This is a genomic window from Lactobacillus sp. PV037, assembly GCF_014522345.1.
Lineage (GTDB): Bacteria > Bacillota > Bacilli > Lactobacillales > Lactobacillaceae > Lactobacillus.
The window spans coordinates 230,687-461,372 of record NZ_CP041987.1 but is presented as its reverse complement, the minus strand read 5'-3'; the positions used below and the strand labels follow the sequence as shown (position 1 = coordinate 461,372).

The following is a 230,686-nucleotide window of genomic DNA, read 5'->3' as shown; positions in this document are numbered from 1 at the left end:
GGAATTTATTAACGTAGCTTTTAAAGGTTTTCAATCCCATTTTCTGCTCTAAGATTGTAAATCCTACATTACTTGAACGTGGAAGAGCTTGACTCATTGGAATAGTTCCCCAGCCACTATTATTCCAGTCATGGATAGTTGCATCCTGCACTTTAATAGAACCAGACTTGTAATAACTATTAGGATTATAGTTGTTACTCTGAATTGCAGCTGCATAAGTCAAGATTTTAAAAACAGAACCCGGTTCATAAGCATCTTGCACTAAGATATTTCGCCAATTTGAATTCAATCCTTTTTTAGTTTGAGGATCAAATGTTGGTCTTTGAGAAGCTGCTAAAATTTGCCCTGTTTTAATATCTTCAACTACTGCTGTCATTGACTTCGGATCATATTCATCTTGTACTTTAGTCATTACACTTTCCAAATACGTTTGCAATTGCGAATCTAAAGTTAAATAAATATTGTCTCCATCTTCAGCTGCCTTGTATAAATGCTCACTGTTAGGCAATTGATACTGATCAGCATCCACTAGTGCTTTTCTGTAACCATCCTTACCACTTAATTGCTTATTAAAATACTGTTCAATTCCCATAGTTCCTACTAAATTTGTAGAACTTGTCGTTTTTGAATTAGACTTGGGAGTTACCAATCCTACAATATGTGAAGCAAACACACCATTTGGATATAAGCGTGAAGGAGTCTCAACAAATTTTATTCCTGGGAGCTTCATTGCCTCAATTTTCTTTTTTTGCGATAAACTTAATCCTGACCCAGCTGTCCCAAATTCAACCTGATAGGCTTTATTTTTAGGAGTTAAATATTTATATATTTTATCTTCACTTAATGGTAAGACAGTAGCTAATTTTTGTGCCGTTTCTCTTTTATTGATCACATACATTGGCTTATTTTTGTAATCAATTGAAGATTTATCTAAAATTGCATATATTGTAAATTGATGGGAATCTTCAGCAATTGTTAGGCCATTGCGATCATAAATACTACCTCTAGTAGCATTCAAAACTTCATTTCGCTGATAGAGTTCTTTTACTCGGGTCGCAATATCTTTCCCCGCTACTTTATGAGAAAGTCCCAAATAAAATAGACGACTTATAAATACAATAAAAACCAAAGCTAATCCTAACTGTAAAATTCTTCCTACAGTGAATCTATAGTTATGAGCTTTGGATATATTTCGTTTAAAATTATTAAACTTTTTCATTATCGAACATTCCTAAGATTACTTTCAATAATATGTAAACCATTTTGAGCGGCTACTTTATTTAAACGCTTTGTGGAAGTTAGTTCACCGATTTCTTGTTTGAGATCAGTATTAACTGATTGTTTAGCCGATATCTTATTCTCAATTTTACTAAGTTGTTGCTGCGCTTGAGTTTGTGAGACAGTTGCAGAAACAGTCAATATCATAAGCACTAAAACTGCCAGTGAACCAATAAAAATTAAAAACTTTTCAAATTTATTTACTGGTACCTTATTAGGATCCAAATTTACACGTTTTTGTGGTGTAGGATCTTGGGAAACTGATACATGATGATAAGTATACGATCTTGCTGAACTGTCAGCCATATTTAACTCCTTTATAATTTCTCGGCAACTCTTAATTTCGCACTATGCGAACGATTATTTCTTTCTACTTCTTCTTCAGTTGCTATAATAGGTTTTCGACTAATTAACTTTAAAATTGGTTTACTATCAGCAGGTGCCATTGGCATCCCTCTAGGGATTTCTACCTCAGAGTACTTTTTAAACAATTTTTTTACAATTTTGTCTTCATGAGACTGAAAAGTAATGACACTTATTCGTCCACCAGGCTTTACTACTTCAATAGCTTCCTTGAGTGACTCACTTAAAACATCTAATTCATGATTAACAGCAACCCTTAAGGCTTGAAAGCTCTTTTTAGCTGGGTGGCCACCTGTTCGCCTTACAGCAGCTGGAATAGCTGATTTAACAATGTCCACTAATTGAAAAGTTGTTTCAATTGGATGTACTTTCCGCACTTCAACAATTTTACGTGCTATTTGACGCGAAAACTTTTCATCCCCGTACTGATAAAGAACATCACTTATGTCTTTTTCTGACCATGTATTAACTATTGTATAAGCGTCTAATTCTTGTTCCTGATTCATCCTCATATCTAATCGTGCATCAAATCGATATGAAAAACCTCGCTCTCCTCGATCCAGTTGAGGTGACGAGACGCCTAAATCATAAAAAATCCCATCAATTCCTCGATTGTAACCCAATCGTTCTAAATTATCCTTTAGATGAGAAAAATTATCATGCACTAAAATCAATTTTTTCTTTTCTTTGCCTGACAGCTCGGCTGCAAATTTTGTTTTTGCTAAATTAATTGCATATTCATCTTGATCAAAGCCGATTACTGTCCCCTGATCTATTTTGCTAAACAAATAACTTGTATGGCCTCCACCGCCAAATGTTGCATCTACATATACTTTATTATTTTGAGGATTTAAATTATCAATTGTTTCATGTAAAAGTACACTTTTATGTTTAAATTCCATAGTTTTTATTTCTAATTTATCTACTTAAAGTTCCTATCTTGTGGAACAGTTTCTTGTTCTTTTAATTATAATTTATCACAATTCATCTACTTCTACCATATGATTAGCGGAATTATTTATAATCAAGCTATTTTTAATAAAAACTAAATCTATATTCATGAACATATGTTTCACAAAATGCTTATTTAGATAACGTTATTTTATAATACTAGCAAAATAATTAACCCAATATACCAAAAAACTGAACACATTACTAGGTAATTCCACAAAGTACGTATCAATTTTGCTAAGCGTACATTCTTATCTTTCCGAGCAAATTTTATTGCTACTATAACTACTAATATAAAATAAAGCCAAAGACCATACGGCAAAAAACTAGGTTGATGCTTAATTTGGGTAATTAATTGACAGCTCCAAAGAAAGAAAAAAGGTAAAATATCATATCCTTTAAATTGTGCTTTTGGAAATACCCTACTCAAAATTCCTGCACACAAGATACCAATAATTGGTATCAAAAAAATCCATAATAGTTGCATTGTAATTCCTCCATACCAATTATTAATTTTATCGTATTTTCATTGGTAATAAAGGAGAAATTGAAAAAGAATAAAGAATGAGATAGAATATTAATATTTAAGGAGGCTATTATGGCAAAAAGAAGACGTAAAAAAAAGACACCCTTCCAAGTTTTGACAATTATTATGGCATTTATTATGGCACTTATTACTTTGTTTGGTGTTGTTGGAGTTGCATTTAATTATATGTTTCAATAAAGTAAAAAGACCTTAAATTCTTCCTTAGTAAAGAATTTAAGGTCTTTTTTATTAGAAAAAGTATCTGCGTTGTGAAACCAAGAATGGGTGTTCTTCTACTAATTTTACCCAGAAACGATAAGTAATTAAGAAAATTATCAAACACATTCCCCATCCTGGAAGTAAACTCCACACCAAACTTGAAATCGATAAAGAAATAGTTCCAGCAATTGAAAATACAATAAACAGATAAATTTCCATAAGAGCATATCCAATTAATGTCACAATTAGCCGCATCCAAAATACTTCTGGTAATATCCTAGCAACCCTTTGAGCTAAAAAGCATAATAGCGGAAAACTTACCGTATAAACACCCAGAAAGCCATAGTAGTATAAATCTGCTAATATTCCAAGACCAAAGCAAAGCCAAATATTATTGACATTACGATCATCGACTAATCCAATTAGAGAGATTCCAACTACTGAAAACCAACAACTTGCTCCAAAATCACCCTGAAAAATAAAACCTTGTAAACGATAAGCAAAAATCCCATCAAGCAAGACTGCCACTAATAATGCTATTGCTACATACCATTGGCGAAGAATTCGCATTATTGTGACACCTCTCTTTTAACTACAGAAATAATTGACGGATCGTTCAAATTACCTGCTGGTGTAATATCAATTACATCTGACAAGCCAAAATTATCTCGAGTAGTCTTCTTAACAGTTCCTATTAACAGACCTTTAGGAGAACGTCCTCCCATTCCGCTTGTGTAAACCTTAGTACCTTTTTTTAACTTAGCTCCATCAATAACTTGAGTAAATGCTAATTGATCTCCATCCATTACTGAAATAATTCCATGGACTTTTTTACCATTGGTACTTTCTGCTTCTACAGCAAAGCGATTAGCAGATTTATCTGTGCTAGTCAAAAGTTCAACCTTTGAAGAAGTACGATTTGCTTCTAAAATTCGTCCAATAACTCCCCCACCACTCATGACAGCCATATTTTTTTCTACTCCAGATTGAGTACCCTTATTTATAATCAAAACATCTGACCAAGAATCTGAAGCACGAGAAATAACAGATCCAGTTATAATATCATAATTTGTCAAAGTCTCTTTTAACTTTAAGGCCGCCTTAAGTTGTGCATTTTCACTTTCTAAAGTGCTATTTCTAACTTTTGTTTGCGCTAAGTCATCAACTTTTGACCTTAAATGATCATTTTCATTTTCTGCATTTACTAAGTCGCTAACACTTTTACTACTATTGGTTACTAAACTTACGGGCCAGCTAACTACCCGACTCACAATTGCCATTGTATCATTACCTACTCGCTGCACAAAAGATGGCGTAGACTTTCGATTTCTAAGTCCTACTGAAATTGTCAGTAAACCTAACACTACTACAATTGTTACAACCGTAATTAATAATTTTTTATTTTTAATAAAGCTTTTCATCTTAAGTATTTCACATTCCTAAAAAGAAAAGCTGGCGCTTGCCAGCTTTTCATTAATGCTTACCACGCATAACTTCGATATTTTTAAGAGATTCACCTGTACCAATTGCAACACAGTCAAGAGGATCCTGCGCAATAAATACTGGAACTTTAGTTGCATCTGAGATAACTTCAGGTAAATTCTTTAATAAAGCTCCACCACCTGTTAAAACAATTCCATGATCAATTACATCAGCTGCAATTTCAGGAGAAGTTTCTTCAAGGGTTTCTTTAATCGCAACAATAATACTTTGAACAGATTCTTGAATAGCTTTAGCAACATCAACTGCATTAATTTCAATAGATTTAGGTAATCCAGTAACTAGATCACGTCCTCTGATGCTCATTGAATCCATTTTTTCTGCTTTTTCAACAGAAGCAGATCCAATTTGAATCTTAATATCTTCAGCAGTTCTTTCACCAATTAACAAATTAAAGTTTTGGTGAACATAGGCACTAATAGCTGCACTAAACTTATCACCAGCAACTCTAATTGAACGAGCTGAAACAATTCCACCCAATGAAATAGTAGCAACATCAGTAGTACCACCACCAATATCAACAACCATTGATCCAGTTGGATCCATTACTGGTAGACCTGCACCAATTGCAGCAGCAAATGGTTCTTCAATTACATAAGCTTCACGTGCACCTGCTACACGCGCAGCGTCAATAACTGCTCTTTTTTCTACTTCAGTAACTCCTGAAGGAACACAAATCATTATAGCTGGCTTTGAATTTCCAACGGTTTTTTCCATAAAGTATTTAAGCATTGCAGCAGTTGTATCATAATCGGCAATTACTCCATCTTTCATTGGACGAATTGCCCTAATAGAACCAGGTGTTCTACCAATCATTTCCTTAGCTTCAGTACCAACAGCAATTACTGCTCCAGTTTGAGTATTTTTTGCAACTACTGAGGGTTCACGTAAGACGATTCCTTTGCCTTCACTATATACTAGGGTGTTTGCTGTTCCCAAATCAATACCAATATTTTTCGATCCCATTCCAAACACGCAAAATCTCTCCTTAATAAATGGTTTATTTAATTAATTATCCTAAATTAGTATCTTTTATTTAGTCTCTGCTATTATAGCATATAAAATTAAAACTTTTATTAAAGATGGGACAATTTACCAAGCTTTAAAAAACTTTCATTTCTCTAAAACTATAGTAATCTACATCCGAAACAACAAAATGATCAAGAATATCAATTCCTACTAATTTACTTACAGAGGTTAGTTTTTTTGTAAAATCAATATCTTGTTGGGAAGGAGTACAATCACCACTAGGATGATTGTGAACAATAATAAAACTTGCTGCATTATAAATAATTCCCCACCTAAAAATATCTCTTGGGTGTGCAAGTGACTTATTTAAAGTTCCACGACAAATTAATTTTTCTGCAATAATTCTATTTTTTGAATCTAAATATAGCGCTACAACCTCTTCTTGTGTTTTTCCACAAAATTTGTCTTGTAAATAATAACCGACCTGGGCACTAGAAGAAAATCGATCTAAACGTTCATTTTGTAACCTTTTAATACGATAAATTAACCCTTTTAAGCAAAGTGTTAAATCTTCAGGACAATCCGTAGTAGTTAAAAATTTCCATAAATCTTCTAAAGAATGAATTTCTTGCTTCTCTAAATATTCCTTTAATTGATTAAAGTTATCAATTTTTTCTTTTCTTAGATATTCTTTCAAACGAAAAAATAACTGCTTATCACTTTGCAATAAATAATGATCTTTTTCCAAGTTCATCTAAAAACTCCTTTCATCATTATTTACGCAAATTATTTCGTATTTTGTAGTACTTGATTAAAATTAGAGTAAATTGCCGTAGCATTTTCCTTATCTTTTTTACTAGGTGCTTTTAAATCAGGAATCATGATCACAGGTAGTTGGGCATTTTTAGCAGCTTGAACTCCAGAAGAAGAATCTTCAAAGACCACTAAATTACTAGCAGGCAGTCCCATTCTTTTCTGAGCCAGGTCATAAATATCACTCGCCGGTTTACTTTTTAGTTGTTTTTTTAAAACATCATCGTAACTTAAATAGAAATCAAAATATTGCTTGATTTTTGTTACTTTCATATCTTCTTGAATTACACTCTTATAATTACTGGAAGCAATTCCCATTTTAAGATCATGGTTTTTTAAATATGTAAGAAATTGGGCCACGCCTGGTTGCAATTTTAGCTTTCCTTCTTTTGTCCACTGAGCAACTAACTCATCCGTTCTTTTGATAAAGTCTTCGCGTGCTTGAATAGTTGGAAAATATTTATCATAAAATTCTGACATTTTTTTGACACTAGCCCCTGCTAACTTTAGATATGAATTCTCTGGAATATCTAGACCTGCTTCTTTAGCTGCTTGAATATTAGCTTGCCAATACAGTTTTTCAGAATTTACTAGCAAACCATCCATATCAAAAATTACACCTTTAATATCATTTTTTATACCTGCTATTTTCACTTCTGGTTCCTTCCTTGATGGATATAATTTAAGATTGCACCTACTAAATAAAATGAACCTGTAACTACCAAAATATCATCTTTTTTTAGTCTGTTAACGACTTTATCAAAGGCTTCCTTATAGTCTTCAGTATAAGTGGCTCTTTTTTGAATATCAATGGGAAAGTCCTCAAGTTTTGCTGCACGAGGATAGGAAATTCTAGTTAAATTTATTTCATCTTTATCATCAAAAAGTTCAAAAACCTGGGTTAAATCTTTATCTTTCATCATCCCTACCAAAAAATGAATTTTTTGACCTTTTTGGTTATGAATAAACTTCAAAAGATTTTTCATCGCCTGGACATTATGGGCACCATCAACAACTATTAATGGCTTTTCTTGTACTATTTGATAACGTCCTGGAATTTGTGTCTGATTAATTGCTTTTTCAACATCGTTTTTATCTAGTTGTAATCCTAACAACTCAACAGCCTTTACTGCCATTCCAATATCAAAAGCTTCCACTTCAGGGCGCCAATTAAATTGATAATGTTCTTGGCCAGTTTGATATAAAACGTTCTCATTTACCTTGATTTCAAAGTCTTCACCCAAATGATATATTGGGGCAGAAAATTTTTGCGCTTTTTCTTTAATAATTGCTTTAACTTGATAAGGTATTTTCCCTACAATTACTGGCTTTTTTTGCTTAATAATTCCACTTTTTTCCTTAGCAATATCTTGAATTGTAGGCCCGATAATTTGTTCATGATCTAAGCCAATTGTCGTAATAATACTTAACTCAGGTACGATGACATTGGTTTTATCATGCTCCCCACCAATCCCTACTTCAATTACAGCATAATCTACCTGTTGCTTATAAAAAATCCAAAAAGCCATTGCTACTTCAAATTCAAAAGTTACTAGATGAAAATCAGGTTCTTCATTTTGGATTTTCTTAATTATCTGCTGAATTGCCAGATATCCTTCTACTAAATCTGCATTACCTATCGGTTCTCCACCTACTTGAATACGTTCATTAAATTTTTCAATATATGGCGAAACAAAAAGGCCGGTTTTTTGACCAGCCTTTTCTAATAGATTACGTAGATAGTACGAAGTTGATCCTTTACCATTAGTGCCCGTGACATGAATCGTTTTAATTTTATCTTGCGGATTTCCTAATTCTTTTAAAACTCGCTTAATGTAAATTAATTCATTACGCTCATGCCAACGTGGTAATTCTTCAATTTTAGAAATAACTTCTTCGTAATTCACTATTTACTATCCTTTAACTCTTGAATACGTTGACGAACACCAGCTAATTGACTTTCATAATCAGCCTTTTTAGCCTTCTCTTTATCTACTACAGCTGCAGGAGCATGGTCGACAAAACCCTTATTAGCTAATTTCTTTTCTGCACGAGTTACTTCGCCTTCCAAACGTTTTTCTTCTTTTTCCATTTTGGCAATTTCATCGTCAACATTAACTAATTCTGTCAATGGTACAAAAATTTGTGCCCCTGGAATTACGGCTGTTTTAGCTAAAGTTGGAGCCTCAACTGCAGTATCCACCTTCAAAGTCTTAGGATGTAAGAAGTTTTCAACATACTCTGCATTATCACTTAAAATATGTTGATTATTTTCATCATCTAGTTGAATTAAGATATCAATTTCTGATGACATTGGTGCATTAACTTCCATACGAATATTACGTACTGCCTTAATCACTTCAATTAAGAAGTTCATTTCTTCATTAGCAGCTGTGTTTTCAAATTCTTTATGAGTAGTTGGATAGTCAGCAACCATAATACTTTCACCATCATGAGGCATTGATAACCAAAGTTTTTCAGTCACAAATGGCATAATTGGGTGCATTAAACGTAAAATTTGATCTAAAATCCAAATTAAGTTTTCTTGCTTACGAGCCTTTAATTCTTCATCGTTACCATTTAAAGCAACCTTAGCCATTTCAATATACCAATCACAGAAGTCATTCCAGATAAAGTTATAGAGTAATCTTCCTGCTTCACCAAATTGATACTCATCAAATAAGCGCGTTACTTCACCAACTGTCTGATTCAAACGGTCAAAAATCCACTTGTCAGCTAAATCAAACTTAGTTGTATCTGGCATATGAGCTGGTTTTGCATCTTCTGGCAAGTTCATAATTACGAAACGACTAGCATTCCAAATCTTATTAATGAAGTTCCAAGCAGCATCCATCTTAGTATAACTAAAACGAGTATCTTGACCAGGCGCAGTACCATTTAGTAAGAACCAACGAAGTGCATCAGCACCATACTTATCAATGACATCCATTGGGTCAATACCATTACCCAATGATTTAGACATTTTACGTCCTTGTTCATCACGAATTAAACCGTGTAACACAACATCATCAAATGGTTTTTCTTTGGTAAAGTGCAAACTTTGGAAGATCATTCTGGATACCCAGAAGAAAATAATATCGTAACCAGTAACTAAGGCATTAGTTGGGAAGTAACGCTTGAAGTCTTCTGAATTAGTATCAGGCCAACCCATAGTTGAAAATGGCCACAAAGCACTTGAGAACCAAGTATCTAACACATCTGGATCTTGTTCCCAATTTTCGATATCTTTAGGTGCTTCTTCTTGTACAACCATTTCACCAGTTTTTTTATTGTACCAAGCTGGAATTCGGTGTCCCCACCATAATTGACGGGAAATTACCCAGTCATGAACATTTTCCATCCATTGCTCTAAAGTGTGGGCAAATCTTTCAGGAACAAAGTTAACCTTATTTTCACTATCTTGATTTTCTAAAACCTTATCTGCTAAAGGTTTCATCTTAACAAACCATTGGGTAGACAATCTTGGCTCAACTTGAACACCTGAACGTTCTGAGTGACCTACAGAGTGCACAATAGGTTCAACTTTAATTAAGTAACCTTCATCTTCTAGATCTTTTACTAAAGCTTTACGGGCTTCAAAACGATCCATTCCTGCATATTTACCAGCTTTATCATTCATCGTACCATTTGAATTCATCACATTGATTCTTTCCAAATTGTGACGATTACCTACAGCAAAGTCATTAGGATCATGAGCTGGTGTAATCTTAACTAATCCAGTACCAAATTCTGGATCAACGTGTTGATCTTCAATAATTGGAATACGGCGTCCAACTAATGGTAAAATCAATTCTTTTCCAACTAAATCCTTGTATCTTTCGTCTCCTGGAGCTACTGCTACAGCAGTATCACCAAACATTGTTTCTGGACGAGTAGTGGCAATTTCAACAAAGCCTGAACCATCTGCAAATGGATATTTAATATGGTAAAAAGCACCATTATCATCTTTGTGAATTACTTCAATATCACTTAAAGCAGTTTCTAATTTTGGATCCCAGTTAATAATGTATTCTCCGCGATAAATTAAGCCTTCGTTATAAAGTTTTACGAAAACCTTCTTAACTGCTTTTGATAAACCATCATCTAAAGTAAAACGCTCGCGTGAATAATCTAAAGATAAGCCAAGTTTGGACCATTGACTCTTAATAATATTTGCATATTCATCTTTCCATGCCCAAACTTGTTCTAAGAATTTTTCACGTCCAAGTTCATGACGATCTTTACCTTGTTCACGTAAGCGTGCTTCAACTTTTGCCTGAGTAGCAATACCAGCATGATCCATCCCTGGCAAGTACAAAGTATCGTATCCCTGCATTCTCTTTAAACGAATTAAAGTATCCTGAATTGCAGTATCCCAAGCATGCCCCAAGTGTAACTTACCAGTTACATTTGGTGGTGGAATAACAATTGAATAAGGGTGAGCTTTTTTGTCACCTGATGGCTTAAATAAATCCTCATCAAGCCAAGTTTGATATCTGCCTTTTTCAACAGCAGATGGATCATATTTTGGGGCTAAATCTGCCATAATATTTCCTCCATTAAAAAAGTCCTAGACTGTATAAGTCTAGGACGATTGAATTCTAATTAACCGCGGTACCACCTAAGTTAAAAGTATAATAAGATATACTTTTCTCTTCTTTGCAGTAACGGTGCATAATTCCGAATTAACCTACTATTAGTTCAATTAATCAGCTAACAAGCTACCAGTTGACTTCATAGGTCTTTCAGCACTAGGACCAATTCTCTAAGCTTGAGTCAACAACTCTTGTATTATTGCTTTGTGTCTGATTATAGCATGAATTAAAGAATTTAAAAAGAGCTGATATTCTTATAATTCTTCAATTATCTTTTATATTACTTTATACTCTACATTTATAGCATGAAACTTTATTTTATCCACTGGTCTCCGCCTAAGTTATAAGCAGTTTTACCATTTGTTTTAGCTACCGCATAATAATTCCAGTAGCTATTTGCACGCAAAGTTTTACCTGCAGCATGGGTAAAAGTTAAATCCGTGTACACCGGCGTAATCTTTGAAACATGAATTAAACCAGATTTCGATTTTGGTGCATTAGCATTTTTCTCATAAAACTTACTTGCCTCAACCCAAATTCCTGGTGTGACATGATAATATAACTGATCATTAACTAGTTTGATGCTGTCAATCGTCAGCATAGTTCCTTTCCAAATAATATGACCATTAATTTTTTGGGGAGGAAAATCTCCTAATGAATAAACAGGTACTAGATGATTTCTTCTGGACAAAATCATCGCTAATTCCACTGGATTATCTGTCAAAATTCCAGTGACAAGTTTATCTGGCTGCATGTATTTATGCATCTGTTTAACTTTATTGATCCCCCAAAGTAGATACCCTTTGTCATGGCTAGTTAAAAACTCTGCAACTGACTTTTGATAAGCATCAGAAACATAATACTCACTTGTAGCAAGTGATTGATAATCTCCCGCAAGCTGCGCCCGAGGAATTTCAGGAGCTAGTTGCTTTAAAGTTGCTAAAGCAACCTTTGAAAAAGATTCAAAAAGAATTCGTTTTTGTAAATGATACTTCTTTATTAGATCAACCAATTGTTTACAATCCGCTTCACTATCGCTCTTTGGTTCAATCATAAACTTGACCTTAGAATTACCCTGATAACGCTGAAAAACATCATTTAGTTTTAAAATATGTTGCCCATTACGATTTTCATATTGGGATAATTCTTGATAAGTACTATCACTAATCTTGCGATCCACACCAAAAACTCGGCTTAAATTATCATCGTGACTAAGTACCAATACATGATCCTTTGTCTCCTGCAAATCAAGTTCGAGATAATTAACACGGGCGCAAACAGCACGGTCATATGCAAACCAACTGTGTTCAACAGTTTTTCCATCATCACTGTCACCACGGTGTGCAATATTCATCATGCCACAGACAAATGGAAAAATTGTGAGAAAAAATAATATAATTAATTTTTTCATTTTTCTTCTTTCAAATTTTTAATTTGATTCACTGATAATTCACTATATTCACCTTGAGCTAAATCTTCAGGTAGAGATAATCTCCCCATTGAAATTCGATCAAGTTCAAGTACCTTCATCCCTTCTGCACCAAACATCCGCTTAATTTGATGGTACTTTCCTTCTTTAATTGTAATTTCAATTTTAGAAGTTCCATTTTCTTCATCAGTATCCAAAATTTTTAATTTTGCAGGTTTCAAAGTTGTTCCATCTTTTAAGGTCATTCCTTCTGCAAAATTTCTCACTGTCTCTTCACTAACTATCCCTGCAATTTTAGCCTGATAAACTTTATCCACATGTTTACTTGGCGCTAATAACTCATGATTCAATTGCCCGTCATTCGTTAACAAAAGCAAACCCGTGGTATCCTTATCTAATCTGCCCACCGGCGCCATATCCTTATAACGATCCTTTGGATCTAATAAGTCTATTACTGTCTTTTGGTACAGATCTTCAGTTGCTGATAAAACTCCTTTAGGTTTATTTAATAAAAAGTAATGATATTGTTGATACTTAATTTCTTCCTCACCAACTTTTACAACATCATTTTCTTTTACCTTTTCTTTTGGTGTCTTAACAACATTTTCATTAATCGTCACAATTCCTTGTTTTATCAATTCATGAACTTGTTTGCGACTCCCAACATTCATATTTGCCAAGTATTTATCAATTCTCATAATTACCACCATTTAAGTTTTAATTAACAGTTACTTTCTAAATTTATTTTACCTTATTCCTCTTATTCAAGAACACAAAAAAATTCTTAGTACTTTATACTAAGAATTTTTCTATTTCCCTACTCTATTTTTTCTTAACCTTCTCGCTCTTTACAGTATCTTTTATCTTAATTACTCGATCCATATGTAACAAGTCTGGATTCTTGCGGTAGCGAGTAGTTGCTGATTCAAATAAAAGATAAATTTCACCATCTTTTCCAATAATTTGTTCAAGATATGGTGGCAAGTTAATTGTTTTATCGGCCTCAGCAAGGTTTAACTTAAAGTTAGGCTTATTTAATTTGTTTTTGAAAATTAATAATTGGGAATTATAGTTACCATATGAAGATGATAATAAAATATTATTTTTATCAAAACTAATTCCTTGAATTTGCGGATAAGTAGACCAATTTTCTTCAGGAACAGCAAGATTGTTATCTTTCTTATCTTTTTTCAAAAGTCCCTTCTTATCAAGATGATAAGCAAAAAGCTGTCCTCCATGAATTTTATCAAAATACCCCACATATAGCTTACCCTTATGATAAGTCAAATAAGATGTCCGCTTAGGGTTAGCTAAATTAGTACCATGATGGAACTTAATTGGCTTTTTCTGTTGCTGGAGATTGTAACTTTCGATTTCATTTAAAGTTACTGATTGAATCTGTGCGCGCTTATGCCGATTAATCGTTGCTATCCATAAGCGATCGTGATCATCATCATAAGTAATTCCTCCAACATGGTCAAGATTATTTAAAGCAATCGTTTTGATAAAACGACCGGTCTTAAAGTTTAAAACCCATAAAACTGAATCATACTTTTTACTTTTACTATAAGCGGAAATAATCAAGTATTTGTGATGAATAATTGCTAGTCCTTGGGGATCCATGTCATAAGCAATTCCCACTTTCCCTTTATCAGGAGCTTTATGCTTAATAGCAGCGGATTTAATTAGACCTGGAATAACATAAAAAGTTGGCTTTTGAGCAAAATCCAAGTTTTTATAAACGTCTGGATACTGCTTTTGTAATAAGGATTTAAATTTCTTCGTAGAATATGAAGCGGGACGTGTACTCGTATTATCTACTACTGCCGGTTCCGGAGATACATTCTTGGAATTATTAAACTTCCAAACACCAAAAACTACCCCACAAAAAATTAAAACTATGACTATAATTAACTGCCAAGATACTTTATTTCTTTGCAAATTTCCTACTCCTATATCTTTCTTAACTAAAAATACTACCCTGAATATTCGGGTAGTATTTTATCATCAAAGTAAATTCATATCAATTTGTGCTTGATCATCTAAAAAAGTCTCATTTGGACGAATAGTAGTTACTTCGATCCCATCAAGCGCACGTTGAATTAACCTCTCAACATCCAAACGATCTTCAAATTTACGTGCGTCCTTTAATTTTGGCTTAGTTTTAGGACGAGGTGGAGCAAAAATTGTACAGCAGTCCTCAAATGGCTTGATAGACAAATCAAAAGTTCCAATTTCTTCAGCTAAACGAATAATTTCGGTTTTGTCCATAGTAGCTACTGGTCGCAAAACAGGAGTAGTGGTCACATCATTAATTGCTACCATCGACTCTAAAGTTTGAGACGCAACTTGACCAACCGATTCTCCATTAAAAATTGCAAGACCACCACGCATTTCACGAATTCGATCCGCAAGTTGAAGCATGAATCTTCTTTGAACAGTCATTAAGTAACCTTCAGGTAACTTTTCCTTAATTTGCTCTTGAATTTCTGCAAATGGCACTGCGATAAAGTTAATTTTTCCACTATAATTTGCTAAAATTCCAGCCAATTCTTTTGCTTTAGCTAAGGCCTTATCTGTTGTATATGGTGGACTAAAGAAGTGTACCATTTCAATATCAACACCACGTTTTAAAGCTAAGTATGAAGCAACTGGGGAGTCAATTCCACCTGAAAGCATCATCACTGCTTTACCAGCAGTACCAACTGGCATCCCTCCAGCACCTTTAATCAACTGATTAGAAATATAGACTCCATCTTGGCGTACTTCAATTCTTAAAACCATATCTGGTTTTTTCATCTGAACTTTTAAGTTATCCATATTATCAAATAAATGGTCACCAATCATTTTATTCAATTGATTAGTATCATATTCAAATTCATGGTCACTTCGACGGGTATTAACTTTAAAAGTCATCCCATCTTCAAAAGTTGCTTGCATTAATTCTAGAGCTGTTTTCTTAATAGCTTCGATATTTTTTTCAACTTTAATAGTTGGTGAGTAAGTTTGAATACCAAAAACTTTCTTCAAACGTTGATCAATTTCTTCAAATGGTGCTCCATTCAATACAATATGTAATCGATCATGCTTAGGATGAATTTCAATTTCTGGAAAATCTTTTAACACTCTGATGATATTTCCGGCTAAACGACCAATAAAGTCCTTACGGTTCTTCCCCTTAGTAGAAAGTTCACCGTAACGAACCATAACTTCCGTATATTGCATCTATCTGCTGCCTCCTTACTTTAAATGATTAATTTCAGCAAAATGCTTATAAACTTTATCAAATTCTGCAATAAATTTATCTGCTTGCTCAATAGTATTACTTGGATCAAAACTTAAACGAATCGCCCCAGTAGCAATATCATCTCGAACCTTCATTGAATTTAAAGTTCCACTTTCAACTTCACTTCTAGATGAACATGCACTAGTAGTCGAAGTAAAAATATCTTTTGCTTCTAAAGTATGGACTAAAGTTTCCCCTCGAATACCTTCTAAACCAAAACAAAGAATACTTGGAACAAAGTTTTCGCTTACAGGTGAAAAAATCTGAATTCCTGGCTTGTCCTTTAGATAATCAACAATTCTATTTTTCACACTAGCTTCACGCTGAGCATTTTTTTCTTCATTTTCTAAATACAGCCGCATTGCTTTTGCTGTTGCAGCAATTCCTGCCAAATTTTCAGTACTTGAACGTAGGCCTTTTTCTTGACCACCCCCATCAATTAGTGGGTCAACCATCTTACCGGTCTTTTTGTACATAATTCCTGTACCTCTTGGTGCATGAAACTTATGAGCAGATAAACTCATTAAGTCCACTCTGGGTGTAAAAACCTTATCCCAGATATTTTTACCAAGTGCTTGGACATTATCAACATGAAAAGTTACATTCGGATACTCTTCCAGAATTTCACTTACTTCTTGAATTGGTTGAATTGAGCCAATTTCATTATTTACTCCCATAATCGAAACTAAAATGGTTTCACGATCTAAAGCATTTTTTAAATCTTCAGGATTAATAAAACCATTCTTATCAACTGGAAGCATTGTAACACGAAAACCTTGTTTTTCTAAAGCTTTCACCGTATTCGTCACAGCTGCATGTTCAATGCTCGTCGTAATGATATGATTACCGAATTCTCGCTTTGCTTGCGCTGTCCCTTTAATTGCCCAGTTATCTGATTCACTCCCACTTGAAGTAAAAAAGATTTCATAAGGTTTTACTCCTAAAAGATTAGCAATTTGCTTTCGTGAGGCCTCTAATAACTGATGGGAACGATCCCCTAACTTATGTAAACTTGAAGGATTTCCCCAAATTTCTTTAGTTACCTTATTAAAAGTGTCTAGTGCTTCAGGATAAACTTGTGTTGTTGCACTATTATCAAAATAGATCATAAATCTGTTCTCCTTCAAAAAACGACCATGAGAATGGTCGTTCACTTACTATTGTATAGTAGATAATAACTTATTTTAACAAAAACTGCAATTATTCTTCGTCAAAATCTTCGTTATTTTTATTTTCTTCTTGATCAGCATAATATTCATTTTCAATTCGTTCAAAAGCGCCTGGCTCTACTTTTTCTAAAGCTGTTCCAATGACATCAAGTGCCTCTTGATATTCATATTTATTTTGGTAAAGATCAAAAGTTTCTTTACGCGCCTTTTTAATTTCTGGATTATTTAGATACTTATTAGAATATTGCATCATCAATTCCACCATATCAGCTGCTGAAGAAATTGTCTCTGCTTCTTTTTTCAACCGATCAATATCTTCCTGAATTTGAATAAGTTGTTCAGAAATATGTTCCATATTGATGCGAACTTTTTGGAGCTCTTCACTGGTCTTTTTAATTTCATTAATTACTAAAGTATATAGCTGAACGAAACTTTCAGGCTTTCCTGGCAATTGACGACGTTCAAGACGACGATAAACTACTGAAACCTCTTGCTTAAATTTTTCAATTGAATCATTAGCAATTTGTTCGGCTCCATAGAGTCCATCCACATCTTGAGAAATTTCATTTTCTCTTTTTTCAATTTGTTTCAGCTTTTTCAAAAGCGTCAGCCATTTATTTTCAATTTCTGAATAAACTCCTTCTCCATCCGCTAGCTTTTGGGTATCTGTTCCAAAATCAACATTCAAGTGATTTACTTCACTTTCCAAAGTTTTCGCTTCTTGTAATTCACCGTGAGTTAATTCATAACTTTCATCAATATGTTCTAATTTCTTAACTAACTTAGCTGATGCATTAGCCCCATGAGCAAGAAGATCCACAATCTTATCTTGGTTCTTTTCAATAAATGGCTTAGCCTTAAATTCCTTTGTCAAAATATTATAGAGATTATCAATTTGACTAGCTATCATTTCATTATTTTTTTCAACAGCATCAATATCAAGATTTCCCAAAACATCTAAATTATGGTCAATTTGGTTATAAAGATTCTTTACTTCTTCAGGAACGGAAACCTCCTTAATCATAAATTTATCTTTGCGCATTTGTTTATAAGTGGTACTAATCTCATTTAATTGCTCTGGGAAAGTTGTCTTTAAATCTTTATCAAATTGCTTAACTTTTGGTAATTCCTTTTGTAAAACACCTAGTTTTTCAGCAATCTTACTTAAAACTTGCTTAGCTTCTACGTGATCTCCTTGAGCAGAAAGATTTTTAACTGCATCAAAATCTTTCCCTATACTTGATAACTCATCTTCAATTTTATCTAAAGCTACTTCATAATTATAAGACTGAGCTAACACTTCTTTTCTCAAAGCTTGATAGTCTTTCAGTAAAGCAGCATTTTGTTTTTGGTTATCACGATTTGACTCTAAAAGCTCACCAAAAGCCTTCTCACTTCCCTTTAAGTCTTCCTGAGCAGTTTGCACTAACTCTTGTGATTTACGAATTAATTTATTTGCTTTAAATAAGCTATATTTTCCATTTTCGATTTTAGCTTCTTTTAAAAGCTTATCTAAGGAAGCTCGGTCAATATTTTCAACACGATTATATTTTTTCTTCCACTTATTAAAAGTTTCTAAACTCTTCCCTGCTAACTCCATCTTTTCAAGACGCTTAATTTCCTCATCAATTGTAGGATTGGTTAAACTTGCGCGCATTCTTTGGAGCTGCTCAATTTTTTTGAGATTTGTTTTATTGATCCCAATCACACTCACGGCCGCAATAACTAAAATAATAAGTAATAAAATAATGATTATTGTTCCTGTTGCCATAAAATCCCTCCAAAAACTATTACTATTTATTATAGCAAAAATAAGTAACTTCCACAGGCTATAGTTAAGAAGATTTTTACTAATTAAACTTGCTTTTCCGCTTTTTAGTAGTTATAATGGAATCCGTGTAAAATATTTGCAGCAATAAGTGACAAGAACGTCAACATCTTAAGACGAGTTTAGTGAACGAGTAACCCGCGCTGCACTGGGCGAAATATGCAACTTAAGATGCACGAATGTTGAACTTATTCCTTATATTTTACTCCAGAAATTATTAACTATTTTATGGAGGATATTTTATGTCAAGATATACTGGCCCAAGCTGGAAGCGTTCAAGACGTTTAGGTATTTCACTTTCAGGAACTGGTAAAGAATTAAGTCGTCGTAACTATGTACCTGGTGACCACGGTCCTAATAACCGTGCTAAGGTTTCTGAATACGGCTTACAATTAAAAGAAAAGCAAAAGTTACGTTGGATGTACGGTTTAAATGAACGTCAATTCCAAAACTTATTCATTCGCGCAGGTAAGATTCGTGAAGGTAAGCACGGTGTTAACTTCATGGCCTTACTTGAAAGTCGTTTAGACAACATCGTTTACCGTCTTGGTTTAGCAACTACTAGAGAACAAGCTCGTCAACTTGTAAACCACGGACACATTTTAGTTAACGGTAAGCGTGTTGATATTCCATCTTACGAAGTTAAACCAGGTGACGAAATTACTTTAAGAGAAAAATCAAAGAACTTACAACAAGTTAAGGATGCTCTTGAAGCAACTGTTTCTCGTCCATCATTTGTTTCATTTGATGAATCTAAGATGACTGGTACTTTAGTACGTCTTCCAGAACGTGATGAAATGGAACCAGAAATCAACGAATCACTTGTTGTTGAATGGTACAACAAGAAGCTTTAATTTTATTATTGCTTCAAAAGCTCTTCCCTCACCTGGGAAGAGCTTTTTTATTGTTAATTCATTAATTCTTGCTACACTATACATAGAAATTAGAATCGAGGTAATAATTATGAGTGAAGATTTAAATCAACGTTTAGAGCAATCCTCTCACGGCAGTCTTCAAACTAAACCGGATGAACGTCGCCGTTTTTTAGGCTCATTAAGAGAGAGAACTTTTTTAAGAATGACGGTATCACAAGTTCAAGATCCTAAATGGCAAAAGATTTTTATTGAACACTTTGATGAATTTAAGTCATATTCAATTTTAATTAACGGAAAAATGCCTCAAAATGGTTTCATTGGACAAGTAATGGCCCTTTGTTCTAAAAATGATGTTAAGTTCACAATGATTAATGATAACACTGCTCAAGATGAGCCAGATGCTACTGGCCTACTTGTCGTTTCTCCAGTTGCCATTAATAGGATGCGTATTGAAATTAACCAAGTCTTCGCTCCTTCAATCGGTGGTGAAGGTTTAGAGTCTCCTAAGCCTCACAAAAAAAGTTTATTAGAAAGACTATTTGGAAAAAAATGAAACCTTTAGCTTATCGGATGCGCCCTACTAATATTGACGAAATTGTTGGTCAACATCATTTAGTTGGGCCTGGGAAGATTATTCGGCGAATGGTCGAGGCAAAACTTCTTTCTTCAATGATTCTTTATGGACCACCTGGCATTGGTAAAACCAGTATCGCTAGCGCAATTGCTGGATCTACTAAATATGCTTTTAGAACGCTTAATGCTGCTACTGATACTAAAAAAGATCTTCAAATTGTTGCTGAAGAAGCAAAAATGAGTGGAACAGTTGTTTTACTTTTAGACGAAATTCACCGCCTCGACAAAACAAAACAGGATTTTTTACTTCCGTTATTAGAATCTGGGCAAGTTATCTTAATTGGTGCTACTACAGAGAATCCTTACATCTCTATTTCTCCGGCCATTAGATCAAGAACTCAGATCTTTGAACTACAACGCTTAGAGGAAGCGGATGTTTCTCGTGCAATTGATCGTGCCCTAAAAGATGAAAAAGATGGGCTCGGTAAATATCATCCTCATTTAACAGCAAGCGCTCGAAAATTATTGATCAATACAGGAAACGGCGATCTTAGAGCCACTCTTAATGGCCTCGAATTAGCCGTCACTTCTACCTATCAAGAAAATAGAGAGATAAATAATGATAAGAAACAATTAATAATTGATCAAGATGCAATAGCCAATTCTCTTCAGGTAAAAAGTCAAGATTATGATGCCAATGGAGACAGTCACTATAATCTTATTTCTGCTTTTCAAAAGTCAATTCGTGGTTCAGATACTGATGCAGCTATTTATTATTTGGCCCAACTCTGTGAATCAGGAGATTTAATTTCAATTTGTCGCCGTCTTTTAGTTATTGCTTATGAAGATATTGGGCTAGCAAACATGCCAGCCTGTCAACGCACAGTGGCTAGTGTACAAGCCGCTCAAAGCGTCGGCTTGCCAGAAGCCCGTATTATTTTAGCAGATACCGTAATTGAACTTTGCTTATCTCCAAAAAGTAATAGTGGGATTCTTGCAATTGACCAAGCCTTAGAAGATATTCGAGCGAAAAAAATTTCACCTGTTCCTCCACATTTAAAAGATGCGCACTTTAAGGGGGCAAAAAAACTTGGTCACGGAGTTAACTATCTTTATCCTCACTCCTATCCCAATGACTGGGTAGCGCAGCAGTACCTTCCCACTAGTCTAAAAAATACCCAATACTTTAATCCAAAGGGAAATTCCAAGTTTGAAGAAGCTTTCAAGCGTCAATATAAACGATTGAAAAAGCTTCAAAAAGATGGGTTAAAATCAAAGCAAGATGATTGACATCTCTTTATTATCTGCTAGAATATTTATTGTCTGAGTTGATCGCGCATAATAATAATTAAGTTGACCGGTCAAATTTTAGACGTGGGAGTCTGTGAATAACATCCGAATCAGAATGCTAGCTTTGTCCTAGAATCTATATTCGCTGCGACACAGATTCAATTTAATGAACTATGCGGGTTCAACAAGCGTCATTATATGTTCCATCAACTCAGATTATTAAGAACTTTCAAAGCGGCTCCCAAGCCGCTTTTTCCATATCACCAACTTTTTTAATAAGCGAGGACTTTCATTGTGGCAATTAAATTTTTAATGATTATCTTTGTCATCTTTCTATTTTTAACAGCTTGGTACTTTTTCTTTGCACTTAACCAAGAAAAATTTTTAATTTTTAATATTAGTCAAAATGACAAAATTAAACACTTAATCAAATTAACAGCAATTTTATTGATTATTATGGGCTTTGTGGGTATCATCATTACTTTCACCCTCCCAAAAATGTATAATTTTATTACGCTTGGGGTTAGTGCCTTAATTATGACCTACTTTTCTTTTCGCTTTACAAGTCTAAACTCTTAATCAAAATTGGATATTTTTGGTAAAATATAGTAGAAAGGTGGTAATCATTATGTTAAAACAATATAAAAACATTCAAGTTGCAGTTGATGGCTCTCATGAAGCAAAGATGGCCTTCAAGCGTGCTGTTGAAGTAGCCAAACGAAATGATGCTACATTAAATATTGTTCACGTTGTTGATACTCGTGCATTTCAAGATGTATCTAGCTTTGATTCTGCAATGGTCGAACAAGTTTCTAAAGATTCTGAAGAAAGAATCAAAAAGTATTATCAAGAAGCAATTGATGCTGGGATCAAAGATGTTAAGTACTCAATTGAGTATGGATCTCCAAAGAATATCTTAGCTCATCAATTTCCAGAAAAGCATAATATCGATTTAATAATCATTGGAGCTACTGGTTTAAATGCTGTCGAACGTCTCTTGATTGGTAGCATTACTGAATATGTAACTCGTACTGCTGAATGCGATGTTTTAGTAATTCGTCATCGAGATGCTCAAAAGATTGATATTGAAAATAACAATTAAATGCAAAATTAAAGGGCTAAGTGATTCAGATCACTTAGCCTTTTAATTTTTGATTCTAATTTAAAAGTCACCAGCTGTACTAAACATATAATCACGATGGTGCCACTTCATTGAAAGAATTAGCCCAACACCAATCATATTTCCTAGTAAGGCTGACCCCCCTTGGGATACAAACGGAAGTGGAATCCCTGTTAATGGTAAAACATCAATCCCCATTCCAATATTTTCAAAAACATGGAATAAAATCATCATAATAATTCCAGTTGAAATATATGAATAGAAAGCATTTTTTGTTTCAAAAGTAATTTTTACCATCTGAAGAATCAAGTAGAAATAAATTAAAATTAATGCACAACTTCCTACAAATCCAAATGATTCACCAATTACGGAAAAAATCATATCAGATGTTCGAACAGGAACATAAACATTTAATTTTCCAGCGCCAATTCCAAAGAGTTGACCTGAACCAATTGCTTTCATACTTTGCCATAATTGGTAGGCTCCTGAAGAAGTATCCTCAGCTGGATTTAACCAAGCATTAATTCTTTGAAACTGATAAGCTTTAAATCCAAAGTGAGTCAATATTTCTTGTCCACTGGGTGTAACTACCAACGTTATTGCTATGATACCAATTAGCGCTACAATACCATAAGTTGGAATAATAATTTTCCAAGAAATCCCTGAAACTAAAACAACTCCAGCTACAATTGCAATAAATACTAACATGGTCCCAAAGTCATTTTGAAGTTTCAATAAAATGGCTACAGGTAATAACCACCCAATAATCTCTGCTAATAAAATCCAATCATTTCGAATAGTATGAGCATACCGATTATTATGTCTTTCTACCACTCTAGCTAACATCAAAATGAAAGCTGGTTTCATTATTTCAGATGGTTGAAAAGTTAGGGGTCCTAATTTAAACCAACTTTTAGCTCCAGTATCAGCTGCAACTTGTCGATTATACAAGAAAAGAACTGCTATTAATAAAATAATTCCTATCCCATAAATATATGGTGCAATCTTAAATAGTTGTTCAGAATCAAATTGCATTACTAATACAATTAATCCAGCAGATAACAGATACCAAATTCCTTGACTAACTACGGTTTTTAGTGGTGATCCCATAGAGGGATCATTAGCAGCAGCTATCCAAATCGTATATAAACTGATTATTGCTAAAAGGACAACAGGAATTACTATTCCCCATGCTATTCTTTCATACCAAGCTGGCTTTTTTTCAACTTGTGCCATACGTTAGCCTCAACTATTTTTCGTGTAAAGTAAAGTAAGATAGTAACTCATTAATTGCACTTTCCAAGGTCTTCGAATAAAGACTGTGATTGTTTTTAGTAGAAGTTACATGATAACGTTCTTCAACTTGTTCAATAATACCAATTGATTGTTTGCCAGGTATTACCACTTCCCAGGTTGGAATGGCCACACCCTTTTTTTCATTAACTTCGATTTCAATATTTTGTTGTTTTCGTGACATAAATATTCTCCTATTTCCTTTTGAAATTTATCGGGAAAACTAGTATTTTAACATTTAAATTTTAAAATGGTTTTCAGCATTCTTTTTTGACGATTTTTTATAAAATGATCTAGCAATAATTGGATCCATATATCTCTCTGGATGAGGATTTCTTCTTAAAGTAAATTTATCTGGTACTGGATCCACACCTCCCCTAATAAATGGATTACATCTCAAAATACGACTTACTCCCATTAGTGTTCCCTTAAAAGCTCCATGTTTTTTCAAAGCAGTAATCATATATGAAGAACAAGTCGGATAATACCGACAACTAGGTGGCAATAAGGGAGAAATTGCTAGTTGATAAAATTGTACAAATGCAATTAAAATTTTGTTCATAATTTAACTTAAGAAATTGAATAATTTTATCCAAGTAGTTGGAAAGAAAATAGCAAATGGATTAGTACCTGAAAAAGCACATCCAATAAATGCCATAACTATCACTACCAGTAAAAGGTATAAAATTAATTTTCCAATTTTTCTAAAAGTGTTTTTTAATACTTCTGAATTAAAATATTTTTCCATCTTAACGCTTCTTATGTTGCTCAATATTCTCTAATAAGATTCCAGTTCCTTCAGCAACTGCTTCAAGTGGATTATCTGCTATTAAAACTGGTACTTGAAGGTAATATGAAATTAAACTATCTAAATTCTTTAAAAGTGCTCCTCCACCAGTCAACATAATTCCACGATCAATAATATCAGCAGAAAGTTCTGGTGGGGTTTCTTCTAGTACTTCTTTAGTTGCATCAATAATCGACATCAACCCATCATTTAAAGCACCTTGAATCTCAGGCGCAGTAACTGTTACTGTACTAGGTAATCCATTAATTATATCACGACCACGGATATCTATTTTTTTAGCTTCGTCGGCCTTAAATGCGTATCCAATTTCTTTCTTGATTTGCTCTGCTGTCCGTTGACCAATAAGTAAGTTTTTTTCATTTTTTACGTAATTAATAATGGCTTGGTTCATTTTGTCACCAGCCCAACGAAGAGAACGTGAAGTTACAATTTCACCCATTGATAAAATTGCAATATCAGTTGTACCTCCACCAATATCAATTACCATATTACCTTGGGGTTTAAAAATATCCAGTCCTGCCCCTACAGCTGCTACTTTTGGTTCAAAGTCAAGGTACACTTGTCCGCTACCTGTCTTTTCAGCAGCTTGGATAATTGCCTTTTGTTCAATAGAGGTTACTCCTGCTGGAGCACAAATTAAAATATTTGGTTTGGACATTACCCCTTTAACATTTAACTTTTCTAAAAAGTACTTTAACATTGTTTCAGTAATATCAAAGTCCGCAATTACTCCATTTTTTAAAGGTCTAATAACTCTAATATTGCCCGGAGTACGTCCCACCATTTCATAAGCGTCATTTCCGACTGCTACTACTTCATCTGTTTTTGTATCAACAGCAACTACAGAAGGTTCATCTAATACGATTCCTTTTCCTGCCACATTAATTAAAACATTTGCTGTTCCCAAATCGATTCCTATATCTCTTGCCACGTTTGAGCCTCCAATATTTTATCATTAAAATTGTAACACAAAATTAGCCTCACTTTAAGAATTTGCTTAAACTTCGATTTTTTTAATACTTTCCTTAAAAAAGTAAACTCAAAGCTGCTGATTGATCCACTAAAGTTATCAAAAATTGTCCTACCAAATACCCTATACTAATCGCTAAAAAAATTAAAAATATTTGAATTTCTATTGTATGTCCCTTTTTAAAAAGTCTATCTACTCTTAATGAACGAACTATTCTAAAAGAAATTCCAATTGTTACTAAATAAGTTATTAATGTTATTAAAGCGTGTGCGCCTACTTGTTTCATGGACGATTCCTCTATTTTATAAAGAAAAAGAGCCCGATTTCTCGGTCTCTTTTACTGCTTACTCATTGTAATTTTCACGTACATGTAATCTATTCACAGCACGTCTTAATGCAACTTCTGCTTCAAGCATTTCACGATCATTGTGTTCAGCTTGAGCTTGTTTAATGCTCTCTTCAGCTCTTTGCTTAGCTAATTGAGCACGTGCTGCATCAATATTTCTAGCTCTTTCTGCACTATCAGCAATGATAGTAGCCACGTTATTAGAAAATTCTACGTAACCTCCGTTAACCGCAATGTGATCTACTCGATCATTCATTGCATGATCACGTGTTACCTTTACTTCACTAATTGTTAATGGCGTGATTAATGGTAAGTGGTCATGCATAACTGCTAACTCACCATCCACCGATCTCATCACTAACATTGTGGCATGATGTGAATAAATAATTCCATCAGGTGTAACTACAGTAACGGTTAAAAGATTATTTTCTGGTTCTGCCATTGCGCATCACCTTACTTTGCTTCTTCTAACATTGCTTGAGCTTCAGGATCTTTAGGAGTTACTCCCATTTCCTTAGCTTTCTTAATTACATCTTCAATCGGACCAACACCACGAAAGGCATCTTCAGGAAGATCATCAAGTTTACCATCAATAATCATCTTAAAGCCTTTAATAGTTTCCTTAATTGGTACATATGATCCTGGAACTCCAGTAAATTGTTCCGCTACAAAGAAATTTTGTGAAAGGAAGAACTGAATTCTTCTTGCACGACCAACAATTAATTTTTCTTCATCAGATAATTCATCCATACCTAACACAGAAATAATATCTTGTAATTCTTGGTAGCGTTGTAAAATGTGTTGCACTTCAACAGCCACATGATAGTGATCTTCTCCAACAATTTCTGGATCTAAGGCACTTGAAGTAGATTCAAGTGGGTCTACCGCTGGATAAATACCCTTATCTACTAAACTACGTTCCAAGTTAGTAGTTGCATCCAAGTGAGCAAAAGTTGTTGCTGGAGCAGGGTCAGTGTAGTCATCGGCAGGCACATAAACAGCCTGAATTGAAGTAATTGATCCTTTTTTAGTAGAAGTAATTCTTTCTTGTAATTGTCCCATTTCAGTTGCCAAAGTAGGTTGATATCCTACGGCACTTGGCATACGACCTAATAGGGCAGAAACTTCTGAACCAGCCTGAGTGAAACGGAAAATATTATCAATAAATAATAATACGTCTAATCCTTCAACATCACGGAAGTATTCCGCAATTGTTAATCCAGTTAATGCAACCCGCATTCTGGCACCAGGCGGTTCATTCATCTGACCAAACACCATGGCAGTTTTAGCTAAAACTCCAGATGCCTTCATTTCAAAGTAAAGGTCATTCCCTTCACGTGTTCTTTCTCCAACACCTGTGAATACAGAAATACCACCATGTTCTTGAGCAATGTTGTGAATTAATTCTTGAATGATAGTAGTTTTACCAACACCGGCACCACCAAACAAACCAATTTTACCACCACGAACGTAAGGCTCAAGTAAATCAATAACCTTGATTCCTGTTTCTAAAATTTCTTCACTAGTACTTAATTCTGAGTACTTTGGAGCATTTTTGTGGATACTTTCACGTTCAACATCTTCTAAAGCTGGGCCACCATCAATTGGATTACCCAAAACATTAAATACACGTCCTAGTGTTGGCTTACCAACTGGCACAGAAATTGGAGCACCTGTATCTTCAACTTCCATTCCACGTTTTAAAGCGTCGGTAGATTCCATTGAGATAGTTCTTAATACTCCATCACCAAGTTCAAGAGTTACTTCAAGAACAATAGTTTTACCTTCATCATTTTTTACGTGTAACGCATTGTTAATTGCTGGTAAATCTTTTCCAATTGGAAATTCTACGTCAACAACTGGTCCAACAACTTGAACAATTTCGCCTTTACTCAAACCATCTACCTCCTTTTCTATTTTATTCTAAAGCACTTGCTCCACCGATAATTTCAGTAATTTCGGTAGTAATTTGTGCTTGCCTTGCTCTGTTTAATCTTGTCTTCAAATCAGATACTACATCTTCCGCATTTTGAGTGGCACTTTGCATTGCTGTCATTGAACTGGCATGTTCAGCAGTTTTTGCATCTAAGATAGCCCCAAAAATTGTTGATTTTGCATACTGAGGTAAAACAGCCTTTAGAACTTCATTAATATTTGGTTCGATAAGGTAATCTTTTGGCATTTCTTCTTGCTCATTAATATCAATGTCAGAAATTGGTAACATCTTTTCTACTCTAAAAGCAGAAGTTAAGGTGTTAACATGGTGAGTGTAACATACATATAACTCATCATAAACGCCGTTTAAATACATCTTTACAGCTGTTTCTACCACATCTTTAACTTGATCATAAGTTGGCACATCATCAATTCCGCTGTATTCATAAACAACGTTTAAATTTTGCTTTTTAAAAAAGTCAGCTGCTACACTACCTACAGCTAAAATTTTTGTATCTTTGCCGTTTACCTTATCATCTCCAAAAATACTCATCATATTTTTGATAACTTGACTATTATAGGATCCCACTAATCCGCGATCGCCACTGATTACTAAGTAACCAGTTGATTTAATATTCTTTCGATGTTGGATTAAAGAGCCCATTGTACCTAAGTTAAAGATATGGGCATAATCTAATGAAGAGATTTTTTCACTACTTAGTTCACTTGCACCCACTGAATTAACAATTTGAGAACTCATTAAGTGAGACACAGTAGCTCTTATCTTATCATTATAAACTGTATAACCTTGATCGATCTTTTCAGTTTTATTTAGCTTAACTCCAGAAACCATTCTCATAGCTTCCGTAATTTGCCCAGTTTTCTGAATTGAAGCAATCTTTCTTTTTAATTCAAGGAGAGATTCCGCCATTGCAATAACCTCCTCGTTTAATTCTTACTGATTGAAAAACCTTCATTGAAGTTCTTTAAAGCTTCATTAAGTTTATCTTCATCAGGTAAGTCACCAGTTTTACGGATAACATCAAGTAAATCTTCATGATTACTTGCAAAGAATGAATACAATTCTAATTCATAACGTTGAATATCTTCAACTGGAATAGAATCAATAAATCCATGGGTTAATGCGTAAAGAATTAAAACTTCATCTTCAACTGGCAAAGTTTTATGAAGTGGTTGTTTTAATACTTCTACTGTCCGACGACCACGATTCAATTTTGCTTGAGTAGCTTGATCTAAATCACTACCAAATTGGGCAAAACTCTCAAGTTCACGATATGAAGCTAAATCCACACGCAAAGTACCTGCAACTTTTTTCATTGCTTTAATCTGTGCACTACCACCAACACGAGAAACTGATTCTCCGGCATTTACGGCAGGACGGGTTCCAGCAAAGAACATATCTGCTTCCAAGAAAATCTGTCCGTCAGTAATTGAAATAACATTAGTAGGAATATAAGCAGAAATATCACCAGCTTGAGTTTGAATAAATGGTAATGCAGTCATTGAACCGCCACCAAGTTTTTCACTCAATCTTGCACTACGTTCCAATAAACGTGAGTGTAAGTAGAAAACATCCCCTGGATAAGCTTCACGACCAGGTGGACGACGCAAAAGCAAGGAAAGTTCACGGTAAGCAACAGCCTGCTTACTTAAATCATCAAAAACGATTAAAACGTCCTTACCATTGTACATAAACTCTTCACCCATTGCAGTACCTGCATATGGTGCAATATAAAGCATGGGAGCTGGTTCACTTGGTCCAGCTTCTACAACAATGGTATAATCCATTGCTCCAAAACGTTTTAAGGTTTCAACAGAATTCTTTACAGTTGATTCCTTTTGACCGATGGCAACATAAATACAAATTACATCTTGATCTTTTTGATTAATAATTGTATCAAGGGCTAAGGCAGTCTTACCTGTCTTACGATCCCCAATAATTAATTCACGTTGTCCTCGACCAATTGGCACTAATGCGTCAATTGCCTTAATACCTGTTTGTAAAGGTTGATTTACAGATTGACGATCCATAACACCTGGCGCTTTACTTTCTACAGGTCTAGTTTTATCAGTCTTGATTTCACCTAAACCGTCAACAGCTTGACCTAAAGGATTAACTACACGTCCAATCAAGGCATCTCCTACAGGAACTTCCATGATCCGGCCTGTGCGCTTAACTTGATCACCTTCACGAATATTGTCAAATTGTCCTAAAATAATGATACCAACATCATTAGCTTCAAGGTTTTGAGCAATACCGTATGAACCATTTGAAAATTCTAATAATTCACCAGAAAGTGCATCATTTAAGCCGTGAGCACGGGCGATACCGTCACCGACATAGGTAACAGTTCCTACTTCGTCGACGTTGAGCTTATCATCATAGTTTTCAAGCTGTTTCTTGATCAAAGCACTAATTTCTTCGGCTTTAATGCTCAATGGTTTCACCTCTTTTATTTACTCTTTAATAATTGCTCACGAATGTGTTGCAATTTGGTTCTAATTGAACCATCAATAATACGATCTCCTACTTGGAGAATAACACCGCCTAGAATACTAGGTTCAACTTTATTTGTTAAAATCAAATCGTTTAGCCCATACTTTTTTGCATAAGCTTGTGAGATTTTACTTAATTCAGTCTTTGTTAATTTAACTGCACTTGTTACAGTTCCTGTAGCAATATTTTTGTAATGATCATAAAGATTATCAAAACTTGTTATAATTTCAACAAAGTTATTAAATCTACCGTATGCAAGTAAAAATTCTAAAAACTTTTTACTTTCAGGTGTTAAATCTTCTGAAATAGTAGCTAAGAATTTTTCTTTTTCTTTTGTGGACAAAATAGGATCTGCCAATAGATTAATAACAGTTGGATTTTCTTTCACTGCTTGTTCTAAGGCATTCATATCACTATAAACTTGTTCTAAAGAATCTGTATCTTGAGCATATTCAAACAAAGCTTTACTATATCTAGCAGCAATTTCTTCTCTACTTAAAGACATTAATCATTCAGCCCCTTGATAAATTGATCTACCAAGTCTTTTTGATCTGCAGCAGATAAATTCTTAGCAATTACTTTTTCTGCAATTGCCACTGAAAGATCAGCTACTTGGTCCCGAGCTTCATTTAAGGCATCTGTTTTAGCTTGAGCAGCTTCAGCAGTAGCCTTTTTTCTAATTGCGGCAGCTTCAGTATCAGCATCACTAATAATAGATGCTTTTGTTTTTTCCGCATTACTCTTTGCAGTAGAAAGAATCTGTGTTGCCTCTTGTCTTGAGTTCTTAAGCTCTGCTTCCCGCTTATTAGCTAATAATTCAGCTTTTTTACGGTCATCTTCTGCTTGTTCAATATCAGTGATAATCTTTTCACGACGTTTTTCCATCATGCTTGTCACTGGACCCCAAGCAAAATGCTTAACTAAAACAAGAAGGACAGCAAAGATAAAGAGGTAATAGAATGTGTCACCTAGCTCTAACTTTAAGGCTGCAAACATAAATTGCATTTGATTACCCTTCTTTCTAGTAACTACGAAATTCTTTTTTCACGTATATTACATAAAAAGAATTAAGAAACCGAACACAATTGCCAAAATAGGAACAGCTTCGATCAAACCAACACCGATAAACATAGTTGTTCTTAAATTACCAGCTGCTTCTGGTTGTCTTGCCATACCTTCAATAGTTTTTGAGATAACTTGTCCGTTACCATATGAAGCTGCTAAGGCAGCTAAACCAGCAGCGATAGCTGCACCGATGTATTTCATATAAAAAACCTCCGAAAATTATTCTTCTGTAACTTTGTTTCCGATATATACCATAGATAAAGTTACAAATACATATGCTTGGATAGAGCCAATAAAGACAGAGAAGCCTTGCCAAACAAGTGTCAATGGTGCCGAAGCGATGACTGTCCAAAGACCACCACTTTTTGCCAGGCGATTTCCAATCAATGTTAACAAAACTTCACCAGCATAAATATTACCGTATAGACGTAGTGATAACGTCAAGAAGTTAGTAAACTCTTCAATCAAGTTAATTGGAAGCAAGAAGCCAACTGGCTTTGCATAACTAACAAGATAGCCTTTTACACCGTATTTCTGTACTCCAAAGTTAAATGCTAAAAGCAATGTCATCATTGCCATCGTCATTGTAATAGTTGGGTTGGCAGTTGGTGATTTCACAAGGATGTGATCGTTGATAGAGAATTCGAAAAACAAACCTAACTGATTCATCATAAAGATGAATAAAAATAAGGTAAAAGCATACAATGATAAGTGCTTTTGAGCATCTTCATCTTCTACATTTGACTTGACAATGTCATTTGTAAAATCAATTAAATACTCGAGCATATTTTGCTTTTTTGTTGGTTTAATGCTTATTTTTCTTGAAAGATAATAAACAAAAAAGAACACAGCAAGGGCAACTAGTGTCCCACCTAAACAGTTAGTAAGATTAAAATTCAAACCTCCGATACCAACAACAACAGATTTTTCACCCACTTCGTGACCTCCCTTCTTGTGCTGAATACCTCAAACACAATTAAAATGATAACACCAAAATCTAACAAAATCAAAAGTATATTTAGATAGATTTGTTATTTAGTGCCGAACAAACGATCACCGGCATCACCTAATCCAGGGTAAATATAACCATTAGGCATTAGCTTTTCATCTTCTGCTGCCGCATAGATATCTACATCTGGATGAGCTTCTTGCACAGCTTTTACTCCGTCAGGAGCTGCTACGAGTACAGCCAAACGAATATTTTTAGCACCACGCTTTTTTAAAGCATCAATTGCCATAATAGCTGAACCACCTGTTGCTAGCATTGGATCAACTACTACACAATCACGTTCTTCAATATCTGCAGGCATCTTAAAGAAATATTCATGTGGCTTCAATGTTTCTTCATCACGGTACATTCCAATATGTCCAACTTTAGCTGAAGGAATCATTTGTAAAACTCCATCTACCATCCCGAGTCCAGCACGTAAAATAGGAACAATTACCAACTTTTTACCTGCTAGTTCTTTTTGAGTAGACTTACCCATTGGGGTTTCAATTTCCACATTCTTTAATGGTAAATCACGTGTCATTTCATATACCATTAACCCACCAATTTCACCAACAATTTGTCTAAATTCGTTAGTTCCAGTTGTTTTTTTACGAATAATGGTCAATTTGTGTTGAATTAATGGATGATTTAAAACAGTAAATTTTCCCATAATAGCCTCCTGTATAAATTAATGTTTGTTCTGATAAATATTTTAACAGAATTACTTATTAGTGACGCTTTAAATTTAAAGAAAAAAGCTTTTAAATAGCATCTCTCACTTACTATTTAAAAGCTTATCTTATTTATTAAAATAATGGTGTCCAGCTGCTGCTTTAGTCAAGCGATTCATATAAGCTGCACTAATATCCCCTTGTTGAAAACCTTGAACATATATTTTTTTAATATTTTTTTGTTCATCAAAATAACGCAAAGCTCCAAAAAGATTATGAGCTGCTTCATCAATATTCTCGCCCAAATTAAAAGTATTATTAGCTTCGATATTTTTTAATACATTGCTTAAGGCTGCTACACCAACTTGGTTATTATAAACAATTTTTTCAAAATCTTTTACATCATCCACAATATAAACTGGTGCACTTGGTGCATAGTGACGGTATTTCATTCCAGGTGCTTTAGGAACGCCCTTAGTTTGAGTAGTGCCTTTATTCATTAAAACCGCTTGTCCTAATGCTTCACTTAGTTGCTCTGGAGTGATTTCACCAGGTCGTAATACCACAGGAGTTTCTACTGAAAGATCAATAATAGTGGATTCAAGACCAATTTCAGTTGGTCCATTATCTACAATTCCTGCAATTTTACCATTTAAATCATGGAAAACATGTTCAGCAGTTGTTGGACTAGGTTTAGTTGAAGTATTAGCAGAAGGTCCGACAATTGGTGCATCAAGCTTGCTAATTAATTCTTGCGTCAATTTATCTTGGGGATTGCGGAAAGCAGCTGTCGTCAAGCCCCCAGTAACTGCATTAGGTAATGCCCCCTCTTTTACTTTCAAAATAATTGTTAAAGGACCAGGCCAAAATTGGTTAATTAACTTCTCAGCTACTTCAGGGATTTGTGTCACATATCTTGCCATCATTTCAGGATTAGAGACAGTCACAATTAAAGGATTATCACTTGGTCGTCCTTTGGCTGCATAAACATTTTTTACCGCTACTTCATCAGTCGCAAGCGCACCTAAACCATAAACAGTTTCAGTTGGAAAGGCAACTAATTCGCCTCTCTTCAAAAGCTTAACTGCATCATCAAGTTGATCTTTTGAAAAAATTTTAGTTTCCATTTAATTTTTCCATCTCCCATGTACCATTCGAGGTTTACCAGATAAGTCTTTCTTAAATTCAATTTCAAACTCAGGCAATTCTTTGGCAAAAAGTTTTGCTAAATCATCTTGCTGATTAAATCCAAATTCCAAGAAAAAGTGTCCATTTTTATTCAGATGATCTTTTACTTGCTGCGCAAACCTACGATAAAAATCTAACCCATCTTCTCCACCAAATAGTGCTTCTTCAGGCTCATTTTGAATTACATTTTTATCCATCAAATTTTTTTCGTCTAATTTAATATAGGGAGGATTTGAGACAATTAGATCAAATTTTTCCAACCCAATTAGTACATTAGCTTTTCTGGTAATTACATCTAAATCATAATTCAAAAAGTTTTCTTCACTTTCACGTAAAGCATTATCTGATATATCACTTGCATATAAGGTTAAATTACTAATATTTTTTTCTTTAGCTTTATTTGCCAAAGCTACCATAATTGCACCAGATCCTGTACCTAAATCAAGTACCTTTTGGTTCTCACTAAGATTATCAAGTGCCCACAGAACTAATTCTTCTGTTTCAAAACGAGGAATTAAGACTCCTCTTTTAACTAAAATTTTATATCCTAAAAACCAGCTATATCCCACAATATATTGAGGAGAAACTCCCTTAGCAAGTTTTTTTAAATCTCGTCTAATTACTTTTAGCTGCTCAGCGGTCAAATTATCTTCTAAATGCATTTGAAATTCGCTAGGAGTATAGTCTAAGCGTTCTGCTAACACATAGTCTACATCTTCAGGAAGAATTTCAGGATTTTCTTTTAAAAAGTTCTGCTTAATTTGCTTAAAATTACTAGGCATTTTCTTCCGCCATCTTTTCTAATTGTTGTGTTTGATAATAAAGAACTAAAGCATTGATAACTTCATCAAGTTCTCCATTTAAGATTCGATCTAACTTATTAAGTGTCAACCCAATACGGTGATCAGTTACACGATTTTGTGGGAAATTATAAGTTCTAATTCTTTCAGAACGATCACCAGTACCAACAGCACTTTTACGTTTTGCATCATATTGAGCTTGATTTTGACTTTCATAATAATCATAAACACGTGATTTCAAAATTTGCATTGCTTTTTCACGGTTCTGCTGTTGAGATCTTTGATCTTGCATAGCCACTACAATACCCGTTGGCAAGTGTGTCATACGAACGGCACTAGAAGTCTTGTTAATGTGTTGACCACCAGCACCTGAAGAGCGGTAAACATCCACACGAATATCTTTTTGATCAATATCAATATCTACTTGTTCATATTCAGGCATTACTGCTACAGTTGCAGTTGAAGTATGAACACGACCCTGAGATTCAGTTACTGGAATACGTTGTACACGGTGAGCCCCATTTTCATACTTTAACTTAGAATATACTTTATCTCCTGTAATCATTAAGGCCACATGTTTGTACCCACCTACTTCAGTTGGATCGGAATCAATAATTGAAACCTTCCAGCCTTGAGTTTCAGCATATTTTTCATACATTCTCAATAAGTCAGCAGCAAATAATGATGCTTCATCCCCTCCGGCAGCTCCACGAATTTCCATAATAATATCTTTGTCATCATTAGGATCTTTTGGAAGCATTAAGATTTTGATTTCATCCTCAAGTTCTGTTACTTCTTTTTCAAGCTCTGAATTTTCTTCTTTAGCCATTTCAACTAAATCGCTGTCGGATTCATTAGAAATAATTTCTTTATTATCTGCAATTTCCTTTTTATCAGCTTTATACTGACGATACTTTTGAACAACTTCACGCATATCTGCTTCTTCTTTTGAAATTTCCATATAGCGTTTAGTGTCATTAATTACTTCTGGGTCAGCCATCATTTCTTGCAATTCTTCATAGTGGCCAACTAAACTCTCCAATTGAGCCATAACTTTATCCATTGTTAAAATCCTCTCTTAAATTCTTTTTTCTCCAGGGTGAAAATAATGAAAACGACAAACTGGATAATAAGATTCATCTCCACCAATTTGTACCTGTTGTCCATCATAGACAGGCTGTCCTTCATTTACACGTAAATTCATTACTGCTTTATGTCCACAATAATGACAAATGGTTTTCATTTCTTCTATTTTATCAGCAAAAATCAATAAATTCTCGCTTCCTTCAAATAAGTTATTTTGAAAATCATTTTTTAATCCAAAGGTCATTACTGGAATTTTTAACTCATCCACAATTTTAGCGCATTCTAGAACATGATGTCGCTTCAAAAACTGTGCTTCATCGATTAATACACAAGCCACTTCTGCTTTATCTGCTTGCATCTGCTTTTTATTCATCTCTTTAATATAGTCAAAAAGATTCATCTCTTCTGTTATCGGAATTGCTTTTCTTTGTAAGCCAATGCGTGATGAAACATTTCCTACTCCATTACGCGTATCAAGACCACTTGTCATCAAGGCAATCTTTCGTCCTTGTGCATCATAATTGTGAGCGACCTTTAAAATTTCAATTGTTTTACCACTGCTCATTGCTCCATATCGGAAAAATAATTGTGCCATAGTTACCTCACCTTTATCTTCTTGCATTAATAAGTATAGTAAAAAATCCCTCAATAAAAAAGTCGTTTTATTTTCTTGGATGTGTTATAGTTAAGGCTAGTTTTAAAGTGAGGGATTACAATGAATATTAAATCAAATGTTGCCACAATGGCAGGAAAATCATCTTATTGGTTTTTACATAATGTATTAAAAGGTGGGACAAGTTTTCCCGGTAAGTTTGCAATGAAAATTGATCCAAATGTCCTCAACCATCTGGCAAAAGGATATGAAACAATTATCGTTACTGGAACAAACGGAAAAACAATGACTACCTCTTTAATTGTTAAAGCTCTCAAGAAAAAGTATGGAGATGTTTTAACTAATCCGTCCGGAAGTAACATGCAACAAGGAATTGTTACGGCATTTTTAGCCCATAAAAACAAAAAAGTTAAAAAGAAAATTGCTGTTTTAGAAGTTGACGAAGCTAACGTCAAAATGGTTACTAAATTACTTCATCCTAAAACTTTTGTCCTAACAAATATTTTTAGAGATCAAATGGATCGTTATGGAGAAATTTATACTACCTATGAAAAAATTGTAGATGGTATAAAATTAGCACCTGATGCAACTATTATTGCGAATGGAGATGCAAGTATTTTCTCATCTGTTGACTTACCAAATAAAAAGGTATTTTATGGGTTCAAATTACCTAATGATCAACCTGAAAATGACTTTAAAGCTCCTGTTAATACTGATGGTGTTCTATGTCCAAAATGTGATCATGTTTTACACTATCATGAACGAGTTTATGCAAATCTTGGTGATTTTTTCTGTCCAAACTGCGGTTATAAGCGTCCTGAATTAGACTACAGTGTTAATAAAATTATTAATCAAACTCCAAATAGTCTTACCTTCCAAATGGGAGATAAAGATTATAATATTGGAATTGGAGGTACCTATAATATCTATAACGCTTTAGCTGCTTATACTGTTGCTCGTGAGTATGGTTTAAGCGAAGAAGAAGTTGCCCAAAGCTTTGCTGAAAACAAACGTGTCTTTGGCCGTCAAGAATTAATCAACTACAAAGGTAAAGAAATTGATCTTATCTTAGTTAAAAACCCTGTGGGACTTGATGAAGTTTTGCATATGTTAAACACCGAAAAAGATGACTATTCCTTAGTAACTCTTTTAAATGCAAATCATGCTGACGGAATTGATACTTCTTGGATTTGGGATGCAGAATTTGAAGGATTAAATAAAGAAAAGATAAAAAAAGTACTAGTTGGAGGACAACGATGGAAAGACATGGACTTTCGTTTAGAAGTCTCTGGTTTCAATCCTGACCTTCTTAATATTGTTAAAGATGACCACGAAGCATTAATTGATCAAATTGCTACTCTTCCTACTAAAAAAGTTTATATTTTATCTACCTATACTGCTATGCTTGCCCTTAGAAAAGCAATGGCTGAAAAGAAAATCATCAAAGCTGGAATGTAAAAGACGTGTAAACGTCTTTTTATTTGCCATTTTCTGCTAAAAAACTCTGGACGATTTTCTCCCTCATTGATAAAAACACCTCGTTTTTACCTGTTGGATGGATTCGATTAGTCAAAACTATCATACCCGATTTTTTTTGACGATCTAAGAGCATAAAAGTGCCAGTAAACCCTGTGTGATAAATCAGAGGATGATTATCTTTTGGATCAAATCTTAAATCCCATCCCCATGAACGAGGATGGACACCTGCAACGGATTTAGAATCAAATAGTTGAGCTACGGTATCTTGCTTTAAAATAAATTCATCTTTTTTTATACCAAGATAATATTTGGCTAATTCTAACAAATCATCTAATGTTGAAAACAGGCCTGCTGAACCACAATCCTTTCCTAGGATTCGAGCTTTGGGATCGTGAACTATTCCTTGTAAAACCTCCCCCTTTTCATTAAAAGCTGTTGGAATTGATTGCGGTGATGGTGGAGTAAAGGTTGTATTTTCTAACCGAAGTGGCTTAATTACTTCATTGGTAATGATAGTTTGAACATCTTCATGGTATATTCTTTCTAAAACTAATCCTAATAGAATAAAATTAGTATCCGCATACCTCATCTTTGTTTCAAATTCATCTGTCACAGGTAAGTTTACAATTGCTTTTAACAATTCAGGAGCGCTTAATTGATCTCTATTTTCAATCCAGCCCTTAATTCCACTAGTATGGGTTAATAGATGACTTAAACGAACACGTTCATCTTTAAATTCTGGAAGAAAATTTTTTAAAGGTTCAGAGAAATTAATCCTTCCTTCTTCGTATAATTTCAGAAAAACATTTGTCGTTCCAATAACTTTAGTCAAGCTGGCTAAATCATATAATCCAAAAGGACTTAATTGAGTTAGTTGAGGATAAATACTAGCAAATCCAAGTGTTGCTGTATTTACTTGTTCTCCTTTAATGAAGGCATAGTTGACTCCTGGAACAATTTTATGGGGTATCATTTGCTCAATTAAATTGCGAGTTTTATAATAATCAATCATCTTATACCTTATATTCTTTCTTAATTGTCTTACTTTCTAAATTATCTTCCCTTGACATAATCTTAATATTAGATTATATTTACTTATGTTGATTTTGCCCGTTGGTCAAATGGTTAAGACGCCACCCTCTCAAGGTGGAGTTGCGAGTTCGATTCTCGTACGGGTGATTTCATTGAGATATAGCCAAATTGGTAAGGCACAGGTTTCTGGTTCCTGGATGTTCCGGTTCGAGCCCGGATATCTCAATTAATTAATTTTATTGAAAATCGCTAGCCTACAAGCTAACGATTTTTTGTTTTCACAATTTTCTTAACCTAATAAGATTTCGAAAATCTAATAATATTAAAACTACTCTTGGCTACCTTCCGCTTTTTCTTTAATTTGTTCGATAGTTGCTATATCCATTGCTTGAAGCCTAGTTTTCATTTCGAGCCATTTTTTATCAAGAGATTTATTTTTCTTAGCTCGTAATTCTTCAATATAGGTTATAATTCCTAAAAGATTATTATAATTCTGAATAAGTTGGCTAGTTTGATTTTTAACTAGGGTATAATCTACCTTTATCTCACTACTTTCTTTACTAACATTAATAATAGCAGCAACTTGAGGTTCACAAAAGTCTTTTATTGTACGTACCATTGCTTGCAATTTCTCTACTTCCTTCATCTTCAAATGGAGCATTTCTTTTTGTTCCTGAATATCCAACAAATCAATCATTGCCTTATTCTTAAAAAATAAGTCATCAGCAAATTTATTAATTTTTTCTTCCATTTGTATAAAAATTTTTTCAATATCAACCATTTAACTTTTTCCTTTCCTTTATTGACTTTATGTTATAACTTTATCCTAAATACTCACATAAATAAAAAAAGAGCTCGCGCTCTTTTTTATTAGACTTAAAGACGTTTAGTTAAATCATCATGTAAATCTTCGTAGCCTGGTTTATTTAAAAGACCAAACATATTTCTCTTGTAACTCTCAACACCTGGCTGGTTAAATGGATTAATACCGTTTAAGTAACCTGAAATACCAACAGCTAATTCGAACCAATAAATCAAGTAACCTAATGTATGTGCACTTTGATCCTTGATATCAATAGTCATAACTGGAACTCCACCATCAGTATGAGCTAAAACCACACCTTCATAAGCACGATCGTTTACGTAATTCATAGTTTTACCTGATAAGAAGTTTAGTTGATCCAAGTTTTCTTTATCATCTGGAATAGTTACGTCGTGACGAGGATGTTCTACTTTAAGAACAGTTTCCATTAAATTACGGCGTCCTTCTTGAATATATTGACCAAGTGAGTGTAAATCAGTAGTAAAGTTAGCACTTGATGGATAAATACCCTTTTGATCTTTACCTTCTGATTCACCCATCAATTGCTTCCACCATTCACCAAACATTCTTAAAGTTGGTTCATAGTTTTCAAGAATTTCAGTAGTATAACCTTTACGATAAAGAATATTTCTAATTGCAGCATATTTATAAGGATTATCTCCTTCATCATCTGGGGTAGTATAAGCTGCACGTGCATCTGCTGCACCCTTCATCATTTCATCAATGTCGCCACCAGCTACTGCGATTGGAAGTAAACCAACTGCTGAAAGAACTGAGAAGCGTCCACCAATATCATCTGGTACAACGAATTCTTCATAGCCTTCTGCATCTGCTTCAGTCTTTAAAGCACCCTTAGCACGATCAGTAGTTGCGTAAATTCGCTTAACAGATTCTTCTTTACCATATTTTTGAATTAATTTTTCTTTTAAAACACGGAAGGCAATAGAAGGTTCAGTAGTAGTACCTGACTTAGAAATAATATTAATACTGAAATCCTTATCGCCCAACCATTCGATTAAATCATAGAGATATGAACCTGAGATAGAATTACCACAAAATACAACAGTTGGGTAATCATCTTTATCACGACCATAAAAAGCACTATTTAAAAATTCAATAGAAGCTTGAGCACCTAAGTAAGACCCACCAATTCCGATTCCAATTAAAACTTCAGAATCTTTTTGAATCTTTTTGGCAGCCTTTTTAATACGATCAAATTCTTCTTTATCATAATTAATTGGTAAATCAATCCAACCGCGAAAATCTGCCCCTGCACCAGAACCCTCACGTAATACTTTATCTGCTGCAGTAACCATTGGTTGCATTTCCTTTAATTCATTTTCATGAACAAAAGGTTTCAATTTACTAGTATCTAAATGTACAATTTCTGTCATTTTCTTACTTCCCTTTTTCTTTATAAATTTAAACCTACTTTTATTTTAGCAGATAGGAAAAAAATAAACAGATTAAATCAATCAAAATGATGATTATTAATTACATATTTATAAATTCCATATCCAATGATTGTCCCACACACGTTAAAAAACACATCATCAATATCACTAACACCTGTCATTAAAACAAACTGCCAGCCTTCAATACTTACTGAAATAGCAGCTCCGACTAATAAAGTCCACCAAAAACAATGTCTTTTTTGAATAATAATTGGAAATAAAAATCCAAATGGCATAAACCATAATACATTTCCAAAAGAATTATAGAAGAAATCAACAATACTAGCTCCATGAATTAACTTAATAGTTTCTTTCATAAATACTAAGTTAATATCACTCAGTGGCCGATGTAAATTAAAAGATAATTGCCATGGAAAATAAGTATCTCTAAAGGTTGTCAGCATAAATAATAAAATTAAATAAAAGGCAAAAATCCAAACAGCAATTTCTGATTTAATTTTTCTTCGATGTCGTACAAACATTAACCAACATAACCTCAAAACTGCAAATATTAAAAAATAAAAAATTGTTTTATCTAAACTGTAAAATATTAGTTTAATCAAAGCAAAATGATTCACTTTATTTGCAAAAGTACGGGTTACTACTTCATATAATGGCTGCAAAAACAACATAAGTAGGTCTCCTTTTTGTTCTTAAATTTAGTATACCTCACTTTGCGCTTGAAATATCCTTAATTAATTCTAAAAAATTTTGCGTTTTTTCTAAATACAAGTAGAATATCTCTATAAGGAGAAAATATTTTGAAAAAATTAAAGATAAATTTTTGGCAAACACGTCTAGGATTTTTTGTCCTATTGAATCTTTGCTTTTGGCTAAAATACATGTTTGCCGTCTATTTTGATTTCCGCTTGAATTTAACTGACCCTTACCAACAATTTATTGTTTGGTTAACACCGCTAGGTAGTTCAATCATTCTTTTGAGTGTAGGATTATATATATCCAAGCCAATCCTTTCTTATATTGCAATGTTGTTTTTAGATACTCTAAATACAATATTACTTTTTGCAAATATTATTTATTATCGCCAGTTTTCTGACTTTTTAACTAGTAAAACCATTCAAAATGCTGGTAAAGTATCACAAGGATTGGGCAAGAGTACAGTAGCTTTACTGCATCCCTCTGACATCATTCTATGGCTTGATCTCATTGTCATCGTCATTCTTTTAATTTTTAAAGTAATAAAGATTGACTCTAAGCGTTACGGACTTAAAAAATCTTTTGCTGCTACTTCTTTTGGCGTCTTTATGCTTACCTTGAATATGATGTTAGCCGAAACCTCTCGTCCACGCTTACTGCGTAATACCTTTGATCGCTCTTATGTAGTTAAATACCTGGGTATTGATACTTATTCAATCTACGATCTTTTAAAAAGCGCTCAATCTAACCAAGTTAAGAAAAACGCTAATGCAGATACACTCAATCAAGTATTAACATTTACTAAACAAAATTATACTGCCCCTTCTAGCCAGTACTTTGGAAAAGCTAAGAACAAAAATGTAATTATTATTCACCTAGAAAGTTTTCAACAATTTCTTATTGGGCTGAAAGTTAATGGACAAGAAGTTACTCCTTTCTTAAATTCTCTTTATCATAATAAAAATACCATTAGCTTTAGTAATTTTTATCATCAAGTTGGTCTTGGAAGAACTTCTGATGCTGAAAATATGCTAGAAACTGGCACTTTCGGCATTTCTGATGGATCATTATTTTCATCTCTTGGCTCAGAAAATACTTTTCAAGCCGCTCCACAAATTTTGCGCCAAAATGGCTATACCTCTGCTGTATTCCATGGTAATGTTGGAACTTTTTGGAATCGAAATGAAACTTATAAAAATCTAGGTTACAACTATTTCTTCGATGGAAATTATTTTTCACAAGATCAGAATGATAAAAGTGGTTATGGCCTAAAAGATAAACTTCTATTCGGCGAAAGCGTCAAGTATCTTGAACACTTACAACAACCTTTTTACACAAAATTTATTACGGTTACTAATCATATTCCGTTTGACCTAGATACTGAAGATAAAGATAATTTCAAAACTTCTGCTACTAATAACCAAACCGTTAATAATTATTTTGAAACTGCCCACTACCTTGACCAAGCTGTAAAAGAATTTTTTACCTACCTAAAAAAGAGTGGACTTTACAACAATTCTCTGATTATGATTTATGGCGATCATTACGGACTTTCTAATTCAGAATCTACTGCTCTTGCGCCACTTTTAGGTAAACAACCTAGTCAATGGAGTGAATATGATAATATTTCTGAACAACGTGTCCCCTTTATGCTCCATATGTCGGGGCTGAACGGTGGCATTAACAACGAAATTGGTGGAGAAATTGATGTTTTACCAACTTTACTTCATCTTTTAGGAGTTAACACCCAAAACTATATTCAATTTGGTAGTGATCTTCTTTCTAAAGATCATCGCCAAGTTGTTGTTTTTAGAAATGGAACTATTGTTACTCCAAAATATGTCATCGTTAATGGTAAAGGAATTAAAGGTACTATTTATGATAATCAAACTGGAAAAAAGATGACGCATTTTACCAAAGGGCAAAAACAAGAAATTAATTCTTTAACTAAATTTGGCTATCAAAGTTTACACAATTCTGATCTCCTTAATAGCCGCAACCTTTTGCGTTTTTACACACCTACAGGTTTTATTCCAGTTGATCCATCAGAATTTGACTATGCTGAAAATTATCAACGTATGCTGACCTTAGAGCAAAACTTAGGGGCTTCCTCCACTTCTCTTTATTCTCAGCATCACAACAGTTCATCTACTAATCTTTATACTACAAATGCACCAGAAAAATCTAAGGAAAAACTGACTACAGTACCAAATTCAGTTTTAAACCAAATTACTGAAAATAGTCAAAAATCAACCAAATAGTCATAATAAAAAAGTTACTTGATCTAAATTAATATCAAGTAACTTTTTTATTATTCTTTTTTCAAAAATCGCTCATAGCCTTCATCATATAAAGTGACAATAAATTTGGACCCTTTGTTTAAATCAGATTCAACTTCAATTTTTCCCCCATGTTGTCTAATCAAGGACAAAACAATAGCTAATCCTAAACCAGATTCACCACTTCCATACTTTGCTCGAGAAACATCAGCCTTATAGAAACGATCAAAAATAAATTTCTTTTGGTCGTCACTCATTCCTATTCCTGTATCTTCAACACTAAATTGTGCCCCATGTTCCACATGCTTTCCTGTAATCTTGATTACTCCATCTTTAGTAAATTGAATGGCATTTTGAATTAAATTCACCATTATTTGCGTAAATCTATCCTTATCGGCATAAATAGTCAAATCTTGTGGACAATTTAAAACTAGTTTATCATTCTTTTCTTGGACCTTTTTAGACATTTGAACAACCAAATTATTCAAAACCTCAAAAGCCTTAAACTTCGTTTTTAATAAAGTAATCTTATTACTTCGAATTTTTTCGTAATCCAGATTTTCATTAACTAGTCTAATTAATCTTTTTGTTTCTCCTTGCATCAATTCAATCGACTTAGGAATTGCTTCTTTTGGAATAGCATTATATTGCAATCCTTCGAGGATTCCATTAATTGTAGTTAATGGGGTTCTCATTTCATGCGAAGCATCAGCCATAAATTCTTCCCGTCTTTTTTCTTGAGCAGCAATTTCATCATTTGATCTTCTAAGAGCTTTTACCATCGCATTAAAATTCCTAGCTAGATCATCAATTTCATCCACTTGTCCTGCTTGTAGCGTTACATCAAAATCTCCATCAGCAATTTTCTTGGTTGCACTTGAAAGACGTTGAATTCTCTTAGTCATATAAAAAGATAAGAGAAAGCTCAAAAAAATCGCAATTAACATTGTAACACCTAGAGCAGTGATCAATTTTCTTTTTTCTTGATCAATCATATATTCAACATTCTTAACTCTTGCACCAATCCAAATATAGCCAATTATCTTATTTTTACTATCTCTCCATGGGTAAATAATACTAGTATAAGCATCCCGATTTGAAAAAGCTGGTCCTTTATTTGTATGATCATTTTTTATTTTGACAATTTTCCCCTGACTTACCTTTTTTGTTATCCATTCAGGTAATTGAACTCGCAATACAGTCCTGGGGTATAGTTGATTACGGCCTAAATCAAAGAATTTAATACTCATGTCTTCACCTTGCATGACCGTTTGCATTTTATTTAAAAAATTCTCATCTAAACTAGGAGAAACTGGACTATCTTCTTGGGCTAATTCGCCTAAGGATTTCGCATAACCTTCTAAACGAGAATAAGTCTGTTCATAAGCTTGATTACTTGATGAATGGACTGCAGAATAACCAATTATTCCTATACTAAGCGCAATAATTAAGAAAAAGCCTAACATTTGCTGATAAAATAGTTTCATACGACCCTAAACCTCTGAATCATCAAATTTATAGCCTACTCCCCATACTGTTTGAATCATCTGAGGTCCTACATTTTCCAATTTTTGGCGTAGCTTTTTAATATGAGCATCAACGGTTCTTTCTTCACCAAAGAATTCATATCCCCACACTAGTTCTAGTAACTTATCACGTGAAAAAACTTGCTTCGGTTTTTGAGCCATTGTAATTAATAAATCAAATTCTTTAGGAGTTAAGCCGGGTACAATTTTGTTGTCCACAAATACTTCTCTTCGCTCACGTGAGATTTTTATATGTTTAGTAACAACATCAAAATCTGTTTCTTGTCCATTATTTTCTTGAGAATTTAATTGTGCGCGACGATACAATGCTTTTATTCTTGCAATCAAAGCTAAAGGACTAAAGGGCTTAGTTACATATTCATCTGCTCCCATCCCTAATCCTAAAATTTGATCACTCTCTGAATCTCGAGCCGTTAAAATTATTATTGGTACTTCCTGAGAAATAGCTCGAATTTCTTTTGCTACTTCTACGCCATCCTTTTTAGGTAAATTTAAATCTAAAGTTATTAAATCGTATTTGTCTGGATTTTGCTTAAATTCTGTAACAGCTTCTTCTCCATCTAATGCGACAGTCACTTTCCAATCTTCTTTTGCAAAAAATAACTTCATCATTTCTGCAACTGATTTATCATCTTCAACCATTAAAATGTGCATTTTAATCTAAAATCCTTTTAATTTTTCTCTTTCTTACTTGTACCATCATCGACTGGTGCTGAAACAACTAAACGTAAATTTTTACCAATAAATGTGAACTTTTTTAATCCATTTGGAATAATAAAATTTGTACCCAACTTTATTTGATACTCTTTGTCATCGCTAATAAATTTACCTTCTCCCTGAATTACAGAGACTAACAAATAAGGATGTTGATCTAGTGACCAGTCAAATTTACCATTTATATCAATTTGCCATAAATAAAAATGTGGTGACAAAGGAGGTTTAGCCAGTATGGTAATCTTGGCATCTTTAATATTTTTAACCACTGGAGCAATGTTTGGATTCTCAAATGGTACTTTTATTGTATCCAGAGATTTATCAATATGAAGCTTTCTTTTCTTTCCGGTTTTCTCATCAACCCGATCCCAATCGTAAAGGCGGTAGGTTACATCACTTGATTGCTGGGTTTCAATTACCATAATTCCTTTAGTTAGAGCATGGACAGTACCAGCAGGTACATAGAAAAAATCACCTGTTTTAACTGGAACATAATGAAATAATTCTTCCCATTCCCCACTGTCTATCATTTTCTTTAATTCTTCTTTATTTTTAGCATTGTGGCCATATATTAGCTGAGCACCTGGTTCAGCATGTAAGACGTACCAACTTTCAGTTTTTCCAGAATCATTTTCATGTATTCTTGCATATTCATCATCTGGATGCACTTGCACCGATAAATTATCATTTGCATCTAAAAATTTTACTAGTAAAGGAAACTCCTTATCTTCTGGATTACCAAATAACTCTGGATGGTCTTGATATAATTTTCTAAGAGTTACTCCCTTATATTTTCCACTAGACACTACTGAAGAATTATCTTTATAGGCTGAAATAACCCAAGCCTCTCCAACACTTCCTTCTGGAATATTATAATTTAATTCTGTTTTTAATTTCCTTCCACCCCAGATTTTCTGTCTAAAAGCTGGTGTTAAGAAGATCGGTTCTCTCATATTTATTCACCTCATTACTAGTATACCGTTAAACCCTACTTTCATTCACAATTATTATGCTTTAATAAAATTTGATACTATATATTTAACCTATTAAAATACTTCAACTAATAAAAAGACCTTACACCATGTGTAAAGCCTTTAAGTAAACGCCTATTCATGCTATAATTACTTTGACAGAAGAATTATAGAAATTCTTAAGGCTGGTAATAAATAGACTTAAAGCGCTAAATTTTGGTGTATTGGTAGTACACCCCAGCCAAGCGCTTACCCAAAAAGGTTTTTATTTTTACCACCTCTTTAAGTTTTAAGCTTGGTGTGTGCTTCCTGCATACACCTTTTTTATTTTATCAATAATTTGGGATAAATTATACAGTTTTATTAGTTGCTACTCAATTTCAATTACAAGAAGTAGTAGAATTACTAATGTAAGAAATTCATTCATTGGTAATCAACCTCCTTAGTGTATTAAAAGCACAGCTTGCTTTGTTACACTGGTTAAAAGGTTGATTACCTTTTTTGTATCTTGAATAGTTAAGGTAACTAGCAAGATATAGTAAAATGTTAATGCTTTAAGCTGTGTACACCTCGCTTTAAATAGTGAGGTGTTTTTTTTATGCTTTCTCAAGATTCTGTATTTTACCGCCCCCTTTATATGTTTAATTTCTACCCATATGGAGCAGGCTTAGGATCATGTAATATTCAGTTGAAGAAGGAGGTTTAATTTCTACCCATATGGAGCAGGCACTTAAATAATCTTTATCCACAGGGATGCACATAAAAGAAAAACCCTAGAATTAAAATTCTAGAGTTGTTGTTTATTTAAATTAGTTATCTAAGCTAAATACTAAAAATGTTACCTCTTAAGTTACCTCCCCCTTTTGCTATATTTTCATAAATTTTCAAAACTTCATAAAAATAAAAATCCCTTAACCAAGCGGTTTAAGGAACTTCACAAAACAATTAAAAATGCTTCAATGGAGATGAGGGGAATTGAACCCCTGTCCAAACGTATTCCGTCACTAACATCTACGATCATAGTTATATTACTTGATCTCGTTCTAGTATCACGCCATATAACAGGGCTAAAATACTAAAACATGCCTAAAAAATCTTATTTTTAACTATTTAGGTAGTTAGTTAAACGTAGCTCATTAAATGGTAAAACCTAGAAAACAGCCATGAGCAAGCCATTTCTAGATCACACAGGCTGACTAAGCAGCTACTGCGTAAGAATTATTGTTATTTGCAGTTATATTTAACTGAAACGTTTTTACGTAGACGTAACCTACGAATCGCAGTCAATGCGAATCTACGCCTGTCGAATCCCAAAACATCCCCAGTTCGATATTATTTTACCATACTGAGGATGATTTTGAAACTTGACACACTTACAAGATTATTCTTCTATTAGCCGAACTACATCACGAGCAATCATTAACTCTTCATTAGTTGGAACAATCATTCCTGTAATCTTAGATTCAGGTTTAGTAATTACTTTTTCACCATTTTCAGCATTTTCTTTCTCATCAATAACTACTCCTAAAGAGTCATGCAATTGTTCAAGAATTGCTTTTCTAATTGGTACTTCATTTTCACCAATTCCTGCTGTAAAAATTAAAACATCTGCTCCGCCCATCTCAACAAAGTATTCACCAATGTAACGTACAATTCGATTAACAAAAATATCCAACGCTAATTGCGCACGCCGATTACCTTTTTCAGCTTCTGCACGTATTTCACGCATATCTGGCGATATACCTGAAATTCCTGCTAGTCCAGAATCGTTGTTCAAGAGATTAATTGCATCATCAAATTTGGTGATTTTTGTTTTCTTCATAATAAATTGGACTACTGAAGGATCGATATCACCACTTCGAGTGCTCATTGTTAACCCAGCCACCGGACTAAATCCCATTGAAGTATCAAATGATTTCCCGTTTTTTACAGCTGTTACAGAAGCACCACTCCCTAAGTGGCAAACAATCATTTTTAAGTCCTCTACTGGTTTATTTAAAAGCTCTGCTGCTCTATTTACGACATATCGTACAGAAGTACCGTGAGCACCATATTTACGTGCACGATATTTTAAATAGTAATCATATGAAACAGAGTATAGATATTGCACTGGATCTAAAGTTTGATGAAATGAGGTATCAAAGACGGCTACCTCTGGTACATCCGGTAAAACTTTCATAAAAGCATAAATTCCATCAGCTTCAGCTGCATTGTGAAGTGGAGCATAATCTGACATATCATAGATTTTCCAAATATTATCTTGAGTAATAATGGTACTATCCTTAAACTCTTCCCCACCAGCAACTACACGATGTCCAATACCACCTAGCTCAGACAAGTCATTAATTACTTTATATTTTTTTAACCAACTTAATAATTTTTGAACTGCAGCTTCTTGATTAGGGATATCCTTTTTTTCTTCATAAGTTGTCCCATCTGCTAATTTCAGCTTAAATACAGAATTAGGTAATCCTACACTATCTGCCATTCCAGAAGCAATAACCTTTTCTTCTGGATAAGCAAATAATTTATATTTAAATGATGAACTCCCTGAATTAACTGCTAAAATCTTCTTCATAAATTACCTCTTAATAATTTAATTATTTTTATTGTACCAATCATTTAGTCTCATATTAAATTTTACTAAGGATTGGGGATCTTTTAAAGAGGATAATTGTGCAACCAGTACTTCTTTTTGTTTCGCCATCTCGCCATGATTTTGAAAAACTAAAATTGACTTTTCATGTCCCTGCTTACTAAACATTTTTTCTGGCAAATCAATAATTGCTTGAATATTCACTTTTTTTGCAAGCCATGGCATAAAAGTTAAAGCTCCATCATCTGTGAAAAGAAGCTTAGGTACCACTAAAAAGGCAAAGCCATCTGGCCTTAAATTATTGATAATTTGTTCAATTAAAAGTTTATGGGCCAGTGAATGGCCTTCATTAGCATGTAATTCGAATTTTTGTGCATTGTTATCTAATGGATAATATCCAACAGGTAAATCACTCAAGATAACATCTGCTTTGGGAATCATCCAGCTATCTAGTGCATCTTGACGATACAATTCAATTTTTAAATCATCTAAGTGCGCTCCCACATCAGCTAAATCTAACAATGTTTCATCATTGTCAATACCATAAAGTTGATAATTATTTTGAGAATGATTATTAGCAATTAATTGCTCAATTACAGAATAAAGTAGGTTTCCTGTTCCAATTGTTGGATCAATGACATGAGTAAAATCTCTTGGCACAATTTTTTGCCAAATTAAGGCAATAATTGTTGCAATAATAGGTGGCGTTGGCATTTGCGTATAGTTTCGTCCATCTTCACTAATTGACTTTAATGCTAGCAAAGTGAATACTTGCATTTTCTCTTTTTTTGGAATGTCTTCATACTGAAGTTTACGATAAGCTTCAGTTAATTGAGCGACAGTTTCCTTAGCAGGTGCACCTGCTTCTACTTTAATCTTACCGTTTTCTAAATTATCAAAAGTTTCTGTTAATGCAGATGAAAATGAGACATTTAAATCGTCTTTTAAAATTTTAATTGCTTTTTCGAATTTTGGATATAATGTTTCCAAATTTTGTTTTTGCATTTTCTCAACCCCTTACTTTTCACATTTTAACGGGGATTGGTTATCTGCGCAAGAATGCCCGCAAACTTAAAGAAAATATTTTAACAAAAGTAGATTGGAATGGAGGTTACGATAAAAATATCCTATATAAAACTCTACAAAAATAATACATGTCATCAACACTAATACCGCACTAAGAAGCGCACTAGCTTTTATTTTCTTTTTGCTTTTCATTTACTTTTTCCTTATGACTATCGTCATTTTTAACTTTTAAAGGCTCATCTACCTGAAAGATTAACTCTGAGTTACCTTTCTTTTCCTCGTTAAACGATATTTTAAAGTTCGTTTTATGATAAGAAAAGCTGACTCTTGTAACATTTAAAATTAATGGTACATGTCCACCCGCTATTCCCTGCATCCTTATCATGTCTTGATAGCCTGTAATTACATACCGTTTAAAAACTGGTTCCTTAATTGAAGATTTTTCATCTAAAACTTTTAAAATAATTCTTTGTGAATTTGAACGATTTAAATCAATTTCTGTATGCTTATTTTCTTTCAAAAAATTATTCATTTGAACATACGCATATGCTACTTCATTTATTGGTTCTTTATTCTTATCACTGTGTTTTATAAGATACAAAGTTGAATAGAGAATTTGCATGCAAAAGACTGTAATCAAAATCGCTAGCATAGCTTTAGCTAAGGTAAAACCAGTACATTTTTTATTTAACATCGTAAACTTGCTCTTCTGTTTGATCAAATATTTTCTTTCCTGATGCTTGTCGATAAATGTGATCATGAACTACAAGCTTATCTACTTTAGTCTGCGATAAGACATAATATGCATACGCTCGATCTACTCTTTTATCCATATTATTTTCTATTTTTTTAGTTTGACCGTAAGTAGTAAACAAGAGAACTAGTCCTAAGCAAGCCATCAATAGCGAAACACTTGATTCTAAAAGTAAAAAACCATTTTGCCTATTCATCAATCATTTTCCCCCACATCATTTGCACTTTTACCTTTAATTTCTTATTTTTATTTTTAATAACAATTGTGCGAGGATTTATGGTGCCATTCGAAGAAATAAGCATGCCGTCAAGATTGTAGATCATAATATTCTTCCCAAATGATATTTTTTTATTTTCAAATGTATCCATTGGTGAGGTATTTGAAAAACTTCTTCCCACAGATAATTGGTGCGTCTCTGTAGAAAAATTAATTCGTCTCATAGATTTTTTTATGACAGCTTCATGGCATGCTTCATTAATTACCATTCTAACTTGTCTACGAGCACCTACCAACTCTAGATTTTCTTGATAGCCTTTTAAATAAACTGTTCCGACTAGCGAGAGTAAAGTTACTACTGCGGTAATTACAATGGCTTCAATTAAAGTAAATCCTTTACTTTTGTGGACCACTTACTTCGCCATCTTTCAATGTGTATCCCTCTTTATTTGCACGCTCTACTTGCTTTTTAGTTAAATAGCCATCTGCTTCCAAGTCTTCCCATTTTGCGTCTTTCTTTTCTGAAAGTTCCACTTGAGTTTGAAGTGTTGTTTTAAAAGCATCATTTGTTCTTTCTTGAGCATGTTGTTTTTGCTTTACTACATTTGGCACAACCAACAATAGTAAAATTGCAATAATTGCTACTACTACAACCATTTCAATTAATGTAAACCCTTTAGCTTTTTTAATTTTTCTAGTAAATTTATTCATTTTCTCCCCTTAATTTAAATGTTTTGCATAGTTGAATACATTGGTAAAAGAATTTTTAAATACATCCCTAAGATACAGGCCCCAATGAATATAAAACAAATCGGTTGGACATTAACAACCATTTTGTTAATTCTCAATGTTAGTTCATAATATAAAGTTTTTCCTAGTATTAAACATCGCTTTGCATTTTCAGATTTTGTTGATCCTGTCTGAACTAGCATCTTTAATCCCTGAGGCAAAAATATTTCTTGATCAATAATTTCTACTAAAGACTCTCCTTCCTCTATCTTCTGACGGACCTTTTCACCCAAAACTTGTTGCATTGATCCTTTAGTTTGTCCCTGAAAAAGAAAGCACATTTGTTGTAATGAAAAACCATTTTTTAAAAGTAAACAAAGATCATAAGTTACTAAATACTGGACATACAGAATCACCGCTTTACCAATTATGGGGTATTTTCTTAAGTTCTTTAACGCATAATAATCTTGCTTACGTAATAAAATCAAAACTTGTCCAATAATTATAATTAAGGCTACAACTGCTCCAATGATTATCCCAAATAAAATATCACTTGTATTATCACTAACCATTATTTCATTTTTTAAAAATGTTTGCATTAATCCAAGTAGGATTAACATCATCGTCACTAAAACAGCTGGATAAGCCAACTCTCCCCTAATTTTTTTCATCTGTTTAATTTTTAATCTAGTTAAAACTACTAATTGAGTAACACAATCTTCTAAACTTCCTTGAATCAAAGCCAGATTTATCTGCGTAGCAATTGTTTTAGAAAAACCTAATTCCAATAGAAGATTACTCAACTTTTCACCCTTTTCTAATTTCTCATTTATTTTAATTAATATTTCTTTCTTAGCTGGCCAAATTTCTGGCATTAATTTAAAACTAGCATTTAATGAAAAGCCATTCTTTAAAGTTTGTCGTAAGTATTCTAAGAAAATTAGTTGTTCTTTACTAGATAATTTATCCGTTTTTAAAAGCAGAGAAGGTCCTCTCATCGATTTCACCCCTTTTCCTTAAATTCATTAAATTTTTCTCCCACTGATTAAATTGGATTTGCCTGTCTTTTGATTCCAAAATTGATATTGCTAATTCTTCTTGACTAGCAATATCAATTAAACAACTTAGTTTTCCTTGCCGATTTGGAAATAACCTCTGATATGACACCGCTGTTAAAGAATTCTCTAATTCTGGCTTGCTTATCCCCAATCCCTTTAAACGAGCTATAGTTTGAAAGGTACTTTTTGCGTGAACCGTGGCCAATACTAAGTGCCCGCTTAAAGCCGCATTAACAGCAATTCTGGCAGTTTCTTTATCTCTAATTTCGCCAATAATTAAAATATCCGGACGATGTCGTAAGGCAGCTTTCAAAAGATCTGGATAAAATATCCCCGCTGCTGAATTAACTTGCGTCTGTAAAAAGGAAGGATGCCAAATTTCAACTGGATCTTCAATTGTCATTACCATTTTCTCTTTCCCAAGTCGCCTTGCTATCTCATACATTGTTGAAGTTTTACCAGATCCTGTAGGACCACTGGTTATGATCATTCCTCTTAATGCAGCTAACTTAACCATCTCTTCAAGTTGGTCACTATAAAAATAGTTATTTTCATGACGCGGATAAATTAAACGAATTACCATTGATTCCTGATCAGTAAAATTTCCTATACTTGAAAATCTTAAAAAAATTTCTTGCTTCCCAACTTTTTTAATCCAAGACCCTACTTGAGGACGACGATGTTCTGCAATATCCATCTCACTATGAAATTTAAAAAAGTTTAGTAATTCTTTTCCCGTCTCTAAACTAATCTCCTTAAATTTACTAATTCCACTCATCAATCTGAAGTTTAGTTGATAAGTATTGCTATATGGCACAATAAATATGTCGCTTACCTTCTTTTCACAAGCAGATAATAAAATACTCTCTGCTAGTTTGGCTATCTCCATCCTCTTGCTCCTTTCCTAATAATTTTTGTAGCTACAATTTACTGTACGTAAAATTATGTCCTCTTTTTTTCAAAATAAAAAAGATCTAGAAATTAATCTAGATCTCTAAGCTTAGGTACTTATTTAATTATTCGTCATCTGCAGCTGCAGTATAAACATTAGAAACATCATCGCTATCTTCTAACGCATCAATTAAATGTTCAAATTGTTCCTTTTTATCTTCTGGAACTGGAGTGGTATTTTGAGGAATCATAGTTAATTCAGCATTAGCCAACTTATAGCCAGCTTTTTCTAAACCGTCACGTACAGCAGTGAATTGCTTAGGATCAGTATAGATTTCAAATGCATCTTCACTAGTTTGAAGATCATCACCACCTGCATCCATTACATCAAGCAACACTTGATCTTCGTCAGCATCAGTAGTTGAACGATCAATCACAATATAACCCTTACGATCAAACATATAAGCAACAGAACCAGTTGCACCAAGTGAACCACCATTACGAGTAAAGGCTACACGTACATCAGAAGCAGTTCTATTCTTGTTATCAGTTAAAGCTTCTACTAAAACTGCAACCCCACCTGGAGCATAGCCTTCATAGGTGATTTCATCGTAATGTTCATCTGAGCCACCTTCGGCTTTTTTAATAGCACGTTCAATATTACTCTTAGGCATATTAGCTGCACGTGCCTTATCCATCACTAAACGTAAGCTTGGATTCCCTGAAGGGTCAGGACCACCACTCTTTGCAGCCATATAAATTTCACGAGATAACTTTTGGAAAACCTTACCTCTTTTAGCGTCTTGCGCATTCTTGCGGCCTTGAATATTGTGCCATTTTGAATGTCCTGACATAAGAATCCTTCTTTCTTTTTCTTAATATAGTTAACCTTGTTAATAGTAACGCACCCAGCCATAAAATTCAATCTATTATCTTTAAAATAACTTAACTTTTTACTTTTGGGCTTTCTTTTTTCGAATACTATAAAAAATAATACAAATTAAAATAGCTAGTAGTGCTCCTGATGAATCAAGTGCTACATCCCACAAACTAGGAGTACGATCTCCAGTTAACATTTGATGAAATTCATCAATTCCAGCTAGCATAATTATTCCTAACCAAATAAATAGTGGACCACTCCACTTTTTAAATAAGCGATCTAATCCTATGCAACTAAACAAACCAAGAAAAAAGTAGGTTCCAAAATGTGCCATCTTTCGCATTACAAATTGGGTCATCCCCGCAATCCCATTATCTGCTTTTGCATTGTGCCACCGGTCTTGATAATAGATATTCCAATGACCCACAATATTTTCAAGCCACCCAAAATGACGATGAATAAACCCTGGTTTCATTTCTTGCTGATGATATGTCATTGAACTTGAAATAAATAGCCCAATTAAAATACAAATCATTAAAATAATAAATATTATTTCTTTCTTCGTTAACTTCACAATAATCCTCTCTAGAGCAATAACTCTGTCAATAATTTCTTCGCTAACTGGAATTTGTCCATCTTTGGTAAAGGTTTAATTTCTCCTTTTTTACTTAAAATAGTGACTTTATTTTGGTTGCTTCCAAAAACTCCCTGTGAAACATCATTAGCAATAATGTAATCTGCATTTTTTGAAAGTAATTTTTTTTGTGCATTCTCAATTAAGTTATTCGTTTCTGCAGCAAAACCAATTACAATCTGCCCTTGCTTTTTTTGTTCTCCCATACTTTTTAAAATATCTGGTGTCTTCTCCAACTCAAGCCTTAAATTATCTACATCAACTTTTTTCTTAATTTTTTGCTCACTATAATTCTTCACACGAAAGTCTGCAGGTGCAGCTGCCATAATTAAAATATTATCTCTTTTAAATAACGCCTGAACCTTTTTCAAAAGTTCTTCAGTACTCTTTATAGAATAAAGTTTAATATTCTCCTCTTGAGGTAAACGCGTGCTAATTTGTCCATATATCAAATCAACTTCTGCACCTAATTGGCTGGCTGCTTGAGCTAGTGCAATTCCCATTTTACCGCTAGAATTATTTCCAATAAATCGTACTGGATCTATCTGTTCTCGCGTTCCTCCTGCAGTAACTAATACTCTTTTACCTTTTAGTGGCAACTTTTTTTCAAAATAATTTTCCCACCATTGATAAACTTGTTCCGGTTCTGGCATTCTTCCCTTGCCGTTGTATCCTTCTGCTAGCTGTCCAGAGGTAGGCTCTAATATATTAATTCCATCCTCTTTTAAAGTCTTAATATTACGCTTTACAGCCTCATTTTCCCACATATGAACATTCATAGCAGGAACAATAAACTTAGAAGCTGAAGTTGCTAAAAGTGCTGTAGAAACTGCATCATCTGCTAGTCCATTTGCCATCTTTCCAATAATATTTGCATCTGCTGGAATAACAACTGCTGCTTGGGCCCAATCAGCTAATTCAATATGACTAATTTTTGATTCATTTTCTTTACTCCACAAATCATCTAGTACTGGATACTTAGTTAGAGCCGCTAAGGTCTGACTACCAATAAAATTTTTACTATTTCGTGTCATTGCAATTCGAACCTGATGCCCATTTTTTTGTAATAAGCGTATAAAATACACAGCTTTATATGCAGCAATTCCACCTGTTATATATACTGCCACTTTCATTAAATCACCTTCTATTTCTTTAATATATTATAGAAAAAACCTCTCATTAAATCACCGAATTTATTAATCCTAAAAATAATTTAATTAATGATAATTTTTCCTCTATTTTTATTAAGCAGAAAAAGTTACAATAGAAAGCGACCTCAAAAGTTGGAGGACTTTTTATGGCAGAAGATAAAAAGAATAAATCTCCTGGTACTTAATTTTGTTAGGAAAATTAAACAAAATTAAGAAAGATGGGAAAATGATTAATACAGAAAATAAAAAATATATTTCTTGGCCTACTTTAACCCTAATGGCTTTTGTAACAGTTATCGGTTTAGATGATATCATGTACAATTTCCAAAATCAGGGGATGCAGGTTATTACTTCTTGGGTTTTAATGCTCATTTTTTATGTTATTCCTTACTCACTAATGGTTGGGCAATTGGGTTCTACTTTTAGCAAAGAAGGCGGTGGACTTTCTTCTTGGGTAAGAGGAACAGATGGGGAGTTTTTAGGCTACTTTACAGCTTGGACATACTGGGCTGCTTCAATTCCTTATGCTGTTGATTCTGCAAATGAAATTATTGTTGATATTGGCTGGGCATTCACTGGCTCCAGTGATTTTCAAGATAAAATTCCTAATTGGGAATTTGCCCTACTCACCTTTGCAATGTTTATCATCTTTATTTATATTGAACATAAATTCTCTAATTCAATGGAAGTTTTAGCTACCATTGGTGGGGTGATGATGTTTGCAATGACGGCTCTTTTTGTATTTATGGCTGGTGTAGGATTAATTAAATCCGGCGGTCATATGGCAACCCAGCCCTTTACTTGGAAAACTATTATTCCAAACTTTGGTAATTTACATTACTGGACAACTATTGGGATGCTGATTTACGCTATGAACGGTGCAGAATTAGTTGCTCCATATGTTGTTAAAATGAAAAATCCAAGAATCGATTTCCCTAAAGCAATGATAGCTTTAGCTGCAATGACAGCCTTTTTAACTATTTTAGGGTCTTTAGCTCTTGGAATTTACTTTGATGCTTACCATATCCCAAAAGATTTAAAAATGAACGGATCCTATTATGTTTTTGATGCTCTTGGTCACCAATTTGGATTAGGTAAAATTTTACTTTATATTTTTGCCTGGACTTCAGTATTTTATAATGCTGCTTTACTTGCTGTCTTGCTTGACGCAATGACTAGAATGCTAATTTCCGATACTGGTGAAAAGTACATGCCAGGTTTTTTACGCAAAAAAGACAAAAACGGTTTACCAATCAATGGGTACATTTTAACAGTGTCTCTTTCAGCATTCATCATGCTCTTGGGAATCTTTTTGCCAAATATGAATGATATTTTTAATTGGCTTTTAAATCTTAATGGAATTATTTCTCCAGGAGTTACTTGCTGGATCTTTTACTCATTTATGCGAATTAGAAAACATCCTCAAAAATTCCCTTCCCAATATGTTTTCATCAAAAATAATACTCTTGCCTACCTAGTGGGCTTAGCTTTATTAATTATTACGGCAGTGGCAACCATCTTTGGAATTGCTCCTCAAGATGTACCAGCTTACAGTCACCTTTGGTGGTATGAATTAGCTATTAATATCATTGCTGTTATTGTTTTAATTGGATTAGGGGTAATTTTACCAGGAATTAGAAAACGTGAAATTGAATATGGGATAGCGTTTGACAAAACCCAATGGATTATTATATTAATCGTAATTATCGGTTCAATTATCCTCGATCTCTATCTCGGAAGTTTAACCCACCTCAATTTACGTGGTCTCTATATCTTAATTGAAGCCCTTTGTGCCCTTGGGATTTGTTGCTTCGTTGGTTCACCTGCTCCAAAAGAAAAATAAAATTAAAGATTTTGAACTCAAAGTTCAAAATCTTTTTTAGTTGATGCTATAATTAAATGTTGAATTATAAAGGAGACATATAAATGTTTGAGAAAAAAATTGACCAACTTTTTGAAAAACTTCCCCAAACTTCATCTTTAACTTATTTTCGAGATATGTTACAAACAAATCTGCAACTAATTTTAGATGAAAATCTTCAAAATGGTAAAAACAAAGCTGCTACTGATAAAAAAATTAATAAATATTTCACTACTTTGGAAAAAGTTTTTTCTCAAGTTACTCCTGATACTTTAGAGCGCTTAAATACGACTGATATTGATAAATTTCTTTCTAAAATTTTTGATTTAGAAATGGTGAACGAACTTCACTTAGAGCTTAATCAAATTGATGAGTTACATTTAAACTATCGATTTTGCGATTTAATTATTCTTCCCAGCTTTAATGATCAAGCTGTTTTACAAGACTACATGTCTCGTGATATTCCTAAGCTTCATTCCACTATCGAAAAAATTGGAAATGTTATTAAAATTAAACAAGGGCCACGAAAATTAGTTGGTATTTTTAAAGCCAAAGTTTTACTTTTTCTTCCTAACAGTTATACTGGATTTTTAAGTATTAGAAACCAAAGTGGTCATACTTCTGTTTATCGCTTACGGAGCCAAGGATTACTTGATATTACAGGAATTAGTGGAAATCTTTTGCTAAAAAATCTCCATGTCAAACGCCTACAAGCGGATTCTAAATCTGGTAATGTTCACTTAGAAGATTGTAATGCAGAGTCGGTCCATATTAATTCTCATTCAGGTGAACTTGTAATTGATACTTTAAAAGTTCTTGGACAAGAGGACGATGCCTCTTTTACTACAAATAATGGTTCTATTACCCTACATTATGTTTCTGCAAACCAACTTTATTTAGCAACTAAGTCTGGTACCCTAACTTTAGAAAATTGTCAGGCTCTGCTCAGTAAAATAAATACTAATTCTGGCAATGTTAAAATTACAGAATCTAACCTTAATAGTAGAATTACTACCCAGTCTGGTAATATCAAGGCTCTCCTTTCAGACCAATTTTCTTCTAAGATAGCTTTAACTACTAAAACTGGCAATATAAAAATTAAGGCTAGCCCTAATTTATTATTTACTTTTTCAATTTCTTCCATCAAAAATATCTCTAAACTACCTTTAGAATCAATTATTTTTGATAAGGGGAGCGATGATATCGATGGATATGTTGGTAATGAAAATGCAAAAGCTAACCTTACCCTTAAAACTATAAGTGGAAAAATTAAAATCACTGATGAATAAAAGAGAATTGCCTAGGCAATTCTCTTTTATTTTCCAATCCAATATCCAATAAATACCAATCCTAATCCAACAAAATAGGACAAAAAGAAATAAAGTGAAAAAGCTACATATCTGCGACTTTGCCATTCTTTTAACAACTCTACATTTAATGTCGAAAATGTAGTATATCCTCCCAATACTCCTGTTCCTAATAAAGCATAGATAAATGGAGAGAGATTTTTAGCATAAACTACTCCTAGTAATAAAGCTCCACTCAAATTAATTAGTAGGGTTGCATAAGGTAAAAACGTTGACCAATGCTTTTTGCCGTAGTTAGTAATCGCATATCTAAGAACTGCCCCTAATATTGCACCTATTCCTGCCAAAAAATTGTTTGTATCACTGCTTTATTTCACCCTTCTACCTGCTAATTTGCCGACCATCATTCCTAAGTTTGCTAATCCAAAACCTATAATAATTGAAGCAAAAAAGTAAACCCAGGCTGTAGTCGATTGAGGACTTTGAAGTTGTTTCAAAGTATCTAAGTGAAAGCTAGAAAACGTTGTAAACGCACCAACAAATCCTGTCATTAATCCAGTTGTTAACCATTGAGGAGCTTTTTTATTTATAAAAAAATAAGTAAAAAAAGCTAATAAAAAGCAACCTACTATGTTAACAATGAAAGTTCCTAAAAGCGACCATATAATATTTAAATATGCTCGCAATGCTCCTCCAAAAAATGCAAAAAAGCCTACACTTATATAATTTTTTGCTTTTGTCATTAAAACACCAATCTTTCTAAGGCGTAGGCTATCCCATTATGATTATTTGTTCTAGTAACAAAATCTGCCTTTTCTTTAATTTCTTCGATAGCATTTCCCATGGCAACTTTTTTAAAGGCTGGTACTGAAAACATTGATAAATCGTTACTTTGATCACCAAAGATCATTACTTCATCTTCTTTTATTCCTATTTTTTTTGCTAGCTTTTTTAAAGCATTTCCCTTAGAAGCAGTTTTTGAATTCAATTCAAATAAACTAGGATCAGAAGTAGAAGCATTGTAATCTTTGAAATCTCCCCAGTTTATTTCCTTCAAAAATTCTTCTATTCTTTTCGGACTCCCTGTATACATCCCTTTTACAAATGTGAAATCCCCAGGTATTTTTTCAAAATCTTCTACCTTTATTGGCATCTTTGTCAGCCAACTTTCTTGTGAAAGATAAATATTAATAATTTTATCTAAAGTTACAAAATGATCCTCTAACTCAACGTGAAAAGGCATTTTATATTTTTAGCTAGTTCCAAAAAATATGTGAAATCTGCAAAATTCAAAATATCTTTCACAATTTCTTTACCTTCCAGATCAAAAACTAATGCTCCATTAAAGGTAATTGCATATTGTTTGTCACCCTGTAACTCTAATTCTTCTAAATATTCTTTTACTCCTGGAAATGGACGCCCTGAACAAGGCACAATACTAATTCCCATCTTGGCAGCTTTTTGTAAAGCTTTTTTTGTTGCTTCACTAATTTTATGATCTGATGTTAATAAAGTACCATCTAAATCTACCGCAATTAATTTTATAGCCATAAAATCCCTCTTTCCTATACTAAAATTATACAAAAAAAACGCTCTTATTTAAAAGAACGCCTCTTTTGAAAATTATTCAACTGTAACAGATTTAGCTAAGTTTCTTGGCTTATCTACGTCTAATCCCTTATTTTTAGAAGCAAAATAAGCTAATAATTGCGTTGGAATAGCACTTACCAATGGAGACAAGTAATAATCAACCTTTGGTAAAACTACATCGTCGCCTTCTTTAGCAAAATCCTTGCCTGCAAATACCATTACATTAGCTCCGCGGGATTCTACTTCTTGAATATTACCACGAGTTAAATCGGCAGTAGCAGGATCATTGATAATTGCAATTACTGGAGTCCCCTTTTCAATAAGGGCAATTGTTCCGTGCTTCAATTCAGCAGCAGCAAAACCCTCAGTTTCAATGTAAGAAACTTCTTTTAACTTCAAAGCCCCTTCAAGTGCTAAAGCATAATCAACTCCACGGCCAATGTAGAAGGCATTGCGAGTATTAGCCAAAAACTTCTTAGCTAATTCATCAATTTTTTCTTTTCCATCAACTAACTCTTGCATTCCTTCTGCAACTAAAGCTAATTGATGTTTTAAATCAAAGTTTTTAGCAACTTCTAAACCTTTTTTCTCTCCCACTGCTTTTGCTAAGATTGCTTGAACAGCAATTTGAGCAGTGTAAGCCTTTGTAGAGGCCACTGCAATTTCTGGACCAGCTTCAAGAAGCATAGTATAAGTAGCTTCACGTGAAAGAGTTGATCCTTCGACATTAGTAATAGTCAAACTTGGCAAGTTACGTTCATTTACTTGCTTTAAAACAACACGTGAATCTGCAGTTTCACCTGATTGTGACAAGAAGATAAAGAAAGGTTTTTTAGATAATTTAGGGAAGTGATAACCAAATTCAGAAGCTAAGCCAACTTCTACCGGAATATCAGAATATTCTTCAATTAAATTCTTACCTACTAAACCAGCATGATAACTTGTGCCAGCAGCCAAAATGTAGATTCGATCACTTTCAGACATTGCATCTACAATTTTTTGTTCTACTCTTACATCACCATCTGCCCCAAAATAAGTTTGAGCCAAGCGACGCATTACTGCAGGTTGTTCATCAATTTCTTTAAGCATGTAGAATTCGTAAGTACCCTTAGAAGCAGCATTTGGATCAATATTTAAAACATGAGACTCCCGTTTTTGAACTTCACCATCTACATTCTCAATTACATAAGAATCCTTGGTAACATCCGCAACATCGCCATCTTGTAAATCCACAAACGTCTTTGTTTGATCTAAAACGGAAATTGCATCTGAAGCAATAATGTTGAAACCATCACCTAAGCCTAACATCATTGGTGCTTTATTTTTTGCAATGAAGACATGACTAGGGTTAGTGTTATCCACTAATAAAAACGCATAAGATCCACGAACTAATTTTAAAGCTTCTTTGAAGGCTGAAAAACCATCTAAGTTCTTTTCACGCGCAATCTTAGCTACTAATTGCACAACTACTTCAGTATCAGTAGTTGACTTAAAGTTTACTCCTTGTAAATATTTTTCCTTTAGTTCAGCATAATTTTCAATTACACCATTATGAACCAAATAAAAACGTCCATCTTCTGAAAAATGAGGATGAGCATTGTCTTCAGTTGGCTTTCCATGAGTTGCCCAACGTGTATGACCAATTCCGACCATACCTTCTTGATCTGGAGTTAATTTAGCTTCAAGGTTACTAATTCTACCTACTGCTTTTATTAAGTATTCGTCACCTTGCAAATCGTTTAAGTAGATACCGGCCGAATCATAGCCACGATATTCTAAGTTCTTTAATCCATTTAAAATTATTTCCTTAGCAGGTTTTCCAACCACACCAACAATACCACACATAAGTTTTCTCCTTTTTGCCTAAACAATTATTAAAATTGGTCTAGACTGTAATTTTTAATTAAAAAATTGTTGTCAGTACTGTTATAATAGTAAATTATTTTGTTTAGGTCAAGCAAAATATAACAAATTATTTAAAATTGGTCTAATTATATTTTTTATTTTAACGATTTACATAATCGTTTTATTTGTTTTTTGGATTTTATTGCTCTATCATCGAATATAAATAGGTATACGAATTAGTACCCTGTTTTAATAACGTATTACTTTCTAATTCATTAATATAAATAATTGTTTGTGATGAAGAGGTGACTTCACTCTCTTCTACCCTCTATTATTTATTTTTTGAGAAAGGGACTTAAAATTAATTGGCTTTAATTTTAATTTCTTAGACTACTTTTGTTACCACTAACTTAAAGTTCTGTTTAACCATCATGGTACTTTCATTTTTAGGAAGTTTTTAGTAATAAAATGAAATGGAAGTGTTTTTTATGCCTTCAGATTCGGAAAAGGCAAAAACTAAACGAATTTATATTTCTGTTCTTGCATTGACTTTAATGAATGTTACTATCATTGCAGGAATTGGTAATGATGTTCAACAAGCCTTCTATGGCTTAACATCTGTTACTTACTTTGCGATTGGTGCGATTGCATTTTTTATTCCAACTGCATTAGTCGCTGCTGAACTAGCATCTGGTTGGAGTAACAGAGGAGGTATTTTCCGCTGGGTTGGAGAAGGTCTAGGAAAAGGTTGGGCTATCACCTGTCTTTTAATTTTGTGGTTCCAGACCATGATCAACTTTGGAATGGGGATGCCAAGCTATGCCGCTACTATTCTTTTCTACACCCCGATGTATAAAAAGGCGGTTCAATTTGCTCAACATCCACAACATGAAGTTTTAATTATGACTGGATTTATAATTTTATATTGGGTGCTTACATTTATAGCCACTAAGGGGGTCAAAGCTTTTGCTCGTGTTGCAAAATACGGAGTTTTAATTGGTACCTTTATTCCTTTAGCACTAATGATTATTTTAACAATCGTTTGGTTATGTCAAGGGCACCAACCCGCAATTCCAATGACTCCTAAGGGTTTAATTCCTAAATGGAACGGCATGGGAACCCTTGCTTTGGCAGCTGGTGTCTTCTTCTCATATACTGGGATTGACATGAATGCAGCTCACATTAAGCAATTAAAACATCCCGAAAAAGATTTTACTAAAGCAATCTTTATTTCAATTATTTTAGTATTCTTAATCTTCGTTGTCGGAACTGTCATTATTGCCATGGTTGTCCCTGAAAAGCAAATTAATGTTATTTACACCTTAAATACTGTCTTCAGAACTTTAGGAGCCACGATTGGTATTCCATGGTTATACATGGTCCTTGTCTGGGCTGGTTTATGTAATGTTTTAGCCAGTGTTATTACCAACATGGCTGGTCCTTCTTTTATGCTTGGACAAGCTGGAGGGAGTGGCTTTTTGCCTGACTGGTTCCAAAAGAAGAACAAACATGAAATGCCTTCTCATTTAATGTATACACAAATTGCTGGTATGACCATTATTGCTTATCTAGTTAAGCTTTTACCAAATGTTGAAGGTTTCGTAATTATGTTAACCCAAACAATTACTGTGTTATACATGTTTTATTATGTATTAATGTTTATTACTTTCTTAAAACTTCGCTACGATCAACCTAACCGCCCTCGAGCATTTAAAGTTCCTGGTGGAAAATTTGGGGCATGGCTAGTAGCTGGTTTAGGATTAATTTCTTGTGTATTTGGTATTGTATTAGCAATTTATCCGCCTGCACAAGTCAAAGCAGAAGTTGGTTCTCCAATAACATATGTAGTAGTTATCTTGGTTTTAGTTGCTGTAATTTTAGGAATTTGTTTCATTATGTACCAACTATCCAAGCATCACAATTGGGTAGATCCTACTAATAAATTTGCTCCATTTACTTGGGAAATTGAAGGCCTCAAAAAGCCTGGTAAAGTTGAATCAAATGTTCCTACAGAACTAATGTCTAAAGGTCAAAATCCAATGGGAATGCCTATTAAACGTCCGTACAAGCCAAATGAAATGGTTTCTAAGAAGATAGTCGAAGAAGACCTTAAACATCCTGATCTTGAATCATAAATAGAAGTATAATAAAAAGCTGTAAAAGTGACGTCACTTTTACAGCTTTTTATTATAGTTAGATCTTTATTAGTTACCCATTTCTTCACGAACGATATCTGCAACTTCTTCACAATATTTATCCGCTAATTCTTGAGTTGGGGCTTCAGTCATTACACGAAGCATACTTTGAGTTCCAGAAGGTCTTACAAAAATACGTCCTTCATTGCCCAATTCTTTTTCAACATGTTCAATTGCCTGTGTAATCTTAGGATAATTTTTCCAAGTATTCTTATCCTTAACTGGAACATTAATTAAACGTTGAGGATATTCCTTGAAATCTTTTAACAACTCACTTAAGGATTTGCCAGTATCTTTCATTACATAAAGTAGATGAAGACCTGTAAGCATTCCATCTCCAGTATTGTGATAGTCACTAATAATTACGTGACCTGATTGTTCTCCACCAAGGTTATAACCATTTGCACGCATTTCTTCAGAAACATAACGATCTCCTACTTGAGTACGGATATTCTTGATACCCTTTTTTTCTAAAGCTTTAGTAAAGCCAAGATTACTCATTACTGTAGTTACAATTGTATCTTTCTTTAAGCGACCATGTTCTGCTAAATAGCTTCCGATAACATACATAATATGATCACCGTCAACTTCATTACCATTTTCATCAACAGCTATACAACGGTCTGCATCCCCATCAAATGCAAGTCCTAATTGAGCACCTTGCTTTACAACTTCTTCTTGCAATTTTTCAGTGTGAGTAGCACCTACATGATCATTAATATTTAAGCCATCTGGATGAGTAGCAATTGTAGTGAAATCAATGCCAAGATCCGCAAATAAACGAGAAATCAAGGCACTTGATGCACCATTTGCCCCATCAACTACTACCTTAATTCCACTTAAATCTTCCGGCAAAGTATTTTCAATGAATTGTAAATACTTAGAAGCTCCTTCATGGTAACTAGTTACTGTGCCTAGTCCTTCTGCTGATGGACGTGGAAGATTGTCTTCACTTGAATCAATTAAAGCTTCAATTTCCTCTTCTTTTGCATCTGATAATTTTAACCCATCACTACCAAAAAACTTAATACCATTATCTTCAACTGGATTATGAGAAGCGGAAATTTGAACTCCTGCATCTGCGCCTTGAGCTCTTACTAAATAAGATAAACCAGGGGTAGTAATAACTCCTAATTCTAAAACTTCAATTCCAACAGAAAGCAATCCTGAGATTAATGCATATTCAAGCATTTGTCCTGAAATACGTGTATCTCTTGAAACTAAAACTTTAGCTCTCTCACCTGGCTTTTTGTCCTTAGTTAAAATATATCCACCATAACGACCTAATTTAAACGCCATTTCTGGAGTTAAACCTTCATTGGCTACTCCTCTTACACCATCTGTACCAAAATATTTAAGCATAATTATAGACACCTTTCTTTAATCACTTTTTTTATGTGAAGATTGTAAAACTTCAATATTAACCTTAATTTCTTTAGGATCGCTTTCTTTAATTCCTTTAGGCAAGACTAACGGAATTGTCTTTTCAGTATTAGAAGTAATAGATTTCAAATTTACATCTACCGGTAATTCCTTAACTGTCTTTAAACTATTTTTAGTACCATATAAAGTTACAGTATTTTTATCAGCATTAATAGAATATTTTTTATTTCTGTCCTCATTACTTGTCTTTAATTTTATTTTTACACTTTTATGAGGAAGATAAATTGGAATACTAATATTTGCCGTTAGCGGATCAATTACTACATTTAATTGTCGATTCTTAGAATCTACAGCTGTTAAAATTACTTCCCGACTATACGTAGTAGCTTGGCCCTTAGTCAAGACCGCTTTTGCCCTAATATGATCAATTTGATTGACCTCGCCTTGTGCACCAGTAACACGCACTAGTCTAGGAGAACTCTTAGGTGTACCAACCATGTAATTTTTAGCTATAGCACTCTTATTATACTCTATTTGAACAGGAAAAGTTTGGGATTTTCTCTTTTGAATATTAACTTTTACCAGTTTAGGTTGAAGGGTTGCTTTTACTTGCGAGCTCATTCCATTTAACTGAATCTTTACCTGATGCGAACCTGGTTTTAAATTACTCAAATCAATAAAAGCTCGAAAGTTCCGTGTATTAATAATTGAGGTAACTAAGGCGTTTGCTCCTTTTAAAGTTACACTAACTTTATCAGGATAGCCCGTAACATAATACTTATCTGTATCTACAGAGACTTGCAAGGGTACTTTGATAGTCTCTGTTGTGGTAGCTGTTGTCATCGTAACTGATTTTTTCCCTTGTGGGAAAAAACCTTGTTGATTCCAATTAATATAAATTGCTAATAAAATTGCTAAGACCAACGCTACAGCTCGATAAAACCAGGGACGATCTAAATTTTTTTTCATTTATGCGACCCCCAATACCAAATTCGATTAATAATTTTTTGATACCATTTAGGTTCTTCAGTTTTTTTAGCGGGAACAAGTTGGGCACGTAGATACTTCAAATATTCTTCTCTACTCATATCTAACATTAACTGACTATTACGAGTAAGGGTAACTCCACCAGTTTCTTCAGAAACTACAATTGTGATTGCATCTGTTACTTCTGAGATACCTACCGCAGCTCGGTGGCGTGTGCCAAGTTTTTTAGGAATTGTTGTACTATCAGATAAAGGTAAATAGGCAGCTGCTACTGCAATCTTTCCATCTCTAATTACAACTGCTCCATCGTGTAAGGGTGTATTAGGAATAAAAATATTAATTAGTAATTCTCCCGTAATATCAGCATCGAGTGGGATTCCTGTTTCAATATAATCTTCTAAACCTGTATGTTGTTGTAAAGTAATCAGAGCACCAATTCTTCTTTTTGACATATACTGAATTGCTTTATCCAATTCTTCAATCATTTTCTCTGAACTTTGTTTTTTATTTGCATTCGCCCCTCCAAAAATTGGCGACCTTCCTAAATGTTCAAGCCCACGTCGAATTTCTGGTTGAAAAATCACAATAATTCCAATCACTGACCAAGATAGAATTTGATCTACAAAATAAGTTAAAGTATGCAGATTCAAAAATCCTGCCACTATCCGGACTAAAATAATTAAAGAAATTCCTTTGACTAATTGGAGAGCTTTTGTTCCTTTTACCAGCATAATTAAACGATAAATGATATACCAAACAATTAGAATATCAATAATATTCATTAAATTTTGCCAAGTAAAAATATTTCCAATATCAAACTTCACTTGATCCCCTCACTTTCTTTTTATATCTTACCGTATTATTAACGAGCGTACATCTTAAATTCTAAAAATAAATCATTATATTCTTGAATCTTTTTCGGACCTAAATCTTGATAAACTTGTAAATTTTTCATTGCTTGCATTGATGGATAAAATTGCTTATCATTTTTTATCGTCTTCGGTAATAATTTCTGCGCTGCTGTATTAGGAGTAGCATAGCCAATATATTCAGCATTTTGAGCCGCATTCTTAGGATTTAACATAAAATTAATAAATTTTTGTGCTCCCGTGACGTTTTTAGCAGTTTTAGGAATCACAAAATTATCAAACCAAAGATTCGAACCTTCTGGTGGAACTACATAATGTAAACGTTTATTTTCTTCTAGCATTGTTCTTGCTTCTCCCGACCAAGTTACTCCCACCGCCGCTTCATTCTGAATCATATACATTTTTAACTCATCAGAAATTATTGCCTTTACATTTGGGCCTAATCCATCAAGCTTAGCCTTAGCTAATTTTAACTTTAAAGAATTAGTGGTATTCATCGAATTTCCCATTGAAGCTAAAGATAACCCCATGATATCGCGTGCTGAGTCTACTAATAAAATATTATGACGATAATCTTTTTTCCAAAGATCATCCCAGTGTTTAATAGCACCCTTTTTTACATATTTATCATTGTAAACAATTCCTAAAGTTCCCCAAAAATAAGGAATTGAATATTCATTATGAGGATCAAAAGAATGGCCTAAGAATTCATGTCCAATATACTTAAAATTAGGTATTTTTTTAGTATCAATTTTATCAAGCAAGTTTGCTTTCCGTAATTTTGCAATCATATAATCAGAAGGCACTGCAACATCATAAGAAGTCCCACCCTGCTTTAGTTTTGTGTACATTGCTTCATTTGAATCAAAGGTTTCATAGGTTACATGATAACCTGTTTCCTTTTCAAATTTTTTAATTAATTTTGGATCAATGTAATCTCCCCAATTGTAAATGATAAGATTCTTACTATTTTTTGTAACACCTACTTCACTTAACCGATGGACTACAAATTCTAGTCCTAAACAAAGGACTAAAATACTACAAATCCCAATAATTAGCTTCTTCACTTATTCTCCACCTTCTTTTTCCTCTTTTTTAGACTTACAAAGTAATACCCAAATACAATTAGCATTACCAAGACAAACATAATTGTACTTAAAGCATTAATTTCTAAGTTAATCCCCTGTCTTGCACGTGAATATATTTCTACTGAGAGCGTCGAAAAGCCATTACCCGTTACAAAGAATGTAACAGCAAAATCATCTAATGAATAAGTCAAGGCCATAAAAAAACCTGCTAAAATTCCAGGAGTTATTGCTGGAAGAAGAATTTTATTAAAAATTTGCAGACTACTTGCTCCTAAATCTTTTGCGGCATCTATTAACGATGAATCAAATTCATATAATCGTGGTAAAACCATCAACACCACTATTGGAATTGAAAAGGCAATGTGACTAAGTAGGACTGATACAAAGCCTAATCCTATTCCTAAAGCAGTAAAAAAAATTAAAAAACTTGCTCCAATAATTACATCAGGCGACACCATCAAAATATTATTTAGAGCTAACAAAACTCCTTTAGTCTTTTTATTACGAGTTTCACTAATTCCAATTGCTCCCAAAGTACCAATAATTGTAGCAACTACACTAGAAAGCAAAGCTAAAATAATAGTTTGTAAAAAAATAGCTAATAACCTAGTATCCGTAAAGAGGTCCCGATAATGATCCCATGTGAAAGTTTTAAAATGATCCATATTTTGCCCACTAGAAAAAGAGAAGTAAATTAAATAAAAAATTGGTAAATATAGTATAAAAAGTACTAATCCAAGATATAGGCGTGACCACTTAATTTTTTTCAATCTCAAATTCCTCTCTTTTGTTTTTTAGCTGCTGAAGAAGTAGTCGTAAGCATCACAATAACCATCAAAATAATTAAAACTACTCCAATTGTAGAACCCATTGGCCAATTCATTGTTGTCATAAAATACTCTTCAATTGCTGTTCCTAAAGTAATTACTCGATTTCCCCCAATTAATCTCGTTAACATAAAAAGAGATAAAGATGGGATAAAAACTGCTTCAACCCCAGCTTGTACTCCTGATTTAGACAAAGGCCAGAGAACCTTTTTCAAAGTTTGCCATCTATTAGCTCCCAAATCTCTGGCAGCCTGTAAAATAGCTGGATCGACATCTTTAATTCCATTATAAATTGGTAAAATCATGAACGGTAGTTCAATATAGGCGGCTACAAAAATAAAGGCTGCATTTGTAAATAAGATATTTGCTGGTCCAATTCCAAATAGATCTAAAAAATTATTCAATAATCCATTTTTTCCAAAAATACCAATAAAAGCATAAGCCTTCAGTAAGAGATTAATCCAAGTTGGTAAAATAATTATTAAAAGCCAAAATTTTTGGTTCTTCATCTTACTTAAAATATAAGCTACAGGATAAGCAATCAGCAAAGTTAACAATGTCACTAAAAATGCATACCAAAATGAATTAAAAGTCATTCTCAAAAAATTACTATTACTAAAAAATTGAGCAAAATTACTTAAAGTAAAACCATCACTTCCAGTGAAAGCATTAACTACAATTAAAATAATTGGGGCAATCACAAATAAAAGTAACCATAAAAAATAGGGAACCAAAAAGATAGCTTTTCTCTTCATTCTTCTACTCCTCTTCATAGGTTTCTAATCTTTTATCAAATTCTTCTTCACTTTCTCCAAAACGCATTACGTGAATATCTTCTGGATCAAAGTATAAACCTACTTCTTTCCCAATAACAGTAGGATTTGTTGAGTGAATCAACCATTCATTTTCATCACTATCTTTCGCTTTAATTTCAAAATGATCACCTAAAAATAATTGACTTTGAACAACTGCACGTAGTTTACCCTGCTTAATGCTAGTTATATCAATATCTTCCGGTCTAATCACTACTTCAACTTTTTCACCAGATTTAATTCCAGCATCTGCACACTCAAAAGTATGATTGCCAAACTCAACTTTAAAGTCCTTAACCATTCTTCCTGGTAAAATATTAGACTCACCAATAAAACGCGCTACAAAATCATTAACTGGTTCATCGTAAATATCTACTGGACTACCACTTTGTTGAATTTTGCCTTCATTTAGTACAAAAATTTCATCACTCATTGCTAGAGCCTCTTCTTGATCATGAGTAACGAAAATAAAAGTAATCCCTAGTTTTTTTTGAATTTCTCTTAATTCAAACTGCATATCTTTACGTAATCTTTTATCTAAGGCAGACAATGATTCATCTAAAAGCAAAACCTTAGGTTGGTTAACTAAAGCTCTTGCAATTGCGACACGTTGCTGTTGACCTCCACTAAGTTCCGAAATTTCTCGATTAGCAAAACCATCTAGCTGCACCATATGAAGAGCTTCGGTAACTGCTTGTTTAATTTCTCTTTTTCCTTTTTTCTTTAAGCGCAACCCAAAAGCAATATTTTCAAAAACATTCATATGTGGGAATAAAGCATAATTTTGAAATACAGTATTTAATTGTCTTTTAGAAGCTTCCAAATGAGTGATATCTTTTCCATCAAATAAGATCTTCCCTTGCGTGGGTTCACTAAAACCAGCTATCATTCTTAAAATCGTTGTCTTTCCCGAACCAGATGGACCTAAAAGTGAATAAAATTTACCTGATTCAATAGTTAAATTAATGTCCTTCAGTGCTACAAAGCCATCGTCATATTCTTTGCGAACATGCTCTAGTTTAATGATGTCACTCATTTTAACCCCCTAGAAAAAGCTACAAGATTACTTGTAGCTTTTGTTTAATCTTTATCTTTTCCAATAATTCTAACTTCAGTTTGTAAATCAACATCAAAGTCTTCTTTAATCTTTTTTTGAATCAAATGAATTAAATCCAAATAATCAGTAGCAGTCGCTCCCCCAACATTCACAATAAAACCTGCATGCTTTAATGAATCTTGCGCGCCTCCAATTTGCTTTCCTTGAAGTCCAGCTTTAATAATCATCGGACCTACAAAATGGCCTTCGGGTCGCTTGAAAACACTACCGCAAGAAGGATACTCTAATGGTTGTTTAGCACGGCGCAGTCCATTAAAATATTCCATCTTATCTTTAATAGCAAACTTATCGCCAGTTGCTAACTTAAAAGTTGCCTGAATAACAATATCACCATTATCCTGAACGAGGGAATGACGATAACCAAATTTCATCTCATCATGACTATAGGTTTTAAATTGGCCATCTCTAGTTATAACTTCTACTGATTTAATTACAGACGAAGTTTCACCACCATAGGCTCCAGCATTCATAAATACTGCTCCTCCAATACTTCCCGGAATACCAGCGGCAAATTCTAAACCACTTAGTCCCGCTTCATAAGCAGCTTGAGAAGTATCAATAATCTTAGCACCTGCTTGTGCAACAATTAAATTATCTTCTGGGTAAGCTTTAATTTCATTCATTTCAGTTAAGATAATAACTAGCCCATCAATTCCTCCATCTTTGATAATAAGATTAGATGCATTTCCAATTATCGTTAATGGGATTTGATAGTGATGTGCTACTTCTACTAATTTCTTTAATTGATCTAAATTTTTAGGAAAGGCTAAAAACTCAGCTGGTCCTCCAGTTTTGGTAAAAGTAAATTTAGACAGAGAAACATTTTTCTGTATATTAAAGCCTTGTTCTTTTAATTCCATTAAGTCCATCATTAAATTTAACTCCCTTATTACCTCTGCAATCTTCTTATCTAATAATACCGCAAAAATTATACTTTTTTCTACTAAGATGTTATGATTAGCTATGATATTTTCAATTACTTTAATTAAAAAGAAAGAAGAACAAATGAATTTTATTGCAATGGATTTCGAAACTGCTAATTTTTCACCTGAAAGTGCCTGTTCTTTAGCAATTGTGATGGTTCGAAATAATAAAATTATCGATAAATTCTATACTGTCATTAATCCACAAATGCCTTTTAACTCACGTAATATTAAAATTCATGGCATTACAGCAAACGATGTTAAAAATGCTCCCACAATGGCAGAAGTTTGGCCAAAAATCGCAGGACTTTTTCGTCCTGGGATGCTGGTAGCAGCCCATAATGCACGTTTTGATACAAATGTTTTAAAAAAATCGCTTGCTCGCTACGGAATTAGTGAACCACACTATCTTGTTCTTGATAGTTTAGCTACCAGTAAGCGTTTTGAACCTGAGCTACCTAATCATAAACTAAATACTGTTTCAGAAGCGTTGAATATAAATCTTTGGCATCACCATAACGCCTTAAGTGATAGTGAAGCTTGTGCAGAAATTATAATCAAACAAAATCAGCAATTTGGAGATACCCCTATAAAAAAATTAGTCAAGCAAATTTAGCTTGACTAATTTTTACTTTTATAAAGATTTAATTATTTTTTCCCACCATTGAGCATACTTTTCGCCTTCAATAGTCGCTTCTATTCTTCTTTTGGTTGAATCCCAAGAATCATCTACCCGCTTAATATTTAACTTAAGATAATTTTTCGGTAAACTTTCTTCAATAAATTGCGGCCATTCTATAACTACTATCCCTGGTTGGTTTAGATAATTTGGCATATCAATACTTGATAAATCACCATCTTCTTCTAAACGGTACATGTCCATGTGATATAAAGGAATTTTACCTTCTGGATATTCCCTCACAATTGTAAAAGTTGGACTTTTTACAGGACGTTTGATATTTAAGGCTTTAGCAATTCCTTTTGTTAGAGTTGTTTTTCCAGCCCCTAAATCCCCTGTTAGTAAAAGTAAGGATTGGGGCTTTGCAGTGTTACCTAATAGCATTCCGAAATTTTGCATTTCTTCATCTGAATTAATGTTTAAAACTTTCTTCATAATTAATCCTTGTCTGTATTAGCTTGGGCTGCTGTTAAAATAATGGTTAAATATGCATCTTCAACTGTACATCCCCGAGATAAATCATTAATTGGCGCTGCCATCCCTTGAAGTACAGGGCCAATTGCAGTAAAACCACCTAATCTTTGAGCTACTTTGTAAGCAATATTTCCAGCCTCTAAATCAGGAAAAATAAATACATTAGCATGTCCTGCTACTTTTGACTTAGGAGCTTTAGCTTTTGCTACGCTTGGTACAAACGCTGCATCAAATTGTAATTCACCATCTGAAGCAATTTTTGGATGATCCTTTTTCATCACTTCTGCTGCATCACTAACTTTATCTACAAATGGACCTTTAGCTGATCCTTTAGTTGAAAAGCTTAAAAAAGCAACTTCTGGTTTTAAATCAATCATTTTAGCTGTTTGCGTTGATTGATAACCAATTTCTGCTAATTCGTCACTATCTGGATCAATATTAATAGCACAGTCCGCAAATACATACTTCTCTTCATTACGTTCCATGATCATTGCTCCTGAAACTCGCTTCATTCCAGGCTTAGTCTTAATAATTTGTAAAGCTGGTCTTACTGTATCAGCTGTCGAATGAGCAGCTCCTGATACCATTCCATCAGCCTTTCCTTCATAAACCAACATTGTCCCAAAATAACTAACATCTCTTAGGATATCTCTTGCTTGCTCTAAAGTATTTTTTCCATGGCGTAATGTCACAAAGTCTTCACACATTTTTTCAAAGCCATCATAAGTATCTGGATTAATTATTTCAATGCTTCCCAAATCTAACTCTAAACTTTGTGCCTTATCTAAAATTTTATCTGGTTCCCCTAATAAAATTAGTTTTACAAGGCCTTGTTTATCTATCCTACTTGCAGCAGTTAATATTCTTTCATCTGTTCCTTCTGGCAATACAATAGTTCTAATATTTTCCATTGCTTTTTTCTTCAATAATTCAAACACTTGCATTTTTATACCTCGTCTCAATAATTCTTTAATCTTATTGTACCTTGCCTATTCAAATTACTCAAAATCTTTAAAAATTACTGCTTAACTTCCTTTGGCAATTGCCAATCAATCGGTGTTTGACCCATTTTTATGAGAGCTTCATTACAACGTGAGAATGGCCGTGACCCGAAGAATCCTCTATTAGCTGAAAATGGACTTGGATGTGGAGACTTGATAATAATATTTTTAGAAGTATCAATTAAAGGAATTTTATTTTGAGCAAATCGTCCCCATAAAATAAAAACAACGTTTCCACGTTTACTGAGAGCTTTTATGGCTTCATCTGTTACTGCTTCCCATCCTTTGCCTTGATGCCCATTCGCATTCCCATAAGGAACTGTTAGCACACTATTAAGTAATAATACTCCTTCATCCGCCCACTTTTTCAAATACCCATGAGTAACGGGAACTGCTCCTACATCATCGTATAATTCTTTATAAATATTTTCTAAAGATGGAGGAAGTTTAATTCCTGGATTAACACTAAAACTCATTCCCGTGGCTTGACCAGGATTGTGGTATGGATCTTGACCTAGAATCACAACTTTTGTTTTAGAAAAGGGCGTCAATTTAAAAGCCGTAAATATATGATACATATCTGGATAAATCTGCTTAGTAGCATATTCTTTTTTTAAGAAATCATGAAGATTTTGATATGCAGGACTTTCAAAAATAGGATTTAGAATTGTATCCCAATCATTTCCAATTAAATTTTTAGCCATAATTAACCTTCTTTAATCTACTTAATCTACCATGGTATTATTATAGATGATATTAATACATTATGGAGGTTTTTATGATTAAATTAATTGCCAGCGATATGGACGGTACCCTTTTAAATGGGGAGATGCAGATTTCCTCAGAAAATATACGCGCAATCAAACATGCTCAAAAAATGGGAATAGAATTTTTAGTGGCAACTGGTAGAACCCGTAATGAAGCTCTACCACTTCTTAAAAAAGCTGGACTGGATACAGGCTACATAAACATTAATGGAGCCCAAGTTTATGATACTCAAGGAAACTTAGTTATTGAAAAACCTATTGCTCGTAATAAAGCACTTGAAGTAATCAAAATTTTAAAAGAATCTGGTTCTTATTTTGAAATAGCATCAGGAGACCACGTTTATTCTGAATCTCGCATTCGTCGCATTTCTAATGTGTCTGATCTCTTAGTAGACTTAAATAAGCATCTCTCTTTGAAAAATGTAGTTTCTTTTGCGGGCGGATCTGATCAAGTCCTAAATGTTACTTTTATTGATTCTTTTGAAAAACTGTTTGCAGATCCAAATTTTAAAGTTATGAAATTTGTGGTCTTTGATCCTGCTGGACCACAAGCTTTTAAAGATATTAGAAAAGAACTTAAAAAAATTGGTGGTTTAGTTGGAACTGCTAGCTCTTCAACAAATCTTGAAATTAATCATGAGGCCGCTCAAAAGGGGATTGCCTTACTAGACTACGGCAAAGCAAAGAACATCACTCCTCAAGAAATTATGGCTATCGGAGATAATTTTAATGATGAATCAATGATTAAGATGGCTGGAATTGGTGTAGCAATGGAAAATGCTGTACCAGAAATTAAGGAAATTGCCTCTTTTATTACCAAAAACAATAATGCATCTGGTGTCGCTCACGCCATTTATACTTTGACTAAGTCTTAGTAAAAGATTTCTCCCTTTGTGATTCCGGCATGTTCTAGCAAATAGAGTAAGTCACGGTATACTAATTGAGTTCCATCTGCGCATTGGTGTCTAATCCAATCATATAAACGATTAAAAATTAATTGTGAGGCAGTCATTAAGATTTCATCATTTTCCTTTGAAACCTCAGGTGCAACCCGCTTTAAATATTCCCTAATTTCTTTTTTATAAAACTCACAATTACATCTTTTTTCCAGTGCTAATTTATAGATATTGTAATAAAAATTCATGTCTTCCTTGATGCGAGCTAATAGATACAACAAGCGCCCTGGTAACTTTTCCTGTTGTCGCATTCGTAAGTGATACTTCATTTCATAAACTACGGCCCGTCTTAACACAGAGTTTAAGGTTTGGTGTACACGGTAAAAATTTGAGCGGGTAATATTCAGGTCTCTACATAAAGTAGTTACTCGCAACGTTTTAACATTCCCTTGAGATAAAGTTTTATGGATATAGGCATGTATCTCAATAAATCCAGTCATTCTTTTCTTTCTCCTCATATAATCCTCATAATTACACTATACTTATAAACAGATAATATATAATATAGCAATATATTTTATAAATTACAATATAAAAAAACAAAAATAGTCTAGATATACTATATCTAGACTATTTTTTGTTATCTAATTCGATATTTACGTCGTAATTCACGATCTTGATCTCTTCGTTTAATCGTTTCTCGCTTATCGTATTGTTTTTTACCTTGTCCAACTCCAAGTAAAACTTTGGCAAATCCATGCTTTATATAGACCTTTAAAGGAATAATTGTCATCCCCTGTTGTGACTGAATTCCCGCTAAACGTCCTATTTCCTTCTTATGCAATAAAAGTTGGCGTGGTCGCAAGGGATCATGATTATAGCGATTTCCTTCTTTATATTCACTAATATGAACATTCTCTAAGAGCGCATTTCCATTTACTATTTGAACATACCCATCTTTTAAATTTATCCTACGAGCACGGATAGATTTAATTTCTGTTCCAGTTAAAGAAATTCCTGCCTCAATCGTTTCTTTAATAAAGTAATCATGACTTGCTTTTTTATTTTGAGCAATAAGATTATCTTCTTGTTTTTTCATTTTAGCTTTCTCTAATTTTTCTTGGCCTTGCGTCTAATCGTAAAACTATTATTTTTTCCTTTAGGATCTTTAGAATTCCGATTACGTGAGTGACTATTATGGAAATTCCGACGTTGACCGTTACGTCTCTTTTTTGGAGCATCAGGATCATAAATTTCAAAATCCAATTGATGTTGCTCTACATCTGCTCTAATTAACTTAACCTTAATTGGCATCCCTATCTTAAATTGCTTATGAGTTGTCCGCCCTGTCAAAGTTAAACTCTTTTCATCAAAGTTATAATAATCATCATCTAAATTAGAAATATGAATTAATCCTTCAACAGTGTTCGGTAATTGAATAAACATTCCGAAACTAGTTACGGATGACACAATCGCTTCAAAGACTTGTCCTACCTTATCCGCCATATATTCTGTCATCTTCAGGTCATTAACTCCACGTTCTGCATCAATAGATTTACGCTCTTGAGTTGAAGTTTGTTCAGCTACATTAGGCATTTGAGACTTAAAGTTCTCTCTAATTTCTTCTCCCATGCCCTTATCCGCATAATCATGAATCATTCGGTGTACCATCAAATCAGAGTAACGACGAATTGGTGAAGTAAAGTGTGTATAAAATTTTGCAGCTAAACCAAAGTGTCCAAGTGGATCTGGTGAATAGTGGGCTTGTTTCAAACTACGTAGCATCATCATTTGGACAACAGCTTCTTCAGGTGTTCCCTCAGTCTTAGAAACGATTTTTTGTAAAACTTTAGGCTCTACATCACCTGGATCAGCTTTAATATTCAATCCAAAAGCACTTACAAATTCAAAGAAGCTTTGCATTTTTTCCTCATCTGGTGTTTCGTGAACACGATATAAGAAAGGTACTTTTTTCTTAAAGTAATCTTCTGCAACTGTTTCATTTGCCATTAACATAAATGATTCAATCATCTTCTCAGCAGTTCCACGGTGATGCAACACAATATCAATTGGTTTACCATCTTTATCAACCTTAATTTTTGCTTCTGGTTCTTCAAAGTCAATTGCACCGCGAGCATGACGTTTCTTATATAAAATTTCGTGTAAATCTGCCATTTCTTTAAGCATTGGAGCAGCTTTTTGATACTTATCTTCTAATTTCTCATGGTTATTAGGATCAAGCACTTTATTTACATTATTATAAGTTAAACGCCCATGAGATCTCATAATTGATGGATAGATTTTATAACTTACACGATCACCATTTGGAGTAATTTCCATATCACATGAAAGTACTAATCTTTCAACACCTTCATTTAAAGAACAAATCCCATTTGATAAGCGGAATGGAAGCATTGGAATTACACGATCAACTAAGTAAGTACTGTTTCCTCGAGCAAATGCTTCCTTATCTAGAGGTGAACCTGCTTTGATATAGTGAGCAACATCTGCAATATGAACCCCAAGGTGATAATTTCCATTAGGTAATTTCCATACCACTACGGCATCATCAAAGTCCTTTGAATCATCCCCATCAATTGTTACAGCAGGTTGATCAGTGATATCGATTCTTTTTGCTTTTTCTTCTGCAGTTACATGATCTGGAACCCCGTTAGCCTGTTGGAGCGCTTCTTCTGGCCAATCCGTTCTAATTCCATTATCAACAACAATTGACATAATATCCACACCTGGATCATTTTTATTTCCAATTGTCATTAATCCAATTCCATTCATCTCTTCTGGATGATTTTCGTTTGGATATTCAGTAATTGATACTTGAACCATATCACCCATTTGGGGCTTAACCCCTTGTTCACTTAAGTTGATTCTATACTTCTTTAATTTTCTATTTTCACTGACAACATATCCGATTTTTCCAGTGCTCTTTACAATTTCATCTCCATAAGGATGGAACTCTCCTACTAAAGTATCAACCCCATGTTCGATAACTTCTTCAACTTTTCCTTCTGGCCCCTTACCATTCCAAGGATTAGCACCTGCAATAATTTTGACTTTTACATGATCACCATCTAAAGCATAATTTGTGTTTGCCTTATCTACAAATACATCATCTGAAGAATCATCATCTAATCGAACGAAACCAAAACCTTTATCATTAGCCTTAAATGTACCCTCTATAATGGTATTAACTTGATTTAGCTGATATTTTCCATTTCCGTCTGTTACAATTTTTTCTTCATGTTCTAAAAAAGTCACTGCTTTTACAATATCTGCAAATTCAGTGTTATCAAGTCTAATATTTTTCTCTATTTCATCAATATCATATTGCTTATTAGGATTGTGACGAAAAATTTCATACACTCCAGCTAATACTTTCTCATTTTGTGCCATAAGAAAACCTCATTTCCTTTATTTTAAACTAAGAAAAAAACCTCCCTATATTAGAGAGGCTTTTTTACTTAGATGATAAAATTGCCAAAACTATGGCTAATAGGAAAAAGATTACTAACAAAACGGCGGTAATCCTTTCCATTAATGCTTCAAATCCACGTTTCTTAGTTTGTCCACTAAACACGGCTCCACCGGATAATGCATTTAAAGCATCTTGTTGCTTTTGCGGCTGCATCAAAGTAGCTATAATAATTAAAAAACTTACTATGATGAGTAGCGTCATGACTAAGTTATACAAAGCGCTGCCTCCATTGCCTAAATATTAATCACTGTACAAATTCTACCATAAATTAATACTAATTGCGAAATAAAAAAGACCTAAAAAGGTCTTTTCTATTTAGAGGCAATTGCCTAATTAAAATTGTTTGTGTAAGTTGTAGAAGCTGTGAATACCTTTGTATTGGCCAGTTGAACCTAAAGCTTCTTCAATACGCATTAATTGGTTGTACTTAGCAATTCTATCAGTTCTAGACATTGAACCAGTCTTAATTTGACCTGCGTTAGTAGCAACAACCAAGTCTGCAATAGTAGTATCTTCAGTTTCACCTGAACGGTGAGAAACCACTGCAGTATAACTTGCTTCTTTAGCCATTTCAATAGCTTCAAAAGTTTCAGTTAAAGTACCGATTTGGTTAACCTTAATTAAGATTGAGTTAGCAACTCCCATTTCGATACCCTTCTTCAAGTAGTTAGTGTTTGTTACAAATAAGTCATCACCAACAATTTGGATCTTCTTACCTAAACGTTCAGTGAAAGTCTTCCAACCTTCCCAATCGTTTTCATCCAATGGATCTTCTACAGAGATTACTGGGTATTTATCAACCCAATCTTCAATTAATGAAGTCCATTCTTCAGCAGTGTATTCACGACCATCAGCAACAGTTACGTACTTCTTAGTATCCTTGTCGTAGAATTCAGATGCTGCACAGTCAAAGGCAATTGCAATGTCTTCACCTGGCTTGTAACCAGCACGTTGAATAGCTTCTACTAAGATTTCAAATGGTTCTTCGTTGTTCTTCAAGTTTGGTGCAAAACCACCTTCATCACCAACACCAGTTGATTCACCACGTTCATTTAAGATACTCTTTAATGCGTGGAAAGTTTCTGCACCCATACGAACTGCTTCATGAAGTGACTTAGCACCTACTGGCATAATCATGAATTCTTGGATGTCAACGTTGTTATCTGCGTGCTTACCACCATTGATAACGTTCATCATTGGAGTTGGTAATACGTGAGCGTTTGGTCCACCTAAGTATTCGTATAATGGTAAACCTAATTCATCAGCTGCAGCACGAGCACTAGCTAATGAAACTGATAAAATGGCATTTGCACCAAGACGACCCTTATTTGGAGTACCATCTAAATCAATCATAGTTTGATCGATTAAACGTTGATCAGTTACATCTAAACCAATAACAGCTTTTGCAATTTCACCGTTTACATTTTCAACAGCAGTTAAAACACCAGTACCATTGAAACGTGACTTATCACCATCACGTAATTCTACAGCTTCGTGTTCACCAGTTGAAGCACCTGATGGAACAATAGCGCGACCAAAGCCACCTAATTCAGTGTAAACTTCAGCTTCAATGGTTGGGTTACCACGAGAATCAAGGACTTCACGTGCGTGAATATCAGTAATAACAGACATGGAAATTCTCCTTTAAATAAATTGTTAACTAGTATAAATACTTCCGATAAATGAACTATTTATGAATAAAATTCAAAATTTTAGGTAAATATAATTAAACAATTAATTATTTTTACCACGGCTGGTTCCCAGCCCCCTAAATCAATAATTGAAATAGTATAACTTAATTATACCATACCGCTAATTTCAAACGGTATTGAGATATAATTAATCTTGATAATTTACTAATGCTAAGAATGATTCTGGTTCAAGTGATGCCCCACCAACTAAACCACCATCAATATCAGGCTTAGACATTAATTCTTTAATGTTTGCAGGTTTTACAGAACCACCGTATTGAATACGAACGTTTTCTGCAGTTTCTTCATTGTAAAGATCTTTTACAGTTTCACGGATAGTCTTGCACATTTCTTCAGCTTGATCTGCAGTAGCAGTCTTACCAGTACCAATAGCCCAAATTGGTTCATAAGCAATAACAGTCTTAGCAACTTGATCTGCAGTTAAACCATCTAAAGCTGCCTTGATTTGACTTACTACCCATTCGTCTTGCTTGTTAGCTTCACGTACTTCAAGTGATTCACCACAACAAATGATTGGGGTTACGCCATTTTCAAAAAGAGCTTTAGCTTTTTTATTAATGTCTTCATCAGTTTCGTGGAAATAATCTCTTCTTTCAGAGTGACCGATAATACAGTAATCAAGTCCCATTTCTTTTAAAACTTTTGGAGAAGTTTCACCAGTGTAAGCACCTTCTACTTCAAAGTATGCATTTTCTGCACTAGTATGTAATTGAGTATCCTTAGCACTTTCTACCAAAGCGTAAAGATCTACAGCAGGTGCAGCAATTACTGATTCAACTTTGCTTGCTTCTGGTAATTTGCCTTTAACTGCATTAACAAACTCAATAGTTTGTTCAGGATTCATATGTAACTTCCAGTTACCAGCAATAATAGGTGTACGCATATTTATTAGTCCTTCCTAATCTTTATCAGATACACATGCAATACCAGGTAATTCTTTACCTTCTAAGTAGTTAAGTGATGCTCCACCACCAGTAGAAATGTGGCTAATCTTAGGAGCAATACCTAATTGCTTAGCAGCTGCAGTTGAGTCACCACCACCAATGATAGTAACTGCATCTTTCAATTCAGCTAAAGCACGGCCAACTTCTAAAGTACCTTCAGCATAGTTAGGCATTTCAAATGCACCCATAGGTCCATTCCAAACAACAGTCTTAGCATCTTTAAGAATGTCCTTAAATTTAGCAACAGTCTTAGGCCCGATGTCTAAGCCCATCATGTTATCAGGAATATCATCACCTACAACTTCGTGAGGAGCATCATTTGAAAATTCAGTTGCTGCAACGTTATCAACTGGTAAGACAATTTTATCACCAGCTTTTTTAAGTAATTCTTTTGCAAGATCTAACTTATCAGCTTCAAATAATGATTTACCAATCTTGTGGCCTTGAGCAGCTAAGAAAGTATATGCCATACCCCCACCAATTAAGATGTGGTCTGATTTAGGAATTAAGTTTTCGATAACACCGATCTTATCTGAAACTTTTGCCCCACCTAAAATAGTTACAAATGGGTGTACAGGGTTTTCAACAGCATCACCTAAGAATTGAATTTCTTTTTGTAATAAGTATCCAGCTGCAGCAGGCTTACCAGCTTTCTTCATTGCAGTTGCAATACCAACATTAGATGCGTGACTTCTGTGAGCAGTACCAAAGGCATCGTTTACAAAAATATCACCTAAACTTGCCCAGTATTCACCTAAACTTGGATCATTTTTAGATTCACGTTTACCGAAGTCGTTGTCAATATCTTGGAATCTTGTATTTTCAAGAACAACTACATCGCCATCTTTCATATTATCGATGGTTTCTTCGACTTCTTTACCTTCATTTTCTGGAACAAATGTTACCGGCTTATTAAGTAATTCACTTAAACGTTCTGCAACTGGTGCTAAAGTTAATTCTTTCTTATCCGCATCACTCTTAACACGTCCTAAGTGACTTAATAAGATTGCTTTACCACCATGTTCAATAATGTACTTAATTGTTGGTAATGCTGCCACAATACGGTTATCATCACTGATGACACCATTTTTAATTGGAACATTAAAATCAACACGAACTAATACTTTTTTACCTTTAAGATCTTTAAGATCTTCCACAGTTAATTTAGACATCTAAATATACCTCGAATTTAATCTTTAAAAAAAGGCGGAAGGAAGAATCTCCCTCCGCCTTCATCATTACTAAAATTTAATTAAAATCAATTAATTAAAGAGTAGCAAATTTTAATAAAGTACGAACCATTTGGCAAGTGAATGAGTATTCATTGTCGTACCAAGCAACAGTCTTAACTAATTGCTTGTCACCTGCAGTAGTTACCATAGTTTGAGTTGGGTCAAAGATTGAACCAGCAGTCATACCTAAAACATCAGTTGAAACGATTTCGTCATCGTTGTAAGCAAATGATGGAGTTACGTACTTCTTCATAGCTTCGTTAACTTCGTCAGCAGTTACTTCCTTACCAAGGATAGTTACTAATTCAGTTACAGAACCATCTGGAACAGGAACACGTTGTGCGTGACCATTCAACTTACCGTTTAATTCTGGAATTACAAGACCAATAGCCTTAGCAGCACCAGTTGAGTGAGGAATGATGTTAATTGCAGCAGCACGTGCTGAACGGAAGTTACCACCACGAACAGGTCCATCTAAGATCATTTGAGTTGAAGTATATGCGTGGATAGTAGTCATAGTACCAACTTCAATACCAAATTCTTTGTTCAATGCGTTAACCATTGGAGCCAATGAGTTAGTAGTACATGAACCAGCTGAAACGATCTTGTCATCAGCAGTTAAAGTATCGTCGTTAACACCGTAAACGATAGTCTTAAGATCGCTACCTGCAGGAGCAGAAATTAAAACTCTCTTTGCACCAGCTTTAAGGTGAGCTTCACTCTTAGCTTTGCTAGTGTAGAAACCAGTACATTCAAGAACAAAGTCAACACCGTCGTTCTTAACCCAAGGAATGTTTTGTGCTTGTGGTTCTGCGTAAACACGGTATTCCTTACCATCTACAACGATTGCATCGTCAGTAGCTGAAACTTCGTGGTCAAAAGTACCATGAGTTGAGTCATACTTAAGTAAGTGTGCTAAAAGTGCTGGAGTAGTTAAGTCGTTGATTGCAACTACTTCGATATCTGAAGACTTTTCACCTAAGTCCATGATACGACGGAATGCTAAACGTCCGATACGGCCGAAACCGTTAATACCAATTTTAACTGTCATGTTAAATTTTCCTCCTCTAGGAAATATATAGTAACAATTTATTTTAAACGGGAATTACTTCCCCTTTAAAACCTTATTTGAGGCTCCCTCATCGGTAATTAACCAAGTTTGCTTGGGAGCATGATGCATGTATGACGCAATTGCTTCTGCTTTACTAGATCCAGCTGCAATTGCAAATACACGGGGTATTTTATCTAAATCTTCTAATTGTAATCCAATTCTAGGAAATCTCTCGATAACCCTTCCTTGACGGTCGAAGAAATACCCGAAACATTCGGCCACTGCACCTTTTTCACGAAGTTTGGACTGAGTAATTAAGTCTAAATTTTTTCGCTTAACCATCTCATCTGAACGTCCAATTCCATGAACCACTGCATCACTATTATAAATGTTTGAAATCGCATTCGCAATATCTGAATCTTGCATTAAAATGTTCAAAGCTTCTGAAGAAACATGCTCTGGTAAATATAAACCTTTATGTTTACCACCTGTCTGTGAAGCCATAACTTGTGCTACAGTATTACTTTGTAATTCCACACTTTCTCCTACTGCTCCTCGTCCAGGAACAAATAAAAGATTTCGATAGCGATTTAAATTTGAAGATAGATGCTTAGCTACTCCAGCAATGGTTGCGCCACCTAAAACAGTTATAATATTTTTTCCAAGTGGCAAAAGTAAATCCAGGGCTGCATTGAGTTTTTCGCTTATAAGTGAAATTACCCGTTCTTGCCGATCTAAGTCGCCAGGAACTACAATTGCTCTTTCAATACCTAACTTTTGAGCCAATGCGATTTCTTGCTGACTGGCATTAAATAAGCGATCCATTAATGGAGCAGCTTCCTTTAAAGTCCGTTCTCCTTTTTCTGTCAAAATCATTCCGTAGCTCTTTACTTCAATCAGACCCAATTGTTTTAAATAATCAGTTTCAGTGCGTATATTTCGTTCACTTAATCCTAATTTTTTAGCAACAACTCTTCGCCCAACTGGAGCTAACAGCGAGATCTGCTCAAGAACCAGAAAACGTTGTCGAATTACTTTTAAAATATCAGGAACTAAGCTTTGTAGTAAGGTAAAATCTGACTCCATTTGCTTGCTCCTTCTAGTGGGACTGCAACTGTCCCAAGCTGTGTCATTTAATGACCCAGTACATCTAAAAATATTAGAGAAACATTGACTTCACAATATTTCTCTTTCGACACTTATAGTATAGCAATATCTATTTTTTAATTCAAGCTAAATATCCATCTTTTTAATTTTGAAATCCAAATGGCTATTTGTTATAATAGTATTGCTTTTTTGGCTCCTTAGTGTAATGGATAGCACGTAAGATTCCGGTTCTTAAAATCTGAGTTCGACTCTCAGGGGAGTCATTCTGACCAATTATTTAATTGGTCTTTTTTTATACAAAAAAATCGGACATCCAGTCCGATTTCTTTATTATTTAATTGAACCGCTTAAAATTTCAGAACGTTGAGCCATTTGGACATATAATTTACTGCCACTTACTGATATTCCCTCAATTTCACGATTTGTATTAAAGCTACTCTTTCCTAAATATTCTCCATCTTCTTTTACTTTAAAAATATGATCGTTATATGCAATATAGAATCTCTTCTTATTTGCATCATAAGTAAAACCTTGGACAGGACTTCCATTTACGAAATCAGATTGTGTTGCCCCAACTTCTACTGGAGTCCAAGTATCACCAACTCTAGTCACTTTCCAATACTCATAGCGATGATAGCCTCCATTACGGAAAAGTGCGTACATTGTATGATCGTTTACCATCACCGCATTGTGAATGTACCGTTTTCCAGAAGCTGAGCCATTCCAGATTTTAAAGCTCCAAATCTTTTCAATTTGCATATCACTTTTTCTAATTTGCAAAATCTCTTCCGAATTTTCTGAATTAGATTGTTTATTATCATTAGCTATTACATAAATATAATTTGCAGTTGATCCTAAAGATTGAGCATGACCTAAACGAATATAAGGACTTACTTTAATATTAGCAGCTAATTTTTTAAAACTTCCTAAACTTAAACTAGTTAATTTTTGAGTATTAAATTTACTCATTTCATTATTTTTATAAGACACTAAATGACCCCTTTGATCACTTGAGTCAGCTAACATGGAAACCGTAGACCACCCATTAGAAACTGTCAGTCCTTCTGGAATAGGACCTACTTGGGTAAGCCAACTGCCGCGTAAACTTAAAGTTGAAGGCTCGAAAAACAATGTACTTAGTTTGGTACCATTATTATTTAATTTTGTTGCTTTTGTAGCAATATTAAAATTACTCCTATGCCCTGACTTAATCGAAATTGCCTTAGGACCTGCCTTAGGCACTATATCTGCAGAGCTTATGCCTTCTTCCCTATCATTACGCACTACCACATTTACACTAGCATGAGCCTTGCCATAAGTATAGTTTACTTGCGTGTTTCCTGCTTTTGCAGAGGAAATCACTCTGGCAGAAGTATGGACCTTAGTTGGATTTATCACTGTTCCATGACTATCTGTCACATAATTAATCGCATCTATAGCATCAAACTTTCCGTACTCATTCTTTACTAAACTAACAGATTTAGTTACCGAAATTTTATTTCTTACGAAGAATTTTTCATTTACCCAGCCTACAGTATGGCCATCTACATAAACATACCAATACCTACCTGAACGGGTCTTCTTAGACGTGTTTGATTGATAGTGGCCCACCTTAAATTGACTGGTTGAAGCCACTTTATGAGATACACCTTTTGCATTAATCTTACTATAAATACCATAATTCTTTGTCCCAGGTTGCTTAGTTACAAGACTCTGTGCCTGAGTTAACTGGCTTGTTTTAGCTAAACCAATACTTCCTATTCCTAGCATTACAGCAGAAGTTAAAAATAATTTAGATAATTTTTTCATTTTATTTCTCCCTAAAAATAACACTTCGCTCTATTTTACCACATCTCTATTATCATTACTTTTTTCCTTAACAATATAAATTGGTCTTTTCTTTACCTGTAAAAATATCTTTCCAATATATTTTCCAATTATTCCTAAACATAGTAATTGAATACCCCCGATTAACAAAATAATTGAAACTAATGACGCCCAACCAAATACAGAGGTACTAGGTTCAATAATTTTTCTTATTATTATAATAATCATCGCAATTACTGCTAATATAAAAGATCCTAGTCCTAGCCAAACTGCTAAATTTAGCGGCATCTCTGAAAAATCTGATATTCCATCAAACGCATATTTAAATAATTTCCAAGTACTCCAATCACTAGTACCAGCTACTCGTTCCCGATTATGATAATCTAGATATTTTGTTTTAAAACCTACCCAACTAAAAATTCCCTTAGAAAAGCGATTATATTCTTGCATTGATAAAACAGCATCAACCATCTGTCTAGTCATCATCCTATAATCTCGTGCTCCTGGAACAATTTTAGTGTCTGAAACATGATTAATAAACTTATAGAATTGGTTACTAAAGAAGGACTTTATTTTAGCCTCACCTGTTCGATCAACGCGCCGAGTTCCTACACAATCATACTCTCCAGTCTGAAGTAACTTATACATTTCTGGTAAAAATTCAGGTGGGTCTTGTAAATCTACATCCATTACAACCACGTAATTACCATCACTTGCTTCTAATCCAGCGTATAAAGCTGCTTCTTTACCAAAATTTCGCGAAAAAGATAAATAATGAACATGCTCTGGATTTTTTTGATAAAGTTTACGCAGTTGTTCCAAGGTTTGATCCCTTGATCCATCATTTATAAAGTAGTAATCTACCCAAACTTCTTTCATCTTATTTAACACAACATTTTGCACAGCTGTATAAAATAAAGGGATACTCTCTTCTTCGTTATAGCAAGGAACTATAATGGATAATTTTTTCATTCTTTTTTAGCCTCTTTAAATTTTCTAATTACGCTCTCAATCCCATAAATTATTAATCCTAACCAACTTATTATACTAACCCCAAATAAAATTTTAAAACTTGTTGGCCAAATAAACTTTAAAATGGCTGTATTATGTCCTTTTTTTTGAAAGATAGTAGGACTCTTAATTAAGCTATAGTGTAATGGCGTCACCTTTTTATTATTTACAACTAATTGAGATTGCTTATACATTACAATTGGAAGCTGACGTTGTCCTTCCTTTTTACCAATCCATTGAATCTTTAAGGCTCCATCTTTTAATGGCGCTTTTTTGAATTTATCTTCTTGATCGATTACTTCTTTTTCAAAAGCATAATTTACTTGATGATAACTTATCTTAGAATTCTTCACTGGTAAATAATCTGGATTGACTTTAATAACTAAATTAAATAAATTTTCTTTTCTCTTTTTAGTAAAAACTGCTTGTTTTAAACTCCAAAAGTCATTGGTATTACGATAAAAGAAACTGTCTGATGTAAAACTCTTAATATAATGATAGCCTTTAGGATAATATTTCATTCCATAAGCCTCTGAATCAGAATTTACACCTTGTAAATACTTAATATATTTTCTTTGAGCGTATTCACTGGTTGTCGTATAGTATTTTTTACTTACTATTTTGTAAAGTGGAGTATAATTGTTATTTGCTGCTTGCCACAAGCGATTATAACTTAAATTACAGCTTTCTACCAATACAATTGCTATACAACCTAACACTCCATAATAAAGTGGTTGTTTTTCTTTCCAATTTATCTGGCTTACTGATATTCCTATTCCTAAAATCAATAGTATATCTGCTATTAATAAAAAGCGAAAAGGAAATTGCAAATAACTTCTTAAAATTGGAAATATCCTTTGGATTAACTGCCAAGGAAATAAGCTACTACTTATATACAGGAAAAAAACTCCTGTTAAGGTAACTACATCATTTAAAATTGATTTTTTCCAATTAAATAAAACATAAAGTAATTGCACCAAAAAAATTATAACCACTCCAACCAAGATGGCATCGCGAATATTTTCTGATGTACTCACTTCTACCATATTGCTTACAAGATTATGAGTTCTAATGGTTGCTAATTTATTTTTAACAGAGACAGTTAATAGGGCTCCCCAAACATTAGCAGTTAAGCAAATTGTCCCAACTATAGCCTTAGTTAAATTTAAAATCATCTGCTTTTTTTGGGGAGTAAGAATGAATCCAGTAATTGCAAATGGAATTAAAGCAAGTGTTACCATCAAAGAAGAAAGCAAATGAGTCTGCAGAAGAGCCGTCATTCCGAGCATTAGCCCAATCCAGTGAATTGGCCTTTTTTTATCTCGAATCATATTCACTGCTTCAATAAAAACAAATGGTGCAATTGCACTTCCCCACCCAGATAAATTAGTATGATCAAACCATGTTTGCAATGGACTTATATTAATGTATAAAAGTGCTAAAATTAAGCTCCAAAGTTTATTAGCCCCTACTTTTTTAACTAAAATATACATTCCACTACCACCAAGAAGGCAGATTAAAAAGTAGGATACAATTTGAAATCTAAACCATGTGCCGGTTATTAAGACAAGCAACCCCATTATATAAGCAAATAAAGGACCGTAAAATGCATTAATAATTCTTCCACTTTGACTAAAGCCATAATTCATTTGAAAATAGCTATAGTTTCCTGTCCGTATCTGTTTGCTAATATCATAAAACCGATTGTAGTGAAACCAGGTATCAATATTTAACACAAAACCTCTAGTATTTAATTGACCTTGAATCATTAAATATGTGGCAATAATTATAACCAAATAAGGCCAATCATCTTGGAACTTCTCCTTTAATTTTTCCTTCATTTCATCCTCAATTCATTATTTCTTGAAAGTAATCAATTTATTTACAATAAATTGAATAAGGGTAGCAACTAAAGTTGCAATAATTTTTACTATCATTTGATTTTGATGAAGCTGATTTACAAAAATAAATAAACACCCTGTAGTAAACAAAGTAGTTATCTGTCCAATTAAATAATACTCTATAAATCTTCTCAGTAAATGATTATGCACTTTAAAGTTAGCATAACTATTCCAAAAAAAGTTATTAATTAATCCACAAGTTGAAGAAATAAAATTTGCAACTTCGGGATTCCAATGCAAAAAAATTGTTAAAATAGAAAAAATTCCAAAATCGACTACTAATCCTAATACTCCAATTAAGCCATACTTTATTAATTGGATAAATGCTTCTTGATGAATAATTTCACCTAACTTATTTTCCATCTTTCACCTAAATAATTTTAATTCATAAGCAAAAAGAAGATTCAAAATAGAATCTTCTTTTTGAATACATTTTTATCTTAATCAGTTAATTCTGAACTTTCGAGTAATTCAGGACGTTGTGCCAAATTGACATAAAGACGATTATTAGAAATTGAGATTCCTTCAATTTCACGACCCGTTTCAAAAGTATACGCTTCTTTATAAGTGCCATCTTGACCAACTTTAACAATTAAATCATTGAAGGCAATATAGAAGTTTTTGTGCTTACTGTCATAAGCAAATCCTTGTACTGGTGCATTTCCACTTACAAAATTTCCACCGGTAGCTCCGACCTCTGTTGGATACCAATTAGAACCTGTTCGTTTAAACATCCAGTACTCATAAGTCTTATCTTTAGTATTGTGGTAGAGAGCATACATAGTATTGTCATCTACAATAACTGCATTGTGGAAGTAACGTGGATTGCTGCTATCTCCAACCCAAGCCTTAAACGTCCAAATCTTATTAACTGTTAAATCACTCTTATTGATTTGGAGTAAAGTTTCTGAGTCAGCAGGATTGTAGCGGCCATGTTCGTTAGCTACAACATAAATATACTTGTCACTTGCTCCCATTCCTTGTCCATGTCCAGTATAAATATACGGACTAACTTTCATATTTTTAACATAGTTTGTAAAACTCTTAGCAGTTAAACTTGAAAGATTTTGACTAGCATATGGATCCTTTAAAGCATTTAAATTATAAGCCACAATATGACCAGAAGTTGAGTTACTGTGTGCAAGCAAACTAGTATAGAGCCAACCATCACTCATTACCATTCCTTCTGGAATATGGCCCACTGCGTTAACTTGTGGAGTATTTATATCTGGTTGTTGATTTAAATATAATGGTTGATAAAACTTAGTTGTAAAAGTTAAACCATTAGTTTTATAAGTATGACTGGTACTTTCTGGAGCATAAGTTGTATAATCTACATAATTTTCTGAGTGACCATAGTGCGTGCGCCAACTCTTTAAGTTATTAGTACCTGGTTTTACTTCAGCATTAGCTTCAGCAATACCTTCTTTATCACTTTTTCTAATTTTGAAAGTTACTGTAGCTTTTGCTTTTTTACCAACGCTATAGGTAACCTTTTTAGTACCAGCCTTAGTAGTATCTACATTTTGAGTTGATACTTTAACATTCCAATTTCCTACAACATTTCCATACTCATCAGTCGCATAAGATAGTGCATATGGAGTATAAAAACTAGTATCTGGATTTTTGACTAAACTAACAACCTTAGGAACTTCAATCTTATTACGAGCAAAAAAGTTTTCATTTACCCAGCCAGTACGTACCCCATCAACATATATTAACCAATAACGGTACTTAGTAGCTTGGTAAACTTCTGTAGCTTCAATATGATTGTTAGCATAATCAATTCCGTTACCAACTTTTTTACCTAATTTACCAGTACTACTAATTGATTTGTAAACATTGTAATTTTTACTACCAGCCTTTTTTACAACTGCTGCTTGAAAAGTAACATGGCGATTAAATGTTGTGTCTTTAACTTCGTCTTGCTTACTTACAGTAGTTGTTTTTTTAGGGGTATTTTTAGATGATGTAGCAACCTTTTTTTGCTTTTTAGCAGCTTCAATAGCTTTATTAGCAGCTTTATTTTGTTTATCTAGTTTTGCTACCGCATTTTGAACAGATTTAAGGTTATTTGTATAAATATCTTCTTCGTCTTCATTAGTTAAATCTGTAGTTTCTTCATTATTAGCAGGATCAGTATCTTGAACTGCGCCTACTTTTTTATCAGAATTCGTTGTCTGATCTTGAGTAGCTTGAGAGGTACTTTCTGAATTATTTTGGCTAGTTTGAGATTCAGATTTTGTATTATCAGTTTGTGTTGGTTCTTTATCTTGGTTATTATCAGTTTGAGTTGTTGTAGTTTGGGACACTTGTGATGAAGATACACTATCAGCTTTTACTGGATTTGAAAGTAAAACCATACTTAAAGCAGCTGCTGATAAAAATGATCCTAATACCATTGTCCTTTGCTTTTTGATATACTTCACAATTAACCTTCCTCTATACACTCTATCTTATTTCATTACAGCAAATTTCTCTGTGTGATCTATGTTCTATTTTATCGTATTTAAAAAAATTTTAAAGTGTTTTGAAATTCTTTATTTGACATAATAGTAAATACATGTTTTAATTAGCACTAAAAGCAGTAGAGTGCTAATTTTAATTTTAAGGAGGTTATGTTTAATGCTTGTACCTACAGTTATTGAACAAACCGCACGTGGAGAACGTGCTTATGATATTTATTCACGACTTTTAAAAGACAGAATTATTATGCTTAGTGGTGAAATTAATGACCAAATGGCTAATTCTATCATTGCACAACTTTTATTCTTAGATGCGCAAGATAACACAAAAGATATTTCATTATACATTAACTCACCAGGTGGTGTAATTACTTCTGGTCTTGCAATTATGGATACTATGAATTTCATCAAATCAGATGTTTCAACCATTGCAATCGGAATGGCTGCTTCAATGGCATCTATTCTTTTGACTGCTGGAACTAAGGGTAAACGTTTTGCTTTACCAAACTCCACAGTTTTAATTCACCAACCATTAGGTGGTGCTCAAGGTCAACAAACTGATATCCAAATTGCTGCCGAAGAAATCTTAAAGAGTCGTAAGAAATTAAACCAAATTTTACATGAAACTACTGGTCAACCTTTAGATAAAATTCTTAAGGATACCGAACGTGATAATTATCTTACTGCTGAAGAAGCAAAAGATTATGGTTTAATTGACGAAATTTTAGTAAACAAGAAAAACTAGTCTAAATATACATTAAAAGAGATGCTAGAGTGCTAGCATCTCTTTTTTTACTCATTTCTAATTTTTTCAGCCATCGAATGAAGTTTCTGAAAACGATGGTTAACTCCCGATTTTGAAATTGGTCCATCCGGAACCTGCGCAGCTACTTCTTTTAATGAGAGTTCTGGATTATCTAATCGAAAACGAGCCAAAATTGATAATTTTTCAGGTAAACTATCTAATCCAACTGTTTGTTCTAAAACTTCTATATCTTCAACTTGCTTAGCTGCCGCATTAGCTGTCTTTTTGAGATTTGCTGTATCACAATTTACCAAACGATTAACAGAATTACGCATATCACGCATAATGCGTAAATCTTCAAAATTTAACATTGCATTGACTGCACCAACAATATGAAGAAAATCTCCTATTTTTTCTGCTTCTTTTAAGTAAACAATATAGCCATTACGTCTTTTTGTCTTCTTTGCATTTAAATGAAAATAGCTATTAATCAATCTCAATAAATCATCGTTATGATTTTCATATAATGAATAAATCTCTAGGTGATACCGACTTGTTTCTGGATTATTAATACTTCCTGAAGCTAAAAACGCCCCGCGTAAATATGACATTGCTCTTTGGCGGGATTCTTTTATTTTTTCTGGAACTCCAGTAATAAAACCATGTTCTTCATCAATAATATCTAGATCTTTTAAAATTTCATTTACCATTTTTTGAAGCCGAACCAAATATTGATAGTTTTTCTTTAGTTTCATCTTTTTAGAGACAATTAATAGTGGTTCAATTCCATACGCAGTTTTAATCAACGAAAAAATTCTCCGTGCTATAGCAGGATTTTCTGTGGTGATATCTAAACTAAATTGACGATTGTGGACACTTAATATTCCATTCATTCGCAAAAAAGCGGCTAATTCTGCTTTAGCATGCTCTGGGTGCACAGGCAAACTTGTTAATTCTTTTTTTACATCACTTGCATATGATCCCATTATTTTTCTCTCTGCCTCCGTGCAAAGGCTTCAAAGGCCAAGTTTAAAATTTCATCTGCTACTTTTTTGCCATCATGAAAAACTAATCCACTTCTTTGATCAATAAAATCAGAGGTTATTACACGACATCCTTGTTTTTTCAATCCCTGAAAATCATTTTTAACAGGGACAAGATACTCATCGTAATCCTCAGGATGAAATTTAGTCATATCAATTTTTGCCCCATTAACCAAGGCTGTATCAATATAATGACCACCTAAATGATCATTTAAAACTTTTACATGCTCAGCCGAAGTAAAATTATCTGTTTCACCACGTTGAGTCATGATATTACAAATATAAATTACTTCTGCTTTCGTTTTTCGAATTGCCTGTGCTAAGTTGGGAATCATTAAATTTGGCAAAATAGAAGTAAATAGGCTTCCAGGACCCAATACTACTGCATCTGCTTCCATAATAGCTGCTACTACTGGTAAAACTGCTTCTGGTTCCTTAGCATGACTATCTGTTACCCAGACTCTCTTAATTCTTTTATTCTTTGAAGTGATTTCAGTTTCCCCAACTTCTGTTGAACCATCAATAAATTCTGCATTTAAAGTTAAAGGTTCATTTGAAGCAGGGAAAATATGACCATCTACTTGCATCATTTTTGATAATCCTTGAACAGCATCAAAAATATTTCCTTTCATTTCATCCAGCGCTGCAATAATCAAATTACCTATTGCGTGCCCTGCAAAAAATGAGTCAGATGAATTAAAACGATATTGAAAAATATCTTTTTCCTCTTTTGGTAAATCAGATAAGGAAACTAATACATTTCTAATATCACCTGGTGGGACTACATTAATATAATCTCTAATTACACCAGATGATCCACCATCATCTGCCACAGTAACTATCGCTGTTATATCCGCATTTCTTTCTTTTAAAGCATTTAAAATAACTGGAAGTCCCGTTCCTCCACCAATCACAGCAATTTTGGGGCGACGACCTTTTATCACACGCACAATTCTATGCTTTTCCCAGGCCATTTACCTCATCCTCTCTAATTATGTAAATACCGATTAATTTCGCGGTGAGAAATGTCCACATCATATTTTTTAGCTAAATCAAGCGCTAATTGTCTAGCAATTGAGACGCTTCTATGTTGACCACCAGTACAACCAATCGCAATTGTTAGTTTCTTTTTTCCTTCTTTAATATATCCTGGAATGGCTACTTTAAGCATATCAAGAAATTTTTCATAAAAAACTTGAGTCTCTTGCTTACTCATTACATAATCAAATACTCGCCGATCTAACCCTGTAAAAGGCTTTAATTGAGGAATATAAAAAGGATTAGGCAAAAAACGCACATCCATTACAATATCTGCATCAATTGGCATTCCATATTTAAAACCAAAACTCATTACTTCAATCGTAAAACTATCGTTTTGGCTTTCATTAAACTCTTCTTCTAGCTTAGTCCTCAATTGTTTAGGTGTTAGATCTGAAGTATCAATTATTAAATTTGAAACATTCTTTATTCCATTCAAAATGCCTCTTTCTTCCTGGATTCCATCTAACAAGCGACCCTTTTGGGCTAAAGGTGGCAAACGTCTTGTTTCTTTATAACGTGCCACAAGCGCATCATCAGATGCGTCAAGGAAAACAATGGTAGATTGAACATTTTGACTGTCTTCCAATGAATTAACTTCATCTACTAAGTCCTTATAAAAGCTTTTTACTCTTAAATCAATTACAACAGCGACTTTATTAAAATCGTTTGAATTATTGATTAATTCCCAAAAACTACCTAATAGTTCTGGAGGTAAATTATCTACGACAAAATACCCCATGTCTTCAAGTGATTTAATAGCTACAGTTTTTCCTGCGCCACTCATTCCTGTCACAATTAATAGTTGTTTCTTTTTATCAGACATTGCATTGCCTCCTTAACGAATTAATTATAACACACCGGGTGTTTCTTTTTTAGGCAAAAAAAAAGCCATCTCCTCATTCGAGAAGATGGTTCCCTTTTAACGATGCATAAATGCTACAAAAATTTCGTTAAATCCAAATACCATTAGCCAGAATGCTACTAAATATACCAAAGTAATAGCAGCAAGTAATGGATTAAAAAGTAACACAATTGCGATCACTAAACTAATGATTCCTAAAACTAAACTTAAGATAAAGTAACCGTTTGAATAACCTCTTAAGTGCCATGAAAAGATGATGCCTATAATTGAATCTGCTAAAAACCAAATTGCAAATAGAATTGCTAAGCTTAAGCCACCAATTTCGTTGAAAAAGAGAAATAAAATTCCAACAATTATATCTAGAATTCCTGAAATTAAAGTTACCCAGCTACGAGAGAAAAATTCACGAAATCTCGCATAGGCAGAAATCCACATAATTCCTTGTAAAATAGATAAAATTCCAAAAACAAATACAAAGGCTGTTAATCCTTTACCTGGATATCTTAAAAGTAAAAATGAAGCAATTACTAATAAGATACCTGCAACAAATGCGCCCCAATCAAATCCACGTGGACGCTCACTACTAGAAAAATTATTCATTTAAATATCCTCCTAGTATATTATTTTACCTTGCTTGCTAGGTTAATTGCAACTTACTGTTATTTTAATTTTCCTCACTTAACTTTTTATCTCGTTCCAAAACCGCCTTTAAATATTGACCTGTATAGCTTTCTTTTACCTTTACAATTTCTTCTGGAGTGCCTGTAGCAATAACTTGACCTCCGCCTTCGCCACCTTCTGGGCCTAAATCAATTAACCAATCGGCTGTTTTTATGACATCTAGATTGTGTTCAATAATTAAGACAGTATTTCCTTCATCTACCAATCGTTGCAAAACTTCCAATAATCTCTTGATATCATCAGTATGAAGTCCAGTTGTTGGTTCATCAAGAATATAAAAATTATTTCCAGTTGAAAGTTTTTGTAATTCAGCTGCTAACTTCATTCTTTGAGCTTCTCCACCAGATAATGTAGTTGCCGATTGACCTAACTTAACGTATCCTAATCCTACATCAACAATAGTTTGTAATTTTCGGTGGATCTTAGGAATATTCTTAAAAAATTCAGTTGCTTCATTAATTGTCATATCTAAAACTTGCGCAATAGTTTTATCACGATAAGTAACTTCTAAAGTTTCGGAATTATAGCGAGTTCCGTGACATACTTCACAAGGAACATAAACGTCGGGTAAAAAGTTCATCTCAATTTTGATAATTCCATCCCCATGACAAGCTTCACATCTTCCACCTTTTACATTAAATGAAAAACGGGCCTTAGTATAACCTCGCATTTTTGCTTCATTTGTTTGGGCAAAAAGAGTTCGAATATCATCAAAAACACTTGTATAAGTAGCTGGATTACTTCTTGGAGTACGACCAATTGGGCTTTGATCAATATCAATAATTTTTTCGATATTTTTATAGCCACGAATTGACTTAAACTTACCAGGTTTAGCAGAATTATTATTTAATTTTTTAGCTAAGGCTCTTTTTAAAATTGTATTCACTAAAGTAGATTTGCCTGAACCAGATACTCCTGTTACAACCGTCATCTTCCCTAGTGGAAAATCAACATCAATATTTTTTAGATTATTTTCTTGAGCTCCAGTAATTGTAATTTTCTTTCCGTTTCCCTTTCTACGCTCTAAAGGTACTGGAATAAATTTTTTGCCTGACAAATATTGGCCAGTTAAAGACTGAGGATTATTCATTACCTCTTCAGGGGTTCCAGCTGCCATTACTTGACCTCCAAACTGGCCAGCCCCTGGTCCCATATCAATTAAATAATCGGCTTCTTTCATTGTTTCATCATCGTGTTCTACAACAATTAAAGAATTACCAAGGTCACGCATTTTTTTTAAGGAGGCAATTAAACGATCATTGTCTCTCTGATGTAAACCAATCGAAGGTTCATCTAAAATATACATTACTCCTGATAAATTTGAACCAATTTGGGTTGCTAAGCGAATTCTTTGAGCTTCTCCTCCCGATAAGGTACCTGCAGAACGTGAAAGAGTTAAATAATCTAAACCAACATTTTCCAAGAATGTCAAACGATCTTTAACTTCTTTTAAAATTGGTTTAGCAATTAAAGTCTTTTGCTCACTCAATTTAACCGACTTAAAAAAATCAAGGGATTTTTCAATTGCCAAATCTGATGCTTCCGCGATATCTTTACCATTTATTTTAACTGCTAAAGCTTTTTCATTTAAACGTTTTCCATGGCAAACAGTACAAGTAAGTTCAGTCATATACTTGCCCATTACATCCCTCATAAATTTAGACATTGGATGATGATAGCGACGTTCAATATTATTTAAAATTCCCTCAAATTCTTGCGTAGTATCATTAACACCAAAATCACCCTCTAAATGATAGTTAATCTTTTCTTTTGAACCATGCAAAATGATATCTCGCTGCTTTTTAGATAATTTTTTAAAGGGAACATCCATTGGGATATCTAAAGCCTCGCATGTTTGCTTTAACATATCAAAATAGTAATTTGAATTGGCCCATGGTACTAATGCACCTTGATTTAAAGTCTTATTTTTATCAGGAATCACTAAATCCTCATCAACAGCCAATTTCATCCCTAGTCCATCACATGCTTCACATGCTCCAAAGGGGGCATTAAATGAAAAAAGCCGTGGTTCCATTTCACCTACACTAAACCCACATTTTGGACAAGCGTAGTATTCTGAAAAGTTAAGTTTTTCACCACCAATAACATCCACATCCATATATCCTTCTGAAAGACGGAGGGCTGCTTCAACTGAATCAAACAAACGACTCTTGATACTTTCTTTGACAATCAAACGGTCTACCACAATATCAATAGAGTGACGCTTATTTTTATCAAGATCAAATTCTTCACTGATATCATGCATTTCTCCATCAACAATTACTCGTACGTACCCTGCTCTTTGAATCTTTTTAAAAACTTCTTTATGAGCACCACGCTTTTGACGAATAATAGGAGATAAAATCTGAATTTTACTTCTTTCTGGCAAAGCCATAATTTGATCCACCATCTGATCAACACTTTGTTTTTGAATCAAAGTACCATCATTAGGACAAATTGGATCGCCTACTCTTGCCCATAAAAGACGTAAATAATCATTAATTTCAGTTACTGTTCCCACTGTTGAACGGGGATTATGAGATGTCGTTTTTTGATCAATTGAAATTGCTGGATTTAAACCATCAATTGAATCGACATCTGCTTTATCCATTTGGCCCAAAAATTGACGAGCATAACTAGAAAGTGATTCAACATATCGACGTCTTCCTTCAGCATACAGGGTGTCAAAGGCCAAAGAACTCTTCCCGGATCCTGACAAACCAGTAATAACTACCAATTTATCTTTAGGAATTGTAACATCAATATCTTTTAAATTGTGTTCTCTGGCACCCCGTACGACAATCTTATTTTCCATTTCTTAACCACCTTTCTTATTTCTTTAAATCCATGATTGCATCTCTTAAATTAGCTGCTTCTTCAAAATTAAGTTTTTTAGCTGCTTCTTGCATTTGTTGAGTTAGATTTTTAATCATAGTTTCTTTTTGTTTAGCTGTCAACTCATCAAAGTTAAGTTCAGCAAAGCTCTTTTCCTTTTCTGTTTTACTATTTGTGGTCTTAGTTGCAGAAATTAAATCTTGAATTGGCTTAATAATTGTTTTAGGAGTAATATTATGTTTCTCATTAAAAGCCATTTGCAAAGTACGCCGACGCTGGGTTTCATCACTCGCTTCTCGCATTGAGTCAGTGATTTTATCTGCATACATAATAACTTCCCCATTTGCATTTCTAGCTGCACGACCAATTGTTTGAATTAAAGGACGCGTTGAGCGAAGAAATCCTTCTTTATCAGCATCTAAAATTCCTACTAACGAAACCTCTGGAACGTCAATTCCTTCTCTTAGCAAGTTAATTCCAATCAAAACATCAAATTTCCCTAAACGTAGGTCACGAATAATTTGCATTCGCTCTAATGTTTTAATATCAGAGTGAAGATAGCGGACCTTTATTCCTAAATCCTTTAAATAATCCGTTAAGTCTTCGGCCATCTTTTTAGTCAAAGTTGTTACAAAGACACGCTCATTTTTGTCGATTCGTTTATTAATTTCCCCAACTAAGTCATCAATCTGTCCTTCAATTGGGCGTACATCAATCTTGGGATCTAATAGTCCTGTTGGACGAATAATTTGTTCAACCACTTTATCAGTTCGATTTAATTCATAATCTCCTGGAGTAGCAGAAACATACATAATTTGATTGACATGTTTTTCAAATTCTTCTAATTTTAAAGGACGATTATCTAGGGCTGAAGGTAGTCTAAATCCATAATCTATCAATGTTTCTTTACGCTTGCGGTCTCCATTATACATTGCCTTTACTTCCGGCATTGTAGCATGAGATTCATCTACCAAAATTAAAAAATCATCTGGAAAGAAGTCGAGTAAAGTATATGGAGGTTGACCTGGTTTACGCCCATCAAAATGGCGAGAATAGTTTTCTACCCCATTTGTGTAGCCAACTTCGCTAAGCATTTCAATATCATACGTTGTTCTTTGCTTTATTCTTTGTGCTTCAAGCAGTTTTCCTTTTCCTTCAAAGTCTTTTACTTGAATATCTAATTCATCTTTAATTGAATTTAAAGCCTTGGTCATGCGCTCTTCATTCGTCATAAAGTGAGTAGCTGGAAAAAGTGAAATTTGTTCCCTTTCACCTATTATTTCTCCAGTTAATGAATCTAATTCAACGATTCTGTCAATATCATCGCCAAAAAACTCTACTCGATAAGAATGCTTTGAGTTACCAGCTGGGAAAATTTCCACACTATCTCCACGAACTCTAAAGCGTCCACGTTGGAAATCAATATCATTACGGTCGTATTGAATATTTACCAAATCACGCAATAAATTATCGCGCCCATATTCATCCCCCTCATGAAGTGAAAGTACACTTTTAGCATATTCATTTGGGTCACCTAAACCAAAAATAGATGAAACTGATGCTACTACAATTACATCATTACGTTCCATTAAAGCTGAGGTAGCTGCATGTCGCAATTGATCAATTTCATCATTAATGGAAGAATCTTTTTCAATGTAAGTATCAGAACTTGGTACATAAGCTTCTGGTTGATAATAGTCATAATATGAGACAAAGTACTCTACGGCATTCTTAGGAAAGAATTGCTTAAATTCTCCATATAATTGTCCTACTAATGTTTTATTATGCGACAACACCAAAGTAGGTTTATTTAACTTAGCAATTACATTGGCCATGGTAAAGGTCTTTCCAGTCCCAGTAGCACCTTGCAAAATTTGTTCTTTAGTACCTGTTTGAAAATTATGTGTTAACTGATCAATCGCTTGCTGCTGATCTCCAGCCGGTTTAAACTTAGATACCAATTCAAATTTACGATCTTTTTGTCTTTTTATCATCTCAGCCACCTACTTTCAATTTAACACTGCAAAAAAAGCTGGACTAAAGTCCAACTTTTTATTTATCTATAATAATTTTACTACATCGAACAAATTTTCGCACTAAATAATGTTCTATTTTAATAAGGCATTTAAAGCTGCTTGATATTCTTGAGCAGCCTTTTTAGCAGATTCAATATCTGGCTTATTCACTCCGACATAGGCCTTAATTACAGGCTCAGTACCAGATGGACGTAATGCTACCCAAGTTTCGTCAGCAAGTAAATATTTCAAAACATTTGATTTTGGAAAACCAGTTAATGGTTGCTTTTGTCCATCTATAATAATTTCTTGGGTTAAAAAGTCCTGGATTTCCACAACCTTTTCACCATTTATTTCAGTAAGATGATCATTTCTTAAACTGGTCATCAATTCTGCCATCTTCTTTTGGCCTCCAATACCTGGCATCTCAATGGCTCTTGTTATTTCATAAGCAGTACCATATTTTTGCCAAATTTCTTGTAACCCATCAAAAACTGTCATCTCTTTTGAAGCATAGTACGCAGCAACTTCCGCAAACATGATGGCACCTTGCATTGCATCTTTATCACGAGCAAATGGCTGGAAAAGATAACCGTAACTTTCTTCAAATCCCATTAAAAATTTACCGTCATCTTCTTTATTCATGCGGTCAACTTCTTCACCAATATATTTAAAACCAGTTAAAACATGGTGAGTTCTAATTCCAAAATCTTTAGCTATCTTAAAGGGAAGAGCACTAGAAACTACTGAAGTTACAATTTCATAATCAGGTTCCAATTTACCCTCATTCTTTAAGTTTTCTAATAAATAATATGCCATTAAAGTTGCAATTTGATTTCCTGTTAATACTTGAAAATCTCCTTTATCTGTTCTAACTGCTGCTCCCATTCGATCAGCATCAGGATCAGTTGCCACAATTAAATCCGCATTTTCTTGATTAGCTAATTCAATTCCTGGAAGAAAAACATCCTTATACTCTGGATTTGGTTTAACAGTAGTTGGAAATTCAGGATCAATTATTGATTGACTTGGAACAGGAATTACTTTAGTAAAGCCACCTTGTCTAAAAGCACGATCATATAACATCTTTCCAGTACCATGCAAAGGCGTATAGACAATTTTTAAATTATCTGCATTTGCTTTAACTAGCTTTGGATTAACAGTTACCTTTTTTAATTCAGCTAAGTAAGCTTCATCAACATCTTCACCAATTAATTGTAAAAGTCCCTTTGCTCTTAATTCTTCAACAGGAGCTGCTTTTACCGCAAAAAGGTCAGTAACTTTTTGAGCAAATTCAAATAAGCGTTCCGCATTTTCTGGAGCCATTTGTGCTCCATCTTCCCCATAAATTTTATAACCATTATATTGTTTAGCATTATGAGAAGCAGTAATATTAATTCCTGCAAAAGTTTTTAAGTAGCGCACTGCAAAAGAAAGTTCAGGCGTCGGACGTAAATCATCAAAAAGATATACTTTAATACCATGATTACCTAAAATTCGAGCTGCATGCATTGCAAATTCACGTGAATAATACCGTGAGTCAAAAGAAATTGCTACTCCACGCTCCTTAGCAGTTGGGCCTTTTTCTTCAATTAAACGAGCTAATCCTTCTGTTACTCGCCCAATAGTAAACAAGTTAATTCTATTAGTACCAGGCTCTAATTTTCCTCGCATCCCTGCTGTACCAAAATTAATATCTTGGCCAAAAGCATCTTCAATCCACTCTTCATTTTTACCTAATTCATTTAACTGGGTTTGAAGATAATCAGGCATATTGCTAGCTTGTTGCCAGACGGTAAAACTTTCCTTTGCGTTCATAAGGTCCTCCCAAAAATTAATTTCATCTCTACAAGTATTATTTTACTATTTTTTACTTATCATTTAAATCTTGCAAATACTTAAATGCTTCTTGTCCAGCAATGCTTCCTTCGCCAACTGCAGTCGCAATTTGACGTAAATCCTTTTTTCTCACATCCCCAAAAGCAAAAATTCCAGGAATTGTGGTCTTCATATGATCATCACTGATAATCCATCCTTGCTCATCAGTAATCCCCAAATTTTTAAAAGGCTTACTTTGTGGAATAACTCCAACATAAATAAATACCCCAGCTACTGGCAAAACTTCTTGCTCTCCAGTTTCTTTATTTTTATACTTAACTCCTGTAACTTTTTGTCCATCACCAATAATTTCTTCAGTTTGAGCATTCCAAATAAAATTAATTTTATCATTAGCAAAAGCTCGTTTTTGTAAAATTGGTTGGGCTCTCAAGGTATCACGACGATGAATAATAGTAACTTTTTTGGCAGTTTGGGCTAAAAAGATTCCTTCTTCTACTGCTGAATCTCCGCCACCGATTACTGCAAGGTTCTCATTTTTAAAAAACGCTGCATCACAGACTGCACAATAAGATACTCCTCGGCCGCTATACTCTTCTTCTCCAGGAACACCCAAATGCCGATGGTCAGCTCCTGTACCAATTAAAACAACTGGCGCTTCAAAGTCGCCATTATCTGTAACCACAATTCTCTTTGTACCTTCTAACTTAATATCTTTAACTTCTCCATAAGCAAATTCAGGTCCAAATTTCATTGTTCCTTGATACATTTTTTCACTTAGCTCTGGTCCTGTAATATCTGGTAGCCCAGGGTAATTATCAATTGCACCCGTATTATTCATTTGACCACCATAAATACCTCGATCAAGCATTAAAACTGACAAATTAGCTCTTGCCGCATATAAAGCGGCTGTCATTCCACCAGGGCCTGCTCCAATAATAATTACATCATACTTTTTTGTCATAAAAATCTCTCCTTTAAAAAAAGGACATGATTATTTTTCATATCCTTTTCTTTATTATACTTTTTATTATAAATTAATCTCAGATTTTGGCTCTCTACCCATCATTTGTTTAATTTCTTCGTCTACATCCGCATCTTCATATAATACACGATATACTGCTTCACTAATTGGCATTTCGATTGCTTTTTCTTGGGCAAGTTCATGAATGGCTTTTACAGTAGTTGCACCTTCAACAGTTTGTCCCATATTTTCCAAAATTTCTTTTAAGTGTTTGCCTTCACCCAGTTGCTTCCCTGCGCGCCAATTACGTGAATTTACTGATGTGGCAGTAACAATTAAATCACCAATTCCTGCTAAACCACTAAAAGTCATTGGTTCAGCATCAAAGTACTGTACTCCTAGGCGAGTAATTTCAGCTAATCCTCTTGTCATCAAGGCTGCTTTGGCATCATCACCGTAATTTTTACCAGCTAAAATTCCTGCAGCAATAGCAATTACATTTTTAACGGCTCCACCGACTTCAACACCATTCAAATCAGAATTAGTGTATAAACGTAAATAGTCATTTGAAAATAACTTTTGCACTCTTTTTGCATTTTCTTCATCCAAAGATGCACAAGCAATCGCAGTCAAATCTTTTTTAGCAACATTTTCTGCATGACTTGGTCCAGAGATTGCTACAATCTTTTTAGCATCTTCAGCTTCTGGATAAATTTCTTCAGTTAAAATTTCAGTAATTAGTTTTTTACTTCCAGGTTCGATACCTTTTGTTGCTGTAACTAAAAGTGGCTTATTATTTGTTTTCTCTAAAACTTTGCGAACATTTTTAGCTACAATTCTCACAGCACTTGTTGGTAAAACAAACAATACTATTTCTGCACCTTCAAGTGCTTTTTCTAAGTCACCAGTGGCACTAACTGAAGGATTCAAACTCCAGTCCTTCATATAATGGCTATTGGTATGTGTAGCATTAATTTCTTCATTAACACTTTCAATATTTCCATAAAGGACAACATCTTCACCATTATCAGCTAATAATGATCCTAATACTGAGCCCCATGACCCATTACCTAAAACTGCAATCTTTGTCATTCTTATTTACTCAAACTTTCTATTTACAATTATGCTTCAATCTCTATTATACGGGTATTTTAAACCACTTCCAGCTAAATACCACTTTGGCTTAACAACTTTTCTACGGTAAACCCATAATAAAATTGCTCCAAAAAATAGTATTAAACTTAACGCTTGCGAAACCCGAATAGTATTTGCAATGTATAAACTATCCGTTCGCATCCCTTCAACAATGAATCTTACCATTGAATACCAAATAACATATGATAAGAATATTTCTCCTTGTTTAAAAAGATGCTTTCGATGTCTTAAAGACAAAATCAAAATTAATCCAATCAAATTTCCAACAGATTCATACAAATAAGTTGGTTGATAATAATGCCCATTGATATACATTTGTTGGATTACAAATTGGGGAAGATGTAATTTTTGTAAAAAAGCCAAGGTAGTAATTCCCCCATGTGCTTCTTGATTCATAAAATTTCCCCATCTCCCAATTACTTGGGCAGCCATAACACCAGGAGCAATAATATCTAACATTAAAAAAATTGGTAAATGTCTTTTTTTACAAAAAACTATTAGTACTGCTAATCCGGCTAACAGCCCCCCATAAATTGCAATTCCACCATTCCAAATTGCAATTATTTCACCAGGATGCTGGGAAAAATAGCCCCATTCAAAAATTACATAATAAATTCTAGCACCAACAAAGCCAATTGGGACAGCCCAAAGCAAAAAATCAATAAAATCATCAGGCATTATTTGCCGTCTTTTTCCCTCTTGAATTGCCATTAAGGTTGCTACTACTACCCCAGTGGCCATTAAAATTCCATACCATTTCACTGATAAATTTCCAAGGTGAAAGGCAATCGGACTTAAAGCTGCACTCATTTAATTTCTCCTTCGGAATGAGAATTATCTGAAATTAACTCTGTAAGGTTTTTTTCAAATTTTTTACTAGCATCATAACCCATTTTTTTAGCTCGAAAGTTCATCGCAGCTACTTCTATAATAATTGCAAGATTTCGTCCAACCTTAACGGGAACTGTTACTTGAGGTACATAAACATCACAAATCTCTTTCTTGTCTTCATTAAATCCCAAGCGGTCATAATTTGCATTTGGATCCCAATTTTGCAAACGAATGATTAATTGAATATCCGACTTATCCTTAACTGCACCTGCTCCAAACAAATTCATTACATCAATGATTCCAATTCCTCTAATTTCCATTAGATGTTTAAGAATCTTAGGTGCTTCACCAACTACAGTTTTTTCATCTCTTTGGTAAACATCTACTCGATCATCCGCAATCAAGCGATGTCCTCTTTTGACCAAATCTAAAGCCGTTTCTGATTTTCCTACGCCTGAATTTCCAATGATCATGACACCCATCCCATAGATTTCTACTAGCACCCCATGGATACTCTTTCTTGGCGCAAGCTTTTCATCTAGATATTCCATTAACACACTCGATAAATGAGTGGTTGCCATATCACTACTTAAAACTGGAATTCCAGTTTTTTGAGCTGCAACAATTAATTCATCAGGAATTGGTAAGCCACGAGAAATGATAAAACACGGCGTTTCTGGAGTACACATTTTTTCAAAAACTTTCTGCCTTGAAGCAGTATCTAGTCGTGCACTATAAGAAATTTCGGTTCGCCCCAATAATTGGATTCTTTCTTTAGGGTAAAAATCAAAATAACCTGTTAGTTCTAGACCTGGACGAGAAATATCGGATACCTTGATTACTTTTTTAGATAAAAATTCTTCTCCCTCTACAACACGTAAAGTAGGATTATCTTTTACTAACTGACTTACTTTAACTCCTTCAGCCATTGTCGTCACCCCCATCGTCAATATCTTTGATTTCTACATCTCGTGCTGGTTTACGCTTAGAATTACCATCTGAATGTCCATTAGAAGACGCTGCTTTTTTATCAGTTGATATAGTGTTTTTATTTTTATCAGAGCGATAAATAAGCCAAAAAATGAAGGCCACTATGATCGCTGCTGGTAATAATCCAATCATAAATTTAAAAACTGCAAATAAAATGCTTAAAATTACCAAGGCAACTATTACTAATAGAAGAATTATCATAAAAGACATCATCTGCTCTCACCTCTAATTCTTTAAGTTGGATTCTTTTGACTTAATAACCATTGCAGATAACTATAAATAAAGTTATCTATTTTCCCATCCATTACAGCACTGACATTACTTGTTTCTTGACCTGTCCGCAAATCTTTAACCATGCTATAGGGATGGAAAACATATGAACGAATTTGGGAACCAAAGCCAATTTCTTTTTGATTTCCCTTCAATTCTTGAGTTTGTTTCCGCTTTTTTTCTTCTTCTAATTGAAAAAGTTTAGCTCGCAACATATTCATTGCTGTTTCACGATTTTGAATCTGAGAACGTTGTGCTTGAGATGAAGTTACAATTCCTGTTGGCAAGTGCGTAATTCGGACTGCACTAGAAGTTTTATTAATGTGCTGACCACCTGCTCCACTAGAGCGAAAAACATCTACACGTAAATCATCAGGATTAATTTCAATATTAATACTCTGGTCTATTTCTGGAATTACTTCTACCGAGGCAAAGGAAGTGTGGCGACGCTTTGCAGAATCAAAAGGAGATAAACGCACAAGACGATGGACTCCATTTTCTGATTTCAATAATCCAAAAGCATTTTTTCCTTGAATTCGGATACTTACACTTTTTACTCCCGCTTCATCTCCTGGTTCATAGTTTTCAATCTCAAATTTTAAATTATGATTTTCACTATAACGCCTATACATTCGTAATAGCATATCTGCCCAGTCCATTGCTTCTGTTCCTCCTGCACCAGGATGGATCTCCATTAATGCATTATGATCATCATACTTTTCAGATAGCAACAGGGATAATTCATAATTTTGAAAGATAATCTTTAACTCTTCAACTTGTGCTGCTACTTCATTTTCTAAATCTTTATCCTCTTCTTCTCGCAAAAGTTCTAAGGCTGCCTCAGTATCTTCAAGTTGAGTAGATAAATTTTGAAAGCTTTCACTTTTTTCTTTCATGCGATTGGTTTCACTAATCACTTTTTGCGCTTGCTCTTGATGTTCCCAAAAATTAGGTTCAGACATTTTCTGTTCATTAATTGAAATTGATTCGCTTAATGCTTCAAAGTCAAAGAGACCTCCTAAAATGAGCTAATTTAGTTTTTAAGTTATCTAATTCATTTTGGATTTCACTAATTTCCATTGCTTTTCTCCCTTTTCTCTTTAACGAAAAAAGGGGGGCTTAATGCCTCCCTTTTGATTAGCGACTAAGATTTTGTCTAATTTGAGCTTTCATAAATAAGCGGGTGGCATCATATTCGATGTTGCTTATCATTTCCTCAAACATTCGATAACCAGCTTCTTGATATTCAACTAATGGGTTTAATTGTCCATATCCACGTAATCCTACCGATTGACGCAACTGATCCATTGCATCAATATGATCTGTCCAGTGATCATCAACTACACGTAGGATAACAACCTTTTCGAATTCTAATAAGTCCTTAGGATCTGCTAGTTGCTTTTCTTTTTCTTCATAATTTTTATTAGCAATATCATATAACTTCTTCTTTAACTCTTCTGCAGAAAGATTTTTAAGATCTACCTTTTTAGCGGTTTCCTCATCAGTTAAGCAGGAAGCAATGAAATCACGGATTTGGTCATTACGCCAATCCTTCTTATCACCTTGCGTATACATGTCAATTTGATGATCAATTGTACGTTTAATCATTGGACGTAAAACATATTGAAGAGAATGGTCTTCTTCAATAACTTTCATTCGTTCGCCATAGATAATTTCACGTTGAATTCTCATAACATCATCATATTGTAATGTTTGCTTACGTGTATCATAGTTATTACCTTCAACACGCTTTTGTGCTGATTCAACCTGTTTGGTTATCATACGACTTTCAATGACCTTTTCATCATCATTATCCGAAATTCTATCTAAAAACATTTTTACACGTTCTGAGCCAAAACGTTTCATTAAATCATCTTCTAGTGAAAGATAGAATCTTGTAGTTCCTGGATCACCCTGACGACCAGAACGTCCTCGTAACTGGTTATCAATTCGACGTGATTCATGTCTTTCGGTACCGATAACTGCTAATCCTCCAAGTTCTTTAACACCTGGTCCCAGTTTAATGTCAGTACCACGTCCGGCCATATTGGTAGCTATTGTTACTGCACCTTTTTGACCCGCATTCATAACTATTTCAGCTTCTTTAGCATGATTTTTAGCATTTAAAACTGCATGAGGGATGCCTTCCTTATCCAGTAAGTGACTTAGGCGCTCTGAACTTTCAATTGCAACAGTCCCTACTAGAACAGGTTGTCCCTTAGCATGACGCTCCTTAATTTCTCTAACTACAGCATCAAATTTAGAATCTAATGATGGGTAAAGAAGATCTGGTTTATCCTTTCTTGCAATTGGACGATTAGTAGGAATTGGAATAACTTGCATATTGTAAATTTCACGAAATTCTTCTTCTTCAGTTTTACCTGTACCAGTCATCCCTGATAATTTTTTGTACATTCTAAAGAAGTTCTGATAAGTAATAGTCGCTTGAGTTTGAGACTCTTCCTGAATTTGAACGCCTTCTTTGGCTTCGATAGCTTGGTGAAGACCATCCGAGAAACGACGTCCTTCCATAACACGTCCTGTGAAAGAATCAACGATCATTACTTCACCATTCTGCACCACATAATCAATATCTTTAAGCATAATATAGTTTGCTCGTAAAGCTTGATCAATATGGTGAACCAATGCTTGGTTTTCAATATCATACAAATTCTTTAATTTAAAGTATTTACATGCTTTTTGAATTCCTTGATTAGTCAAACCTATAGTCTTAGTTTGCCAGTCAATCTTATAATCACCATGATCTTCTTTATCATCTGCATCATCATCGCTTTTATCTTCAACTAGCGTTTTAACAAAACGATCAGCTCGAATATAATCACCTGTAGCTTGTTGTGCTTGTCCAGAAATAATTAAAGGTGTTCTAGCCTCATCAATTAAAATCGAATCAACCTCATCAATAATTGCATAATTTAGTGGTCTTTGCACCATTTGATCTTTATAGACAACCATATTGTCTCTTAAATAATCAAATCCTAATTCTGAATTAGTTGAATAAGTTACGTCACAGTTATAAGCTTCTCTTTTTTCATCTGGTGAAAGCTCATTAAGATTTAATCCTACAGTTAAACCAAGCCACTTATATAACTGGCCCATTTCACTTTCATCACGACTTGATAAATACTCGTTAACAGTTACTACGTGTACACCCCTACCAGTTAAAGCATTTAGATATACTGGCATAGTAGCTGTTAAAGTCTTACCTTCCCCCGTCATCATTTCAGCAATATTACCCTTATGCAAAGCAATACCACCAATTATTTGAACACGATATGGATAAAGTCCTAAAACCCTTTTTGCTCCTTCGCGTGCAGTTGCAAAAGCTTCTGGTAAAATATCATCTAATGTTTCCCCATCTTCTAGGCGCTTGCGAAACTCAGGGGTTTTTTCTTTTAATTGTTCATCAGTTAATTTGCTATATTCATCTGCTAACGCTTCTACTTTGTCAGCAATTTTTTCGAATTGTTTTAATTCACGTTTATCAACGTCATAAAGTTTTTTTAGAATATTTGCCATTAAAATCGGTCCTTATATTTTATAGTTTTACATAAGTCTAAATATACTAAGTAATTTTACCATTTTTTAGCCAAAATGAGAAATCGATAGTAAATAAAAAATCTTCTAAGTTGACCTTAGAAGATTTTTTATTTATTCGTTGGTTTCAATCAAGCCATATTTACCATCATTTCTTTTATAAACGATACTAGTACCATTTGTATCAGCATCTTCAAAAACAAAGAAATCATGTCCTAGCAAATCCATTTGCAATACAGCTTCTTCAGCTTTCATTGGCTTTAAGTCTAAATGCTTATTACGTACAATTTCAAATTCACTTGGAGTTTCTTGTTCTTCACTTGTTTCTTCTAAGAAGTAATCCTTTAATCCCTTTTCACGGTTGCGACGATTAATCTTAGTTTTATACTTTCTAATTTGACGTTCAAGCTTTTCAGATACAAAATCAATGCTCTTATACATATCATCAGTAGTCTCTTCAGCACGTAAAACTAAGTATGGAAGGATAATTGTAACTTCAACTTTTGCACTATCATCCTTATAAACTTTCAAATTAACATGTGCAACTACATCAGAGTCTACTTCAAAATACTTTTCTAATTTTGAAAGGCGTTTTTCAACATATTCTCTTAAAGCATCTGTAACTTCGATATTTTCTCCACGAACATTGTATTTTAACATAAAGCTTCTCCTTTCAACGTCGTTTAAATTTTATCTATAATAATTATAGCAGTAATGAAAGCGCTTTGTCTAATGTTTTACCTTGCAATTGTAAAACTTTTTATTTCTAAATTAGGATATTTTTTTATTAAAGCATCCCTTGCATGATAAAGGGTTCTACCGGTTGTATAAATATCATCTAATAAGACTACTTGGCCCTCAATCTTTACCCCTTCAATTGCTTCAAAGCTCTGCTTAGCCATCATCCTCTCTTTTTTACTCTTTTCCCCTTGAGCCTCTTCAGTATTTAATTTGGTTAAAAGTGGTGTAAGCGGCACTAAAGAATTAAAATTTCATAGATTGTATCGTACTTTCTCTTTTTTCGGTGATCCAAAGATGTTGGAATTGGCACATAATAATCTGCTTGCGGCACCTTATCATAAACTAATTCTGCTAATACTTTTCGTAATACATAATCCCCATAACGCTTATAATTTACCATTAAATCATGAAAAGCACGATTATATTCGTAACAAGCCTGATTAATTAATACTTTATCTTTATAACTTTCCTGCCATTTTTTGCAATCTTGGCAAATATCATCTTTATCCATCTTTTTATGGCAAATTTTACAACATTTACTTGAAATCTTTTTGAATTTTTTAAAACAAGTACTACAAATAACTGGCTCATGAATTTTTTTAAACAAAAATAATTCTTTAAAATTTATGGTCGGTCTATAGTGACTCTCACATAATAAACAATAACTCATCGATTCATCTCCAATATTTTCCTTTTAGCCTCTTTAATTTCCTTGGTGTAACGATGGTAACAAAAAATAACATTTCCTGTTTTATCAGCTTTATTTCTTCCTACTCTTCCTGCAATTTGAACTAAAGAAGGTGTTGTATATATTGGATCATCTGCTGCAACCACAATTACCTGTACACTTTTAAAAGTAACTCCTCGCTCCAAAATAGTTGTGGTAAGTAATAAATCAAACTTTCCTTGGCGAAAATCCAAAATTTTTTCTTGTCTATATTCATCTTGTGCATGAACACCTGTTATCCTTAGCTTAGAAAAATTATGCTTTAAAATTTTTTCATAGACTGGAATTTGAACTATTTTCGGAACAAATACTAATACAGGTTTTTTCAAAGTCAGAAGGCTTCTAATTTCCTTTACTAATTTCGGATGAATCCTTTTATTTTTTATAAATGGTCTTACGAACATCTTTTCTTGCGGAACAGGTAATTTTCCACCATGGAAGCGATGCTTCAAAATTGAATACCCTATCTTATTACTTTTTGCTTGAATTAATAGCGAGTGATCAGGTGTAGCAGTTAGATAAAAAATTACTCCTTTTTCTTTAATAGCATTTTTTGTTCCATAATATAACATCAGGTTGTTACGATAAGGAAAAGAATCAACTTCATCAATAATTAAGAGGTCAAATGCTTGATAAAATTTTAAAAGTTGGTGAGTAGTACAAATAATTAATTGTTCATCCCTTGCCTCAAAGTATTCTTTTCCATGGTATTTACCAATTTTCACACTTTCAAACGCAGCTTGAAACCTTGGGAATAATTCATTTACTACATCAATTCTCGGGGTAGCTACCCCTACTCTTTTACCAGTGCACAAAGCAAAATTTATTGTTTCAAACAGCATTTCTGTCTTTCCAGCTCCTGTTACTGCATGAACTAAATGATTACGTCTTTGTTTTAAAGAATTAAGTAAATCTTGTGAAACTTGCTTTTGGTCTAAAGTTAGCTCACCTTGCCAGCTTAATAAATTCTCTTTTGGAGGATACTGAATTTGCTCTAAACTTTGGTACACAAAATCTCCCTCACAAATTCTTCCTAATCCAATACAAACCCGACAGTATTTTCCCCCATTAGGAAGTGTAAACTTAACCAGAGAATTACACCTTTGACACCTATTTTGAAAAACTCCGGCAACTTTTTTCAATTTCAAATTTGTGGTATCGTTATTTTGACCTTTAAGCCACTGACGACCTGCAAGAACTATCTTCACTTCAATTCACCTCAATTTTAATTACGCAAAGGAAAGGAAATAATTTTGGCAGAAATCAAAAAATACCTTACTTTAAAAGAGGATGGCACCCACGAACTAATTATCAAAAAAAGTCGTTTTATTTGTTCAATGAAGCGAACCGAAAATGTACAACAAGCTCAAGAATTTATTAAATCTATTTCAAAAAAATACCATGATGCCACCCATAATACTTTTGCTTATACAATTGGTTTAAACGATGATCAAGTTAAAGCAAGTGATAATGGAGAACCATCTGGAACAGCAGGAATTCCAGAACTCAAAGCTTTACAATTAATGAATCTAAAAAACGTAACCGCCGTCGTCACAAGATATTTTGGTGGTATCAAACTAGGTGCTGGTGGTTTAATTCGCGCTTACTCTAATTCTGTAACTGAAGCCAGTGAAGCAATTGGTGTAGTTAAATGTGTATTACAACAAGATATTACTTTTGAAATACCTTATAATCGTGTTGATGAAATTAATCACTATTTTAAAAAAAATAATACCTTTGTTGCAAAGCAAGAATATGGAACTCAAGTTACTATTACTCTTTCTTTAGATATGGACCAAATCGAAGGATTCAAAAACGATTTAACTAACCTCTTAGCTGGAAAAATTGCATTTAACGATGGCGAAAAGCACTTCAACGAAATTCCTGTATCAAAAATGAATTATCGCGAGCAATAAAAAAACACCTTTATTGGTGTCTTTTTTTATTATGATTTTTTTTATCTTCCAAGTGGTGTACTGAAACTTCTGGATCTTTACGTCCCATCTTTTCAATATTTTTTTGAAACAAATGTAATAATGGTTTGTATCTTTCTCCCAATAACCCTATTGTTTCTACAAAAATTTCTAATGCAAACGCTAGTCCAATTATTAATAGCCAAACACCCCACTTTGGTGCAGCTAACATCAATAATGATACAAAAGCAAATATCAATGAAAGCCCATAAATAGCTAATACAGTTTGACGATGAGTTAATCCCATTTTCATCAATTGGTGATGCAAGTGATGCTTATCTGCTTCTGAGATTGGCTTTTTGTTTAATTTACGTCTAATCATCGCATAGACAGTATCAGTAATAGGTACTCCTAAGATAATAATGGGAACTAGCAAAGTAATAAAGGTAACGTTTTTCAAGCCTTTTAGAGACAAAACTGAGATCATGAAACCAATATAAAGTGCGCCAGTATCTCCTAAAAATATTTTTGCGGGATGAAAATTATAAGGTAAAAATCCTAACAAACAGGCTGCTAACATGATACAGGCAATTGGAACGTAAACTTGCGCATTCTGCAAGAAGAAAAAGCCTACAATACCCATTGTTACTAAGGAAATCATGGAGACTCCTGTTGCCAATCCATCTAACCCATCAATTAAATTAACAGCATTGGTTAATGCTAAAATCCAAAAAATAGTTAAAGGTAGGCTCCACCACCATCCCAATTGTAGGGTACCCACCCAAGGAAGTGTAATTTCACTCATCTTTATTCCAGCTAAAAAATAAATAATTAATGCTGCAACAAAAATTCCTAACATTTTTTGTCGGGGTTTTAATTCTAAAATATCATCAACTAATCCAGTCAAGATAATAGCACTCTCTGCTAATAAAATTGAAAACAATTCATGCGTTGGAAATTGGTTCCTTAATAAAATAAACTCCCCAATACTGAAAGCTACAAAAATTCCTAGCCCACCAATCGTCGGCATTGGCTTTTTATTAACTCTCCTAGCATTTGGATTATCCACTGCCCCTAAGACGAATGCTAGCTTTCGAATAAAAGGCGTGATAATTGCTGATATTATAATTAATAAAAATATCTTAATGATTATTTGAAACATAAACAGCTACTTTCTTAATCTTCTTGTTCAATTATACAAATCTCCCACAAGAAAGACAATTTCCAAATAAAAAAAGCCGGAATTATCTTCCGACTTTTATTTAGCAATCGCAACTGCTCTTTTTTCTCGAATAACCGTAATTTTAATATTACCAGGATAATCCATTTCATTTTCAATACGATTTTTCAGATTTCTTGCTAATATTATTGTACGATTATCAGAAATTTTATCAGGTTCAACCATTACTCTAATTTCACGCCCTGCTTGAATTGCGTAAGCTTGTGCAACTCCTTGATAACTCTTAGCGATTGTTTCTAATTGTTCCAATCGCTTGACATAGTTTTCAAGAGATTCACTTCTAGCTCCGGGACGAGCTGAAGAAATTGTATCTGCAGCTACAACCAATTCTGCAATAAATGACAATTTTGGTACATCATCATGATGGGCCGCAATCGCATTAATAACAACATCAGGTTCATGGTATTTGCGAGCTAGTTCAACACCAATCTCAACATGAGAACCATCAATTTCGTGATCAATTGCTTTCCCAATATCGTGTAATAATCCTGCACGTACCGCTACCTTTTCATCTAAACCAAGTTCTGCGGCCATAACTCCTGTTAACTTACCTACTTCAATTGAATGAGCTAATACATTCTGACCATAAGATGTCCGATACTTTAAGCGACCTAGAATTTTAACCAATTCTGGGTGCATCCTATGAATTCCTAATTCCATTAATGCACCCTCTCCTGCTTCGTAAATATCGTCATTAACTTCTTTACGAGCACGATCTACTACTTCTTCAATACGAGCTGGGTGAATTCTACCATCCTTAATTAAGCGCTCTAAAGCTCTTTTGGCAATTTCACGTCTAATTGGATCAAAGCCACTAAGCACCACTACATCCGGCGTATCATCAATAATGACATCTATTCCAGTTAAAGCTTCAAATGAGCGAATATTACGTCCCTCACGACCAATAATCCGCCCCTTCATGTCATCATTTGGTAAATTGACTACAGAAACAGTTTTTTCAGCTACAGTATCAGCTGCGCTACTTTGAATAGCGTCTACAATAATCTTTCTAGCAAAATGATCAGCCTTGGCCTTAAATTTTTCATTGCTTTCTTTAATTAAAGTAGCTTTTTCGTTAACTAATTGTTCTGAAAGTTGATCTAAAATAATCTTTTTTGCATCTTCACGTTCTAAGTGAGCTACTTCATAAAGTTTATTTTCTCGTTCAGTAATTAACTCATCAGCTCTTTTGTCTTTTTCTAAAACTTCTTGCTGATGCTGATTTACTTGGTTTTCCTTTAAAGTGAGCTGATTTTCTCTCTTATCGAGAAGATTATCTTTGTGATCAATCGCATCTTCGCGTTGTAATAAACGGTTCTCTTGACGAGTAATTTCTTGGCGACGCTCATTTAATTCAGTTTCTACTCTTTCCCGATAGTTATGAATTTCTTCTTGCGCTTCCAGAATTTTTTCTTTTTTACTTGCAGCAGCTTCTTTTTTAGAATTTTCTGTAAATTCTTTTAACGCCTTTTTTTTCTGTTCAATCTCATCTTGAGCTTTTTTTCTTTCATTATTTGCTTCGCTCAAAATATGTTTTGCATCATTTTTGGCGTTTTGAGCCTGCTTTTCCCATTTATTTTTACGAAGTGAATAACCACCAATTCCACCCACACAGGCAAAAACAATAGCGACAGCTACAGGAACTATAATTGTGTTTATCATATATACTATCGCCTTTTTATTAGAATTATTCACACATATTAATAATAAAAGTATCGTTAAATAATGTCAATCTAACAATCTTTACCTGTAATTTTATTTCTCAACAAAAAAACTAGGATAAATCCTAGTTTTCCTTCTTATTTCCCTCATCTTTAGTTTTTTCTTGAGGTGTTTCTTCGTTCTCTTCTTCCATTCCATACGCTTGGCGCACAAGTTTGTTTACTTCTGCATAAACATCTGGATTCTCTTCAAGATAATGCTTAGCATTTTCTCTACCTTGTCCAATACGGTCATCTCCGTAAGAATACCAAGCACCCGCTTTATTGATAATGTCTTTTTCAACAGCCATATCAAGCAATTCACCAGTCTGAGAGATTCCTTGCCCATACATGATGTCTACTTCAGCTAGTCTAAATGGAGGAGCCACCTTATTTTTGACTACTTTAATTTTTGTTCTATTACCTACGGCTTCGCTATTTTGTTTAATTTGTTCACCTCGACGAACTTCCAAACGAATCGTTGAATAGAACTTCAAAGCACGTCCACCTGGGGTGGTTTCTGGATTACCAAACATTACTCCAACTTTTTCACGGATTTGATTAATAAAAATCGCAATTGTTTTTGTTTTAGAAATATTACCAGATAACTTACGTAAAGCTTGACTCATTAATCTTGCTTGTAAACCAACATGGGAATCTCCCATTTCTCCATCAATTTCTGCACGTGGAACCAAAGCAGCTACAGAGTCCACTACCAAAATATCAATTGCACCACTAGCTATTAAAGTATCCGCTATCTGTAAACCTTCTTCTCCAGTATTTGGCTGGGAGAGAATTAATGAATCAATATCTACTCCCAAAGCAGTAGCGTAAGCAGGGTCCATTGCATTTTCAGCATCAATATAAGCAGCTGTGCCACCACGCTTTTGAACCTCTGCTACTGCATGAAGTGCCACAGTAGTCTTACCAGAACTTTCTGGTCCGTACATTTCAATGATTCTTCCACGTGGATATCCACCAACACCTAGCGCTGCATCTAAAGCTAATGAACCAGTAGGAACAGTAGAAATTTGGGTATCTACTTTATCACCCATTCTCATTACTGCACCTTTACCAAAGTCCTTTTCAATCTTTTTCAAAGCAGCTTCTAAAGCTGATTTCTTACCATCTTTAGCCATGTTCTCGCTACCTCCTTAATAAAAGTTACTCTTAATATTATACTTGGTTTTCTTGCTAAAAACAAGAAAAAAGCGAACATAAGTTTTTTATTTTTACTTCAACTCTATTTACGCAAATATTAATTTTTTTCACAAAAAAAAGCGAAATTAATCGCTTTTAATTACATTGAACCTTTAAATACATCCCAACTTTGGTGGAAATAATCCCAACCAGAGTAGATAGTAAATACTAAACAAATATATAACAAAATTGATCCAATATAGAAAATATTTCCAATTAATAAGAAAATTATCGATAACATTTGAGTGGTCGTTTTAATCTTACCTGGCATCTTTGCAGCGATAACTTCACCATCATTTTCAACTACAATTAAACGTAGTCCAGTTACTGCAAGTTCGCGACAAACAATAATTGCAACTACCCACGCAGGTGCCAAACTTTGTCCATTACTCTTAAGGTTTACTAAAAAGATAAATGCAGTCATTGTTAACATTTTATCAGCTAAAGGATCGGCAAATTTTCCAAAGTTTGTTACCAAATTTCTAGCTCTCGCAATGTGTCCATCTAAGAAGTCTGTAAATGAGGCAATTGCAAATACAATAGCAGCTAAAACTTGATTCCAATAAATTGTGAAGCCTGCTACATCCACATGACCAGCTGGCCAATTAAAGATTAAAAGTAGCATAAACACAGGAATCATAAAAATTCTAAATACGGTTAATTTATTTGGTAAATTCATTCTTAGTTATTTTGTCCTCCATTTACTCTAGTAGTATTTTGGTTGTTAGTTGTAGTGGTTGAGCCACTTGTTACCACTTGACTAGTGGCCGCCTGAGACGATGACTGAGTAGTACTTTGAGTACTTGATTGTGTAGCACTACTACTTGAGCTAGTAGCTTTTGCATTTCCAAATACCAATTTTACAGTTAAAGGTCTATTCGATTTGGTGAAAGGAACAGTCTTGCCACCAATCGTTAAAGTGGTAGTTTGAGTATTACCTAAGTTAATTGAAACATTTTTAACATTTTCTCCTAACTTTAGCGTATGCTTTTGATTTGCTGTCAGCGTTCCTTGCCAAATCGCATTGTCGTTAGCAGAAACTTGAGCCCAAACAGTAGCAGTCGTCGTTGCTAATTTTAAAGTTCGGTTAGTCTTTAAACCAGTTACACGGTAAGAATTATCTCCAATCTTTGTGACTTTAACACCTGTAGCTACTGATGGCTTTACACTAGATTTTTTGACACTGCTCTTAGAAGAACTAGTTGAAGAGACTGTTACATTATCTTGTTGATCAGTTGCAGATTGTTGGTTTGATCCTGAGAAAAAGTGTGCATATACTAAGTAAACAATTAAAATAATTACTAAAACTCCGATAACAGTCGCAATCTTAGGTAAATATCCTTGCCATTTACCCTTTTTACTGTTTGTCGTCTTTTTAATTTCTTCACTTTTATTATCAATTGAATTTTCCACATATTCTTCTGGTTTTGCTTGTGGTACTTCTGATTGAAAATCTTCTAGTAATTCTTTTCCATTGAGCCCTACAACATCTGCATACTGACGAATAAAAGCTCTAACATAAAAGTCACCAGGTAATTGATCAAATTCATTATTTTCGATTGCCGTTAAATACCGTCGTTGAATTTTTGTAATCTTCTCAACATCTTCAACAGACATTCCTTTATCTTTTCTAGCTTTTTTTAACTTATCTCCAATATCTGCCATAATAACCTCTCACTTTAAGCAATATTTACTATGAGTATAACAAAATTAGCGCCCTTTAAACAAGCCATCCACCATCAACATAAATCGTTTGCCCAGTAAAATAATCAGCTTGAGGACTTAAAATATTTTTCACCCAAAATGAAATATCACTTGTCTTGGCTAAACGGGCAGCCGGAATTTCTTGTCTTACTTCTTCAAGAGTCTGCTCGGAAAATATCGAATTCATTTCCGTAGCGACTGCTCCTGGTGCAATAACATTTACTGTTAAGTGACTAGAAGCTACTTCTCTTCCGTAGCCTTGAGCAAAACTACTTAATGCACCCTTAGTTGAACTATAAACTGTTTCCATTGCGCTGGCTTGTTCTCCATAAACTGAGCCAATAAAAATTACTCGACTATGGTCTTTATTCATTAATTTTGATTCTAATAAATTCAAAATTTTAATTGGTGTAATAACATTGATTTGAAAAATTTGGTCAATTTTTTCTAAAGATTGACTTCCTAAAAAGTTAAAATCAGTAATTCCTTGAGAAAAAATTACTGCATTCACTGGGAGTAAATTTAAAATAACTTTTTTCAATTCTTCGTTTCCTACCTGAAAACTCAATTTTAATGGTAAAAAATCCTGCTGAGGATATGCAATAGTCAATTCTTCACACATTCTTTTTGCCTTTTCAACTTGATGGACACCATGGATATACAAAGACCAGCCATCTTTAGCTAAATCTTGTGCAATTTGTTTACCTATTCCACCAGTCGCACCAAAAATTATTGCTCTTTTCACAACTAATTTCACTTTCTAACCTTTAACGCATTATTGCGCTAAAAATTTCGACCTTATCGACGATTTCATTATAATAATTTGCAAAATCATTGAAACTTAAATTACCAAATCTTTGAACTAATTTAAGTAAATCCTCTTTTTCAAGCATCATTTCTGCACTTTCAATCGCTAATTCTTCAATTTGATCCAATTTTCTTTTCATTTCAGCAATATACTCTTTTTTCTGAATTTCAAATAATGCTTGATCACCCTTACCATTAAAAATTAATTTTTTTATTTCTTCAATTAATTCTTCAGGCTTTGGGCTCATACCAGATATTAAGGCAAAATTTCCTTCACGTGTATAATTTACCTTAATTGCAAGGGGAGAATTAAGTAATTTATCTTTTTGAAATTTTTCAAATCCCTTACTCATTAAACCTAGATTTTGCTCTAGATAAGCTTCAACTATTGTTTCCATTAATTCATTACTTGAATCAAATAATTTAAAATCAGGTAATTTAATTCCTATGCATACCCGCGCACTAATTACTTCTGCTGGAATTTCAAGTTGAGTTTCCTCTTTTGAAATAGCAGGTTTAATTTGAGGAAGGGGGCGACTTTGAGGACGCAAGTATTTTTTCTGAAGTTTATCTACTTCCTCTAAAATTTCTCTTACTTCTGCTTTAGTAAAACCTCCACAGGCCACAAATTTCATATTTCCAGCAAAGTAATGTTCTTCATAAATTTCTTGCAAAATTTGTGGGGTCATTTCTGATAGTGATTGCTGAGTTCCTGTCAAATCAAGTGCTAAATTTGTTTGTGGGAACATCATTTCCAAAACTTGGTGTTGTAACTCCCAATTTGGATCTTCTTGATACATTGCTAATTCTTGTGCAATAATTTCCGCTTCCTTTTGTACATTCTCCTTTGTAAAATAGGTTGTTCCTACTAATTCAAAGAGCAAATTTGTCACTTGAAGTGAATGGTCAATAAAATTAGCAAAATACATTGTTTCATTGTAAGAAGTGAAAGCATTAGTATTCGCTCCTAATTCTTCAAAGCGATGCGAAATATCTCCATGCTTTTTAGCAAATAATTTATGTTCCAAAAAATGGGCCCCACCAGCTAATTTTTGCGGATCACTTCCCCCAAAATCAACGATTATCCCCATAAACTTTTTCACAAAATGAGGACGAAGAATTATTTGTGCTTCAAACCCAGATGAAAAGCTTTTCTTTATAGTGTCTAATTTTTTCATACTAAATAATACCTTTCGTTTATAAAGAGTGTTTTTGCAAATTCAATCATTTGCTCACTAGTGAATTCTTCTACTACTTTGACCCGATCTTTAAAAGTTGTCTCTCTACCGCGCAAACTATTAGTTAACATTTGTACAATTTCGATTCCTTGACGATCTGGAGCTTCCAAATAAATTCTTTTAAGTGCTTTCTTTGACTTCTTAAATACTTCTTGATCCACTACCCCATTTTGAATCTTCTTAATGGAATCAATAATTATTTTTTCAACTTCACTATATTTATTTTTATCAATTGAACTACTAATTAAAAACATGGAATTATTGAAATAATCAACAGCTTCAATTCCATAAGCTGCTCCAAGCTTTTCTCGCACATCGGTAAATAATTTAGAAGATTCATCCCCAGCCAAATAATGACTTAAAAATAATCCCCCAAATTGTCGAACCCGTCGCTCTAATTTTTGCCCATAGCCATATCCCACTAATATTTGACCTTGCAAACTTTTATGGGGAGCAACTTTTTCAATTGGTTCTTCTATAGCTGCAATGGTTAAATCCTCCACTTTAAATTCTTTCTCAAAGCCTTCATTTGTTAAATGTTTTTGGAGATAGTCTGTAATTGTATCAGGATCCATTGCTTGGCCTAAGCAGATACTTGGCGCCTTCTTTAACCCTTCAAAAAAATCTTGAAGATCTTTTATACTAGCATCTTCTAAATCTTCAATTGAGCCAAATAGTTGACTAGCATACTGTGGTTTATTTCGATACCAAGTTTCTAAAAATTCTTTATATCCTAAATTAGCTGGAATATCATAGAAACTTTCATATTCTTCCTTTAACTGATTTTTAGCTAATTGCATCAATGTTTCATTAAATAAGGGATTATCAATTATTTCAAAAAATAGTTCAATAATTTTTTGATAATTATAATCAGGATCCAAAATTTGACTTGGTTCTACGAAATTTATTACATATTGCATAATAATTTGATTACCAAATACCTCTGGAAAAATATCTAGTTGAGCATCATATAGTTCGTCCAAAGCAGTGGTTTGGTTACGAATTCCTGGATAAAGAATACTTGCATTTGACTGCATAGTAGCTAACAAAGTAGCTAATGCTAAATTTTTCTTTGATAGTGGCACACGCAAAAAACAGCCAATAGTGGCTGTTGTAAATTTAATGTTATGATCAATTTTTATATTTGTCATTTAACTAACCTTCCTGATTATCTGGTGGAACTAAAACTTGACGTGGCTTGGAGCCTTCTGAAGGACCTACAACCCCTTTAGCTTCCATCTCATCAATAATTCTTGCTGCTCTATTATAGCCAATTCTAAAGCGTCTCTGAAGCATAGAAACACTTGCAGATTGCTGCTTTTTAACTAACGCTACTGCATCTTGATACAATTCATCTTCTGGTTCTTCATTGTCATCAGCTGTTTCTTCTTTAGCAGATGGAATCATCTGCTCATCATATTGAGCTTCTTGTTGCTGCTTTACCCATTGCACTACTTTTTCTACTTCATCTACTGAAATATAGGCACCTTGTACACGTTCAGGCTTAGAAGCGCCAATTGGTAAAAAGAGCATATCGCCTCGACCAAGTAATTTTTCAGCTCCTACTTGATCTAAAATCGTTCGTGAATCCACTCCACTCGAAACAGCAAAAGCAATTCTAGAAGGAACATTTGCCTTAATTAAGCCAGTAATAACATCTACACTAGGACGTTGAGTTGCTAAAATCATGTGAATTCCCGCTGCTCTAGCCATTTGAGCTAAGCGGACAATTGCATCTTCAACTTCTCGACCAGCTACCATCATCAAGTCACTTAATTCATCTACGATTACCACAATATAAGGCAACTTTTGCATCACTGGATTATTTTTGTCAGCATTATTTTCCTGGACTTTTTTATTATATTCAGTTATATTGCGCACCCCACTACTTGCAAATAACTTGTAGCGTCTTTCCATTTCTTTAACAGTTTTTCTCAACGCATTGGCTGCAAGCTTAGCATCTGTAACAACTGGAATTAATAAATGAGGTACACCATTGTAAACGGATAATTCAACCATTTTTGGATCTATTAACACCAGTTTCACATCTTCAGGGTAAGATTTCATTAAAATACTTGTGATAATTGTATTAATTGCTACTGATTTCCCTGAACCAGTTGAACCTGCGATCAAAAGATGGGGCATTTTGGTCAAATCAGCTGAAATAATTTGTGCTTCAACATCTTTTCCAAGAGGTACATCTAAATCAACTTTCTTTGCTTTTTCATCTTGATGAACCATAACATCTTTAAATGAAACTGCTGAAGTCGTCTTGTTAGGTACTTCAATACCCACTAATGGTTTACCTGGAATCGGTGCTTCGATACGAATATCTTTTGCAGCTAAAGCCAACGCTAAATCATCAGCCAAGTTAACTATTCTACTTACCTTAACTCCTACAGCTGGCTGGACCTCATACCGAGTAACAGTTGGCCCAATAACAGCTTTTTTGACATTAACTTTTACGCCAAAGCTTTTAAAAGTTGATTCTAAAATTTGGGTATTTTTTTCAATCAATTCTCGATCTTGACTTTGATCCACCTTTTTTACAGGCTCTAATAAGGTTAACGGCGGCTTCTTATAAGTACCATGGTTTACTGGACCAGTTGTCTGAACAGGATCATTTTTTGATTGATTAGCCATGCTTTTTGCTTCTTGGATAATCTTTTTATCTTCTTCTAAGTTACCATGCGATGGTGGCAGGCCATCTTCATCATTTAAATGAGTAACTGTAGGCGCTACTTCAAATGGATCATTTTGTTCGTCTTGATTAGGCATTGAAATTTCCACTTTTGATTGCTGACTAGCTTGACTGCTAGCTGGTTCTTGAGAAGAAACTGGATCAGCTGCTGAAGAAAAATCACTCAAATCTGGGAAAAATTCGTCTGAAGATTTTATTGGGTCAGATAATTTTTCTCTATTATCTTTACTTTGTTTCTTTTCTTGATAATTTTCTACAAAATCTACATATTTATCTTTTAATTTATCTCCAGCATCTTTGTTTTTCTGAATAAAAAGTTGAGAAAAATCTTGAAACCCATGGAGTAAGCTCAAAAACTTCACATTCAAAAGCATTAAGATTCCAATTAAAAGCATTAAAAAAGCTAATACCTTACTTCCAATGCCACCAAATAAAGGAAAAAGTAATTGGTAAATAAATGCGCCAATAATTCCTCCACCAGCATCCGTTGTATTTTGAGAGCGACTAAACTCCCCAGAGATAGTATGCAAAAAGGTATTTACAAAGCCATGGTTAATCATTAATCCTTCAAACCAAAGCGTACTTTGAAAAAAAGCTAGCCCTAAATAAAAAACGCCTAACCCAACTTCTTTTTTTAGTCCTAACTTTGGTGGTTGATTGTAAATTAGCATCACTAACCCAAAAATTCCAATCAGAAAGCTGGCAAAATAGTGACTATCTCCTACAAAAAAGCGTAGGCAATTAATCAACTGCCGACTAAATAAGCCAAACTTTACACAACTTAAAATTGCTATTAATAATAAGATTAGCCCTATAATCGACCAAGTATAGTCCTGTTTTTTTACATTCTTCTTTTTAGAAGAGCCTTTTTTTCTGCGCTTCTTTTTTTGCGCCATTAATTTACCTTTCTAATCTTACTTTTCTTCTGGATCGTTAAATTCTGCTTCAAAGTTTAAGTTTACTGCTTCACCTAAAGTCAAACTAGTCACTGCAGCTGTTAATTCCCTAATTTTATCAACTAATGGTTTAGAAACATATTGATAATCTTCAGCACTTAAATCAGTTCCATCACCAAAGTAATTCTCAAACTGAATTACTCTAGTAATTAAGCCACTGACTGTGAAAAGTCCTGGTTCAGGGGAAATCTCAAATGGTACCCCCATTTCAAAGTATTTTCCATCTTTACCTTCATCTTGACTTCCATCTTCACTATTTTGAATTACTTGTCTAAGTGACACATTAATTTCATTTTTTAGTGTCTTTTCTTCATTTAAGTCATAGTGAAAATTTTGTACTGTTACTGGCGTCATTTCTTTAAATTTCATAAATTTACCTTTCTTACTTAATCTTTTAATTTATCAACTGGATAATGATGTTCTTTCTCTAAATGTGGAAAATTTTGCTGGCGCAAGGCTTCAAACAAAACTATTGCTACTGAATTGGATAAATTAAATGCTCTAATATTATCTGACATGGGGATGCGCAGATTTCGTTCATAGTATTGTCTCATGAAAGTCTCTGGCAAACCAGTCGTCTCTTTTCCAAAAATAAAATAATAATTTTTATTCGAATCAGTATAATCAACATCAGTATAGGACTTACTAGAAAACTTTGAAATTAAATACAATTCATCATTTTCATCTAAAGTATTTAAAAATGCATCTAAACTTTCGTGTTTACGCACATCTACTTTATCCCAATAATCAAGTCCTGCTCTTTTCATATGTTTATCATCTAATCTGAAACCAAGTGGCTCTATTAAATGAAGCACTGTATCTGTTCCTGCACATGAACGAGCAATATTACCAGTATTAGCTGGCATTAGTGGTTCATATAATACTACATGATTTGTCATAATTAATTATAAATTCAACTCCTTAATCAAAAAAACGTAGCACACCTGCCACGTTCACTTGTATTTATATTTTACTATTTACCAACAGAATTATCATCTGTTCCTGTCTCTTTTTCTTGTCCATTTTGATAAAAGGTAGACATTTTTTGATAGTATTTAAATATCCTTGTAACAATTATTTTTACTACCGCATAAACCGGAATAGCAAAAATAACTCCCCACAATCCAGAAACTGCGCTAGCACCAATTAACAATAAAATTGTTGTTACTGGATTCATATTCATCTTATTTCCCATTACTAATGGTGAAATCACTCTTCCTTCAATCGTCTGTTCAACTGCAAAAACAATTATCACCTTTAAAAGCATCATTGGTGAATTCATAATTCCTAAAATTAAAGCAGGAATTATTGCAATAAATGTTCCAAAATAAGGAATCATATTTAAAAAACCAGCCGCTACAGCCAAAGTTACTCCATAAGGTAAGCCAATGATGGAGTAGCCAATTGCAAACATTACTCCCACCCAAAAGGCAACTGTAATTTGACCCCTCACATATGAAGCTACTGCATGATTAATGTCGTGTAATAAACTTGCAAAGCTTTCCTGTAAATTCTTAGGCGCTACTTTAGTAATATAAGGTTTTAATTGATGACCATCTTTTAACATAAAAAACAAAACAAATGGTGCTGTTAAAAGCGTCATAAAAATCATTGTTAAAACATTTACTGCAGACAGGACATTATTAATTGCTAAATTCAAACTCTCTTGTCCACTCTTAAAAATTTTAGCTTGAGCATCAGAAACCGCTTGATTTAAATTACCCTTTACTTTACTTAAATGTGGATCACGTAATAATTTTTCAACCGCAGTTTGAGCATCATTCCAAATATTTGGCCAATTTTTTACTAAGGAATCTGTTTGCCTTTGTAAAACTGGAACAATTGACGTAATAATCCATACTAATAGCCCTACTACAATTAAATACAAAATTCCAATTGTTAAAATTCGCGGAAAATGTAATTTCTTTTCCAAAAAATCAACTACTGGATTCATCAAGTAATACTGAATTACCGCAACCAAAATAGGCGGTAAAATTGCATTAAAAAACGTCCAAAAAGGATTTAGAATAAAAGAAATTTTATTAAAAACTAAAATTATTAAAAAGAATAGCAGTATATTTAGTAATGCCACACTAAAACGGTTATTTAAAAACCATTTTTGAAAAAAATTAGTTGAACTTTTTTTCGTATTCACTTATCTTTCCCCAATTAATTTATTTTACCTATGTTCAAACACTATTTCATCCCCAACTGCAAACTGTGCAATTGGCTCTTCTTCTGCTTTTTCTAAATAAATTGCATTCTTCATCGGCTCTTGTGGTAACTCATCAGTAAAAATCAAAGTCGCATGTCCCATGCTCCGCATATTTATTTTTACAAGTGAACCCACAAAAAGAGCCAAATAAGTTTCTCCATTGATCGTGATAGTGTCATCTTTTTTTAAAATAAAACTATTAACAGGAGTATCCTGGTCAAATTTTTGAATGACAGAAACTTGCTTTAAATGTGGGGTTGCTGTTTCATTAAATAGAATTACTACATTCTCATTTTCTGAAACAGCTTCCGGTCCAATTTCTTGAATGGTACTAGTCCATTTCATTTACTTCACCTCTTAATAAAAGTGTATCATAACCAATCAGTTGAAAAAATAACAATTAAGTCTGCACAAATTCTTAAATCGTGGTATATTTTAGAAAATAACAGTTTAAGTAAGGAGAAAATAATGGAAATTTGGTTTGGTGGTTATACTAGCCACACCTCAAAAGGAATTTACTTAGGAAATAGCACCCAAGAAGGTCAACACCTTAAAATTAGTAAGATTGATAACCTACTTGAACTTAAGCGACCTACTTATTTTCAAATCAGCAGCGATAACTTATTATTTTCAATTATTGAAAAAGACGGCCAAGCTGGTATTGCTAGTTTTAATTTAAATACTAATCCGCCGGCCTTTATTGATGCCTTTTTGCACGATGGAGCTGCTCCTTGTTATGTTGGTTTAAATGAAGATAAACACCTTATTTACACGGCCAATTATCACTTAGCAACAATTAATGTTTTTTCCTATGATAATCAAGGAAAGCTAACTTTTATTACTTCAACCCACCACACCGGTCAAGGCCCTTTACCTGAACAAGCTAGTGCCCATCCTCATTTTTTTGATGAAACTCCTGATGGTAACCTAGTTTCTTGTGATTTAGGCCTAGATCAAGTCGAATTCTATCAATTAGAAAATAAGGAACTTACTTCAGTAGCTAAATATCAATTAGAACCTGGGTTTGGAGTTCGTCATCTTACTTTTTCTCCTGATGGGAAGTTTATGTTTATTGTGGGAGAACTCTCGAGCCAAGTTCACGTTGCTAAATTTAATGAAAAGAATTGGGCATTTGAAGCTATTGGTACTTATTCAACTATTCCAAATTTTGAAGGAAAAAATGGCGCAGCTGCTATTCGTATATCCAAAGACGGAAAATTTCTCTATGTTTCAAATCGCGGCGATAATAGCTTGGTTGTTTTTAAAGTTTTTGAAGATGGCAAACTAGAAATGATCCAAAGAATATCAACTTTTGGGGCCTTCCCGCGCGACTTTAATTGGAGCAATGATCAACGCTACGTAATTGCAGTAAATCAAAATTCTGATAATGCAACTTTGTATAAACGAAACTCAAAATTGGGTACTTTAACTCCCCTTCAAAAAAACATTACAGTTCCCGAAGCTACAAGGATTATTTTTAAAGAAGATTAAAGGGCTGACTATAGGTCAGCCCTTTAATTATCTAAACTATTCCATAAATTTTTCATATCCTCTGGATCGGGAATCTCAATTTGTTGCTCTTTTGAGGTGAATGGATCAGGATAACTCAACAAAAAACAATGTAAAGCTTGGCGCTTAAAATTATCCTTAATCCCATAAAGGGTGTCACCGTACAAGGGATGGCCCAAATGTTCCATATGAACTCTAATTTGGTGGGTACGACCTGTAAATAGCTGTAATTCAACCAAGGATGCTCCTTTTTTTTGAGCCAAAACTCTATATTTTGTTTGAGAGGGTTTCCCACTAGCTACCACATACCTTTTTACAGTCTCATCTTTTTTTCCAATTGGTTCATCAATCACTCCAACTAGTTCTTCTTGTGCAAAATTTCCATGAACAATTGCATGGTACTTTTTAATAAAAGTCTTTTTATTCATCTCACTAAATCTAGCTTGAGCCACTGAATTTTTTCCAACTAAAACTAAGCCAGAGGTATCGCGATCTAAGCGTGTGACAATATGAGGTTTAGCCTTCTTGTTTTCTTGACGTAAATAGCTTAAAAGGCGATTTACTACCGCATCACTATCTTCATAGCGGGAAGGAATTGATAAAACTCCAGCTTCCTTATTAACGATCAAATAATCATTCGTTTCAAAAACAATGTTTACTTTTTTATTCGAAGGCTTTAAAAAACTATTTTCTTTTTCCTGTCCTAAAATAAAAATTACTTCATCATTTTTCTTTAAATGAAAACTTGTATGTCGCCGCTTGTGATTTACTAAGATCATCCCTTGATGATGATTACTATTAATAATTGCCCTTTTGGAAAAACCATTTTTTTGTAAAAATCGTCCTAATTTACCTGGACTATCACTAGTTACTTTTAATTTAAAAAATTGCATTACTCTTTCTCATCGCCAATAAACGCATCTTTAACTCGACTCCAAAAGTGAGTATGTTGATATTTATCAAAACGAATTACATGTTGTGAAATACGATATTCAATTTTCTTAATATGTTTATGATTGAATCTAATTCCATCATAAGTTACCACATAGTGGTCATCATCACCTACTTCAGGCTTAATTGTAATCCATTCGTCAGGTGCAATAACAATTGGTGAAGATAAAGTTCTAAAAACTCGATTATTAATTGAAGCAATCTCTGTCATCTGTAAGGCTTTTAAACGTGGATGAATGACAGCACCCCCTAATGATTTACTATAAGCAGTTGATCCGGTAGGTGTTGAGACACACAAGCCATCGCCTTTAAAACTTTCAAAAAATTTATCTCGAATAAATACATCAGCTCGCAAAGTTTTAGAAACACGTTTGATAGTTGCCTCATTTAAGGCTAATAACTTCTTTTTCTCCCCTTTACGCGTTGTAATTACTAATTCTAAAAGTGGGTAAGATACAGCTGAAGGCTCTTTTTTTGATAAACTATCAACCATTTTTTCAATTTCAAAATGACGCCAATCAGTATAAAAACCTAAGTGGCCAGTATGCACTCCAATAAATCTTACCTTATCAATAATACTAATATACTTATGGAAAGCAGAAATGAGGGTTCCATCCCCACCAATAGTAATTACCACATCAGGATTTTCATTATCGATTTCTATATTTTTAATTTCTAAAAGCTTTTTAATGTTTTTTTCTACAGCTTTTGTTTCGACACGATCATTTGCAACAATTGCTACTTTCATCAATTTTTACCTTTTGTTTTCGCATAAATTTTATGTGCTTCACGCACTTCTTCCTTAATTGCAGACATTTCCTCATCAAGCTTATAAGCAGCCTCAGCAGTTGATTTAAGGCGTTCTGAGATGTCTTCTGGATATTTACCTTGATATTTATAATTCAAGGTATGTTCAACAGTAGCCCAGAAATTCATTGCTAAAGTTCTAATTTGAATTTCAGCGATGATTTTTTTTGATCCTTCAGGCAAAAAAATGGGGTATTCAATTACCATATGATAAGACCGATAACCTGAAGGCTTAGCATTTTTTATATAATCTCTTTCTTCAATTACTTGCATATCTTGCCGCTCATGAATTAAATCTACAACCTTATAGATATCGTCAACAAATTGGCACATGATTCTAATTCCGGCAATATCCTGCATATCTGTTTCAATAACTTCAGGCGCAATTACACGTCTTTTCATTTTTTCCTTAATTGAATCAATAGTCTTTACTCGTCCAACCACAAATTCAATTGGTGAGTGCTCCCCTTTATTTAAGTAACTTTTACGCAATGACCGAAATTTAACTTTCAATTCAGACACTGCTTGCTCATATGGCCATAAAAACAAATTCCAATCTTGCATTACTTCAGTTCCTTTCATTTTCAAACAAAATCATTCTAACATATAATAGTAATATAACGATTAATAATGGAGGATTAATTTATGGCAAAAAATATAGAAATTGAGTCAAAAACCTTATTAGATAAGGATACTTATGAAAAAATTAGACAAGCTTTTATTGCTAAATCTGATTTTATTCAAGAAAATTATTACTTTGATACGCCAGATTTCACCCTTAAAAATAACAATGCAAGTCTAAGAATTCGTCTTCTTGTTAATAATGGCGAACAAACTTTAAAAGTTAAAGAAGACCATCCTAAACAAGATAAGTATCATGAAGTCGTTGAAATCAACGACGTGCTTTCATTAGCTCGTGCAGAACAAATGGTTCACGCTGCTGCTGATAACGAACACTTTACCTTTGGTGGGGATGCTGGTGCGTACGTTGAAGAACATTTCGGTAAAGAAGTAGCTAATACTTTACAAATGTTTTCTTGGAGCAAAACTCGCCGCATGATTATTAATGGACCTCAAAATTGTGATCTTACTTTAGACTTGACAGAATTCCCAGATGGATACTATGATTTTGAGTTAGAGATCGAAAATGATGATCCTGATACCATCAAGAAGGTCCTCAATGAATTAGAAACTCAATTTGACTTTAAATCTACTAAAGAGAATACTAATCAAAACAAAGTTTCTCGTTCATTTGAACACCGTATTAAAAAATAATAAATTTAGATTAGTTATTTCGAAAATTCATTCCTATATATATATATATATATATATATATGGCTATATTTTTAACTATATAACTTATCAACGATAAGGAGACCCTATATGTATGAAGTTTTTTTCTTTACTAACCCTATAGGAATTAACTGTTTTGAAATGGAGCAAGAAATACTAACTGCTATTGATCAATCAAAAGAAAATGTGCTCTATCACTTTATTCCTATGGCAAATATCAATACTATCAGAAGCGATTTAATGGCACGTGGTTTATCTCCAAACAATCTAAAGTTGTTGAACCATTACTCTCAATCAACTTTTCATGCAATCAGAGACTATCATGCAATCAAACTTCTTAAAGGTAATAAGATTGCGCGGCAATTTTTATTTACCCTCCAAAACCAGATCAATGTAAAGCACATTGATTTTTCTCAACAAATTGTCGAAAAGATAGTCAATGATTTAGGGATTAATCTTAAAAACTTTAACCAAACACGTGAAAGTGCCTACACAAAACTTTCTATTGATAAAGATCAGAAATTAATTGAAGATTATAAAGTAACTACTACCCCTACAACCATGATCTACAATTACGATCAAGATATGGCAGGTGTCATGATTGAAGGAAATATTACCAGTGACAAGATTATTTCAGCTCTTCATCCAAATGATGATTCAGATTCTCAAACTTCTGAGTTACATTTAGTTTAGATTAAAATAGAGATGTCAATCGACATCTCTATTTTTTTGTCTTAAATACGCTAAAATTTTATTTTCTTCTAAAGGTTCTCTCCAACTTTGAAAAATCTCTTTAGGCAGATTTTCCAAAGTTAAATGATTAAGATAGAGAGCTTCTGCCACTCGAACTCCTAATTTTGTCTTGAGTCTAATTTGGTTAAGCAAGAAATTCTGTTCTTCCTTAATATTAACTTTTTTAGAAAAAGGAACCACACTTTTAAACGCAAATAACTTCTTAATTCCTAGTTCATTTAATTGAAAATTCTCTTGGAAATAAAAAATCTTATTAGATACTGGTGCCAAATGCATGTGATATTTCAAAGTAATCCTTTCTTTAAAAGGATTAATCTCCAAATAATACCAATTCCAATACTTACTTTTACGTAAAAAAATTTTTTGAGATTTTTTCAAACTCCGTTTTAAATAATGTCGTTGACCTACAATCCAAATATCTTTTACTCCAATTGCTTTATATAAATTATGCCGGTGGTTAAATTCTTCTTGTGACAAAGGCGCACATTGAACTTCAAAGGCTAGATTATTTTCAACCAAAACATCTGCACGTAACTGTTGATTAGCAAGTGGGATTTCAGTTCTTGCATAATACCCAGCTGCTATTAAACTACTACACATTAATTCTTTAGCTAATAGATGTTCTTGCTTTTCACCCTCCCCTTTAATAATGTGAACATGCTTAAAAAAGGGTACTTTCGTTTCTGATAAAATTAGAATTACCTTTTTCTGACAATTTGGACAGCGATAATTTTCAATATTTAGTTTTTTAATTCCTTCTTGAACCAAATTTGCTTCTTTAACAGCTAAAACTAAGTTTTTCTTCAATAAAGCTGCATACAATGTAATTCACCCTAATTTTAATACGAAAAAAAGAAGCAAATTTGCTTCTTTAATCAAAATACTGACGTAAATTATTTAATGCATCTTGTCTAATCAAACACTTACCCATTTTCTTAATTGGTGCAAATTCCTTTTCAGTCATACCTTGACCAAATTCATTTGCAATTACCCATGCATCTGACGGCTTTATTTCGCTAAAGCCACTATCCAAAAATGCACAATCCAGATAATAAGTATGGCGATAAACGTAAAGACTTGAAGCTAGTTCTGGAACCACCAAGGCATCTGCGAGAGAAATAGCAGAATCAATATTTTCAAATTTAAAAATACGACGATTACTATTTAAGTCTTCCTTTGAACTTTCACTTTTACCATTGGAAGAACCAAAAATAGTATCTGCATTTGCAGGTTTAAAATTCTTTTCTCCTAGTCCTTCTAAAAGTTGACGTAATGGATCATCTTTATTTGATTTAGGGTTTTCTTCACCATCAGGTACTTTGGAAATTAAAAGTTCTAATCCAGAGTTACTGGGCATCACTTGAAAAGTAACAGGCTGTTCTTTAGTAAATTCATGTTCAGTGTCCACTTCACTCAAAATATCATAGAAAAACTTTTGTATTTCATCTTTATTACCTAAAAGATCTAGAATTGTAATTCCACGCTCTTTCAATTCTTCAGCATTCATTGAGACTTTAATTGTATTTGCATTAATACGGTGTACTTGCATTTACTTTCACCTCACTATATTTTACTGACTGGTTCTATTGTACCCTAATTTTTTCAAGGAAACAAAAACGCTAGCTCAAAATAGCTAGCGTTCTTCGTTATTAATTGATTTTGTTTTTTGTTAAACTAAAAAAATACTTTTATAAACTAATCATAGCTTGTGCTTGTTCTAATTCTAAACGACGTACTGAACGTGGCAAGAATCTTCTAATTTCATCTTCATTGTAGCCAACTTGAAGACGGCGATCATCCATGATAATTGGACGACGTAGTAAACTTGGATTGTTTTCCACTAAATCGAGTAATTCATCAAGTGAAAGGTCATCCAAATTAACCTTTAAATTTTGAAATGTTCTTGAACGAGTTGAAATAATTTCCTCAGTTCCATTTTCGGTCATTCGCAATACTTGCAAAATTTCTGTCTTTGTTAATGGATTAGCAAAGATATTTCTTTCTTTAAATGGAATATCATGATCAACTAACCAAGCCTTAGCTTTACGACATGATGTACAACTAGGTGATGTATATAAATTTACCAATTAAATCCACGCTCCTTTTTTTGCGTGTAGTGTATCAAAACTACAAAACTACTAATAACAATTAATATTATAACCGCTTTCACTCTATACCACAATCAAAAACACTTAATATAACAATTTTTTTGAAAATTTTTTGTTTTTTCATTTATACGTTATATATTAAAGGAAATAAGTGAATTAATTGTGACTAAATTGTAAATTTTATACAATAAAAAGCAGTGGCTTTACTTTTCCACTGCTTTTTCATTAAATTTGAATATTAAGTTTTGCCATTGTTTCTTCAACTAATTTCTTATTTTCTTCATTAGTTTCAGATACATAACATGCCTTATTTGCTAATTCCTTAATATCTTCAGTATTAATCTTCTTCATTAAACTTCTGATACGTAAAATAGAAGTTGCACTCATTGAATATTCATCAAGTCCCATTGATAAAAGAATTGGGAACATAATACTATCACCTGCAGCTTCACCACACATACCACACCAAATACCATTTTCATGGGCTCCATCAATTGTATGCTTAATTAAACGTAAAACAGATGGATTATATGGTTGGTAAAGATATGAAAGACTGTCATTACCACGGTCAGCTGCCATCGTATATTGAATTAAGTCATTAGTACCAATTGAGAAGAAATCGACTTCCTTAGCAAATTGATCAGCAAGAACTGCAGCTGCTGGTACTTCAATCATCATACCAACTTGTAAGTCATCACCAATCTTAACCCCTTCTTCTACTAATTCAGCTTTTACGCCAGCCAAAATTTCTTTTGCCTTACGTAATTCTCCCAAAGTACCAATCATTGGGAACATAATACCAAGCTTACCGTAAGCAGAAGCACGAAGTAATGCTCTTAATTGAGTCTTAAAGATTTCTGTATTTTGCATTGATAAACGAATTGCGCGAACGCCTAGGAATGGATTCATTTCTTCCGGAAGATCCCAGTAGTCTAAGTGCTTGTCTCCCCCGATATCACAAGTTCTAATAATGACTTGCTTGCCATCCATACCTTCTAAGACTTCTTTATAAGCCTTAAATTGTTCTTCTTCTGTTGGGAAATCAGATGAATCCATGTATAAAAATTCAGTTCTGTATAATCCAACAGCTTCTGCACCGTTTTCTTTTACCCCTTTCATATCTTCTGGGGTACCAATATTAGCTGCAATAGTAAAGTGTTTGCCATTAGCAGTTACAGAAGGTTCATCTTTTAACTTCTTCCATTCTGCTTTTTGCTTAGCAAAAGCTTCACTTTTTGCTTTATACTCAGCAATTTGATCATCAGTAGGATTAATTAAGACATCCCCATCTAAACCATCAGCAATTACCATTTCTCCAGGTTCAACATCTGAAGTAATAGTTTCTGTACCAACTACAGCTGGAATTTCTAATGAACGAGCCATAATTGCTGAGTGAGCAGTTCTACCACCAATGTCAGTTACAAATCCCTTAACATATTTCTTATTAAGTTGAGCAGTATCACTTGGAGTTAAATCGTGAGCAATTACTACTACTTCATGATCAATAGCTGCAGGATCTGGTAAAGTTACACCTAATAAGTGAGCCATGATCCGCTTAGATACATCACGCACATCAGCAGCACGCTCTTGCATATAAGCATTATCTGTCATACCTTCAAAAATAGTGATGTATTTTTGAGCGGTCTCATCTAAGGCAGCTTCTGCGTTAATTTTTTGATTTTTGATTTCTTGTTCAATTGCACCAGTAAATTCAGGATCGCTTAAGAATAAAAGGTGAGCATCGAAGACTTGTGCTTCTTCCTCACCTAAACTTTCTTTAGCTTTATCGCGAACTTGTTCAAGTTCCTTAGTTGATTCTTCAACTGCTTTCTTAAAACGAGCAATTTCAGCATCAACATCTGTCACTGAAGTCTTTGAAAACGAAAGGTCAGGTTCTACCAACAAATATGCTGGAGCCACTGCAATTCCATCACTGGCTGCAATACCCTTTAAAGTTTTCGTCATTAGTCAGCTAAGCCTTCCTTTTTCATAGTATCAGCAATTGCTTCAATTGCTTCCTTAGCATCGTCACCTTCTGCAGTAACAGTTACGTCAGCACCTTGACCAACACCAAGTGACATAACACCCATAATAGACTTCAAGTTTACAGTCTTACCATTGTATTCTAAATTAATATCTGAACCAAACTTTGAAGCAGTTTGAACTAATAAAGTTGCTGGGCGAGCATGGATACCTGTTTCTGCAATAATATGAAATTCACGTTTTTCCATTTTTGAATCTCCTTTAAATCTTTAATGTTTTAGGGGTGTAACCCCTTTCTTGTTATTAGAATATCATTTTTTTAATTTTAAAACAAGAATCTTCACTGAAATTGTTTTCATTTTAATAATTAAGTTTCACTTTTAATTTTCGTATATAAAATTGTACCGCCTCTTTCAGCTTTTCCTGTTATTTCCTGACGTCGCCCAAATTTTCGTAAGGTCTCTTGAAAACTAAAAGCCTTTTGAGGCTCTACTCGATACTCAGTTAATTCTCCATCAGCTAATTTTATTAAAATTTCTTCATATTCTTTCATCTTTTCAATCACCATTTTAAATTTATTAAGTTTTTCTTACGAAAAGTAAGAAATTGAAGTTTAGCACTTGACGAATTAGAGTGCTAACGATTACAATTACCAATAACATATTATACAAATAAAAAGGAGGCTGGCACATGTTATGTGAAAATTGTAATGAGCGCCCGGCTACTATTCGCTTCTATGCAAACGTAAATGGCCAAGGCCGCAATATATCTTTATGTCAACAATGCTATCAAGAATTAAAAAATATGCAAGGAACTAATAAAAATATGAATAATGAATTTTTTGGTGATTTCGATGAATTTTTAAATGCATTTTCTGGAAATCAAAATCGTAATAATCAAAATCCTAACCAAAGAAATATGGGAGCAGGCGGACGTAATGGTGGACGTCGTCCTAAAAGACCTTCCCTTTTAGACCAATACGGAACTGATCTCACCGAATTAGCCAAAAAAGGCAAAATAGATCCTGTAATTGGTCGTGATCAAGAAATCGCTCGTGTAATTGAAATTCTAAACCGAAGAACTAAGAATAATCCAGTTTTAATTGGTGAAGCTGGTGTAGGTAAAACGGCTGTTGCTGAAGGACTAGCACAACAAATTGTTGACGGCTCTGTTCCAGCAAAATTACAAGATAAACGCATTATTTCTTTAAATATGGTTTCTTTAGTTCAAGGAACTGGAATCCGTGGCCAATTTGAACAACGGATGGAACAATTAATTAAAGAATTAGAAGAAAAAGACGACATCATACTTTTCATTGACGAAATTCATGAAATTGTTGGTGCTGGTAATTCTGAAGGTGGAATGGATGCTGGTAACATTATTAAACCAGCTTTAGCTCGTGGTGAATTTCAATTAATTGGAGCTACTACTATCAAAGAATTTAGAAATATTGAAAAAGATTCTGCCCTAGCTAGAAGATTCCAACCAGTTCAGGTAAAAGAACCTTCAATTGAAGAAACCATTAAAATCTTACAAGGTATTCGTCCACGCTATGAAGATTATCATCATGTAAATTACACTGATCAAGCAATCGAAGCAGCCGTTAAACTTTCTTCACGTTATATCCAAGACCGCTTCTTACCTGATAAGGCAATTGACTTACTTGATGAAGCTGGGTCAAGAATGAACTTAACCATTCCTTATGTCGATAGTAATAAATTAGCAGAACGTGTTAATGTTGCTGAAGATCTCAAAAAACAAGCTTTATCTAATGAAGATTATGAAAAAGCTGCTTACTATCGGGATCAGATCGACAAGTATAACAAATTAAAGGATCAAAAAGTTGATCCAGATAAGACCCCTGTCATCACTGATAAGATCATGAATAAGATTATTGAAGAAAAAACTAACATCCCTGTTGGCGAATTACAAAAACAAGAACAAGCTCAATTGATTAATTTAGCAACCGATTTGCAAAAGAATGTTATTGGTCAAGATGAAGCTGTTAATACAGTTGCTCGTGCTATTCGTCGTAATCGTGTTGGTTTTAACAAAACAGGCCGACCAATTGGCTCCTTTCTTTTTGTAGGTCCTACAGGTGTTGGAAAGACTGAATTAGCTAAACAACTTGCAAAACAAGTCTTTGGTACTGAAGAAGCAATGATTCGCTTTGACATGAGTGAATACATGGAAAGCTATTCTGTCTCTAAGTTAATTGGATCTGCTCCAGGTTACGTTGGTTATGAAGAAGCCGGTCAATTAACCGAACGAGTTCGTCATAATCCATACAGCTTAATTTTATTTGATGAAATTGAAAAAGCACATCCTGATGTCTTACACCTTTTCTTACAAATTTTAGATGATGGGCGTTTAACTGATTCTCAAGGTAGAACAGTATCATTTAAAGATACAATCATCATTATGACTTCAAATGCTGGTCAAGGCATCAAAGAAGCTTCTGTTGGATTTGCTGCTGAAAATTCTCATCAAGAACAATTTAAACGTGTCATGAGTCAATACTTTAAACCAGAATTTCTTAACCGTTTAGATGATATTGTTGAATTTAAGCCATTAGTTAAGGATAATTTACTTAAAATCGTTGATTTAATGCTTAATGAAACCAATGAAATGGTTAAAGATGAAAATCTTCACATTGATGTTGCAGACGATGTTAAACAACTACTTGTTGAAAAAGGATATGATCCTACAATGGGTGCGCGTCCATTACGTCGCATCATTCAGGAACTCATTGAAGATAAAGTTGCTGATTATAAATTAGATAATCCAACTGCTAATGATTTGACTGCCTCATTAGAAAATGAAGAAGTAGCTATTCACGAAAAATAATTTAATTTTCAACTTCCTTCTAAAAAAGCGTATACTAACTACTAGAGGTTTTTACTTACTAAAACTAGATGAGGATGTGAAATTATGCATTTAATTGACGTTACTAATACACATCGTGACTTAGTTGAAAAACAACTATCTTCTACAGTTAGTCAATTTGTTAAAGTATATTCTTTAGGAAACACTACAGTTGTATATACTGAAACACCTAACAAAATTGAAATTGTAATGGAAAATCATGATCGCGGTATTCGCCAAGATGAAGTTGAATTTGTGATTAAACGTTTAATTCATGGTGATAAAATCTATGATATTCATGTTGATCGCAGCCGAAAGGTCATTTCAATCATTTGTGACAAAGACTAATCAATAATAAAAGAGTCTGGGAAGAACTAATTCCCTAGACTAAAAATTAATTAAGAGTAAGAATTCTACTTTTAGAAATCTTACTCTTTTTTTGTACCTCTTTTTGTCAAAACAGTCATCTCTAAGACTTTTGTATTCCAATAATTCCTTAGATTCCTCATAAACATCAGTCCAGCATTAATTTATTTATTCTCATACCTTTTTACTCTCTTGACACTTAACCTTGAAATTTGTAGATTTTTCTTTTATAATGGATAAAGAAAAGGAGCTAACGAATCCTACTCGTTAACTCCAATCGTAACTTGAATGACTAGAGTGTTAGCTAATCCTTGTGATTAGCTTTTTTTATTATTGCATAAGCTTTTGCACACTTAATAACAAAGTTTCCTAAGCTATTAAGCACAATGCTTATCACAATAGCATCAGCTATGGACAAGGTAGCCTACTTCTCCAGTCTATTCCATTTGACATGGCTCTCACCTCCGTAACTGAAATAATGTTGAGGGGTGTGCAGCCAGTCGAAGTTACTAAGTTATCAATTCGCGTCTACTGATAACCTAATTAATATTTTAGCAATATTCTTACTTAAAAACTAACCCTCACAGAAAAAACTTCTTTATTGGATAAAGAAACGGTCTCTATTTTAAAGTATTATCTAGGGAAAATGACGCTGTTCCCACCTGCCATCTTGAAATTTGTGGATTTTTTTTTATAATAGATAAAGAAAAGGAGCTAACGAATGCGACTCGTTAACTCCAATCGTAACTTGAATGACTAGATTGTTAGCTAATCCTTGTGATTAGCTTTTTTTATTATTGCATAAGCATTTGCACACTTAATAACAAAGTTTCCTAAGCTATTAAGGACGATGCTTATCACAATAGCATCAGCTATGGACAAGGTAGCCTACTTCTCCAGTCTATTCCATTTGACATGGCTCTCACCTCCGTAACTGAAATAATGTTGAGGGGTGTGCAGCCAATCGAAGTTACTAAGTTATCAATTAGCTACATTGATAACCTAATTAATATTTTAGCAATATTCTTACTTAAAAACTAACCCTTACAAAAACTTCTTTATTAAATAAAGAAATACACCCCTCTTTTTAAGTGATAGAAAATTTCACAATTATTTTGGAGAGGGGGTATAAAAATTAGTGAGAGTAAAATAAAGCCGAGGGCTTTGGGTAACCCTCGGTAAATAGAAATGGGCAAGACGATGACCATTACATTCTTCTTACCCCAAACTTTACTTTATATAGCTACAATTATAAAGCATAAGAGAACTAACTGTTTTAAGTGTCTGAGAAAAATTGATTTTTCCCAGCACTTTTTTCTTATAATCTTGAAGTTAATTCAACATCTGGATATTTATCTTGGAACCATCTCTCAGCAAATGCATTCTCAAATAAAAATAGAGGTTCTCCTTCACGGTCTTTAACAAGTAAGTTTCTTGAAGAAGACATTTTGGGATCAAGTTGTTCTGGATTAATCCAACGTGCAACTCTATTTCCTAATGAATGCAATTCTACTTCTGAATTATATTCATTTTTCATTCGATAAGAAAATACTTCAAATTGCAATTGCCCAACAGCACCCAAAATATAATCATCTGTTGACCACCCACGATAAAGTTGAATTGCTCCTTCTTGAACTAATTGTGTAATTCCCTTATGGAAAGATTTCTGTTTCATAACATTTTTTGCAGTTACGCGCATAAAAATTTCTGGTGTAAATTGTGGCAATTCAGGGTATTCAATTTTCTTTTTGCCAGCGTAAATACTGTCACCAATTTGGAAATTTCCAGTATCATATAAACCTACAATATCGCCAGCTACTGCATTTGAAACTTGAACTCGTTCACTAGACATAAACTCTGTAGCATTGTTCAAGCGAACTGGTTTACCTGTTCTTGCTAAAGTGACATCCATCCCCTTATTAAATTCACCACTACCAATTCTTACAAAAGCAATTCGATCACGGTGATTAGGATTCATATTGGCCTGAATCTTAAAAATAAATCCAGAAAATTCATTGTCATCTGCTTTCAACTTTTCATCCCCATTAACAGTGTGTTCTTGAGGTGCAGGTGCAATATTTACAAAACTATCAAGAAAAGTTTCCACTCCAAAATTAGTTAAAGCTGAGCCAAAAAATACTGGGGTTTGTTCTCCCTTTAAAATCTTTTCTTTATCAAATTGATTACCTGCTTCAGTTAAAAGATCAATTTCATCCAAAGTGCTTTCAAATAAGCTATCTTTAGCTAGTTCTTCATTTTCAGATAACTTTCCTTCGTCATTTAAAGGCAAAAAGCGATCAGCTTCATCTTTACGATATAGTTCTACCCGATGATTAGCAATATCATACAATCCTTTTAATTGTTTTCCCATACCGATAGGCCAATTCATTGCGACCCCTTCGATACCTAGTAAATCTTCTAATTCCGCAATTAAATCCAAGGGATCTCGTCCATCTCGGTCCAACTTATTCATAAAAGTAAAAATTGGAATTCCACGTTGCTTAACAACTTTAAATAACTTTTTGGTTTGAGGTTCGATACCTTTAGCAGAATCAATTACCATTACTGCAGCATCAACTGCCATTAAAGTTCGATAAGTATCTTCAGAGAAATCTTGGTGCCCAGGAGTATCTAAAATATTGATTCTTTTTCCTTGATATTCAAACTGCATAACAGAACTAGTAACAGAAATTCCACGCTTTTTTTCAATATCCATCCAGTCACTAGTAGCAAAGTGTCCACTTTTTCTTGCTTTAACAGTCCCTGCACTTCTAATTACTCCACCAAACAAAAGCATTTGTTCAGTAATTGTAGTTTTACCAGCATCAGGGTGAGAAATAATTGCAAAAGTTCGCCGTTTATTTACTTCATCAGTTAATTTTGTCATTTATTCTTTTTCTTCCTTTTTTTCTAAATTTTCTTGATCATCAGGTAAGGTTAATAAAAGGGTTAAAATTCTTGACCCTTTCATTCTGCGGGTAGTCAAGGTCATCCCATTATCTAGCTTAACACTCAATTGTTCTCCCTTTGCAGGAATTAATCCCAACTTGGTAATTACATAGCCTGCAACTGTATCCACATCTTCCATCTCTAAATGCGTTCCAAATTCATCGTTAAAATCATTTAATGGCATTTTACCACGAATCACATATTGTCTGTCATTTATTTTTCTAAATAAAATTTCGGTCCGATCTACTTCATCATCAATATCACCAACAATTTCTTCAATAATATCTTCAATTGTTGCTAACCCCACAACTCCTCCGTACTCATCAGTTAAAATCGCTAACTGACGCTGAGTTTGTTGCATTTCTAAAAGTAATTCTCCCAAATCAATTGTTTCAGGTGCAAAAAGTGGTTTAAACATTACATCTTTATAATTTAAATTATCAAATCCTACTTCACGCGCTTTGCGTAAAACAGTTCGAATATGAATGACACCTACTATTTTATCTTTATCCCCATCATAAACTGGGATTCTTGAATAAGGATTTTTTAAGATCTCATCTAGATTTTCTTGAAAAGGCACCTTTAAATCTACCATAAAGGCATCAATTCGCGGCACCATAATTTCACGCGCAATTCTATTTTCAAAATTAATAATTCCATCTACCATTGCGAATTCTCTTTCACTCAAAAGTTTTTCATGGTAGAGTTTATTAATTTCTTTTTCTAATCTTTCTGCACCACTAATTGGCGCTTCATTATGAAATTTTGCCTTTAATTTTGTTAAAAAATTTCCAGACTTGGGGTCACTACTCATTGAGTATCTCACTTTCGTTAAATAATTACTTTTCTTTTAATTAGGTCATTAACCGTTTATGTTAAAATTAAGGTTAAGAAATGAGGTTAAATATGAAAAAAGAACGAATCTACTTAGTCTTTATTTTTCTTTTATTGATTCCTTACCTCTGTAGCTTGGGAATTATTGGAATTTGTTACAATGCGTTAGTAATGCACTCAGCCAGCCCATGGCGTACACTTGTGGGGGCCCTTGTAGGAGCTTTAATTATGTTTGCAGTTAAGGCAACTGTTCAGCGTCCATTACATCTTTTATCAAGTGATAGTCCTAATAAATTTTTTAGACAAGTTTTACTCTTCTTTAGTATTCGCAGACGTCGTCTTTTACTAATCAGTAATTTCTTACTTGACTTTATCTTATGCACCATCAGCACAATCTTAGTACGGCAATTTTTACCTTTAAAATTTATTATCGGAACTGCAACTGGTTGGGCTTTGTTAATAATGCTTATCTCAACTTGTATTGGAGCTTACCTAGAATACGATAATCTTTCAATCGATCCCCAACAGCGTTAACTTCTTAAACTAACTCTCTTTTAAGTATAAAGATTGAGTTAGTTTTTTTGTCTCTAAATTTAATTCTGACAAAATATATGGGGTAGGACTATCTCCAATATTTTCATAGTGTTTAATATCAGCTTCTGTAACCTTCTCTAAAAATTTGGGAATAGTTACATTCAAAGGTTGACTAAAGTAGCTTAAGTTTACTCCCTCAGTTAATTCCTGAGCAACTTCTGCCTTAGGTAAGTCATAATGATTAAAGCCAGCAGGAAGAGCTACTTTTTCATCAAAAGCTGCTCCATAAAAAAGCATAAAACTTTCAGGATTAAAGACAATTAAGCTAGTACGTTGATTTTGAACATTATTGGTACTTAAGAAATTTTGAAATTCTGGATCTGTCTCAGCTTGTTGAATTAGTTGAGCAAAACTACGATTTTCATCAAGTTGACTTGCCATAAAAATTTTCCCAACTACTACTTTAGAGTTTACATTCTTAATTTCCATTATTGTTTTCCTCTTCTATAATTATTTTTTATTGGACGCATCTGTTGATATCTTTCATACCATATTTTCGGAAATGCTGGTGCAAAAGGTCCCTTTTTCTTATCAATCCACTCTAATAATTCTAAACTAGAATCACGCAAAATCGAATCAATTTTTTCACCATAGTTCCATCTTTTTTTATTTAATGCGTATTCTTCAACATCAAGTAATCTTTTTTCGCCATCAGGAAAAACTTTCACATCTAAATCGTAGTCAATATACTTTAGTGCTTCACGATCAATTATAAATGGAGTAGCTAGATTGCAATAATAAGCTATTCCTTCTGGGCGAAACATTACTATTATATTAAACCAATATTTTTTGTGAAAATAAACTAAGGCTGGTTCTCGACTAACCCATTTTCTTCCATCCCCTTCAGTAATTAACGTCCTATCATTTGCTCCTATTAAAATATTTTGTTCCATTTTTACTACCATTGTACTTTGCCAAGTACGATGGAGATTGCCATTATGTTTATAACTCTGAATGGCAATATAATCTCCCTCTTTAGGAAGTGCCAATCTAATCACCTTCAATTTTCTCTCATTATTATTATAAAACTAATAGTCTGAATTGAGGTCTTGAAGGTCCATAATTTCTCCATTTAAAAAATCATCAATTTCACTTCCTGAAAAACCATGCTGGTATAATGCTCGTCGTACTTTCTGCTTTCTTGTATACTCATCATTATTTCGATAACGACGCCATGCTTTACTGGCTTGTTTTTTTAACGCTTCTATTCGTTCACTAGCATCTTCTTGTAAATCTAAGGCTTCAATTACTAAATCACTTAGTTCACTTGTAAAACCATGACTAATTAGTTTAGTTTTTGCCTTCCTTTGAATTTCTTTTAAAGTTAGCCTTCCGGTTTGGTTACGCAAGGAATTTGTTAACCGTATTCCTGCTTCTATCCAGTCCTCAGGTACAATTTTTTCAATAAGGGGTTCACTAATATTCTTTGCTATTCCCTTTTGTGTGAGCTTAAAAATAAGCGTTTTGGGTCCATCTTTGCCAACCCGCAAATCATTTTTTATAAAAAGATCTGCATATTTTTCATCATCTAAATAACCCAAATTAGTTAATTGAATAATTATATTTTCTACTGCCTCTTGCCCTACTTCTTTTTTATGCAAATATTGTTTTATTTCACCCACAGTTCTTGGCTGATAGCTCAAGTAATTAATTGCCACTTGTAAGGCCTTATCATTTAGTTCAAATTGTTTAATTACTTTAATTTGTTCATCAGTAAGCTCTACTCCAACGAGTAATCTATATTCACTTAGCGTTCTTTCACTTACTCCAAAGGCAAAAGAATTATTTAAAAAAATATTGTAATAACCTTTACGCTTTTGTCTACTTACTTTAGTAATAATTTGCATTTTTTCTCCCTTCTTTTGCTTGTGTTCTTGCTCTAATCCCCTTATTATAATTGTGACATACTTTTTAAGATGAATCGAAATGAGGTCTTAATTTTGACAAAATTTACAAAAAATAAAACCAAAGACGTTATTGTAACAATTAAACGCCTTGGAATTAATGGTGAAGGAATTGGCTATTATAAAAAGAAAATCATCTTTATTCCAGGTGCCTTGCCAGATGAAGTAGTTGTAGCAAAAATCACCAAATCTTATCCTCACTATCTTGAAGGAGAATTAGTCCGTATTAAAGAAAAATCTCCTGATCGTGTAACTTTCCCTAAAGGAGTAGATCCACGCACAGGAGGCTTAGAATTAGCGAATTTAGCTTATCCTAAGCAGCTTGAATTTAAACAACATTTAATACTTGATGCATTAAGAAAATACCATCCACGTAATTACCAAAAAATTAAAGTTAAAAAGACTCTCCCTGCTCCACAACAATGGCACTATCGTAATAAAGCACAATATCAAATTGAACTTAATCGAGGAAAGTCTAAGCTTGGATTATACGCCCCAAATTCACATAATTTGATTGATCTTCCCGAAATGCCTACTCAATCTAAGGCAACTCAAAAAACTGAACGTGAAATCAAAAAATTAATTTCTAAGTTTCAAGTTCCAATTGCTAATTTCCGTCGCAAAGCTGAGGGAATTAAGACCGTAGTTGTTAGAGAATCATTTTCTACTAAAGAAATTCAAGTCACTTTAATTACCGTTGGTAAAAAAATTAAAAACTTAATTCCATTAGCAAAAGAAATTATGAAACTTCCAAATGTAGTAAGTGTATTTCAAAATGAAACGCAATGGAATAATCCTCAAGTTTGGGGTAACAAAACCACTAAGCTATTTGGTAAAGATACAATTACTGAAGAAATTTTAAGTAAAAAATTTAAGCTCTCACCTCGGGCCTTTTTCCAGTTAAATCCAGAACAAACTACCAACTTATACAGTGAAGCTTTAAAATACCTTGACTTAACTCCTGATCAAACTTTAATTGATGCCTACAGTGGAGTTGGAACATTAGGAATTTTAGCCAGTGATCGGGCTCATCAAGTTATCGGAATTGAAAGCATCCCTGAAGCAGTAACTGATGCCCAAACTAATACTTCGCTTAATCACGTTAAAAATGCTGAATATATTCAAGGCAATGTTGAAAAACTTTTACCACAACTTCGCAAAGAAGGAATTAATATTGACGCTGTAATTGTTGATCCCCCTCGAACAGGTCTTAATAAAAAACTTATAAAAACTCTACTAGACGTTAAACCAGAAACCTTTGTTTACATTTCATGTAATCCATCAACTCTAGCTAAAGATTTAGTTTTTTTGAGTGAAGCATATGATGTGCGCGTAATTAAGCCAATTGACATGATGCCTCAAACCCCACGTTGGGAAGGCGTTGCCAAATTAGTTTTACGCAATAAATAGTCTATAACAAAAAGCCACCCTCCTGGGTGGCTTTTTTAGTTTACAGAATATTGTCGAATATCATTTTTAGTTCCAGCAAAATACCATTTACCTTTTACTTCATCGCTCTTTAATGTAATGCTATCTTCAGGATCAAGCAAACTATTATTAAAAATCTCTTCATATTCCGCAACTGATAATTTCTTACGTTGGTCGATTAAAGCTTGATCTGCTTCTTTATTAAGTTTACTTTGATAACCTTCAACTAAAGTACCAGAGAAAAATTCTGCCATGGCTCCTGAACCATAGGAGAATAATCCAATTCTAGCACCAGGGGTCAAGTTACCATTTTCAAGTAAACTTAAAAGACTTAAATAAAGTGATCCAGTATAAATATTTCCAACTTTTGCACTCCACTTTTTACTTGCTTCAAAGTTATCTTGAAGACGCTGGGTAGTTTCTTCCTCTTCACCTTCAACAGCTAAACGATTTGCCTTCAGCCCCATTTTTGTAAAAGGTAAGTGATAAATTAAGGCATCAAAATCTTTAGTAGCCAATTTTTGTTCTTTTTTATACTGATTAAAAGTTTTGGTAAAGAAATCTAAGTATACTTGTGTTGAATACTTTCCGTCTACTTTTGCAAGTTTAGAATTATTAGGACGCCAGAAATCGTTAATATCTTCACTATAAGCACTATGGCCCTCATTTAATTCCATAATTTGTGGGTCTTTCTTTACTAAGATACTAATACTTCCAGCTCCCTGGGTAACTTCTCCACCACTATTTACTCCATAACGCGCAATGTCACTTCCAATTACAATCGCAGTTTTATCTGGATGACTATAAACATAATCACGTGCCATCATTAAACCTGCTGTCAATCCAAAACAAGCTTCTTTAACTTCAAAAGTTCGCACTTGTGGTGATAAATTAAGGGCAGTTTTAACGAATAAAGAGGCAGATTTAGATTGATCTACACTACTTTCAGTTCCAAAAATTAACAACCCTACTTTATCTTTATCAATTTGATCAAGATATCTTAGTGTAGAATTAATCCCCATTGAGACAGCATCTTGAGTCTGATCAGCAATTGTCATTGTTTCTTGTCCAATTCCAATTAAAAACTTATTTGGATCTTGCTTTCTCGCATGAGCTAGATCAACCATATCTACATATTTGTTAGGAGTGTAAAATCCTATTTGATCAATACCTATTTTCATTTATCTTCCTCTTGCTTTCTAACCTTTTCCAATATCTCCTGCGCTTGAGCTTGAGAATAGTGTTTTAATTTTACGATTTCTTTTAAAACTTTACTCTTCTCTACGGGACTTGCATCTAAATTTGCAACTAAATTTCGAGCTTGCAACTTCATATGGCCTGCTTGAATACCCTTAGTAGAAATTGCATGTAAAGCCGCAAAATTATTGGCTAACCCTACAGTTACAATTAAGCTTGCTAAAAGTTCGCTACTTACTTGTTCTCCTAAAATTGAATAGGCCTGCTGTATATCTGGACGACTATTAATCGAGCCACCTACCACACCAAGAGCAAGAGGCAAAGTTAAACTCCCAATTAATTTATCATCTACTACTTCCCACTTACTCAGACTACGATATTTACCAGACTTACTAGCAAACACTCCACAAGCTGCTTCAACACCGCGATAATCATTTCCAGTAGCAATTAAGATGCTATCAACGCCATTCATAATTCCCTTATTATTTGTGACCGCCCGATAAGGATCCTGGTAACCAATTTTGCTTAATAAAGCAATTTTCTTAGCTACCTGCATCCCTCCAACACTGGCAACAGTTAACTCAACTTTCGCAGTCGCAAATTGACTAGGATAATTCGACAAGATAGCAAACATTTTTTCTCGAACATGAGGCAAATTAACTAATTTATTACTCAAAAATTCCAAAATTGAATTTGTTTTATTGGCCCCCATGGCTTGGGCTGGATCTACTAAAACTTTTAGATATACTAAGTCACCTTTAATTTCTCCAGTTATTTCTTTAACGCCTCCACCATGGTTAACTAAACTAGCAAATTCCTTGTTAGCCAAAGAGACATAATAAGGGAAATCTTTTGCTAATTCTTCTAAAGAAAAAGCTCGATCAACTTTTAAAACAATTTGCCCATAAATTCCTTCACGCTTACTTACTACATGGCTGCCCCCATTTTTAGCAAACACCTTAGCTCCATGATTGGCTGCTGCTACAACTGAAGGTTCTTCAACTGCCATTGGTACAAGATAAGACTTATTATTTACCACAACATCTTGCACAACTCCCAATGGTAAATCTATTTCGCCAATAACATTTTCACTTAATTGATTTAAGCGAGCTAATTTTTCCGGCTCTATTTTAACTAATTTAATTCCTTTTTCCTTTAAGAGTTCACGTCTTTGGTAAGGATCTAATTTATAAAAGTGCATTATTGATTCCACACTTCATAAGCAATTGCTTGTCCTCCACCAATACATAGAGAAACAATTGCGCGCTTGCCACCAATCTTTTTCAAATTATTCAAGGCAGTCAACACTAAACGAGTACCTGTTGCGCCTAAGGGATGGCCTAAACTAATGGCACCACCAGCAATATTCAATTTTTCTGCTGGGATCTTCAAATCACGTGCTACTGCATAAGCTTGTACTGCAAAAGCTTCATTAATTTCAATTAGGTCATAATCATCAATTGTGGTGTGATTTTTGGCGAGTAACTTTTTAATAGCATCATATGGTCCATAACCCATGTAATCAGGATCACATCCAATTTCACTAAAATCACCTATTTTACCAATTGGTTTTAGATTTAATTCTTTAACTTTTTCTGCACTTGCTACCAATAACATGCTAGCCCCATCATTTAATGGTGAAGAGTTTCCTGCAGTTACGTCACCATCTTCTTTAAAGACAGGTTTCAAATTACTTAGAGCAGCTACACTTGTATCAGGACGAATACTTTCATCTTGGGTTAAAGTTTCTCCATTAATTGTTACAGGAACGATTTCATCCTTAAACCAATTTTCATTAGTTGCCTTAGTTGCTTTTAGATGTGAATTGTAGGCAAATTCATCCATTTCTTTACGACTTACATGATAACGCTCAGCTACTTTTTCAGCGGTAAGTCCCATTGGCTTTTGGCTGTAAGCATCTCCAATTCCATCAATTTGAAGTGAATCACGAAACTTAGGATTCTCACTATGCTTATCTGCTTTGCTCAAAAGCAAGGGCGCATTGGTCATATTTTCTACTCCACCTACAGCGGCTAACTCTAAGTCTCCTAATGCCATCTGACCTTGCGCAAAGCGTAAAGCCTTTAAACTAGAACCACAAACATCATCAACTACAGTGGCTACTACATCATAAGGAAGTCCAGACTTCAGCGCAATTTGACGCGCAACATTTTGTCCTAGTCCTGCACTTAGTACATTTCCCACCAAGACTCCTTCAATTTGTTCTGGAGCAAGTTTAGTTTCTTTTAAAAGCTCTTTTAAAACTATGCTTCCTAGTTCAACGGGAGTTGTATCTTTAAAAAATCCCCGATACTTTCCAAACGGTGTCCGTTTTCCTGCAATAATATACATATCTCTCATTTTTTTACTTCCTTAAAATTGGTATCTATAAAAATAATAACTAATCTTGGAAAATAAGTCATACAAACTTCAATTAATTTAAAAAAACGTAAAAAATACCGAGATATTCTCGGTATTTTTTAACTCACATATTCTTTTAAAAATTCATTGACTTTCTTCTCATATAATTTTGGATGTGTTTTAAATGACTTAGCATGTACTGCTCCTGGAACAACCCATAATTTTTTAGGTCCCTTGGTAGCATGATAATTTTCATACACCATTTCTGTTGGTACAAAAGTATCTTTACTACCATGAATAAACATCATTGGTCGTTTATTTTTAGCCAGTTGCTTCACGCTACTAGCGTCATTTAAAAAGTACCCTGCTCGAATGCGAGTTATTCCACTTAAAACTTCAACTAACGGGAAACGTGGAAAGGCAGTCATATGATATAAACTCTGTGCTTCATGTTCAATTTCGGTTTTCGCATTTGTGTAACCACAATCTTCCACAAAAGCTTTGACTTGTTTAGGCAATTTTTCTCCACTTGTCATCATCGTGGTTGCACCACCCATACTTACCCCAAAAATTACAATTTTACTATTTTTGCCATTATGAGCTACTACTTTACGGGCCCATTTTGCAACGTCGGCTTTTTCACGCCAGCCATAGCCCACATAATTACCTTGACTTTGCCCATGTCCTCGCGCATCTGGCAACAAAGTATTATAGCCTAACTTGTGAAATAAGGCTGCATAAGGGCCCATGGTATCTTTGTTATTCATATACCCATGAAGAATAATCACAGTTTTATTCGATCCCTTTTTAGGGATGTAATTAGCATCCAATTTTAAATTGTCATCTGCTGATTTCATGTACCACTTTTGCTTTTTAGTATCTTGATACCATTTTGTCTGCTGATAGAGGGGATCAGATTTAGCTACTTTAGTACTATTATTAATAAAGTTCTTATGCCCTGGCACTAAAGCTACATGGTAAAAGTACATCCCTGCCCCCAGAAAAATTACAACTATAGCTGCTATAATAGAGGTTAGAGTAATCCATAACTTTTTATGTTTATGCATATTATTCCTTTTCTAATTTTAAAAAATATAGGTTTAGTACTTATCCTATCTTTTTACTCATTTAATTTCAAGGCTTTTTATCAAATGCAACTAAGTTCTTTTTTACAACTAACAAACGATCTTAACAAAAACTATTCATTATTTTATCGTCCTGATAAAAAAAGAAAGTTTTATCCCTTAAATAAGGTAACAATTACTTCTACAGGAGCATATTTTTCAACTGGTAATTCATCTAAAACACTAGCTTCATTCAAACAAATTGTAGCTACTCTTCATCATAAGAAGCTGCCACTTTTAATTAAATATCAAAATAAGATAATAAAAATTTACGGCATCCAAATTGATATGGAACATCAAAGAATTTATTTATTTTAAAAGCGAGACCGGCTAGATCTCGCTTTTAATTATTTATTTTTGGGGTGATTATTTGTTTGAGATAACTTTTTGGCTAAATTAATGATGTATTCCCTTAAATCATCCTTAGTTTCTGGATGAGTTAAACCATACTCAATTGAAGTTTCAAGATAGCCTTCCTTATTTCCAACATCATGGCGATCACCTTTAAACTCATGTGCAAATACTCTTTGAGTCTTATTCATAGTATCAATTGCATCAGTTAATTGGATTTCACCACCACGACCAGGTTTTTGCTTAGCTAAAATATCAAAAATTTCTGGGGTAAGAAGGTAACGTCCAATAATTGCTAAATCACTTGGTGCGTCTTCAACAGCTGGTTTTTCTACAAATGAATCTACATTAAACAAGCCATCTTCAATTTCACCTGCTGGAGCAATTACACCATATTTGGAAACTTCTTCGTGAGGAACCTTCATTACTGCAATTGTTGAAGCATGGGTTGCATTATAGCGCTCAATTAATTGCTGAGTTAATGGTGTCTTATCAGCCATTAAATCATCTCCAAGCATAACTACAAATGGTTCATCTCCCACAAAACTACGTGCTCGTGAAATTGCATCTCCTAGTCCTGCTGGATGCGGCTGCCGAGTATAGTAAAGATTTACTCCTAAGTCTGTAATTGATTGGGTTAATTTTAATAGTTTATCTTTATGTTTTTCTTCAAGATCTTGTTCAAGTTCTGGATTTGCATCAAAATGATCCTCAATCGATCTCTTATTTTTTCCAGTAACAATTAAAATATCTTCAATTCCTGACTTTTTAGCTTCTTCTACAATAAATTGAATTGTAGGTTTATCCACAATTGGTAACATTTCTTTAGGCATTGCTTTTGTAGCTGGAAGGAAACGGGTTCCTAATCCAGCTGCTGGAATAACTGCTTTTCTTACTTTCATAATTTTCTCTTTCTTGATTAAATTTTTTCTTTAACTATATCTTACCAAAAATAACCCTAACTTTCATTTTGCTTTGATTTTAGTAGATAATTGTTCTTTATTGCTCTCCAAAATGAAGTCCTACTATAAGAAACATCTCCATTTTTCAGCTTATTAATTGTCGCATTAATACAAACCCCAAATAAATAAAGAAGTGCCATAATATTCAGCCAAAGCATAAATACGATAAATGTTCCTACAATCCCATAATTTTGCCATTTTGTTCCAAAATATTGTAAATATAAACCAAAAAAATAAGCTAAAGCTCCCCAAGAGATCACTGTAACAATTGTTCCCGGCCAAACTACATGTTTAAATTGAGAAATATTTGGTAAAGCATAATTAAGATAAATATTTAAAATTACCATCATCACTAAGACCAAAGGCCACTTGTAACTATCTAATTTATAAATCCAAGTTACATCAATGTTCAGAATCGGGCCTAAAAATTCTACAATTTGTTTACCAAATGCTAGTCCTAAACTCAATAAGATCATGACAATAATCATTAACGTTGTTACAAATAAGGTTATTACCCTACTTAATAAATAATTCCACCATGGTTTACCCTTTTCTTGGCTATAAACTCCATAGATCTTATTCATTGACATCCTAATTGAATTAATCAGACTAGAGAAAGACCACAAAGCTACAATAATACCAAAAGAAATAAATCCACTAGAATGTTGATTTAGCAAACTTGAAATAATTGGTATTACGAATTCTGCTACTTGCTTAGGTAAAATTAAATTCAGATATTCTGTAAGTGGCTTAGCATTAATCTGAAAAAGTGGTAAGATATTTCCCACTATAATAATAATTGGAAATATACTGAATAGCATATAGTAAGCAATAATAATAGAATTTTGTGTAATTTCCCCTTGAGAAATTATTTTAGATAAGTCTTTGAAAAACTGCTTAAAGTAAGTAGAAAATACTTTATTAGCTTTTTTCATAAATCTTATTCTTCATCAAAATGGGGTACATATTTTTCTAAACCATCATATGGTTTTTGAAGAGTAAGAATCTTAGGACCATCTTTTGTAATAGCAAAAGTATGTTCAAATTGAGCAGACTTAGAACCATCTGGTGTTGCATAGAAAATCCAATCGTCATTAGGATCATCTACACTAGTTTGCTTGATACGCCAGTCTCCACCTGCTTCTACCATTGGTTCAACAGTAATTGTCATTCCTTCACGTAAACGTAAGCCGTGGCCAGCTTTACCATAATGAGGTACTTCTGGATCTTCATGGATTGTTGGTTGAATACCATGACCTACTAATTCACGTACATCTCCAAAACCATTGTCATCTTCAACATACTTTTGAATAACGCTCCCAATATCCCCAATACGGTTACCTACTACTGCTTGATCAATTCCCATGTACATTGCTTTTTCAGTAACATCAAGCAATTTTTGATCTTCTTTGGAAATTTTACCTACAGCATAAGTTGTACATGAATCTGTTTCGTAGCCATCTAGGTTGCAAGTTACATCAACACTAACAAGATCGCCTTCTTTTAAAATACGATCTTTTCGTGGGATTTGGTGGGCAATTTCTTCATTAACACTGATACAAGTTCCGTACTTGTAGCCTTCAAAACCTTGTTCAGATAAACGACCACCATGTTTCTTCATAAAATCTTGGCAAAACTCTTCAATATCCCAAGCAGTAATTCCGGGTTTAATAAAGTCTCGTAAGGCTTCAAACATTGAAGCAAGCAAACGACCAGATTTTTGCATTCCGATCAATTCTCTTTTTGATTTAATTGTAATCATTAATACCTCTCCTTTAAATATAATTAGGCAAATATTCTGTTATATATTATAAAGCTTTTTTAAAATAATTTCTCTAACTCTTTACACATTCTTTGTCTCCTCTAGTATAATAAAAAGAAAAAAGATAAAAGAGGCAATCTAAATTATGAAAGCACAAATAGTTTTTGCTAGTATGACTGGCAATAACGAAGATATGGCAGAAATTTTAGAAGATAACTTACTACAAGCAGGTTTGGACGTAACTACTACTGACATCAGCTTTGCAGATGCAACTTCTTTTTTAGATAGTGATCTTTGCATCGTGGTAACCTATACCTACGGCGAAGGTGTAATGACTGATGAATTAAAAGACTTTTATGACCAACTACTTACCCTAAATTTAACAGGGAAAAAGTTTGCGGTTATGGGATCAGGAGATCGAACTTACAAAGATCATTTTTGTGAAAATGTAAATGACTTTGAAAAAGCTTTTAAAAAAGTTGGTGCAATCGAAGTAGCTGATCCAGTAAAAATTGAAAATGCTGTTGAAGATGAAGATATTGACTTAATTGATCAAGCAGCAAAGCAAATGGTTGAGGGCTTACATGAGTAAAAAGCATAAAGATTCTTCTGATATTACTAGAGCACAAATTAGACAACTCGGAGCTCGACTAGTAGCAAGACATCGTAATTTTTATGCTTACACTTTTTTTGGCTTTTTAGCTGCCTTAATTAATATTGTTAGTTTTATTCTTTTTCATAGTTGGTGGAAAATTCCTTTAATCTACGCCAACACTTTATCATTTATTGTTTCTAACTTAGTTTCTTTTGTTTTTAACAAGCATGGAGTATTTGTGGAGAACGTAGATACTCGCCATGGAACAATTTATCAATTGGGCTTGTTTTTTCTTTATCGGATTTTAAGTTTAATTCCTGACAACTTAATTATGTTAGTCGGACTTTCTTGGCTTCACTGGAATACATTATTTGTTAAAACAATTGACCAAATTTTAGTGGGGATCTTCAACTATCTAACTACTAAATCTATTTTCCTTAATACTAGTAGTCGCTTTACCAAATATTTTAAAAATAAAAGAGCAAAAAATAAGATCAAGTAATAATTACTTGGTCTTATTTTTTTCATATTCAATCATTGCATCTAATATTTTTTCACTTGCATGACCATCTCCATAAGGATTTTTAGCAGTTGCCATCTGATTATAAAACTCTTTATCTTCTAAAAGTTTTATCATTGCTTGGCGCACTTTTGCTTGATCTGTACCTACTAATTTTAACGTTCCCGCCTTAACTCCTTCTGGTCTTTCAGTTGTATCACGCAATACCAAAACTGGCTTTCCTAAGCTAGGTGCTTCTTCTTGCACTCCTCCTGAATCTGTCATAATAAAGTAACTTCTTTTAGCAAGATTATGAAAATCTACTACATCAACAGGATCAATTAAGTGAATGCGCTTGTCATTACCCAATACTTCTGTTGCTACTTTACGTACTGCTGGTGATAGGTGAACTGGATAAATAATTTCAACATCATTGTAACTATCTACAACTTCTTTCATCACCTGAAATACTCTTCTCATCGGCTCACCTTGATTTTCACGTCGGTGCATTGTCACTAAAATAATTCTTTTACCATCTTCAATTTGATCTAAAACCTCATGATGATACTCTTGTTGAACAGTTTGCTGTAAAGCATCAATTGCTGTATTTCCAGTTACATAAATATTTTTAGCAGGATGGTTTTCTTTTATTAAATTTTCTTTGCTTAACTCTGTCGGTGCAAAATATAAATCGGCTAAGTCATCAGTCATTTGACGATTCATTTCTTCAGGAAATGGAGAATATTTATTCCAAGTTCGCAAACCTGCTTCCACATGTCCCAAAGTAGTTTGTTGATAAAAGGTAGCTAGACTTGCCGCAAAACTTGTTGTGGTATCACCATGCACCAACACAATATCTGGCTTTTCTTTTTTGATAACTTTAGACAAATCAAGCATCACTTTAGAAGTAATTTCTTCTAAAGTTTGATTCTTGTGCATAATATTAAAATCATAATCAGGCACAATTTTAAAAATTTCTAGTACTTGATCTAACATTTCGCGATGTTGAGCAGTTACTACTGTTACCGGCTTAAAGCGTGAATCAGCTTGCAGCTTTAGAACAACAGGTGCCATTTTAATTGCTTCTGGTCGAGTACCAAAAACAGTCATTACCTTTAATTGCTTCATATTCTTCTCTCACCTTTTAATAAGAAAAGGAAGGCAAGCCCTTCCTTTAGTAATGACCCCGGTGAGATTCGAACTCACCTTTACGGTTTAGGAGACCATTGTTCTATCCAGATGAACTACGGGGTCATAATTAGCATAATCTAATTATACCTTTATTTTTTAATAGACTAAAGTCTTGAAGTATAAGAAAATTACTAATTATTTAATTAATATTGATACATTTGGAAGTTTCTTTGTTCATCTTGGGCAATTTTATCAGCCGCAAAGACAAATGGCATCCAAATTATTAAAGCAATTACCATATTGACTAATACCAAAATAATGGCTCGCCAGTCATAGTTTGTTCCTAAAAATGCATTAAGCAATGGTGGCATTACTCCTGGAACAAAGATTTGTACTGGATTCACCCATCCTAATTTAGTAACCCAATAAGCTAAACTTACATTTACCATTGGTGCTGCCACAAAAGGAATGAGATATACCGGATTAAAGACTACTGGCAATCCAAAAAGCATTGGTTCATTGATATTAAACACTGCGGGGGCAAAAGCCATTTTAGCAACTGTCCTAAAATCGGACCTTTTTGAAAATAATAATATTGCCACTACCAACATTAGCGTGCCACCCGCACCACCAAACCAGGCAAAAACATTGAATGAGTCTTTTACCCAAGTGTAAGGAATTACATTTCCATTTCTTACAGCAGTCACATTAATATTTTCTGGCGTAAGCCATAAGGAATCAATTACGGGTGTTAAGACACTAACACCATTAATCCCAAAGAACCAAAATAACTGCACCAAGGCTGTTAATAAAAGTACTACGCCAAATCCTTGCCCCAAATTAACTAGAGGTGATTGGATTGATTTTAATAGCCAATCACCAAAATAGGTCCCTGTTATTTCCTGGAAAGCACAATTAATTGCTGCTACCACAAAAATTGCTAGCAAAATTGGGAGCAAGGTTGTAAAGGCTACCCATTCAGCATGGGGTAAAGTAGGATTTACTCTCAAGGTAGCTCTTGCTCGTGAAGCCAAGATGAAAACTCCCATACCAATTAAGCCAAAAATAATTGCTGTAAACAATCCTGTTGTTGAAAATTGCTTAATATCTACTACGTTTTTGACATCAATTTGCTTGCCACGATAATCCAACTGAATAACATCACTTACGCTCATTACAAACGAAGCCAAGGTTACTACCGCTCCAGCCAAAGTATTTACTTCATAAGTCTTAGCTAAGTGATATCCCCAAGAAAGTGCAAAATAAATTGCAAAAATTGCAAAAGTACCATTCCACACAATATTATCCATAATCATTACAGGATGCATTAAACTATAAAAATGTTCCCAACTAAAACGATAATGGACAGCTTTTATTAAACTATTAAAAAGCATAGCAATTGAGCCAGCCATTGTAATAGGTAATAGAGAAATAAATGTATCTCGCAGTGCTACCAACCAGCGAATCTGACCTAATTTAGTTGCAATTGGTAAAATGTAATTTTCTAGCCAATTTACTAAGCGCGCCATTACTTACCTTCTTTTCTCTTATGAGGATGGTACCCTTTATTTTTCTTATTACGCCATCTCTTCTTTTTAGAAGTTCTCTTTACTTTGCTCGTTTTTTCTTCATTTTGTACTTTATTTATCTTTTTCTTTTGATCTTGAGGTTTGGTGGTAGTTAAATGATAACCTTCAAAATATACTCTTTGTAAGTCAAATTCATTATTTAAGAGCTTTTTCAAATCACGAAAATCATGGTCATCTCCCAATGTCACCACATGACCTTCATTATTCATTCTTCCTGTTCTACCACTACGGTGAATATAAGTGTTAAGTTCACTTGGAATTTCAAAATTAATTACATAAGTTAAGTCTGGAATATCTAAGCCACGAGCAGCTAAATCAGTCGCAAACAATAATTTACTATGACCCAATCTAAATTTGCGTAAAATTCTTTCTCTTTCTTGTTTGTTAGTTTGATTGCTTAAGACCGAAAATGGTGTTTTGCTATGAGCAAAAATTCTTGCAAATTTCATTTCCGTTTCTGTCGAATCAAAAAATAGAATTCCCTTAAACTTATCTAACTTAGCAAGTCTTTGTAAAAATTGTATTTTATATTGGTTAGAAACTTGCAAAAAACTATGGTCAACTGATGATTTTTGATCTGGACGCACGTCAATTAAGATAAATTGGCGTTCAAATAAATTTTCAGCATCCTTGGTAACTCTTGATTCAGAAGCTCCAAAAAGTAAAATTTGTGAATCTTGTTCTAAATTTTGACTTAAAGATACTAATAAATCCGCCTTTGTAAATTCTAAAATATCATCTGCTTCATCAATTACTAAAGATTTTATTTTTTCCAGATCTACTTTCCCTTCTGAAATAAAATCAAACAAACGTCCTGGTGTTGCAATCAAAATTTCTGGTTTTTCCTTACGTAAACGTTCTAATTGGCGCTTGCGATTTCCAGCTCCAACTAAAGTTAAAGACTTTAATTGCAAGGCACTAAGGTATTTTTGTAAAGCATTGCGTGTTTGAATAGCTAATTCAGTTGTTGGCTCTAAAATTATCGCTTGGCCACCAACTTTTTTAATGCGCTCTAAAACAGGCAAGCCATAAGCTAAAGTCTTCCCGGTTCCAGTTTTAGCTAATCCAACAACATCGTCTCCATTTATAATTGGTTCGTAAGTTTTTTCTTGAATTAAAGTCGGCTTTAACTTTTTTTCTTGTGCCAGGACATCTTTAATTTTTGAAGTATACATCTACTTTCCCTTTCATTTTATTGTGTCAAATCTGAATCATAAAGCTGCTGATAAGAAGCCATACTTCCTAAATAAGCAAACATTGTCACATCTCGATTTAAATAATCAGTATCTTTTACTCGTCCTTTTTGAGTATAGCACCAAAATGAATAATCTTTTCTTTTCTTCAAACTAGCTCCCGTATAAAGAAATTGTGTTTGGGGTGAAAAAAGATTTTTCCACTGATGGTTATCAGCCACTATTACACTACGTCCACTTTGTTGGAAATAGGTTGTTAAACTGGCCAACTTTTTCCAATACTTTTTACTATCATTTTTCTCTGCTGGAACAATCATAATTGGCAAATTTCCACTATATTTACCTACTTTTTTATTAAAATAATTGTACTGTTCTAGTGGTGTACTTTCATCACTAAAAGTTAAAATTGAACCATATGACAGCTTGGTTCCCTTTAACTGATCTCGATAAAGATAATAATCATCGTCGAAATAAGTCTTTCCTTGGGTAGATCTCAAATAAACAAAAGAAATTCCATTTTCTTGTACTTGATGCAAATCAACTTTATTAATATTTTGATTTAACTCAATTCCTAATACGCTCATATTAGCTCCTCTTGGAACTGTCGTATTTTTATTATTCAAAATATTAAAGAAACCTATTCCTAAAATCCCCAATACAATAATCAAGGTTAAAATAATCAGAGGCAATGTTATCCGATGGTGGTATCTATGCACTTCTCAATCCTTCTTTCTAATGAAAAACGATTCTCAAATGAGAACCGTTTGAGAAGTTATTTATTTAAGTTTGCCTTAATAACTTCAGGCTTTAAAACACCAATATAAGGAATATTACGGTACTTATTAAGATAATCTAATCCATACCCAACTACAAATTGATTTTGTACTTCTGCACCATAATAGTCAACTGTCACATCTTCCTCACGGCGTGCTGGTTTATTTAAAAGTGCACAACACTTAACCGATTTGGCCCCACGTTGTAACAAAAGATCTTCCATAAATTTTAAAGTATGGCCTGTATCTACGATATCTTCTACAATTAAGACATCACGACCTTTAACATCTGCTTTAACATCAGTGTCTAATGTCACTTTACCAGTTGATTCAAAGCCATCCCCATAACTAGACACATCAATAAAGTCGTTTTCCATTACAACGTCCATATTACGAACTAAGTCAGTTAAGAAAAAGACAGCACCTTTTAGAGCACCAACTACAAGTGGGTTCTTTCCAGCATAATCTTCTGTAAGTTGTTGTCCTAAACGTTTACACATTTCTTGAATATCTTCTTGACTATATAAAACGTGATCAATGATATTAGTAATGTTGTCACCTTTTGCCATGTCTAATCCCCTTACTCTCTAATTGTTTTATTATAAATACGATTATAACATTATGTTAATAAAAAAAGCACCATTACAGTGCTTAATTATTCATGATTCTTACTTAGAAATTTCAGAAACAATAAACCAACGCATGAAACCTTGTTCAACATCTACTAACTCAAATTTAAAGCCTTCAAATTCAACACTTTCTCCACGCTTTAAGTTGGGATAATGCCCCATCATATAGCCACCAATTGTAATAATATCGCTATCTTCAAAATTCTTTAGCTTCTTGTGGAAGAATCTTTCAAAGTCATAAAGTGTTGTCTTACCAGAAACATGAATATTACCATGATCATCTCGAACAATGTATTCATCTGCAACATCATCAATTTCATCTTTAATTGACCCAAAAAGTTCTTCATAAATATCTTTATCAGTGACTATCCCACTTGTACCACCATATTCATCAACAACTAATACAATTGGTGTGTGTTTTTTAATCATTAGTTGTAAAATATCTTGAATTAACATCGATTCTGGGACCGTAATAATTGCTCGAATAATTCTTGTAATAGGTACTTGAGGATTATTTTGATCTTGTAAAACAATATCATAAGAATAAACATATCCAACTACATCATCTTTATTATGATCTCTAACTACCGGAAATCTGCTAAAACCATATTCTAGATATTTTTGGAGCGCTGTTTGAACATTATCCTTATAGTTTAATACCTCCAGTTGAGTCCGATCCGTCATAATATCCTTAGCAATCTTATCATTTAATTCAAAGGCACGTTCCATATAAAGTAAATCATCTTTATCAAGTGAACCACCACTTACAGCATTACGTGATAAACGTAAGATTTCTGACTGTGAATACACTTCGTCTTCTTCACTAGCAGTTTTCATTCCCATCAGATGTAATAAACCATTTGCACTAATATTGAGTAACCACACAAATGGATATACTAATGTATGAAAAACTGTTAACGGAGTTACAACTGCCATCAAACATTTTACGGGTGTATCAATAGCGACATTTTTAGGCACAATTTCTGTAATAACCACTTCTAAATAAGTTAACAAAATAATTCCGACAATCGCTCCCAAAAAGCCACTTGTTTTCGGACCAAACCATGGAGTTAATTTAAACAAATCAGTTAATGCTTCTTCAATTGTAGCCTCACCTAACCACCCTAAAATAACTCCCACTAATGTAGTTCCCACTTGAGTTGTAGAGAGGTATTCATTTAAATTATGCGCCATATGGAGCGCTCTTTTTAGCTTTTTAGTATTTCCCTTTTTATTAGCAATCATATCCTCTAATTGACTGGGACGCACAGTAACTAATGCAAATTCAGCCACAACAAAGAAAATCGCAACAATAAAAATCAATAATATAATAATTAAATTTGTTGTTAAAGTAGCAGACGACAACTTCCTTCACCTTTACATTTAAAATTCATTCTTAATTCTAACCATTTCACTATCCAGTTTATACTATCATAGTCAAATATCAATTATTTTTCTGCTCTTTATTTTTCTTACGCAAACTTTTATTTTCATTCATATCATTTTTTCTAATTGCAATAAAAGCTGCTACTACCAAAATCAAGCATCCTATTCCCATTAAAATCCAGCCAACTGGAATCAAAATAAAACTTTCTCGAAAAAATGTTGCCCCACTTATTGTTAAATTATTAAGCCATAAATTTCCTAAGCCACAAATTATTCCCAAAATAATAAGTGCTAGGCCCCAAAACATAGCCTTTTTATTTATCCGATGCATGAATTTTCCTTTCTCACAGAAAAACTCTCAATTGATTGCAACTGAGAGTTCTTGATTACTTAGTAATTTTTAAAATTGAATCTACTGGTAAACGTTTTGAATGATATGAATTAATTGAAGCACGTTTATCTGGATATCCAATACCAATTGCCATTCCAATTGCTTCATCTTCTGAAATTGGTAAGTATTTTCTAATTACATCTGGATACTTAACAATTTGGTGTGATGGCATAGTAGCAAGTCCATGATTTGCAGCAGAAAGCATTAAAGTTTGTGAAAATGCTCCCAAATCAAACAATGACCAAGCTGGAGATTTTTTAGGAATTGTCATGTAGATAAAAGTATGGGCATCATACAACCATTCTTGGGCATCTTGGAATTGATCCATTTCTCCTCTTAAAAAGAAACTAAGGTTGTCACTCATACTAGACATATTCTTACTCGGAAAAACATCCCATTCAACTTTTAATAACTTAGAAAAATCTTCTCTCGAAGGTTCTCCAGCTTCTACCAAATCTTGAAATTCTTTTCGAATTTTATCTACTACTTCACCTTGCGCTACATAAACACGCCAAGGCTGTGAATTTAATAATGAAGGTGCACGTTGAGCATCTTCAATTATTTGAGTAAGCACCTTGTCATTTACTTGTTGACTACTGAATTTTCTTGTTGCTCTTCTATGATCTAAAACATCTTTAAAGTCCACTAATTCTCCTCCTACTCTCAACTGATAGCCACTTAATTTTTCTATATTAATATCTTATCATGTTAGAAAATATTATGCACATCATATCAAAATGAAGGGAATTGTCTTTGAGGACTTCCCTTCATTAAATGAACTATTTATTTAAGCCGCTCCATTGCCATTGAGTAACTTCTGGCATATCTTTACCATTATCACGAATGTATTGATGATGCTTAGCCAAGAGATCATTCATTTTTTCGATAAATCCAGCATTATTTTGAACTAATTCTGGTAAACTTTCAACAGCATCTTTAGCCAAATTAAAGCGATCAATGTGATTAAGAACACGCATATCAAACGGTGTAGTAATATCACCATTTTCTTCATAACCATGAATGTGAACAGCATTTTTACCACGACCACGGTCAAACCAAATTGATTCCATCATTGGTTTGAAACCATGCCAAGCAAAGACTACTGGGACATCTTCTGGGAAAAGGCGGTTAAATTCTTCATCACTCATAGCCTCTGGGTTCTTTTCAGGAGTCATCATCTTCATTACATCAATTACATTAATATAACGAATTTTGAGCTCTGGGAACTGTTTATGAAGTAAATCAATAGCTGCTAAAGTTTCAATTGTAGGTTCAGTTCCAGTAGAAGCAAAAACAATATCAGGCTTAGCATTTTGATCAGTTGAAGCCCAATCAACATAACCTAAACCTTTATCAACTAATTTCTTAGCTTCTTCAATACTAAACCATTGTGGACGTGGTTGCTTAGAAGTTACTAATAAATTAATTACTTCTCGATCTCTAAAGGCTTTATCAGAAACAGCCAAAAGTGAGTTAGTGTCAGCTGGTAAGTATTCATGAATTAAATCTGGACGATTCTTTTCAAATAAGTGAGTTAACATTCCAGGATCTTGGTGAGTATAGCCATTATGATCTTGTTGGAAAACAGTAGAAGTATCCACAATATTCAAAGCAGGGTAATCATGACGCCATTGTTGTTCTTTAGCCTTGCGAAGCCATTTCATGTGTTGTGTCAGCATTGAATCTACTACGCGTCCAAAAGATTCATATGTTGCAAAAAAGCCATGACGTCCAGTTAATACATAGCCTTCAAGCCAACCTTCATCTTGGTGTTCTGAAAGTTGGGAGTCAATCAAACGGCCTGTCCGTGATAGATCTTCATCATTTGGTTCATGAATTTCTTCCATCCATTGACGTTTTTGATCATCAAGAAGTTCAAAGAGACGGTTAGATTTAGACTCATCTGGACCAAAGCCACGGAAATTATCTGGATTTAATTTGGCAATCTCATTTAAATACTTTGCCCATTCTGCCATGTCTTGTTTTTCAACAGAACCAGGCTTACCAATTTCGACAGCAAAGTCTCGGTAATCTGGTAAATTCAAGGCACGTGGATTAATTCCACCATTAGTTACCGGATTCATTGCCATGCGTTTATCGCCTTTTAGAGTATTTTGTAAGACAATTTCCTTTGGTGAACCATCTTCATTAAATAATTCCTCTGGCTTGTAGCTCTTCATCCAATCGATCAATATATCTTTATGTTCCATTGCATCTTGGGCAACTGGAATTGGAATTTGGTGAGCACGAAAACTATTTTCAATTGGATTTCCATCTAAGTCTTCTTTAGGGCCAGTCCAACCCTTTGGTACTCTAAAGACAATCATTGGCCATTTCACTTGTGAATCATCATTATTTTCACGAGCATTTTTTTGAATAGCTTTAATATCCTCAACAACTTGATCCATTGTCTTAGCCATTTCTTCATGAACCTGCATATGATCTTTATACCCATTAAATTGTCCATCTTTATATGCAGTAACAAAGTAAGGTTTCCAACCCATCCCTTCAAAGTATTTGGTTAAATCTTCATCGCTCATGCGAGAGACAATAGTTGGGTTAGAAATTTTAAATCCATTAATTTGTAAAATTGGAATTACTGCTCCATCTTTAATTGGGTTGATAAATTTACTTGAAAACCAAGAAGCTGCTAATGGACCAGTTTCTGCTTCACCATCACCAATTTCAACAGCTGCAATTACATCAGGATTATCTAAAATTGCTCCTACACCATGAGACAATGCATATCCTAATTCCCCACCTTCATGGATTGAACCAGGTGTTTCTGGTGCTGCATGAGAAGCTACTCCACCAGGAAAACTAAATTGTTTAAATAATTTAGCCATTCCCTTTTCATCTTGAGTAATTTCTGGGTATCTTTCAGTATATGATCCATCAAGATAAGAATTTGATACCATTACTTGTCCACCATGACCTGAACCTTCAATATAGAACATATTTAGATCATACTTTTTAATGGCACGATTTAAGTGAGCGTAAATAAAGTTTTGTGGCACAATAGTACCCCAGTGACCAATTGGCTTAGGCTTTACATCGGAAGGTTTCAAATCTTCCTTTAAAAGCGGATTATTCATCAAAAATAATTGACCTACAGATAAGTAATTAGCTGCACGCCAAAAGGCATCTACACTATTTAAGTATTCTTTTGAATCATAATTGACTGCCATGACAATTCTCCTTTAAGTAAAAGTTTCTTTTTATTTAATAGTAATGGAGTTAGAGCTCAAAAGCAACCATTTTAAAAATTGGTAGGTATCAATTTATTTTTTCTTAAAAAAAGCTAGACTAAATGTCTAACTTTCTAATCATCTAAGTATTTACTGGCTTCTTTAATTGATAAAGGCGCCATTTGATTTTTATACTCTCCCAAAAATTCTTTTACCCAGGCAGGGTTAGTTTTTGAATAATCTCGCAATGCCCACCCAATTGCTTTATTAATAAAAAATTCTTCACTGTTGAAGTTATTTTTAATTATTTGTTTTAGCAACTCAGTATCCATTTTTTCTTTACGTAGTAATTGATGTTCAATAGCTGTCCTTCTAATCCAAAAGTTACTATCCTTAGACCACTTAAGCATCTCTTTACCTACACGATTATCTTTTAACCCAAGATAGCCGATGGGTTTAATTAAACTATCAATTGTATCCCACCACGACTTTTGCAAAATAAAATGGCGTAGCTTAGGAAGATCTTCAAATTTTAAAAACTTCTTCATAGCTATCAAATAATCACAAACAAAATATTGTAATTCACGATGAGAATCATTCCAAGCTCTTTCCAGCAACTCCCAATCAACTTGCTTTTTCTTTTTTTCAGCGAGCAAATCCTGGTGGTAAATTTCCTTACGATCAGCTGAATGATAGCCATAAAAATCAAATTGATTCCGCATATACTTTTTCATCTGCAAAGCCTGGACTTGATTTTGGTTCTCTAAGAATTTTTGTTGGAGTTTTTGGTAATTCATTTTATTCCTGACCTAAGTTCACAAATGTATTATATTTCATGTATTTATAATGAATCCGCATATTTGAAACTTCAAAGGGAGTCCCATCATCTAGAAAAAATATTCCTGATAAAACACCCACTGGTTCATTTGGTGCTAGCATTAGTTTAGCCTGATCATCTAAAGTAGATGGCTCAACTGTAATTGTCAAAAAAGACCGTGTAACTGTTTTTTGTTGAGTATCTTCTAAATAATTGAATAATGAACCCTTTAAAATATTTTCATTTAATTCTGGTGCAATTCTAATGGGAATATATCCAGTCTCAATTAAAAAAGGTTGATCATCTAAAAGACGCAAACGTTTAATTTTATAAACAAAATCGGAATCCTTCAAAAATAAATCTTGTTTTAAATCTTGATCTGCTTTTATGACCTGATAATCAAGTACCTCAATATTCTGCTTTTTTCCAGGTACACTGAAAGAATCAGTAATTCCTAAATTAGACCCCTCATATTTAAACAAAGCCTGATTTTTCAAATAAAGAGGATTGATAAAAGTCCCACTGCCTCTTTTTTTAAAAATAATTCCTTGTTGTGCTAGTAATTCCAAGGCTCTTTTCATTGAAGAACGACTTACTTGATATTCTTGGCTAAGACTTCGTTCATCCGGTAGTCGCATTTCTTGATACTCATTATTTAAAATTTTCTTTTTAATATCCCGCATTACCACACGATAAACTAAATCTGGCATTATTTTCTCCCTTGATTAGCTGTCTTGATTGCTTCCACAAACCACTTAGCAAATTTTTGGGTATCAACACTTACAGCCACTTGCGCATTCTTGGGTTTTTCCAAATATCCTTTAAAGTCCATTACACTTGCCCCATAAGTGTAACGTCCATCTAGTTCAATTTCGACTGTTGCAGGCTTAAAAGTATAGATTTCAGGGGCAAGTAACATCCCTACTGCAGTTGCATCATAAATTTCAGTTCCATCTCCTTCAGTATCTTCATGAATACTAGTAAAGAGACCGTAGAGCATTTCCCCAACTTCACCACAATGTCTAATTTCTTCCATCTGAGCAGGTGTTACTTGAGCAATATGACCAAGTTCTAATGGTGCTACCTCAATTGGTACTCCACTTTGAAATACCATCTGAGCAGCTTCAGGGTCACCAGCAAAATTATATTCTGAAAATGCTGTAAAATTGCCTCGATCAATATTTCCACCCATTAAAACAAATTTTTCCACATTAGCTAAATCTTCAGGATATTGATTAATAAATAGTGCAAAATCAGTCAAAGGTCCAATTCCCATTAAAATGACCTTTTCATTACTTTGACTAACAATTTCATGAATATGACTAGCAGCTAACCCTTCTTTAAGTAAGCTCATCTCAGGCTTATCAAAATCATATCCTGCCATGCCACTTTCACCATGGACTGAAGCAGCTGAAATTGCTTTACGTAAAAGTGGTTGCTTTGCTCCTTTAATTACTGGCACCTTAGTATGCAAAAAAGTTTCTAGCTTTAAACTATTATCTAAAGTTCTATCTAAACTAACATTACCCCAGGTAGCCACAATTGCCTTCACATCTAACTGCTTAGCAAATAAACTGATAGTTATAGCAGCTGCATCATCAATTCCAGGATCTGTACTAATTATTAAAGGTTTCTTATTCACTTTTTTCTCTCTTTTCTTAAATTAGTGGTTTAATTTATATCAATTATCTATTTACTTTTCTATCTTCAATCTTGCCATCAGCATGAGCGATAATTACCTCTTTGCACATGTTTAAAAATAATCCATGTTCAACTACACCAACAGTATGGTCAAGATAATCAGCTAACCCAGAAATTACTGGTAAAGGATCAATCCCTAAATCAATTATGTAATTTCCGTAGTGAGTTTGATACCGGCTTCCATCTTCAGCTAAGCGAAAACGAGGCTCTAATCCTTCCTTTTTAAAACGGCGAAAGTTCTGTTCAGCTGATACTGGTAAAACTTCAACTGGAAGTGGAAAGTCTCCTAAACGATCAACTAATTTACTTTCATCAACAATCCAAATTACTTTATCTGAATTATCAGCTACATTTTTTTCCAAGGTTAAGGCACCACCGCCACCTTTGATCCCATTTAAATCTGGATCCACTCGATCTGCACCATCAACTGTTAAGTCAACATGATCAACATCAGCTAGCTTATCTACTTTAAAGCCTAACCTTTCAAGTTGTTTTTTGCTGCGATTAGAAGTTGTAACAATATGCTTTAACTTTAAGCCTTCAGTTTCTTTTCTTTTACCTAATGCATCAATAAAAAAAGCAACTGTCGAGCCAGTTCCAACTCCTAGAACTGAATCATTTTCAACTAACTGTGCTGCCTTAATTGCAGCTTGCTTTTTTAATTCATCTTGTTGTGTTTTATCCATTTAATTCATCTTCTTTCAAAGCTTTTTCTACAGTGCTACGTCTTGGAATTGAAGGAAAAGCCCCCAATGATTGAACAGTAAATGAAGAGGATTTAGAAGCATAAATTACACTTTCTTTTAAGTTACTTAAATCTCTATTTAATTCACTCGCTAAAGCCCCAATGAAAGTATCACCAGCCGCAGTGGTGTCTACAGCCTTTACAGTGAAAGCTGGTACAATTTCTTGCAGCTTACTAGTTGAAACATATGAGCCAGTTTTACCCAAAGTTATAATTACTCCCCTAACTCCTAAATCGTGGAAATAATCTGCACTTTTTCTCATCGATTCTTCATCCGTCACCGCAATTCCAGTAATACTTTCACTTTCAGTTTCATTTGGTGTAATTAAATCTGTTAATTCAAGCAATTCTTGAGGAATATCTTCTCGCGCTGGAGCAGGATTCAAAATAGTAGGAATACCTGCTTGACGTGCAATTCTGAAAGCTTCAATTGTAGCAGGAATTGGAGTTTCAAATTGCGCCACTACAAAATTACTCGTTCTAATTTCATTTTCAGCTTTTCTTACATCTGCTGGAGTTAAGTCAAAGTTAGCTCCATGTTGAATAATAATTGAATTTTGTCCACTTTCTTGAAGTAAAATATAAGCTTGACCGGTATTTTGGTTTGGGGTCACAGATACATATGTTGTATCAATTCCATTTTCTTTAAATTGATTTAACATATAACTTCCATTTTCATCATCACCAACACGACCAATAAAAATTATTTTGCTATCTGCACGTGCACCAGCGACTGCTTGGTTGGCTCCTTTTCCTCCAGCAGCCTTAGAAAAATTAGACATCGCAATTGTTTCTCCTGGTTGAGGTAAGTTTTTTACATGCAAAATATTATCAACATTTATTGATCCAATAATAGTCACTTTATTCATCAATTACTATATCCTTTCATCAGCTATTTTAGTACCTTAATTATATCAAAAAGCATCCCTGCTTGAGCTGCTTTAACTATTATTTAAGCTATAAAACTAATTCTAATCTTCAACAAAAAGTGCTTATCAAAAAAGATAAGCACTTTTAATTATTTTTTAAACTGATTTTTTACATATTGAGCATATTTAGGCGTAGATTTAATTAATTCTTCATGTGTTCCTGCTCCATCAACAGTTCCATGATCAATAAAGTAGATTTTATTAGCATCAACAATTGTGCTCAAGCGGTGAGCAATTACTAATGTAGTTCTATTCTTCATTAATTCATTTAAGGCTTTTTGGACCATTCCTTCTGATTCAGAATCTAGACTAGCAGTAGCTTCATCAAGCATTAAAATTTTTGGATCACGTAAAAATGCTCTCGCAATAGCAATACGTTGTCTCTGTCCCCCAGATAACTTGATACCGCGTTCACCAATTTGTGTTTCAAGCCCATCTTCCATTTCTTTAACAAAATTATCAGCATAGGCAAGTTTCAAAACATGCCATAACTCTTCATCTGTAACTTTTTGATCTAAACCATAAACAAGGTTTTCTCTAATTGTACCTGGCATTACTGCTGAATCTTGTCCGACTAAGCCAATTTGTTTACGCCAGTGAGTTAAATCAATATCAGCAATATTTTCATTACCTATTACGATTTCACCAGAAGTTGGTTGATAGAACCGTTCAATTAAGGCAAAAATAGTTGACTTACCACCACCAGATGGTCCTGCAAAGGCAATTACTGAATTTGGATCGGCTTCTAAATTAATATTGTGTAAAATCTGTTTACCATTTTCATAAGAAAAATTAACATTTTCAAATTTTAAGGCTTTATTTGCAATGTCTATTTCTTTTTTATCAGATAAAAATTCTTCATTTTCATTAAGAATTTGTTGTAACCGTTCAGTAGAACCACTTGTTTTAGATAACTCAGTAAAGAATTGACTGATAATAATTACTGGACTCATGATTTGGAAAAGGTACATTAAAAATGAAACTAGAGCCCCCATCGTCATTGACCCGTTCATCACGCGAATAGCACCATAACCGAGAATTCCTAAAAATAGAATCATCATCAGCATATTCGTAATTGGCTGAGTTAAAGAATTAATAAAAGCCTCTTTTACTCCTACATTATAAAGTTTGTGAATACGTTTATGCCCATTGGTAAGTTCATGTGTTTCACTATTAGAAGATTTTACTAAGCGAATTTCACTTAGAACAGTAGTTGAATCACTAGAAAACTTTGCTAATTCATCTTGTCGTTGACGACCAATTTTACGTGATTGTCTCATAATTGGCAATATTGCTAACACTAGCAAAGGTACACCAACAAACATAATAATCGTCATTTGCCAATCCATGGCAATCATAATTACTAATGCACCAAAGAATTGAAAAAGTGATGTTAAAGCATTAGGTAAAGTTGATGCTAATAATTGTTTTACTTGGGAAGTATCGTTTACTAAACGAGATGTAGTATCACCAGTTTTATTATTATCAAAATATTTAACTGGTAAATGTAATAACTTCTGCCAAATTAATTCACGTAAGTTAGAAACGACATTTTCACCAAATACGCCTAACACATATCCAGAAATAGCACTGACTATTAACCCGCCAATAAAAACTATCAACGCTAAAATAATAAGTTGTGGTTTTAATGACTTAAAATTGTTAATTAAACGTTGGGCCAACTGGGGAACAACTAAATTTGCTCCTGTGCCCAAGAGACCTAATAATACCCCAATTATTAAACGTGAATAATGAGGATGTAACTTATTAATTAAAGCAAAAAAGTCTTTAACGCTAAATTTTGATCTTGAATTTTGTTTAAATTCATCAATATGTTCTGTTTGTGCTGAATTTCTCATTAATTTTTCTCCTCTCCAAATAGTTAGATACCTAACTTATATTTTATATTTAAACATTTAGGTATCTAACTGTCAACTATCTAACTAAAAATTATTCAAAAATAAAAGACACATTAACGTCTTTCAAAATCTACATCCATTTTTTCAAGATCATCAATTAGGTGTGTCATAGCCTCATTCAGCATATCAAGATCATGTTCATCAATTTGCTTTAAAAACTGATCATTAATTTTTGTAAAAGCTGATTCAATCTCTTGAGCATAATTTTTTCCCTTATCGGTTAAATATATCCTTTTTATACGTGCTGAATCCTTATCTTTTTTTCGTTCAATGAAACCATCTCGCTCTAAATTTTTCAACATGTTAGTAACAGATGCGTTTCTCACATGAAATTTTTCACCTAATTCACGTTGAATTAAACCCGGATTTCTATTTATGTAGGCAATAGATCGGGCTTGTTGCGAAGTTAAATGCAATTTTGATCCATAAGCATTATAAATTCTTTGAGTATTTCTCATATATAATCTAAAAAGTCGATTAGTCTTTTCAAATTTTTCTTTTTTGCTTACCATCCAACCAGTCCTTTACATTTTTCTTTTATTATAACAGTTAGATATCTAATAGTCATTTTTAGACAAAAAAATCTTCCTATCGGAAGATTTTAAATTAACTATTTTTTAATCAGTAGTGCCAAGATCTAATTCATCTTCTACACTCTTATCTTCATTTAAATCAATCAATTCACCAGATACTTTATATACGACCCATTGAGCTAAGTTAACCACATGATCTCCAATTCTTTCTAAGAGTCGAATTACCATAAAGTAACTTGATGAGGCTACTGCAGCATCAGGATTCTTTTTAATTCCCTCAATAATTGCTCGCCGTGCTTTAACATATTCTTCATCAACTTCATCGTCTTTTTTGGCAACTTTACGCGCTAATTTTTCATCATCTTGAACATAAGATTTCAAGATTTGATCTAACATGAAATTAACCTTGGTTGACATACTTTGAATTAACTCTTCAACTTCTGGGATTCGCTTATTTCCTTTAACTCGAATTGTTTCTAAAGCAATTGAATTAGAATTTTCACCAATTCTTTCCAAGTCGCTGGCTGCCTCTAAAACACTAATTACATTTCTAAAATCAGTCGCTACCGGTTGCTGGAGAGCCATCAATTTTAAAGTTCTCTTTTCAACTTTGAGTCCCATTTTAGAAAATTTTTTATCATCTTCAATCAAACTTTGTGCTACTCGCTTGTCATGATCAATGTATGCTTGAGTCGCTTCTTCAATTTGTTCGCTGACTTCAATTCCCATCCCCATGAAACGAGTATTTAACTTCCTTAATTCATCTAGAAAAACTTCATGCATTATTCTTTACCTCAATTTTTATCCAAAACGTCCATTTAAATAATCACTTGTAAGTTGTTTTTTAGGATTCATAAACATTTCTGCGGTACTGCCGTATTCAATCAAATCACCATTCATGAAAAAAGCAGTCATATCACTAATTCGACTCGCTTGTTGCAAATTATGGGTAACCATAATAAAAGTGAATTCATGTTTCAAATTCATTAGGGTTTCTTCAACTTCAGAACTAGAAATTGGATCCAAGGCACTAGTTGGCTCATCTAATAACACTACTTTTGGATGAACAGCCAAAGCTCGGGCAATACAAATTCGTTGCTGCTGACCACCAGAAAATGCTTGCGCATTTTTATTTAGATCATCTTTTACCTCATTCCAAATAGCTGCTTGTTTTAAACTTTCTTCTACTCTTTCATCAATTAAATTTTTATCATGAATTCCCGATAGTTTTAAGCCATAGGCTACATTATCATAAACAGAAAAAGGAAAGGGAGCAGGTTGTTGAAACACCATCCCTACTTCTTTTCTAAGCTCTACTAAATCTACTTTTGGACTATAAATATCTTTATTTTCAAAAGTAATTTCTCCAGTAATTTTAACATTATCAATATCATCATTCATGCGATTAAGACAACGCAAAAAAGTTGATTTACCACATCCTGATGGACCTAAAAGTGCTGTTAATTCATTTTCATTAAAAGCCATAGTTATCCCATGCAAAGCTTCAACTGGACCATAGCTTAAATGAACATCATCTGCTGCCATTATTTTTGTCATAATTTCCTCCTAGCCAAAACTACCACGGATATAATCTTCTGTAATTTTTCCTTGCGGATTAGTGAAAATTTGTTCAGTAGTATTATACTCAAGCACATGACCCAAATGGAAAAAAGCGGTATAGTCACTAATTCGACTTGCTTGTTGCATATTATGAGTAACCATAATCATTGTATATTCTGAGCGTAGCTGCTTTAAAGTATCTTCTAATTTAGAAGTAGAAACAGGATCCAAAGCACTTGCAGGTTCATCTAATAACAGAACTTCAGGTTGAATAGCTAAAGCTCGGGCAATACATAAACGTTGCTGTTGACCACCAGAAAGAGCTAGTGCGCTTTTATCAAGCTTATCTTTTACTTCATCCCAAAGTGCCGCTGCACGTAGGCTTTCTTCTACAACCTGATCCAGTCTTTGTTTGTTTGTAATTCCATTTGCTTTTAAAGCGTAAGTAATGTTTTCTCTAATTGACTTTGGAAAAGGATTTGGCTTTTGAAAAACCATCCCAATATTTTTACGCAGTTCATAAACATTAATGCTAGCTTTATTGACATCTAAGCCATGGTACCAGATTTGCCCTGTTACTTTTGCTACTTTATCATTCATTCTATTTAAAGATCGTAAAAAAGTAGATTTACCTGATCCAGAGCCACCAATCAAGGCAGTAATTGAGTTTCTCTTAAACTGTAAACTAGCATCAAATAATTTTTGGACAGTCCCACCATAAAAAACACTCAAATCTTTTGTCGAAACTATGGCATCTTCTGGTTCAAAAGTTTTGATATAAGTTTCAGGATTCTTATTTTCGCTCATTACACTCTCCTTTAAGACTTAGCTGCGGTTAATTTTCGATATAAATGATTTCCGAGTATTCTTGCGCCAAAGTTAAATAAAATTACTACAATAATTAGTAAAGCAGAAGTTGCAGCAGAAACAATATTTGCATCTGGAATTATTCCTTCAGTATTAACTTTCCAAATATGAACTGCTAAAGTTTCCGCTGGACGCATCACATTTAAAAAACTAGTAGCACTAAAAGGATTCCAATTGGTAAAATCGATTGTTGAACCACTTTGTCCAGCAGTATAAATTAAAGCTGCTGCTTCCCCAAAGATTCTCCCTGCACTTAAAATTACCCCAGTTAAAATTCCTGGTAAGGCAGCTGGCAATACAATACCACGAATAGTCTTCCAATTGGAAAGCCCTAACGCTAATCCAGCATCTCTTTGTTCTTGTGGCACACCCTCTAAGGCCTGTTCAATATTGCTTGTTAAAGTTGGCAAGTTAAAAAATGTCAATGCAATTGCACCTGAGATAATTGAAAATCCAAACCCAAATTGGACCACAAACAATAAATATCCAAATAAACCTACCACAATTGATGGTAATGAACTCAAAATTTCAATTGTTGTTCTAATCAAACTAGTAAACCAATTATCCCTTGCATATTCAGCAAGATAGATTGCTGCTCCTAGGGCAATTGGAATTGAAATAATCATGGTCAAGATTAATAAATATAAAGAATTAAATAATTGGTCTCTGACCCCTCCACCAGCTTGATAAGAAGAAGCTTGCGAAGTTAAAAAGTGCCAAGATAAATGAGGAACACCTGAAACCAAGATATTTCCAATTATTCCTACTAAAATTACTACTACAATACTTACTAAGGTATAAATTCCTGCAGTCGCTATTTTGTCACGTGTTTTTGCATTCATCTTAGTTTTGTCCTTTCTTACCAATTAGACGTACTAAAAAGTTAAATACTAAAGCCATTATTAATAAAAGTAATGCCAATGACCAAAGAGCATTATTAGGTAAAGTTCCCATAACGGTATTTCCCATTTGACTAGTTAACTGACTAGTTAATGTTGCTGAAGGACTAACTAAGTTATATGGCATCAACACTGCATTACCAATTACCATTTGAACAGCTAATGCTTCCCCAAAAGCTCTCGCCATTCCAAAAATTACTGCTGTCATAATCCTTGGAGTTGCTACACGTAATACAACTTTATAAATAGTTTGCCAATGTGTAGCACCCAAGGCGAGTGAAGCTTGACGATAATGTTTAGGTACTGCTTTTAAGCTATCAACAGTTAAAGAGGTAATTGTTGGTAATACCATTACAAATAAAACTAAAGTTGCTGATAAAATACCAAATCCAGTGCCACCAAAGAGATTTCTCATTACTGGTACGATAATTGTTAACCCTAAGAAACCATATACTACCGATGGAATTCCAACAAGTAATTCCATTACTGACTGAAGAAACTTTCCACCCTTTTTAGAAGAATATTCTGTCATAAAAAGCGCTACTGCAATTGCAAAAGGAGTAGCAACCAAGGCCGCTAAAATAGTTACCGCAAACGAAGTAACAATCATGGCTGCAGCACCTACATGATTTTTTCCTTCACTAGGTTCCCAATCAGAGGAGGTAAGAAAATGGAAGACATTGACATGATCTTGGAAAAAAGTTGCCAAGCCATGAACTGCGATAAATCCAATAATTGAAGCTACTAAGACAATAATTAAGATAATCGCTGCACTAGTTAATCCTTTTCCCCAGTACTCTTGTCTTGTTTCTTTAGAAGGTTTGGTTAGTTTTTCAATATCAACTTTTTCTGTGCCTAATCTTTTTAATTTAACATGAGGTACTTTTTGCTCAGCTAAAGCAGTTTCCACTACTTTTTTTAAGTTATCTTTTTTATCCATTTTTGTCCTATCTTACTTTTTAACAATTTGATTATTACTCTTTCGAATAACTTTCATATCATTCACACTGATATATCCTAAGTTAGGAATAAGATCTTTTTGTACTTTATTAGAAAGCATATACTTGATAAATGCCTTTGTTTTTTGATTGACCTTTTTCTTTGTATACATATGTTCATAAGACCAAAGTGGCCATGCATTTGTAGTAACATGGGCGTTTGTTGGAGTAACCCCATTCAAACTTAATTTTTGAATATTTTTATCATTTGCATAAGGAAAAGAAATATATGAAATTGTTCCTGGAGTTGAATTTACTATCTTTCTTACAGTTCCATTTGAATCCTGTTCTTGGGCCTTAATTGGTTTAGCATTATCTAAGGCAATTGCTTCAAAAGTTGAGCGCGTTCCACTTCCCTTAGAACGATTAATAACTGTTATCGGTAAATTTCTACCTCCTACTTGGCGCCAATTAGTAATTTTTCCAGTAAAAATTTCTTTTAATTGCTTAAGTGTAAGATTCTTAATTCCTACACCCTTATTAACAATAGGAACAATTCCCACTACAGCTATTGGATAGTCCACTAATTCTGAAGCACGAATTCCTTTTTGCGTTTCTGCATAAACATCAGAAGTTCCAATTTCTACCGCTCCAGCTTGCACTTGACTTAATCCTGTCCCAGATCCTCCACCTTGAACAACAATATTGCTATTTGCATGAGTTAAGCGATAGTCATTTCCTGCTTGTTCTGCTAATAATTGCATCGCACTTGAACCAACTACAGTAATTTTATCTGCTTGACTACATGCAGTGAGAATTGTGACTAATCCCATTCCTAAAAAAAGAAGGAGAAACTTTTTAAAAGTATTAATTTTCACTTTTCACTTCATACCTTTACTAAATCATGATTTAACAAAATACTTGTCTATCAATTCCACAGATTACTCTTCTCAAAATAGAAAAAAGCAAAAAAATACGGCTAGAAATTCTAGTCATATTCTTATAATTCTATTTTCCAGTTTCTCAACCCTGTCGTCAATATCTTTTTAAGCAAGTTAAAAAGTTAGGCTAAAATAGCCTAACTTTTTCTCATAATACTTTTGAAAGAAAGTCCTTTGCTCTTTCTGATTTTGGATGATCAAATACTTCTTCAGGTGTTCCCTTTTCCTGTAAATAGCCATCTGCCATAAACCAAATTTCATCAGAAACCTCTTTGGCAAATCCCATTTCATGAGTAACAATTACCATGGTCATGCCAGAATTTGCTAAGTCTTTCATCGTTTTTAACACTTCGCCAACCATCTCAGGATCTAATGCACTTGTTGGTTCATCAAACAGCATCATCTCTGGATTCATTGCTAAAGCACGCGCAATAGCTACCCTTTGCTGCTGACCACCTGATAAACTAGTAGGATATTGATGAGCACGGTCTTTTAAACCAACTTTATCTAATAACTCTAAGCCCAAAGCTTCTGCCTCTTTTTCACCCATCCCTTTTACCTTGACAGGTGCTAGTTTAATATTTTCTATTACATTCATATTAGGGAAAAGATTGAAATTTTGAAAAACCATTCCCAGTTTTTCCCGTAATTTATCTAAACGCTTTTCATCAATATGCGCTAAATCTTCCCCATCAAAGATTATTTTTCCAGATGTTGGAGTTTCTAAAACGTTTAAGCAGCGTAATAATGTACTTTTCCCTGAACCAGATGGACCAATAATACAAATTACTTGTCCTTTATTCACATTGGCCGAGATATCTTTTAAAACTTCATTATCTCCAAATTTCTTTTGCAGATGTTCAATTTGTAACATTTTAGTCATGTATCTTCATCCTCTTTTCAAAGTAATTCAAAAGTCTAGTCAAAGAGAACGTCATAATAAAGTAGAGAATCATCGCAATAAAGAGTGGTAATACTCCTCGATAAGTCGAAGTTTGAATTAGTTGAGTTTGGTACATTAATTCTGAAACCCCAATAATTGAAACTAAAGAACTATCCTTAAGGAGAGTAATTAATTCATTTCCTAAAGCTGGCCAAATATTTTTTATAGCTTGGGGAATAATTACATATCTGTATGTTTTAGCTTGACTCAAACCTAGAGAACGTGCTGCCTCTGTTTGACCCTTTGGTAGTGAATCAATTCCTGACCGAATATCTTCAGCAACATAAGCTCCCGAATTAAGTCCAATCGCAATAATACCGGCAACAATTGCTGATAAATTAGAAATCAGGTAGCCAACTCCAAAATAAACAAACAAAATTTGGACCATTTGAGGGGTGCCGCGAATAAACTCAATATAAGCTACGGCAATCCAATGCAGAAGTTTATTACTGGACAAACGCATTAAGGCTAAAACAATTCCTAAAATAATTCCAATCAATACTGAAAAAATTGTAATTACAATAGTGTACCAAATACCTTTTACAAAATACATCCAGTACTGACTCATCTTATTTGAAGCTGAACTGGTTTTCATTGCTTTGGCAGCTGCAGGTAAATATTCTTTGTTAACTAGATCTTTATTTTTTATTTTAGTAATTGCTTGATTAACAGCAGTCAGTAAATCTGGTTGTCCTTTTGCAATTGCAACAGCGTTCCCTGGCTGGTTATCTTTTAAATTTGATTTAATTGCCGCTAAGTTTTTGTTGTTCTGGGCATAAGCCTTAGCAGTTAATTCTTCCATTACAACTGCTGAAACTTTGCCTGATTGCAATGCTAAAACTAAGTTATTAATCTTTCCCAATCCTTTTATTGTTGAATCAGGCATTTGACTTTTTACTAAATTATATTGCAAACTTCCTGTTTGCACTCCAATGGTTTGTCCTTTCAGACTTTGAATTGAATTATATTTATCTTTATCTTTTTTATTTACCAAAAAGTATTGACCACTTGCTTTGTAATAAATTTTTGAAAAATCAACACTTTTTTTCCTTGCTGGTGTTGGAGAAAGTCCCGAAATTACCATATCAACTTTCCCAGTTTCAAGAGCTACTAAAAGAGAATCAAAACTCATATTTTTAATAACCAATTTAACTCCAAGTTCTTTGGCAATTCCCTTGGCTAATTCAATATCTACACCCACATATTTAGTTTTTCCATTTTTGCTGGTCGTAAATTCTAACGGGGGGTAATCTGCAGAAGTTCCTACTACTAATTCACCACTTTTTTTGATCTTTTTCATCACACTGTTAGTTGCCACAGTTTTTGACTCACTATCAGCGGCATGAACCTGCTGTGAATTAAAAATTTCAACTATTGGCGTAACTAACAGAAACAAAAGCAGCACAAATCTAATTAATTTTAAGTCTTTCATTAAAATAAACTCCGATCTACTTATTTAATGTTTCATTTTACTTGCAATTTTAGTTACGTCGTCGTTTCATTTATTTTTCCCCCAATGTTTCTAATATTAATATAGTAATTATACAGACTGATTTTTTTATTATCAACAACATTATTAAAAATAATTGAAAAAATCAATTAAAAGAAATTAATAATCAAGAAATTCCCAAATTATCTAGCTTTTTGCCCTCTTTTGTACTAAAATTCAAGGTTGATAGTTAATTTATTTATAGGGTATCATAATACTAGCAAACAAAAGGAGTTGCCCAATGCAAAAAAATAAACAACCCATTGTAATTGGAATCGCTGGTGGATCAGGTAGTGGTAAAACTACTATTGCTCACGAAATCTATGAAAGATTACATCAAAATGATCATATGTTGATTTTGACACAAGATTCTTACTACAAAAATAACGATAATCTTTCTATGGCAGAACGCCAAAAGATTAACTATGATCATCCAGATGCTTTTGACATGCCATTACTAACTAAACAACTTAAGCAACTAATGAATCGTCAGGCTATTGAAATGCCAGTTTATGATTTTACTGCTCACACTCGCAGTAAAGAAACTGTTCATACTGAGCCAGCTGATATTATCATCTTAGAAGGAATTTTAGTTCTATCTGATAAACAACTTCGCGACTTAATGAGCATTAAGATTTTTGTTGATACTGACGATGACATTCGGTTTATTCGTCGGCTAGAACGTGATACCCAAGAACGTGGACGAACAATGGATTCAGTCATTACGCAATACTTAGCAACAGTTAAGCCAATGTATCACCAATTTTTGGAACCAACTAAACGTTACGCTGATATCATTGTTCCTGAAGGTGGAGAAAATGATGTCGCAATTGATATGTTAACCACTAAACTTCGTTCTGTTTTGGCAAATAAATAATCAATACAAAAAAAGCTTTAGCTAATTTTCAAGTACCTCATAATTGTTTAGATCTCAATCTAGCGAGTATGAGGTATTTTTATAACTAAAGCTTTCTTTTTAATTGTTGTATTTCTTTTGTAAATGGCTTGCAAAAATTGAAAGTGAGAAACAAACCACAAAATACATTACTGAGATAATCAAATACATTGGAATTAAATAAGTAGTATTTTGACTATAGATTATTTGTGCGTGGAATAATAATTCTGGCAATACAATAATCGTTGCAAGTGAAGTATCTTTTACTAAGGAAACAAATTGTGATAATAGTGCTGGAATCATTTTATGAAGTGCTTGCGGTAATATCACATGATACATCGCCTGCATATATGTCATCCCATTAGAGCGAGCACCTTCCATTTGTCCTTGAGGAACAGCATTAATACCACTTCTTACAATTTCAGCTAACATTGCCCCTTCAAAAATTACCAACGCAATAATTGAAGCTACTGTAGGATTAGTAATAATTCCTAATTCTGGTAAGCCAAAATAAGTAAAGAAGATTATTAATAATAGAGGTAGATTTCTGATTATATCAATACAAAAACCAACTATTGGAGATAGGATCTTGACATTCATATTTCGGACAAAACCTAATACTAGCCCCACTACAAAACTAAGAACAATTGAAATTAATGAAACATAAATTGTCACCCATAAACCTTGCAAAAGGAAACGAATGTCAACCCATGAATACGCGTGTATAAAGTTTTCCATTTATTTTTTCCTTTCTATAAGTTATCGAGACAATTTCTTTTCCAAGTGACGCATATAATAACTTAAAGGTAAAGTTAAAACTAAGTAAAATAGTCCAACTACAATGTAAGTATTAATCGTTTGGAAAGATGACAACGCAATTACATCTGCTTGATACATTAAGTCAAAGCCGGCCACAAAGGCTAACACAGATGAATTCTTAATCAAGTTGACAAATTGGTTTCCTAAAGGAGGAATTACAATTTTCATTGCTTGTGGCAAAATCACATAACGCATTGCTTGAGTATAAGTCATCCCGTTGGAGCGAGCACCTTCCATTTGTCCTTCACCAACTGAATTAATTCCTGATCTTACAGTTTCCGCAATGAATGCTGAAGTGTAAAGAGTTAATCCGATTGTTCCAGCCACAAATCCAGAAATCTTAACCCAAAATTGTGGAATTACCAAATAAAATACCATTGTAATAACTAATAAAGGGATATTACGAAATAATTCAATGTAGATTCTTGCAATTACTCTTCCAAATTTTGGTGGAGCTACTTCCAAAAGTGCAAATCCAACTCCTAAAATCAAACTGAAAAATAAGGCAATTATACTACACAAAATTGTATTCCAAAATCCATTTAGGAATTCAGACCAATGGTTTATTAGGATATTTATCATTCATTTTCAACTCCTTAATACTCAATTCCTGCTACATTACCGAACCATTTTTTAGATATTTTCTGATAAGTTCCATCCTTTTTTAATTCATTGAGTGCACTATTTAAATGCTCAAGTAATTGAGGTTGTCCCTTGTCTACAGCCATTCCATATGGTTCATGAGTAAATGTTCCCCCAACTAACTTATAACCTGGATTTTCTGCGGCAATTCCCGCTAAAATTCCGTTATCAGTTGTCATTGCTTGGCCCTGACCGGCTTTTAATGCAGTAAAGGCTTGACCATAATCATCATATTCTAATACTTTAGCCTTGGGAGCGAATTTAGCCACATTTTCTACAGCAGTTGTTCCTTTAACAGCTAAAACTGTCTTTCCATTTAATTGCCGAATATTTTTAATCTTGGAATTCTTAGGCACTAAAAGGGCTTGGCCTGCTGGAAAATAGGGTTTAGTAAAGTCTACCTGCTTTTGTCTTTCAGGTGTTATTGTCATTGTTGCCAAAATAATATCAATATTTCCATTCCTTAATAATGGAATACGAGTTTTAGGACTTGTTTGAACAAACTTCGCTTTCCCCTTTTTACCTAACATTTGCTTGGTAAGAGCCTTGGCAAGATCAATTTCAAATCCTTCAATTTTTCCAGTTTTTGTACTCATTAATCCAAACAAACGAGTATCAGCTCGAACTCCCCAAGTAATGGTTTTCGTCTGTTGAATTTTTTTATAAACATTTTGTTTGCGGCTACTTTTTCCACATGCGGTTAAAGCTAATAAAAATAATGCTAAAAAACTTAACATTAAAAATCGATATTTTTTCTTCATATTAGCCACCTAATTTTTCAGTAATTACTTTACTTAAGAATTGGCGAGCGCGTTCACTTTTTGGATGTTCAAAAAATTCTTCTGGTTTTTCATCTTCAATAATTTGACCTTTATCAAAGAAAATTAATCGATCACCAACTTGACGTGCAAAGCCCATTTCATGCGTTACTACTACCATCGTTAACCCCTGATCAGCCACAAATTTCATTACATCTAATACATCCTGGATCATTTCAGGGTCAAGAGCACTTGTTGGTTCATCAAATAAAATTACCTTTGGACTCATTGCAAGTGAACGAGCAATTGCAACACGTTGCTTCTGTCCACCAGAGAGTTGCTTAGGGTAGTAATCTGCCTTATCTTCAAGACCCACTTTTTTGAGTAAGTCCATTGCCATTTGCTTATTTTCTGCATCTGGACGTTTAAGTACAATCTTCGGAGCTAAAGTAATATTTTCAAGCACAGTATGATTTTCATATAAGTTAAAGTGTTGAAATACCATTCCTACATCCTTACGAATGTCATTTAAGTCAGTTTTTTTATTGGCAATGTTTTTTCCAGTGACAATTAGTTCACCTGAATTAATTTTTTCTAATCCATTCATTGTTCTTATTAAAGTACTTTTTCCTGAACCAGAAGGACCAATAATACTTACAACCTGACCTTCTTCAATGGATAGATTAATATTTTTTAAAGCATGAAGTTTACCATAATATTTATTTACATCTTTAAATTCAATAATCGCAGCCATGCTTGCGCTCCTCTCATGTTATTATATGTTCTTATTCTAAACTAAATTTCAACTTTTTGCTTAAAAAGGATCATTTTATTTAAAAATAGCCTATTTGTTACGTAAAAAAGTCTTAAAATACTTTTTAATCAATAAATTGTTCGAGTTTTAACTATTCTTTCTCTGCAGCTTTGATATCAAACCCAGAAATATTACCAAACCATTTTCTTACGAGACGATCATAAGTCCCATCTTTTCTTAGAGACTGTAGGGCTTGATTGATTTTATCTAAAAATTTTGTCTGTCCTTTATTAACTGCAATTCCGTATGGTTCACTAGTAAAAGTCCCTCCTACTAGCTTATAACCCGAACTTTCCTTCGCTAACCCGGCTAAAATCCCACTATCACTGGTTAAGGCCTTTCCTTGTCCTGCCTTTAAAGCAGTGAAAGCTTGGCCGTAATCATCATACTCAAGAGTTTTAGCCTTAGGAGCAAACTTCTTTATATTAGCTACAGCAGTTGTCCCCTTTACAGCTAGTACAACTACGCCTTTTTTATTTAAGTCCTTGACTGACTTAATATTTGATGTTTTTGGAACTAACAATGACTGACCAGCTTGAAAATAAGGCTTGGAGAAACTGACCTCTTTTTTTCTTTCTGGAGTTATAGTCATTGCTGCTAAAACTGCATCAATATTTCCATTCTTCAATAGAGGAATTTTAGTCTTAGTGGTGGTTTGAATAAATTCTGCTTTACCCTGACTGCCAAGTATTTTTTTAGTTAAGGCATTAGCTAAATCAATTTCAAATCCTTCAATTTTTCCATCTTTGATACTCATCAATCCAAATAATCTTGTATCAGCCTTTACCCCCCAAACAATCTTATCCGATTCTGTTACTTCTTGCTTTACACTTTTTCTCCCACAAGCACTCAACATTAGAAAAAAAGAACATAAAAAAGCTAACAGTAAAATTTTTCTTCCCTGTTTTTTCACTTTAAATTCTCTCCTTTAAATAAATTATTTTCCACTTATTACTTATTAACTATTTAATCTTCTTTACTTTCATCTTTTAATAACTTTAGAAAGATATTGCGCCATTCTTCCATTAATGATGTAAGTTGTTCCATCTTTTTAACTCCCATTATCTGAGCAGTTTTTGACTCTAAATCAAGTAGTGGTTCCAATAATTTTTCTGCATACTTCTCTCCTTCTTCTGTTAGCCTGCATGATTTTACACGGCTATCTTTCTTTAAGGGCACTAAATAAAGATACCCTTGCTCTTTTAAGAGATGAATTCCTTTATTAATTGATTGTTTAGGGTAGCTGGATAATGCTACTAATTCTCGCTGGCTTAGCTTCTTTTTAAGAAGTAGCTCATGCAAGATAAAAATTAAATATCCAGGTAAATTAACTTTTTCATACCACTTTTCATAAGCTTTACTTGCTCGAATAATTAATGTATTTAACTTTTCAATTTCTTGATTTAGCATCATCGCACCTCTTTCAGTTAGTCCACACATGTACCTTATATTAATATAATAGTATCTACAGAGACTATTGTCAATAAAAAACGCATTCCGACTTAACTCAGAATGCATTCTAAATTTTATTTTAATTTACTTCTGTCAACTCAAAAGCAGTTTTTCCTTTTTGAAAACGAAGATATGAATTATTAATTATTATTGTTAAAAGATGTAATTGCAAACCTAACAAAAAATAATCCTTAGAATTAAGGAGTATTTTTTAGTAACATTAATTTTTCGAATTTATTTCTTTCACCGTCTGTGCCAAAAGCTCATAAGAATGGAAAAATGCTTGTTCATCAAATACCAGACTGTTAACAATAATTTCGTCGAAATCAACCTGAGCTTTTAAATTCATTAACTGTTGTTTAACTTCCTGCTTAGTTCCAACTAACGTTACGGCACCCATTCTCTCAACTACAGCTTTTTCTTGACCAATTAAGTCATCTGGATCAAATTTTATTGGTCCAAAGTGAGGACTGACTTTTCCTAATTTTTCTTCGCTATAGTTATCCCAAACCTCTTGGTTAGAAGCTACTGGTGGCTGTAATGTACTACTATTACCCAAAACAATATTTAAAAATGCTTGTGTCTGAGTAGTAACTAATTTTTTTGCTTCTTCATTGGTATCAGCTAGATAAGCATTTACTCCAATAATTACATAAGGTTTTGCCAAGTATTTTGAAGGTTTAAATTCTTGTCGATAAATTTTTACTGCATCAATTAACATTGCAGGTGCAAAATGGGATGCAAAAGCATAAGGCAAGCCTAACTTAGCAGCAAGGTGCGCACTATCCGTACTTGAACCCAAAATATAAAACGGTACATTTAAGTTTGCCGCAGGATATGCATGAACTTTATTCGTATCTTTAAAGTAACCTTCTAATTCCTTTACATCCTCTTCAAAGTTACTATCCAAATTCTTTCTACGTAGTGCTACTGCAGTTTGCATATCTGTACCAGGAGCTCTACCTAACCCTAAATCTACCCGATTTGGAAACATTGTCTCTAAAGTTCCAAATTGTTCAGCAACAACATAAGGACTGTGATTAGGTAACATAATACCACCTGAACCAACACGAATTTTTTTGGTTTTCGCTAAGGTTTCATCCATCAAGATAGTTGTCGCAGCACTAGCCATCCCCATAGCGTTATGGTGTTCTGCAATCCAATAACGTTCGTAACCCCAATCTTCTGCTTTTTGAGCTAACTGAATCATAACGTCAATTGCTTGGGCATAATTTTCCTTTTGCCTTAATGGAGCTAAATTTAAAATAGAATATTTCATAATTTTCACCTTGACTATAATAATATTTACAAAAATTTACTATCTTTTTACTTAGCATACCACTTACTTTTTCTTAGACAAAAAAATTACTCTTACATTTAAAAAATGCGCTTTCATTGCTTCCTATTCTAAATTCTCTAACACCTAATCTTCTATTTCGCCAATCTCTCTAATACTTATCATTTGCCTTGAAGAATTATCTAGGATTATTCTAGAATTGATTGTTGTTTCTGAGCGCTCATCCATAGTCCGAACTGATACATTAAAGTCCACTATTGGACAACAACAAATTTAGGGATTTTTAAGAGGAGAAAAAATGACGAAATCAAATAGTCGAAAAATTGGACTCTTTGGTTTAATTGCAATGGTTGTCGGAGCGATGATCGGTGGCGGAATTTTTGATATTCCCCAAAATATGGCTGCCTCATCTTCGCTAGGTGCCGTCATTATTGCATGGATTTTAACAGGAATTGGTATGATGGGATTGGCCTTTACCTTTAAGATCTTAGCCGAAGAACGTCCAGATTTAAATATTGGTATTTATTCCTATGCTCGTGCAGGCTTTGGGAGATACGTTGGATTCAACTCAGCTTGGGGTTATTGGATTGAAGCAATTACAGGAAATGTAGCTTATGCTGTGATGCTTAATGACTCATTTGGGCACTACTTTCCTGTTTTACTTAAACACCAATGGCCAACGGTTATTTTTGGAATTGTATTAATTTGGATTTATAATTTTTTGGTTCTTAACGGAGTTAAAGAAGCAAGTTTTGTTAATAATATTACTGTTGTGATCAAGTTCATCAGTTTAGCAGTTATCTTAGTGTGCATGTTTATCTTCTTCCGTTTCCCAACCTTCTTTTGGGGATTCTGGGGACAAGGATTACATTTAGGTAACTTTATGGAACAAGTTAAGGCTCCAATGTTGGTTACTTTGTGGTGCTTCATCGGTATCGAAGGGGCAGTTGTAATCTCAAACCATGCCAAAAACAAGTCTGATGTTGGTAAAGCAACCGTTATTGGTTATCTTACTTCTTTAGTTGCTTATGTCATGATTAGTATTGTAGCTTATGGTATTTATCACCAACCTCATCTTTCTAAGCTAACTGATCCTTCAACTGCTTACCTCATGAAAAACTTACTTGGTCCTTGGTTTGTTGACTTTGTAACTATTTCAGTAATTATTTCTGTAGGTGGTTCTTGGATTGCTTGGACTGTAATGATGGCCCAATTACCATACGCTGCAGCTAAAGGACATGTACTGCCTTCATTCTTTGCACATGAAAATAAGAAAAAAGTTCCTAGTGTTTCCTTATACATTTCTAGTATCTTAATGAGTCTATTTATGATATTAGTTGTCACCGCAAATAATGTTTATTTGGCAGCAATCGATATTACTGGTGTCTTAATTTTACCTTGTTACTTGTTAAGTTCAATGTATTTGTGGAAAATAGCGCAAAAGAAAGAAATCTTTAACGATAATCCTGCCAAACGCAATAAGAGTCTATTTGTAGGAATTCTATCTACAATTTATTGTCTCTGGCTTTTGTATGCTGCAGGATTAAACTACTTATTGATTTCTACAATTATCTATGCGGTTGGAATAATCTTCTTCTGGATTGCTCGAAAAGAAAATCCAGAAGGTGACAAGCATATTTTCACAAAATGGGAAGCTGTTTTAGCAATTATTTTATGTATTTTAGCAATTATTTCTATTTACTTGCTAATCACCAAGAAAGTTAGTTTCTAATTAAGGAAAGAAGAAAACTATGAAACAAAATGAAAAATTTAATGTTGGTCAATGGTTACCTAGTGATCAAGCCTTCTATGATAAATGGTTAAAAAAGGTTTTAAAAGAAGCTGAAGAAGAAGAAAATCAAAAGCTCCTTCCTCCTATTCAAGACTTCAAAGATTTAATTGAAGGGGATCAAACATTATGGAATCTATTCCATATGATGTTTGATGAAGTTCCACTAAAATATGAAAAAACTCCAATGGGAACTCCTGCTATTCATGACTACCGCCAAATGCTTCGTGCTTTAAATAGAATTATGCACCGTGCACCAGAATTTAACACAACTGGTTTAGTTGGATTCCCAATTAATGCAATTTTAGATTGGCCAATGGCTACTAAAGCAGGTTATGTTGCTTTCATGGATCCACGTGTTAACGAAAAGTTGCGTGCTATCTTAGATTACTGGGGCAAGTTTTTACAAGGACCTGATTCTACCTATGTCCTTAATCGTTCCAAAAATGGTTGGTTAAGTGATGAAGCTTTAAAGAGTATGGAAGATGCTGCTTATGGTGATAATTTTAGAACCATTTTCCAAACTCCTAATGATGACATTAACAATAACTTTGGCTTTAAATCTTGGGATGAATTTTTCACCCGAACATTTAATCCTGGAATCCGCCCTGTTGCTAACCCCGATGATTTAGATTCAATTGCCAACGCTTGTGAATCTGCACCTTACCGTATTGCACGTAACTTACCTAAACAATCTAAATTCTGGATTAAAGGTCAACCTTACTCATTAGTAGATTTACTTCATAATGATCCATTAACTGATCAATTTGTTGGTGGTACTTTATACCAAGCCTTCTTAAGTGCTTTGAGCTACCACAGATGGAATAGTCCAGTTAGCGGAAAGATTGTTAAAGCTTATAATCTTTATGGTTCATACTACTCAGAAACTCTTAACCAAGGATTTGCAAATCCAGATGGTCCAGACCCAGCTGCTCCAAATGATTCACAGGCTTATATTACTCAAACTGCTTCTCGTGCAGTTATCTTTATTGAAGCTGATAATCCTAAGATTGGTTTGATGGCCTTTGTAGCTGTAGGAATGGCTGAAGTTTCAGGTAATGAAATTACTGTTAAGGAAGGTCAACATGTTAATAAAGGTGACCAACTAGGAATTTTCCACTTTGGTGGTTCTACTCATGTTTTATTATTCAGACCTGGTGTCGATGTAGAATTTAACTTACATGGCCAAGAACCAAGTTTAGGTTCATCAAACATTAAAGTGCGTGATGAAATTGGACGTGTTAAGTAAAAATTAGATTATTAATTTTAAAACAAAAAAGTCTATCATTACTGATAGGCTTTTTTCATGTTTATAAATAAGCTACATTTTACCACCAAAGACTGGGAAAATACTTGCATCCCCGTAATCTAATGATTTCATCTTTTTTAAGATATCCATATCTTCTGACGTAATTTCAAAATCAATTTCACTGTTGGCTTTCATATGTTCTGGATTTGCAGATTTAGGAAGTACAACTGTATTCAATTGCCAATCATAGCGAATACACAATTGTGGTACTGAAACACCATATTTTTCTGCCATCTTAACAATTTCCGGATCTTTCATTGCTGCTCCATGAGCTACTGGTGAAAAGCTTTCTACTACTATGTCGTTATCTTGACTGTATTTGATCAAATCAAGCGGAGTCGCTGCAATATGACAAAGAATTTGATTAACCATTGGTTTAGTAGAAGAATTAATCATCAAATTATCTAAATCTTCTTTTTCAAATGAAGAAACCCCAATTGCACGCAACTTTCCTTCTTTCATTGCATCTTCTAAGGCACGCCAAGCTTCTAGGTTACCTTCAAAATGGCGATCAGTTGATTGATTTACTTCATTCCAAGGTTGAGGATTGTGGATAATCATCATATCTAAGTAATCCATTCTCATCTTTTGCAGTGTTTCATCAATTGAGGCCTTTGCATCTTTATAATTTTTAATGCCCGCCTCAACTTTAGAGTTGATAAAGATCTCATCCCGACCAATTCCACTCTTACGTACACCTTCACCTACACCCTCTTCATTACCATAAGCTTGCGCAGTATCAATATGGCGGTAACCAATTTTAATAGCCTCTTCAACAGCCTTAGGGGTTTGATCATTGGGAATTTCCCATACACCTAATGCTAAACGAGGAATTTTAACTCCATTATTTAAAGTATAAGTATCGTGAAAAATAGACATCTATCTCTTTTCCTTTCATAATCAATTTCACTTTTAGTTTAGCAAGATTAGTTTCAAAAGAGAAATACTTAATTCTTATTAACTTTCATAATTTTTAAGTATGGAAGGATTTTTCTCATACAGAAAAAGAAATAACTGATAATTACTATTATTACTTCAGATTTTATTGGTAATTCCAAAAAATATGGAGATTGCTTAATTACAACTAAGGTAGAAATTAGCGCTACTATAAGTAGACTTAGGCTAATCATCCATCCCAAAAATTCATTTATATATTTTGTCCACATATTTGGTAGACAACCCCATAACAGAACTAAAAATATTATTCCCGATAATAACTCAGATGTTACGGATGCTTTTGCATCATGTCCCAAATAAGCCAAAAAAATGATAGAGTGAATTGTAAAATAGCTACCAATTAAGAACCAACTAATGGTTGATACAATTTTTAAAGTAGTAAGAACTTCTCTTGCTTTCATGAATCCTTCTTTCCTATTTATTAATTCAATAATTTAATCAACATAATATTTTCTAACTATATAATTTTTTAAAGGGATATCATTGTATTATATGAAAGATTATTTTCCCCATTCTCCCAAAAATATTATCAATAATCCTATAATATCAATCTTTTCTTACTAAACCAACCTTTCTCAAAGTGCTACAATAGAAACTATCTTATTAATTAAGGAAGTTTTATTTTATGTCAAAATCACAAGCCCCAACCTGGAAACGTAACTTGCGAGTTCTTTCAGTTGCTGTTTTTATTGCAGGTATTGCATTTTCAGAAATTATGCCTTTCTTGCCACTTTATATCAATACCTTAGGGCATTTTACTCATGCTCAACTTAACTTTTGGTCAGGTTTTGTTTTTTCTGGCATTTACTTTGTCTCTGCAGTCGTCTCGCCTTGGTGGGGAAAACTTGCTGACAAAAAAGGCCGTAAGTTAATGATCTTACGAGCCTCACTAGGAATGGCAATTATTTTAGCTGCCATGGGACTAGTTACAAATGTTTGGCAATTATTCTTCCTAAGAATGACACAAGGATTTTTTGCAGGATTTGTTTCTAATTCAAATGCTTTAATTGCTACAGAAACTCCTAAAGAAAAATCAGGTCAAGCACTAGGGACAATGGCCTCTTCCTTTACAGCGGGTAACTTACTCGGGCCATTTGTTGGTGGTGCACTTGCTTCTGCTTTTAGTTATCGCATTACCTTCTTTATCACTGGTGCTTTACTGCTGATTGCATTTTTCTTATCATTATTTTTTGTTCATGAAGATGATTTCAAACCTATTACTGAAAAGAAACTTGAAAAAACTAGTGGGGTTATTCATGCATTACGCTCACCAATGTTGATTTTTGGTCTCTTATTAACCACCTTAATCATTCAAGCTGCTAATAATTCAATTAATCCAATTGTATCTCTCTACGTTGAACAATTAATGCACAACCATGGAAACGTAGTCTTTATTTCTGGAGTAATTGCTGCGTTGCCAGGGATTGCAACTTTCTTAGCTGCTTCAAGACTTGGAGCTTGGGGCGACAGAATTGGTACTCACAAAATTATTATTAGCGGATTTATTGGCGCTACTATTCTTTTCTTCTTCACTGCTTTTGTCCATAATACTTGGCAACTTGGAATTTTGCGCTTTTTAGTTGGCTTTACAGATGCTTGCCTATTTCCGCAAGTACAAACTCTCTTAACTAAAAATTCTCCAACACAAGTTACAGGACGTATCTTTTCCTGGAATCAAAGTGCAATGTACATTGGAAATATTGTGGGACCTCTTCTTGGTTCCACAGTAGCTGGTTTATCTAGCTATAGCATGGTATTCATTGTTACTGCAGGAATTGTCTTATTAAACTTAATTTTATTTAGAATTAATGTAGTTAAAAATTTAGGATAATAAAAAATCGCACCCCGATTGAATATCGGAATGCGATCATAAATCAAAGCTAATCAATAATATATCCTAGTTTTAGGGTACATCTAATTTTGAAAGTCTTTTTAATTAATCCAAATCCTTTCCTTGAGAATTAATTACTTTCTTATACCAATAGTAAGACTCTTTGGGGATTCTATCTAAAGACCCGTTACCTTCATCATCACGATCAACATAAATAAAGCCATAACGTTTTGACATTTGTCCTGTTCCTGCAGAAACCAAATCAATACATCCCCAAGTAGTATATCCAATTAAATCTACTCCATCATCAATTGCTTTTTGCATTGCCTTAATATGTTGACGAAGATAATCAATGCGATAATCATCATAAATTTTACCGTCTGCTGCAATTTTATCAATAGCACCTAAACCATTTTCAACTACCATCATTGGCAGATCATAACGATCATACATTACTTCCAGATAGTACTGTAATCCTGTTGGATCTGTCGCCCAACCCCACTCAGAATATTTTAAATATGGATTTTTAGCACCAGCTGAAAAGTTACCACTAACTTTATCTTCTACTTTGTGCTTGGTAATTACATTGCTCATGTAATAGGAAAAAGTATAAATATCAACTTTACCTTCAGCTAAATCCTTCTTGTCTTGTTCAGTAATATCCAAATGTACATTATGTTCATTCCAAAGACGCTTTGAATAAGTTGGGTATTTTCCTTTACATTGAACATCTCCACAATAATATATATTTTGTTCCATTACATGCCGAGTAGCCAAAACATCTTCTGGATCAGGAGTTAAAGGATAATCTACTACTCCACAAATCATATTTCCAACAATATTTTCTGAGTCAATTTCATGGGCTGCCTTAACTGCACGAGCTGACGCAACAAACTGATAGTGAAGCTTTTGATAAGCATGTTGATAAGCTTTATTATCAACTACATCATTTCCAAAGGAATTAAGCATTAATAAGGCAGAATTAATTTCGTTAAAAGTTAACCAGTACTTAACTAGTCCTTTGTATTTAATAAATAAAGTCTTAGCATACTTCACATAAAAATCAATCATTTTTCGATCTTGCCAATCATTATATTTTTCACTTAAATATAACGGATCTTCATAGTGAGAAATAGTTACAATAGGTTCAATTCCATATTTTTTGCATTCTTCAAAAACTCTGCGATAAAAGTCCAACCCTGCTTGATTAGGTTTTTCCTCATCACCTTTAGGAAAAATTCGTGTCCAAGCAATCGAAATTCTAAATGTTGTAAATCCCATTTCCGCAAATAATTTTATATCTTCTTTGTAACGATGATAAAAATCAATTGCTACATGATTTGGATAATATGCATTAGGATCAATTGTACCTACCGCACCTTTAGGTAACCCAGCTCCTGGTACTGCAGGGGTTTTCTCAAGTTTTCCATTTAACTTATAAGTTAAATATCTAGGCTCATTCAAACTTCCTGCTGTTGTAATATCAGTAACTGATAAACCTTTACCATCTACATCATATGCTCCTTCAATTTGATTAGCAGCAGTTGCGCCACCCCATAAAAAGTTCTTTGGAAATGTCATTTTTTTCTCCTTTAATTAATTTTAAGCTAATTTTTGTTGTCCAGATACTAGAATCTTTTTCTTATCATTACCTTGTAACACTATGATCTTTTCTCCAACTTTAACTTTACCATTAACAATCGGTGTGATTTCTTCATAATTTGAAGAATTAGTAATTACAATTGGAGTCGTTACTGTATAGCCTTCCTTTTCAATTGCAGGAATATCAAATTTGACTAATTTATCACCAGCCTTTACTTGCTGCCCTTTTTCTACTAAGGTTTTAAATCCTTTTCCTTGCAAGTTAACTGTATCCATGCCAATGTGCATTAATACTTCTGCACCATCTTTAGTTCTCATTCCAATTGCATGGCTAGTTGGAAAAGTCATGATAATTTCACCATCTGCTGGTGCGCAAAGTATTCCTTCAGTTGGCTTAATTGCCATTCCTTTTCCCATTGCACCACTTGAAAATACTTCATCCTTAACTTCAGAAAGAGCAATAGCTTCTCCATTAAGTGGGCTAATTAAACTAGTTGAAAGATTTGTAGTTGCAACTGCAGCTTTCGAAATCTCTTGAACTTTTTTAGCTTGCTTTTCATCGTAAGCTCGATCAACGTATTTTTTACCAAAAACAAGTTGTAAAATAAATCCGACAACAAATGCAACTACAGCTGCTAATACTACACCGGCAATTTGCATAGTTGAATTACCTTTAGGATTTACGTAACCTGGAATTGCAAAAATCCCCATTGATGGAATCATATAAAGAACTGAACCAAACGCACCAATAATTGCTCCACTTATTGCCCCACCAATACAACTTAAGACAAATGGTATTTTTCTTGGTAAAGTTACCCCATAAATTGCTGGTTCTGTAACACCGAATAATCCTGAAAAGAAAGCACCAATTGCGTTTTTCTTTAAGTTCGGATCCTTTGTTTGTTTAATAATTGCTAATACTACCCCAACTTGTGCGTAACAAACCATACAAGTTAATCCTAAAATTGGGTCGTATCCTAATGCAGCTAAATCTGTTGTAGCTACTGCAACAATGCCCCAGTGAATGCCAAAGATAACTAATACTTGCCATAACCCACCAATTAATAAACCAGCAATAATTGGACTGAAATGATAAATACTCGACATTACCGCACCAATTCCATCACCTAACCAAGTAGTTACAGGGCCAATTACGATAAATGCAACTGGTAAAGTAATCATCATAGTTACAACTGGTACAATAAAAGTCTTTATTACTGAAGGAACCCATTTATTTGCCCAATGTTCAATAATTGAGGCAAACCACACTGCAAAAATAATTGGTAACACAGTTGAAGTATAATTCATTGTTACAACTGGTATTCCTAAAAAGTTAGTATGAATTTCAGAAGCAAATGGTGTATTTGCAAAAAGTGTCCCTAAAACTGTCTTACTAGATGCCAACTGTACCATTGTTGGATAAGTTAGTACTGCACCGATTGCTAAGCCGATAAATTGGTTCATTTTAAATCTTCGTGCACAAGTAACTCCTAAAAAAATTGGTAAGAAATAAAAGATACTGTCACCAATTGCATAAAGAATTTGATAAGTACCCGATTTTATTGAAAGTAGCCCAATAACTCCAGCTAACACTACTAACCCTTTGATAATACCGCCGGCACTTAATGGTCCTAAGATATCAGTAAATATTCCAGAAATTAGTGAAATTGCCTTATCCATAAAACTTGAATCATCGTCGCTGTCGTCAGGCACCTGTCCACCATTAGGAAAACCACCTTCTTTTATTACCGCCTCATAAACATCGTTAACCTCGTTTCCAATGACAACTTGATATTGACCAGCAGCTTTTACGACAGTCACTACGCCATCAGTATCTTTAATAGCATCATCATTTGCCTTTTTTTCATCTTTTAATTTAAATCGAAGACGTGTAGTACAGTGAACCACACTATTTACGTTGTCTTTACCACCAACATTTTTTATGATGGACTTCGCTAAATTATTATAATTATTAGCCATTAACTTACTCCTTATAAAACAATAAAACCCAAGCTAGAATACAACAATGAAATTCATTACTGTATACTTAACTTGGGTTAATGCCATTTGTAACACACCTAAGAATGTATCAAACTATTTATTTTGTCGACTTGTTACTCGCCAAATATGTAATACTAAATAAAACTCATCATCTGGATTTAATTGCCAATCCATTTTTGCTTTTAAATAGACTGCTATCCGCTGTGCTGTTTGATATGCATGATTATATTTAACTTTCATAAAGCCCAGTAAAGAAGGATCAAGTTTTTCGGTGTCCGTCTTTTGCTTTCTAATTAATCGCACTAATAATGCTCTTAAATGCGTAATGAAGCGACTGTAATTAAAGGATTCCGTATCCAAAACTAATTGATAATCTAATTGAATAATATTGATAATTCCTGAAATTAAATTAGTAATTTCAACGGTTTCCTGAACTTGGGAATCATTAGAAGATGCATTCACTAAATGATAGGTCATTAAAATTGATTCACTTTGTGGCAGTTCAATTTTTAACTCTTGATTTATCAATTTGACTACCTTTTTAGCAATATCATATTCTCGTGGAAAAAGATTTTTTACTTCCCAACGGGTATTATTATCACTCAAATCTATATTATCTTTTACTCTCGTCAGAGCAAAATCAATATGATCTGCTAAAGCTAAGTATTGATAATCATTGAATTTTAAATCGAGCAAGGACTCAACCATTTTTACTACTTTATTGGTAACATCAAGAGTTGCAGCGCTAATTTCTTTAACCTGATCAAAACTTTTTTGATCATCAGCCGTAATAAAGCGTCTTTCAATTCTTGCTTCATCAACTTCGTCTCCCTTTTTGAGTCCAAAACCAATTCCTTTACCTAAAACCACTTCTTCTTTAGTGCCATCTTTGACAATGGCAGCACTATTATTCAATGTCTTTAAAAATTTCATTAACGATTCACCTAACAATTTTGTAAAAAATAAGCTAGCATAAATAAATAGTGCATTTTAAATACTACTTATTTATACTAGCTAGGACCTGATCGAATCAGTAATCTGCTTCTTTACAATTATTATCTTAGCAGTTAATGAAAGCGGTGTCAAGAATAATCAATAAAAGACTTAATGTTAGTTATCCACTCCTAACATTAAGTCTTTCACTATTTAGATACTGGATCCTCTGGCATTTCTTCCCCAGGATGAGGATCTTTTCTCTTTCGTCCTGAAAATAGGTAAAGTAAAGCTGCAGCAACTGCGACAACTAATCCTACTAAAATTGTTTTCCAAGTAAAGTTAAAGATTAAATAGCAAGATACTAATAATGCCAAAACAGGAATTATATATCCACCAGGTAATTTAAATCCTTTATTTGGATATTGACCTGTATGTTTAAATTTAATAACTGCAAAAATTGAAGGGACATATTGTACAAATGAAGCAAGTACAATACATGAGACTAAGAAAATATATGATTGAGTAATCAATCCTCCAGTCACAATAGCAGTCATAATAATTGCTACCCATGGAGCATCATATTTATTCTTTTTTCCTACCCATTCAGGAAGTAAATTATGTTCATGAGAAAGTGAAGAAATTAAAGAAGGGGTATTAAATGAGCAAGTAAATGCTACCCCAAAAATACTTAGGAGCATCCCCACAATAATTACAATATATCCCCATTCACCAACAGCTTTTTGGAAGGCATTTGCAATTGGAGTAGTATATGCACCCATCTTTGATCCTAAAATACCAATTCCTACTATTACAGTTAGTGTATAAAGAATAGTTACCGAAATCATTACTCCAATTAAAACCCGGGGAATATTTTTGGTCGGATTTTGCATTTGTCTAGCTGCGATTGGAATAAATGAAAAACCAGTAAATAAGTAGAATACTTCACTAAATGCAGCACCAAAATGCTTAAAAAATGGTCCTACTCCTGTAGTTGCAGCATGAGGAATAACTGGCGTAAAGTTAGCCCAATGCATAAAGAATGCCCCTACAACTATAAATAAGATAATTGTAAAAAGCTTTGCGGCTGCTGAAGCATTATCAATAAATTTAACTAATTTTCTTCCATAAAAATTAATAACTGAAAATAATACAATCAATCCAATTGCAGTCCAAATATAAATAGCTTCGTTTCTATAAGCAGGCACGAAACTCCTTAAAGTTGTCAAAAAGGCTACAACTTCTGCTGCATAAGTACAACAACCCAAAAACCAAGTAAATAACCCTAACTCATACCCTGCAAATCTCCCAAATGCAAAATATGAATACAGCCACGCTGCTCCTGAACCAGTAAAGCGACTTGATAAATCGGCATAACACAATGCAATCATGCTAATCGTGAATGCGGCACATAAAAGAACTACCACACTCATTAAGTCCATGTCATTGTAAATATATTGTGGTAGTAAAAAAGCACCTGATCCGATGATTCCGTTAATTCCTAAAAAGAATATCGAAATAAACGGTAATTTTTTTGCGGGCGCCCCACTTTTTCCCATTCTTACATCTTCTTTCTCAATTAATTTCTATCACTCTTAGCTTAAAGAGTTGAAAAACAAATTGCAAAAGATACGCCTTACTAGAAAATGATGCGTAAAATATTTTTTCTTACGGCATAATATAAGAAGTTATTTTTTCTATGCACTTTTTCACGTAAATTTCAAGTCTTTATTTTTGTAAAAAAATGAGATTTGTTCTAGAGTTAAAACCGAATCAACAAAGAAGTTCTTTGCTGATTAAGTTATAGGATTTTCTAATCAATGAGAAACTTGTAGGAATTATTTTATGTGACTCAGTCATTAAAACACTATATTTTGAAAACTAAGTAACTTTGAATTAAAGTTTATTTTTCCAACTCAATTATAGTTTTTAGTTAATAAATAAGAGTTAGTGCATTTGGCTATCCGCAAGATAATATTCAGGTACCTCATATTAGATTGAGTACAAGGAGTTGAATTTATTTATGGTTGAAAGTAAGACCAAACAAAAGAAAGTCTATATTTCTGTTTTGGCCCTAACCATGATGAATGTCTCCATGGTTGCAGGTTTAGCAAATGACGTTCAACAATCATTTTATGGACTTGCTTCAATTACTTATTTTGCAATCGGTGCAATTTGTTTCTTTATTCCAACAGCTTTAGTAGCTGCAGAACTTGCTACCGGTTGGAGTAACCGTGGAGGTATTTTCCGTTGGGTAGGTGAAGGACTAGGAAAAGGCTGGGCACTTACTTGTTTATTAATTTTATGGTTTGAAACTATGCTAAACTTCGGGATTGCGATGCCTAGTTTTACTGCGACAATCATGTTTTATACACCAAATTATGATGCAGCGGTAAAATTTGCTCAAAACCCACAACATGAAGTTTTAATTATGACTGGTTTCATCATCCTTTACTGGTTATTAACATTCCTTGCTACCAAGGGTGTTAAAGCTTTTGCTAACTTAGCAAAATATGGTGTTATTATCGGTAGTCTAATTCCATTAGCTGTAATGATTATCTTAGCTATCGTTTGGGTAGCTCAAGGCCACCAACCAGTAATTCCAATTACACCAAAGGGATTAATTCCTAAGTGGAATGGAATGGGAACACTAGCACTAGCTGCCGGAGTATTCTTCTCATATACAGGAATTGATATGAATGCTGCTCACATTAAGCAACTACGTAATCCTGAAAAAGAATTTCCAAAAGCTATGTTTATTTCAGTTATTTTAGCGTTCTTAATTTTCGTTGTTGGGACTGTAATTATTGCTATCATCATTCCAGAAAAGCAGATTAACATTCTTTATACTTTATATTCAGTATTTAGAATTTTAGGTTCTACTATTGGAATGCCATGGCTTTACATGGTCTTAGTTTGGGCCCTACTTTGCAACACCATTGCAATGGTTGTTACTAACATGGCTGGTCCTTCATTTATGTTAGGACAAGCTGGTGGTAGTGGATTCTTACCACACTGGTTCCAAAAGAAAAATAAGCACCACATGCCATCACGTTTAATGTACACTCAAATTGCTGGAATGACTGTAATTGCTTACCTAGTTAAATTAATTCCAAATGTTGAAGGATTTGTAATTTTACTTACTCAAACAATTACTGTTTTATACTTGTTCTACTATGTTTTAATGTTTACTGCATTTATCAAGCTACGTTACGACCAGCCTAACCGCCCTCGTTCATTCAAGATCCCTGGTGGAAAATTTGGTGCTTGGCTTGTCGGTGGAATTGGTATTATTTCATCAATTTTTGGGATTGTATTAGCAATTTATCCTCCAACACAGGTTAAATCAGAAGTTGGATCACCTATAGTTTATGTTTCAGTAATTTTAATCTTGGTTGCCGTAGTCTTAGGAATTTGCTTTATCCTTTACCAACTCTCTAAGCACCACAACTGGGTTGATCCTAACAATAAATTTGCACCTTTCACTTGGGAAATTGAAGGTCTTAAAAAACCAGGTAAGGTAACCTCAAACGTACCTACTACGGTGATGTCAAAAGACCAAAACCCAATGGGGATGCCAATTAAGCGGCCTTATAAGCCTGATGCTCAAGTTTCAGAAGCTGTCATTAAAGCTTCTGAAACACCAGATATTCCTAATAATTAATTAGGTTAGATTAGATTCATTTAAAGAAAAGAGATTCAAAATGACAAAAGATAATTTAAATCCAGAAGACTTAAACACTATGAGAACTGACTTCTTAGGTGAAGAAAAATACCGTAATACTCAAAATGCGGTTATGCAAAATGGTATTAAGAAGTCAATTACTAATCAAAGTGCAATTGAAAAACACCCATTCGAATTTTCAATTGATGTAGATTCAGATACTCCTTTAAATCAAAAGAAGTCTGGTCGTTGCTGGATGTTTTCAGCATTGAACTTTATTAGATACCATATTGAAAAAGAATATCATATCAAGGATATGAAACTTTCCACTTCTTACTTATTCTTTTACGACAAATTGGAAAAAGCTAACTACTTCTACCACAACATTTTAAAGACTGCTGATAAGCCAATGTCTGACCGCAAAGTTAGATGGTTATTAAAGACCCCTCAACAAGATGGTGGTGACTGGAGCCTATTAGTAAGCTTAATTGAAAAATACGGTATCGTTCCAATGTCTGCTATGGGTGAAACTGCTGTTAGTGCTAACACTCAAGAGTTAGACTTTATGTTTAACCGTAAGTTACAAAAAGATGCTATGAAATTAAGAGATTTAGCTAATGCAGATGCTTCTGACGAAAAAATTGCTAGCGTTTTACGTCAAATGAATTCAGAAAACTACAAGATTGTAGCTATTTCTTTAGGTACTCCTCCAGAAAAATTCACTTATTCTTACAGAGATAAAGATAATGAATTCCACACCACTGGTGAAGTTACTCCAATGGAATTCTTCAAGAAATTTGTCAACATTAACTTAGAAGACTACGTTGAAATCATGAACCTTCCAGGTCACGGCTACAAGTATGATCAAGTTTACGGCATTGAATCTTCTAAGAACATGGTTGATGGTATTGAAAACCGTTACCTTAATGTTTCAATGCACGAAATGGAAAAAATGGTTATCGAACAATTAAAAGATGACGAACCTGTTTGGTTTGGTTGTGATGTATTACAAGAATGGAACAACCCTACTGGTGCATTAATTACTGATGTTTATGACTGGGAACGTTCATTTGGTTCTACTTTAGGTCATGACAAGACTTTACGTTTTGACTATGGCGAAAGTTTACCAACTCACGCAATGCTTATTTCAGGTGTTGATATGCGTAATGACAAACCAGTTAACTGGAAGATCCAAAACTCTTGGGGTACTAAAGTTGGTCACAAAGGTTACTTCATTATGAGTAACGACTGGATGGAAAACTACACTTATGAAACAGTTGTTAACAAGAAGTACTTAACTAGCCACCAACTTAAGGCTTATGAAGAAGAACCTATTGTGCTTCCTTACTGGAACGCAATGAACCCAATCTAAAGATTGAGCTAACGATTAGAAAGAGATGATTAAATGGGCTGTACAACAGTCATTGTAGGAAAGCGTGCCAGTATCAATAATTCAACAATGATTGCAAGAAATTGTGATGCTGAACGTCCTGATGTCCCAGTAAAATGGGTTGTAGTTCCCGCTAAGAATGAAAAACAAACTTTTCACTCTTACGTAAGTGGTGCAGATATTCCTCTTCCTACGCATGCCCTTCGATACCAAATGGCTCCTTTTGTTAATTACAAAAAACATGGTCAATTTGGTGAATGTGGTATCAATAGTGCTAATGTTGCTATGAGTGCTACTGAAAGTATTTATGGTAATCCCCAAGTATTAGCTCTTGATCCTTTAGTAGCAACTGGTATTGGTGAAGATGCTTTATTAAGTATTGTTTTACCCTTTATTCACTCAGCACGTGAAGGTGTCGAATATCTGGGCAAACTAATTGCTAAATATGGTTCTCATGAAGGAAACGGTATTATTTTTAGCGATAAAGATGAAGTTTGGTACATGGAAATTCCTACCGGACATTATTGGGTTGCTAGCAAATTAGCTGATGATAAAGCTGCCGTTATTGCCAATCAAGTCTCTCAACAAGAAATTGACTTTGATGATTCAAGTCGCTTTCTTTGGGCTGATGGTATTCAAGAATTTGTTAAAAAGAATCACTTAAATCCTGATCCTGATACTTTTAACTTCCGTCGTATTTTCGGCACTTCTAATGCTCGCGACCGTGTTTACAATACTCCTCGCGTTTGGTTTGGACAAAATTACCTAGGTCACTTTGCTATTGCACCTGATAGTAATGATTTAGATTTCAGTTTTAAACCAAATCGTAAGCTCAAGCGTGAAGATGTAGCTTATGTGTTAAGTTCTCATTATAACGAAACCCAGTATGATCCGTTGGCTGTTAATACGCCAAAAGATGATCGAACAAAGTTCCGTCCTATCTCTATGGCTCGTTGCGCTGAGTCTCACATTCTTGAAATCCGTAGTGATGTCCCTGAAGAATATGCTGGTATTGCTTGGTTTAATTCTGCTCCAACTGCTTTTAATCCATACGTACCATTCTATTCCAATGCAAATGATACAGCTAGTGCCTACAATTCCACTAGTTTAACCTATGATAGTCAAAATGCTTATTGGTTATCTAGAACACTCGCTGCACTCATTCAGCCAAGTTATAATGAAATGAAGTCTCTTTTAATTGGCTTAGGTGGATTTTTACCTACAGCTGATCAATTAACAGATCAACTTGTCCATGATACAGATGCTGCTGCTTCTACTCTTTCAGGTCAAAAACTTACTCAATTTTTGACTCAAGCAAATGAGCAAAATGCAACCAAAGTCTTAAATCTTGCACATGAAACAGTTGGTAAGTTAGTTGATAAGGAGATGCACTTATCTCGTCTGTCATTCTCTATTAATACTGACAGATTACAAAACTAAACTTAAATTATTCTTACCTCTAATAAATTCCCATAAAAGGCGTATGCTTCTCCTCGCATACGCCTTTTTTCTTATCTTATTTATTTTTTAAATTATTTACTTTAAAGTTAAAGTAAAAATTAAAGATAGTTGCAATGATTAACAAGATAAACGATACAACCATAATTTCGTGAATTCCACCATGAAAAATTCTTCTCATTAATGGTAATAGATTTTGTGGCAAAGCACGGGCTGTCTTAGCATCACTTAATTCATTTAACATTCCCATCGTAATATGATGGTGCTGCGCCACTCCACGTTCTAGAGCCAAATTCATTATTACCCCATAAACAGCGGCCATTAAAGTTTGCGCTAAAATTCGAATTAAATATGAAGTGGAGGTAGCTGTCGCCATCTCTTTCCTTCCAGCATCGATTTGAACCTTTACCTGTAAAGCTACGAAAATAAAACCCACACCGATTCCTGAAAAAGTTCCAATAACCACTAAACTCCAAAGTGGTGTAGTAACTTTGGAAAAAAGTAGTCCCACCACTGAGATCATCATCGTAATAATTCCAATCATTACTAATGTGAAAGTGCGCAAATGCTCTTGAATTGAGGCTACTGTTTGGGAAGCTCCAATTTCAAAAATTGAATTTGGAATCAAAGTCATTCCTCCAGCTAGCGCTGACATTCCAAGTAAAGCTTGCGCCCACATTGGTAAATAAGTATTAACAGCAATAAATGCTCCCCAAGTAAAAGCAAAAAGTAGAAAATCTCCATTTAACGCCTTATTTTTAAAGATAGTTAGCGGAATAATTGGATTCTTAGCTTTTCCTTCAAAGTAAAAGAACATTCCTAAAATTATCAAGCTAATTACAATTAATCCGATTACTAGAGTATTAGAGGCCAGACCCAAAAGCTGAATTCCCATCAAAAAGGTTAGTAATCCTGCTACTAAGAACAAAGCTCCCCGAATATCAAAAACTGGCGTTGCTTTTGGCGTAACTGGCTTGTAAAAGATCAAACTAATGATGATTGCTAAAAGGCCAATTGGAATATTAATATAAAAAATCCAATGCCAAGAAAACGCATCTATTAACCAACCACCAATTAATGGACCCATAATTGCTGCCCCATTAAAGCTAGCAGTTAAATATCCTAAGACTTGAGTTCGCTTTTTAATATTAGGGAAAACAAACCCAACAATGATATAAGGTAATGATCCCATACCTCCTGCTCCAATTCCCATGAGCAAACGCGCTGCTAAAAAGAAATAAATATTTGGTGCAATCCCCTCTAAAGCTGACCCTACTACAAACAATACTAGGGAAATTTCAAAAGCTAACTTATTAGTAATTTTCTCTCCTATTTTGGTCCAAATTGGGATTGAAATCGACATTCCTAATAGAAAGATTGCTACAATCCAGCCCATAAACTGGATTCCATGGAGGGCTGACACAATTGCTGGAATTGCTGTATTGATAATTGTTCCATCAAGTCCTGCCATTACATTACCTAGCATTAACGCCACAGTTACCATCGTAATCTGTTTTTTATTCATTACATTCACAATTACTTACATTCCTTACTTATTATCCAAAAATTAATCCTCTCTTACTTTAACCAAAAAATCATTCAAAATCTACCTATTTTTGCAATAAAAAACCAAGGCCTCTAGCCTTGGTTTTTTAGCTTTATTAATTAGCTTGTTTTAAATTTTTAATCTATTTAATCTCAAACTAAATCTATTCAAAAATTTAATTTCACTTAATTAGCTTAATTTTTACGCTTCTTTTTGCTACCAGCTAAGCCAAAGAGTGATCCGATACCGGCAAGTGCAATGCCAAGTACGGCAGCTAAACTACTATCTTTTGAACCAGTTTGTGGCAATCTTCCTTGCTTGCTACTCATGGACTTCTTAGCAGTTGTAATATTGGCCTTTGGAGCTATAGCTCTTGAAGTAAATCCATTTCTATATTCTCCCTTAGGTCCCACATTGCTTTCGCTCTTCTTAGTAGCATGCTTATGAGTTGAGTTAGTTGGTTCATTAGTTGCATTAGCCTTTGGAGCAACTAGGATATCTACATCGACATCTTTTGTTGTACCATCTGGGTAAATTACTTGAATTACACCATGATGAGTACCTGGGGTTGAGACATCTGGTTTTTCTTTCCAAGTAACTTTAGCTCCTTCAGGAACCTTTACCTTATCTTTGATTACTTGTGTTGGATTTGGAATTGTACCTTGTGGAGTCTTAGTATGAACTGTTTCCTTTGGAGTATCCGCTGGATTATTCTTTGGATTATCTGTTGGATTTTCCTTTGGAGTTGAAGCTGGTTCTTCTACTGTTATCTTAGTAGTTACAGTGTCAGTTGAACCATCTGGATAGTGAACAGTAATTTCGACACTCTTTGTTCCTGGTGTTGAAACATCTGGATTACCATTGGTCCAAGTGTATGTTGTGCCAGTTGGTAAGTTTGGAATATTACCGATTCCTTCTTCTGCACTTGGTACTACGCCTACCTGAGTAGTAATATCCTTTGGTTCTGGTGTGTACTTGTCTGCATCAGTTGGATTCTTAGTTGGTTCTTCTACGGTTACCTTTGTAGTTACAGTGTCAGTTGAACCATCTGGGTAGTGAACAGTAATTTCTACACTCTTTGTTCCTGGTGTTGAAACATCTGGATTACCATTGGTCCAAGTGTATGTTGTGCCAGTTGGTAAGTTTGGAATATTACCGATTCCTTCTTCTGCACTTGGTACTACGCCTACTTGAGTAGTGATATCCTTTGGTTCTGGTGTGTACTTGTCTGCATCAGTTGGGTTCTTAGCTGGTTCTTCCACTGTTACCTTTGTAGTTACAGTGTCAGTTGAACCATCTGGGTAACGTACTGTAATAGTTACGCTCTTAGTTCCTGGTGTTGAAACATCTGGATTACCATTAGTCCAAGTGTATGTTGTGCCAGCTGGTAAGTTTGGTACGTTACCAATTCCATCTTCTGGATTTGGAGTTACACCAACTTGTGTCTTGATATCCTTTGGTTCTGGAGTGTACTTATCTGCATCTGTTGGGTTCTTAGTTGGTTCTTCAACTACAACCTTAGTAGTTACAGTATCAGTTGTACCGTCTGGGTAGTGAACTGTGATTTCAGTACTCTTAGTTCCTGGAGTGGTTACATCTGGAGCGCCGTTGGTCCAAGTAAATGTAGTACCACTTGGTAAGCTTGGAATATTGCCAATTCCTTGTTCTGGACTTGGTTCCTTACCTACCTGTGTCTTGATGTCCTTTGGTTCTGGAGTGTACTTGTCTGCATCACTTGGGTTCTTAGTTGGTTCTTCAACAATTACCTTAGTAGTTACAGTGTCAGTTGTACCATCTGGGTAGTGAACTGTGATTTCTACACTCTTAGTTCCTGGGGTTGTTACATCTGGAGCACCATTGGTCCAAGTGTAAGTTGTACCACTTGGCAAGTTTGGAATGTTGCCAATTCCTTGTTCTGGAGTTGGTTCCTTACCTACTTGCGTCTTGATGTCCTTTGGTTCTGGGGTGTACTTATCTGCATCACTTGGTTCCTTAGCTGGTTGTTCAACAATTACCTTGGTAGTTACGATTTCTTCTGAACCATCTGGGTAGTGAACTGTGATTTCAGTACTCTTTGTTCCTGGTGTAGTTACATCTGGAGCACCGTTAGTCCAAGTGTAAGTTGTACCACTTGGCAAGTTTGGAATGTTGCCAATTCCTTGTTCTGGAGTTGGTTCCTTACCTACTTGCGTCTTGATGTCCTTTGGTTCTGGGGTGTATTTGTCTGCATCTGTTGGGTTTACGTTCTTTTCAACGTGAACAGTAATTGGTGCAGGATCATTTGAACCAAATGTAATTGAACCTGGAACAGAGCTATCAGTAATATGGTAACCATTTGGTACGTGAGCTCGAATTGCTGGGTCTACTGTTTCACCAGTAGTACCAGTTTCAGTGTAACTATCAACCTTCTTACCGTTATTATCAACATAAGTAATAGTTACTGAATGTTCATTAGCCTTGTAAATGAAGGTTACAGTTGAACTCTTAGTATCACTAGTTATATCCATTGCTGGAGCAGCATCTGGGTTAGTTACTGTGTAACCTGGTTCTGCTGGAGCAGTTACAGCATCAAACTTAGAAGTTTCCCATGCACCGTAAGTTACCTTATTAGTTACTAAGTCCTTAGTTGCGGTTCTTTGAAGAGTAACTGTTTGCTTAGTGTATTCACTAGTCTTACCTGCAACATCAACATCAACAGTTCTAGTAATAGTCTTATTTACATTATCCTTTTCATTTGGATCATTAGTTACGTCTTCAGTCTTATGTTCAACGTAAATAATAGTGTCCTTAATTGGCTCTGATCCAAATGTGAATTCACTTGGGATTTCTTGTCCGCCCACTACTTGCCAGTTTGCTGGTACTTCAAGTTTTACTGGGACTGTTTGACCAGTCTTACCACCAACTACTTGGGTACTTACAACGTCGTTGTGATCAGCATTGTTTACAAACTTAATTGTAGCTGTTTGATCTGAGTAAACGTAGTTTACAGTTACGTTGATGTTGTTTACTGGTGTACCATCACTCAAACCACTTACTGAGGCTACATAATCCTTACCATCCTTGGTAGTGATTGTGCCGCCAGTAATTGTTCTAGTGTAACCTGCTGCACTTGGAATTTCTACTGGTGCAAAGCTAGTTGACCCATCAGTCATGTTTGAAGTCCAGTCAGTGTAAGTTGTCTTACCTGTTGCTTCATTAGTTGACTTGATTCTGTAGAAGTCAAGAGTTTGAGTTACAACTTGTGGTTTTTGACCTTCAATGTTTACAGTAACTGTTTCAGTTACTTGACGGTAAACATCACTGTTACTCTTGTCATTACGTCCATCATCAGTATCAACCTTAGCTTGAACCTTAACAGTAATGTCTGGGTTATTAGTTGCGTTAAAGCCAACACTTGATGGTACTTGAGTATTTGGAATAATTTCGTAGCCGGTTGGTACTTCTAATGGAGTTTGTCCTTCACCATTACCGATAGTTACGCTGGTACCTGTCTTACCAGTTAAAGTTTGGGTACCAACAGTCTTACCAGATGGATCGACAAAGTTGATCTTTCTAGTTTGCTTATTAGCACTGTAAGTAATGTTAAAGACTAAGTCTTTATCACCCGGTTTAACTGTTTGAGCAGGAACACTTGCTTGACTTGGAGTGTATCCAGCAATTTCCTTCACATTGTAGCTTGGGAATGTGTAACTACCATTATCTGACCATTCACCATAAGTTACCTTATTGGTTACTAAGTCCTTAGTGGCTGTTCTAGTAAATGTCTTAGATGCATCTACTGCCTTAGTAGTCTTGCCATCTGGAGTGGTTACATTAATAGTTTCAGTTACTGTCCACGCCGTAGCAGTTTCTACGTTCTTATCATGTTCGTAGTCAGGAGTTACATCCTTAGTTCCATGTTCAACGTAAACAATAGTGTCCTTAAGTGGAGTTGAACCAAAGGTGAATTCACTTGGAACTTGTTGGTTTGGAACAAGCTTCCAATTTGTTGGAACTTCAAGGTTTACCTTTACAGTTTCACCAATTTCTCCTGGTACTTCTTGAGTACCAACTACATGATTATGATCATTGTTATCTACATATTGGATTGTAGCTGTTTGTTCTGCCTTAGTGTAGTTTACAGTTACGTTGATATTGTTTACTGGTGTACCATCGCTTAAACCACTTACTGAAGCTACGTAATCCTTACCATCCTTGGTAGTGATTGTTCCACCAGTAATTGTTCTAGTGTAACCACCAGCAGTTGGAATTTCAAAGTCTGGGAAACTAGTTGAACCATCTGTCATGTTTGAAGTCCAGTCAGTGTAAGTTATCTTACCTGTTGCTTCATTAGTTGACTTAATTCTATAGAAGTCAAGAGTTTGAGTTCTAACTTGAGGTTCTTGACCTTCAATGTTTACGGTAATAGTTCTAGTTACTTGACGGTAAACATCGCTATTACTCTTGTCGTTACGTCCATCTACAGTATCAACCTTAGCTTGAACCTTAACAGTGATATCTGGATTATCCTTACTATCTGCATTAAATGGAACCTTGGTTGGTACTTCAGTATTTGGAACAATTTCGTAGCCTGTTGGAATGTTCAACGGAGTTTGACCTTCACCATTACCAATAGTTACGCTGGTTCCTGTCTTACCAGTTAAGGTTTGAGTTGAAACGGTCTTACCATCTGGATCAACGAAGTTAATCTTTCTAGTTTGACTGTTTGCATCGTAGTTAAAGGTTACAGTTGAGTCTGCTGTATCACCTGTTACTGCTACTTCTGGAGCTGCGTCTGGGTTTTGAACTGTGTAACCTGCTTCTGCTGGGGCAGTTACAGCGTCGAACTTAGCACCTTCTGTATTCCATGGGCCGTAAGTTACTTCCTTAGTTACTAAATCTTCTGTAGCTGTTCTGTGGAGAGTTACTGATTGAGTGGTGTATTCACTAGTCTTACCTGCAACATCAACATCAATTGTTCTAGTAACAGTCTTGTTTACCTTGTCTGCTTGATCTGGATCATCAGTTACATCCTTAGTTCCATGTTCAATAGTTACATTGATTGGGGCTGGAGTGTTTGATCCAAATGTGATTTGACCTGGAACTGTCTTATCAGTAATTACCCAACCTTCTGGTACATTAGTTTGGATGTTGGTATCTACTGTTGCTCCAGTGGTTCCTGTTACATCATAGGTCTTAATAATCTTACCACTCTTATCAACGTAGTTGATTACTTGGCTGTGGGTATCTGCACCATAGATAAAGGTTACTGTTGAATCTGCTGTATCACCGGTTACGGCTACTTCTGGTGCGGCATCTGGGTTTGATACTGTGTAACCTGCTTCTGCTGGGGCAGTTACAGCGTCGAACTTAGCACCTTCTGTATTCCATGGGCCGTAAGTTACTTGCTTAGTTACTAAATCTTCTGTAGCAGTTCTGTGAAGAGTTACTGATTGAGTAGTGTATTCACTAGTCTTACCTGCAACATCAACATCAATAGTTCTAGTAACTGTCTTGCTTACCTTATCTGCTTGACTTGGATCATCAGTTACATCCTTAGTACCATGCTTGATGTTCACGTTAATTGGAGCTGGATCATCTGTTCCGAAGGTAATTTGACTTGTTACCTTAGGATCAGTAATTACCCAACCTTCTGGAATATTACTTTGGATGTTAGTATCTACAGTTTCACCAGTCTTACCGGCTACATCGTAGGTCTTAACAACTGTACCATCTGGACCCACGTAGTTAATTACTTGAGTATGACTATTTGCATCGTAGTTGAAGGTTACTGTTGAGTCTGCTGTATCACCTGTTACTGCTACTTCTGGAGCTGCGTCTGGGTTAGTTACTGTGTAACCCGCTTCTGCTGGGGCAGTTACGGCATCGAACTTAGCACCTTCTGTATTCCATGGGCCGTAAGTTACTTGCTTAGTTACTAAATCTTCTGTAGCAGTTCTGTGAAGAGTTACTGATTGAGTAGTGTATTCACTAGTCTTGCCAGCTACATTTACATCAATAGTTCTTGTAACGGTCTTAACTACCTTGTCTGCTTGACTTGGATCATCAGTTACATCCTTAGTACCATGCTTGATGTTCACGTTAATTGGAGCTGGATCATCTGTTCCGAAGGTTACTTGTGTAGTTACCTTTGGATCAGTGATTACCCAACCTTCTGGTAAGTTGGTTTGAATATTAGTATCAACAGTTTCGCCTGTCTTACCTGTGACATCGTAAGTCTTAACTACTGTGCCATCTGGACCTACGTAGTTAATTACTTGAGTATGACTATTTGCATCGTAGTTGAAGGTTACTGTTGAGTCTGCTGTTTCACCAGTTACTGCTACTTCTGGTGCTGCGTCTGGGTTTTGAACAGTGTAACCTGCTTCTGCTGGAGCAGTTACAGCTTCAAACTTAGCTCCTTCAGTGTTCCATGGACCATAAGTTACTTCCTTAGTTACTAAGTCTTCAGTTGCAGTTCTGTGAAGAGTTACAGTTTGAGTAGTGTATTCACTAGTCTTGCCAGCTACATTTACATCAATAGTTCTTGTAACGGTCTTAACTACCTTGTCTGCTTGACTTGGATCATCAGTTACATCCTTAGTACCATGCTTGATGTTTACAGTAATTGGAGTTGGATCATCTGTTCCGAAGGTAATTTGACTTGTTACCTTTGGATCTGTGATTACCCAACCATCTGGAACATTACTTTGGATGTTCGTATCTACAGTTTCACCTGTCTTACCGACTACATCGTATGTCTTAACAACTGTGCCATCTGGACCCACGTAGTTGATTACTTGAGTATGACTATTTGCATCGTAGTTGAAGGTTACTGTTGAATCTACTGTATCACCGGTTACAGCTACTTCTGGTGCGGCATTTGGGTTTTGAACAGTGTAACCTGCTTCTGCTGGAGCTGTTACTGCGTCAAACTTAGCTCCTTCAGTATTCCAGTTACCGTAACTTACTTCCTTAGTTACTAAGTCTTCAGTTGCAGTTCTGTGGAGAGTTACTGATTGGGTAGTGTAAGTTGAAGTCTTGCCAGCAATATTAAGATCAATTGTTCTAGTAACTGTCTTCTTTACCTTGTCTGCTTGACTTGGATCGTCAGTTACATCCTTAGTACCGTGCTTGATGTTTACAGTAATTGGAGTTGGATCATCTGCACCGAAGGTTACTTGTGTAGTTACCTTTGGATCAGTGATTACCCAACCATCTGGTAAGTTAGTTTGGATGTTAGTATCAACAGTTTCACCAGTCTTACCTGTTACATCGTAGGTCTTAACAACTGTACCATCTGGGCCAACGTAGTTAATTACTTGGTTGTGACTATTTGCATCATAGTTAAAGGTTACAGTTGAGTCACCTGTATCACCAGTTACTGCTACTTCTGGAGCTGCGTCTGGGTTTTGAACTGTGTAACCTGCTTCTGCTGGAGCTGTTACGGCATCGAACTTAGCTCCTTCAGTGTTCCAGTCACCGTAAGTTACTTGCTTAGTTACTAAGTCTTCGGTTGCAGTTCTGTGAAGAGTTACTGATTGAGTAGTGTATTCACTAGTCTTGCCAGCTACATTTACATCAATAGTTCTTGTAACGGTCTTAACTACCTTGTCTGCTTGACTTGGATCATCAGTTACATCCTTAGTAGCATGTTCAATCTTCACAGTAACAGTTGGGATACCACTATCAGTAGCAGTTACTGAAGTTGGAATATCTTGTCCTGGAACAATCTTCCAGTTCTCTGGTGCCACAGGATTAATAGCTACAGGTTCATCAGTCTTACCAGTAAGTGGTGTTGAACCAATTTCTGTACCCGTGCTATCCACATAAGAAATCTTACCAGTCTGAGTATTTGCAGTATAAGTTATTTCTTGGTAAACCTCAGTAGGAACCTCTGCAGTTATATTTTCACCACCAATATTTAGCGTTGGCACCATTTGTGGATTGGCAGTATATCCCTTAAAGTATGGTGCTGGCATATTAATAATTGTGCCAGTACCCCAAGTTGAATTTGAGTTGAAAATTGGCTCTGGTATGCCGGCTGCATTGTACTCATATCTACCTGGTGCCAAAGTAATACTTGTTGCTTGAGAAAGTGGAACAGTATCTACTTTTTGTCCCTTATTTGGTCCCGATGGAATTGTGTATACAAGATGTCTTTGAACTGTTAACTTGTTTGACTTTACAGTCACATTAATTGGAACATCAGTACTGCTGCCATCTGGATAATTTACTGTTACTACTGCTGGAACTACTGTTGATTTTCCGTAGTTTTCAGTACCTTCCAAGCCTGCTGGATTAATAGTATCTGGTGCTGTCTTCCAAGTGTAAGTAGTACCATCTGGTAGCTCGCTTGCATTTGCAATACCTTCAGCAGCACCTGGCACTGCAGTTTGGTATACAGTAAAGTCTTGTCCCTTTGGTGTATAAATTTGTGCATCATTAGTTACAGTTACTGGCACAGTAGCAGTAGTAGTGTTGCCATCTGGGTAGGTTACTCTAACAGTGTAATCAGTAGTACCTGGCTTAGTTGGATCGATTACTGGAGTAGTAGTCCATTCAACCTTTGAAGGGTAGCCTGCTTTACCAGTTGGATCGTAGTTCTTGATACCAGTTGTAGCATCTGGAACCTTACCATCACTTACAGTAATTGGTTGTACCTCTGGAACAGCATCAACAGTTACACTAGCAGTTGGAGTATCAGTGTTGCCATCTGGGTAAGTTACTGTAACCGGAATGTTGTAAGCACCTGGAGTGGTACCTGCTGGAACAGTAATAGTACCAGTGGTTGAATCAATAGTTACACCAGTTGGAACTTCATCAGGGTTAGTAAAGGTATAAGTAGTACCAGTTGGAACACTTGCAGTGTTACCCTTGTCGTCCTTAACTACTGGAGTGATAGTTTGTGGCTTATCATTTAAGCCCGCCGTATCTGGGTATGAAGGTACATAAGTATCAGCATCGTTGTCGGTTACCTTAATTGGTACATCAACATCAAGGTGAGTACCATCAGTAAAGTTAATTCTTACAGTACCGGTAGTATCGCCAACCTTAGAGATATCAGGCTTAGTTTGCCATTCGGTTGATGAAACAGCAGCATTATGAGCTGCAGTTAATTGTGATTCATCAACTGCACTAGTTGCAGCAGGAATTGAAGCATCTTCATTGTGAATAGCAGTTAAACCAGTAACTGGAGTTGCTGCATAGAAGTTAATGAATTGGTTGTGCCAAGTAGTAGCAACTGAAGCAGGAATCAATAACTTAGTTAAGGCATCCCCACTAAGAGTACTATTTGCACGATATCTTGAATTACCTACCAAGTAACCAGTAGTATTTTTTTCAATTGGATCGTTAGCTAAAGTATCGCCAACAACTACTTGACCATCAGCATTCTTGAATTGGTCAACATTAGTGTTAGGAGTGTAGTCTGGAAGCCATGCATAGCTAATAGTGTCAGCTGCAAAAGTATCACTTGGATCATCTGCGTTGACATAAGTTGTACCATCACTACTCAAGTTGTAGGTCTTAGACTTACCGTAAACACCAGTATCATAGTTGTAGTCGCTTTGAACAACAATTGAATTAAATTTACTTGGAGTTACAGTGGCAGAACCATCAGTGGTCTTGTGAGTATTAGCGGGATCACCATTGAAAGTAGTCATACTCATTGGACCGTAAACAGTAGTATGGTCGCCGTCTTCTTTGGCACCAACTACAGTTACAGGAATCTTAGTAGTAGTGGTAGTGCCATCTGGGTAAGTTACAGTTGCTTCATAAGGAGTAGTACCTGGGTTTGATGGATCAATAGTTGGAGTAGTAGTCCATTCAACTTTTGAAGGGTAACCTGCTTTACCTGTTGCATCGTAGTTCTTAATACCAGTTGAAGCATCTGGAACCTTACCATCACTTACAGCAATTGGTTGTACTTCTGGCATAGCATCTACAGTTACACTTGCGTTAGTATCATCAGTACTCTTATCAGGGTAAGTTACAGTAACTGGAATAGTATAAGCACCTGGAGTAGTACCTGCTGGAACAGTAATTGTACCAGTAGAACTATCAATAGTTACACCAGTTGGTACATTATCAGGATTTGTAAAGGCATAAGTAGTATCTGCGGGAGCAGTAGTTGCGTTACCGTCAGCATCCTTAAATGTTGGTGTAGTAGTTTGATCCTTATCATTTAAGCCTGCTACAGCTGGGTATGCAGGTTCGTATTGATCAGCTTGAGGTTTAGTAATATTCAATGGAATATCAACAAAGTCAACTGAACCGTCTTTGTAAGTTAACTTAGCCCATGCTGATTTATCAGTGGTCTTTAACTTACCAGTTGGGTTAGTTGGTTGAGCTTCAGCTGCACCATTATTATCAAGCATATTGGCATTCCAGTCAGCAGCATCAGTACTTGCATTGTACCAATCAACGCTACCAATCAAATCATTTGCTTCAGCATCAGAAATTGGTGTACCAGATAAAGTAGTAATACCACCCTTTTCAACTAAATCAGCCTTCAAAAGACCCTTAATACCATCGCGTGCATTTAAGTCAGCTAAAGTTTGGTCAGTAGTACCGTCGATAGTTTGAACTTCTGGATCATACAAATCACTATCTTTTGACTTGATTGGAGAATCCTTAGCTACTAACTCAGTACCCATTGCTAAACGTTGAGGGGTTGCGTAACTAAAGTTGTTCAATAATGAATTCAAGTGAACATTGTTGTTAATAACTGTACCTTGGTTGGTAGAACTATTAGCAACTTGGGCACCGTTATATTGGCCACCACCTTGGTTAGAACTCATTACAACAGTAGCATTTGAAGTTAAAAGTGTTGGCACACCTTTTCCACTTTGAGTTGTAGTCTTACCTGCAGGGGTAAATCCAGTACCAGCATTAGTTCCCCAGTTGTTCATGGTATCTAACTTATCAACCATCCAAGTGAAACTTGGGCTATTAGTCATATTACCAGCTTGCCATTCAGCAATTGGCGCATTAGTAATAAATTCTTGTGGGTTACCTTCAAGGTAAACTAATTGACCACCAACTGATGGAAGTGGATTGTTTAATCTTTGTAAGTTAACGTAACCTGGGTTAGTAACGTTGAATGAGGACTTAGTACCAGCACCTGATACATAAATCATCCCTAAATCGTATTGGTTAGCACCATCTTGTAAGTCAAGCTTTGCACCATTATTAACATTAACTCTGAAGTCACCATCATGTAATGATGAACCTGAACCCAAAGCAATAAGTGGAGTTAAAGTTTTCTTAGTAGAAGTACGAACAATCTTAAGTGAACCATTATCATTAATGGCGTTCATGGCTGCGGCATTACCAGTAGTTGCTGGGTTACCTTGACCAATTGAAATAACACCATATTGGCCACCTTTAAAACTGTTAAGGTCTTTCCCACCATCAGAAGCTTGTTGGGTAGTAATGTCAACAGAACCAGTCTTACCGATATTTAAGTTACCACCAAAAATAGCTAATGAGCGACCGGTACCCATGTTCATGTTTACAGTACCATCAATGTTAACTGAACCGTGTTGACCATCAGCTTCAAAAATACCTTTAGCATAGCCAGTGCCAGTAATATTTACAGTAGCACCTTGCTTAACATCAACACTGTATTTAGTAACATTGCCGTCGTTATCACTAACATCAAATTGTGAACTACGGATAGCATCAGCACCATAGTTATTCATGGCGTCCCATGTAGAACCTACATTAATAGTGGTAGTGCCATCTTCAACACTTACATAACCAGCATCTAAAGCTGAACCACTTACTCCAAGCGTATCACCAGCTGTATGGTCATTGAACGATGCAGTAATGTTGTTATTACCACTTAATTTTAAAGTGTAGTATTCATTTGAGTGATTATCTTTAGAAGCACCTTCAACGATTGGACGATTGGTAGTAGTAGCAGTTACATCATGTAAAGTAACTGTATCCTTCTTTTGATTAGCACCACTAACGTCTTCAAATGAAAGGAGACCGTAGAGAGTTGGCGCAGCAGAAGCAGTTTCACCACTACCATCTTTTTCAACACCTTTAAGAGTAAGGTTATCAAGAGTAATATCCCAACCGTTACCATTCTTTTGGTTACTGTTTTGGAACATTAAGCTGTAGTGACCAAAGTCAATTGTGCTGTTATCAGCACTGGTAATAGTAACTTTACGAGCATTATTAGTAGTAGGTAAAGTTAAACAACCATTGTAACCTAAAGCTTGTCCACCTAAGTTAGCAGTTTTACCAGTTACAGTAATGTCCTTAGTAACGTTAATCACACCAACATTAGCATCATTTAATGCGCCAATAAAACTAGCCCAGTCAGAAACATCTTGACTATTTACAGTTGGATCAGTAGCTTGAGTAGCATCTAACATTGCATAAGTACCCTTGTCGTTTTTACCGACAGCTGCACCTTGAGCCACTAATGATTTAAGTTCATTAGCCATGTTAGCAGTCTTCAAGTTATTAAGTGCTTGAGAAGTAACTGGTTGAACTGAATTTACATCAGAATTTGCAATAGGTTGAACTTGTAAATTAGCTGCACTACTTGCTGCTTTTTCTTCCTTATTTGCATTATTTGCAGAACTTGCTGCTGAACTAATAGAAGCTGCACTAGTATTAACAGCAACTGATGAGCTAGCTGGTGTTGTAGATTCTGCAGAAGCTACTGATGTCAACTTTTGCTTATCTTCTTTAGCAGCTGAACTACTTTGTACAGTCTCTTTCTTATCTGCACTACTCTTTACACTCTCACTTGCTTGAGAGTGAGTGCTTTTTTCGCTAGTAGCTTCTTGAGAAGCAGCTGATGAGGCAGAGATTGATTCTGCATCTGAAGCAGCACTGCTTGCTTGTGAAGTAGCTGAACTAGAAGCTAGTGATTCATTTTCTTTATTACTTGATTGAATTGCAGCTTCACTGGTTGCTGGCTTAGTTTCTTGGTCATTAGAACTAGACACGTTTTCAGCTTGTACTTTTGTAGCAACATCTGCATGCACTACAGATTGAGTACCAGCACCCATGAAAAAGAATCCAATTAAAACTGAAGCAGCTCCAACAGAAAACTTACGAATTGAGAAACGTTCTTTCTTTTGTTCCATTTTACGTAGTTTCTCTTGGTAATTCTTTTTTGATAGCATTTAAATCCTCCTTTATAGAAAAGGTCCACAGGACTTTCCTATAACAACATTACCAATGAATTGTCCTTATCCCTTAACGTAGTGTCAGTGGGTAATATTATTTATAACAATTCTCTACATTTACATAGTATATTATACTATTTTTTTATTTTATTTAACCTTTTTTATCACTTATATTTTTGTTATTAAAAATTCACCCTATAAATTATTACTATTATTAGGATTTAACTTTATAAAATTAGTAGCTAAAAAAATAAAAATTTTTAAGTTTAAATATTTTTACGATTTTGTTATTTTAAAGAAATAAAAAGAGCCTGCTTTTAAGCAGACTCTTTCAAGAAACTAGAAATTAAGTGAGAGTGTAAGAATTATATGAAGAAAGGAATTAATTTCTACGTTTCTTTTCTGCAGCTAGTCCCATCATTGCACCAATAGTAGCAATAATTACACCTAACATAGCTGCAGTGCTTTCCTTAGCACCTGTTTGTGGTAATGCCTTTGAATGAGCATTAATGTAATTTGTAGTCTTCTTTGAAGATCTTGTTGGAATTTGGGTACTCTTTACAGGAGCAACAACTTCCTTAGTGTTTTCACTAATTGGTCTTACAGAACTTGAACCACCATTAGAAGTAGGTACATCAGCTGGATGAACTGGAGCAACTTCTTCTTTTGGTTCAACAACTACAGTTACTGGAACTTCTACAGTCTTACCATCTGGGAAAGTTACTACAACAACTGCTGGCTTATTACCTGGAGTAGTTACATCTGGAGTATCTTTCCAAGTGTACTTAGTACCTGCTGGCATGTCTGGTATATTGCTGATTCCCTTAGATGGATCTGGTACTACACCTTGTGGAGTGTGAATATCTTGACCTTGTGGTTTTGGTTCTGTAGCTTTTGGAGCTACTGGAGTTTCTGGAGTGTTTGGAGTATCAACAATTACAGTTACTGGTACATCAACTGTCTTACCGTCTGGGAAGGTTACTACAACAACACCTGGCTTGTTACCTGGAGTAGTTACATCTGGAGTATCTTTCCAAGTGTATTTAGTACCTGCTGGCATGTCTGGCACATTGCTGATTCCCTTAGATGGGTCTGGTACTACACCTTGTGGAGTGTGAATATCTTGACCTTGTGGAGTTGGATCAGTTTCAGTAGGTTGTGGAACTACTGGAGTTTCTGGAGTATTAACAACTACTGTGACTGGTACATCCACTGTCTTACCATCTGGGAAGGTTACTACAACAACACCTGGCTTGTTACCTGGAGTAGTTACATCTGGAGTATCTTTCCAAGTGTATTTAGTTCCTGCTGGCATGTCTGGCACATTACTAATTCCCTTAGATGGGTCTGGTACTACACCTTGTGGAGTGTGAATATCTTGACCTTGTGGAATTGGATCTTCTACTGTTACAGTTACTGGAACATCTACTGTCTTTCCATCTGGGAAAGTTACTACAACAACAGCTGGCTTGTTACCTGGAGTCTTAACTTCTGGGGTTTCTTTCCAAGTGTACTTAGTTCCTGCTGGCATGTCTGGTACATTACCAATTCCTTGCTCTGCTGATGGAACTTTACCATTTGGTGTAGTAATGTCTTTTCCTGTTGGAATTGGATCTTCTACTGTTACAGTTACTGGAACATCTACTGTCTTTCCATCTGGGAAAGTTACTACAACTACAGCTGGCTTATTACCTGGAGTCTTAACTTCTGGGGTTTCTTTCCAATTGTATTTAGTTCCTGCTGGCATATCTGGCACATTACCAATTCCTTGTTCTGCTGATGGAACTTTGCCATTTGGTGTAGTAATGTCTTTTCCTGTTGGAATTGGATCTTCTACTGTTACAGTTACTGGAACATCTACTGTCTTTCCATCTGGGAAGGTTACTACAACAACAGCTGGCTTGTTACCTGGAGTCTTAACTTCTGGGGTTTCTTTCCAATTGTATTTAGTTCCTGCTGGCATATCTGGCACATTACCAATTCCTTGTTCTGCTGATGGAACTTTGCCATTTGGTGTAGTAATGTCTTTTCCTGTTGGAATTGGATCTTCTACTGTTACAGTTACTGGAACATCTACTGTCTTTCCATCTGGGAAAGTTACTACAACAACAGCTGGCTTGTTACCTGGAGTCTTAACTTCTGGGGTTTCTTTCCAAGTGTACTTAGTTCCTGCTGGCATGTCTGGTACATTACCAATTCCTTGCTCTGCTGATGGAACTTTACCATTTGGTGTAGTAATGTCTTTTCCTGTTGGAATTGGATCTTCTACTGTTACAGTTACTGGAACATCTACTGTCTTTCCATCTGGGAAAGTTACTACAACTACAGCTGGCTTATTACCTGGAGTCTTAACTTCTGGGGTTTCTTTCCAATTGTATTTAGTTCCTGCTGGCATATCTGGCACATTACCAATTCCTTGTTCTGCTGATGGAACTTTGCCATTTGGTGTAGTAATGTCTTTTCCTGTTGGAATTGGATCTTCTACTGTTACAGTTACTGGAACATCTACTGTCTTTCCATCTGGGAAGGTTACTACAACAACAGCTGGCTTGTTACCTGGAGTCTTAACTTCTGGGGTTTCTTTCCAATTGTATTTAGTTCCTGCTGGCATATCTGGCACATTACCAATTCCTTGTTCTGCTGATGGAACTTTGCCATTTGGTGTAGTAATGTCTTTTCCTGTTGGAATTGGATCTTCTACTGTTACAGTTACTGGAACATCTACTGTCTTACTATCTGGGAAAGTTACCACAACAACAGCTGGTTTCTTACCTGGAGTCTTAACTTCTGGGGTTTCTTTCCAAGTGTATGTAGTTCCTGCTGGCATATCTGGTACATTACCAATTCCTTGTTCTGCTGATGGAACTTTACCATTTGGTGTAGTAATGTCTTTTCCTGTTGGAGCAATTACAGTAACTACTGCTGGAATTTCATGAGAAGAAACATTATTTGGATAAGTTACTACAACACTAACATTTTGTTTTCCAGCAATATCAGTATTTGGCTCAGTTACCCAAGTAATTTTAGAAGCTGCAGGATAAGTTCCTGGAACTACCACATCATCTGGAGTTATATCTTGACCCACATGAACCGTAATATCTTTACTCTTTGGATCTTCAACATTAAAGATTACTGTAGCACTACCAGTAGTACTGTCTGGATAAGTAACTTGAACAGTTCCTGTAGTTACTCCAGCTTTACTCAAATCTGGCTTAGTAAGCCACTTGATATTCGTAGAATTTGCTGGTTGACCGCTAATAACTGAATCAGCTTCTGGAACTGGACTATCTACATTAACGTAGGTAGTGTCTCCTTGCAAATCTACGACATCAACATTAATTGATGCAGAAGTCTTAGTACCATTTACATAGGTTAAACGAACAGCACCTTCTTGGAGTCCTGGCGTATTTATATCTACTACTTTTACTCCAGCCCCTTGTTCATCAGTTACCCAATTTCCTGAAACTAATCCAGTAATATTTTCAGAATTTGAAGCTAATGCGCGTTTTATATCTTCATATGTTAATGCAGTACCTTTATTTATATAAATAGTTGAAGTTCCTGAAATAATTGGGACTAAGAATAAATGTTGCTTAACTGGTAAATTACCAATATTATCACTATTTAACAGAAATTCCTCTACAATCTTGCCTATCCAGCTTTCTTTCTGACCAGCCATACCAATTGAACCATCTGGATTGTGGTATAAAAATGTTCCTAATTCAACATTATTTCCTTCTGAATTCTGTGAGCTTAACCAACTAACAGCATGCCATTTAGTTTTATTAGTTGCAGATTCATAATAAGTATTCTCATCTAAGCCCAACTTTGCCAAATCTTCCTTTGACATTGGTTGAGCTAATTGATTAAATTCTTTCCAGAATTCACTTGCTTCTGGCTCAGTAACTGAAGGTACAGTAATTCCATATTCTGTGTATCCACCAGTTCCATTTGCATGTGTAGCTGCAGAACTGGTTGCAGCTGAACTAGTAACAGCTTTACTTACAGTTAATTCTTTAGCTGCAGCACTATTACTTTCTAAGTCTTTTACTGAAACAGTATTTGTAGTTTCTTTCTTAGCTTCTGAATTCTTTACTGAAGTTTCACTTGCTGGTGCAGCACTACTTGCTGAACTTGATGCTTGACTACTTGCAACATCACTTGCTGCACTTGAAGTAGCTTCAACTGCTTGAGAAGCTGGTGCTTTTGCTTCATCAGTAGTTTCAGCTTCTGCTTTTGCAGTATTTTCATTTGACTTAGCAGTTTCAACTTGTGGAGTTACGGTATCAGCATGAACAGTAGTTTGTGATCCCACTCCCATGAAGAAGAAGCCAATTAACACTGAAGCAGCTCCAACTGAAAACTTACGAATGGAGAAACGTTCTTTCTTTTGTTCCATCTTTCGTAATCTTTCCTTGTAATTATTTTTTGATAACATCTACTCTTCTCCTCTTTATATTTTTGTTATTTAATTCCTTAATCACATGAAATAATTATAGTTAATTGCCTATATTTTTTCAATAAAAAATCTTAAAATTAAATAACAAATGCCCATTTTAGATGAAGCTATTTTAATTAAATTGTCATATTATTAAATAACAAATTTTTAAGCTATATTTTAACTATTAGTAACTTTTGTTGTTGAAATTCTTAATTTTCTATAGTATCTTTAGCTAATTAAATTCACAACGTATTTGTTATTAAAAAAATAAAAAATAGGTATTTTTTACTCAATTAAAATAATACTTTCAACTTAAATTTAACCTCATTACATAAAATACTTTTTATAAATATATACCTATTTTTATACTTTCTACTAAAAAGAAGACAAGTAATTTTGCTTGTCTTCTTAGAAGTTAACCTTTAATTAGTCACTTTTGTCCATTTAGTGTAAGTTACACGTTTAGGATTACCCACTGGATAGGCATAATCGGTTAATTTGTTTCTAGTATAAGCATCTTCATAGTTTACATCACCTTGACTACCAGTTCCAGAAACCTGAGTTGCTACTCGAATTACTTTGTATAAGATTTTATCGTCTTTGTGGTCAATACCCTTTTCTACACCAATTACATCAATGGTTACATTTACTAATTGGTGAGTTCCATCAGCATAGTTTACACTTACAACACCTGGGATTTCGGCACCTGCAACACTTGTATCAGGTGCTTGTTCCCAAGTAATTGAATCAAGTCTAAAGTCAGAAATTTCTCTAGTATTAACAGCTAATCTAGCTTCAGGAGCAGCTTCACCTTGGTAAACCTTATTACCGTTAATAGCAGTAGCACCCTTAACAGTTACAGGAACCTTAACATCTGTGGTAGTACCATCACTATAAGTAATTTGTAAAATACCACTTTCTTCAGTAATAGATGAAGTTGAAGGAGCTTGTTTCCAGCTTACCTTGTAACCAGTTGGAGCAGCAATTGGATTACCATTCTTATCAGTCCAGTTAAAGTTTGCATTTGCTGGATTTAATGATGGAGTATCAGTAGTTGCACCCACGTGAGTAGTAAAGGTGGTATCAGTTGAAACTGAATACTTGTAGCTTTGCAATTGTTTTACCAAAATCTTAGTTACAGGCATTTGAGTAGAACCAAAAGTAAATTGAGTTGGTACCTGTTGATTTCCAACAATTACCCAGCCTTCTGGAGCTTGTGCCTTATAAGATACAGTTTCTCCCGTCTTACCGTTAACAGTATCAGTCTTGACAACTTGGCTTTGATCATCAGCATTTACATATTCAATTGTTGCATGTTGAGCATCTGCAGTATAAGTGAAAGTTACTGTTGAACTTGCAGTAGTACCAGTTACAGTCATTGCTGGGGCTGCATCTGGGTTAGTTACAGTGTAGCCTGCAATTTCTGGAGCAGCTACTTTATCAAAGTTAGTAGTATTCCAGTCACCGTAAGTAATTTCACCAGTTACTAAGTCCTCAGTTGCTGTTCTACTCAAGTGAGCAGTTTGAACAGTATATTGTTCAGTCTTACCAGTTGTAGGGTTAGCAATATTTACAGTTCTAGTAACAGTCTTTGAAGTTTGAGCGTTAGTAATTTCCTTAGTACCGTGTTGTACATAAACTGTGATTGGAGCTGGGTTAGTTGAACCAAATGTTACTTGAGTTGTTATCTCACTTCCTGGAACAATTACCCAGTTTGTTGGTACATGGCTTTCAACACCAGTACTTACAGTTTCACCAGTCTTACCAGTTACATCGTAACTACCAACAACTGTGGTCTTATTAGTATTATCTACAAAGTTAATGACTTGACTATGTGAATCTGCAGTATAAGTAAAGGTTACTGTTGAATTTGGAGTAGTGCCAGTTACAGTCATTGCTGGTGCTGCATTTGGATTGGTTACAGTGTAGCCTGCAATTGAAGGAGCAGCTACAGCCTTGAAACTAGTTGAGTTCCAGTTACCATAAGTAATTTCACCAGTTACTAAGTCTTGAGTTGCTGTTCTACTTAAGTTGGCAGTTTGAACAGTATATTGTTCAGTCTTACCAGTTGTAGGGTTAGCGACATTTACAGTTCTAGTAACAGTCTTTGAAGTTTGGTCGTTGGTAATTTCCTTAGTACCATGTTGTACATAAACTGTAATTGGAGCTGGGTTTGTTGTACCAAAAGTTATAGTAGTAGGAACAGCTTGGTTTGGAGTAATTACCCAGTTTGTTGGTACATGGCTTTCAACGTTGGCATTCACAGTTTCACCAGTCTTACCAGTTACTTCATAACCATCAATAGTATTCTTAGTAGTATTATCTACAAAATTAATTGCTTGGTTATGCCATGCTGCTGCGTAAGTAAAGGTTACTGTTGAGTTTTGAGTATCAGCTGTTACAGTCATTGCTGGAGCACTTTGAGTACCAACTGGGTAATAGCCCGCAATTTCTGGAGCATTAACAGCACCAAAGTTTGATGAAGTCCAATCGCCATAAGTAATTTCACCAGTTACTAAATCTTGAGTGGCTGGTCTAGTCAAAGTTACACTTTGGGTTGCAACATTTTCAGTCGCCCCGTTAGTTGGATTTACTAAGTTAATAGTTCTAGTAATAGTCTTTGAAGTTTGATCGTTAGTAATTTCCTTAGTACCATGTTGTACATAAACTACAATTGGAGCATTTCCACTAGTACCAAAAGTTACAGTAGCAGGAATAGTTTGGTTTGGAGTAATTACCCAGTTTGTTGGTACATGACTTTGGACATCTGCATTTACAGTTTCACCAGTCTTACCAGTTACATCATAACTATCTACAATATCATTGTGATCTGCGTTATTTACAAATTCAATCTTTTGATCTTGTTCATTTGAATTATAGTTGAAAATAACAGTTGAATTTGGAGTAGTAC

205 protein-coding genes, 3 tRNA genes, 1 other RNA gene and 2 pseudogenes (2 of these 211 cut by a window edge) are annotated in these 230,686 nt (G+C 34.2%); 34 read left to right on the top strand and 177 right to left on the bottom strand.

Features of this window, described 5'->3' with window-relative positions; translation table 11 throughout:
- The 4 genes from FP435_RS02710 to FP435_RS02695 form a co-directional block, all read right to left on the bottom strand.
- Positions 1-1,219 carry the 5' portion of a penicillin-binding transpeptidase domain-containing protein gene (locus tag FP435_RS02710; protein ID WP_265484251.1) on the bottom strand. It extends 941 nt beyond the left edge of the window, so the window shows 1,219 of its 2,160 coding nt (coding positions 1-1,219); it begins with the start codon at positions 1,217-1,219; the stop codon falls past the left edge of the window.
- A complete protein-coding gene (gene ftsL, locus FP435_RS02705; protein ID WP_265484250.1) occupies positions 1,219-1,584 on the bottom strand; it encodes a cell division protein FtsL in 366 nt (121 codons plus the stop codon). The genes FP435_RS02710 and ftsL overlap by 1 nt, the downstream gene beginning before the upstream one ends.
- A gap of 11 nt (positions 1,585-1,595) precedes the next feature.
- Positions 1,596-2,543 (bottom strand): 16S rRNA (cytosine(1402)-N(4))-methyltransferase RsmH, encoded by a 948-nt coding sequence (rsmH, locus tag FP435_RS02700; RefSeq protein ID WP_265484249.1) that lies wholly within the window; start codon positions 2,541-2,543, stop codon positions 1,596-1,598.
- Between the two features lie 200 nt (positions 2,544-2,743).
- On the bottom strand, positions 2,744-3,079 hold the full coding sequence (locus FP435_RS02695) for a DUF3397 domain-containing protein (protein WP_265484248.1): 336 nt from the start codon (positions 3,077-3,079) through the stop codon (positions 2,744-2,746).
- 111 nt (positions 3,080-3,190) lie between these two features.
- Here FP435_RS02695 and FP435_RS02690 point away from each other — a divergent pair, with 111 nt between their 5' ends.
- Positions 3,191-3,316 (top strand): DUF4044 domain-containing protein, encoded by a 126-nt coding sequence (locus FP435_RS02690; RefSeq protein WP_265484246.1) that lies wholly within the window; start codon positions 3,191-3,193, stop codon positions 3,314-3,316.
- A 51-nt stretch (positions 3,317-3,367) separates the two neighbouring features.
- Here FP435_RS02690 and mreD read toward each other — a convergent pair whose 3' ends face one another.
- The 13 genes from mreD to ezrA all read right to left on the bottom strand — a co-directional run bounded on the left by mreD (position 3,368) and on the right by ezrA (position 18,869).
- Positions 3,368-3,907 carry a rod shape-determining protein MreD gene (gene mreD, locus FP435_RS02685; RefSeq protein ID WP_265484245.1) on the bottom strand — a complete coding sequence of 180 codons (540 nt, stop codon included), beginning with the start codon at positions 3,905-3,907 and terminating at the stop codon, positions 3,368-3,370.
- A complete protein-coding gene (mreC, locus tag FP435_RS02680) occupies positions 3,907-4,758 on the bottom strand; it encodes a rod shape-determining protein MreC (RefSeq protein WP_265484244.1) in 852 nt (283 codons plus the stop codon). Before mreC ends, mreD begins: the two co-directional genes overlap by 1 nt.
- 52 nt (positions 4,759-4,810) lie before the next feature.
- A complete protein-coding gene (locus tag FP435_RS02675) occupies positions 4,811-5,812 on the bottom strand; it encodes a rod shape-determining protein (RefSeq protein WP_322555904.1) in 1,002 nt (333 codons plus the stop codon).
- A 127-nt stretch (positions 5,813-5,939) separates the two neighbouring features.
- Positions 5,940-6,560, bottom strand: coding sequence for a JAB domain-containing protein (locus FP435_RS02670; RefSeq protein ID WP_265484243.1), 621 nt, complete (start codon positions 6,558-6,560; stop codon positions 5,940-5,942).
- 32 nt (positions 6,561-6,592) lie between these two features.
- Complete coding sequence (locus FP435_RS02665) at positions 6,593-7,273, bottom strand: HAD family hydrolase (RefSeq protein WP_265484242.1); 681 nt, start codon at positions 7,271-7,273, stop codon at positions 6,593-6,595.
- Positions 7,270-8,526, bottom strand: coding sequence for a bifunctional folylpolyglutamate synthase/dihydrofolate synthase (locus FP435_RS02660; protein WP_265484240.1), 1,257 nt, complete (start codon positions 8,524-8,526; stop codon positions 7,270-7,272). The genes FP435_RS02665 and FP435_RS02660 overlap by 4 nt, the downstream gene beginning before the upstream one ends.
- Positions 8,526-11,165: a valine--tRNA ligase gene (locus FP435_RS02655; protein WP_265484238.1), complete on the bottom strand. Its 2,640-nt coding sequence runs from the start codon at positions 11,163-11,165 to the stop codon at positions 8,526-8,528. Before FP435_RS02655 ends, FP435_RS02660 begins: the two co-directional genes overlap by 1 nt.
- A 362-nt stretch (positions 11,166-11,527) precedes the next feature.
- Positions 11,528-12,625, bottom strand: a complete 1,098-nt coding sequence (locus FP435_RS02650; RefSeq protein WP_265484237.1) for a glycerophosphodiester phosphodiesterase — start codon at positions 12,623-12,625, stop codon at positions 11,528-11,530.
- On the bottom strand, positions 12,622-13,341 hold the full coding sequence (locus FP435_RS02645; RefSeq protein ID WP_265484236.1) for a pseudouridine synthase: 720 nt from the start codon (positions 13,339-13,341) through the stop codon (positions 12,622-12,624). Before FP435_RS02645 ends, FP435_RS02650 begins: the two co-directional genes overlap by 4 nt.
- 124 nt (positions 13,342-13,465) lie before the next feature.
- The gene (locus FP435_RS02640) at positions 13,466-14,584 is read right to left on the bottom strand and encodes a hypothetical protein (RefSeq protein WP_265484234.1); all 1,119 of its coding nucleotides are present in this window, start codon (positions 14,582-14,584) and stop codon (positions 13,466-13,468) included.
- A 66-nt stretch (positions 14,585-14,650) separates the two neighbouring features.
- The gene (gene thiI / locus FP435_RS02635) at positions 14,651-15,868 is read right to left on the bottom strand and encodes a tRNA uracil 4-sulfurtransferase ThiI (protein WP_265484233.1); all 1,218 of its coding nucleotides are present in this window, start codon (positions 15,866-15,868) and stop codon (positions 14,651-14,653) included.
- A 15-nt stretch (positions 15,869-15,883) separates the two neighbouring features.
- Entirely contained in the window at positions 15,884-17,038 is a 1,155-nt protein-coding gene (locus FP435_RS02630) for a cysteine desulfurase family protein (RefSeq protein ID WP_265484232.1), read from the bottom strand.
- Positions 17,039-17,129: 91 nt separating this feature from the next.
- On the bottom strand, positions 17,130-18,869 hold the full coding sequence (gene ezrA / locus FP435_RS02625) for a septation ring formation regulator EzrA (RefSeq protein ID WP_265484231.1): 1,740 nt from the start codon (positions 18,867-18,869) through the stop codon (positions 17,130-17,132).
- 299 nt (positions 18,870-19,168) lie between these two features.
- On the opposite strand from ezrA, the gene rpsD reads away from it, so the two are divergent.
- The 5 genes from rpsD (at position 19,169) to FP435_RS02600 (ending at position 22,766) form a co-directional block, all read left to right on the top strand.
- On the top strand, positions 19,169-19,780 hold the full coding sequence (gene rpsD, locus FP435_RS02620; protein ID WP_265484229.1) for a 30S ribosomal protein S4: 612 nt from the start codon (positions 19,169-19,171) through the stop codon (positions 19,778-19,780).
- Positions 19,781-19,889: 109 nt separating this feature from the next.
- Positions 19,890-20,354: a YueI family protein gene (locus tag FP435_RS02615; RefSeq protein WP_265484227.1), complete on the top strand. Its 465-nt coding sequence runs from the start codon at positions 19,890-19,892 to the stop codon at positions 20,352-20,354.
- Entirely contained in the window at positions 20,351-21,664 is a 1,314-nt protein-coding gene (locus FP435_RS02610; RefSeq protein ID WP_265484226.1) for a replication-associated recombination protein A, read from the top strand. Before FP435_RS02615 ends, FP435_RS02610 begins: the two co-directional genes overlap by 4 nt.
- A 294-nt stretch (positions 21,665-21,958) precedes the next feature.
- Complete coding sequence (locus FP435_RS02605) at positions 21,959-22,243, top strand: hypothetical protein (protein ID WP_265484225.1); 285 nt, start codon at positions 21,959-21,961, stop codon at positions 22,241-22,243.
- 49 nt (positions 22,244-22,292) lie between these two features.
- A complete protein-coding gene (locus FP435_RS02600; protein WP_265484224.1) occupies positions 22,293-22,766 on the top strand; it encodes a universal stress protein in 474 nt (157 codons plus the stop codon).
- A gap of 60 nt (positions 22,767-22,826) precedes the next feature.
- On the opposite strand, the gene FP435_RS02595 is transcribed toward FP435_RS02600, so the two are convergent.
- The 19 genes from FP435_RS02595 to FP435_RS02505 form a co-directional block, all read right to left on the bottom strand.
- Complete coding sequence (locus tag FP435_RS02595; RefSeq protein WP_265484223.1) at positions 22,827-24,020, bottom strand: FtsW/RodA/SpoVE family cell cycle protein; 1,194 nt, start codon at positions 24,018-24,020, stop codon at positions 22,827-22,829.
- Positions 24,021-24,033: 13 nt separating this feature from the next.
- Positions 24,034-24,261, bottom strand: coding sequence for a DUF2969 domain-containing protein (locus FP435_RS02590; protein WP_265484222.1), 228 nt, complete (start codon positions 24,259-24,261; stop codon positions 24,034-24,036).
- Between the two features lie 54 nt (positions 24,262-24,315).
- On the bottom strand, positions 24,316-24,639 hold the full coding sequence (gene yidD, locus FP435_RS02585; protein ID WP_265484221.1) for a membrane protein insertion efficiency factor YidD: 324 nt from the start codon (positions 24,637-24,639) through the stop codon (positions 24,316-24,318).
- 3 nt (positions 24,640-24,642) lie between these two features.
- The gene (locus tag FP435_RS02580; RefSeq protein ID WP_265484220.1) at positions 24,643-24,825 is read right to left on the bottom strand and encodes a DNA-directed RNA polymerase subunit beta; all 183 of its coding nucleotides are present in this window, start codon (positions 24,823-24,825) and stop codon (positions 24,643-24,645) included.
- 1 nt (position 24,826) lies between these two features.
- Positions 24,827-25,816 (bottom strand): rod shape-determining protein, encoded by a 990-nt coding sequence (locus FP435_RS02575; RefSeq protein ID WP_265484219.1) that lies wholly within the window; start codon positions 25,814-25,816, stop codon positions 24,827-24,829.
- Positions 25,817-25,910: 94 nt separating this feature from the next.
- Entirely contained in the window at positions 25,911-26,141 is a 231-nt protein-coding gene (locus FP435_RS02570) for a DUF1146 family protein (RefSeq protein ID WP_265484218.1), read from the bottom strand.
- A gap of 58 nt (positions 26,142-26,199) precedes the next feature.
- Complete coding sequence (locus tag FP435_RS02565; protein WP_265484217.1) at positions 26,200-26,643, bottom strand: F0F1 ATP synthase subunit epsilon; 444 nt, start codon at positions 26,641-26,643, stop codon at positions 26,200-26,202.
- A gap of 11 nt (positions 26,644-26,654) precedes the next feature.
- Entirely contained in the window at positions 26,655-28,097 is a 1,443-nt protein-coding gene (gene atpD / locus FP435_RS02560; protein WP_265484216.1) for a F0F1 ATP synthase subunit beta, read from the bottom strand.
- A gap of 22 nt (positions 28,098-28,119) precedes the next feature.
- Positions 28,120-29,067 carry a F0F1 ATP synthase subunit gamma gene (locus FP435_RS02555; RefSeq protein WP_265484215.1) on the bottom strand — a complete coding sequence of 316 codons (948 nt, stop codon included), beginning with the start codon at positions 29,065-29,067 and terminating at the stop codon, positions 28,120-28,122.
- Between the two features lie 17 nt (positions 29,068-29,084).
- The gene (atpA, locus tag FP435_RS02550) at positions 29,085-30,596 is read right to left on the bottom strand and encodes a F0F1 ATP synthase subunit alpha (protein WP_322555905.1); all 1,512 of its coding nucleotides are present in this window, start codon (positions 30,594-30,596) and stop codon (positions 29,085-29,087) included.
- A 14-nt stretch (positions 30,597-30,610) separates the two neighbouring features.
- Positions 30,611-31,159 carry a F0F1 ATP synthase subunit delta gene (locus FP435_RS02545; RefSeq protein WP_265484213.1) on the bottom strand — a complete coding sequence of 183 codons (549 nt, stop codon included), beginning with the start codon at positions 31,157-31,159 and terminating at the stop codon, positions 30,611-30,613.
- Positions 31,159-31,659, bottom strand: coding sequence for a F0F1 ATP synthase subunit B (gene atpF / locus FP435_RS02540; protein WP_265484212.1), 501 nt, complete (start codon positions 31,657-31,659; stop codon positions 31,159-31,161). The genes FP435_RS02545 and atpF overlap by 1 nt, the downstream gene beginning before the upstream one ends.
- 48 nt (positions 31,660-31,707) lie before the next feature.
- Positions 31,708-31,920 carry a F0F1 ATP synthase subunit C gene (atpE, locus tag FP435_RS02535; protein ID WP_265484211.1) on the bottom strand — a complete coding sequence of 71 codons (213 nt, stop codon included), beginning with the start codon at positions 31,918-31,920 and terminating at the stop codon, positions 31,708-31,710.
- 18 nt (positions 31,921-31,938) lie between these two features.
- Positions 31,939-32,655, bottom strand: coding sequence for a F0F1 ATP synthase subunit A (gene atpB / locus FP435_RS02530; protein ID WP_265484210.1), 717 nt, complete (start codon positions 32,653-32,655; stop codon positions 31,939-31,941).
- A gap of 95 nt (positions 32,656-32,750) precedes the next feature.
- On the bottom strand, positions 32,751-33,380 hold the full coding sequence (gene upp, locus FP435_RS02525; protein ID WP_265484209.1) for a uracil phosphoribosyltransferase: 630 nt from the start codon (positions 33,378-33,380) through the stop codon (positions 32,751-32,753).
- Positions 33,381-33,509: 129 nt separating this feature from the next.
- Positions 33,510-34,508, bottom strand: a complete 999-nt coding sequence (locus tag FP435_RS02520) for an L-threonylcarbamoyladenylate synthase (protein ID WP_265484208.1) — start codon at positions 34,506-34,508, stop codon at positions 33,510-33,512.
- Positions 34,509-35,351: a peptide chain release factor N(5)-glutamine methyltransferase gene (gene prmC, locus FP435_RS02515; protein ID WP_265484207.1), complete on the bottom strand. Its 843-nt coding sequence runs from the start codon at positions 35,349-35,351 to the stop codon at positions 34,509-34,511.
- A complete protein-coding gene (gene prfA, locus FP435_RS02510; protein WP_265484206.1) occupies positions 35,344-36,432 on the bottom strand; it encodes a peptide chain release factor 1 in 1,089 nt (362 codons plus the stop codon). Before prfA ends, prmC begins: the two co-directional genes overlap by 8 nt.
- Positions 36,433-36,447: 15 nt before the next feature.
- A complete protein-coding gene (locus FP435_RS02505) occupies positions 36,448-37,050 on the bottom strand; it encodes a thymidine kinase (protein ID WP_265484204.1) in 603 nt (200 codons plus the stop codon).
- 120 nt (positions 37,051-37,170) lie between these two features.
- Here FP435_RS02505 and FP435_RS02500 point away from each other — a divergent pair, with 120 nt between their 5' ends.
- A complete protein-coding gene (locus FP435_RS02500) occupies positions 37,171-38,526 on the top strand; it encodes a Mur ligase family protein (RefSeq protein ID WP_265484203.1) in 1,356 nt (451 codons plus the stop codon).
- A 19-nt stretch (positions 38,527-38,545) separates the two neighbouring features.
- Here FP435_RS02500 and FP435_RS02495 read toward each other — a convergent pair whose 3' ends face one another.
- Positions 38,546-39,559, bottom strand: a complete 1,014-nt coding sequence (locus FP435_RS02495; RefSeq protein ID WP_265484202.1) for a serine hydrolase domain-containing protein — start codon at positions 39,557-39,559, stop codon at positions 38,546-38,548.
- 95 nt (positions 39,560-39,654) lie between these two features.
- Between FP435_RS02495 and FP435_RS02490 the strand changes: the two genes are divergently transcribed.
- A tRNA-Glu gene (locus FP435_RS02490) sits at positions 39,655-39,726 on the top strand.
- Between the two features lie 6 nt (positions 39,727-39,732).
- Positions 39,733-39,805 (top strand) — tRNA-Gln (locus FP435_RS02485).
- Positions 39,806-39,907: 102 nt separating this feature from the next.
- On the opposite strand, the gene FP435_RS02480 is transcribed toward FP435_RS02485, so the two are convergent.
- From FP435_RS02480 to FP435_RS02470, 3 genes are all read right to left on the bottom strand, one after another.
- The gene (locus tag FP435_RS02480) at positions 39,908-40,360 is read right to left on the bottom strand and encodes a hypothetical protein (protein ID WP_265484201.1); all 453 of its coding nucleotides are present in this window, start codon (positions 40,358-40,360) and stop codon (positions 39,908-39,910) included.
- A 95-nt stretch (positions 40,361-40,455) separates the two neighbouring features.
- Entirely contained in the window at positions 40,456-41,796 is a 1,341-nt protein-coding gene (locus tag FP435_RS02475) for a glucose-6-phosphate isomerase (protein WP_265484199.1), read from the bottom strand.
- Positions 41,797-41,873: 77 nt separating this feature from the next.
- The gene (locus tag FP435_RS02470; protein WP_265484198.1) at positions 41,874-42,488 is read right to left on the bottom strand and encodes a VanZ family protein; all 615 of its coding nucleotides are present in this window, start codon (positions 42,486-42,488) and stop codon (positions 41,874-41,876) included.
- Between the two features lie 129 nt (positions 42,489-42,617).
- On the opposite strand from FP435_RS02470, the gene FP435_RS02465 reads away from it, so the two are divergent.
- Positions 42,618-44,774 (top strand): LTA synthase family protein, encoded by a 2,157-nt coding sequence (locus FP435_RS02465; RefSeq protein ID WP_265484197.1) that lies wholly within the window; start codon positions 42,618-42,620, stop codon positions 44,772-44,774.
- 50 nt (positions 44,775-44,824) lie between these two features.
- On the opposite strand, the gene FP435_RS02460 is transcribed toward FP435_RS02465, so the two are convergent.
- The 15 genes from FP435_RS02460 to coaBC all read right to left on the bottom strand — a co-directional run bounded on the left by FP435_RS02460 (position 44,825) and on the right by coaBC (position 57,941).
- Positions 44,825-46,279 carry a sensor histidine kinase gene (locus FP435_RS02460; protein WP_265484196.1) on the bottom strand — a complete coding sequence of 485 codons (1,455 nt, stop codon included), beginning with the start codon at positions 46,277-46,279 and terminating at the stop codon, positions 44,825-44,827.
- A 6-nt stretch (positions 46,280-46,285) separates the two neighbouring features.
- Complete coding sequence (locus FP435_RS02455; protein ID WP_265484195.1) at positions 46,286-46,993, bottom strand: response regulator transcription factor; 708 nt, start codon at positions 46,991-46,993, stop codon at positions 46,286-46,288.
- Positions 46,994-47,010: 17 nt separating this feature from the next.
- Complete coding sequence (manA, locus tag FP435_RS02450) at positions 47,011-48,006, bottom strand: mannose-6-phosphate isomerase, class I (protein WP_265484194.1); 996 nt, start codon at positions 48,004-48,006, stop codon at positions 47,011-47,013.
- A 975-nt stretch (positions 48,007-48,981) separates the two neighbouring features.
- Positions 48,982-49,347, bottom strand: a transfer-messenger RNA (tmRNA) gene (gene ssrA, locus FP435_RS02445).
- A 58-nt stretch (positions 49,348-49,405) separates the two neighbouring features.
- The gene (locus FP435_RS02440; RefSeq protein ID WP_265484192.1) at positions 49,406-50,602 is read right to left on the bottom strand and encodes an acetate/propionate family kinase; all 1,197 of its coding nucleotides are present in this window, start codon (positions 50,600-50,602) and stop codon (positions 49,406-49,408) included.
- A gap of 18 nt (positions 50,603-50,620) precedes the next feature.
- Positions 50,621-51,625, bottom strand: coding sequence for a class I SAM-dependent methyltransferase (locus tag FP435_RS02435; protein WP_265484191.1), 1,005 nt, complete (start codon positions 51,623-51,625; stop codon positions 50,621-50,623).
- Between the two features lie 184 nt (positions 51,626-51,809).
- Complete coding sequence (locus FP435_RS02430) at positions 51,810-52,340, bottom strand: competence type IV pilus minor pilin ComGF (RefSeq protein WP_265484190.1); 531 nt, start codon at positions 52,338-52,340, stop codon at positions 51,810-51,812.
- Positions 52,330-52,599 carry a type II secretion system protein gene (locus FP435_RS02425; RefSeq protein ID WP_265484189.1) on the bottom strand — a complete coding sequence of 90 codons (270 nt, stop codon included), beginning with the start codon at positions 52,597-52,599 and terminating at the stop codon, positions 52,330-52,332. The genes FP435_RS02430 and FP435_RS02425 overlap by 11 nt, the downstream gene beginning before the upstream one ends.
- Positions 52,589-53,029, bottom strand: a complete 441-nt coding sequence (locus FP435_RS02420) for a type II secretion system protein (RefSeq protein WP_265484188.1) — start codon at positions 53,027-53,029, stop codon at positions 52,589-52,591. Before FP435_RS02420 ends, FP435_RS02425 begins: the two co-directional genes overlap by 11 nt.
- Positions 53,013-53,327 (bottom strand): competence type IV pilus major pilin ComGC, encoded by a 315-nt coding sequence (gene comGC, locus FP435_RS02415; RefSeq protein WP_265484187.1) that lies wholly within the window; start codon positions 53,325-53,327, stop codon positions 53,013-53,015. The genes FP435_RS02420 and comGC overlap by 17 nt, the downstream gene beginning before the upstream one ends.
- Positions 53,328-53,341: 14 nt before the next feature.
- Positions 53,342-54,343, bottom strand: coding sequence for a type II secretion system F family protein (locus tag FP435_RS02410; protein WP_265484186.1), 1,002 nt, complete (start codon positions 54,341-54,343; stop codon positions 53,342-53,344).
- On the bottom strand, positions 54,309-55,292 hold the full coding sequence (comGA, locus tag FP435_RS02405; protein ID WP_265484185.1) for a competence type IV pilus ATPase ComGA: 984 nt from the start codon (positions 55,290-55,292) through the stop codon (positions 54,309-54,311). Before comGA ends, FP435_RS02410 begins: the two co-directional genes overlap by 35 nt.
- A 127-nt stretch (positions 55,293-55,419) precedes the next feature.
- Entirely contained in the window at positions 55,420-56,148 is a 729-nt protein-coding gene (locus FP435_RS02400) for a YebC/PmpR family DNA-binding transcriptional regulator (RefSeq protein WP_265484184.1), read from the bottom strand.
- A gap of 99 nt (positions 56,149-56,247) precedes the next feature.
- Entirely contained in the window at positions 56,248-56,709 is a 462-nt protein-coding gene (locus FP435_RS02395) for a VanZ family protein (protein WP_265484627.1), read from the bottom strand.
- Positions 56,710-56,759: 50 nt separating this feature from the next.
- The gene (gene coaBC / locus FP435_RS02390) at positions 56,760-57,941 is read right to left on the bottom strand and encodes a bifunctional phosphopantothenoylcysteine decarboxylase/phosphopantothenate--cysteine ligase CoaBC (RefSeq protein ID WP_265484183.1); all 1,182 of its coding nucleotides are present in this window, start codon (positions 57,939-57,941) and stop codon (positions 56,760-56,762) included.
- 244 nt (positions 57,942-58,185) lie between these two features.
- On the opposite strand from coaBC, the gene FP435_RS02385 reads away from it, so the two are divergent.
- Both FP435_RS02385 and FP435_RS02380 read left to right on the top strand, forming a co-directional pair.
- Positions 58,186-59,802: an APC family permease gene (locus FP435_RS02385; protein WP_265484182.1), complete on the top strand. Its 1,617-nt coding sequence runs from the start codon at positions 58,186-58,188 to the stop codon at positions 59,800-59,802.
- Between the two features lie 83 nt (positions 59,803-59,885).
- Positions 59,886-61,109 (top strand): DUF4097 family beta strand repeat-containing protein, encoded by a 1,224-nt coding sequence (locus FP435_RS02380; protein ID WP_265484181.1) that lies wholly within the window; start codon positions 59,886-59,888, stop codon positions 61,107-61,109.
- Between the two features lie 26 nt (positions 61,110-61,135).
- Here the strand turns inward: FP435_RS02380 and crcB are convergent, their stop codons facing one another.
- The 4 genes and pseudogenes from crcB to glmS form a co-directional block, all read right to left on the bottom strand.
- Positions 61,136-61,474: a fluoride efflux transporter CrcB gene (gene crcB / locus FP435_RS02375; RefSeq protein ID WP_265484180.1), complete on the bottom strand. Its 339-nt coding sequence runs from the start codon at positions 61,472-61,474 to the stop codon at positions 61,136-61,138.
- Between the two features lie 21 nt (positions 61,475-61,495).
- Positions 61,496-61,870 carry a fluoride efflux transporter FluC gene (locus FP435_RS02370; protein ID WP_265484179.1) on the bottom strand — a complete coding sequence of 125 codons (375 nt, stop codon included), beginning with the start codon at positions 61,868-61,870 and terminating at the stop codon, positions 61,496-61,498.
- A pseudogene (locus FP435_RS08405) lies at positions 61,870-62,678 on the bottom strand (Cof-type HAD-IIB family hydrolase). The gene FP435_RS02370 and the pseudogene FP435_RS08405 overlap by 1 nt, the downstream one beginning before the upstream one ends.
- A gap of 72 nt (positions 62,679-62,750) precedes the next feature.
- Positions 62,751-64,562 carry a glutamine--fructose-6-phosphate transaminase (isomerizing) gene (glmS, locus tag FP435_RS02355; RefSeq protein ID WP_265484176.1) on the bottom strand — a complete coding sequence of 604 codons (1,812 nt, stop codon included), beginning with the start codon at positions 64,560-64,562 and terminating at the stop codon, positions 62,751-62,753.
- Positions 64,563-65,050: 488 nt separating this feature from the next.
- Here glmS and FP435_RS02350 point away from each other — a divergent pair, with 488 nt between their 5' ends.
- Positions 65,051-66,697, top strand: coding sequence for an APC family permease (locus FP435_RS02350; RefSeq protein WP_265484175.1), 1,647 nt, complete (start codon positions 65,051-65,053; stop codon positions 66,695-66,697).
- Between the two features lie 69 nt (positions 66,698-66,766).
- Here the strand turns inward: FP435_RS02350 and glmM are convergent, their stop codons facing one another.
- Genes glmM through murB form a run of 8 tightly spaced genes read right to left on the bottom strand, consistent with a single transcriptional unit; the run spans position 66,767 to position 74,709 of the window.
- The gene (gene glmM, locus FP435_RS02345) at positions 66,767-68,119 is read right to left on the bottom strand and encodes a phosphoglucosamine mutase (protein WP_265484173.1); all 1,353 of its coding nucleotides are present in this window, start codon (positions 68,117-68,119) and stop codon (positions 66,767-66,769) included.
- Between the two features lie 18 nt (positions 68,120-68,137).
- Positions 68,138-69,109, bottom strand: a complete 972-nt coding sequence (locus FP435_RS02340) for a YbbR-like domain-containing protein (protein ID WP_265484172.1) — start codon at positions 69,107-69,109, stop codon at positions 68,138-68,140.
- Positions 69,106-69,951 (bottom strand): diadenylate cyclase CdaA, encoded by an 846-nt coding sequence (gene cdaA, locus FP435_RS02335; protein ID WP_265484171.1) that lies wholly within the window; start codon positions 69,949-69,951, stop codon positions 69,106-69,108. The genes FP435_RS02340 and cdaA overlap by 4 nt, the downstream gene beginning before the upstream one ends.
- 38 nt (positions 69,952-69,989) lie before the next feature.
- Entirely contained in the window at positions 69,990-71,063 is a 1,074-nt protein-coding gene (locus tag FP435_RS02330) for an ABC transporter substrate-binding protein (RefSeq protein WP_265484169.1), read from the bottom strand.
- Positions 71,060-71,854, bottom strand: coding sequence for an ABC transporter permease (locus tag FP435_RS02325; RefSeq protein ID WP_265484168.1), 795 nt, complete (start codon positions 71,852-71,854; stop codon positions 71,060-71,062). Before FP435_RS02325 ends, FP435_RS02330 begins: the two co-directional genes overlap by 4 nt.
- A gap of 2 nt (positions 71,855-71,856) precedes the next feature.
- Entirely contained in the window at positions 71,857-72,666 is an 810-nt protein-coding gene (locus FP435_RS02320; RefSeq protein WP_416209743.1) for an ABC transporter permease, read from the bottom strand.
- A 4-nt stretch (positions 72,667-72,670) separates the two neighbouring features.
- Complete coding sequence (locus FP435_RS02315; RefSeq protein ID WP_265484166.1) at positions 72,671-73,759, bottom strand: ABC transporter ATP-binding protein; 1,089 nt, start codon at positions 73,757-73,759, stop codon at positions 72,671-72,673.
- 44 nt (positions 73,760-73,803) lie between these two features.
- A complete protein-coding gene (gene murB / locus FP435_RS02310; protein ID WP_265484626.1) occupies positions 73,804-74,709 on the bottom strand; it encodes a UDP-N-acetylmuramate dehydrogenase in 906 nt (301 codons plus the stop codon).
- 136 nt (positions 74,710-74,845) lie between these two features.
- Here murB and FP435_RS02305 point away from each other — a divergent pair, with 136 nt between their 5' ends.
- Positions 74,846-75,379: a 3'-5' exonuclease gene (locus FP435_RS02305; RefSeq protein WP_265484625.1), complete on the top strand. Its 534-nt coding sequence runs from the start codon at positions 74,846-74,848 to the stop codon at positions 75,377-75,379.
- 18 nt (positions 75,380-75,397) lie between these two features.
- Here the strand turns inward: FP435_RS02305 and tsaE are convergent, their stop codons facing one another.
- From tsaE to FP435_RS02290, 3 genes are all read right to left on the bottom strand, one after another.
- A complete protein-coding gene (gene tsaE, locus FP435_RS02300) occupies positions 75,398-75,877 on the bottom strand; it encodes a tRNA (adenosine(37)-N6)-threonylcarbamoyltransferase complex ATPase subunit type 1 TsaE (RefSeq protein WP_265484165.1) in 480 nt (159 codons plus the stop codon).
- A 2-nt stretch (positions 75,878-75,879) separates the two neighbouring features.
- Entirely contained in the window at positions 75,880-76,860 is a 981-nt protein-coding gene (gene pta / locus FP435_RS02295; protein ID WP_265484164.1) for a phosphate acetyltransferase, read from the bottom strand.
- 74 nt (positions 76,861-76,934) lie between these two features.
- Positions 76,935-77,621, bottom strand: a complete 687-nt coding sequence (locus FP435_RS02290; protein ID WP_265484163.1) for a uracil-DNA glycosylase — start codon at positions 77,619-77,621, stop codon at positions 76,935-76,937.
- A 74-nt stretch (positions 77,622-77,695) separates the two neighbouring features.
- Between FP435_RS02290 and FP435_RS02285 the strand changes: the two genes are divergently transcribed.
- A complete protein-coding gene (locus FP435_RS02285) occupies positions 77,696-78,559 on the top strand; it encodes a Cof-type HAD-IIB family hydrolase (RefSeq protein ID WP_265484162.1) in 864 nt (287 codons plus the stop codon).
- Here the strand turns inward: FP435_RS02285 and FP435_RS02280 are convergent.
- The 14 genes from FP435_RS02280 to FP435_RS02215 form a co-directional block, all read right to left on the bottom strand.
- Entirely contained in the window at positions 78,556-79,080 is a 525-nt protein-coding gene (locus tag FP435_RS02280; protein WP_265484161.1) for a hypothetical protein, read from the bottom strand. The genes FP435_RS02285 and FP435_RS02280 overlap by 4 nt on opposite strands.
- 140 nt (positions 79,081-79,220) lie before the next feature.
- Positions 79,221-79,679 carry an SsrA-binding protein SmpB gene (gene smpB, locus FP435_RS02275; protein ID WP_265484160.1) on the bottom strand — a complete coding sequence of 153 codons (459 nt, stop codon included), beginning with the start codon at positions 79,677-79,679 and terminating at the stop codon, positions 79,221-79,223.
- Positions 79,680-79,690: 11 nt separating this feature from the next.
- Complete coding sequence (rnr, locus tag FP435_RS02270; RefSeq protein ID WP_265484159.1) at positions 79,691-81,991, bottom strand: ribonuclease R; 2,301 nt, start codon at positions 81,989-81,991, stop codon at positions 79,691-79,693.
- A gap of 64 nt (positions 81,992-82,055) precedes the next feature.
- Positions 82,056-82,289 carry a preprotein translocase subunit SecG gene (gene secG, locus FP435_RS02265; protein WP_265484158.1) on the bottom strand — a complete coding sequence of 78 codons (234 nt, stop codon included), beginning with the start codon at positions 82,287-82,289 and terminating at the stop codon, positions 82,056-82,058.
- Positions 82,290-82,406: 117 nt separating this feature from the next.
- The gene (gene eno, locus FP435_RS02260) at positions 82,407-83,705 is read right to left on the bottom strand and encodes a phosphopyruvate hydratase (protein ID WP_265484157.1); all 1,299 of its coding nucleotides are present in this window, start codon (positions 83,703-83,705) and stop codon (positions 82,407-82,409) included.
- 207 nt (positions 83,706-83,912) lie between these two features.
- A complete protein-coding gene (gene tpiA, locus FP435_RS02255; protein ID WP_265484156.1) occupies positions 83,913-84,668 on the bottom strand; it encodes a triose-phosphate isomerase in 756 nt (251 codons plus the stop codon).
- 15 nt (positions 84,669-84,683) lie between these two features.
- The gene (locus tag FP435_RS02250; RefSeq protein WP_265484155.1) at positions 84,684-85,901 is read right to left on the bottom strand and encodes a phosphoglycerate kinase; all 1,218 of its coding nucleotides are present in this window, start codon (positions 85,899-85,901) and stop codon (positions 84,684-84,686) included.
- A 94-nt stretch (positions 85,902-85,995) separates the two neighbouring features.
- Positions 85,996-87,012 (bottom strand): type I glyceraldehyde-3-phosphate dehydrogenase, encoded by a 1,017-nt coding sequence (gap, locus tag FP435_RS02245; protein ID WP_265484153.1) that lies wholly within the window; start codon positions 87,010-87,012, stop codon positions 85,996-85,998.
- Between the two features lie 54 nt (positions 87,013-87,066).
- Positions 87,067-88,098 carry a sugar-binding transcriptional regulator gene (locus tag FP435_RS02240; protein WP_265484151.1) on the bottom strand — a complete coding sequence of 344 codons (1,032 nt, stop codon included), beginning with the start codon at positions 88,096-88,098 and terminating at the stop codon, positions 87,067-87,069.
- Positions 88,099-88,449: 351 nt separating this feature from the next.
- Entirely contained in the window at positions 88,450-89,928 is a 1,479-nt protein-coding gene (locus FP435_RS02235) for an SH3-like domain-containing protein (protein ID WP_265484150.1), read from the bottom strand.
- A gap of 30 nt (positions 89,929-89,958) precedes the next feature.
- On the bottom strand, positions 89,959-90,918 hold the full coding sequence (locus FP435_RS02230) for a glycosyltransferase family 2 protein (RefSeq protein ID WP_265484149.1): 960 nt from the start codon (positions 90,916-90,918) through the stop codon (positions 89,959-89,961).
- Positions 90,915-92,798, bottom strand: a complete 1,884-nt coding sequence (locus FP435_RS02225; protein WP_265484148.1) for a 6-pyruvoyl-tetrahydropterin synthase-related protein — start codon at positions 92,796-92,798, stop codon at positions 90,915-90,917. The genes FP435_RS02230 and FP435_RS02225 overlap by 4 nt, the downstream gene beginning before the upstream one ends.
- A 15-nt stretch (positions 92,799-92,813) precedes the next feature.
- Complete coding sequence (locus FP435_RS02220; protein WP_265484147.1) at positions 92,814-93,221, bottom strand: GtrA family protein; 408 nt, start codon at positions 93,219-93,221, stop codon at positions 92,814-92,816.
- A gap of 77 nt (positions 93,222-93,298) precedes the next feature.
- On the bottom strand, positions 93,299-95,287 hold the full coding sequence (locus FP435_RS02215; protein ID WP_265484146.1) for a hypothetical protein: 1,989 nt from the start codon (positions 95,285-95,287) through the stop codon (positions 93,299-93,301).
- A gap of 196 nt (positions 95,288-95,483) precedes the next feature.
- Here FP435_RS02215 and clpP point away from each other — a divergent pair, with 196 nt between their 5' ends.
- Positions 95,484-96,068 (top strand): ATP-dependent Clp endopeptidase proteolytic subunit ClpP, encoded by a 585-nt coding sequence (gene clpP, locus FP435_RS02210; RefSeq protein ID WP_265484145.1) that lies wholly within the window; start codon positions 95,484-95,486, stop codon positions 96,066-96,068.
- A gap of 47 nt (positions 96,069-96,115) precedes the next feature.
- On the opposite strand, the gene whiA is transcribed toward clpP, so the two are convergent.
- From whiA to FP435_RS02125, 17 genes and pseudogenes are all read right to left on the bottom strand, one after another.
- On the bottom strand, positions 96,116-97,054 hold the full coding sequence (gene whiA / locus FP435_RS02205) for a DNA-binding protein WhiA (protein ID WP_265484144.1): 939 nt from the start codon (positions 97,052-97,054) through the stop codon (positions 96,116-96,118).
- On the bottom strand, positions 97,054-98,085 hold the full coding sequence (locus FP435_RS02200) for a gluconeogenesis factor YvcK family protein (protein WP_265484143.1): 1,032 nt from the start codon (positions 98,083-98,085) through the stop codon (positions 97,054-97,056). Before FP435_RS02200 ends, whiA begins: the two co-directional genes overlap by 1 nt.
- Positions 98,086-98,099: 14 nt before the next feature.
- Positions 98,100-98,975 carry an RNase adapter RapZ gene (gene rapZ, locus FP435_RS02195; protein WP_265484142.1) on the bottom strand — a complete coding sequence of 292 codons (876 nt, stop codon included), beginning with the start codon at positions 98,973-98,975 and terminating at the stop codon, positions 98,100-98,102.
- A 96-nt stretch (positions 98,976-99,071) separates the two neighbouring features.
- Positions 99,072-99,614: an HdeD family acid-resistance protein gene (locus FP435_RS02190; protein ID WP_265484141.1), complete on the bottom strand. Its 543-nt coding sequence runs from the start codon at positions 99,612-99,614 to the stop codon at positions 99,072-99,074.
- A gap of 64 nt (positions 99,615-99,678) precedes the next feature.
- Positions 99,679-102,510: an excinuclease ABC subunit UvrA gene (gene uvrA / locus FP435_RS02185; RefSeq protein WP_265484140.1), complete on the bottom strand. Its 2,832-nt coding sequence runs from the start codon at positions 102,508-102,510 to the stop codon at positions 99,679-99,681.
- Between the two features lie 16 nt (positions 102,511-102,526).
- Positions 102,527-104,524, bottom strand: a complete 1,998-nt coding sequence (gene uvrB / locus FP435_RS02180; RefSeq protein WP_265484139.1) for an excinuclease ABC subunit UvrB — start codon at positions 104,522-104,524, stop codon at positions 102,527-102,529.
- A gap of 114 nt (positions 104,525-104,638) precedes the next feature.
- Complete coding sequence (locus FP435_RS02175) at positions 104,639-106,363, bottom strand: phospho-sugar mutase (protein WP_265484137.1); 1,725 nt, start codon at positions 106,361-106,363, stop codon at positions 104,639-104,641.
- Between the two features lie 52 nt (positions 106,364-106,415).
- A complete protein-coding gene (trxB, locus tag FP435_RS02170) occupies positions 106,416-107,345 on the bottom strand; it encodes a thioredoxin-disulfide reductase (RefSeq protein WP_265484135.1) in 930 nt (309 codons plus the stop codon).
- Positions 107,346-107,411: 66 nt separating this feature from the next.
- On the bottom strand, positions 107,412-108,437 hold the full coding sequence (locus FP435_RS02165) for an NAD(P)H-dependent glycerol-3-phosphate dehydrogenase (RefSeq protein ID WP_265484134.1): 1,026 nt from the start codon (positions 108,435-108,437) through the stop codon (positions 107,412-107,414).
- A gap of 36 nt (positions 108,438-108,473) precedes the next feature.
- Complete coding sequence (lgt, locus tag FP435_RS02160) at positions 108,474-109,310, bottom strand: prolipoprotein diacylglyceryl transferase (protein ID WP_265484133.1); 837 nt, start codon at positions 109,308-109,310, stop codon at positions 108,474-108,476.
- The gene (gene hprK, locus FP435_RS02155) at positions 109,307-110,260 is read right to left on the bottom strand and encodes an HPr(Ser) kinase/phosphatase (RefSeq protein ID WP_265484132.1); all 954 of its coding nucleotides are present in this window, start codon (positions 110,258-110,260) and stop codon (positions 109,307-109,309) included. Before hprK ends, lgt begins: the two co-directional genes overlap by 4 nt.
- On the bottom strand, positions 110,253-110,534 hold the full coding sequence (locus FP435_RS02150; protein ID WP_265484131.1) for a hypothetical protein: 282 nt from the start codon (positions 110,532-110,534) through the stop codon (positions 110,253-110,255). Before FP435_RS02150 ends, hprK begins: the two co-directional genes overlap by 8 nt.
- Positions 110,535-110,554: 20 nt before the next feature.
- A protein-coding gene (gene prfB / locus FP435_RS02145; protein WP_265484130.1) for a peptide chain release factor 2 occupies positions 110,555-111,671 on the bottom strand; the annotation gives its coding sequence in 2 pieces (ribosomal slippage) (positions 110,555-111,598 and positions 111,600-111,671; 1,116 coding nt in all).
- 57 nt (positions 111,672-111,728) lie between these two features.
- Entirely contained in the window at positions 111,729-114,128 is a 2,400-nt protein-coding gene (secA, locus tag FP435_RS02140; RefSeq protein WP_265484129.1) for a preprotein translocase subunit SecA, read from the bottom strand.
- A 132-nt stretch (positions 114,129-114,260) separates the two neighbouring features.
- The gene (gene hpf, locus FP435_RS02135) at positions 114,261-114,806 is read right to left on the bottom strand and encodes a ribosome hibernation-promoting factor, HPF/YfiA family (protein ID WP_265484128.1); all 546 of its coding nucleotides are present in this window, start codon (positions 114,804-114,806) and stop codon (positions 114,261-114,263) included.
- A gap of 77 nt (positions 114,807-114,883) precedes the next feature.
- Positions 114,884-115,557, bottom strand: a pseudogene (locus FP435_RS08430) (ComF family protein).
- A complete protein-coding gene (locus tag FP435_RS02125) occupies positions 115,554-116,828 on the bottom strand; it encodes a DEAD/DEAH box helicase (protein ID WP_416209747.1) in 1,275 nt (424 codons plus the stop codon). Before FP435_RS02125 ends, FP435_RS08430 begins: the two are co-directional and overlap by 4 nt.
- 39 nt (positions 116,829-116,867) lie before the next feature.
- Between FP435_RS02125 and FP435_RS02120 the strand changes: the two genes are divergently transcribed.
- Positions 116,868-117,530: a YigZ family protein gene (locus tag FP435_RS02120; RefSeq protein WP_265484126.1), complete on the top strand. Its 663-nt coding sequence runs from the start codon at positions 116,868-116,870 to the stop codon at positions 117,528-117,530.
- Between the two features lie 10 nt (positions 117,531-117,540).
- Here the strand turns inward: FP435_RS02120 and FP435_RS02115 are convergent, their stop codons facing one another.
- From FP435_RS02115 to FP435_RS02055, 13 genes are all read right to left on the bottom strand, one after another.
- Positions 117,541-118,689, bottom strand: a complete 1,149-nt coding sequence (locus FP435_RS02115; RefSeq protein ID WP_265484124.1) for a glycosyltransferase family 4 protein — start codon at positions 118,687-118,689, stop codon at positions 117,541-117,543.
- Positions 118,690-118,785: 96 nt separating this feature from the next.
- A complete protein-coding gene (gene rny, locus FP435_RS02110) occupies positions 118,786-120,429 on the bottom strand; it encodes a ribonuclease Y (protein ID WP_265484122.1) in 1,644 nt (547 codons plus the stop codon).
- Between the two features lie 124 nt (positions 120,430-120,553).
- Positions 120,554-121,606 (bottom strand): recombinase RecA, encoded by a 1,053-nt coding sequence (gene recA / locus FP435_RS02105; RefSeq protein ID WP_265484121.1) that lies wholly within the window; start codon positions 121,604-121,606, stop codon positions 120,554-120,556.
- Positions 121,607-121,767: 161 nt separating this feature from the next.
- On the bottom strand, positions 121,768-122,346 hold the full coding sequence (gene pgsA / locus FP435_RS02100; RefSeq protein ID WP_265484120.1) for a CDP-diacylglycerol--glycerol-3-phosphate 3-phosphatidyltransferase: 579 nt from the start codon (positions 122,344-122,346) through the stop codon (positions 121,768-121,770).
- A 2-nt stretch (positions 122,347-122,348) separates the two neighbouring features.
- Positions 122,349-123,332, bottom strand: a complete 984-nt coding sequence (locus tag FP435_RS02095; protein ID WP_265484119.1) for a helix-turn-helix domain-containing protein — start codon at positions 123,330-123,332, stop codon at positions 122,349-122,351.
- 55 nt (positions 123,333-123,387) lie between these two features.
- The gene (gene ymfI, locus FP435_RS02090; protein ID WP_265484624.1) at positions 123,388-124,116 is read right to left on the bottom strand and encodes an elongation factor P 5-aminopentanone reductase; all 729 of its coding nucleotides are present in this window, start codon (positions 124,114-124,116) and stop codon (positions 123,388-123,390) included.
- Positions 124,117-124,138: 22 nt separating this feature from the next.
- A complete protein-coding gene (locus tag FP435_RS02085; protein WP_265484118.1) occupies positions 124,139-125,356 on the bottom strand; it encodes a M16 family metallopeptidase in 1,218 nt (405 codons plus the stop codon).
- A complete protein-coding gene (locus tag FP435_RS02080) occupies positions 125,353-126,567 on the bottom strand; it encodes a M16 family metallopeptidase (protein WP_265484117.1) in 1,215 nt (404 codons plus the stop codon). Before FP435_RS02080 ends, FP435_RS02085 begins: the two co-directional genes overlap by 4 nt.
- Positions 126,568-126,571: 4 nt before the next feature.
- Complete coding sequence (locus FP435_RS02075; protein ID WP_265484116.1) at positions 126,572-129,013, bottom strand: DNA translocase FtsK; 2,442 nt, start codon at positions 129,011-129,013, stop codon at positions 126,572-126,574.
- A gap of 18 nt (positions 129,014-129,031) precedes the next feature.
- Positions 129,032-129,442, bottom strand: coding sequence for a DUF1149 family protein (locus FP435_RS02070; protein WP_265484115.1), 411 nt, complete (start codon positions 129,440-129,442; stop codon positions 129,032-129,034).
- A gap of 17 nt (positions 129,443-129,459) precedes the next feature.
- Positions 129,460-129,972: a tRNA (uridine(34)/cytosine(34)/5-carboxymethylaminomethyluridine(34)-2'-O)-methyltransferase TrmL gene (gene trmL, locus FP435_RS02065; protein ID WP_265484114.1), complete on the bottom strand. Its 513-nt coding sequence runs from the start codon at positions 129,970-129,972 to the stop codon at positions 129,460-129,462.
- 74 nt (positions 129,973-130,046) lie between these two features.
- Positions 130,047-131,228, bottom strand: coding sequence for an AI-2E family transporter (locus tag FP435_RS02060; protein WP_265484113.1), 1,182 nt, complete (start codon positions 131,226-131,228; stop codon positions 130,047-130,049).
- Positions 131,229-131,252: 24 nt separating this feature from the next.
- Complete coding sequence (locus tag FP435_RS02055) at positions 131,253-131,633, bottom strand: PTS glucitol/sorbitol transporter subunit IIA (protein WP_265484112.1); 381 nt, start codon at positions 131,631-131,633, stop codon at positions 131,253-131,255.
- Between the two features lie 123 nt (positions 131,634-131,756).
- On the opposite strand from FP435_RS02055, the gene FP435_RS02050 reads away from it, so the two are divergent.
- Positions 131,757-132,779, top strand: coding sequence for a lactonase family protein (locus FP435_RS02050; protein ID WP_265484111.1), 1,023 nt, complete (start codon positions 131,757-131,759; stop codon positions 132,777-132,779).
- Positions 132,780-132,802: 23 nt separating this feature from the next.
- Here the strand turns inward: FP435_RS02050 and FP435_RS02045 are convergent, their stop codons facing one another.
- The 3 genes from FP435_RS02045 to FP435_RS02035 are packed head-to-tail and all read right to left on the bottom strand — an operon-like array spanning position 132,803 to position 135,119.
- A complete protein-coding gene (locus tag FP435_RS02045) occupies positions 132,803-133,690 on the bottom strand; it encodes an RluA family pseudouridine synthase (RefSeq protein WP_265484110.1) in 888 nt (295 codons plus the stop codon).
- Positions 133,690-134,496 (bottom strand): NAD kinase, encoded by an 807-nt coding sequence (locus FP435_RS02040; protein ID WP_265484108.1) that lies wholly within the window; start codon positions 134,494-134,496, stop codon positions 133,690-133,692. The genes FP435_RS02045 and FP435_RS02040 overlap by 1 nt, the downstream gene beginning before the upstream one ends.
- A complete protein-coding gene (locus tag FP435_RS02035) occupies positions 134,496-135,119 on the bottom strand; it encodes a GTP pyrophosphokinase (RefSeq protein ID WP_265484623.1) in 624 nt (207 codons plus the stop codon). The genes FP435_RS02040 and FP435_RS02035 overlap by 1 nt, the downstream gene beginning before the upstream one ends.
- An 81-nt stretch (positions 135,120-135,200) precedes the next feature.
- On the opposite strand from FP435_RS02035, the gene FP435_RS02030 reads away from it, so the two are divergent.
- Both FP435_RS02030 and FP435_RS02025 read left to right on the top strand, forming a co-directional pair.
- The gene (locus tag FP435_RS02030; protein WP_265484107.1) at positions 135,201-135,830 is read left to right on the top strand and encodes a CYTH domain-containing protein; all 630 of its coding nucleotides are present in this window, start codon (positions 135,201-135,203) and stop codon (positions 135,828-135,830) included.
- A gap of 108 nt (positions 135,831-135,938) precedes the next feature.
- A complete protein-coding gene (locus FP435_RS02025; protein ID WP_265484106.1) occupies positions 135,939-136,541 on the top strand; it encodes a DsbA family protein in 603 nt (200 codons plus the stop codon).
- 15 nt (positions 136,542-136,556) lie between these two features.
- Here FP435_RS02025 and FP435_RS02020 read toward each other — a convergent pair whose 3' ends face one another.
- From FP435_RS02020 to FP435_RS01995, 6 genes are all read right to left on the bottom strand, one after another.
- Positions 136,557-137,423, bottom strand: coding sequence for a competence protein CoiA (locus tag FP435_RS02020; protein WP_265484105.1), 867 nt, complete (start codon positions 137,421-137,423; stop codon positions 136,557-136,559).
- 49 nt (positions 137,424-137,472) lie between these two features.
- Positions 137,473-138,150 (bottom strand): adaptor protein MecA, encoded by a 678-nt coding sequence (locus FP435_RS02015; RefSeq protein WP_265484104.1) that lies wholly within the window; start codon positions 138,148-138,150, stop codon positions 137,473-137,475.
- A gap of 139 nt (positions 138,151-138,289) precedes the next feature.
- Positions 138,290-138,688 (bottom strand): transcriptional regulator SpxA, encoded by a 399-nt coding sequence (spxA, locus tag FP435_RS02010; RefSeq protein WP_265484103.1) that lies wholly within the window; start codon positions 138,686-138,688, stop codon positions 138,290-138,292.
- A 246-nt stretch (positions 138,689-138,934) separates the two neighbouring features.
- Positions 138,935-140,674: a phosphoenolpyruvate--protein phosphotransferase gene (ptsP, locus tag FP435_RS02005; RefSeq protein WP_265484102.1), complete on the bottom strand. Its 1,740-nt coding sequence runs from the start codon at positions 140,672-140,674 to the stop codon at positions 138,935-138,937.
- Entirely contained in the window at positions 140,674-140,940 is a 267-nt protein-coding gene (locus FP435_RS02000) for a phosphocarrier protein HPr (protein ID WP_265484101.1), read from the bottom strand. Before FP435_RS02000 ends, ptsP begins: the two co-directional genes overlap by 1 nt.
- 119 nt (positions 140,941-141,059) lie before the next feature.
- Positions 141,060-141,245 (bottom strand): hypothetical protein, encoded by a 186-nt coding sequence (locus tag FP435_RS01995; protein ID WP_416202970.1) that lies wholly within the window; start codon positions 141,243-141,245, stop codon positions 141,060-141,062.
- A gap of 137 nt (positions 141,246-141,382) precedes the next feature.
- Here FP435_RS01995 and FP435_RS01990 point away from each other — a divergent pair, with 137 nt between their 5' ends.
- On the top strand, positions 141,383-143,539 hold the full coding sequence (locus tag FP435_RS01990) for an ATP-dependent Clp protease ATP-binding subunit (RefSeq protein WP_265484099.1): 2,157 nt from the start codon (positions 141,383-141,385) through the stop codon (positions 143,537-143,539).
- An 84-nt stretch (positions 143,540-143,623) separates the two neighbouring features.
- Positions 143,624-143,905 carry a DUF1827 family protein gene (locus FP435_RS01985; RefSeq protein WP_265484098.1) on the top strand — a complete coding sequence of 94 codons (282 nt, stop codon included), beginning with the start codon at positions 143,624-143,626 and terminating at the stop codon, positions 143,903-143,905.
- 1,336 nt (positions 143,906-145,241) lie between these two features.
- Here the strand turns inward: FP435_RS01985 and FP435_RS01980 are convergent.
- Together FP435_RS01980 and FP435_RS01975 are read right to left on the bottom strand one after the other, a co-directional pair.
- A complete protein-coding gene (locus FP435_RS01980) occupies positions 145,242-146,810 on the bottom strand; it encodes a peptide chain release factor 3 (protein ID WP_265484097.1) in 1,569 nt (522 codons plus the stop codon).
- On the bottom strand, positions 146,811-147,686 hold the full coding sequence (locus tag FP435_RS01975) for a hemolysin family protein (RefSeq protein WP_265484096.1): 876 nt from the start codon (positions 147,684-147,686) through the stop codon (positions 146,811-146,813). It lies immediately after the preceding gene.
- Positions 147,687-147,778: 92 nt separating this feature from the next.
- Here FP435_RS01975 and FP435_RS01970 point away from each other — a divergent pair, with 92 nt between their 5' ends.
- Complete coding sequence (locus FP435_RS01970; protein ID WP_265484095.1) at positions 147,779-148,240, top strand: hypothetical protein; 462 nt, start codon at positions 147,779-147,781, stop codon at positions 148,238-148,240.
- A gap of 9 nt (positions 148,241-148,249) precedes the next feature.
- Here FP435_RS01970 and FP435_RS01965 read toward each other — a convergent pair whose 3' ends face one another.
- From FP435_RS01965 to recX, 3 genes are read right to left on the bottom strand one after another with little or no spacing between them, the layout of a single operon-like run.
- Entirely contained in the window at positions 148,250-148,729 is a 480-nt protein-coding gene (locus tag FP435_RS01965; protein ID WP_265484094.1) for a hypothetical protein, read from the bottom strand.
- Positions 148,729-149,289: a DUF402 domain-containing protein gene (locus FP435_RS01960; RefSeq protein WP_265484622.1), complete on the bottom strand. Its 561-nt coding sequence runs from the start codon at positions 149,287-149,289 to the stop codon at positions 148,729-148,731. Before FP435_RS01960 ends, FP435_RS01965 begins: the two co-directional genes overlap by 1 nt.
- 39 nt (positions 149,290-149,328) lie before the next feature.
- Entirely contained in the window at positions 149,329-150,147 is an 819-nt protein-coding gene (gene recX, locus FP435_RS01955; protein ID WP_265484093.1) for a recombination regulator RecX, read from the bottom strand.
- A gap of 93 nt (positions 150,148-150,240) precedes the next feature.
- Here recX and rlmD point away from each other — a divergent pair, with 93 nt between their 5' ends.
- The gene (gene rlmD, locus FP435_RS01950; RefSeq protein ID WP_265484092.1) at positions 150,241-151,614 is read left to right on the top strand and encodes a 23S rRNA (uracil(1939)-C(5))-methyltransferase RlmD; all 1,374 of its coding nucleotides are present in this window, start codon (positions 150,241-150,243) and stop codon (positions 151,612-151,614) included.
- A gap of 35 nt (positions 151,615-151,649) precedes the next feature.
- Here rlmD and FP435_RS01945 read toward each other — a convergent pair whose 3' ends face one another.
- From FP435_RS01945 to FP435_RS01930, 4 genes are all read right to left on the bottom strand, one after another.
- A complete protein-coding gene (locus FP435_RS01945; RefSeq protein ID WP_265484090.1) occupies positions 151,650-152,813 on the bottom strand; it encodes a hydroxymethylglutaryl-CoA synthase in 1,164 nt (387 codons plus the stop codon).
- A complete protein-coding gene (locus FP435_RS01940; RefSeq protein WP_265484089.1) occupies positions 152,810-154,030 on the bottom strand; it encodes a hydroxymethylglutaryl-CoA reductase, degradative in 1,221 nt (406 codons plus the stop codon). Before FP435_RS01940 ends, FP435_RS01945 begins: the two co-directional genes overlap by 4 nt.
- Positions 154,030-155,190 (bottom strand): thiolase family protein, encoded by a 1,161-nt coding sequence (locus tag FP435_RS01935; RefSeq protein ID WP_265484087.1) that lies wholly within the window; start codon positions 155,188-155,190, stop codon positions 154,030-154,032. The genes FP435_RS01940 and FP435_RS01935 overlap by 1 nt, the downstream gene beginning before the upstream one ends.
- Positions 155,191-155,309: 119 nt before the next feature.
- The gene (locus FP435_RS01930; RefSeq protein ID WP_265484086.1) at positions 155,310-156,257 is read right to left on the bottom strand and encodes an alpha/beta hydrolase; all 948 of its coding nucleotides are present in this window, start codon (positions 156,255-156,257) and stop codon (positions 155,310-155,312) included.
- Between the two features lie 84 nt (positions 156,258-156,341).
- Here FP435_RS01930 and FP435_RS01925 point away from each other — a divergent pair, with 84 nt between their 5' ends.
- Positions 156,342-156,632 carry a hypothetical protein gene (locus tag FP435_RS01925; RefSeq protein WP_265484085.1) on the top strand — a complete coding sequence of 97 codons (291 nt, stop codon included), beginning with the start codon at positions 156,342-156,344 and terminating at the stop codon, positions 156,630-156,632.
- 29 nt (positions 156,633-156,661) lie between these two features.
- On the opposite strand, the gene galU is transcribed toward FP435_RS01925, so the two are convergent.
- Genes galU through map form a run of 3 tightly spaced genes read right to left on the bottom strand, consistent with a single transcriptional unit; the run spans position 156,662 to position 159,389 of the window.
- On the bottom strand, positions 156,662-157,567 hold the full coding sequence (galU, locus tag FP435_RS01920) for a UTP--glucose-1-phosphate uridylyltransferase GalU (RefSeq protein WP_265484084.1): 906 nt from the start codon (positions 157,565-157,567) through the stop codon (positions 156,662-156,664).
- 56 nt (positions 157,568-157,623) lie between these two features.
- Complete coding sequence (locus FP435_RS01915; protein WP_265484083.1) at positions 157,624-158,562, bottom strand: YihY/virulence factor BrkB family protein; 939 nt, start codon at positions 158,560-158,562, stop codon at positions 157,624-157,626.
- A 5-nt stretch (positions 158,563-158,567) separates the two neighbouring features.
- Complete coding sequence (gene map, locus FP435_RS01910) at positions 158,568-159,389, bottom strand: type I methionyl aminopeptidase (protein WP_265484082.1); 822 nt, start codon at positions 159,387-159,389, stop codon at positions 158,568-158,570.
- A gap of 145 nt (positions 159,390-159,534) precedes the next feature.
- Here map and FP435_RS01905 point away from each other — a divergent pair, with 145 nt between their 5' ends.
- Together FP435_RS01905 and FP435_RS01900 are read left to right on the top strand one after the other, a co-directional pair.
- Positions 159,535-159,981 (top strand): flavodoxin, encoded by a 447-nt coding sequence (locus tag FP435_RS01905; RefSeq protein WP_265484081.1) that lies wholly within the window; start codon positions 159,535-159,537, stop codon positions 159,979-159,981.
- Positions 159,974-160,486 carry a GtrA family protein gene (locus tag FP435_RS01900; protein WP_265484080.1) on the top strand — a complete coding sequence of 171 codons (513 nt, stop codon included), beginning with the start codon at positions 159,974-159,976 and terminating at the stop codon, positions 160,484-160,486. The genes FP435_RS01905 and FP435_RS01900 overlap by 8 nt, the downstream gene beginning before the upstream one ends.
- A 3-nt stretch (positions 160,487-160,489) precedes the next feature.
- Here the strand turns inward: FP435_RS01900 and wecB are convergent, their stop codons facing one another.
- The 25 genes from wecB to FP435_RS01775 all read right to left on the bottom strand — a co-directional run bounded on the left by wecB (position 160,490) and on the right by FP435_RS01775 (position 184,987).
- Entirely contained in the window at positions 160,490-161,611 is a 1,122-nt protein-coding gene (gene wecB / locus FP435_RS01895) for a non-hydrolyzing UDP-N-acetylglucosamine 2-epimerase (protein ID WP_265484079.1), read from the bottom strand.
- Between the two features lie 53 nt (positions 161,612-161,664).
- Positions 161,665-161,737 (bottom strand) — tRNA-Arg (locus FP435_RS01890).
- 80 nt (positions 161,738-161,817) lie between these two features.
- Positions 161,818-163,143, bottom strand: a complete 1,326-nt coding sequence (locus tag FP435_RS01885; protein WP_265484078.1) for a PTS sugar transporter subunit IIC — start codon at positions 163,141-163,143, stop codon at positions 161,818-161,820.
- A complete protein-coding gene (locus tag FP435_RS01880; protein WP_265484077.1) occupies positions 163,143-164,378 on the bottom strand; it encodes a DEAD/DEAH box helicase in 1,236 nt (411 codons plus the stop codon). The genes FP435_RS01885 and FP435_RS01880 overlap by 1 nt, the downstream gene beginning before the upstream one ends.
- Before the next feature lie 17 nt (positions 164,379-164,395).
- Entirely contained in the window at positions 164,396-165,112 is a 717-nt protein-coding gene (locus FP435_RS01875) for a GH25 family lysozyme (protein WP_265484076.1), read from the bottom strand.
- A 56-nt stretch (positions 165,113-165,168) separates the two neighbouring features.
- Positions 165,169-165,738, bottom strand: coding sequence for a hypoxanthine phosphoribosyltransferase (gene hpt, locus FP435_RS01870; RefSeq protein ID WP_265484075.1), 570 nt, complete (start codon positions 165,736-165,738; stop codon positions 165,169-165,171).
- 99 nt (positions 165,739-165,837) lie between these two features.
- Positions 165,838-167,163: a hemolysin family protein gene (locus FP435_RS01865; protein ID WP_265484074.1), complete on the bottom strand. Its 1,326-nt coding sequence runs from the start codon at positions 167,161-167,163 to the stop codon at positions 165,838-165,840.
- 79 nt (positions 167,164-167,242) lie between these two features.
- Positions 167,243-167,515: a hypothetical protein gene (locus tag FP435_RS01860; RefSeq protein ID WP_265484073.1), complete on the bottom strand. Its 273-nt coding sequence runs from the start codon at positions 167,513-167,515 to the stop codon at positions 167,243-167,245.
- 55 nt (positions 167,516-167,570) lie between these two features.
- Positions 167,571-168,221 (bottom strand): nitroreductase, encoded by a 651-nt coding sequence (locus FP435_RS01855; RefSeq protein ID WP_265484072.1) that lies wholly within the window; start codon positions 168,219-168,221, stop codon positions 167,571-167,573.
- A gap of 133 nt (positions 168,222-168,354) precedes the next feature.
- The gene (locus tag FP435_RS01850; RefSeq protein ID WP_265484071.1) at positions 168,355-170,763 is read right to left on the bottom strand and encodes a phosphoketolase family protein; all 2,409 of its coding nucleotides are present in this window, start codon (positions 170,761-170,763) and stop codon (positions 168,355-168,357) included.
- A gap of 134 nt (positions 170,764-170,897) precedes the next feature.
- Positions 170,898-171,560, bottom strand: coding sequence for a DNA alkylation repair protein (locus FP435_RS01845; protein ID WP_265484070.1), 663 nt, complete (start codon positions 171,558-171,560; stop codon positions 170,898-170,900).
- A gap of 1 nt (position 171,561) precedes the next feature.
- Entirely contained in the window at positions 171,562-172,290 is a 729-nt protein-coding gene (locus FP435_RS01840) for a GntR family transcriptional regulator (protein WP_265484068.1), read from the bottom strand.
- The gene (locus FP435_RS01835) at positions 172,290-173,222 is read right to left on the bottom strand and encodes a nucleoside hydrolase (RefSeq protein ID WP_265484067.1); all 933 of its coding nucleotides are present in this window, start codon (positions 173,220-173,222) and stop codon (positions 172,290-172,292) included. Before FP435_RS01835 ends, FP435_RS01840 begins: the two co-directional genes overlap by 1 nt.
- Before the next feature lie 43 nt (positions 173,223-173,265).
- Positions 173,266-173,967 (bottom strand): ribose-5-phosphate isomerase RpiA, encoded by a 702-nt coding sequence (rpiA, locus tag FP435_RS01830; RefSeq protein WP_265484066.1) that lies wholly within the window; start codon positions 173,965-173,967, stop codon positions 173,266-173,268.
- Complete coding sequence (rbsK, locus tag FP435_RS01825) at positions 173,960-174,895, bottom strand: ribokinase (RefSeq protein WP_265484064.1); 936 nt, start codon at positions 174,893-174,895, stop codon at positions 173,960-173,962. Before rbsK ends, rpiA begins: the two co-directional genes overlap by 8 nt.
- Positions 174,896-175,044: 149 nt before the next feature.
- Positions 175,045-176,814 carry an ABC transporter ATP-binding protein gene (locus FP435_RS01820; protein ID WP_265484063.1) on the bottom strand — a complete coding sequence of 590 codons (1,770 nt, stop codon included), beginning with the start codon at positions 176,812-176,814 and terminating at the stop codon, positions 175,045-175,047.
- A 113-nt stretch (positions 176,815-176,927) separates the two neighbouring features.
- On the bottom strand, positions 176,928-177,386 hold the full coding sequence (locus FP435_RS01815) for a MarR family winged helix-turn-helix transcriptional regulator (protein ID WP_265484062.1): 459 nt from the start codon (positions 177,384-177,386) through the stop codon (positions 176,928-176,930).
- A gap of 105 nt (positions 177,387-177,491) precedes the next feature.
- A complete protein-coding gene (phoU, locus tag FP435_RS01810; RefSeq protein WP_265484061.1) occupies positions 177,492-178,190 on the bottom strand; it encodes a phosphate signaling complex protein PhoU in 699 nt (232 codons plus the stop codon).
- Between the two features lie 18 nt (positions 178,191-178,208).
- Entirely contained in the window at positions 178,209-178,964 is a 756-nt protein-coding gene (pstB, locus tag FP435_RS01805; RefSeq protein ID WP_265484060.1) for a phosphate ABC transporter ATP-binding protein PstB, read from the bottom strand.
- A 9-nt stretch (positions 178,965-178,973) separates the two neighbouring features.
- Positions 178,974-179,774 (bottom strand): phosphate ABC transporter ATP-binding protein PstB, encoded by an 801-nt coding sequence (gene pstB / locus FP435_RS01800; protein ID WP_265484059.1) that lies wholly within the window; start codon positions 179,772-179,774, stop codon positions 178,974-178,976.
- A gap of 11 nt (positions 179,775-179,785) precedes the next feature.
- Positions 179,786-180,676, bottom strand: coding sequence for a phosphate ABC transporter permease PstA (gene pstA / locus FP435_RS01795; protein WP_265484058.1), 891 nt, complete (start codon positions 180,674-180,676; stop codon positions 179,786-179,788).
- A gap of 1 nt (position 180,677) precedes the next feature.
- A complete protein-coding gene (gene pstC, locus FP435_RS01790; protein ID WP_265484057.1) occupies positions 180,678-181,673 on the bottom strand; it encodes a phosphate ABC transporter permease subunit PstC in 996 nt (331 codons plus the stop codon).
- A gap of 12 nt (positions 181,674-181,685) precedes the next feature.
- Entirely contained in the window at positions 181,686-182,504 is an 819-nt protein-coding gene (locus FP435_RS01785) for a phosphate ABC transporter substrate-binding protein (protein WP_416209746.1), read from the bottom strand.
- Positions 182,505-182,760: 256 nt separating this feature from the next.
- Positions 182,761-183,495 (bottom strand): amino acid ABC transporter ATP-binding protein, encoded by a 735-nt coding sequence (locus FP435_RS01780; RefSeq protein ID WP_322573197.1) that lies wholly within the window; start codon positions 183,493-183,495, stop codon positions 182,761-182,763.
- Positions 183,488-184,987 (bottom strand): ABC transporter substrate-binding protein/permease, encoded by a 1,500-nt coding sequence (locus tag FP435_RS01775; protein WP_265484055.1) that lies wholly within the window; start codon positions 184,985-184,987, stop codon positions 183,488-183,490. The genes FP435_RS01780 and FP435_RS01775 overlap by 8 nt, the downstream gene beginning before the upstream one ends.
- A 298-nt stretch (positions 184,988-185,285) precedes the next feature.
- Here FP435_RS01775 and udk point away from each other — a divergent pair, with 298 nt between their 5' ends.
- The gene (udk, locus tag FP435_RS01770) at positions 185,286-185,921 is read left to right on the top strand and encodes a uridine kinase (RefSeq protein WP_265484054.1); all 636 of its coding nucleotides are present in this window, start codon (positions 185,286-185,288) and stop codon (positions 185,919-185,921) included.
- A gap of 99 nt (positions 185,922-186,020) precedes the next feature.
- On the opposite strand, the gene FP435_RS01765 is transcribed toward udk, so the two are convergent.
- From FP435_RS01765 to FP435_RS01735, 7 genes are all read right to left on the bottom strand, one after another.
- Entirely contained in the window at positions 186,021-186,677 is a 657-nt protein-coding gene (locus FP435_RS01765) for an amino acid ABC transporter permease (RefSeq protein WP_265484053.1), read from the bottom strand.
- Positions 186,678-186,698: 21 nt separating this feature from the next.
- A complete protein-coding gene (locus FP435_RS01760; protein ID WP_265484052.1) occupies positions 186,699-187,340 on the bottom strand; it encodes an amino acid ABC transporter permease in 642 nt (213 codons plus the stop codon).
- A gap of 14 nt (positions 187,341-187,354) precedes the next feature.
- On the bottom strand, positions 187,355-188,161 hold the full coding sequence (locus FP435_RS01755) for a transporter substrate-binding domain-containing protein (protein WP_265484051.1): 807 nt from the start codon (positions 188,159-188,161) through the stop codon (positions 187,355-187,357).
- Between the two features lies 1 nt (position 188,162).
- A complete protein-coding gene (locus tag FP435_RS01750; RefSeq protein WP_265484049.1) occupies positions 188,163-188,912 on the bottom strand; it encodes an amino acid ABC transporter ATP-binding protein in 750 nt (249 codons plus the stop codon).
- Between the two features lie 151 nt (positions 188,913-189,063).
- Positions 189,064-189,828: a transporter substrate-binding domain-containing protein gene (locus FP435_RS01745; RefSeq protein ID WP_265484620.1), complete on the bottom strand. Its 765-nt coding sequence runs from the start codon at positions 189,826-189,828 to the stop codon at positions 189,064-189,066.
- Between the two features lie 110 nt (positions 189,829-189,938).
- Entirely contained in the window at positions 189,939-190,382 is a 444-nt protein-coding gene (locus tag FP435_RS01740) for a MarR family transcriptional regulator (RefSeq protein ID WP_265484048.1), read from the bottom strand.
- A gap of 262 nt (positions 190,383-190,644) precedes the next feature.
- On the bottom strand, positions 190,645-191,703 hold the full coding sequence (locus FP435_RS01735) for an LLM class flavin-dependent oxidoreductase (RefSeq protein ID WP_265484047.1): 1,059 nt from the start codon (positions 191,701-191,703) through the stop codon (positions 190,645-190,647).
- 316 nt (positions 191,704-192,019) lie between these two features.
- On the opposite strand from FP435_RS01735, the gene FP435_RS01730 reads away from it, so the two are divergent.
- Complete coding sequence (locus tag FP435_RS01730; protein WP_265484046.1) at positions 192,020-193,453, top strand: basic amino acid/polyamine antiporter; 1,434 nt, start codon at positions 192,020-192,022, stop codon at positions 193,451-193,453.
- A gap of 19 nt (positions 193,454-193,472) precedes the next feature.
- Positions 193,473-194,759 carry a phosphatidylserine decarboxylase family protein gene (locus FP435_RS01725; protein WP_265484045.1) on the top strand — a complete coding sequence of 429 codons (1,287 nt, stop codon included), beginning with the start codon at positions 193,473-193,475 and terminating at the stop codon, positions 194,757-194,759.
- 72 nt (positions 194,760-194,831) lie between these two features.
- On the opposite strand, the gene FP435_RS01720 is transcribed toward FP435_RS01725, so the two are convergent.
- Positions 194,832-195,698 (bottom strand): aldo/keto reductase, encoded by an 867-nt coding sequence (locus FP435_RS01720; protein ID WP_265484044.1) that lies wholly within the window; start codon positions 195,696-195,698, stop codon positions 194,832-194,834.
- Between the two features lie 68 nt (positions 195,699-195,766).
- The gene (locus tag FP435_RS01715) at positions 195,767-196,177 is read right to left on the bottom strand and encodes a hypothetical protein (protein ID WP_265484043.1); all 411 of its coding nucleotides are present in this window, start codon (positions 196,175-196,177) and stop codon (positions 195,767-195,769) included.
- Between the two features lie 224 nt (positions 196,178-196,401).
- Between FP435_RS01715 and FP435_RS01710 the strand changes: the two genes are divergently transcribed.
- Positions 196,402-197,607 carry a multidrug efflux MFS transporter gene (locus tag FP435_RS01710; protein ID WP_265484042.1) on the top strand — a complete coding sequence of 402 codons (1,206 nt, stop codon included), beginning with the start codon at positions 196,402-196,404 and terminating at the stop codon, positions 197,605-197,607.
- A 105-nt stretch (positions 197,608-197,712) separates the two neighbouring features.
- Here FP435_RS01710 and FP435_RS01705 read toward each other — a convergent pair whose 3' ends face one another.
- The 4 genes from FP435_RS01705 to FP435_RS01690 form a co-directional block, all read right to left on the bottom strand.
- Entirely contained in the window at positions 197,713-199,188 is a 1,476-nt protein-coding gene (locus FP435_RS01705) for a glycoside hydrolase family 1 protein (RefSeq protein ID WP_265484041.1), read from the bottom strand.
- A 21-nt stretch (positions 199,189-199,209) separates the two neighbouring features.
- A complete protein-coding gene (locus FP435_RS01700; RefSeq protein WP_265484040.1) occupies positions 199,210-201,189 on the bottom strand; it encodes a beta-glucoside-specific PTS transporter subunit IIABC in 1,980 nt (659 codons plus the stop codon).
- 114 nt (positions 201,190-201,303) lie between these two features.
- Complete coding sequence (locus tag FP435_RS01695; RefSeq protein WP_265484039.1) at positions 201,304-202,143, bottom strand: PRD domain-containing protein; 840 nt, start codon at positions 202,141-202,143, stop codon at positions 201,304-201,306.
- A 209-nt stretch (positions 202,144-202,352) separates the two neighbouring features.
- A complete protein-coding gene (locus tag FP435_RS01690) occupies positions 202,353-203,702 on the bottom strand; it encodes an APC family permease (protein WP_265484038.1) in 1,350 nt (449 codons plus the stop codon).
- 464 nt (positions 203,703-204,166) lie between these two features.
- Here FP435_RS01690 and FP435_RS01685 point away from each other — a divergent pair, with 464 nt between their 5' ends.
- Genes FP435_RS01685 through FP435_RS01675 form a run of 3 tightly spaced genes read left to right on the top strand, consistent with a single transcriptional unit; the run spans position 204,167 to position 208,637 of the window.
- Complete coding sequence (locus FP435_RS01685) at positions 204,167-205,807, top strand: APC family permease (RefSeq protein ID WP_265484037.1); 1,641 nt, start codon at positions 204,167-204,169, stop codon at positions 205,805-205,807.
- Positions 205,808-205,847: 40 nt separating this feature from the next.
- Entirely contained in the window at positions 205,848-207,179 is a 1,332-nt protein-coding gene (locus FP435_RS01680; RefSeq protein ID WP_265484036.1) for a C1 family peptidase, read from the top strand.
- A gap of 33 nt (positions 207,180-207,212) precedes the next feature.
- Positions 207,213-208,637: a C69 family dipeptidase gene (locus tag FP435_RS01675; protein ID WP_265484035.1), complete on the top strand. Its 1,425-nt coding sequence runs from the start codon at positions 207,213-207,215 to the stop codon at positions 208,635-208,637.
- A 76-nt stretch (positions 208,638-208,713) separates the two neighbouring features.
- Here the strand turns inward: FP435_RS01675 and FP435_RS01670 are convergent, their stop codons facing one another.
- The 4 genes from FP435_RS01670 to FP435_RS01655 all read right to left on the bottom strand — a co-directional run.
- Complete coding sequence (locus FP435_RS01670; protein ID WP_265484034.1) at positions 208,714-210,180, bottom strand: MFS transporter; 1,467 nt, start codon at positions 210,178-210,180, stop codon at positions 208,714-208,716.
- 215 nt (positions 210,181-210,395) lie between these two features.
- Positions 210,396-223,331 (bottom strand): Rib/alpha-like domain-containing protein, encoded by a 12,936-nt coding sequence (locus FP435_RS01665; RefSeq protein WP_265484032.1) that lies wholly within the window; start codon positions 223,329-223,331, stop codon positions 210,396-210,398.
- Between the two features lie 385 nt (positions 223,332-223,716).
- Complete coding sequence (locus FP435_RS01660; protein WP_265484031.1) at positions 223,717-227,772, bottom strand: Rib/alpha-like domain-containing protein; 4,056 nt, start codon at positions 227,770-227,772, stop codon at positions 223,717-223,719.
- Positions 227,773-228,197: 425 nt separating this feature from the next.
- Positions 228,198-230,686: the final stretch of a mucin-binding protein gene (locus FP435_RS01655; protein WP_265484030.1), read on the bottom strand. The gene runs 3,112 nt beyond the window's last position; 2,489 of the gene's 5,601 nt are visible here — the last part of the coding sequence; its start codon lies off the right edge, out of view; it ends in the stop codon at positions 228,198-228,200.

Excerpts from the sequence above, each read along its gene's own strand:
- ftsL (WP_265484250.1), bottom strand. The coding sequence starts at position 1,584 with ATGGCTGACAGTTCAGCAAGATCGTATACTTATCATCATGTATCAGTT.
- rsmH (WP_265484249.1), bottom strand. The coding sequence starts at position 2,543 with ATGGAATTTAAACATAAAAGTGTACTTTTACATGAAACAATTGATAAT.
- FP435_RS02695 (WP_265484248.1), bottom strand. The coding sequence starts at position 3,079 with ATGCAACTATTATGGATTTTTTTGATACCAATTATTGGTATCTTGTGT.
- FP435_RS02690 (WP_265484246.1), top strand. The coding sequence starts at position 3,191 with ATGGCAAAAAGAAGACGTAAAAAAAAGACACCCTTCCAAGTTTTGACA.
- mreD (WP_265484245.1), bottom strand. The coding sequence starts at position 3,907 with ATGCGAATTCTTCGCCAATGGTATGTAGCAATAGCATTATTAGTGGCA.
- mreC (WP_265484244.1), bottom strand. The coding sequence starts at position 4,758 with ATGAAAAGCTTTATTAAAAATAAAAAATTATTAATTACGGTTGTAACA.
- FP435_RS02670 (WP_265484243.1), bottom strand. The coding sequence starts at position 6,560 with ATGAACTTGGAAAAAGATCATTATTTATTGCAAAGTGATAAGCAGTTA.
- FP435_RS02655 (WP_265484238.1), bottom strand. The coding sequence starts at position 11,165 with ATGGCAGATTTAGCCCCAAAATATGATCCATCTGCTGTTGAAAAAGGC.
- FP435_RS02650 (WP_265484237.1), bottom strand. The coding sequence starts at position 12,625 with ATGAAAAAATTAATTATATTATTTTTTCTCACAATTTTTCCATTTGTC.
- FP435_RS02645 (WP_265484236.1), bottom strand. The coding sequence starts at position 13,341 with ATGAGAATTGATAAATACTTGGCAAATATGAATGTTGGGAGTCGCAAA.
- thiI (WP_265484233.1), bottom strand. The coding sequence starts at position 15,868 with ATGCAATATACGGAAGTTATGGTTCGTTACGGTGAACTTTCTACTAAG.
- FP435_RS02630 (WP_265484232.1), bottom strand. The coding sequence starts at position 17,038 with ATGATCTATTTTGATAATAGTGCAACAACACAAGTTTATCCTGAAGCA.
- ezrA (WP_265484231.1), bottom strand. The coding sequence starts at position 18,869 with ATGGCAACAGGAACAATAATCATTATTTTATTACTTATTATTTTAGTT.
- rpsD (WP_265484229.1), top strand. The coding sequence starts at position 19,169 with ATGTCAAGATATACTGGCCCAAGCTGGAAGCGTTCAAGACGTTTAGGT.
- FP435_RS02615 (WP_265484227.1), top strand. The coding sequence starts at position 19,890 with ATGAGTGAAGATTTAAATCAACGTTTAGAGCAATCCTCTCACGGCAGT.
- FP435_RS02610 (WP_265484226.1), top strand. The coding sequence starts at position 20,351 with ATGAAACCTTTAGCTTATCGGATGCGCCCTACTAATATTGACGAAATT.
- FP435_RS02600 (WP_265484224.1), top strand. The coding sequence starts at position 22,293 with ATGTTAAAACAATATAAAAACATTCAAGTTGCAGTTGATGGCTCTCAT.
- FP435_RS02595 (WP_265484223.1), bottom strand. The coding sequence starts at position 24,020 with ATGGCACAAGTTGAAAAAAAGCCAGCTTGGTATGAAAGAATAGCATGG.
- FP435_RS02590 (WP_265484222.1), bottom strand. The coding sequence starts at position 24,261 with ATGTCACGAAAACAACAAAATATTGAAATCGAAGTTAATGAAAAAAAG.
- yidD (WP_265484221.1), bottom strand. The coding sequence starts at position 24,639 with ATGAACAAAATTTTAATTGCATTTGTACAATTTTATCAACTAGCAATT.
- FP435_RS02580 (WP_265484220.1), bottom strand. The coding sequence starts at position 24,825 with ATGGAAAAATATTTTAATTCAGAAGTATTAAAAAACACTTTTAGAAAA.
- FP435_RS02570 (WP_265484218.1), bottom strand. The coding sequence starts at position 26,141 with ATGAAACAAGTAGGCGCACACGCTTTAATAACATTAATAACTTATTTA.
- FP435_RS02565 (WP_265484217.1), bottom strand. The coding sequence starts at position 26,643 with ATGGCAGAACCAGAAAATAATCTTTTAACCGTTACTGTAGTTACACCT.
- FP435_RS02555 (WP_265484215.1), bottom strand. The coding sequence starts at position 29,067 with ATGGCGGAATCTCTCCTTGAATTAAAAAGAAAGATTGCTTCAATTCAG.
- FP435_RS02545 (WP_265484213.1), bottom strand. The coding sequence starts at position 31,159 with ATGTCTTTAAGTAGAGAAGAAATTGCTGCTAGATATAGTAAAGCTTTG.
- atpF (WP_265484212.1), bottom strand. The coding sequence starts at position 31,659 with ATGCAATTTATGTTTGCAGCCTTAAAGTTAGAGCTAGGTGACACATTC.
- atpE (WP_265484211.1), bottom strand. The coding sequence starts at position 31,920 with ATGAAATACATCGGTGCAGCTATCGCTGCTGGTTTAGCTGCCTTAGCA.
- upp (WP_265484209.1), bottom strand. The coding sequence starts at position 33,380 with ATGGGAAAATTTACTGTTTTAAATCATCCATTAATTCAACACAAATTG.
- FP435_RS02520 (WP_265484208.1), bottom strand. The coding sequence starts at position 34,508 with ATGGAAACTAAAATTTTTTCAAAAGATCAACTTGATGATGCAGTTAAG.
- prmC (WP_265484207.1), bottom strand. The coding sequence starts at position 35,351 with ATGCCTAGTAATTTTAAGCAAATTAAGCAGAACTTTTTAAAAGAAAAT.
- prfA (WP_265484206.1), bottom strand. The coding sequence starts at position 36,432 with ATGGATAAAGTTATGGCTCAATTGGAGAGTTTAGTTGGCCACTATGAA.
- FP435_RS02505 (WP_265484204.1), bottom strand. The coding sequence starts at position 37,050 with ATGGCACAATTATTTTTCCGATATGGAGCAATGAGCAGTGGTAAAACA.
- FP435_RS02500 (WP_265484203.1), top strand. The coding sequence starts at position 37,171 with ATGAATATTAAATCAAATGTTGCCACAATGGCAGGAAAATCATCTTAT.
- FP435_RS02495 (WP_265484202.1), bottom strand. The coding sequence starts at position 39,559 with ATGATTGATTATTATAAAACTCGCAATTTAATTGAGCAAATGATACCC.
- FP435_RS02480 (WP_265484201.1), bottom strand. The coding sequence starts at position 40,360 with ATGGTTGATATTGAAAAAATTTTTATACAAATGGAAGAAAAAATTAAT.
- FP435_RS02475 (WP_265484199.1), bottom strand. The coding sequence starts at position 41,796 with ATGACAGAAATTGTACATTTAGATACTAGTAAATTGAAACCTTTTGTT.
- FP435_RS02470 (WP_265484198.1), bottom strand. The coding sequence starts at position 42,488 with ATGTTGTTTTTGCAGCCATTATATGAAGTAGTAACCCGTACTTTTGCA.
- FP435_RS02460 (WP_265484196.1), bottom strand. The coding sequence starts at position 46,279 with ATGAAACTATTTTATCAGCAAATGTTAGGCTTTTTCTTAATTATTGCG.
- FP435_RS02455 (WP_265484195.1), bottom strand. The coding sequence starts at position 46,993 with ATGCACATTTTAATGGTTGAAGATGATAAATCAGTTGCAGAAATGATG.
- manA (WP_265484194.1), bottom strand. The coding sequence starts at position 48,006 with ATGAGAGAACCGATCTTCTTAACACCAGCTTTTAGACAGAAAATCTGG.
- FP435_RS02440 (WP_265484192.1), bottom strand. The coding sequence starts at position 50,602 with ATGAAGAAGATTTTAGCAGTTAATTCAGGGAGTTCATCATTTAAATAT.
- FP435_RS02435 (WP_265484191.1), bottom strand. The coding sequence starts at position 51,625 with ATGCAAAAACAAAATTTGGAAACATTATATCCAAAATTCGAAAAAGCA.
- FP435_RS02430 (WP_265484190.1), bottom strand. The coding sequence starts at position 52,340 with ATGTTAAATAAAAAATGTACTGGTTTTACCTTAGCTAAAGCTATGCTA.
- comGC (WP_265484187.1), bottom strand. The coding sequence starts at position 53,327 with ATGAATAAATTTACTAGAAAAATTAAAAAAGCTAAAGGGTTTACATTA.
- FP435_RS02410 (WP_265484186.1), bottom strand. The coding sequence starts at position 54,343 with ATGAGAGGACCTTCTCTGCTTTTAAAAACGGATAAATTATCTAGTAAA.
- comGA (WP_265484185.1), bottom strand. The coding sequence starts at position 55,292 with ATGGAGATAGCCAAACTAGCAGAGAGTATTTTATTATCTGCTTGTGAA.
- FP435_RS02400 (WP_265484184.1), bottom strand. The coding sequence starts at position 56,148 with ATGTCAGGACATTCAAAATGGCACAATATTCAAGGCCGCAAGAATGCG.
- FP435_RS02395 (WP_265484627.1), bottom strand. The coding sequence starts at position 56,709 with ATGATTTGTATTTTAATTGGGCTATTTATTTCAAGTTCAATGACATAT.
- coaBC (WP_265484183.1), bottom strand. The coding sequence starts at position 57,941 with ATGAAAGTGGCAGTATATATAACAGGTGGAATTGCTGCATATAAAGCT.
- FP435_RS02385 (WP_265484182.1), top strand. The coding sequence starts at position 58,186 with ATGATTAATACAGAAAATAAAAAATATATTTCTTGGCCTACTTTAACC.
- FP435_RS02380 (WP_265484181.1), top strand. The coding sequence starts at position 59,886 with ATGTTTGAGAAAAAAATTGACCAACTTTTTGAAAAACTTCCCCAAACT.
- FP435_RS02370 (WP_265484179.1), bottom strand. The coding sequence starts at position 61,870 with ATGACAAAAGCAAAAAATTATATAAGTGTAGGCTTTTTTGCATTTTTT.
- glmS (WP_265484176.1), bottom strand. The coding sequence starts at position 64,562 with ATGTGTGGTATTGTTGGTGTGGTTGGAAAACCTGCTAAGGAAATAATT.
- FP435_RS02350 (WP_265484175.1), top strand. The coding sequence starts at position 65,051 with ATGCCTTCAGATTCGGAAAAGGCAAAAACTAAACGAATTTATATTTCT.
- glmM (WP_265484173.1), bottom strand. The coding sequence starts at position 68,119 with ATGCTTAAATATTTTGGTACAGATGGTGTAAGAGGAGTAGCCAATGAA.
- FP435_RS02340 (WP_265484172.1), bottom strand. The coding sequence starts at position 69,109 with ATGAAAAAAAATTTAGATCGTCCCTGGTTTTATCGAGCTGTAGCGTTG.
- FP435_RS02320 (WP_416209743.1), bottom strand. The coding sequence starts at position 72,666 with ATGAAGAGAAAAGCTATCTTTTTGGTTCCCTATTTTTTATGGTTACTT.
- FP435_RS02315 (WP_265484166.1), bottom strand. The coding sequence starts at position 73,759 with ATGAGTGACATCATTAAACTAGAGCATGTTCGCAAAGAATATGACGAT.
- murB (WP_265484626.1), bottom strand. The coding sequence starts at position 74,709 with ATGGACTTAATGGAATTAAAAGAACAAGGCTTTAATATACAGAAAAAT.
- FP435_RS02305 (WP_265484625.1), top strand. The coding sequence starts at position 74,846 with ATGAATTTTATTGCAATGGATTTCGAAACTGCTAATTTTTCACCTGAA.
- tsaE (WP_265484165.1), bottom strand. The coding sequence starts at position 75,877 with ATGAAGAAAGTTTTAAACATTAATTCAGATGAAGAAATGCAAAATTTC.
- pta (WP_265484164.1), bottom strand. The coding sequence starts at position 76,860 with ATGCAAGTGTTTGAATTATTGAAGAAAAAAGCAATGGAAAATATTAGA.
- FP435_RS02290 (WP_265484163.1), bottom strand. The coding sequence starts at position 77,621 with ATGGCTAAAAATTTAATTGGAAATGATTGGGATACAATTCTAAATCCT.
- FP435_RS02285 (WP_265484162.1), top strand. The coding sequence starts at position 77,696 with ATGATTAAATTAATTGCCAGCGATATGGACGGTACCCTTTTAAATGGG.
- FP435_RS02280 (WP_265484161.1), bottom strand. The coding sequence starts at position 79,080 with ATGACTGGATTTATTGAGATACATGCCTATATCCATAAAACTTTATCT.
- smpB (WP_265484160.1), bottom strand. The coding sequence starts at position 79,679 with ATGAAAAAACAAGAAGATAATCTTATTGCTCAAAATAAAAAAGCAAGT.
- rnr (WP_265484159.1), bottom strand. The coding sequence starts at position 81,991 with ATGGCACAAAATGAGAAAGTATTAGCTGGAGTGTATGAAATTTTTCGT.
- eno (WP_265484157.1), bottom strand. The coding sequence starts at position 83,705 with ATGTCTGTTATTACTGATATTCACGCACGTGAAGTCCTTGATTCTCGT.
- tpiA (WP_265484156.1), bottom strand. The coding sequence starts at position 84,668 with ATGCGTACACCTATTATTGCTGGTAACTGGAAGTTACATATGAATCCT.
- FP435_RS02250 (WP_265484155.1), bottom strand. The coding sequence starts at position 85,901 with ATGTCTAAATTAACTGTGGAAGATCTTAAAGATCTTAAAGGTAAAAAA.
- gap (WP_265484153.1), bottom strand. The coding sequence starts at position 87,012 with ATGACAGTTAAAATTGGTATTAACGGTTTCGGCCGTATCGGACGTTTA.
- FP435_RS02240 (WP_265484151.1), bottom strand. The coding sequence starts at position 88,098 with ATGGAGTCAGATTTTACCTTACTACAAAGCTTAGTTCCTGATATTTTA.
- FP435_RS02235 (WP_265484150.1), bottom strand. The coding sequence starts at position 89,928 with ATGAAAAAATTATCTAAATTATTTTTAACTTCTGCTGTAATGCTAGGA.
- FP435_RS02230 (WP_265484149.1), bottom strand. The coding sequence starts at position 90,918 with ATGAAAAAATTATCCATTATAGTTCCTTGCTATAACGAAGAAGAGAGT.
- FP435_RS02225 (WP_265484148.1), bottom strand. The coding sequence starts at position 92,798 with ATGAAGGAAAAATTAAAGGAGAAGTTCCAAGATGATTGGCCTTATTTG.
- FP435_RS02220 (WP_265484147.1), bottom strand. The coding sequence starts at position 93,221 with ATGGAAAATAAGTTAGGTGAAATTATTCATCAAGAAGCATTTATCCAA.
- clpP (WP_265484145.1), top strand. The coding sequence starts at position 95,484 with ATGCTTGTACCTACAGTTATTGAACAAACCGCACGTGGAGAACGTGCT.
- whiA (WP_265484144.1), bottom strand. The coding sequence starts at position 97,054 with ATGGGATCATATGCAAGTGATGTAAAAAAAGAATTAACAAGTTTGCCT.
- FP435_RS02200 (WP_265484143.1), bottom strand. The coding sequence starts at position 98,085 with ATGGCCTGGGAAAAGCATAGAATTGTGCGTGTGATAAAAGGTCGTCGC.
- rapZ (WP_265484142.1), bottom strand. The coding sequence starts at position 98,975 with ATGTCTGATAAAAAGAAACAACTATTAATTGTGACAGGAATGAGTGGC.
- FP435_RS02190 (WP_265484141.1), bottom strand. The coding sequence starts at position 99,614 with ATGAATAATTTTTCTAGTAGTGAGCGTCCACGTGGATTTGATTGGGGC.
- uvrA (WP_265484140.1), bottom strand. The coding sequence starts at position 102,510 with ATGGAAAATAAGATTGTCGTACGGGGTGCCAGAGAACACAATTTAAAA.
- uvrB (WP_265484139.1), bottom strand. The coding sequence starts at position 104,524 with ATGATAAAAAGACAAAAAGATCGTAAATTTGAATTGGTATCTAAGTTT.
- FP435_RS02175 (WP_265484137.1), bottom strand. The coding sequence starts at position 106,363 with ATGAACGCAAAGGAAAGTTTTACCGTCTGGCAACAAGCTAGCAATATG.
- trxB (WP_265484135.1), bottom strand. The coding sequence starts at position 107,345 with ATGACAAAAAAGTATGATGTAATTATTATTGGAGCAGGCCCTGGTGGA.
- FP435_RS02165 (WP_265484134.1), bottom strand. The coding sequence starts at position 108,437 with ATGACAAAGATTGCAGTTTTAGGTAATGGGTCATGGGGCTCAGTATTA.
- lgt (WP_265484133.1), bottom strand. The coding sequence starts at position 109,310 with ATGAGTGCAGCTTTAAGTCCGATTGCCTTTCACCTTGGAAATTTATCA.
- hprK (WP_265484132.1), bottom strand. The coding sequence starts at position 110,260 with ATGGCTGAAGGAGTTAAAGTAAGTCAGTTAGTAAAAGATAATCCTACT.
- FP435_RS02150 (WP_265484131.1), bottom strand. The coding sequence starts at position 110,534 with ATGATGTCTTTTATGATAATTCTTCTATTAGTAATAGTTGCCTTGGTA.
- secA (WP_265484129.1), bottom strand. The coding sequence starts at position 114,128 with ATGGCAAATATTCTAAAAAAACTTTATGACGTTGATAAACGTGAATTA.
- hpf (WP_265484128.1), bottom strand. The coding sequence starts at position 114,806 with ATGTTAAAATACAATGTTCGTGGAGAAAATATCGAAGTTACAGATGCT.
- FP435_RS02115 (WP_265484124.1), bottom strand. The coding sequence starts at position 118,689 with ATGTTTCAAATAATCATTAAGATATTTTTATTAATTATAATATCAGCA.
- rny (WP_265484122.1), bottom strand. The coding sequence starts at position 120,429 with ATGATAAACACAATTATAGTTCCTGTAGCTGTCGCTATTGTTTTTGCC.
- recA (WP_265484121.1), bottom strand. The coding sequence starts at position 121,606 with ATGGCTAAAGATGGTAAGAAATCAGCTTTAGAAGCTGCTTTGAAAAAG.
- pgsA (WP_265484120.1), bottom strand. The coding sequence starts at position 122,346 with ATGAATTTACCAAATAAATTAACCGTATTTAGAATTTTTATGATTCCT.
- FP435_RS02095 (WP_265484119.1), bottom strand. The coding sequence starts at position 123,332 with ATGGCAGATATTGGAGATAAGTTAAAAAAAGCTAGAAAAGATAAAGGA.
- FP435_RS02085 (WP_265484118.1), bottom strand. The coding sequence starts at position 125,356 with ATGAAAAAATTAGACACTATAAAGAAAAGCTTTTCATCTGGGTTTGAA.
- FP435_RS02080 (WP_265484117.1), bottom strand. The coding sequence starts at position 126,567 with ATGACAAATATAAAAATTGATCATAACATTAAATTTACAACAGCCACT.
- FP435_RS02075 (WP_265484116.1), bottom strand. The coding sequence starts at position 129,013 with ATGGCGCAAAAAAAGAAGCGCAGAAAAAAAGGCTCTTCTAAAAAGAAG.
- FP435_RS02070 (WP_265484115.1), bottom strand. The coding sequence starts at position 129,442 with ATGAAATTTAAAGAAATGACGCCAGTAACAGTACAAAATTTTCACTAT.
- trmL (WP_265484114.1), bottom strand. The coding sequence starts at position 129,972 with ATGACAAATCATGTAGTATTATATGAACCACTAATGCCAGCTAATACT.
- FP435_RS02055 (WP_265484112.1), bottom strand. The coding sequence starts at position 131,633 with ATGAAATGGACTAGTACCATTCAAGAAATTGGACCGGAAGCTGTTTCA.
- FP435_RS02050 (WP_265484111.1), top strand. The coding sequence starts at position 131,757 with ATGGAAATTTGGTTTGGTGGTTATACTAGCCACACCTCAAAAGGAATT.
- FP435_RS02045 (WP_265484110.1), bottom strand. The coding sequence starts at position 133,690 with ATGCAATTTTTTAAATTAAAAGTAACTAGTGATAGTCCAGGTAAATTA.
- FP435_RS02040 (WP_265484108.1), bottom strand. The coding sequence starts at position 134,496 with ATGAAAGTAGCAATTGTTGCAAATGATCGTGTCGAAACAAAAGCTGTA.
- FP435_RS02035 (WP_265484623.1), bottom strand. The coding sequence starts at position 135,119 with ATGCAAGATTGGAATTTGTTTTTATGGCCATATGAGCAAGCAGTGTCT.
- FP435_RS02030 (WP_265484107.1), top strand. The coding sequence starts at position 135,201 with ATGGCAAAAAATATAGAAATTGAGTCAAAAACCTTATTAGATAAGGAT.
- FP435_RS02025 (WP_265484106.1), top strand. The coding sequence starts at position 135,939 with ATGTATGAAGTTTTTTTCTTTACTAACCCTATAGGAATTAACTGTTTT.
- FP435_RS02015 (WP_265484104.1), bottom strand. The coding sequence starts at position 138,150 with ATGCAAGTACACCGTATTAATGCAAATACAATTAAAGTCTCAATGAAT.
- ptsP (WP_265484102.1), bottom strand. The coding sequence starts at position 140,674 with ATGACGAAAACTTTAAAGGGTATTGCAGCCAGTGATGGAATTGCAGTG.
- FP435_RS02000 (WP_265484101.1), bottom strand. The coding sequence starts at position 140,940 with ATGGAAAAACGTGAATTTCATATTATTGCAGAAACAGGTATCCATGCT.
- FP435_RS01995 (WP_416202970.1), bottom strand. The coding sequence starts at position 141,245 with ATGAAAGAATATGAAGAAATTTTAATAAAATTAGCTGATGGAGAATTA.
- FP435_RS01990 (WP_265484099.1), top strand. The coding sequence starts at position 141,383 with ATGTTATGTGAAAATTGTAATGAGCGCCCGGCTACTATTCGCTTCTAT.
- FP435_RS01985 (WP_265484098.1), top strand. The coding sequence starts at position 143,624 with ATGCATTTAATTGACGTTACTAATACACATCGTGACTTAGTTGAAAAA.
- FP435_RS01980 (WP_265484097.1), bottom strand. The coding sequence starts at position 146,810 with ATGACAAAATTAACTGATGAAGTAAATAAACGGCGAACTTTTGCAATT.
- FP435_RS01975 (WP_265484096.1), bottom strand. The coding sequence starts at position 147,686 with ATGAGTAGTGACCCCAAGTCTGGAAATTTTTTAACAAAATTAAAGGCA.
- FP435_RS01970 (WP_265484095.1), top strand. The coding sequence starts at position 147,779 with ATGAAAAAAGAACGAATCTACTTAGTCTTTATTTTTCTTTTATTGATT.
- FP435_RS01965 (WP_265484094.1), bottom strand. The coding sequence starts at position 148,729 with ATGGAAATTAAGAATGTAAACTCTAAAGTAGTAGTTGGGAAAATTTTT.
- recX (WP_265484093.1), bottom strand. The coding sequence starts at position 150,147 with ATGCAAATTATTACTAAAGTAAGTAGACAAAAGCGTAAAGGTTATTAC.
- FP435_RS01945 (WP_265484090.1), bottom strand. The coding sequence starts at position 152,813 with ATGAAAATAGGTATTGATCAAATAGGATTTTACACTCCTAACAAATAT.
- FP435_RS01940 (WP_265484089.1), bottom strand. The coding sequence starts at position 154,030 with ATGCACTTTTATAAATTAGATCCTTACCAAAGACGTGAACTCTTAAAG.
- FP435_RS01935 (WP_265484087.1), bottom strand. The coding sequence starts at position 155,190 with ATGAGAGATATGTATATTATTGCAGGAAAACGGACACCGTTTGGAAAG.
- FP435_RS01930 (WP_265484086.1), bottom strand. The coding sequence starts at position 156,257 with ATGCATAAACATAAAAAGTTATGGATTACTCTAACCTCTATTATAGCA.
- FP435_RS01925 (WP_265484085.1), top strand. The coding sequence starts at position 156,342 with ATGCAACTAAGTTCTTTTTTACAACTAACAAACGATCTTAACAAAAAC.
- galU (WP_265484084.1), bottom strand. The coding sequence starts at position 157,567 with ATGAAAGTAAGAAAAGCAGTTATTCCAGCAGCTGGATTAGGAACCCGT.
- FP435_RS01915 (WP_265484083.1), bottom strand. The coding sequence starts at position 158,562 with ATGAAAAAAGCTAATAAAGTATTTTCTACTTACTTTAAGCAGTTTTTC.
- map (WP_265484082.1), bottom strand. The coding sequence starts at position 159,389 with ATGATTACAATTAAATCAAAAAGAGAATTGATCGGAATGCAAAAATCT.
- FP435_RS01905 (WP_265484081.1), top strand. The coding sequence starts at position 159,535 with ATGAAAGCACAAATAGTTTTTGCTAGTATGACTGGCAATAACGAAGAT.
- FP435_RS01900 (WP_265484080.1), top strand. The coding sequence starts at position 159,974 with ATGAGTAAAAAGCATAAAGATTCTTCTGATATTACTAGAGCACAAATT.
- wecB (WP_265484079.1), bottom strand. The coding sequence starts at position 161,611 with ATGAAGCAATTAAAGGTAATGACTGTTTTTGGTACTCGACCAGAAGCA.
- FP435_RS01885 (WP_265484078.1), bottom strand. The coding sequence starts at position 163,143 with ATGGCGCGCTTAGTAAATTGGCTAGAAAATTACATTTTACCAATTGCA.
- FP435_RS01880 (WP_265484077.1), bottom strand. The coding sequence starts at position 164,378 with ATGTATACTTCAAAAATTAAAGATGTCCTGGCACAAGAAAAAAAGTTA.
- hpt (WP_265484075.1), bottom strand. The coding sequence starts at position 165,738 with ATGGCAAAAGGTGACAACATTACTAATATCATTGATCACGTTTTATAT.
- FP435_RS01860 (WP_265484073.1), bottom strand. The coding sequence starts at position 167,515 with ATGCATCGGATAAATAAAAAGGCTATGTTTTGGGGCCTAGCACTTATT.
- FP435_RS01850 (WP_265484071.1), bottom strand. The coding sequence starts at position 170,763 with ATGGCAGTCAATTATGATTCAAAAGAATACTTAAATAGTGTAGATGCC.
- FP435_RS01845 (WP_265484070.1), bottom strand. The coding sequence starts at position 171,560 with ATGAATTACCAAAAACTCCAACAAAAATTCTTAGAGAACCAAAATCAA.
- FP435_RS01840 (WP_265484068.1), bottom strand. The coding sequence starts at position 172,290 with ATGCCAGATTTAGTTTATCGTGTGGTAATGCGGGATATTAAAAAGAAA.
- rpiA (WP_265484066.1), bottom strand. The coding sequence starts at position 173,967 with ATGGATAAAACACAACAAGATGAATTAAAAAAGCAAGCTGCAATTAAG.
- rbsK (WP_265484064.1), bottom strand. The coding sequence starts at position 174,895 with ATGAATAAAGTGACTATTATTGGATCAATAAATGTTGATAATATTTTG.
- FP435_RS01820 (WP_265484063.1), bottom strand. The coding sequence starts at position 176,814 with ATGAGAAATTCAGCACAAACAGAACATATTGATGAATTTAAACAAAAT.
- FP435_RS01815 (WP_265484062.1), bottom strand. The coding sequence starts at position 177,386 with ATGGTAAGCAAAAAAGAAAAATTTGAAAAGACTAATCGACTTTTTAGA.
- phoU (WP_265484061.1), bottom strand. The coding sequence starts at position 178,190 with ATGCATGAAGTTTTTCTAGATGAATTAAGGAAGTTAAATACTCGTTTC.
- pstB (WP_265484060.1), bottom strand. The coding sequence starts at position 178,964 with ATGACAAAAATAATGGCAGCAGATGATGTTCATTTAAGCTATGGTCCA.
- pstB (WP_265484059.1), bottom strand. The coding sequence starts at position 179,774 with ATGAGCGAAAATAAGAATCCTGAAACTTATATCAAAACTTTTGAACCA.
- pstA (WP_265484058.1), bottom strand. The coding sequence starts at position 180,676 with ATGAATGCAAAAACACGTGACAAAATAGCGACTGCAGGAATTTATACC.
- pstC (WP_265484057.1), bottom strand. The coding sequence starts at position 181,673 with ATGGATAAAAAAGATAACTTAAAAAAAGTAGTGGAAACTGCTTTAGCT.
- FP435_RS01785 (WP_416209746.1), bottom strand. The coding sequence starts at position 182,504 with ATGGGATTAGTCACAATTCTCACTGCATGTAGTCAAGCAGATAAAATT.
- FP435_RS01780 (WP_322573197.1), bottom strand. The coding sequence starts at position 183,495 with ATGACTAAAATGTTACAAATTGAACATCTGCAAAAGAAATTTGGAGAT.
- FP435_RS01775 (WP_265484055.1), bottom strand. The coding sequence starts at position 184,987 with ATGAAAGACTTAAAATTAATTAGATTTGTGCTGCTTTTGTTTCTGTTA.
- udk (WP_265484054.1), top strand. The coding sequence starts at position 185,286 with ATGCAAAAAAATAAACAACCCATTGTAATTGGAATCGCTGGTGGATCA.
- FP435_RS01765 (WP_265484053.1), bottom strand. The coding sequence starts at position 186,677 with ATGGAAAACTTTATACACGCGTATTCATGGGTTGACATTCGTTTCCTT.
- FP435_RS01760 (WP_265484052.1), bottom strand. The coding sequence starts at position 187,340 with ATGATAAATATCCTAATAAACCATTGGTCTGAATTCCTAAATGGATTT.
- FP435_RS01755 (WP_265484051.1), bottom strand. The coding sequence starts at position 188,161 with ATGAAGAAAAAATATCGATTTTTAATGTTAAGTTTTTTAGCATTATTT.
- FP435_RS01750 (WP_265484049.1), bottom strand. The coding sequence starts at position 188,912 with ATGGCTGCGATTATTGAATTTAAAGATGTAAATAAATATTATGGTAAA.
- FP435_RS01745 (WP_265484620.1), bottom strand. The coding sequence starts at position 189,828 with ATGTTGAGTGCTTGTGGGAGAAAAAGTGTAAAGCAAGAAGTAACAGAA.
- FP435_RS01740 (WP_265484048.1), bottom strand. The coding sequence starts at position 190,382 with ATGCTAAATCAAGAAATTGAAAAGTTAAATACATTAATTATTCGAGCA.
- FP435_RS01735 (WP_265484047.1), bottom strand. The coding sequence starts at position 191,703 with ATGAAATATTCTATTTTAAATTTAGCTCCATTAAGGCAAAAGGAAAAT.
- FP435_RS01730 (WP_265484046.1), top strand. The coding sequence starts at position 192,020 with ATGACGAAATCAAATAGTCGAAAAATTGGACTCTTTGGTTTAATTGCA.
- FP435_RS01725 (WP_265484045.1), top strand. The coding sequence starts at position 193,473 with ATGAAACAAAATGAAAAATTTAATGTTGGTCAATGGTTACCTAGTGAT.
- FP435_RS01720 (WP_265484044.1), bottom strand. The coding sequence starts at position 195,698 with ATGTCTATTTTTCACGATACTTATACTTTAAATAATGGAGTTAAAATT.
- FP435_RS01715 (WP_265484043.1), bottom strand. The coding sequence starts at position 196,177 with ATGAAAGCAAGAGAAGTTCTTACTACTTTAAAAATTGTATCAACCATT.
- FP435_RS01710 (WP_265484042.1), top strand. The coding sequence starts at position 196,402 with ATGTCAAAATCACAAGCCCCAACCTGGAAACGTAACTTGCGAGTTCTT.
- FP435_RS01705 (WP_265484041.1), bottom strand. The coding sequence starts at position 199,188 with ATGACATTTCCAAAGAACTTTTTATGGGGTGGCGCAACTGCTGCTAAT.
- FP435_RS01700 (WP_265484040.1), bottom strand. The coding sequence starts at position 201,189 with ATGGCTAATAATTATAATAATTTAGCGAAGTCCATCATAAAAAATGTT.
- FP435_RS01695 (WP_265484039.1), bottom strand. The coding sequence starts at position 202,143 with ATGAAATTTTTAAAGACATTGAATAATAGTGCTGCCATTGTCAAAGAT.
- FP435_RS01690 (WP_265484038.1), bottom strand. The coding sequence starts at position 203,702 with ATGGGAAAAAGTGGGGCGCCCGCAAAAAAATTACCGTTTATTTCGATA.
- FP435_RS01685 (WP_265484037.1), top strand. The coding sequence starts at position 204,167 with ATGGTTGAAAGTAAGACCAAACAAAAGAAAGTCTATATTTCTGTTTTG.
- FP435_RS01680 (WP_265484036.1), top strand. The coding sequence starts at position 205,848 with ATGACAAAAGATAATTTAAATCCAGAAGACTTAAACACTATGAGAACT.
- FP435_RS01675 (WP_265484035.1), top strand. The coding sequence starts at position 207,213 with ATGGGCTGTACAACAGTCATTGTAGGAAAGCGTGCCAGTATCAATAAT.
- FP435_RS01670 (WP_265484034.1), bottom strand. The coding sequence starts at position 210,180 with ATGAATAAAAAACAGATTACGATGGTAACTGTGGCGTTAATGCTAGGT.
- FP435_RS01665 (WP_265484032.1), bottom strand. The coding sequence starts at position 223,331 with ATGCTATCAAAAAAGAATTACCAAGAGAAACTACGTAAAATGGAACAA.
- FP435_RS01660 (WP_265484031.1), bottom strand. The coding sequence starts at position 227,772 with ATGTTATCAAAAAATAATTACAAGGAAAGATTACGAAAGATGGAACAA.